The organism is Bradyrhizobium sp. HKCCYLS3077, from assembly GCF_051167555.1.
Lineage (GTDB): Bacteria > Pseudomonadota > Alphaproteobacteria > Rhizobiales > Xanthobacteraceae > Bradyrhizobium.
In genome coordinates, this window is record NZ_JBNPTH010000001.1 from 625,238 (window position 1) to 851,268 (window position 226,031).

The 226,031-nt window shown below is 66.4% G+C and carries 199 protein-coding genes, 1 tRNA gene and 2 riboswitches (1 of these 202 cut by a window edge); of the genes, 111 read left to right on the plus strand and 89 right to left on the minus strand.

What is annotated here, in order from left to right:
* On the minus strand, positions 1 to 787 hold the 5' portion of the coding sequence (locus ACQR0Z_RS02705) for an AMP-binding protein (protein ID WP_434917614.1). It extends 764 nt beyond the left edge of the window; 787 of the gene's 1,551 nt are visible here — the first part of the coding sequence; the start codon lies at positions 785 to 787; its stop codon lies off the left edge, out of view.
* Positions 788 to 1,092: 305 nt separating this feature from the next.
* Here ACQR0Z_RS02705 and ACQR0Z_RS02710 point away from each other — a divergent pair, with 305 nt between their 5' ends.
* Entirely contained in the window at positions 1,093 to 2,280 is a 1,188-nt protein-coding gene (locus ACQR0Z_RS02710; RefSeq protein ID WP_434917615.1) for an ABC transporter substrate-binding protein, read from the plus strand.
* Positions 2,281 to 2,340: 60 nt separating this feature from the next.
* Here ACQR0Z_RS02710 and ACQR0Z_RS02715 read toward each other — a convergent pair whose 3' ends face one another.
* Genes ACQR0Z_RS02715 through ACQR0Z_RS02730 form a run of 4 tightly spaced genes read right to left on the minus strand, consistent with a single transcriptional unit; the run spans position 2,341 to position 6,945 of the window.
* Positions 2,341 to 2,733: an MAPEG family protein gene (locus ACQR0Z_RS02715; protein WP_434917616.1), complete on the minus strand. Its 393-nt coding sequence runs from the start codon at positions 2,731 to 2,733 to the stop codon at positions 2,341 to 2,343.
* Positions 2,734 to 2,760: 27 nt separating this feature from the next.
* Positions 2,761 to 3,843 (minus strand): lipocalin-like domain-containing protein, encoded by a 1,083-nt coding sequence (locus ACQR0Z_RS02720; protein WP_434917617.1) that lies wholly within the window; start codon positions 3,841 to 3,843, stop codon positions 2,761 to 2,763.
* A complete protein-coding gene (locus tag ACQR0Z_RS02725) occupies positions 3,833 to 6,295 on the minus strand; it encodes an FtsX-like permease family protein (protein ID WP_434917618.1) in 2,463 nt (820 codons plus the stop codon). The genes ACQR0Z_RS02720 and ACQR0Z_RS02725 overlap by 11 nt, the downstream gene beginning before the upstream one ends.
* Entirely contained in the window at positions 6,292 to 6,945 is a 654-nt protein-coding gene (locus ACQR0Z_RS02730) for an ABC transporter ATP-binding protein (protein ID WP_434876063.1), read from the minus strand. Before ACQR0Z_RS02730 ends, ACQR0Z_RS02725 begins: the two co-directional genes overlap by 4 nt.
* A 196-nt stretch (positions 6,946 to 7,141) precedes the next feature.
* Here ACQR0Z_RS02730 and ACQR0Z_RS02735 point away from each other — a divergent pair, with 196 nt between their 5' ends.
* Entirely contained in the window at positions 7,142 to 8,440 is a 1,299-nt protein-coding gene (locus tag ACQR0Z_RS02735) for an MFS transporter (protein ID WP_434876062.1), read from the plus strand.
* A gap of 74 nt (positions 8,441 to 8,514) precedes the next feature.
* On the opposite strand, the gene ACQR0Z_RS02740 is transcribed toward ACQR0Z_RS02735, so the two are convergent.
* From ACQR0Z_RS02740 to soxX, 9 genes are all read right to left on the minus strand, one after another.
* Positions 8,515 to 10,233: an N-acyl-D-amino-acid deacylase family protein gene (locus tag ACQR0Z_RS02740; protein ID WP_434917619.1), complete on the minus strand. Its 1,719-nt coding sequence runs from the start codon at positions 10,231 to 10,233 to the stop codon at positions 8,515 to 8,517.
* 417 nt (positions 10,234 to 10,650) lie between these two features.
* Complete coding sequence (locus tag ACQR0Z_RS02745) at positions 10,651 to 11,874, minus strand: MFS transporter (RefSeq protein ID WP_434917620.1); 1,224 nt, start codon at positions 11,872 to 11,874, stop codon at positions 10,651 to 10,653.
* Positions 11,875 to 12,074: 200 nt separating this feature from the next.
* Positions 12,075 to 13,112 carry an MBL fold metallo-hydrolase gene (locus ACQR0Z_RS02750; RefSeq protein ID WP_434876059.1) on the minus strand — a complete coding sequence of 346 codons (1,038 nt, stop codon included), beginning with the start codon at positions 13,110 to 13,112 and terminating at the stop codon, positions 12,075 to 12,077.
* A gap of 100 nt (positions 13,113 to 13,212) precedes the next feature.
* On the minus strand, positions 13,213 to 14,961 hold the full coding sequence (gene soxB, locus ACQR0Z_RS02755; protein WP_434917621.1) for a thiosulfohydrolase SoxB: 1,749 nt from the start codon (positions 14,959 to 14,961) through the stop codon (positions 13,213 to 13,215).
* A gap of 111 nt (positions 14,962 to 15,072) precedes the next feature.
* On the minus strand, positions 15,073 to 15,402 hold the full coding sequence (locus ACQR0Z_RS02760) for a hypothetical protein (RefSeq protein ID WP_434856507.1): 330 nt from the start codon (positions 15,400 to 15,402) through the stop codon (positions 15,073 to 15,075).
* Positions 15,399 to 16,244: a sulfur oxidation c-type cytochrome SoxA gene (gene soxA / locus ACQR0Z_RS02765; protein ID WP_434856506.1), complete on the minus strand. Its 846-nt coding sequence runs from the start codon at positions 16,242 to 16,244 to the stop codon at positions 15,399 to 15,401. The genes ACQR0Z_RS02760 and soxA overlap by 4 nt, the downstream gene beginning before the upstream one ends.
* Positions 16,241 to 16,552 (minus strand): thiosulfate oxidation carrier complex protein SoxZ, encoded by a 312-nt coding sequence (soxZ, locus tag ACQR0Z_RS02770; protein ID WP_434856505.1) that lies wholly within the window; start codon positions 16,550 to 16,552, stop codon positions 16,241 to 16,243. The genes soxA and soxZ overlap by 4 nt, the downstream gene beginning before the upstream one ends.
* Positions 16,553 to 16,566: 14 nt before the next feature.
* Positions 16,567 to 17,061 (minus strand): thiosulfate oxidation carrier protein SoxY, encoded by a 495-nt coding sequence (gene soxY / locus ACQR0Z_RS02775; RefSeq protein WP_434856504.1) that lies wholly within the window; start codon positions 17,059 to 17,061, stop codon positions 16,567 to 16,569.
* Positions 17,062 to 17,081: 20 nt separating this feature from the next.
* The gene (gene soxX, locus ACQR0Z_RS02780; protein WP_434856581.1) at positions 17,082 to 17,420 is read right to left on the minus strand and encodes a sulfur oxidation c-type cytochrome SoxX; all 339 of its coding nucleotides are present in this window, start codon (positions 17,418 to 17,420) and stop codon (positions 17,082 to 17,084) included.
* A 154-nt stretch (positions 17,421 to 17,574) separates the two neighbouring features.
* Here soxX and ACQR0Z_RS02785 point away from each other — a divergent pair, with 154 nt between their 5' ends.
* Positions 17,575 to 18,252 (plus strand): DUF938 domain-containing protein, encoded by a 678-nt coding sequence (locus tag ACQR0Z_RS02785; RefSeq protein ID WP_434917622.1) that lies wholly within the window; start codon positions 17,575 to 17,577, stop codon positions 18,250 to 18,252.
* Positions 18,253 to 18,447: 195 nt separating this feature from the next.
* Here ACQR0Z_RS02785 and ACQR0Z_RS02790 read toward each other — a convergent pair whose 3' ends face one another.
* Positions 18,448 to 20,526: a prolyl oligopeptidase family serine peptidase gene (locus ACQR0Z_RS02790; protein ID WP_434917623.1), complete on the minus strand. Its 2,079-nt coding sequence runs from the start codon at positions 20,524 to 20,526 to the stop codon at positions 18,448 to 18,450.
* Between the two features lie 189 nt (positions 20,527 to 20,715).
* Here ACQR0Z_RS02790 and ACQR0Z_RS02795 point away from each other — a divergent pair, with 189 nt between their 5' ends.
* Positions 20,716 to 21,945: an MFS transporter gene (locus ACQR0Z_RS02795; protein ID WP_434876053.1), complete on the plus strand. Its 1,230-nt coding sequence runs from the start codon at positions 20,716 to 20,718 to the stop codon at positions 21,943 to 21,945.
* 264 nt (positions 21,946 to 22,209) lie between these two features.
* Here ACQR0Z_RS02795 and ACQR0Z_RS02800 read toward each other — a convergent pair whose 3' ends face one another.
* The gene (locus tag ACQR0Z_RS02800; protein WP_434876052.1) at positions 22,210 to 22,755 is read right to left on the minus strand and encodes a carboxymuconolactone decarboxylase family protein; all 546 of its coding nucleotides are present in this window, start codon (positions 22,753 to 22,755) and stop codon (positions 22,210 to 22,212) included.
* Positions 22,756 to 22,909: 154 nt separating this feature from the next.
* On the opposite strand from ACQR0Z_RS02800, the gene ACQR0Z_RS02805 reads away from it, so the two are divergent.
* Together ACQR0Z_RS02805 and ACQR0Z_RS02810 are read left to right on the plus strand one after the other, a co-directional pair.
* On the plus strand, positions 22,910 to 24,094 hold the full coding sequence (locus ACQR0Z_RS02805) for an acyl-CoA dehydrogenase family protein (RefSeq protein WP_434876051.1): 1,185 nt from the start codon (positions 22,910 to 22,912) through the stop codon (positions 24,092 to 24,094).
* A 149-nt stretch (positions 24,095 to 24,243) separates the two neighbouring features.
* Positions 24,244 to 25,383 (plus strand): acyl-CoA dehydrogenase family protein, encoded by a 1,140-nt coding sequence (locus ACQR0Z_RS02810; RefSeq protein ID WP_434917624.1) that lies wholly within the window; start codon positions 24,244 to 24,246, stop codon positions 25,381 to 25,383.
* Positions 25,384 to 25,829: 446 nt separating this feature from the next.
* On the opposite strand, the gene ACQR0Z_RS02815 is transcribed toward ACQR0Z_RS02810, so the two are convergent.
* The 10 genes from ACQR0Z_RS02815 to ACQR0Z_RS02860 all read right to left on the minus strand — a co-directional run bounded on the left by ACQR0Z_RS02815 (position 25,830) and on the right by ACQR0Z_RS02860 (position 37,333).
* Positions 25,830 to 26,342 carry a fasciclin domain-containing protein gene (locus tag ACQR0Z_RS02815; RefSeq protein WP_434876049.1) on the minus strand — a complete coding sequence of 171 codons (513 nt, stop codon included), beginning with the start codon at positions 26,340 to 26,342 and terminating at the stop codon, positions 25,830 to 25,832.
* A 999-nt stretch (positions 26,343 to 27,341) separates the two neighbouring features.
* Positions 27,342 to 28,379, minus strand: coding sequence for an amino acid ABC transporter substrate-binding protein (locus ACQR0Z_RS02820; protein WP_434917625.1), 1,038 nt, complete (start codon positions 28,377 to 28,379; stop codon positions 27,342 to 27,344).
* Between the two features lie 66 nt (positions 28,380 to 28,445).
* Complete coding sequence (locus tag ACQR0Z_RS02825; RefSeq protein WP_434856496.1) at positions 28,446 to 29,039, minus strand: L,D-transpeptidase; 594 nt, start codon at positions 29,037 to 29,039, stop codon at positions 28,446 to 28,448.
* Positions 29,040 to 29,148: 109 nt separating this feature from the next.
* Complete coding sequence (locus ACQR0Z_RS02830) at positions 29,149 to 29,277, minus strand: DUF2474 family protein (protein WP_434917626.1); 129 nt, start codon at positions 29,275 to 29,277, stop codon at positions 29,149 to 29,151.
* A complete protein-coding gene (cydB, locus tag ACQR0Z_RS02835; protein WP_434856494.1) occupies positions 29,277 to 30,287 on the minus strand; it encodes a cytochrome d ubiquinol oxidase subunit II in 1,011 nt (336 codons plus the stop codon). Before cydB ends, ACQR0Z_RS02830 begins: the two co-directional genes overlap by 1 nt.
* On the minus strand, positions 30,284 to 31,687 hold the full coding sequence (locus ACQR0Z_RS02840) for a cytochrome ubiquinol oxidase subunit I (RefSeq protein WP_434856493.1): 1,404 nt from the start codon (positions 31,685 to 31,687) through the stop codon (positions 30,284 to 30,286). The genes cydB and ACQR0Z_RS02840 overlap by 4 nt, the downstream gene beginning before the upstream one ends.
* 347 nt (positions 31,688 to 32,034) lie before the next feature.
* Positions 32,035 to 32,646 carry a sigma-70 family RNA polymerase sigma factor gene (locus tag ACQR0Z_RS02845; protein ID WP_434856492.1) on the minus strand — a complete coding sequence of 204 codons (612 nt, stop codon included), beginning with the start codon at positions 32,644 to 32,646 and terminating at the stop codon, positions 32,035 to 32,037.
* A 240-nt stretch (positions 32,647 to 32,886) separates the two neighbouring features.
* Complete coding sequence (locus tag ACQR0Z_RS02850) at positions 32,887 to 33,636, minus strand: response regulator (RefSeq protein WP_434856491.1); 750 nt, start codon at positions 33,634 to 33,636, stop codon at positions 32,887 to 32,889.
* Complete coding sequence (locus ACQR0Z_RS02855; RefSeq protein WP_434856490.1) at positions 33,633 to 35,378, minus strand: ATP-binding response regulator; 1,746 nt, start codon at positions 35,376 to 35,378, stop codon at positions 33,633 to 33,635. Before ACQR0Z_RS02855 ends, ACQR0Z_RS02850 begins: the two co-directional genes overlap by 4 nt.
* Entirely contained in the window at positions 35,348 to 37,333 is a 1,986-nt protein-coding gene (locus tag ACQR0Z_RS02860) for an ATP-binding protein (protein WP_434856580.1), read from the minus strand. The genes ACQR0Z_RS02855 and ACQR0Z_RS02860 overlap by 31 nt, the downstream gene beginning before the upstream one ends.
* Positions 37,334 to 37,839: 506 nt before the next feature.
* Here ACQR0Z_RS02860 and ugpB point away from each other — a divergent pair.
* From ugpB to ACQR0Z_RS02910, 10 genes are all read left to right on the plus strand, one after another.
* A complete protein-coding gene (gene ugpB, locus ACQR0Z_RS02865) occupies positions 37,840 to 39,156 on the plus strand; it encodes a sn-glycerol-3-phosphate ABC transporter substrate-binding protein UgpB (RefSeq protein ID WP_434918006.1) in 1,317 nt (438 codons plus the stop codon).
* Positions 39,153 to 40,115 carry a phosphotransferase family protein gene (locus ACQR0Z_RS02870; protein WP_434917627.1) on the plus strand — a complete coding sequence of 321 codons (963 nt, stop codon included), beginning with the start codon at positions 39,153 to 39,155 and terminating at the stop codon, positions 40,113 to 40,115. The genes ugpB and ACQR0Z_RS02870 overlap by 4 nt, the downstream gene beginning before the upstream one ends.
* A gap of 203 nt (positions 40,116 to 40,318) precedes the next feature.
* A complete protein-coding gene (locus tag ACQR0Z_RS02875; RefSeq protein WP_434856488.1) occupies positions 40,319 to 41,941 on the plus strand; it encodes an ABC transporter substrate-binding protein in 1,623 nt (540 codons plus the stop codon).
* Positions 41,942 to 42,122: 181 nt separating this feature from the next.
* Positions 42,123 to 43,136, plus strand: a complete 1,014-nt coding sequence (locus ACQR0Z_RS02880; RefSeq protein ID WP_315722552.1) for an ABC transporter permease — start codon at positions 42,123 to 42,125, stop codon at positions 43,134 to 43,136.
* Entirely contained in the window at positions 43,133 to 44,032 is a 900-nt protein-coding gene (locus tag ACQR0Z_RS02885) for an ABC transporter permease (RefSeq protein ID WP_434917628.1), read from the plus strand. Before ACQR0Z_RS02880 ends, ACQR0Z_RS02885 begins: the two co-directional genes overlap by 4 nt.
* A 138-nt stretch (positions 44,033 to 44,170) precedes the next feature.
* Positions 44,171 to 45,985: a dipeptide ABC transporter ATP-binding protein gene (locus ACQR0Z_RS02890; RefSeq protein WP_434917629.1), complete on the plus strand. Its 1,815-nt coding sequence runs from the start codon at positions 44,171 to 44,173 to the stop codon at positions 45,983 to 45,985.
* Positions 45,986 to 45,998: 13 nt separating this feature from the next.
* Positions 45,999 to 46,190 (plus strand): DUF4089 domain-containing protein, encoded by a 192-nt coding sequence (locus ACQR0Z_RS02895; RefSeq protein ID WP_434856485.1) that lies wholly within the window; start codon positions 45,999 to 46,001, stop codon positions 46,188 to 46,190.
* A gap of 10 nt (positions 46,191 to 46,200) precedes the next feature.
* Entirely contained in the window at positions 46,201 to 47,601 is a 1,401-nt protein-coding gene (locus tag ACQR0Z_RS02900; protein ID WP_434918007.1) for an AtzE family amidohydrolase, read from the plus strand.
* Positions 47,582 to 47,974, plus strand: coding sequence for an oxalurate catabolism protein HpxZ (gene hpxZ, locus ACQR0Z_RS02905; protein WP_434917630.1), 393 nt, complete (start codon positions 47,582 to 47,584; stop codon positions 47,972 to 47,974). The genes ACQR0Z_RS02900 and hpxZ overlap by 20 nt, the downstream gene beginning before the upstream one ends.
* A 3-nt stretch (positions 47,975 to 47,977) precedes the next feature.
* Positions 47,978 to 48,709 (plus strand): GntR family transcriptional regulator, encoded by a 732-nt coding sequence (locus ACQR0Z_RS02910; RefSeq protein WP_434917631.1) that lies wholly within the window; start codon positions 47,978 to 47,980, stop codon positions 48,707 to 48,709.
* Between the two features lie 395 nt (positions 48,710 to 49,104).
* Here the strand turns inward: ACQR0Z_RS02910 and atzF are convergent, their stop codons facing one another.
* From atzF to ACQR0Z_RS02925, 3 genes are all read right to left on the minus strand, one after another.
* Positions 49,105 to 50,895, minus strand: coding sequence for an allophanate hydrolase (atzF, locus tag ACQR0Z_RS02915; RefSeq protein WP_434917632.1), 1,791 nt, complete (start codon positions 50,893 to 50,895; stop codon positions 49,105 to 49,107).
* 244 nt (positions 50,896 to 51,139) lie between these two features.
* On the minus strand, positions 51,140 to 51,685 hold the full coding sequence (locus tag ACQR0Z_RS02920) for a DUF805 domain-containing protein (protein WP_434917633.1): 546 nt from the start codon (positions 51,683 to 51,685) through the stop codon (positions 51,140 to 51,142).
* 339 nt (positions 51,686 to 52,024) lie between these two features.
* Positions 52,025 to 52,543 carry a MarR family winged helix-turn-helix transcriptional regulator gene (locus ACQR0Z_RS02925; protein ID WP_434856480.1) on the minus strand — a complete coding sequence of 173 codons (519 nt, stop codon included), beginning with the start codon at positions 52,541 to 52,543 and terminating at the stop codon, positions 52,025 to 52,027.
* A gap of 77 nt (positions 52,544 to 52,620) precedes the next feature.
* Between ACQR0Z_RS02925 and ACQR0Z_RS02930 the strand changes: the two genes are divergently transcribed.
* The 9 genes from ACQR0Z_RS02930 (at position 52,621) to ACQR0Z_RS02970 (ending at position 61,030) form a co-directional block, all read left to right on the plus strand.
* Positions 52,621 to 53,844 carry a cytochrome P450 gene (locus ACQR0Z_RS02930; protein ID WP_434917634.1) on the plus strand — a complete coding sequence of 408 codons (1,224 nt, stop codon included), beginning with the start codon at positions 52,621 to 52,623 and terminating at the stop codon, positions 53,842 to 53,844.
* Positions 53,845 to 53,853: 9 nt separating this feature from the next.
* Positions 53,854 to 54,177, plus strand: coding sequence for a 2Fe-2S iron-sulfur cluster-binding protein (locus tag ACQR0Z_RS02935; protein ID WP_434856478.1), 324 nt, complete (start codon positions 53,854 to 53,856; stop codon positions 54,175 to 54,177).
* A gap of 46 nt (positions 54,178 to 54,223) precedes the next feature.
* On the plus strand, positions 54,224 to 55,444 hold the full coding sequence (locus tag ACQR0Z_RS02940; RefSeq protein WP_434876036.1) for an ABC transporter substrate-binding protein: 1,221 nt from the start codon (positions 54,224 to 54,226) through the stop codon (positions 55,442 to 55,444).
* A 260-nt stretch (positions 55,445 to 55,704) separates the two neighbouring features.
* Complete coding sequence (locus ACQR0Z_RS02945) at positions 55,705 to 56,877, plus strand: ABC transporter substrate-binding protein (RefSeq protein ID WP_434856476.1); 1,173 nt, start codon at positions 55,705 to 55,707, stop codon at positions 56,875 to 56,877.
* A gap of 143 nt (positions 56,878 to 57,020) precedes the next feature.
* On the plus strand, positions 57,021 to 57,938 hold the full coding sequence (locus tag ACQR0Z_RS02950) for a branched-chain amino acid ABC transporter permease (RefSeq protein ID WP_172110320.1): 918 nt from the start codon (positions 57,021 to 57,023) through the stop codon (positions 57,936 to 57,938).
* Positions 57,935 to 58,882 carry a branched-chain amino acid ABC transporter permease gene (locus ACQR0Z_RS02955; RefSeq protein WP_434876035.1) on the plus strand — a complete coding sequence of 316 codons (948 nt, stop codon included), beginning with the start codon at positions 57,935 to 57,937 and terminating at the stop codon, positions 58,880 to 58,882. Before ACQR0Z_RS02950 ends, ACQR0Z_RS02955 begins: the two co-directional genes overlap by 4 nt.
* The gene (locus ACQR0Z_RS02960) at positions 58,875 to 59,645 is read left to right on the plus strand and encodes an ABC transporter ATP-binding protein (protein WP_434917635.1); all 771 of its coding nucleotides are present in this window, start codon (positions 58,875 to 58,877) and stop codon (positions 59,643 to 59,645) included. Before ACQR0Z_RS02955 ends, ACQR0Z_RS02960 begins: the two co-directional genes overlap by 8 nt.
* A gap of 16 nt (positions 59,646 to 59,661) precedes the next feature.
* On the plus strand, positions 59,662 to 60,366 hold the full coding sequence (locus ACQR0Z_RS02965; protein WP_434918008.1) for an ABC transporter ATP-binding protein: 705 nt from the start codon (positions 59,662 to 59,664) through the stop codon (positions 60,364 to 60,366).
* Between the two features lie 511 nt (positions 60,367 to 60,877).
* The gene (locus ACQR0Z_RS02970; protein WP_434856472.1) at positions 60,878 to 61,030 is read left to right on the plus strand and encodes a transporter; all 153 of its coding nucleotides are present in this window, start codon (positions 60,878 to 60,880) and stop codon (positions 61,028 to 61,030) included.
* Between the two features lie 25 nt (positions 61,031 to 61,055).
* Here the strand turns inward: ACQR0Z_RS02970 and ACQR0Z_RS02975 are convergent, their stop codons facing one another.
* Entirely contained in the window at positions 61,056 to 61,415 is a 360-nt protein-coding gene (locus ACQR0Z_RS02975) for a hypothetical protein (protein WP_434880036.1), read from the minus strand.
* 219 nt (positions 61,416 to 61,634) lie between these two features.
* A riboswitch (guanidine-I (ykkC/yxkD leader) is annotated at positions 61,635 to 61,737 on the plus strand.
* A 75-nt stretch (positions 61,738 to 61,812) separates the two neighbouring features.
* Between ACQR0Z_RS02975 and ACQR0Z_RS02980 the strand changes: the two genes are divergently transcribed.
* The 5 genes from ACQR0Z_RS02980 to ACQR0Z_RS03000 all read left to right on the plus strand — a co-directional run bounded on the left by ACQR0Z_RS02980 (position 61,813) and on the right by ACQR0Z_RS03000 (position 66,665).
* Complete coding sequence (locus ACQR0Z_RS02980) at positions 61,813 to 62,883, plus strand: putative urea ABC transporter substrate-binding protein (RefSeq protein WP_434917636.1); 1,071 nt, start codon at positions 61,813 to 61,815, stop codon at positions 62,881 to 62,883.
* Positions 62,884 to 63,319: 436 nt separating this feature from the next.
* Entirely contained in the window at positions 63,320 to 64,141 is an 822-nt protein-coding gene (locus tag ACQR0Z_RS02985; protein ID WP_434856469.1) for an ABC transporter permease, read from the plus strand.
* Entirely contained in the window at positions 64,141 to 64,914 is a 774-nt protein-coding gene (locus tag ACQR0Z_RS02990) for an ABC transporter ATP-binding protein (protein WP_434917637.1), read from the plus strand. Before ACQR0Z_RS02985 ends, ACQR0Z_RS02990 begins: the two co-directional genes overlap by 1 nt.
* 27 nt (positions 64,915 to 64,941) lie before the next feature.
* The gene (locus ACQR0Z_RS02995) at positions 64,942 to 66,147 is read left to right on the plus strand and encodes an agmatinase family protein (RefSeq protein WP_434880040.1); all 1,206 of its coding nucleotides are present in this window, start codon (positions 64,942 to 64,944) and stop codon (positions 66,145 to 66,147) included.
* A gap of 143 nt (positions 66,148 to 66,290) precedes the next feature.
* On the plus strand, positions 66,291 to 66,665 hold the full coding sequence (locus tag ACQR0Z_RS03000; RefSeq protein WP_434856576.1) for a hypothetical protein: 375 nt from the start codon (positions 66,291 to 66,293) through the stop codon (positions 66,663 to 66,665).
* Positions 66,666 to 66,716: 51 nt separating this feature from the next.
* Here the strand turns inward: ACQR0Z_RS03000 and ACQR0Z_RS03005 are convergent, their stop codons facing one another.
* Positions 66,717 to 67,637: a helix-turn-helix transcriptional regulator gene (locus tag ACQR0Z_RS03005; RefSeq protein ID WP_434880041.1), complete on the minus strand. Its 921-nt coding sequence runs from the start codon at positions 67,635 to 67,637 to the stop codon at positions 66,717 to 66,719.
* Between the two features lie 128 nt (positions 67,638 to 67,765).
* On the opposite strand from ACQR0Z_RS03005, the gene ACQR0Z_RS03010 reads away from it, so the two are divergent.
* From ACQR0Z_RS03010 to boxB, 4 genes are all read left to right on the plus strand, one after another.
* A complete protein-coding gene (locus tag ACQR0Z_RS03010) occupies positions 67,766 to 69,286 on the plus strand; it encodes a benzoate-CoA ligase family protein (RefSeq protein WP_434918009.1) in 1,521 nt (506 codons plus the stop codon).
* Positions 69,287 to 69,763: 477 nt separating this feature from the next.
* Positions 69,764 to 70,567, plus strand: coding sequence for an alpha/beta fold hydrolase (locus ACQR0Z_RS03015; protein ID WP_434917638.1), 804 nt, complete (start codon positions 69,764 to 69,766; stop codon positions 70,565 to 70,567).
* A gap of 95 nt (positions 70,568 to 70,662) precedes the next feature.
* Entirely contained in the window at positions 70,663 to 72,351 is a 1,689-nt protein-coding gene (boxC, locus tag ACQR0Z_RS03020; RefSeq protein ID WP_434917639.1) for a 2,3-epoxybenzoyl-CoA dihydrolase, read from the plus strand.
* 76 nt (positions 72,352 to 72,427) lie between these two features.
* Positions 72,428 to 73,879 carry a benzoyl-CoA 2,3-epoxidase subunit BoxB gene (gene boxB / locus ACQR0Z_RS03025; protein ID WP_434917640.1) on the plus strand — a complete coding sequence of 484 codons (1,452 nt, stop codon included), beginning with the start codon at positions 72,428 to 72,430 and terminating at the stop codon, positions 73,877 to 73,879.
* Positions 73,880 to 74,137: 258 nt separating this feature from the next.
* On the opposite strand, the gene ACQR0Z_RS03030 is transcribed toward boxB, so the two are convergent.
* Complete coding sequence (locus ACQR0Z_RS03030) at positions 74,138 to 74,947, minus strand: SDR family oxidoreductase (protein WP_434917641.1); 810 nt, start codon at positions 74,945 to 74,947, stop codon at positions 74,138 to 74,140.
* A 170-nt stretch (positions 74,948 to 75,117) separates the two neighbouring features.
* On the opposite strand from ACQR0Z_RS03030, the gene ACQR0Z_RS03035 reads away from it, so the two are divergent.
* Entirely contained in the window at positions 75,118 to 76,398 is a 1,281-nt protein-coding gene (locus ACQR0Z_RS03035; protein WP_434917642.1) for a hypothetical protein, read from the plus strand.
* Between the two features lie 8 nt (positions 76,399 to 76,406).
* On the opposite strand, the gene ACQR0Z_RS03040 is transcribed toward ACQR0Z_RS03035, so the two are convergent.
* On the minus strand, positions 76,407 to 77,465 hold the full coding sequence (locus ACQR0Z_RS03040; protein ID WP_434917643.1) for a polysaccharide deacetylase family protein: 1,059 nt from the start codon (positions 77,463 to 77,465) through the stop codon (positions 76,407 to 76,409).
* A 165-nt stretch (positions 77,466 to 77,630) separates the two neighbouring features.
* Between ACQR0Z_RS03040 and ACQR0Z_RS03045 the strand changes: the two genes are divergently transcribed.
* The 4 genes from ACQR0Z_RS03045 to ACQR0Z_RS03060 all read left to right on the plus strand — a co-directional run bounded on the left by ACQR0Z_RS03045 (position 77,631) and on the right by ACQR0Z_RS03060 (position 82,150).
* A complete protein-coding gene (locus ACQR0Z_RS03045) occupies positions 77,631 to 79,025 on the plus strand; it encodes an OmpA family protein (RefSeq protein ID WP_434880047.1) in 1,395 nt (464 codons plus the stop codon).
* Positions 79,026 to 79,027: 2 nt separating this feature from the next.
* Positions 79,028 to 79,333: a hypothetical protein gene (locus ACQR0Z_RS03050; RefSeq protein ID WP_434917644.1), complete on the plus strand. Its 306-nt coding sequence runs from the start codon at positions 79,028 to 79,030 to the stop codon at positions 79,331 to 79,333.
* Positions 79,334 to 79,755: 422 nt separating this feature from the next.
* On the plus strand, positions 79,756 to 80,811 hold the full coding sequence (locus ACQR0Z_RS03055) for a lysylphosphatidylglycerol synthase domain-containing protein (protein ID WP_434880049.1): 1,056 nt from the start codon (positions 79,756 to 79,758) through the stop codon (positions 80,809 to 80,811).
* 28 nt (positions 80,812 to 80,839) lie between these two features.
* Positions 80,840 to 82,150, plus strand: coding sequence for an ATP-binding protein (locus tag ACQR0Z_RS03060; RefSeq protein WP_434917645.1), 1,311 nt, complete (start codon positions 80,840 to 80,842; stop codon positions 82,148 to 82,150).
* Between the two features lie 63 nt (positions 82,151 to 82,213).
* On the opposite strand, the gene ACQR0Z_RS03065 is transcribed toward ACQR0Z_RS03060, so the two are convergent.
* Positions 82,214 to 82,729 (minus strand): GcrA family cell cycle regulator, encoded by a 516-nt coding sequence (locus ACQR0Z_RS03065; protein ID WP_257167179.1) that lies wholly within the window; start codon positions 82,727 to 82,729, stop codon positions 82,214 to 82,216.
* A gap of 473 nt (positions 82,730 to 83,202) precedes the next feature.
* On the opposite strand from ACQR0Z_RS03065, the gene ACQR0Z_RS03070 reads away from it, so the two are divergent.
* Both ACQR0Z_RS03070 and argF read left to right on the plus strand, forming a co-directional pair.
* On the plus strand, positions 83,203 to 84,414 hold the full coding sequence (locus tag ACQR0Z_RS03070) for an aspartate aminotransferase family protein (RefSeq protein WP_434856454.1): 1,212 nt from the start codon (positions 83,203 to 83,205) through the stop codon (positions 84,412 to 84,414).
* Between the two features lie 8 nt (positions 84,415 to 84,422).
* On the plus strand, positions 84,423 to 85,349 hold the full coding sequence (argF, locus tag ACQR0Z_RS03075) for an ornithine carbamoyltransferase (RefSeq protein WP_434856574.1): 927 nt from the start codon (positions 84,423 to 84,425) through the stop codon (positions 85,347 to 85,349).
* Between the two features lie 901 nt (positions 85,350 to 86,250).
* Here the strand turns inward: argF and ACQR0Z_RS03080 are convergent.
* Complete coding sequence (locus ACQR0Z_RS03080; protein ID WP_434917646.1) at positions 86,251 to 86,646, minus strand: endonuclease domain-containing protein; 396 nt, start codon at positions 86,644 to 86,646, stop codon at positions 86,251 to 86,253.
* A gap of 114 nt (positions 86,647 to 86,760) precedes the next feature.
* Between ACQR0Z_RS03080 and ACQR0Z_RS03085 the strand changes: the two genes are divergently transcribed.
* From ACQR0Z_RS03085 to ACQR0Z_RS03095, 3 genes are all read left to right on the plus strand, one after another.
* Positions 86,761 to 87,768 (plus strand): Hsp33 family molecular chaperone, encoded by a 1,008-nt coding sequence (locus ACQR0Z_RS03085; protein WP_434917647.1) that lies wholly within the window; start codon positions 86,761 to 86,763, stop codon positions 87,766 to 87,768.
* Between the two features lie 297 nt (positions 87,769 to 88,065).
* Positions 88,066 to 88,443 (plus strand): hypothetical protein, encoded by a 378-nt coding sequence (locus ACQR0Z_RS03090; RefSeq protein WP_434917648.1) that lies wholly within the window; start codon positions 88,066 to 88,068, stop codon positions 88,441 to 88,443.
* Between the two features lie 139 nt (positions 88,444 to 88,582).
* Positions 88,583 to 88,963 carry a hypothetical protein gene (locus ACQR0Z_RS03095; RefSeq protein WP_434917649.1) on the plus strand — a complete coding sequence of 127 codons (381 nt, stop codon included), beginning with the start codon at positions 88,583 to 88,585 and terminating at the stop codon, positions 88,961 to 88,963.
* A gap of 775 nt (positions 88,964 to 89,738) precedes the next feature.
* Here ACQR0Z_RS03095 and apaG read toward each other — a convergent pair.
* A complete protein-coding gene (gene apaG / locus ACQR0Z_RS03100; RefSeq protein WP_434856451.1) occupies positions 89,739 to 90,134 on the minus strand; it encodes a Co2+/Mg2+ efflux protein ApaG in 396 nt (131 codons plus the stop codon).
* A gap of 314 nt (positions 90,135 to 90,448) precedes the next feature.
* Between apaG and ACQR0Z_RS03105 the strand changes: the two genes are divergently transcribed.
* From ACQR0Z_RS03105 to ACQR0Z_RS03115, 3 genes are read left to right on the plus strand one after another with little or no spacing between them, the layout of a single operon-like run.
* Entirely contained in the window at positions 90,449 to 91,765 is a 1,317-nt protein-coding gene (locus ACQR0Z_RS03105; protein WP_434856450.1) for an OpgC domain-containing protein, read from the plus strand.
* Positions 91,765 to 92,523: an SGNH/GDSL hydrolase family protein gene (locus ACQR0Z_RS03110; RefSeq protein ID WP_434917650.1), complete on the plus strand. Its 759-nt coding sequence runs from the start codon at positions 91,765 to 91,767 to the stop codon at positions 92,521 to 92,523. The genes ACQR0Z_RS03105 and ACQR0Z_RS03110 overlap by 1 nt, the downstream gene beginning before the upstream one ends.
* Positions 92,524 to 92,536: 13 nt before the next feature.
* Positions 92,537 to 93,649, plus strand: coding sequence for a GDSL-type esterase/lipase family protein (locus ACQR0Z_RS03115; RefSeq protein ID WP_434917651.1), 1,113 nt, complete (start codon positions 92,537 to 92,539; stop codon positions 93,647 to 93,649).
* Between the two features lie 75 nt (positions 93,650 to 93,724).
* Here ACQR0Z_RS03115 and ACQR0Z_RS03120 read toward each other — a convergent pair whose 3' ends face one another.
* On the minus strand, positions 93,725 to 94,933 hold the full coding sequence (locus ACQR0Z_RS03120; RefSeq protein WP_434917652.1) for an O-succinylhomoserine sulfhydrylase: 1,209 nt from the start codon (positions 94,931 to 94,933) through the stop codon (positions 93,725 to 93,727).
* A gap of 76 nt (positions 94,934 to 95,009) precedes the next feature.
* Positions 95,010 to 95,089, minus strand: a riboswitch (SAM riboswitch).
* Positions 95,090 to 95,195: 106 nt separating this feature from the next.
* Between ACQR0Z_RS03120 and ACQR0Z_RS03125 the strand changes: the two genes are divergently transcribed.
* Together ACQR0Z_RS03125 and ACQR0Z_RS03130 are read left to right on the plus strand one after the other, a co-directional pair.
* On the plus strand, positions 95,196 to 96,302 hold the full coding sequence (locus ACQR0Z_RS03125) for a 2'-deoxycytidine 5'-triphosphate deaminase (RefSeq protein ID WP_006615150.1): 1,107 nt from the start codon (positions 95,196 to 95,198) through the stop codon (positions 96,300 to 96,302).
* A 111-nt stretch (positions 96,303 to 96,413) separates the two neighbouring features.
* A complete protein-coding gene (locus ACQR0Z_RS03130; protein ID WP_434917653.1) occupies positions 96,414 to 97,886 on the plus strand; it encodes an MATE family efflux transporter in 1,473 nt (490 codons plus the stop codon).
* Here ACQR0Z_RS03130 and ACQR0Z_RS03135 read toward each other — a convergent pair.
* The 5 genes from ACQR0Z_RS03135 to ACQR0Z_RS03155 form a co-directional block, all read right to left on the minus strand.
* Positions 97,883 to 98,284, minus strand: coding sequence for an SRPBCC family protein (locus ACQR0Z_RS03135; RefSeq protein WP_434917654.1), 402 nt, complete (start codon positions 98,282 to 98,284; stop codon positions 97,883 to 97,885). The two genes, ACQR0Z_RS03130 and ACQR0Z_RS03135, sit on opposite strands and share 4 nt — an antisense overlap.
* Before the next feature lie 10 nt (positions 98,285 to 98,294).
* Positions 98,295 to 98,654, minus strand: coding sequence for a VOC family protein (locus ACQR0Z_RS03140; RefSeq protein WP_434917655.1), 360 nt, complete (start codon positions 98,652 to 98,654; stop codon positions 98,295 to 98,297).
* Between the two features lie 52 nt (positions 98,655 to 98,706).
* A complete protein-coding gene (locus ACQR0Z_RS03145; protein WP_434917656.1) occupies positions 98,707 to 99,546 on the minus strand; it encodes a helix-turn-helix transcriptional regulator in 840 nt (279 codons plus the stop codon).
* Positions 99,547 to 99,627: 81 nt separating this feature from the next.
* Entirely contained in the window at positions 99,628 to 100,212 is a 585-nt protein-coding gene (locus ACQR0Z_RS03150) for a methylated-DNA--[protein]-cysteine S-methyltransferase (RefSeq protein WP_434856573.1), read from the minus strand.
* Between the two features lie 228 nt (positions 100,213 to 100,440).
* The gene (locus ACQR0Z_RS03155) at positions 100,441 to 100,839 is read right to left on the minus strand and encodes an SPW repeat protein (RefSeq protein ID WP_434856441.1); all 399 of its coding nucleotides are present in this window, start codon (positions 100,837 to 100,839) and stop codon (positions 100,441 to 100,443) included.
* Positions 100,840 to 101,055: 216 nt separating this feature from the next.
* On the opposite strand from ACQR0Z_RS03155, the gene ACQR0Z_RS03160 reads away from it, so the two are divergent.
* Positions 101,056 to 101,129 (plus strand) — tRNA-Gly (locus ACQR0Z_RS03160).
* Positions 101,130 to 101,161: 32 nt separating this feature from the next.
* On the opposite strand, the gene ACQR0Z_RS03165 is transcribed toward ACQR0Z_RS03160, so the two are convergent.
* Complete coding sequence (locus ACQR0Z_RS03165) at positions 101,162 to 103,006, minus strand: AMP-dependent synthetase/ligase (RefSeq protein WP_434917657.1); 1,845 nt, start codon at positions 103,004 to 103,006, stop codon at positions 101,162 to 101,164.
* A 149-nt stretch (positions 103,007 to 103,155) separates the two neighbouring features.
* The gene (locus ACQR0Z_RS03170; protein ID WP_434856439.1) at positions 103,156 to 103,521 is read right to left on the minus strand and encodes a nuclear transport factor 2 family protein; all 366 of its coding nucleotides are present in this window, start codon (positions 103,519 to 103,521) and stop codon (positions 103,156 to 103,158) included.
* A 28-nt stretch (positions 103,522 to 103,549) separates the two neighbouring features.
* Here ACQR0Z_RS03170 and ACQR0Z_RS03175 point away from each other — a divergent pair, with 28 nt between their 5' ends.
* The 6 genes from ACQR0Z_RS03175 (at position 103,550) to ACQR0Z_RS03200 (ending at position 109,073) form a co-directional block, all read left to right on the plus strand.
* Complete coding sequence (locus ACQR0Z_RS03175) at positions 103,550 to 104,047, plus strand: hypothetical protein (RefSeq protein WP_434856438.1); 498 nt, start codon at positions 103,550 to 103,552, stop codon at positions 104,045 to 104,047.
* A gap of 712 nt (positions 104,048 to 104,759) precedes the next feature.
* Positions 104,760 to 105,284, plus strand: coding sequence for a hypothetical protein (locus tag ACQR0Z_RS03180; protein WP_434856437.1), 525 nt, complete (start codon positions 104,760 to 104,762; stop codon positions 105,282 to 105,284).
* Between the two features lie 158 nt (positions 105,285 to 105,442).
* A complete protein-coding gene (locus ACQR0Z_RS03185) occupies positions 105,443 to 105,625 on the plus strand; it encodes a hypothetical protein (protein WP_434917658.1) in 183 nt (60 codons plus the stop codon).
* 16 nt (positions 105,626 to 105,641) lie between these two features.
* Positions 105,642 to 106,235, plus strand: a complete 594-nt coding sequence (locus ACQR0Z_RS03190) for an SCO family protein (protein WP_434856435.1) — start codon at positions 105,642 to 105,644, stop codon at positions 106,233 to 106,235.
* A gap of 101 nt (positions 106,236 to 106,336) precedes the next feature.
* A complete protein-coding gene (locus ACQR0Z_RS03195; RefSeq protein ID WP_434880065.1) occupies positions 106,337 to 107,245 on the plus strand; it encodes a transporter substrate-binding domain-containing protein in 909 nt (302 codons plus the stop codon).
* A gap of 181 nt (positions 107,246 to 107,426) precedes the next feature.
* A complete protein-coding gene (locus ACQR0Z_RS03200) occupies positions 107,427 to 109,073 on the plus strand; it encodes a lysine--tRNA ligase (RefSeq protein WP_434917659.1) in 1,647 nt (548 codons plus the stop codon).
* A 193-nt stretch (positions 109,074 to 109,266) separates the two neighbouring features.
* Here the strand turns inward: ACQR0Z_RS03200 and ACQR0Z_RS03205 are convergent, their stop codons facing one another.
* Entirely contained in the window at positions 109,267 to 110,028 is a 762-nt protein-coding gene (locus tag ACQR0Z_RS03205; protein WP_434917660.1) for a carbonic anhydrase, read from the minus strand.
* 283 nt (positions 110,029 to 110,311) lie between these two features.
* On the opposite strand from ACQR0Z_RS03205, the gene ACQR0Z_RS03210 reads away from it, so the two are divergent.
* Together ACQR0Z_RS03210 and ACQR0Z_RS03215 are read left to right on the plus strand one after the other, a co-directional pair.
* Entirely contained in the window at positions 110,312 to 110,656 is a 345-nt protein-coding gene (locus tag ACQR0Z_RS03210) for a DUF952 domain-containing protein (protein ID WP_434856431.1), read from the plus strand.
* Entirely contained in the window at positions 110,653 to 111,747 is a 1,095-nt protein-coding gene (locus ACQR0Z_RS03215; RefSeq protein ID WP_434917661.1) for a quinone-dependent dihydroorotate dehydrogenase, read from the plus strand. Before ACQR0Z_RS03210 ends, ACQR0Z_RS03215 begins: the two co-directional genes overlap by 4 nt.
* Before the next feature lie 150 nt (positions 111,748 to 111,897).
* On the opposite strand, the gene ACQR0Z_RS03220 is transcribed toward ACQR0Z_RS03215, so the two are convergent.
* From ACQR0Z_RS03220 to ACQR0Z_RS03240, 5 genes are all read right to left on the minus strand, one after another.
* Positions 111,898 to 113,202: an MATE family efflux transporter gene (locus ACQR0Z_RS03220; protein ID WP_434918010.1), complete on the minus strand. Its 1,305-nt coding sequence runs from the start codon at positions 113,200 to 113,202 to the stop codon at positions 111,898 to 111,900.
* Between the two features lie 143 nt (positions 113,203 to 113,345).
* Positions 113,346 to 114,080: an MBL fold metallo-hydrolase gene (locus ACQR0Z_RS03225; RefSeq protein WP_434917662.1), complete on the minus strand. Its 735-nt coding sequence runs from the start codon at positions 114,078 to 114,080 to the stop codon at positions 113,346 to 113,348.
* Positions 114,081 to 114,093: 13 nt separating this feature from the next.
* Positions 114,094 to 114,402: a DUF6460 domain-containing protein gene (locus ACQR0Z_RS03230; protein WP_434877819.1), complete on the minus strand. Its 309-nt coding sequence runs from the start codon at positions 114,400 to 114,402 to the stop codon at positions 114,094 to 114,096.
* A gap of 291 nt (positions 114,403 to 114,693) precedes the next feature.
* Entirely contained in the window at positions 114,694 to 116,502 is a 1,809-nt protein-coding gene (locus ACQR0Z_RS03235; protein ID WP_434917663.1) for an ATP-dependent DNA ligase, read from the minus strand.
* Positions 116,499 to 117,545: a ligase-associated DNA damage response exonuclease gene (locus ACQR0Z_RS03240; RefSeq protein WP_434917664.1), complete on the minus strand. Its 1,047-nt coding sequence runs from the start codon at positions 117,543 to 117,545 to the stop codon at positions 116,499 to 116,501. The genes ACQR0Z_RS03235 and ACQR0Z_RS03240 overlap by 4 nt, the downstream gene beginning before the upstream one ends.
* A gap of 145 nt (positions 117,546 to 117,690) precedes the next feature.
* On the opposite strand from ACQR0Z_RS03240, the gene ACQR0Z_RS03245 reads away from it, so the two are divergent.
* The 4 genes from ACQR0Z_RS03245 to pdeM all read left to right on the plus strand — a co-directional run bounded on the left by ACQR0Z_RS03245 (position 117,691) and on the right by pdeM (position 124,366).
* Positions 117,691 to 118,617 (plus strand): methyltransferase domain-containing protein, encoded by a 927-nt coding sequence (locus ACQR0Z_RS03245; RefSeq protein ID WP_434918011.1) that lies wholly within the window; start codon positions 117,691 to 117,693, stop codon positions 118,615 to 118,617.
* A gap of 108 nt (positions 118,618 to 118,725) precedes the next feature.
* The gene (locus ACQR0Z_RS03250; protein ID WP_434917665.1) at positions 118,726 to 119,955 is read left to right on the plus strand and encodes an ABC transporter substrate-binding protein; all 1,230 of its coding nucleotides are present in this window, start codon (positions 118,726 to 118,728) and stop codon (positions 119,953 to 119,955) included.
* An 870-nt stretch (positions 119,956 to 120,825) separates the two neighbouring features.
* Positions 120,826 to 123,549, plus strand: coding sequence for a ligase-associated DNA damage response DEXH box helicase (locus ACQR0Z_RS03255; RefSeq protein WP_434917666.1), 2,724 nt, complete (start codon positions 120,826 to 120,828; stop codon positions 123,547 to 123,549).
* A 139-nt stretch (positions 123,550 to 123,688) separates the two neighbouring features.
* Positions 123,689 to 124,366 (plus strand): ligase-associated DNA damage response endonuclease PdeM, encoded by a 678-nt coding sequence (gene pdeM / locus ACQR0Z_RS03260; RefSeq protein ID WP_434918012.1) that lies wholly within the window; start codon positions 123,689 to 123,691, stop codon positions 124,364 to 124,366.
* A 214-nt stretch (positions 124,367 to 124,580) separates the two neighbouring features.
* On the opposite strand, the gene ACQR0Z_RS03265 is transcribed toward pdeM, so the two are convergent.
* Entirely contained in the window at positions 124,581 to 125,447 is an 867-nt protein-coding gene (locus ACQR0Z_RS03265; RefSeq protein WP_434917667.1) for a LysR family transcriptional regulator, read from the minus strand.
* Between the two features lie 97 nt (positions 125,448 to 125,544).
* Here ACQR0Z_RS03265 and ACQR0Z_RS03270 point away from each other — a divergent pair, with 97 nt between their 5' ends.
* Positions 125,545 to 126,462: a DMT family transporter gene (locus tag ACQR0Z_RS03270; protein ID WP_434917668.1), complete on the plus strand. Its 918-nt coding sequence runs from the start codon at positions 125,545 to 125,547 to the stop codon at positions 126,460 to 126,462.
* Here ACQR0Z_RS03270 and ACQR0Z_RS03275 read toward each other — a convergent pair.
* The 5 genes from ACQR0Z_RS03275 to ACQR0Z_RS03295 all read right to left on the minus strand — a co-directional run bounded on the left by ACQR0Z_RS03275 (position 126,459) and on the right by ACQR0Z_RS03295 (position 133,603).
* Positions 126,459 to 127,238: a TIGR02186 family protein gene (locus ACQR0Z_RS03275; protein WP_434917669.1), complete on the minus strand. Its 780-nt coding sequence runs from the start codon at positions 127,236 to 127,238 to the stop codon at positions 126,459 to 126,461. The genes ACQR0Z_RS03270 and ACQR0Z_RS03275 overlap by 4 nt on opposite strands.
* Entirely contained in the window at positions 127,235 to 128,161 is a 927-nt protein-coding gene (locus tag ACQR0Z_RS03280; protein ID WP_434917670.1) for a sulfite exporter TauE/SafE family protein, read from the minus strand. Before ACQR0Z_RS03280 ends, ACQR0Z_RS03275 begins: the two co-directional genes overlap by 4 nt.
* 141 nt (positions 128,162 to 128,302) lie before the next feature.
* On the minus strand, positions 128,303 to 129,121 hold the full coding sequence (locus ACQR0Z_RS03285) for a hypothetical protein (protein ID WP_434917671.1): 819 nt from the start codon (positions 129,119 to 129,121) through the stop codon (positions 128,303 to 128,305).
* Between the two features lie 174 nt (positions 129,122 to 129,295).
* Positions 129,296 to 132,826 carry a hypothetical protein gene (locus tag ACQR0Z_RS03290; protein WP_434917672.1) on the minus strand — a complete coding sequence of 1,177 codons (3,531 nt, stop codon included), beginning with the start codon at positions 132,824 to 132,826 and terminating at the stop codon, positions 129,296 to 129,298.
* A gap of 192 nt (positions 132,827 to 133,018) precedes the next feature.
* Positions 133,019 to 133,603: a PadR family transcriptional regulator gene (locus tag ACQR0Z_RS03295; RefSeq protein ID WP_434917673.1), complete on the minus strand. Its 585-nt coding sequence runs from the start codon at positions 133,601 to 133,603 to the stop codon at positions 133,019 to 133,021.
* Positions 133,604 to 133,740: 137 nt separating this feature from the next.
* On the opposite strand from ACQR0Z_RS03295, the gene ACQR0Z_RS03300 reads away from it, so the two are divergent.
* The 4 genes from ACQR0Z_RS03300 to ACQR0Z_RS03315 all read left to right on the plus strand — a co-directional run bounded on the left by ACQR0Z_RS03300 (position 133,741) and on the right by ACQR0Z_RS03315 (position 139,746).
* The gene (locus ACQR0Z_RS03300; RefSeq protein ID WP_434856415.1) at positions 133,741 to 134,139 is read left to right on the plus strand and encodes a nuclear transport factor 2 family protein; all 399 of its coding nucleotides are present in this window, start codon (positions 133,741 to 133,743) and stop codon (positions 134,137 to 134,139) included.
* A gap of 139 nt (positions 134,140 to 134,278) precedes the next feature.
* Entirely contained in the window at positions 134,279 to 136,069 is a 1,791-nt protein-coding gene (locus ACQR0Z_RS03305; RefSeq protein ID WP_434917674.1) for an acyl-CoA dehydrogenase C-terminal domain-containing protein, read from the plus strand.
* 83 nt (positions 136,070 to 136,152) lie between these two features.
* The gene (locus ACQR0Z_RS03310) at positions 136,153 to 137,361 is read left to right on the plus strand and encodes an acetyl-CoA C-acetyltransferase (protein ID WP_434917675.1); all 1,209 of its coding nucleotides are present in this window, start codon (positions 136,153 to 136,155) and stop codon (positions 137,359 to 137,361) included.
* Positions 137,362 to 137,532: 171 nt separating this feature from the next.
* Entirely contained in the window at positions 137,533 to 139,746 is a 2,214-nt protein-coding gene (locus ACQR0Z_RS03315; protein WP_434917676.1) for a 3-hydroxyacyl-CoA dehydrogenase NAD-binding domain-containing protein, read from the plus strand.
* 324 nt (positions 139,747 to 140,070) lie between these two features.
* Here ACQR0Z_RS03315 and gstA read toward each other — a convergent pair whose 3' ends face one another.
* Complete coding sequence (gene gstA, locus ACQR0Z_RS03320) at positions 140,071 to 140,685, minus strand: glutathione transferase GstA (protein ID WP_434917677.1); 615 nt, start codon at positions 140,683 to 140,685, stop codon at positions 140,071 to 140,073.
* 141 nt (positions 140,686 to 140,826) lie between these two features.
* Here gstA and ACQR0Z_RS03325 point away from each other — a divergent pair, with 141 nt between their 5' ends.
* The 5 genes from ACQR0Z_RS03325 (at position 140,827) to ACQR0Z_RS03345 (ending at position 144,957) form a co-directional block, all read left to right on the plus strand.
* On the plus strand, positions 140,827 to 141,315 hold the full coding sequence (locus ACQR0Z_RS03325) for a MarR family winged helix-turn-helix transcriptional regulator (protein WP_434877838.1): 489 nt from the start codon (positions 140,827 to 140,829) through the stop codon (positions 141,313 to 141,315).
* A gap of 96 nt (positions 141,316 to 141,411) precedes the next feature.
* Positions 141,412 to 142,782: a glutamate--cysteine ligase gene (locus ACQR0Z_RS03330; RefSeq protein ID WP_434856409.1), complete on the plus strand. Its 1,371-nt coding sequence runs from the start codon at positions 141,412 to 141,414 to the stop codon at positions 142,780 to 142,782.
* Positions 142,783 to 143,047: 265 nt separating this feature from the next.
* The gene (locus ACQR0Z_RS03335) at positions 143,048 to 143,698 is read left to right on the plus strand and encodes a PAN domain-containing protein (protein WP_434917678.1); all 651 of its coding nucleotides are present in this window, start codon (positions 143,048 to 143,050) and stop codon (positions 143,696 to 143,698) included.
* Between the two features lie 134 nt (positions 143,699 to 143,832).
* Positions 143,833 to 144,234 (plus strand): thioredoxin family protein, encoded by a 402-nt coding sequence (locus ACQR0Z_RS03340; protein ID WP_434917679.1) that lies wholly within the window; start codon positions 143,833 to 143,835, stop codon positions 144,232 to 144,234.
* A 6-nt stretch (positions 144,235 to 144,240) separates the two neighbouring features.
* Positions 144,241 to 144,957, plus strand: coding sequence for a cytochrome c biogenesis CcdA family protein (locus tag ACQR0Z_RS03345; protein ID WP_434917680.1), 717 nt, complete (start codon positions 144,241 to 144,243; stop codon positions 144,955 to 144,957).
* A gap of 174 nt (positions 144,958 to 145,131) precedes the next feature.
* On the opposite strand, the gene ACQR0Z_RS03350 is transcribed toward ACQR0Z_RS03345, so the two are convergent.
* The 4 genes from ACQR0Z_RS03350 to tldD all read right to left on the minus strand — a co-directional run bounded on the left by ACQR0Z_RS03350 (position 145,132) and on the right by tldD (position 148,351).
* Complete coding sequence (locus ACQR0Z_RS03350; RefSeq protein WP_434917681.1) at positions 145,132 to 145,701, minus strand: nucleotidyltransferase family protein; 570 nt, start codon at positions 145,699 to 145,701, stop codon at positions 145,132 to 145,134.
* Between the two features lie 82 nt (positions 145,702 to 145,783).
* Complete coding sequence (locus ACQR0Z_RS03355; protein WP_434917682.1) at positions 145,784 to 146,122, minus strand: MmcQ/YjbR family DNA-binding protein; 339 nt, start codon at positions 146,120 to 146,122, stop codon at positions 145,784 to 145,786.
* 13 nt (positions 146,123 to 146,135) lie between these two features.
* Entirely contained in the window at positions 146,136 to 146,930 is a 795-nt protein-coding gene (gene lepB, locus ACQR0Z_RS03360; protein WP_434856403.1) for a signal peptidase I, read from the minus strand.
* A complete protein-coding gene (gene tldD, locus ACQR0Z_RS03365) occupies positions 146,927 to 148,351 on the minus strand; it encodes a metalloprotease TldD (protein WP_434917683.1) in 1,425 nt (474 codons plus the stop codon). Before tldD ends, lepB begins: the two co-directional genes overlap by 4 nt.
* An 84-nt stretch (positions 148,352 to 148,435) precedes the next feature.
* Here tldD and ACQR0Z_RS03370 point away from each other — a divergent pair, with 84 nt between their 5' ends.
* Positions 148,436 to 148,936 carry a GNAT family N-acetyltransferase gene (locus tag ACQR0Z_RS03370; protein ID WP_434917684.1) on the plus strand — a complete coding sequence of 167 codons (501 nt, stop codon included), beginning with the start codon at positions 148,436 to 148,438 and terminating at the stop codon, positions 148,934 to 148,936.
* A 60-nt stretch (positions 148,937 to 148,996) separates the two neighbouring features.
* Here the strand turns inward: ACQR0Z_RS03370 and ACQR0Z_RS03375 are convergent, their stop codons facing one another.
* The gene (locus ACQR0Z_RS03375) at positions 148,997 to 149,605 is read right to left on the minus strand and encodes an invasion associated locus B family protein (protein WP_434917685.1); all 609 of its coding nucleotides are present in this window, start codon (positions 149,603 to 149,605) and stop codon (positions 148,997 to 148,999) included.
* Between the two features lie 474 nt (positions 149,606 to 150,079).
* Here ACQR0Z_RS03375 and coxB point away from each other — a divergent pair, with 474 nt between their 5' ends.
* The 10 genes from coxB to ACQR0Z_RS03425 all read left to right on the plus strand — a co-directional run bounded on the left by coxB (position 150,080) and on the right by ACQR0Z_RS03425 (position 158,220).
* Entirely contained in the window at positions 150,080 to 150,916 is an 837-nt protein-coding gene (gene coxB, locus ACQR0Z_RS03380) for a cytochrome c oxidase subunit II (protein WP_434856400.1), read from the plus strand.
* Positions 150,917 to 150,985: 69 nt separating this feature from the next.
* Positions 150,986 to 152,599: a cytochrome c oxidase subunit I gene (gene ctaD / locus ACQR0Z_RS03385; RefSeq protein ID WP_434856399.1), complete on the plus strand. Its 1,614-nt coding sequence runs from the start codon at positions 150,986 to 150,988 to the stop codon at positions 152,597 to 152,599.
* 140 nt (positions 152,600 to 152,739) lie between these two features.
* Positions 152,740 to 153,678: a heme o synthase gene (locus tag ACQR0Z_RS03390; protein WP_434917686.1), complete on the plus strand. Its 939-nt coding sequence runs from the start codon at positions 152,740 to 152,742 to the stop codon at positions 153,676 to 153,678.
* Positions 153,679 to 153,699: 21 nt separating this feature from the next.
* Entirely contained in the window at positions 153,700 to 153,876 is a 177-nt protein-coding gene (locus tag ACQR0Z_RS03395) for a CoxF protein (protein WP_434917687.1), read from the plus strand.
* A gap of 9 nt (positions 153,877 to 153,885) precedes the next feature.
* On the plus strand, positions 153,886 to 154,530 hold the full coding sequence (locus ACQR0Z_RS03400) for a cytochrome c oxidase assembly protein (protein WP_434877845.1): 645 nt from the start codon (positions 153,886 to 153,888) through the stop codon (positions 154,528 to 154,530).
* Between the two features lie 84 nt (positions 154,531 to 154,614).
* Positions 154,615 to 155,472: a cytochrome c oxidase subunit 3 gene (locus tag ACQR0Z_RS03405; RefSeq protein ID WP_434856395.1), complete on the plus strand. Its 858-nt coding sequence runs from the start codon at positions 154,615 to 154,617 to the stop codon at positions 155,470 to 155,472.
* 168 nt (positions 155,473 to 155,640) lie between these two features.
* Positions 155,641 to 156,030 (plus strand): DUF983 domain-containing protein, encoded by a 390-nt coding sequence (locus tag ACQR0Z_RS03410; RefSeq protein ID WP_434856394.1) that lies wholly within the window; start codon positions 155,641 to 155,643, stop codon positions 156,028 to 156,030.
* Between the two features lie 424 nt (positions 156,031 to 156,454).
* The gene (locus tag ACQR0Z_RS03415) at positions 156,455 to 157,225 is read left to right on the plus strand and encodes an SURF1 family protein (protein WP_434917688.1); all 771 of its coding nucleotides are present in this window, start codon (positions 156,455 to 156,457) and stop codon (positions 157,223 to 157,225) included.
* Positions 157,226 to 157,394: 169 nt separating this feature from the next.
* Positions 157,395 to 157,862 carry a MerR family transcriptional regulator gene (locus tag ACQR0Z_RS03420; RefSeq protein WP_434917689.1) on the plus strand — a complete coding sequence of 156 codons (468 nt, stop codon included), beginning with the start codon at positions 157,395 to 157,397 and terminating at the stop codon, positions 157,860 to 157,862.
* Entirely contained in the window at positions 157,759 to 158,220 is a 462-nt protein-coding gene (locus tag ACQR0Z_RS03425; RefSeq protein ID WP_434918013.1) for a carboxymuconolactone decarboxylase family protein, read from the plus strand. Before ACQR0Z_RS03420 ends, ACQR0Z_RS03425 begins: the two co-directional genes overlap by 104 nt.
* 90 nt (positions 158,221 to 158,310) lie before the next feature.
* Here ACQR0Z_RS03425 and ACQR0Z_RS03430 read toward each other — a convergent pair whose 3' ends face one another.
* Complete coding sequence (locus tag ACQR0Z_RS03430) at positions 158,311 to 159,144, minus strand: PhzF family phenazine biosynthesis protein (protein ID WP_434917690.1); 834 nt, start codon at positions 159,142 to 159,144, stop codon at positions 158,311 to 158,313.
* A gap of 1,337 nt (positions 159,145 to 160,481) precedes the next feature.
* Between ACQR0Z_RS03430 and thrC the strand changes: the two genes are divergently transcribed.
* From thrC to ACQR0Z_RS03450, 4 genes are all read left to right on the plus strand, one after another.
* Positions 160,482 to 161,897 carry a threonine synthase gene (gene thrC, locus ACQR0Z_RS03435; RefSeq protein ID WP_434877850.1) on the plus strand — a complete coding sequence of 472 codons (1,416 nt, stop codon included), beginning with the start codon at positions 160,482 to 160,484 and terminating at the stop codon, positions 161,895 to 161,897.
* Positions 161,897 to 163,186, plus strand: coding sequence for a M16 family metallopeptidase (locus tag ACQR0Z_RS03440; RefSeq protein ID WP_434856569.1), 1,290 nt, complete (start codon positions 161,897 to 161,899; stop codon positions 163,184 to 163,186). The genes thrC and ACQR0Z_RS03440 overlap by 1 nt, the downstream gene beginning before the upstream one ends.
* Positions 163,187 to 163,281: 95 nt before the next feature.
* Positions 163,282 to 163,869, plus strand: coding sequence for a GNAT family N-acetyltransferase (locus tag ACQR0Z_RS03445; protein WP_434917691.1), 588 nt, complete (start codon positions 163,282 to 163,284; stop codon positions 163,867 to 163,869).
* A 186-nt stretch (positions 163,870 to 164,055) separates the two neighbouring features.
* On the plus strand, positions 164,056 to 164,667 hold the full coding sequence (locus ACQR0Z_RS03450) for a hypothetical protein (protein ID WP_434856568.1): 612 nt from the start codon (positions 164,056 to 164,058) through the stop codon (positions 164,665 to 164,667).
* A gap of 104 nt (positions 164,668 to 164,771) precedes the next feature.
* Here ACQR0Z_RS03450 and ACQR0Z_RS03455 read toward each other — a convergent pair whose 3' ends face one another.
* From ACQR0Z_RS03455 to ACQR0Z_RS03475, 5 genes are all read right to left on the minus strand, one after another.
* On the minus strand, positions 164,772 to 165,263 hold the full coding sequence (locus ACQR0Z_RS03455; protein WP_434917692.1) for a F0F1 ATP synthase subunit B family protein: 492 nt from the start codon (positions 165,261 to 165,263) through the stop codon (positions 164,772 to 164,774).
* On the minus strand, positions 165,263 to 165,838 hold the full coding sequence (locus ACQR0Z_RS03460) for a F0F1 ATP synthase subunit B family protein (RefSeq protein WP_434917693.1): 576 nt from the start codon (positions 165,836 to 165,838) through the stop codon (positions 165,263 to 165,265). The genes ACQR0Z_RS03455 and ACQR0Z_RS03460 overlap by 1 nt, the downstream gene beginning before the upstream one ends.
* Before the next feature lie 28 nt (positions 165,839 to 165,866).
* Positions 165,867 to 166,094, minus strand: coding sequence for a F0F1 ATP synthase subunit C (locus ACQR0Z_RS03465; RefSeq protein WP_006615622.1), 228 nt, complete (start codon positions 166,092 to 166,094; stop codon positions 165,867 to 165,869).
* 38 nt (positions 166,095 to 166,132) lie between these two features.
* The gene (locus tag ACQR0Z_RS03470; RefSeq protein ID WP_434877853.1) at positions 166,133 to 166,876 is read right to left on the minus strand and encodes a F0F1 ATP synthase subunit A; all 744 of its coding nucleotides are present in this window, start codon (positions 166,874 to 166,876) and stop codon (positions 166,133 to 166,135) included.
* Between the two features lie 88 nt (positions 166,877 to 166,964).
* Positions 166,965 to 167,342 (minus strand): AtpZ/AtpI family protein, encoded by a 378-nt coding sequence (locus ACQR0Z_RS03475; protein WP_434877961.1) that lies wholly within the window; start codon positions 167,340 to 167,342, stop codon positions 166,965 to 166,967.
* A 476-nt stretch (positions 167,343 to 167,818) separates the two neighbouring features.
* Between ACQR0Z_RS03475 and ACQR0Z_RS03480 the strand changes: the two genes are divergently transcribed.
* On the plus strand, positions 167,819 to 168,403 hold the full coding sequence (locus ACQR0Z_RS03480; protein WP_434917694.1) for a hypothetical protein: 585 nt from the start codon (positions 167,819 to 167,821) through the stop codon (positions 168,401 to 168,403).
* Between the two features lie 24 nt (positions 168,404 to 168,427).
* A complete protein-coding gene (locus ACQR0Z_RS03485; protein ID WP_434917695.1) occupies positions 168,428 to 168,895 on the plus strand; it encodes a secondary thiamine-phosphate synthase enzyme YjbQ in 468 nt (155 codons plus the stop codon).
* A 110-nt stretch (positions 168,896 to 169,005) separates the two neighbouring features.
* On the opposite strand, the gene ACQR0Z_RS03490 is transcribed toward ACQR0Z_RS03485, so the two are convergent.
* The gene (locus ACQR0Z_RS03490) at positions 169,006 to 170,676 is read right to left on the minus strand and encodes an MFS transporter (RefSeq protein WP_434856382.1); all 1,671 of its coding nucleotides are present in this window, start codon (positions 170,674 to 170,676) and stop codon (positions 169,006 to 169,008) included.
* Positions 170,677 to 171,061: 385 nt separating this feature from the next.
* Between ACQR0Z_RS03490 and ACQR0Z_RS03495 the strand changes: the two genes are divergently transcribed.
* From ACQR0Z_RS03495 to ACQR0Z_RS03525, 7 genes are all read left to right on the plus strand, one after another.
* Entirely contained in the window at positions 171,062 to 171,736 is a 675-nt protein-coding gene (locus ACQR0Z_RS03495) for a response regulator (RefSeq protein ID WP_434877856.1), read from the plus strand.
* A 913-nt stretch (positions 171,737 to 172,649) separates the two neighbouring features.
* On the plus strand, positions 172,650 to 173,036 hold the full coding sequence (locus ACQR0Z_RS03500) for a GntR family transcriptional regulator (protein WP_434918014.1): 387 nt from the start codon (positions 172,650 to 172,652) through the stop codon (positions 173,034 to 173,036).
* A gap of 166 nt (positions 173,037 to 173,202) precedes the next feature.
* Positions 173,203 to 173,910 (plus strand): slipin family protein, encoded by a 708-nt coding sequence (locus tag ACQR0Z_RS03505; RefSeq protein WP_434917696.1) that lies wholly within the window; start codon positions 173,203 to 173,205, stop codon positions 173,908 to 173,910.
* A 77-nt stretch (positions 173,911 to 173,987) separates the two neighbouring features.
* Positions 173,988 to 174,548, plus strand: coding sequence for an Imm21 family immunity protein (locus ACQR0Z_RS03510; protein WP_434917697.1), 561 nt, complete (start codon positions 173,988 to 173,990; stop codon positions 174,546 to 174,548).
* A gap of 270 nt (positions 174,549 to 174,818) precedes the next feature.
* A complete protein-coding gene (locus tag ACQR0Z_RS03515) occupies positions 174,819 to 175,142 on the plus strand; it encodes a PadR family transcriptional regulator (protein WP_434917698.1) in 324 nt (107 codons plus the stop codon).
* A complete protein-coding gene (locus ACQR0Z_RS03520; protein WP_434917699.1) occupies positions 175,142 to 175,714 on the plus strand; it encodes a DUF1700 domain-containing protein in 573 nt (190 codons plus the stop codon). The genes ACQR0Z_RS03515 and ACQR0Z_RS03520 overlap by 1 nt, the downstream gene beginning before the upstream one ends.
* Before the next feature lie 13 nt (positions 175,715 to 175,727).
* Complete coding sequence (locus tag ACQR0Z_RS03525) at positions 175,728 to 176,681, plus strand: GIN domain-containing protein (RefSeq protein WP_434917700.1); 954 nt, start codon at positions 175,728 to 175,730, stop codon at positions 176,679 to 176,681.
* Positions 176,682 to 176,746: 65 nt separating this feature from the next.
* Here the strand turns inward: ACQR0Z_RS03525 and ACQR0Z_RS03530 are convergent, their stop codons facing one another.
* A complete protein-coding gene (locus ACQR0Z_RS03530; protein WP_434917701.1) occupies positions 176,747 to 177,559 on the minus strand; it encodes an alpha/beta hydrolase in 813 nt (270 codons plus the stop codon).
* 42 nt (positions 177,560 to 177,601) lie between these two features.
* Entirely contained in the window at positions 177,602 to 178,558 is a 957-nt protein-coding gene (locus ACQR0Z_RS03535) for an alpha/beta fold hydrolase (RefSeq protein ID WP_434917702.1), read from the minus strand.
* Positions 178,559 to 178,658: 100 nt separating this feature from the next.
* Between ACQR0Z_RS03535 and ACQR0Z_RS03540 the strand changes: the two genes are divergently transcribed.
* Entirely contained in the window at positions 178,659 to 179,570 is a 912-nt protein-coding gene (locus ACQR0Z_RS03540) for a LysR family transcriptional regulator (RefSeq protein ID WP_434917703.1), read from the plus strand.
* Between the two features lie 207 nt (positions 179,571 to 179,777).
* A complete protein-coding gene (locus tag ACQR0Z_RS03545; protein WP_434917704.1) occupies positions 179,778 to 181,829 on the plus strand; it encodes a DUF3857 domain-containing transglutaminase family protein in 2,052 nt (683 codons plus the stop codon).
* 39 nt (positions 181,830 to 181,868) lie between these two features.
* Here ACQR0Z_RS03545 and ACQR0Z_RS03550 read toward each other — a convergent pair whose 3' ends face one another.
* The 6 genes from ACQR0Z_RS03550 to ACQR0Z_RS03575 form a co-directional block, all read right to left on the minus strand.
* A complete protein-coding gene (locus tag ACQR0Z_RS03550) occupies positions 181,869 to 185,378 on the minus strand; it encodes a PAS domain-containing hybrid sensor histidine kinase/response regulator (protein ID WP_434917705.1) in 3,510 nt (1,169 codons plus the stop codon).
* 418 nt (positions 185,379 to 185,796) lie between these two features.
* Positions 185,797 to 187,026 (minus strand): 5-aminolevulinate synthase, encoded by a 1,230-nt coding sequence (hemA, locus tag ACQR0Z_RS03555; RefSeq protein ID WP_434917706.1) that lies wholly within the window; start codon positions 187,024 to 187,026, stop codon positions 185,797 to 185,799.
* Between the two features lie 206 nt (positions 187,027 to 187,232).
* The gene (locus ACQR0Z_RS03560) at positions 187,233 to 188,291 is read right to left on the minus strand and encodes an MBL fold metallo-hydrolase (protein ID WP_434917707.1); all 1,059 of its coding nucleotides are present in this window, start codon (positions 188,289 to 188,291) and stop codon (positions 187,233 to 187,235) included.
* A gap of 325 nt (positions 188,292 to 188,616) precedes the next feature.
* On the minus strand, positions 188,617 to 190,755 hold the full coding sequence (locus ACQR0Z_RS03565) for a methyl-accepting chemotaxis protein (RefSeq protein WP_434877866.1): 2,139 nt from the start codon (positions 190,753 to 190,755) through the stop codon (positions 188,617 to 188,619).
* A 254-nt stretch (positions 190,756 to 191,009) separates the two neighbouring features.
* Positions 191,010 to 191,744 carry an outer membrane protein gene (locus tag ACQR0Z_RS03570; protein WP_434917708.1) on the minus strand — a complete coding sequence of 245 codons (735 nt, stop codon included), beginning with the start codon at positions 191,742 to 191,744 and terminating at the stop codon, positions 191,010 to 191,012.
* Positions 191,745 to 191,965: 221 nt separating this feature from the next.
* Positions 191,966 to 192,277: a hypothetical protein gene (locus ACQR0Z_RS03575; RefSeq protein ID WP_434856365.1), complete on the minus strand. Its 312-nt coding sequence runs from the start codon at positions 192,275 to 192,277 to the stop codon at positions 191,966 to 191,968.
* Between the two features lie 486 nt (positions 192,278 to 192,763).
* On the opposite strand from ACQR0Z_RS03575, the gene ACQR0Z_RS03580 reads away from it, so the two are divergent.
* Both ACQR0Z_RS03580 and ACQR0Z_RS03585 read left to right on the plus strand, forming a co-directional pair.
* The gene (locus ACQR0Z_RS03580; protein WP_434917709.1) at positions 192,764 to 194,479 is read left to right on the plus strand and encodes a methyl-accepting chemotaxis protein; all 1,716 of its coding nucleotides are present in this window, start codon (positions 192,764 to 192,766) and stop codon (positions 194,477 to 194,479) included.
* A 186-nt stretch (positions 194,480 to 194,665) separates the two neighbouring features.
* A complete protein-coding gene (locus tag ACQR0Z_RS03585; protein ID WP_434917710.1) occupies positions 194,666 to 196,654 on the plus strand; it encodes a methyl-accepting chemotaxis protein in 1,989 nt (662 codons plus the stop codon).
* A 70-nt stretch (positions 196,655 to 196,724) separates the two neighbouring features.
* Here ACQR0Z_RS03585 and ACQR0Z_RS03590 read toward each other — a convergent pair whose 3' ends face one another.
* Genes ACQR0Z_RS03590 through ACQR0Z_RS03600 form a run of 3 tightly spaced genes read right to left on the minus strand, consistent with a single transcriptional unit; the run spans position 196,725 to position 200,528 of the window.
* On the minus strand, positions 196,725 to 198,989 hold the full coding sequence (locus ACQR0Z_RS03590) for a xanthine dehydrogenase family protein molybdopterin-binding subunit (RefSeq protein WP_434917711.1): 2,265 nt from the start codon (positions 198,987 to 198,989) through the stop codon (positions 196,725 to 196,727).
* Positions 198,979 to 200,037 (minus strand): FAD binding domain-containing protein, encoded by a 1,059-nt coding sequence (locus ACQR0Z_RS03595; protein ID WP_434856361.1) that lies wholly within the window; start codon positions 200,035 to 200,037, stop codon positions 198,979 to 198,981. The genes ACQR0Z_RS03590 and ACQR0Z_RS03595 overlap by 11 nt, the downstream gene beginning before the upstream one ends.
* On the minus strand, positions 200,034 to 200,528 hold the full coding sequence (locus ACQR0Z_RS03600) for a (2Fe-2S)-binding protein (protein ID WP_434856360.1): 495 nt from the start codon (positions 200,526 to 200,528) through the stop codon (positions 200,034 to 200,036). Before ACQR0Z_RS03600 ends, ACQR0Z_RS03595 begins: the two co-directional genes overlap by 4 nt.
* Before the next feature lie 198 nt (positions 200,529 to 200,726).
* Between ACQR0Z_RS03600 and ACQR0Z_RS03605 the strand changes: the two genes are divergently transcribed.
* The gene (locus ACQR0Z_RS03605; protein WP_434877871.1) at positions 200,727 to 201,332 is read left to right on the plus strand and encodes a TetR/AcrR family transcriptional regulator; all 606 of its coding nucleotides are present in this window, start codon (positions 200,727 to 200,729) and stop codon (positions 201,330 to 201,332) included.
* A 34-nt stretch (positions 201,333 to 201,366) separates the two neighbouring features.
* Positions 201,367 to 201,837: an Imm26 family immunity protein gene (locus ACQR0Z_RS03610; protein ID WP_434877872.1), complete on the plus strand. Its 471-nt coding sequence runs from the start codon at positions 201,367 to 201,369 to the stop codon at positions 201,835 to 201,837.
* A 205-nt stretch (positions 201,838 to 202,042) separates the two neighbouring features.
* Here the strand turns inward: ACQR0Z_RS03610 and ACQR0Z_RS03615 are convergent, their stop codons facing one another.
* The 3 genes from ACQR0Z_RS03615 to ACQR0Z_RS03625 all read right to left on the minus strand — a co-directional run bounded on the left by ACQR0Z_RS03615 (position 202,043) and on the right by ACQR0Z_RS03625 (position 204,767).
* Positions 202,043 to 202,339 (minus strand): hypothetical protein, encoded by a 297-nt coding sequence (locus ACQR0Z_RS03615; RefSeq protein WP_434917712.1) that lies wholly within the window; start codon positions 202,337 to 202,339, stop codon positions 202,043 to 202,045.
* Between the two features lie 45 nt (positions 202,340 to 202,384).
* The gene (locus ACQR0Z_RS03620) at positions 202,385 to 203,086 is read right to left on the minus strand and encodes an alpha/beta fold hydrolase (protein WP_434917713.1); all 702 of its coding nucleotides are present in this window, start codon (positions 203,084 to 203,086) and stop codon (positions 202,385 to 202,387) included.
* A gap of 880 nt (positions 203,087 to 203,966) precedes the next feature.
* Positions 203,967 to 204,767 (minus strand): IclR family transcriptional regulator domain-containing protein, encoded by an 801-nt coding sequence (locus ACQR0Z_RS03625; protein ID WP_434877875.1) that lies wholly within the window; start codon positions 204,765 to 204,767, stop codon positions 203,967 to 203,969.
* Positions 204,768 to 204,980: 213 nt separating this feature from the next.
* On the opposite strand from ACQR0Z_RS03625, the gene ACQR0Z_RS03630 reads away from it, so the two are divergent.
* Together ACQR0Z_RS03630 and ACQR0Z_RS03635 are read left to right on the plus strand one after the other, a co-directional pair.
* Positions 204,981 to 206,339, plus strand: a complete 1,359-nt coding sequence (locus tag ACQR0Z_RS03630; protein WP_434917714.1) for a Rieske 2Fe-2S domain-containing protein — start codon at positions 204,981 to 204,983, stop codon at positions 206,337 to 206,339.
* A gap of 287 nt (positions 206,340 to 206,626) precedes the next feature.
* Positions 206,627 to 208,066, plus strand: a complete 1,440-nt coding sequence (locus ACQR0Z_RS03635; RefSeq protein WP_434917715.1) for a glutamine synthetase family protein — start codon at positions 206,627 to 206,629, stop codon at positions 208,064 to 208,066.
* Positions 208,067 to 208,276: 210 nt separating this feature from the next.
* On the opposite strand, the gene ACQR0Z_RS03640 is transcribed toward ACQR0Z_RS03635, so the two are convergent.
* A complete protein-coding gene (locus ACQR0Z_RS03640; protein WP_434917716.1) occupies positions 208,277 to 208,981 on the minus strand; it encodes an SDR family oxidoreductase in 705 nt (234 codons plus the stop codon).
* A 280-nt stretch (positions 208,982 to 209,261) separates the two neighbouring features.
* Here ACQR0Z_RS03640 and ACQR0Z_RS03645 point away from each other — a divergent pair, with 280 nt between their 5' ends.
* The 5 genes from ACQR0Z_RS03645 (at position 209,262) to ACQR0Z_RS03665 (ending at position 214,860) form a co-directional block, all read left to right on the plus strand.
* On the plus strand, positions 209,262 to 210,866 hold the full coding sequence (locus ACQR0Z_RS03645; RefSeq protein WP_434856351.1) for a hybrid sensor histidine kinase/response regulator: 1,605 nt from the start codon (positions 209,262 to 209,264) through the stop codon (positions 210,864 to 210,866).
* A gap of 62 nt (positions 210,867 to 210,928) precedes the next feature.
* Positions 210,929 to 211,942: a magnesium and cobalt transport protein CorA gene (locus ACQR0Z_RS03650; protein WP_434877879.1), complete on the plus strand. Its 1,014-nt coding sequence runs from the start codon at positions 210,929 to 210,931 to the stop codon at positions 211,940 to 211,942.
* 124 nt (positions 211,943 to 212,066) lie between these two features.
* On the plus strand, positions 212,067 to 213,569 hold the full coding sequence (gene glpK / locus ACQR0Z_RS03655) for a glycerol kinase GlpK (protein WP_434917717.1): 1,503 nt from the start codon (positions 212,067 to 212,069) through the stop codon (positions 213,567 to 213,569).
* Between the two features lie 4 nt (positions 213,570 to 213,573).
* Positions 213,574 to 214,167: a GNAT family N-acetyltransferase gene (locus tag ACQR0Z_RS03660; protein ID WP_434917718.1), complete on the plus strand. Its 594-nt coding sequence runs from the start codon at positions 213,574 to 213,576 to the stop codon at positions 214,165 to 214,167.
* A 60-nt stretch (positions 214,168 to 214,227) separates the two neighbouring features.
* On the plus strand, positions 214,228 to 214,860 hold the full coding sequence (locus tag ACQR0Z_RS03665; protein WP_434917719.1) for a glutathione S-transferase family protein: 633 nt from the start codon (positions 214,228 to 214,230) through the stop codon (positions 214,858 to 214,860).
* A gap of 314 nt (positions 214,861 to 215,174) precedes the next feature.
* Here the strand turns inward: ACQR0Z_RS03665 and ACQR0Z_RS03670 are convergent, their stop codons facing one another.
* From ACQR0Z_RS03670 to ACQR0Z_RS03680, 3 genes are read right to left on the minus strand one after another with little or no spacing between them, the layout of a single operon-like run.
* The gene (locus ACQR0Z_RS03670; protein WP_434917720.1) at positions 215,175 to 216,194 is read right to left on the minus strand and encodes an HlyD family secretion protein; all 1,020 of its coding nucleotides are present in this window, start codon (positions 216,192 to 216,194) and stop codon (positions 215,175 to 215,177) included.
* The gene (locus tag ACQR0Z_RS03675; protein ID WP_434917721.1) at positions 216,191 to 216,910 is read right to left on the minus strand and encodes an ABC transporter ATP-binding protein; all 720 of its coding nucleotides are present in this window, start codon (positions 216,908 to 216,910) and stop codon (positions 216,191 to 216,193) included. The genes ACQR0Z_RS03670 and ACQR0Z_RS03675 overlap by 4 nt, the downstream gene beginning before the upstream one ends.
* Positions 216,907 to 218,040: an ABC transporter permease gene (locus ACQR0Z_RS03680; protein WP_434877885.1), complete on the minus strand. Its 1,134-nt coding sequence runs from the start codon at positions 218,038 to 218,040 to the stop codon at positions 216,907 to 216,909. The genes ACQR0Z_RS03675 and ACQR0Z_RS03680 overlap by 4 nt, the downstream gene beginning before the upstream one ends.
* 508 nt (positions 218,041 to 218,548) lie before the next feature.
* On the opposite strand from ACQR0Z_RS03680, the gene ACQR0Z_RS03685 reads away from it, so the two are divergent.
* Both ACQR0Z_RS03685 and ACQR0Z_RS03690 read left to right on the plus strand, forming a co-directional pair.
* Positions 218,549 to 219,199: a LemA family protein gene (locus ACQR0Z_RS03685; protein WP_434917722.1), complete on the plus strand. Its 651-nt coding sequence runs from the start codon at positions 218,549 to 218,551 to the stop codon at positions 219,197 to 219,199.
* Between the two features lie 20 nt (positions 219,200 to 219,219).
* On the plus strand, positions 219,220 to 220,953 hold the full coding sequence (locus ACQR0Z_RS03690) for a M48 family metalloprotease (protein WP_434917723.1): 1,734 nt from the start codon (positions 219,220 to 219,222) through the stop codon (positions 220,951 to 220,953).
* A 139-nt stretch (positions 220,954 to 221,092) separates the two neighbouring features.
* Here the strand turns inward: ACQR0Z_RS03690 and metH are convergent, their stop codons facing one another.
* Both metH and metF read right to left on the minus strand, forming a co-directional pair.
* Positions 221,093 to 224,956 (minus strand): methionine synthase, encoded by a 3,864-nt coding sequence (metH, locus tag ACQR0Z_RS03695; protein ID WP_434917724.1) that lies wholly within the window; start codon positions 224,954 to 224,956, stop codon positions 221,093 to 221,095.
* Positions 224,956 to 225,873 carry a methylenetetrahydrofolate reductase [NAD(P)H] gene (gene metF, locus ACQR0Z_RS03700; RefSeq protein WP_172133741.1) on the minus strand — a complete coding sequence of 306 codons (918 nt, stop codon included), beginning with the start codon at positions 225,871 to 225,873 and terminating at the stop codon, positions 224,956 to 224,958. Before metF ends, metH begins: the two co-directional genes overlap by 1 nt.
* Positions 225,874 to 226,031 lie beyond the last annotated feature (158 nt).

Genomic DNA, 226,031 nt, shown 5'->3' on the forward strand with positions numbered 1-226,031 from the left:
TCAGCATGCGCGAGAACATCGTCGGCACCAGCTGCGTATGGGTGATGCCCCATTGCTGGACGAGCTGGAGATAGCGTTCGGGATCGAAATTCTCCATGATGATGGCGGTGCCGCCTGAGCGGATGGTGAGATTGACGGCGGCCTGCGGCGCGGAATGATAGAGCGGCGCAGGGGAGAGGTAGATCATGCCCTCGCGATAGCGCCACAGCTTCTCCAGGAAGTCGAAGATCGGGAGCTGCTGCACCGGCGGCTGCTCCGGCAGCGGCCGCAGGATGCCCTTCGGCCGGCCCGTCGTACCGGACGAGTACAGCATCGCGGTGCCGACGCTCTCGTCGGCAATCGGCGTCGACGGCAGGCCGGATGTCGCCTCCGCCAGGCCGACGATGCGGTCGCTTTCACCTGGGCCATCGGCGACGATGCACAGCTCGATGCCTGGCGCTTCCTTCAGCGCCTCCCGCGCGACGTCGAGCTTGGCGACCGAGGTGATCAGCAGGCGCGACTGGCTGTTGTTGAGGATGTAGGCGAGCTCGCCAGGCGTCAGGTAGGAATTCACGCAGGTGAAGTACAGGCCGGAGCGCTCGCCGGCGCCGCACGCCTCGAGATAGCGATTGTTGTTCTCCATGAAGATCGAATAATGATCCAGCCGCTTCAGGCCATGACGGCGGAACAGATGCGCAAGGCGATTGCTGCGCGCCTCCAGCTCGCGATAGGTCACGGCTTCGCCGGTGGAGGCCATGATGAAGGCGGGCTGCAAGGGGCGCAGCTTCGCGTGCTTGCCGGTGTACATGTCTGCTCCTCCCATGACCGTCCGGCGGAGGCTTCGGGTGCACGCGGCGTAAGGCAGGGCGGAGCGATGCGGACGACGTCCGCATCACGCGCTGGGCTGTTTCCATCCGGGCACACCATCCTCACGGGGGCGGCAGCTTGTTGATTGCCGGCCAGTCTAGCGGACGGGTTCCATGCGGATCAACCGCCGTCTCAGCCCTTTGGCTGAGGCGGGAAGGGATGGGCGCGGCCGGGGTTCTGGCCTAACGTGAGGGCGCATTCCGAACGAATGACTTCTCAGAAGCAAGAAACTCCGGGAGAGACGATATGAATTCGCGTTGGTTGGCCTTTGCGGCCATCGGTGCGCTGCTGATCGCGGCGCCAGCCTCGGCCCAGGTCAAGATCGGCATCCTCAACGACCAGTCCGGCGTCTATGCCGATTACGGCGGCAAATATTCCGTCGAGGCCGCCAGGATGGCGATCGAGGATTTCGGCGGCGAAGTGCTCGGGCAGAAGGTCGAGATGGCGACGGCCGACCACCAGAACAAACCTGATCTCGCCTCGTCCATCGCCCGGCGCTGGTACGACACCGAAGGTGTCGACATGATCACCGAGCTGACGACCTCCTCGGTCGCGCTGGCGATCCAGGATCTGTCGAAGGAGAAGAAGAAGATCGACATCGTCGTCGGCGCCGCGACCTCGCGCATCACTGGCGATGCCTGCACGCCCTACGGCTTCCACTGGGCCTATGACACCCGCGCGCTCGCTGTCGGCACCGGCGGCGCGCTGGTCGAATCCGGCGGCGACACCTGGTTCTTCATGACCGCCGACTACGCCTTCGGCTATGCGCTGGAGAAGGACACCAGCGACATCGTGACGTCCAAGGGCGGCAAGGTGCTGGGCTCGGTGCGCATCCCGCTGAACTCCTCGGACTTCTCGTCCTTCCTGCTGCAGGCGCAGAGCTCGAAGGCCAAGATCATCGGGCTCGCCAATGCCGGCCTCGACACCACCAACTCGATCAAGCAGGCGGCCGAGTTCGGCATCGTCAAGGCGGGCCAGAAGCTCGCCGGCCTGCTGATGACCTTGTCCGAGGTGCACGGCCTCGGGCTCGAGGCGGCGCAGGGGCTGGTGCTCACCGAGGGCTTCTACTGGGATCATGACGACAAGGCCCGCGCGTTCAGCGAACGCTTCATGAAGCGGACGGGGCGCATGCCGAGCATGATCCACGCCGGCACCTATTCGGCGACGCTGTCCTATCTGAAGGCGGTGAAGGCCGCGGGCACCAAGGATTCCGACGCCGTCGCGGCGAAGCTCAAGGAACTGCCGGTCGACGATGCCTTCGCGCAGGGCAAGGTGCTCGCCAACGGCCGCATGGTCCACGACATGTATCTGTTCGAGGTCAAGAAGCCGTCGGAATCGAAGAAGCCCTGGGACTACTACAAGCTGCTCGCCACGGTGCCCGGCGACAAGGCGTTCTTCACGCCCAAGGAGAGCGGCTGCCCGCTGACGAAGTAAGCGCGACACCATGGCTGTCGTCCCGGGTCAAGGCCGGGACGACAGCGGAGGGGTTGGCGGTCAGCCGTGCAGCATCCGCCACAGGATGGCGACGAGCGCGCCGACGAGCAGGGTGGAGGCTGCCAGCGCCTGGATGCCGAAGCCGGGGCCGCGCTTCTCGGCGGCCTTGGCGTAGGACACCATGTACATCGCGCGGCCGGCGATCCAGACGATGCCGATCAACGCCGCAATCGCATCGCTGACATAGATTGCGAACAGCCACAGCGCCGGCAGGAAGATCGGCAGCCATTCCAGCGTATTGACCTGCACCCGATAGGTGCGCTCGAAATCGAGATTTCCCGTCACCGCCGGCGCCTTCACACCGAAGCGGGCCCGCGCCTGCGCGACGCGGACCGCCATGTAGAAGTACAGCATGAGCGCGAGCACGGTGACGATTGCGGTGAAGTGATACATGCGTGGTCCCCCCTCTTGTAAGCGCCTTTAATATCCGGTCAGCTCGAGATAGCCCACCCCGCTATGGCTGCCCTTGAAGCTGATCGGCCCCTCCCAATACGGCACGCGCGTGCCCATCCAGGCATTCGGATTGAGCGGCGTGCTGTCGATGGCGATGCCGAGCGCTGATATCTCGACGCGCCAGCCGACCGGGAGCTTGCGTTCGCCGATGCCGACGATGGTCGTGGCTCGCATCGCGATGTCGCCAGGGCCGAGCGGTCGCGACGCGCCGTCGGCCGTGATCCAGGTGCCGGACGTGTAGTCGCCGTTGCCCTGTCGCATCCGGTACAGCATCAGCTTCTCGCCGCCGAAAAAATGCAGCGCGAACCAGTCCCAGCCGCTCTGGTCGGAGGCCAGCGGTTGGCTGCTCCATTCGCGGTCGAGCCAGGCCATCCCCGTCACATCGACCGCCTTGTCGTCGAACGTGATGCGGCCGCGCGCGCGATAGAACGGCTGGCTGTAGTAGTAGGAGGCCTGGCCGCGCTCCGACTTGCGGCTGTAGCCACCGATGCCCTGCAGCACCACGGGACGGTCCGCCTCCAGGTGCAGCGCGTAGGAGAAATCGGCCGCGCTCGCGCTCATGTCGAGCGGCGCCAGCGACGGGTCGTCGGTCGCCGCCGTGCCGCGCAACTGCCAGTCGTCGATCCAAGCCTGGAACGGCTTGGCGTCAACGCCGGCCTGCCCGACGCCGCCGCGCGCAAACTTCTCAGTCGAGCGATGGCTGTCGGCGCGCGTCACCGCGGCGTGCGCCATCCAGAGCTGCTGGTTGTCGAATCCTTGCGCTTGCGGTCCGGGCCGCGATGCCGAGCGGAACAGCGTCCATTGCAGGCCATAGGCCTTGCCGTTGGCGTCGCTGAGATTGGCCGTGATGTACCACCACTCGATGCGGAAATCGTCGTGCGGCCCGTGGTCGGCCGGGAAGCTGAATGTCTTGCCCGGCGTCACCGGCGCAAAGCCCTCGGCGCTGTCGGCGAGGCCGGCAAAGCCCTGCGCGCGGGCGAGGCGCGGCAGCGCCAGCAGGCCGAGCCCGCCGATCAGGCCGCGCCGCGTGATCATGGCTCTAGCGCTCAATGGTGAAGGTCCTCACGAGATGGGCCGGCTGCATCCGCGCCAGCCGCAGCACCGGCAGCAGCGAGGCGATCAGGGCCGCGACGAGGGTGACGATCAGCAACCGCACCAGCTGCAGCGGAAACACGTCGAACGGCAGCCGCCAGCCGAAGGCTTTGACGTTGACGATCGCGATCAGGCACCACGCCACCACCAGCCCAAGCGGCAGCGCCAGCAGCGCGGTGAGGCCGGCGAGCGACAATGTCTTCAGCAACTCGACCTCGGCGAGCCGGCGCCGCGTCAGCCCGATCGCCCAGAGCGGCGCGAGCTGCGGCAGCCGCGAATTCGCGAGCGTCAGCAGGCTCGTCAGCAGCGCGATCGCGGCGACGCCGAGCGTGAAGGTGTTGAGCGCGCCGGTCACCGCAAAGGTGCGGTTGAAGATCTGCTTGGACTCCTGCTTCACCGTGGCCTGGTCGACGACGTTGCGGCCGTCGAGGCCGAACTTGTCCGTCAGCGCGCTGATCAATCCGGGCACGTCGGCGGGCGCCGCGCGCACGGCCATGCGCGTGATCGGCGTCGCCGGAAAGCGCCGCGTCAGCGCAGCGACGTTGACGGTGACCTGGCCCTTCGGATTGCCGTAGTCGGCATAGATGCCGGCCACGCTGATACGCCAGTCGCCGGTCGGTGCGGCAATGTCGATGCTGTCGCCGAGCGAGAGATTGAGTCGCCGCGACAGCTGCTCGCTGATGAAACCGGCGTCGCCGCGCACCAGCTGCTTCCAGGCCTCGGGGCCCGCCTGCAGCAGCGGCCAGTGCTCGCGATAGGTGTCGTGATCGGGCAGGCCGAGCACATCGATCGGCGCGCCTGCGAGCTGCGTCTCGGCGCGGCCGCCCGGCAGCACCGCCCGCACCTCGGGCCGCGTGCGCAGCCAGCCTTGAATCTCGCGCGCCTGCGCTTCGTCGGTCGCGCTGATGTAGATATCGGCGGCAAGCCGTCCGTCGAGCCAGACCAGGAAGGTGCGGCTGAACGTTTCGACCATCGTCGCCACGCCGACGTTGACGGCGAGCGCCATCAGCAGCGCCATCAGTGCCAGCGACAGCCCTGAGATCTGCTGCCGGCTGTCGGCCCAGAACCATTGAGCGAGCGCTGCGCGCGCGCCGCGCTCGCCGAGCCGCAGCACCAGCTCCAGGATCGCCGGCAGCAGCAGCGCGGCGCCGAGCATCATTGCGGCGAGCACGCCGAAGCCGGCGAGCAGCGATTGTCCGAGCCACAGCAGCAGGCCGGCCGTGACGAAGAAGGCGAGCGCGACGGCGCTCTGCAAGCGCAGCCAGCGCCGCTGCGCTTCCTGCCACGCGTAAGGCTGCGCCGCCGACAGGATCGGCAGCCGCATCGACTTGATCAGGCTCGTGGTCGCCGCCGCCAGCGCGCCGGCGACGCTGATGACGAGGCCGGCGAGCCACCATGCCGGCTGCAGGCTCAGCTCGCCCGGCACCTGCGCGCCATAGAGCCCGCGCAGCGACGCCGCCACGTTCGGCAACAGCGATGCTGCGATGATGTAGCCGCAGACGAGTCCGGCGAGACCTGCAACGAGCGCGAAGGCGATGAGCTCGCCGATCAGCACCGCGTTGAGCTGGCGAGCGGACACGCCGCAGGCGCGCAACGTGCGCAATACCGGCAATCGTTGCTCGAAGGCAAGGCCGATCGCGGAGTTGACGATGAACAGCCCGACGACGAAGGACAGCAGGCCGAAGGCGGTGAGATTGAGATGGAAGCTGTCGGTCAGTCGCTCGAGGTCGGTCTCGGCCTCGGGCTGGACCAGTTGCAGCCGGCCGCCGGCAAAGCTCTGCAACGGCGCGCGTTGGCCTATCGTCTTGCCGACCAGTAGCCGCGAGATCTGGCCGGGCTTGTCGAGCAGCCGCTGCGCGTCGCTGATGTCGACAACGAGCACGCCGGGTGCGAGCTGCTGTTGCGCCATCAGCGGCGGCATCACGGCGTCATTGCTTAGCCGCGGCGCCGCGCCGTCCTTCAGTCCGAGTTCGGCCAGCGTTTCCGGCGAGATCAGCGTGCGGTGCGGCGGCGTCAGGAACGCCTCGAGCTCGCTGCGCCCGACCATCGGCGCATCGCCGACCTCGCGGGGAATGCTGAACGGCTCGATGCCGAGCAGCCGGATCGAACGGCCGTCGATCTGCACCCGGCCCTCGACCACCGGCGACACCGCCCAGCCGGCGCGGCGCAGCTCGGCGAATACGCTTTGCGGCAGCATCTTGCCGTCGGTCGCGACCAGCATCGGCGTGCGTGCGCCGCCGAAGATCGCGGCCGCGCGGTCATAGGAGTTGCGCGCCTGCTGGTTCAGCGCCTGCACGCCGCTCCACAGCGCGGTGGCCGAGATCAGCCCGATCAGCAGGGTGGCGAGCTGCATCGGATGCCGGCGCCAATGGCTGAGCAGCACCGCGAGAATCCACAGCGCGCGCCTCATGCGACGCGGCCTGCATGCAGATGAACGTGGCGGTCGAGCATCGCGGCGAGGCGGGCGCTGTGAGTCACCATCAGGAAGCCGCAGCCGGTGCGCGCGACGAGATCGCGCGTCAGCGCCATCACCTCGTCGGCGGTGTCCTCGTCGAGATTGCCGGTGGGCTCGTCCGCCAGCAGCAGCGCCGGCTTGATCGCCAGCGCGCGGCCGATCGCGACGCGCTGCTGTTGTCCGCCGGACAATTGTTCGGGATAGCGCTTCAGCAGCGGCTTCAATCCGAGCCGCTCCACGAGTTCGGTGTGCCACGCCGCATCGTGCCGCCCCGCGAGCCGTGCCTGAAAGGCGAGATTGTCGGCCACCGAGAGGCTCGGCACCAGGTTGAACTGCTGGAACACAAGCCCCAGCCGCTCGCGCCTCAGCGCAGCGCGGCCGGCATCGTCGAGCGCGCTGACCGGCGTGTTCTCCAGCAGGATGTCGCCGCGATCGGCGGCATCGAGGCCCGCGATCAGGTGCAGCAATGTGCTCTTGCCGGAGCCGGATTCACCGGTCAGCGCGACACGCTCGCCGCTGAAGACGTCGAGATCGACGCCGCGGAGAACGTTCACGGTCTCGCCGGCGGAGGGATAGGTCTTGAACAGGTTTCTGACGCTCAACACGGGATCAACTGCCTTGCTGCACGACGGCATATAGCAAGGCCGCAGCGCGATATCACGGGTGTCTTGGTCGTGCCGCGTCCTTCGCCGGTATTGCTGTCATGCAGCCGCAGACGTCGGTTGCGTACGATGCGCGGGCGTGGCTAGCATGAGGAAAACCCGCATTGACGGGGATCAAGAGAAACGACGGGGAACGACCATGGCCGCGCCAGCGACGACTGCGTCGACATCGATCAAAACGCCGAAGGGCGCCTGGAGGATCACGCTTCTCCTGTTTCTCTTCATGCTCGTGAACTTCGCCGACAAGATCGTGGTCGGGCTCGCGGGCGTCCCGATCATGACCGATCTCAAGCTCTCGCCGGAACAATTCGGCCTGCTCGGCTCCTCCTTCTTCTTCCTGTTCTCGATCTCGGCCATCGCCGTGGGCTTCGTGGTCAACCGCATCGAGACGCGTTGGGTCCTGCTCGCGCTGGCCGTGATCTGGTCGATTGCCCAGTTTCCGATGGTCGGCGACGTCGGCTTCACGACGCTTCTGATCTGCCGCGTCATTCTCGGCGCCGGCGAGGGCCCGGCCGCGTCGGTGGCCCTTCACGCGATGTACAAATGGTTCCCCGACGAAAGGCGCGGCCTGCCGACCGCGCTGCTGTCGCAGGGCGCGGCCTTCGGCGTCATCGTGGCGGTGCCGGCGCTGAACGCCATCATCGTCAGCTTCGGCTGGCACTATGCCTTCGGCGCCCTCGGCCTGGTCGGATTGCTGTGGGGCGCCGCCTGGATCGCGCTCGGCCGCGAGGGGCCCCTGGCCGATACCGACACGACGGCGACCAAGGAGACGCCGGTGCCCTATACGCAGCTGTTGCTGTCGCGCACCTTCATCGGCTGCGTCGCCGCCAGCTTCAGCGCCTATTGGGCGCTGTCGCTCGGCCTCACCTGGTTCACGCCGTTTCTGATCAAGGGGCTCGGCCTCAGTCAGCAGCAGGCCGGCCTCGTCTCGGTGCTGCCCTGGATCTTCGGCGCGGTGGTGGTGCTGGCGACCGGGCTGCTGTCACAGGTGCTGATGGCGCGCGGACTCTCGACTCGTCTTGCCCGCGGCGTGCTCGGCTCGGTGCCGCTGGTGGCCGGAGGTCTCGTCATGGCCATGCTGCCGTATGGCGGCAGTCCCGCGATGCAGATCGCGTTGATCGTGATCGGCTCGGGCTTGTCCGGTGCGATCTACGTCGTCTGCCCGCTGATGATCGGCGAGTTCACGCCCGTCCGCCAGCGCGGCGCTGTCATGGCGATCTATGGCGCCGGCTACACGCTCGCCGGCATCGTCGCGCCGATCGTCATGGGCAAGGTGGTGCAGAACGCCGCAACGGCGCTCGACGGCTATGTGCAGGGCTTCGTCATCAACGCTGTGGTGCTGGTGGTCTCAGGCCTGGTCGGCCTGGCGCTGCTGTGGCCGGAGAGCGAACGCGCGCGCCTGGCGGCGTACCGGGCGGCGATGCCCAAGTTTGCTTGAGCATGTAGGCCCCCGCAGACTGCGCCACGCCGCGTGTCGTCCCTGAGAGGCGCGCGGCACGCGCGCGCGACGGCTCACTGCAAGCCGGCACGCGCCCCCCTGACCAGCCGCCCTGGCCGCGCGCCGGTGGCCTGGCCCTGGCGGCGTGTCACCACGCCTGAGACGATCGTCGCGTCGTAGCCGTCCACGTCCTGCATCAGCCGGCGGCCGCCGACCGGCAGGTCGTAGTGCACCTTGGGCGGATGCAGATGCAGCCGGTCGTAGTCGATGACGTTGACGTCGGCCTTGTAGCCCGGTGCGATCAGGCCGCGGTCCTCGAGGCCGACCGACAACGCGGTCTTGCGCGCCTGCGCGGCGACCACGAACGGGATCGACAGCTTTTCGCCACGCTTGCGGTCGCGCGTCCAGTGCGTCAGCAGGTAGGTCGGAAAATTGGCGTCGCAGATAATGCCGCAATGCGCTCCGCCGTCGCTCAAGCCTGGCACGCTTCTGGGATCGCGCAGCATCTCGTAGGTGGCGTCGAGATTGCCGTCGGAATAGTTGAGGAACGGCACGTAGAGCATGCCGCGTCCGCCATCCGTCAGCATCGCGTCGTAGGCCAGTTCCTCCGGCCGGCAGCCCTTCGCGCGCGCTTGCGAACCGAGCGACCGCTCCGGCGGCTGTTCGTAGTCCGGCGGATCGCCGAGCAGGTACATCTTGTCGTAGTTGGGCTTGAAGAACAGCGGATCGTCGGTGGCGGTGGCCTGCTCGCTCAGGATTGCCGCGCGGAGCTGCGGATCGCGCATCCGCGCGACGCGCTCGTCGAGCGGCAGGTGCGCGATCGCCTGGTAGCTCGGATGCGTCTGCAGCGGGTTGCGCGACAGTTCGAGCCCGAGCAGCAGTCCCACGGGGCGCGCCGCGATCTGCGCCGTCACCGACAGGCCGCGCGCGGCGGCGGCATTGATTTCGGCCAGGGTCTGCCGCCAGCGCTGCGGCGCGCGGTCGTTCTGGGTGACCGAGAACGAGATCGGACACTTCGTGGCGTCGGCGATGCGCAGCATCATCGGCAGGTCTTCGTGGATGGTCGAGATGTCCAGCACGAATTGCAGCACGCTGCGGCCGGCGCCGTGCATGGCCTGCGCGATCGTGGTCAGCTCGTCCTCGCCGGCCTTGAGCGTCGGCGTGTAGTCGCCGGTCGACGTCCGATGGTTGAGCGTGCGCGAAGTCGAGAAGCCGAGCGCGCCGGCCTTCACCGCGTCGCGCGCCAGCGCGGCCATGGCGCGGTTGTCATCAGCCGTGGCGGGATCACGCCGCGCGCCGCGCTCGCCCATCACATAGACGCGCAGCGCCGCATGCGGCAGCTGCGCGCCGATGTCGAGGTCGAATGAGCGCCTGGACAACCATTCCATGTAGTCCGGAAAACTTTCCCACTCCCAGGGAATGCCGGCCTCGAGCACCGGCTCGGGAATGTCCTCGACGCCCTCCATCAACTGGATCAGGCGCTGATGATCGGCCGGCCGGCACGGCGCGAAACCGACGCCGCAATTGCCCATGATCGCGGTCGTGACGCCGTTCTGCGAGGACGGCGAGATGTCGTGGCTCCAGGTGACCTGGCCGTCGTAGTGGGTGTGGACGTCGACAAAGCCGGGCGTGACCAGCTTGCCGCGCGCATCGATCTCCTCGCGGCCCGACGTGGCGACCTTGCCGACCGCCGCGATGTGGCCATCCGCGATCGCGACATCGGCTTCGTACAGGTCGCCGCCCGAGCCATCGGCAATGGTTCCGCCGCGGATCACGAGATCTGGCTGCGTCATGGCGTGTCTTCCCCGGATGTTTGTTGTTGTGGTCATCATCGGCGGACGAGGGATGATGTCAACCTGCGAGGAAGCGGGTGTGTCTCGATGCCTATGCGCTGCGGATATGAGTCAGTGGCTCAGCACGAGCCGTCGCTTCAGGACTTCTGAGTGGAAGTCGAGCTGCCTCCACGACGGAGGTAAGCCCCCCTCCCCCTTGCGGGGAGGGGTCGGGGGTGGGGGCCTCCGGGCGCAGCTCGAAGTGATGAGAAGCGGGAAAAGACTTAGAACCAATCGGCTTGCAGCGATTAGGTGCGCATCACGGACTTCAGCGCTCGTGGACCCCCACCCCCGACCCCTCCCCGCAAGGGGGAGGGGAGTGGACTGTGCGCGGGGTGAGAGCTTCGTGCATCGCGAAGATGCGCGACATCAGCAGCGTCACGCCGCCTTCTTCTTCGGCTCGGTGAAGAACGCCAGCACGATGGTCAGCAGCATGAAGACGACTGACGTGCCGAACACCCAGCGCGGGGCGTTCATGTCCATGATCCAGCCGAACAGCAGCGGGCTGACGACGCCGGCGAAGTTGAAGCCGGTGGAGACGATGCCGAAGGCGCGGCCGGCGGCGCCGGGAGGCGCGGCGTTGCGCACCATCATGTCCCGCGACGGCGCGATCACGCCCGCCATAAAGCCCGCGACCAGCATGATCGCGACCAGCAGCACGGCAGGCAGGCTGACGAAGGTGATGATCAGCACCAGCACCGCATTGATCGCATAGGCGACCGCCGCGACCAGGTTGTGGTGGCGAATGCGGTCGGCGAGCTGGCCGCCGGCGAGCACGCCCACGGCGCTGGCGCCGAGGAACGCGGTCAGCGCGATGTTGGCGGTCGAAAACGAGATGCCATAGCCGTTCATGAAGGCGACCACGCCGAAGCTGGAGATGCCGGCGTTGGACAGGCTGAGCAGCATGAAGAACACGGTGAGCAGCATCAGCATCGGCGTCAGCAAATTCGGCTGCTTGGCCTTGGTCCCGTCGGCCTTGAGGGCATGCGGATGCGGCGGCACCTCCGGGACATTGCCGACGAGCAGCAGCAGCGCGGCGAGCGGGCCGACGAGGCCAGCCGCGATCAGGGCGCCGGAGCCGCCGACGGTGGTGACCAATGCTGCCATGACGGCGGGCGCAACTGCGCCGCCGAGATAGCCGGCAAAGGTATGCACGCCGAAGGCGCGACCCATCCGGCTCTCTTCCATGTGGGCCGAGAGCAGCGCGTAGTCGGAGGGATGGTAGACCGCGTTGGCGAGGCCGAGCAGCACGGCCGCGACAACGAGGCTGGTATAGGTCAGGTAGACGCCGAGCATCGCCAGTGACAGGCCGCCGAGCGTGAGGCCCAGCAGCAGGATGCGGCGGGCGCCGGCGCGGTCGACGAGATAGCCGACGGGAGCCTGGGTGAGCGCCGACACCACCGCGAACACCGTGAGCGGAAAGCCGAGTTCGACATAGCCGACGCCGAGCTTCTCCTTGAGGTACGGGAACAGCATCGGCAGCACCAGCATGTGCAAATGGCTGACCCAATGCGCCAGCGAGATCAGCGCCAGCGTGCGCAGCGAGGAGGCGGCGCGGATCGGAGCAGAGGTATGTTGCGATGCGGCGAGAACGTCAGCCATGGCGGATCCGTGCGACTCCGGGCGAAAACGATGGGCTGGAGGGGCGCGTTGCCGGTCAAAGCCATGGGCTCCCGCGGAGGGCGCGCGACACAACGCCACACTATCGGATTGCGGTTCATTGTCCATGAACGGCCGCGCATGGCACCTGCGCGCGCCGGCGGCGCCGCGTTGGCCCACGGAGGCCGGCCGGAGTACGCCTGCTACGGGACCACCGGCCCGCCGGCCTTCTTCCACGCATCCAGCCCGCCCTCGATATGCGCGGAATTGGCCAGCCCCGCCGCTTGCGCCGTCTGCACCGCCATCGCCGAGCGTTCGCCATAGGCGCAGAAGAACACGATGCGGCGGCCGGTGGCGGCGGCGACCTCGCGCAGCATGCCGCCCGGCTTGAGGTTGTCGGCGATCCCGGGATAGGGCGCGTGCAGCGCGCCGGACAGCGTGCCGTGCTTGGCGCGCTCCGAGGCCTCGCGCAGGTCGACCAGCAGCACGTCCGGCCGTCCCAGGCATTCGATCGCCTCGCGCGCCGACAGCGACAATCCCTGTCTGGCGAGTTCCTCCTGGTGCAGGCCGACGCGCATGTTGGCGGGGACCGCGACGTCCATCATCTTCGGATTCGGCAGCTTCAGATTGGCCATCAGCGTCACGTAGTCGTCGATCGACGTCACCTGCAGGCGCGGATTGTAGCGGCGCTCCTCGCCGATGGTGGAGACGGTGTCGCCTTTGTAGTCGTGGGCGGGATAGACCAGCGTGTCGTCGGGCAGCCGCAGCAGCTTGTTGAAGATCGAGTCGTATTGCTGGCGCGCGTCGCCGTTCTGGAAGTCGGTGCGGCCGGTGCCGCGGATCAAGAGCGTGTCGCCGGTGAAGACGCGGTCGCCCATCAGGAAGCTGTAGGAATCGTCGGTGTGCCCCGGCGTGTACATCACGTCGAGGCTGATGCCTTCGATGGCGATCCGGTCGCCCTCGCTGACGCGCATCGCCACCACGTCGGCCTTGGTCTGCTCGCCCATGATCGTGACGCAATGGGTGCGGTCGCGCAGCGCACCGAGCCCGGTGACGTGATCGGCATGCAGATGGGTGTCGACGGCCTTGACGAGGCGCAGGTCCAGCTCGCGCAGCAACTGGCAATAGCGGTCGACCTTCTCGATCACGGGATCGATGATGACAGCCTCGCCGCCGCTGCGGCTGGCGAGAATGTAGCTGTAGGTGCCGGAGACGCTGTCGAACAATTGGCGGAAGATCATCGGCGTGTCCTCCCGATTCGGATCGCCGCCGGTTTAGACCACGATGGGCTCGCGGTCATCCATGCGCCGCAGAACGCCGCGCTGCATCGCGCCATGCCGTTCAGGATTGCGATGCGTATCCGGGATTGCCGTCGACGCCTGACAGCGTGACCTTGTTGGTTCCCACCAGCACCAGCTGGCCGTCGCGCAGATGGTTGGCGACGAGATCCCACACCGGCTTGCCGTCCTGCGCGTTCATCGAGGCCCAGCCGGCGACCTTGTAGCTCTTGTGCGCCTCCAGGCGGTGGCCATTGGCGAGCGTGAGATCCGAGATGCGGCGGCCGATCGCCTCCGACGGCGAGCAGCGGTACGACAGGCCCCCGACGCGCACCATGTCGCCGCCCTGCTGCAGATAGGGATCGGCGTTGAAGAGATTGTCGCAGACGTCCTCGAGCACGTCCTTGATCTGCGCACCCGTCATCCGCTGCACATAGGTCTCGGGATAGGTGATCGCGGTCTGCGCCAGCACGTCCTCCATCATGACGGATTGGCCGGCCAGCACCGTCGGCCCCCACCGGAACCCCGGCGACAGCGCGATCTCGGCATCGAGGCCGCGCCGCAGCGCCGCGCAGATCAGGTCGTCGGTCGGGCCTTCGAAATTGCCGCGGCGGTACAAGAGCCGGTCCGACGTCGCGAGCTTTTCGCTCCAGGCGGCGACCTGCGGCTGCTGCATCTGATCGATCAGCGCCTGCATCGCCGGGTCGGGCTTCAGCAGTTCCGAATATACCGGCAGCAGCCGATAGCGGGCATCGGCGACGTGTCCCTTGCCGATGTCGAGATCCAGCACGGCGAGGAATTTGCCGTTGGACCCGGCATTGGTGACGAGCGTCGCGCCCTTGGCGTTGCGGACCGCGACCGGCTGCGGAATCGCATCGTGGGTATGGCCGCCCAGGATGACGTCGATGCCGGTGACGCGGCTCGCGAGCTTGAGATCGACATCCATGCCGTTGTGCGACAGCAGGATCACGGCGTCGACCTTGTCGGCGCCGCGCAGGGCATCGACCAGCTTCTGCAGCTCCTCCTCGCGGATGCCGAAGGTCCAGTCCGCTGTGAAGCGGCGCGGATGCGCGATCGGCACATAGGGAAAGGCCTGGCCGATGATGGCGACGCGCGCGCCGCCGATCTCCTTGATCGTGGCCGGCTTGAACACGCGACCGGAGCCCGGATCGAACGCCTTGGCGTCGTTGAACGCGGCCTCCTCGGTGAGGAACACGTTCTGCGCCAGGAACTCACCCTTGAAGCGGGCGAGGTTGGCGCGCAGCGCCTGCTCGCCATAGGTGAATTCCCAATGTCCGGTCATCGCATCGATGCCGAGCAGGTTGGCCGCGCTGACCATGTCGGCGCCGCGCATCGCATGGGCGAGCCCGCTGCCCTGCCAGAGATCGCCGCCGTCGAGCAGCAGCGAGCGATGATCGCCGGCGTCACCGCGCAGCTTGTCGATCAGCGTCTTCAGATGCGCGAAGCCGCCCATCTTGCCGAACCGGCCGGCATATTTCTCGAACTCGAACGAGGTGAAGGCGTAGGATTCGGCGCTGTCGGGACGGATGCCGTAGCGATCGAGAAAGGCGCGCTCGACCAGATGCGGCGGCTTTCCCCACATCTCGCCGATGCCGAGATTGACGCTCGGCTCGCGGAAGAACACCGGCCGCAGCTGCGCATGCGTGTCCGTGATGTGCAGGATGCGCGCGTTGCCGAACTTCTCGATGTCGTAGAGACTGACGGTCTCGGCAGCGCGGGCGTTGCGCAGCAGCGCTGGCGCGGCGAGCGCAGCGGCACCTGACCATCTCAGAAAATCCCGGCGCCGAATCATGGCTCGCGTCCTAGCTCATGATGCGATTCCACGGAATCGCGTCATGATCCATCCTTTTTGTTCGAGCGTGAGGCTTCGGAAAACCGCTGGCCCAATTTTCCGGATCATGCTCTAGCGGATCTCCAAGTCTCTCCAGCGCTGCTTCTCGCTGGTGGCCTGGACGATCGAGGCCTTGGCGAGCGCCTCGGCCTCCTGCGCGGATTTCAGCGCCTGGTCGAAATTGCCGGACTCCGCCGCCTTCTTTGCAGCATTCAGTGCGGCCTGGGTCACGGTCCATTGGTTGCGCAGACGTCCGGCTTCCTTGTTGGCGCTCTCGGCCGCCGCGAATGCCGTGAGGTAATCGGCTTCCGACGCGGCCCGCGCGGAGCCGGCGCAGACCGCGGACACCATCATGGCGAACACGATCTTTTTCATGACGTTTGCCGCCGAGATATTTCTCATGGCCGCGCTCCCGGACCTGAAACCGGCAGGCCGTTCGATACGTAAGACAGATAGTATTCGAGGTTGCGGTACTCGTCCGACTGCGGCTCCAGCGGCACGGCGCGGGTCTGGCTGTTGCACGTCACGATGCGGCGGCTGATCGTGCCCATGCCGCTCCATTCGGAGCGGTAGATCGGCATCGCGTTGAGGATGCCGAGCGCCGGCGCCAGGATCTCGGCGCGGATGCGCTCGCCGGGGCTCTGCACATGGCAGCTCGCGCAGGAGAAGTTCAGCTGGCCGCGGCGGGTGTAGAAATACTCCTTGCCCTTCTCGAAAGCCTCCAGCGCGCGGGGATCGTCGGGAATCCTGATGTCGAAGCGCTTGCCGCGCGAGGTGTAGGCCATGTAGGCGGTGAGCGAAGCCATCTCGTCCTTGACGTAGGAATAGGGCGGTTCGCCATTGGCCTCGCGGCAGCGGTTCAGCGCCAGCTCGAGCGTGACGACCTTGCCTTCCTTGTCGTCGAAATACGGGTAGGTCTGGCGGATGCCGATGCCGCCGTTCGGGAAGCAGTCGGCGTAGGTCTTGCCGTTCTTGAACGGCTTGGCGAACATCTCCTTGCCGGCCTCGAGCGCGAACTCGTAAGGAGGAAACTGCTCCTTCTCCTCCCACTGCTTCCGCATGTCCTCGTTCATCGAATACGGCCCGTTGACGAAATCGTCGAACGCCACCTTCGGGAACTTCTTGATGAAGAACTGCTGGAACGCCTTGGCGTCGGCCGCCGGGTCGGGCTTGTCGGCGGCAACGGCCGGTGCGCCGAGGCCGATCAGCGCGGCGAGGGCGAGAAGCGGGCGCAGGCGCATCATTGGATCGTCGCTGACAGGCTGTCGGTCGCGCCCTTGTTGTCGACCCAGCTCACCTTGAGCTCGTCACCCTTGGCCGCGCCCTTGAAGGCGAACTTGACGTAAGGATCCTTGGAGACCGCGGTGCCCCAGTCGGCCAGGAACACGGTCTTGTCCTTGTGCGTGAAGGTGAGCTGCTGGATGTAGTGCGCCGGAATGACCTCGCCCTTGGAATCCTTCACCAGGCCCGTATCCATCGGGTGCTGGATCAGGGTCTGAACCTCGGTGATCTCACCATTCAGGATCGCGCGGACGCGAATGCTCGCTGCCATGATCGTTCTCCCCCTTAGCCGCCGCAGCCGCCGACGGTGACCTTCACTTCCTTGGTGGCGCTGTAGAGCTTGCCGCCTGATTCGACGAGCGCGATGACGCTGGAGGTCTTGGCCATCTTCAGCCGGTTCGCCACCGCCGGCACGGTGCCTTCGGGGATCTTGTAGGTCGCGGCCAGCGCGTTCGGGTTCTCGGCGACGATGAACGCGATCGAGGTGACGTTCGGCAATGTTGTCGACACCGCGATCGGCACCACGCCGCCGTTCTCGGCAATCTCCGGCGCATCCAGCTTGATCTTGTCGGAGGCCTCGTGATCCCGGCCGTACAGCGCCTTGATCGCGTCGCCCGCGTTCTTCTGCTTGAAGGCGTCCTCCGGATATTTGTTGTCGTTGGTGGCGGCGAAAGCCGGCGTCGCGTGCAGCACGGCGTTGCCGAGGCCGATCAGCGCGACGAGGCCGGCGCCCTTCAGGAACAGGCGGCGATGGGCCAGCGGGCCGGACGAGGCGGACATGTGTATCTCCAGGCGGAAAGTCAGAGGGTCTGCAGGAAATCGACGATGGCGCTGATTTCCTGCTCGGTCAGGATGCGGTTGCGGCCGAACGGCGGCATCACGGTCAGCGGATTGCGAACGGTCTCGTCGTTGAGGATCGCGATCAGCTCGGTACGGTCGTACTTCGCTTTGAGGTTCTCGAGCTTCGGCCCAATCGAGCCCGGCAGGTCGCCGCCCTTGATCTCATGGCAGGTCAGGCAGTTGCCCTTGCTGCGGTCGAAGGCCAGCTTCTGGCCCTCGGTGGCGCCGGACTGGGCGTAGGCGGCCGCGGCAAACGAAGACATGGCGAGCGAAAGCCCCAGCGCCAGGGCGGTACGCATGACGGATGTGATCAAGATGGAGTTCCGACGGCTCGGTGATGTCAGCAATATAGCGGCTGCAAAGCATAAAGACCATCGGCTGACAATGCGGGTATGCTGGCCGCCGCAACGCGGTTAACGAGAGCCGTTCATCTGGACGGCCGGGGAGTTCGGAATGGCGGAGTATGTCGTGGAGTTCGGCCGGGACGGCCGGCGGGTGGAACCGGATGGACGGCTGGATGCAGCCGCGTTTCACCGCAACCACCAGCCGATCTGGGCCGTGCTGGCACGGCTGCTCGACGGCCGCTCCGGCGACGTGCTGGAGGCCGGCAGCGGCACCGGCCAGCATGTCGTGCATTTTGCCTCAGAGCGGCCGGACCTGACATGGTGGCCGAGCGACCTCAACGACAATCATCTCGCGAGCATCGCGGCGTGGCGCAGGCACGCGGGGCTGTCCAACATCCGCGACGCGCAGCGCATCGATTTGTCCGATACCGGCTGGGTCGGCGCATTCCGCGCCGCCGGCGGCCCTGCGCAACTGACCGCGATGTTCTGCGCCAACGTCATCCATATCGCCCCGTGGCCGGTGGCGGAGGGCCTGTTCGCGGGCGCGGGGCAGGTGTTGTCGCCGAACGGACTGCTGGTGCTCTACGGCCCGTTCAAGCGCGACGGCAAGCACACCGCGGTCAGCAACGCCGTGTTCGATACGTCGTTGCGCGAGGGCAATCCGGACTGGGGCGTCCGCGACATCACCGATCTCGAAGCGCTCGCCGCGCGCAACGGCTTGGTCTTGCGCGAGACGGTCGAGATGCCGGCCAACAACATGATTCTGGTGTTCGGGCGGGCTGCGTGAGTTGTCGACGGTGTTTCACCAACGTCGTCCCGGCGAACGCCGGGACCCATAACCACAGGGTCCAGTTGTGACGCGAGATCGGCGTGACATCTGTCCTCGCAACAAACTCCTGCTGCGGAGTATGGATCCCGGCGTTCGCCGGGACGACAGCGGTGGGTGGAGCCGGCAGCGCGCTCTGCAACGACGCGTCGCCGCTCACTCCATCTCCAGCCCCACATGCCGCGCCAGGAAACGCGTGCCCAGCGTGATGAAGCTGGCGCGTTCGCGGTTGTCGGTGCCGTAGCCATGGCCGCCTGCGGCGGGCTCGTAGAACCAGGTGTCGTAGCCCATGGCCTGCAGCTTGGCGGTCATCTTGCGCGCGTGGCCCGGATGGACGCGGTCGTCGCGGCGCGTGGTGGCGATCAGGATCGGCGGATAAGGCTGGCCGGGCGTCGCGGTGTGATAGGCCGAGTAGGTCTGCAGCCAGCCCCACTCCTGGTCCTTGTCCGGATCGCCATATTCGGCGATCCAGCTCGCGCCGGCGAGCAGCTTGGTGTAGCGGCGCATGTCGATCAGCGGGATGGTGCAGAACAGCGCGCCGAAGCGCTCGGGGTAGCGCACCAGCATGTTGGTGATCAGGATGCCGCCATTCGAACCGCCTTGCGCGGCGATGCGCTTCGGCACGGTGACGCCGCGGCGGACGAGGTCGGCGGCGACGGCCGCGAAATCATCATGCGCGAGCCGCTTGCCGGCATAGCGGCCGGCATCGTGCCAGGCGGTGCCGAACTCGCCGCCGCCGCGGATGTTGGCCTCGACGAGCGTCCCGCCGCGCTCCAGCCACAGCTTGCCAAGCGCGGCATTATAGGCGGGCAGCAGCGTATGGCCGAAGCCGCCATAGGCATTCATATGCACCGGCGCATCGCCGGTCGGCTCGGCGGGGCCGGTCTGCGTGTAGGGAATCTTCACGCCGTCCACCGAGACCGCCTCGTGCCGCGTGACGACGTGTCCGTCGGCGGTGAACGTCCGTGGCGCCTGCTTCAGGACCACCGGCGCGCCGAGGTTTTCGATCAGTTGCAGCGACGGGGGAGTCAGCGGATCCTGGATGCTGGCCAACAGATCGCCATTTCCGGTCAATTCGTCGGAATCGAGCGGCCAGACGTTGACGGTGGCGAGCGTGGGCAGTCCCGGCAGCGGTTGAGAACTCCAGCCCTCCGCCGACGGCGTCCACACCTCGAATTGCGGCCGCAGTTCGTCCAGGATCGATAGCACCAGGCGGCCGCCGGCCCAGGACAGGCCCTGCAGCGCGCGCCGCGCGCTGGGCTCGAACAGGCGGATGAATTCGCGCGAGCCGGCGAGAAACGCCGACAGCCTGATGCCCAGCACGACGTCGGCCAGATGCGTGACCGCATCGATGGTCCAGGGCTGGCGCAGCTTGATTGCGATCCAGTCGCCATCCGGTGTGACCCAGCTGTCGCTCGGCACGTCCAGCCGCGTGACCGCGCCGCTGGCATCGCCGAGCCAGAGCTGATGGTTGAAGAAATCGAGCCCTTCCGAAAACCACACCCGCGCCGGCGTCACGCTGCGGTCGACACCGGCGCGGACCCAGACCGACTGGCCGTTCTCGGCCGCGAAGATCTGCTTCGCCGCGGCGACGGGCTCCCCGCGCCGCCACAATCGCACCGTGCGCGCATAGCCGGACGGCGTCGCCATGCCCTCGCCGAACGCGCTCGACAGCAGCAGCGTATCCCGGTCGAGCCAGTCGACGCTGCCCTTGGCCTCGGCCAAGGCGAAGCCGCCGTCGACGAAGCGTTTGGCCGCCAGGTCGAACTCGCGCAGCACCACGGCATCGCTGCCGCCGCGTGACAGCGACAGCATCGCGCGCTCATGTGCGGGCGGCAGGCTGGAGACCCAGTTGAGCGCCCAATCCTCGCCCTCATCAGTCGCGAGGCGGTCGATGTCGAGCAGCACCTCCCATCGCGGTTGCGCTGTCCGGAACTCGTCCAAGGTCGTGCGCCGCCACAGGCCGCGCGGATGCGCCGCGTCCTTCCATTGATTGTACAACAGCCCGCCGCGCCTGGAGACGAACGGGATGTTGTCGGGCCGGTCGAAGATCGCGGCCAGCGCGTCGCGGTCGTGTTCGAAACCGGTATCGCCGAACGCGGCCAGTGTGCGCTGGTTTTGCGCCGCGACGAAGGCCAGCGCGCGGTCGCCCTCGATGTCCTCGAGCCACAGATACGGATCGTCATCGGGGGCCGCGAGCGTCGGACGATCGTCGATTGAATCATCGATTGACATGGCTCAAGCTCCGCATCCGCCGTGACCCGATAATACCGTCGGCCTGATTAGCCGCCGCGGCCGCCGCTGTCGACTCACGCATCGGGCTGCATGGCTTGTCCCCGCTGCGGCCGGTTGCCTCCTGCGCGGGCTTCCCGCAATAGTGCGGCCAGCAGAGCAGGCGCGCCGCCGCGCAGCCGGACATTCGAGATGATCGACCTCACCGTGACCGAAGACACTTCCGATGATGCGCGCGCGCGCCGCAACGTCACCCGCCTCGCCGCCGCCCAGGCACTGACCGGCGCCAACTCGGCCGTGATCTTCGCCACCGGCGCGATCGTCGGCGTGACCATCGCACCGGACATCGGGCTCGCGACGGTGCCGATCTCGATGTACGTGGTCGGGCTTGCCGCCGGCACCTTGCCGACCGGCGCGATCTCGCGCCGCTACGGCCGCCGTGTCGCGTTCCTGATCGGCACCGGCTGTGGCGCGGTGACCGGCGTGCTCGGCTGCCTTGCCATTCTCCGCGGTTCGTTCGCGTTGTTCTGCCTCGCGACCTTCCTGGGCGGTCTCTACGGCGCCGTCGCACAATCCTATCGCTTCGCCGCCGCGGATGGCGCCAGCGCCGCGTTCAGGCCCAAGGCGGTGTCGTGGGTGATGGCGGGCGGCATCTTCGCCGGCCTGCTCGGTCCGCAACTCGTGCAATGGACGATGGACGTCTGGCAGCCTTATCTGTTCGCCTTCAGCTACCTGATCCAGGCGGCGGTGGCGCTGATCGCGATGGGCATCGTCTTTGGCGTCGATCTGCCGAAGCCGCAAGCCGCCGATCTGCACGGTGGCCGGCCGCTGTTGGAGATTGTGCGCCAGCCGCGCTTCATCGCCGCCGCGCTCTGCGGCACCATCGCCTATCCCGTGATGAACCTGGTGATGACCTCGGCGCCGCTGGCGATGCAGATGTGCGGTCTCACCGTGTCGGATTCCAATTTCGGCCTGCAATGGCACATCGTGGCGATGTACGGCCCGAGCTTCTTCACGGGCTCGCTGATCGCCCGCTTCGGCGCGCCGGTCATCGTCGCGCTCGGGCTGGCGCTGGAAGCGGTCGCCGCGATCATCGGGCTGTCCGGCCTGACCGCGATGCACTTCTGGGCCACGCTGGTGGCGCTCGGCGTGGGCTGGAATTTCGGCTTCGTCGGCGCCTCCGCGCTGGTGCTGGAGACGCATACGTCCGCCGAACGCAACAAGGTGCAGGCGTTCAACGATTTCCTGATCTTCGGCCTGATGGCGCTGGGCTCGTTCTCATCGGGGCAATTGCTGGCGCATTTCGGCTGGTCGGCGGTGAACCTGGTGGTCTTCCCGCCGGTGCTGCTGGGCCTGTGCGTGCTGGCGCTGGTTTGGTCGTCGAAGCGGCGGGTGGCTGCGAATGTGGTCGAGCGGAGCTAGAAGCCGCGCGCTCGGTGCGCCCCCCTCCCCCTTGCGGGGAGGGGTCGGGGGTGGGGGTCCACGAACCGTGCTCTCTCGATAGACAAAGAGTGAAATCTGCCGATCGGTGGCGGTGTCTCCAGACCGAACACACGTCTGTATCGTTGCGGGGCGCGCCTCACTGAGTTCAGCGCCCGGAGACCCCCACCCCCGACCCCTCCCCGCAAGGGGGAGGGGATTGCACCGTCTTCGCGGTGACAGCGACGGATCGCAGCTCACAGCTGATCACTTCAACTCCGACACCTCGCCGTCCGGCAGATCGAACTCGAACGCGTTCAGCGTCATCGACACCATCGTGTAGTAGCCGCACAGGCCGATGATTTCGACCAGGCCGCGTTCGCCGAGCGTGGCGATCGCCTCCGCATACAGCGCGTCCGTCAGCCCGTGCCCCTCATGCAGCGACTTGGCGACGTCGTAGATCATCTGCGCCTTGGCATCGGAAAAGTCCGGCGTGCGGCGGTCGCGAATGTCCTCGATGATCTTGATGTCCAATCCGCCCGCCAGCGCCAGGCGCTTATGCGCGTACCATTCGTAATGCGCAGTCCAGTGCCGGGCCGTGACGAGGATCGCGATCTCCGACAGTGCGGCGGGAAACACCGTGTCGTAGCGCAGGAAGGCGCCGAGCCGGGTCGCGTGCCGCGCCATCTCCGGGCTGTTCAGCCAGGCCATCATCGGCGGCGGCGGCGAGCCGCGCTTGCTGGCGATCGACTCGTCATAGGTCTGGCGCTGGTCAGCGCTCATTTCGCCAGGCGAAAGAAGTTTCAGGCGCATGGTCGTTTCCTCGTATTTTCACGCGGCGGCATCATGACCATAGATCGCCGGACAAGGCGAGGGCGCCCGCGGCGACATCGATGTTGAATTCCCTGACGCGCTGAGGTTAGGTCGTTCCAACGACAGCAAACATGGAAACGCGCGAGGATCAGATATGGCCGATCTCGACACATTCCGCCGCGAAACGCGCGCCTGGCTCGAGGCCAATTGCCCGCCGGAAATGCGCCGGCCGATGACGTCCGACGAGGACACGTTCTGGGGCGGCCGCAACGCGAAATTCTCCTCCGAGCCGCAGCGCATCTGGTTCGAGCGCATGCGCGACAAGGGCTGGACGGTCCCGCATTGGCCGAAGGAATATGGCGGCGGCGGCCTCGACGGCGAGGAGGCGAAGATCGTGCGCCAGGAGATGGCGGCGATCGGGGCGCGCGCGCCGATCACCTCGTTCGGCATCTCGATGCTCGGACCGGCGCTGCTGAAATACGGCACCGAGGCGCAGAAGCGCGAGCACCTGCCGAAGATCACCGCCGGCCTCATTCGCTGGTGCCAGGGCTATTCCGAGCCGAATGCCGGCTCCGATCTCGCCTCGCTGCAGACGCGAGCCGAGAGCGACGGCGACGACTACATCATCAACGGCCAGAAGATCTGGACCTCCTACGCCAACTACGCCGACTGGATCTTCTGCCTGGTGCGCACCGATCCCACGGCGAAGAAGCATGACGGCATCAGCTTCATCCTGTTCGACATGACCTCGAAGGGCGTGTCGACGAAGCCGATCCTCTTGATTTCCGGCCGCTCGCCGTTCTGCGAGACCTTCTTCGACAATGTCCGCGTGCCCAAGGCCAATGTGCTCGGCACCGTCAATCGCGGCTGGGACGTCGCAAAATATCTGTTGCAGCACGAGCGCGCGATGATCTCCGGCATGGGCGAGCGCGGCGGCAGCCGGCCGCTGGGTCAGGTCGCGGCCGACTCGGTCGGCAGCGATGCGCAAGGCAGGCTCGACGATGCGCTGCTGCGCGCTGACATCGCCACCTTCGATGTCGACGAGGCCGCGCTTGCGGCCGCCGCCGAGCGCATGGTCGATCTCGCCAAGGCGGGGCAGGGCCATCCGGCATTCTCGTCGGCGATGAAGTATTACGGCACCGAGCTCAACAAGCGCCGCCACGAGATCCTGATGTCATCAGGCGGCATCGATGCGCTGGAATGGGAGAGCGAGCGCTCGCACGAAGGCGCCCGTCCGCGCGCCTGGCTGCGCACCAAGGCCAACTCCATCGAAGGCGGCACCTCCGAGGTCATGCTCGGCATTGTCGCCAAGCGCATCCTCGATCTGCCGGGGGCGTAGTTCGCCCCCACACTCCGTCATGCCCGGGCTTGACCCGGGCATCCACGTCCATCCGTGCATAAGGACGACGTGGATGGCCGGGACAAGCCCGGCCATGACGAGCTGAAAGAGCTTCGCTTCCAAACGAACACCGACACTGGACAGCCGCCATGCCCCTCCTCCTCACCGAAGAACAATCCATGCTGCGCGACAGCGCGCGCGGCCTGATCTCCGATCACGCGCCGGTCGCTCACTTGCGCAAGCTGCGCGACACGCGCGACGAGACCGGCTTCTCGCGCGAGCTCTGGGCGACGTTCGCCGAGATGGGTTTCGCAGGCCTCCTGGTTCCCGAGGAGCATGGCGGCTCCGGACTCGGTGCGGTCGAGGCCGGCGTTGTCATGGAGGAGATCGGACGCACCTTGATGCCCTCGCCGTTCCTGGCGACGTCGGTGCTGTCGGCATCGGCGCTGACCCGCGCCGGCTCGGCCGCTCAGAAATCCGAGTATTTGCCGAAGATCGCTGGCGGCAAGCTGCTTGCGTCGCTCGCGCTCGACGAAGGCGCCAAGCATCGGCCGCTGCACACGGTGCTGCAAGCCGTGCGCTCGGGCAACGGCTTCAGGCTCAATGGCGCCAAGGCCATGGTGGTCGACGGCCATGTCGCTGATCTCCTGCTCGTCGTGGCGCGCAGCGCCGGCGCGCCGGGCGAGCGCGACGGCCTGACGCTGTTCCTGGTCGACCCCAAGGCGAAGGGCGTCGCGATCGAGCGCACCATCATGGTGGATGCGCACAATGCCGCGCGCGTCACTTTCGACAATGTCGAGGTCAACGCGGATCACGTGCTGGGCGAGGTCGACGGCGGCGCCGCCGTGCTCGGCGGCGTGCTCGATCTCGGCCGTGGCGCGGTCGCCTCCGAGATGGTGGGCCTGAGCGAGGAGGTGTTCGGCCGCACCGTCGCCTATCTCAAGGAGCGCAAGCAGTTCGGCAAGGCGATCGGCGAATTCCAGGCGCTGCAGCACCGTGCCGCGCAGCTCTACATCGAGATCGAGATCACCCGCGCCGCAGTGCTGAAGGCGCTGCAGGCGCTCGAGGCGGATACCAGTGCTGCAACGGCCGCCGTCGCCGTGGCCAAGGCCCGCGCCGGCGCCACCGCGACGCGCGCGGTGCAGGAGGGCGTGCAGATGCATGGCGGCATGGGCATGACCGACCAGTTCGACATCGGCCTCTTCATGAAGCGAGCGCGCGTGTGCGAGGAGCTGCTGGGGGATGCGAATTACCACGCGGCGCAGCTGGCGGAGCTGAGGGGGTACTAAGCCAATCCCGTTGTTGGCCTCGCTTTGGCTCCGCTCTCCACTGTCATCGTCCGCGAAGGCGGACGATCCAGTACGCCGAGGCAGCTATGATTTGTCGAGGCGCCGCGGCGTACTGGGTACCCCGCCTGCGCGGGGTACGACAGTCTCTGTGTGTCAGCCGAGGTGGCGCCACATCCACCGCCCGTCATCCCGGCGAACGCCGGGATCCATAACCACAGGGCGATGTGGCGACGCGCGCTGGTAGCTCCAGCGGTCGCCAAATTCCAGGCGGTGGTTATGGGTCCCGGCTCAAAGGCCGGGACGACACCGTTGTTGTTGAGACCGTATCGGCCCTCATAGGTCAGTTGCGTCCCCGCTATCTTGAACGTCGCGACGTCGGAGCTCACGAACAAAGAGCGCGACGTCATCGACGGCGCGCTCTCGTTTCAATCAATGTTCTCGCCGGATCAGTGATGCATCGCGGTCTTGGCCGGCGGCAGCAGCACCTTGTCGATGACATGGATGACGCCGTTCGAGGCGACGATATCGGCCTGGACGACATGGGCGTCGTTGACCTGCACGCCGAAGAAGGTGCCGTCGACGGCCACCGGCTGGCCCTGCGCGGTCTTGACGCTGAGCTTCTTGCCGGCGACGTCGCCCGCCTTCACCGCACCCGGAATGACGTGATACTTGAGGATCGCGGCGAGCTTGCCCTTGTTCTTCGGCTTCAGCAGGTCCTCGACGGTGCCCGGCGGAAGCGCTGCGAACGCCGCATCGGTCGGCGCGAACACGGTGAACGGGCCCTTGCTCTTCAGCACCGGCACGACGCCCGCGGCCTTGGCGGCGGCGACCAGCGTCTTGAACTGGCCTGCGCCGACGGCGGTGTCGACGATGTCAGCAGCGCGAGCAGCCGTGGCGGAGATGGAGAGCGCGCCGACCATCAACGCGCCGGCCACGAACGAACGGAATCCCAGCGTCATTCGAGTGTTTCCCTGTCAACTGAACTGATGAGTTGGCTGATGCGCAAAAGGGATTTGCAGCCCCTGTTCGCCCTGTCCTCCAGGTCGCACCAGCCTGACCGGATTGGTCGAGTTCGTTACGACCGATGCGATCGGATGGATTTGAGAGCGCGTTCACGAACTCGTGAGCGCGTTGCGGAGCCTCGGTAGCGGAGTGCGCGAGAGGCATGATTCTGCGGGACGAGTTACGCCATATCAGCAGGAGCTTTGCCCGTCGTGCCAATTTGTCGCAATCCGACGGGCGTTGTGTCGTCGGGCAAATCAGCTGCACAGTCTGCCGGTCTTGGCCCACAAGAGGGACGCTTCGCGATCGTCACGAGTGTCGGGCTGATGATGCGATGGCCGCATCGGATCGCAGCGCGTGTGAGCGTGCCGACGAACGATTCCGATGCGGACGTGAAAGTGCGTGGTCCTGGCGCCCCGAGGCTGGCGTCAAGCTCGCGACGATGCTGGCGCATCGCGCGGGCGACGGTGGCTAACAAGCCGGACACCGGGGAGAGCGCGCCATAAGCGTTAACACCATCGCGCAGGGAAGGCCGGGTTGTCCCGGCTGAGCCTGTGGTTCCTGCCGCCTGCAATTTTTTTCGCAGGCGGGCCGCAGGTGCCAGTCGGCACCTGGCCTTCCCTGCGCCCTCGATTTGGAAGAGGGCGGAGAAATGAGCAAAGCTCGGACGCGGAGAAGCGTCGCGAGGATGAGTTTGCTTATGCGATGTCGTTTGTCGGATTTAGCTCTCGTTGCGCGGGCGGTACGCTCCCTCTCCCCGTTCTTACGGGGAGAGGGTTGGGGTGAGGGGCAGACGCACGGGTGGTGTGAGCGGAGAGACCTGTACCCCCTCACCCGGATGTCATCTTGCGATGCCATCCGACCTCTCCCCGCAAGCGGGGCGAGGTACACCGAGCGAGCCGCTCATGATGTGGACTCACGTCCGCGACTTCGGCAAATGCCGGCGTCCGTCGGCCCTACCTGATCGGCGGCGCGTATTGCACGCCGCCCGCGTTCCACAGCTGGTTCATGCCGCGCGGGATCTTCAGCTTCGACTCGCTGCCGACGTTCCGCTCATAGACCTCGCCGTAATTGCCGACATGGCGGATGATGCGGGCGGCCCAGTCCTTGGTGAGGCCGAGGTCCTGGCCGTAGGTGCCCTCATTGCCGACCAGCCGCATCACGTCCGGCTTCTTCGACTTCAGCGCCTCGTCGATGTTCTTGGAGGTGACGCCGAGTTCCTCGGCGTTGATCATGGCGTACAGCGTCCACTTCACGATCATCATCCAGTCGTCGTCGCGCTGGCGGACCACCGGCGCGAGCGGCTCCTTGGAGATGACGTCGGGCAGGATGTCATGATCGTTCGGCTTCGACAGCGTCAGCCGCAGCGCATAGAGCTGCGAGACGTCGGCGGTGAAGGTGTCGCACTTGCCGTTGTCATAGGCCTTGAGGACGTCCTCGAGCTTGGGCAGCTTGACCTCCTCGTACTTCATGTTGTTGGCGCGGAAGTAGTCGGAGACATTGAGCGCGTTCGTCGTCGAGTCCTGCACGCAGACCTTGCTGCCGCTCAGGTCCAGCGCGGTCTCGAGCTTGCGCGAGCGCGGCACCATGAAGCCCTGGCCGTCGTAATAGGCGACCGCTGGGAAATACAGGTCGAAATTCTGCTCGCGCGCCATCGACCAGGTGGTGTTGCGCGAGAGGATGTCGACCTTGCGGCTCTGCAGCTCCTTGAAGCGCTCATTGGCGTCGAGCGGCACGAACTTCGCCTTCTTCGGATCGTCAAAGATCGCCGCCGCGACCGCGCGGCAGAAATCGACGTCGAACCCGGTCCAGTTGCCCTTGTCGTCGGGGATCGAGAAGCCGGGCAGGCCGGCATTGACTCCGCACAGCACCTCGCCGCGGCGGATCGTCCGCTTCAGGGTGCGGGTGTCGTACATTTCGTAGGTGACGGCGAAGGCCGCGACGAGGACAGCGACGGCGAGCCCGATCAGCAGGCCGCCTCGGAAAGTGCGCATGATGAATCTCTTTCGGAAAATGTCAGGACAAAGCGATGGCTGAATGTCCGGCGGCAGGCGCCGCCGTCACAGTTCCGGCTTCTGCCGCACCACGACCTTGGTGCCGACGGGCACGCGGTCGTAGAGATCGGCGACATCGGCATTCACCAGGCGGAAGCAGCCGGAGGAAATCTTGCTGCCGATGGTCCAGGGCTGGTTGGTGCCGTGGATGCGATACACGGTGGTGCCCAGATACATCGCGCGGGCGCCCAGCGGATTGCCGGGACCGCCGGCCATGAAGCGCGGCAGATAGGGCTGGCGCTGGATCATTTCCGGCGGCGGCGTCCAGTCCGGCCACTCGGCCTTCTTGGTGATGCTGAGCAGGCCCTGCCACTGGAAGCCGTCACGGCCGACCCCGATGCCGTAGCGGATGGCGCGGCCGCCCGGCTGCACCAGATAGAGGTGACGCTCGGCGGTGGAGACGATGATCGTGCCCGGCGGCTCGTTGGTGCGGAAGTAGACGACCTGCTTGCGCCACTCGGGATCGAGCTCGTAGCCGTCATCGGCGACCAGGCCGGGCTGATCCCCGGGATCGTCGGACTGGGCAAAGCTGTGCGATGTGGAAAGCGCCAGCGCGATGATGGCGCTGGTGGCACACAGCAGGCGACGGAAACTCGGCATTCAAAGCTCTCCTCAACGGACCCCTGCGAAGCTTGCCCGATCAAATCCACCCGCCAAATTTCAGGGGCAAATTCGCAGCAAAGTCAAGGTGAGCGAGCGTGGCCGACCGTCATCCAAGCTTCATCCAGAGTCGCAGCAGGGTGGCCACCGCGCCGACGGTGGCCACGCCGGCGAGCCACAGCGCGACGAACCAGGCGAGGCGCTTGGCGAGCGGGGCGGGAGGTGGTGACGGCGGCATCAATGATAGCCGGCGTCGTGGCCGACCTTGCCGCGAAACACCCAATAGGCCCATCCGGTATAGCCGAGGATCAGCGGCACCAGCACCAGCACGCCGGGCAGCATCATCAACTGGCTGCGCTCGGGCGCCGCCGCCTGCCAGATCGTGACGCTCTGCGGCACGATGTAGGGATACATGCTGATGCCGAGGCCGGCATAGGACAGGAAGAACAAAGCGAGAGCCAGAAAGAACGGCCAGCCGTCGTGCTTCTGGGCGAGATTCTTCATCAGCAGCACGGTGACGCCAATGACGGCGAGCGGCACCGGCGCGGTCAACACGATCGCGGGCCAGCTGAACCAGCGCTGGGCATATTGGATGGTCAGCAGCGGCGTCGCCAGGCTCACGGCGGCGATGGCGAGCAGCATCATGAACAGGAGCACCCAGCTGATGCGGTAGGCCTTGTCGCGCAGGTCGCCCTCGGTTTTCAGGATCAGCCAGGTGGCGCCGAGCAGCGCGTAGCCTGCGACCAGCGACACGCCGGTGAGGATGGAAAACGGCGTCAGCCAGTCCCACCAGCCGCCGGCATAGTGCCGGCCGTCGACATGCACGCCCTGCAGGATCGCGCCGAGCGCGATGCCCTGCGCCAGCGCCGCGACCCAGGAGCCGCCGGCGAAGGCGATGTCCCAGAGATTGCGTGTGCTGCGCGTGCGCCAGCGGAATTCGAAGGCGACGCCGCGGAAGATCAGCCCGACCAGCATCGCGATCAGCGGCGCATAGAGCGCCGGCAGCAGGATGGAGTAGGCGAGTGGAAACGCCGCCATCAGCCCGCCGCCGCCGAGCACCAGCCAGGTCTCGTTGCCGTCCCATACCGGCGCGACGGTGTTGGTGATGATGTCGCGGTCGTGCTTGCCCGGAAACAGCGGGAAGAGGATGCCGAGGCCGAGGTCGAAGCCGTCCATCACGACATAGATGAAGACCGCGAGCGCGATGATGAAGGCCCAGAGCGTGGCGAGATCGACGGCGACGCTCATGATCCCGCTCCCTGCACGACGCCGGCGGCCGGTGTGATGCCGGCTGATCGCACCGGCTCCGTGCCGCTCGGGCCGGGCTCGCCGGGATGCGGCGGGTCAGCCATCAGGCGCAGGATGTACGCAACGCCAGCGGCGAAGATGATGAAATACACGACGATGAAGGCGATGAGCGAGGCGCCCACGGCCGGTGCGGCCAGAGGCGAAACGGAGTCCGCCGTGCGCAGCAGCCCGTACACGGTGAACGGCTGGCGGCCGGTCTCGGTGGTGACCCAGCCGGCGATCACGGCGATGAAGCCGGCGGGACCCATCGCAATCGCGAAGCGATGCAGGCCGCGATTGATGTACAGCCGGCCGCGCCAGCGCTCCCACAGGCTGAATAGGCCGAGCGCCAGCATCAGCATCCCCAGCCCGACCATGATGCGGAACGACCAGAAGGTGATCGGCACCGGCGGCCAGTCCTTGCGGGGCACGGTGTCGAGCCCGGCCATCGGCGCGTCGATCTGGTGCTTGAGGATCAGCGAGCCGAATTTGGGAATGCCGAGCGCATATTTCAGCTCGCCCTTTTCCTGGTCGGGCCAGCCGAACAGATACAGCGGCGCGCCGTCCTTGTGGCTCTCGAAATGGCCCTCCATGGCCATGATCTTCACCGGCTGGTGCTCGAGCGTGTTCAGGCCATGCTGATCACCGACGAAGATCTGCAGCGGCGCCACCAGCGCCGCCATCCACATCGCCATCGAGAACATCACGCGCGGGCCCGGCAGATGCGGATTGCGCAGCAGATGCCAGGCGCCGACCGCGCCGACCACCAGCGAGGTCGTGAGATAGGCCGCCAGCACCATGTGGACGAGCCGATACGGGAAGGACGGATTGAAGATCACCTTGAGCCAGTCGACCGAGACGAACTGGCCCTCGGCGTTCACGGCGTAGCCGGCCGGCGTCTGCATCCAGGAATTGGCCGAGAGGATCCAGAACGCCGAGATCAACGTGCCCACGGCGACCATCAGGGTGGCGAGGAAATGCAGCTTCGGCCCGACGCGCTTGAGCCCGAACAGCATGACGCCGAGGAACCCGGCCTCGAGGAAGAACGCGGTCAGCACCTCATAGGCCATCAGCGGGCCGATCACCGGTCCGACCTTGTCGGAATAGACCGACCAGTTGGTGCCGAACTGGTAGGACATCACGATGCCGGAGACAACGCCCATCGCGAACGCGATGGCGAAGATCTTGAGCCAGTAGTTGAAGACGTTGAGGAAGACGTCCCGCCCCGTCCACAGCCACAGCGCTTCCAGCACCGCAAGGTAGGAGGCGAGCCCGATCGAGAAGGCAGGGAAGATGATGTGGAAGGTGACCGTGAAGGCGAACTGCGCGCGCGCGAGCTCCACCGCATCCAAACCGAACATCCGCGACCGTCCGTCATTGCAGGGCGCGCCCGGCCCTTCTCGCGCGGACCATTGCACCGGGACAAGGCGATATCAAATGGTCAAATCGCCCTATACCGACCCCACAAAAGACGAAGACCCGGCGGGGGCATCCGCCGGGTCTTCGGAGCAACCTTGGAGGTGGAATTTGCTCGCTCAAAACCGGGATCAGCTGGGGGACTGACGTCCGGTTGATGGGTCACGTTCTAGCGGTCGAACTTTTCCGAGTGATTGCGCCGAATGTTTCAATTGTTTCGTTCGGCGATTTTCTTGGTGTCGTCGTCACGGGAACCCGCCGGGACACCGGTCCCGACGAGAAGGAAGCGATATCAGGCCGCCAGGCTATGAACGCCGGCGCCGCGCAGGAGTTCCGCGAGGTGCTTGCGGGCGTAGAACATGCGGGTTTTCACCGTCGACTGCGGGATGCCGATGATCTGGCCGACCTCTTCCACGGACTTCTCATGGTAGTAGATCAGGGTGATGATCTCGCGATGCGCCGGCGACAGCTTGGCGACGCAGGCGCGCAGGATGGCGCTGGTGGTGGAGCGCTCGAGCGAGGTCTCCGGCGTGTCGCTGTCGTCGGCGATCTCGCGCACCTCGTCCTGGTCGATGTCCTCGAAGCGGCGCTGGCGCAGCGCGGTCAGCGCCTTGAAGCGGGCGATCGAGAGCAGCCAGGTCGAGACCTGCGAGCGGCCTTCGAACTGCTTGGCGGTGCGCCAGACGTCCAGGAACACCTGGCTGACGAGGTCCTCGGCAATCGTGGTGTCGCGGACGATGCGCAGGATGAAACGATAGACCCGCACATTGTGGCGCGCATAAAGCGTGTGCATCGCGGTGCGGTCACCATCGGCAATGCTCTCCAGGAGCATGTCGTCCGTGGTCGCCTGGGCCGCGATGATGCCCCGGCTGGCGGCGGAATTGATGGCAACGACGTTCTGCATGTCACTCTCCCGTTCCGCCGCCCCCTTGCGGCGTTTCGACGGGTGGGATTGTTACGGGGGCCCCGTTTCGGGACGTCTGCACCAAAGCAGGAAAATGGTTTCGTCGACCGGCAGAAATGTTTCGTCGCGCCGCACATCGCGAAACAGTCGTGGCGGAATTGTGCCTTATTCCAAAATGCGGAACGGAATCAGCGCCCAAGCCGGCTGCTGATGTCGCGCAAGCCCCCGCGCAGGGCCGATTCAGGCCTTATCGCCGGCCGGAGAAAACAGATAGCCGCCGCCACGGATGGTGCGGATCACCGCCGGCTTCGCGGGATCCGGCTCGATCTTGCGGCGAATCCGCATGATGCGCAGGTCCACGGCACGGTCGAATGCCTCGGCGTCGCGGGCATTGGCGAGCTCCAGCAGCCGTTCGCGGGACAGTACCCGCTTCGGATTGGCCGCGAATACCTTGAGCAGGCCGAATTCAGAGGCGGTCAGCGGATGCTCGTTGCCCTCGTCGTCGCGCAACGCCTGGGCATCGAGATCGAGCCATTTGGTCCCGAACCGCACCAGCTGCGGGTCCGGGGCCTTGGCCGGGGCGGGCTCCGCGACAGCCGCCACGGCGGCGGCTTTGGCCGGGACACTGCGACGCAACACGGAGCGGATGCGGGCCATCAATTCGCGCAGCTCGCAGGGCTTGGCGACATAATCATCGGCGCCGAGTTCGAGCCCGACCACCCGGTCGATCGGACTGGCCGTGGCCGTCAGCATGATCACCGGGATGTTGGTGCGGCCCTTGAGATCGCGGATGATGGAGAGGCCATCCTCCTCGGGCATGTTGAGGTCGAGCACGACGAGATCGGCGGGCCCGGTCTCGATGGCGCTGCGCAAGCTTTTGCCACCGTCGCACAAGGTCACGGTGAAACCGTGCATCTTGAGGTAATCACCCACCATCTCGCGGGCGGGCGCCTCGTCGTCGACGATGATGATGTGCTGGCTCTGACTCATGACAACTCGGCCGCCGGCAGTGTGATGGTGAAGGTTGACCCCGCTCCCGGCCCATCGCTCTTGGCCGTCACCTCGCCACCATGCATGTCGACGATGCGTTTGACAATCGACAGGCCGAGCCCGGTCGAGCTCTCGCCCGCGGTCGGCTTGGCCGACAGTCGCTGGAATCGCCCGAACAGCCGTCCGAGGTCCTCCGGCGACAGGCCGGCGCCCTGGTCGGTGATGCCGATGCTCGTGTTGTCCCCGTCGCCGCTGACGTCGACGCTGATCCGGCCGCCGATCGGGCTGTATTTGATGGCATTGCTAAGCAGATTGTCGATTGCCTCGCGAACGCGGTCGATGTCGCACATCGTCGACAGCTGCGGCGGCGCGGACACGGCGATGACCTGCTGCTTGTTCAGCGCCAGGGGCTGGTTGGCCTCGACCACCTCATGGACCAGCGCGGCGATATCGACCGGCTCGCGGCGGATGGTGATGTCGAACGCATCGGCCATCGCGTCCGAGATCAGATGGTCGACCATCGAGGTGAGCCGCTTGGCCGCGTCCCGGATGTGGCCGATCTGGCTGGTGATGCCCTCGGCCGAGGCGCCGGTCGCGATCAGCTCGGTCAGCATCTCGGTGCGGCCGAGGATCACGCCGAGCGGATTCTTCAGATCGTGCGCGACTGTGCCCAGGATCTCGTTCTTGAAGCCATTCGCACGCTGCAGCCGCAGCCATTGCGCCGACAGCCGCCGGTTGGCCTGCATCAGCGCGCGGGTGCGCTGGGCGACGCGGTCCTCGAGCTGGGTGTTGGCCTCATGCAGCTGCTGATAGAGGATCACGTTGTCGAAGGCGATCGACAGGCGGCTGGAGAAGATCTCCACCAGCGAGCGATCCGTCTCGGACAGCGGCCGCTCCGCCTGCAGCAGCACCACCACCTCGCGCCCCGAGCCGGTGCGGACATAGAGCACGGTGCGGTGATCGGCGAACTCGTTGCTGCGCTGCCGGAACGCGGCCTCGACCATGTCGCGAAGATCGGGGTCGAGCGAGCGCGAGGTGACGGCGCCGGAGAAGCGGCTGTAGCAGCCGGAGCCGGCCAGCACCGAGAAATCCTCGGTCTGGCTGCCGTCGTCGCGCAGTACGAGGATTCCGGCGCAGTCGACGTTGAGCAGGGAGGCGATCTGCGTGAGCACGCCCTCGGCCAGCCGCTGCATCGACTTGAAGTCGTAGAGTGTCGAGGCGGCGTCGATGATGATCTCGAGGCCGCGCCTTGTCTGCACCATGCGCTCGAGCTGCTGGTAGCTGCGCAGCGCCGCGGTCAGCGAGGTGAACAGCTTGTCGGCCGTCAGCTCGGTCTTGGCCTTGTAGTCGTTGATGTCGTATTGGACGATGACGCGCCGCTCCGGCGCTTGGCCGGGCTGTCCCGTGCGCAGGATGATGCGGACGGTCTCGTTCTTGATTTCGTTGCGGATGTATTCGACGAGCTCGAGGCCTGCGACGTCGGTCTCCATGATGACGTCGAGCAGCACCGCGGCGATGTCGCTGTGCTCCCGCATCAGGGCGCGCCCCTCGGCGGCCGAATAGGCGGAGAGGATCTCGAGGCCCTGGCCGTTCAGGCTGTAGTCCGACAGCGCAAACCGCGTGCCCTCGTGCACGGCATGGTCGTCGTCGATGACGGCAATTTTCCACTTCCGGGCCGAACGGTCGTCCTCGTCGAAACCGGCATCCTCGATCAGCTGGAGGACATCGTCCTGTTCGGCCATTGCGTCGTTCCGTCACCCATTGCCGTCTCGGCGCCGCCCTTGGCGACCCGCGGCATGATAATCCGAAAGGTGGTGCCTTGTCCCTCGCGGGATTCCAGCATCATGCGGCCGCCGAGCTGCTGCGTCACGAGGTTGTAGACGATATGCAGCCCGAGGCCGGTGCCCCCTTCGTTGCGGCGGGTCGTGAAGAACGGGTCGAACGCCTGCCGCTGCACGTCGGGGGTCATGCCGGCGCCGTTATCGGCGAAAATGATCTCGATGTCATCCGTCCCGCGCGGCCGCGCCGTGATCGAGATCGTTCCTGAGCGGCCGTCGGCGAAGGCATGGTTGACGGCATTGAGGAAGAGGTTGGTCAGGATCTGGCCATAGAAGCCGGGATAGCCGTCGATGAAGAGGCCCTCGGGGACATCGACCTCGAGCGTGATCGGGGCGCGCTTGAGCACCGGCTTGAGGCTGGTGATGATCTGATCGGTGGCCTCGCCGAGCAGGAACGTCCGCCGCTCCGCATGGGAACGGTCGACCGCGACCTGCTTGAACGACTGGATCAGTTCGCCGGCGCGCTGCAGATTGGCGACCAGTTGCACCGAAGCGTCGCGCGAGGAGCGCACGAATTCCTCCAGTTGCGACCGGCGCAGGCCGCCTTCCGGCGAGCGCAGCGCCGCCTCGAACATCTCGACCCGGCGCGCGAAGCTCGAGGCCACGGTGAGGCTGATGCCGATCGGATTGTTGACCTCATGGGCCACGCCCGCGACGAGGCCGCCGAGCGCGGCGAGCCGTTCGGCATCGATCAGATTCCGCTGCGCGGCATTGAGCTCGAGCAGGGCGCTTTCGGCCTTCTCCTTGGCGGTGCGCAACTCGTCCTCGGTCTTGCGCTTGGCGATCGCGTTCTCGCGGAAGGTTTCCACCGCGCGGGCCATCGCGCCGACCTCGTCGCGCGCTTCGGTGCCCTGGACCTTGCGGTCGTAATCGCCGAGCATGATCGCGCGCATCGAAGCCATGATCTGCTGCAGCGGCAGGCGGATCGACAGGGCGATCAGCACGCCCGCGGACAGGATGATGCCGAGGAAGATCACCGCGATCGACAGCACGCGGCGCGAGATGTCCTTCAGCGTCTTGTCGAAGGTCGCCTGCGCCTTCTGCTCGTGCTGGCGCATCTTCACCGAGAGGTCATCGATCGCGCCGATGGTCTCGGCCTGGCTCGCATCGATGGTGTTGCGCAGGAGCTCGGTGCGGTTCGTCAGTTGGTCGGTGAGCTTGGAAAAGCCGGCGCGCAACGCCGCGGTCCGAGCCGACAGCCGCTGCAGCGCGAGCCGCTGCAGATCGTTGTCGGCCAGGCTGGACATCACCGGAATGGTCTTCTCGATGGTTTCCGTGTTGCGGCGGGCATCGTCGGCGGAGGCGGGCGCGAGCGACAGATAATAGGAGTTTGCGGCCACCAGCATGGCCGTGAAGGCCTCGCGAGACTTGCCGAGCGACGGCCAGATCTCGGCGTCGCGATGGCCGGTCGCGCCCTCGATCACCGAATAGAGCCCGGCAATGTCGCGGGCGGGGCCGAGCACTTCCTCCTCATAGGTCTTGGAGATCGTCGCCTGCAGTGCGCGCAGTTCGCCGAAGCCATCGAGAAAGCGCACCGTGACCCGCTCCAACTCCTCCACCGAGCCCGACAGCATCGGATCGGTCGAGGCGCGCGTGGTGAGCGTGCCGAGCACGGCCTCGCGCAGCAGCAGGATCTCGGCAAACAGCTCCGGGCTCGGCTGATTGATGTAGCGGTGGATCAGGTTCTGCAGCCGGCTGGTTTCGCTTTCCAGCAGAGCCAGCACCTTGTCGGATTCGCGGACCTGGCGGACATCGTCCCAGGCGGTGCCCAGCACTGTGGCACCGTTCCAGATCAGCGCCGCCAGCACGATCACGACCGCCGAGTTGAGGGCGGCGATCGACAGGATACGCCAGCGGATCGGAACGGCCCGCAGCACGCGAACGATCCGCGCCCGGCCCAGCACCGCCAGGCTCAACGGCCGCTTGACGGATCCCGGTTGCTCGGACCGCGCCACGATCGCTACCTCAGGCCGCGCGAGCGGAACCCGGCCGCACGCCAGCTTCCGCGCGTCGACCGGCTCGAATGCTGCGCCGCAGCCAATTGCGGCGACGGGCGGCGGCGCGCGCCTGCCAAAGGCCGCGCGAACACCGGCGCGGCGTCCACTCTCGAGATCGACGAAAGACGGGCGCAGTACACAGGCAACACTTTCCCCTTGATGATGAGGTCGGCCTGGAAACGAAAAGGTTCAACGGGGGTCCCGAGCAGGTGCTATAAGGCCATTCTGACGCCAAAGCGATACCCGTTCAATGGGTTACTCAAAAGTTGTTGCAGCCAAGGGTTGTTGGTTGGCCATATTGGTTCCGATTGCGATTTCAGTCACGCGCGCATTCATCAAACGAGTTGGAGATCAATCCGGTGAGGTTTCTGTCCCGTTGTCTTTCGATCGGATTGCTTCTCTGCGCCGTCGGCTCTGCCGCCGAGGTTCACGCCGCGACCGAGATTGCGTGGTGGCATGCGATGTCGGGCGAGCTCGGCAGGCAGGTCGACCGGCTGGCCGCCGAGTTCAACGCGTCGCAGGCCGACTATCGCATCGTGCCGACCTACAAGGGGAGCTACACCGAAACCGTCACGGCCGCGATCTTCGCGTTTCGCTCGCGCAGCCAGCCGGCGATCGTGCAGGTCAATGAGATCGCGACCGCGACGATGACCGCGGCCAAGGGCGCGATCTATCCCGTGTACGAGTTGATGCGCGACGAGCAGGAGGGCTTTTCGCCGGCCGCCTATCTGCCTGCCGTCGCCGGCTATTATGCCGATGCCGACGGCAACATGCTGTCATTTCCGTTCAACGCGTCGACGCCGATCCTGTACTACAACAAGGACCAGTTTCGCGCCGCCGGGCTCGATCCGTCTGCGCCTCCGAAGACATGGCCGGAGCTCGGCCAGGCGGCCAAGCGGCTGCGCGACCATGGCATGGCCTGCGGCTTCACGACCTCCTGGCCGTCCTGGATCAACATCGAGAACTTTTCCGCCTTCCACAACCTGCCGGTCGCCAGCCGCGCCAACGGCTTCGGCGGACTGGATGCCGTGCTGAGCTTCAACAATCCGCAGGTTGCGCGGCACGTCGGCCAACTGGCGGAATGGCAGAAGAGCAAGGTCTTCGACTACGGAGGCCGCGGGCAGGCGGCAGAGCCGCGCTTCCAGAAGGGCGAGTGCGGCATCTTCATCGGCTCGTCGGCGACGCGCGCCGACATCAAGGCGAATTCGAAATTCGAGGTCGGCTATGGCATGCTGCCGTATTGGCCCGAGATTGCCGGGGCGCCGCAGAACTCGATCATCGGCGGCGCGACGCTGTGGGTGCTGCGCGACCGTCCCAGGGCCGAATACAAGGGTGTCGCCAAGTTCTTTGCCTATCTGTCGCGGCCGGACATCCAGGCGGCCTGGCACCAGAACACCGGCTATCTGCCGATCACCCGGGCCGCCTTCGATCTCACCCGTGCGCAAGGGTTCTACGACCGCAATCCGGGTGCGGCGATCTCGATCGAGCAGGTGACGCTGCATCCGCCGACGGAGAATTCGCGCGGCTTGCGGCTCGGCTCCTTCGTGCTGATCCGCGATGCGATCGAGGACGAAATGGAGCAGGCGTTCAGCGGCCGCAAGCCGGCGCAGGCGGCGCTGGATTCCGCCGTCGAGCGCGGCAACAAGCTGCTGCGCCAGTTCGAGCGTGCGAGCCCGGACCGTTGAGGCCGACGCTGCCGCCGGTTGCGGATAGCGCCGAGCTCCGGCGGCTGCGGGCCGACACAGCGCGCTGGCTGCCTGTGGCGCGCGACATCGTCCGCGGCCATGGCCATGGCGAAACGCCGCTGGCGCCCCTCGCGGCGGGTACCAATCTGGTCGCAGCGATTGGCGACGGTGCGATCCTGAAGATCTTCCCCGCCATCCTGCATGGACAGTTTCTGTCGGAGCAGGCCACGCTGCGTCTGCTCGGCGGGCGCGTCGGGGCCGTCGACACGCCGGAGCTCCAGCACGCGGGCGAGCGTGACGGCTGGTCCTACCTGATCATGACACGGCTCCACGGCATCCCCGCCGCGCAGGTGTGGCCGCAACTGCCGGAAGACGGCAAGCAGCATCTGCTGCGGCAGCTCGGCCGGTTGATCGCCGCCATGCACCGCGTCCCGCCCGGCGATCTGCTCGCGCTCGAGCCGCGCTGGCCGGATTTCCTGCATGCGCAAATTGCCGGATGCCATGCGCGTCATACGCGGCTCGGCTTGCCCGAGCGGCTTCTTGCCGAACTCGACGATCTCCTGCGCGACGTGGCGGCATGGCTTCGCACTGATACGCCGCCGGTCATTCTCACCGGCGAATACATTCCGGAGAACTTCCTCGTCGCGCGCGATGGCGATGGCTGGCGCGTCAGCGGCCTGTTCGACTTCGGCGACGTCATGACCGGTCCCGGGGAGTACGATCTGCTCGGGCCCAGCGCGTTCATGGCTGCGGGTCATGCGGGCCGCGTGCGGGCGCTGTTCGAGGGCTATGGTCTCGCGCCGTCCGCGATTGACTCGCGGCTCAAGCGACGGCTGCTCGTGCTCATGATGCTGCACCGGGCCAGCGATCCCGTTCGGCACATCGCCATTCCGGATTGGCCTGCCAAGGTCAGCAGCTTCGATCAGCTACAGGCGTTGATCTGGCCGGACGGATCCTGAGGGGAGCGCTGCGTAAATCGGTCGCATGCCGGTTGCGTAGGCTACAATTTGTGCACTTTCGTCCTTCTGTATGCAATGAGGTTCTGCCCAAGCTGCCGTTCATGTGCTCGCCTGTAGCGAATTCAACGGCTTAGCTGCTTCTTGGGCTTGGCACGAAGCTTGCGATCAATGTTCCCGCCGGTCGTTGTTCTCGGGAGCATTTGATGAAGCGTCGTGATTTTCTGAAATCCGTGTCCGGTCTGGCCGCAGGTGCCGCGCTGCCGATGGCGCCGGCGGTGATCTCCTCCGCCAGGGCCGATGCGCGGTCCGAGACGCTGCTCATCGTGTCCGAGGGCGGCCCCAACAATCTCGACATCCACGGCGTCGGCACCAACGTGCCGGGCTACGAAGTTTCGTGGAATTGCTACGACCGCCTCATCAGCCACGAGATGAAGAGCGGCCCGGGCGGCGTGCCCTATTACGACCGCGACAAGTTCAAGCCCGAGCTCGCCGAGGACATGACCATCGGTGACATGTCCGCCACCTTCAAGCTGCGCAAGAACGCGAAATTTCACGACGGGACCCCGGTCACGGCCAAGGACGTGAAATGGTCGCTCGACCGTGCCGTCAGCGTCGGCGGCTTCCCGACCTTCCAGATGAGCGCGGGCTCGCTGACCAAGCCTGAGCAGTTCGTCATCGTCGACGACCATACCGTGCGCGTCGACTTCCTGAAGAAGGACCGGCTGACGATCCCCGATCTCGCGGTCATCGTGCCCTGCGTGGTCAATTCCGAGCTGGTGAAGAAGAACGCCACGGAAAAGGACCCGTGGGGTCTCGAATACACCAAGCAGCAGACCGCGGGCTCCGGCGCCTACAAGGTGACGAAGTGGACCGCCGGCACCGAAGTCATCATGGAGCGCAACGACGACTGGGTGTGTGGCCCGCTGCCCAAGATCAAGCGCGTGATCTGGCGGATGGTGCCGCAGGCCGGTAACCGCCGGGCGCTGCTCGAGCGTGGCGACGCTGACATTTCCTACGAGCTGCCGTTCAAGGACTTCCAGGAGATGAAGACGAACGGCAAGCTCAGCGTCGTGTCGCTGCCGTTCTCCAACGGCATCCAGTATATCGGTATGAACGTCACCAAGCCGCCGTTCGACAATCCGAAGGTGCGGCAGGCGATGGCCTATGCCATGCCTTACCAGAAGATCATGGACGCGGTGCTGTTCGGCCTCGCCAATCCGATGTTCGGTGCGCCGGCCGACAAGGCGACCGATGTCGCCTGGCCGCAGCCGACCAAGTACTTCACCGACATGGACAAGGCGAAGGCCCTGCTGGCGGAAGCCGGTTATCCCAATGGCTTCGAGACCACGATCTCGTTCGACCTCAACTTCGCGCAAGTGAACGAGCCCTTGTGCGTGCTGGTGCAGGAGAGCCTCGCCCAGCTCGGCATCAAGACCACGATCAACAAGGTGCCCGGCGCAAACTGGCGCACCGAGCTGAACAAGAAGGAAATGCCGCTCTACACCAACGTGTTCTCAGGCTGGCTCGATTATCCCGAGTATTTCTTCTACTGGTGCTATCACGGCAACAATTCCGTGTTCAACACGATGAGCTACAAGTCGCCGGTGATGGACAAGTTCATCGACGGCGCCCGCGACGCCGCCGCGATCGGCGACAAGGCCAAGTACGACGCCGATGTGAAGGGCTTCGTGGATCTCGCCTTCGCCGAGGTCCCGCGCATCCCGCTGTACCAGCCATTCGTCAACGTCGCGATGCAGAAGAACATCTCCGGCTATCAGTACTGGTTCCACCGCCGCCTCGACTATCGCGCGCTGGTGAAAGGATGAGCGTCGTGATCAGGGCAAGTGAGGTGAGCCGCGCTCTTTCCCTCCCTCCCCCCTTGTGGGGGAGGGGCGGGGAGGGGGGTAGCCACAGCCACCGCCGTTGCGGGTTACTCTCCCACAAGGGGGGAGGGAGCGCACCGGGCCGTGCTGCCAAATCCTGCCTCGTTCCGGCGAGGCAGTGCCCATGCTGAGCCTGATCGCCAAGCGCCTTGCCTTCGCTATCCCCTCGCTGATCGGCGTGGTGATCGTCACCTTCCTGCTCACCCGCGCGCTGCCGGGCGATCCCGCCGCCTACTTCGCCGGCCCCGCCGCGACCAAGGAAGCGGTCGAGCAGATCCGCAAGAAGCTCGGCTTCGACAAGCCGCTGGTCGAGCAGTTCTTCCGTTACACCGTCGATCTCGCCCATGGCGATCTCGGCAGCTCGCTGACGACGGGCCAGCCGGTCGCCACCGAGATCCGTAATCGCCTGCCGGCCTCGGCGGAGCTGACGCTGCTCGGTCTGCTGGTATCGGTCGCGATCGCGCTGCCGCTCGGCGTGCTCGCCGCGACGCGGCCGGGATCGTGGATCGATCACACCTGCCGCGTCGTCACCACGGCCGGCGTGTCGCTGCCGGTGTTCTTCACCGGCCTCGTGCTGGTCTACGTGTTCTATTTCCGGCTCGGCTGGTCGCCGGCGCCGCTCGGCCGGCTCGACGTGTTCTACAGCGCGCCGAACAATGTGACCGGCTTCTATCTGATCGACACGCTGATCGCCCGCGACGGCGAGGCGTTCCGTTCGGCCTTGAGCCAGCTGATCCTGCCCGCCGCGACGCTCGCGATCTTTTCGCTGGCGCCGATCGCGCGCATGACGCGCGCCTCGATGCTGGCGATCCTGTCGTCGGAGTTCGTGCGCACCGCGCGCGCCTCGGGCCTGTCGCCCTCGACGGTCACCGTCACCTATGCGTTCCGCAACGCCATGCTGCCGGTCATCACCACGCTGTCGATGGTGTTCTCGTTCCTGCTCGGCGCCAACGTGCTGGTCGAGAAGGTGTTCGCCTGGCCGGGCATCGGCTCCTACGCGGTCGAGGCGCTGATCGCCTCCGACTTCGCGCCGGTGCAGGGCTTCGTGCTGACGATGGCGGTCATGTACGTGATCCTCAACCTCGTCATCGACATTCTCTATGGCGTCATCGATCCCCGTGTGAGGCTGGAAGGATGAGCACTGTCGCGCCGACCCTCGATCCTGCCGCCGCCAACAGCACGTCCGGCCTCATGGCCCTGATCGGGCATGCGCGCTATGTGCTCGCCGAGAACAAGGTGACGGGCTTTGCCTTCGGGCTGCTGGTCATCATCCTGTTCGCGGCGATCTTCGGGCCGTGGATCGTGCCGTATGATCCGCTCGCCAGCGACACCGCGTCCGCGCTGAAGCCGCCGTCGGCGGCGCATTGGTTCGGCACCGATCAGCTCGGCCGCGACATCTTCAGCCGCGTCGTGGTCGCGACCCGGCTCGATACGTTCATCGCGGTCGCTTCCGTCGCGCTGGTGTTCTTCATGGGCGGCCTCGCCGGCGTCGCCGCCGGCTTCTTCGGCGGCTGGACCGACCGCATCGTCGGCCGCATCGCCGATACCATCATGGCGTTCCCGCTGTTCGTGCTGGCCATGGGCATCGTCGCAGCGCTCGGCAACACCGTGCAGAACATCATCATCGCCACCGCGATCGTGAACTTCCCGCTCTATGCCCGCGTCGCGCGCGCGGAAGCCAATGTCCGCCGCAACGCCGGCTTCGTGCAGGCCGCGCGCCTCTCGGGCAACAGCGAGCTGCGCATCCTGCTCGGCCACATCCTGCCCAACATCATGCCGATCATGATCGTGCAGATGTCGCTGACCATGGGCTACGCCATCCTCAACGCCGCCGGCCTGTCCTTCATCGGCCTCGGCGTCCGGCCGCCGACGGCGGAGTGGGGGATCATGGTCGCCGAGGGCGCGTCCTTCATGGTCTCGGGCGAATGGTGGATCGCGCTGTTCCCCGGCCTCGCGCTGATGATCGCCGTGTTCTGCTTCAACCTGCTCGGCGACGGCCTGCGCGACATCGTCGATCCCCAGCGCAGGACGTGAGGCGATGGGCGCGCCACACCAAAACTCCGTCATTGCCGGGCTTGACCCGGCAATCCATCAACTGACCACGAATTTGTTGGCTTGGATGGATGCGCGGATCAAGTCCGCGCATGACGGTCTGAGAGTCTGGAGAGCAACATGACCGCCCAGCCGCTGCTCGACGTTCGCGATCTCACGGTCGAATTCTCCACCCGTCGCGGCATCGTCAAGGCGGTGCAGCATGTCGACATCTCCGTCGCCAAGGGCGAGACCTTGGCGATCGTCGGCGAGTCCGGCTCCGGCAAGTCCGTGACCTCCTATGCCGTCATGCGCATCCTCGACCGCGCCGGCCGCATCGCCGAGGGTTCGGTGATGTTCTCCGGCGTCGACGTCAAGGCGGCCGCCGAGACCGAGATGCGCGACCTGCGCGGACGCGAGATCTCGATGATCTTCCAGAACCCGCGCGCGGCGCTCAACCCGATCCGTAAAGTGGGCCAGCAGATCGAGGACGTGCTGAAGCAGCACGCCCAGGCCGCGGCCAGCGACCGCGCCGAGAAGGCGATCGCCGCACTCGAGCAGGTCAAGATCGCCCGCCCGCGCGAGCGCTACCACGCCTATCCGTTCGAACTGTCCGGCGGCATGTGCCAGCGCGTCGTCATCGCGCTGGCGCTGGCGTGCAATCCGCAGCTCCTGATCGCCGACGAGCCGACCACGGGCCTCGACGTCACCACGCAGAAGGCGGTGATGGACCTCGTCGTCGAGCTGACCAAGAGCCGCGGCATGTCGACGATCCTGATCACGCATGATCTCGGTCTCGCCGCGGCCTATTGCGACCGCGTCGTCGTGATGGAGAAGGGCCGCGTGGTCGAGACCGCCAAGGCCGCCGACATCTTCGCCAATCCGCAGCATCCCTACACCCGCAAGCTGATGCGCGCGACACCGCGGCTCGGGGTGTCCTTGCGCGATCTCCTTCCGGAGGAGGAGGCGTCGGCCGCGCCGCACACACCCTCCGTCATGGCCGGGCTTGACCCGGCCATCCATCCTTCTGCGCAAGAGTCGCGCAAGACGATGGACCCCCGGGTCAAGCCCGGGGGTGACGAGCGGAGCAGGGAAGGTGAGCAGGGCACGGGTAGCAGCAAGCCGCTCCTCCTGGTCGACAAGCTGGTCAAAGAATATCCCCGCCAGGGCGCGTCCGCGACGTTATCGAAACTGTTCGGCCGCAAGCCGGCCATCGAGCCCGAGGTCTTCCGCGCGGTCGACGGCATCAGCTTCACCGTCGGGCACGGCGAGAGCGTCGGCCTGGTCGGCGAGTCCGGCTGCGGCAAGTCGACGACGTCGATGATGGTGATGCGTCTGCTCGACCAAACCTCGGGCCGCATCAGCTTCGACGGCGAGGAGATCGGCAACATCCTGCCGCAGGCGTTCGCGCGGCTGCCGCAGCGCAGCCGCATCCAGATGGTGTTCCAGGATCCGACCGACAGCCTCAATCCGCGCTTCACCGCGGCGCGCGCTATTGCCGATCCGATTTTGCAGCTCGGCGACATCAAGGGGCGCAACGCGCTGCGTGCGCGGTGCGAGGAGCTCGCGACCATGGTCGGCCTGCCGCTGAACCTGCTCGACCGCTTTCCGCACCAATTGTCGGGCGGCCAGAAGGCCCGCGTCGGCATCGCGCGTGCCATCGCACTGCACCCGAAGCTCGTCATCCTCGATGAGCCGACGGCGGCGCTCGACGTCTCCGTGCAGGCCGTCGTGCTCAATCTGCTGCAGGATCTCAAGCAGAAGCTGGGCATGAGCTATCTGTTCGTCTCGCATGATTTGAACGTGGTGCGGCTGTTGTGCGATCGTGTGATCGTGATGCGGTCGGGGCGAATCGTCGAGGAAGGCACGTCCGAACGTGTGCTAGGTGATCCGCAGGATGCCTATACGCGCGAATTGCTGACCGCGATTCCGCATCCGCCGTTGCCGGCGCATTGAGGGGGAGAGCTGCATGGCCGAGCCATCGGATCGGGACTGGGATGACTACATCGACGCCGTCGGGCGCGCGCTCGGCCTGCCGATCGAGGATGCCTGGCGCCCGGCCATCCGCGCCAATCTCGCGGTCTCGCTGAAGATGGCCAAGCTGGTCGACGAATTCTCCCTCACTGACGAAGCCGAGCCCGCCAGTGTCTTCACCGCTTGATTCCGCCGACATGACCGCGGGCGCCATCGCCGCTGCGGTCGCCACACGCAAGCTCACCGCCGTCGAGGCCACCGACGCCGCCTTGGCGCGGATCGCCGCGCGCGACGGCGTGCTCAATTCCTTCACCGACGTGACCGCCGAGCGGGCGCGTGCGAAGGCGCGCGCGGTCGATGCCGACATCGCCGCGGGCAAGTCCGTCGGTCCGCTCGCCGGCGTGCCGTTCGCGGTGAAGAATCTGTTCGACGTCGCGGGCCTGCCGACGCGGGCCGGCTCCAAGATCAATCGCAGCCGCGTTCCCGCAGCGCGCGACGCGACGCTGATCGCGCGCATGGAGGCCGCCGGCGCCGTGCTGGTCGGCGCGCTCAACATGGGCGAATACGCCTACGACTTCACCGGCGAGAATGTGCACGACGGTCCGTCGCGCAATCCGCATGATCCCTCGCGGATGAGCGGCGGCTCGTCGGGCGGTTCGGGCAGCGCCGTCGGCGGCGGCCTGGTGCCGATCGCGCTCGGCTCCGACACCAACGGCTCGATCCGCGTGCCCTCGTCGTTTTGCGGCATCTTCGGCCTGAAGCCGACCTATGGCCGGCTGTCGCGTGCGCGCTCGTTCCCGTTCGTGATGAGCCTCGATCATCTCGGCCCGTTCGCGCGCTCGGTCGAGGATCTCGCGCTTGCCTATGACGTGATGCAGGGGCCTGACGCCGAGGATGCGGCATGTACCACGCGCGCGCCGGAGCCCGTCTCAGCTCTGCTTGCGCACGGGCTCGATGGTCTGCGCATCGCGCTCGCGGGCGGTCACTTCCAGAAGAACCTGTTTCCCGAAGCCGCCGAGGCTGTCAGTCGCGTCGCCGCCGCACTGAAAGTAACCCAGGTTATCGATGTGCCCGAAGCCGCGCGCGCGCGCGCCGCGGCCTATGTCATCAGCACGACCGAAGGCGCCTCGCTGCATCTCGACCGCCTGCGTAAGCAGCCGCAGGATTTCGATCCGGCGGTGCGCGATCGCCTGATTGCGGGCGCGATGATTCCGGCGCCGATGGTCGACCGCGCGCAGAAATTCCGCCGCTGGTATCGCGCCAAGGTGCTGGAGCTGTTCAAGTCGGTCGACGTGCTGATCGCGCCGGCGACGCCGTGCATTGCGCCGAAGCTCGGGCAGGCGACCTTCGTGCTGGATGGCGTGGAGCTGCCCGTGCGCGCCAATATCGGCATCCACACCCAGCCGATCTCGTTCATCGGACTTCCCGTCGTCGCCATTCCCATTCCGCTGGCGCCGATGCCCATCGGCGTGCAGATCATCGCCGCCCCCTGGTGCGAGCATGTCGCATTGCGTGTGGCCCACGCCTTGCAACAGCTGGGCGTCGCCGCTGCGCCGGCCCCGAGAGGAGTTCTGGAGAATGGAAGTCGATCTGCCTGATGTCGTTGCGGAGGTCACCGCGCAGTTCCAGCGTTACGAACAGGCGCTGGTCAGCAACGACGTTGCCGTGCTCGACGAGCTGTTCAAGAACGACACCCGCACCTTGCGCTATGGCATCGGCGAGAACCTCTACGGCTATGGCGAGATCGCGGCCTTTCGCTCCGCACGCTCGCCGGCCGGGCTGATGCGGCGGACGGCGCGCACCGTCATCACTACCTATGGCCGCGACACCGCGGTCGCCTCGACGCTGTTCTATCGCGACACGGTGCCTGGCAAGGTCGGGCGCCAGATGCAGACCTGGATCCGGTTTCCCGAGGGCTGGAGAATCGTGGCCGCCCATGTCAGCATCATCGACGAAGCAAAAGGCGCCTGAGGCATGAGCCTGGACGATCTTCCGCCGCGGACGCGTGCGCGGGTCATCCGTGAAGCCGACGTGCAGCGCAGCGAGCGGGCGCCGCCGGCGGTCGCGAAGATCACGCGCGCCGAGGAGCTGCGTCTGCAACTCGCCGACGACATCGTGCGCGGCATGCTGGCGCCGGGCGCGCCGCTCGACGAGACCGAGATCGCCAAGCGTTTCAACGTCTCGCGCACGCCGGTGCGCGAGGCGCTGCGCCAGCTGGCGGCGTCCGGCCTGATCGAGGCGCGCGCGCATCGCGGCGCCGTCGTGGCGCGCCCGTCGGTCGACCGTCTCACCGGCATGTTCGAGGCGATGGCCGAGCTGGAAGCCATGTGTGCAGGCCTCGCCGCGCAGCGCATGACCCCGGTCGAGCGGCAGCGGCTGGAAGCGATCCACGAGGAGCTGCGCAATCTCAGCCACGCCGGCAATCCCGAGCGCTTCCACGAGGTCAATGAGCGCTTCCACAACGCGATATATGCCGGCGCGCACAACGCTTACATCGCCGAGATCACGCTGGCGACGCGCGTGCGCGTACAGCCGTTCCGCCGCGCCCAATTCCGCAATCTCGGCCGTCTCGCCAAGTCGCATGCCGAGCACGACCGCGTCGTCGTCGCCATCCTGCGCGGCGACAAGGCCGGTGCGTCAAGCGCGATGAAGGCCCATATCGAGCTGGTGCGCGGCGAGTACGAGATCTACGCGGTGTCGGTGTAGGCCGCCGATCGTCTTCGCTAGGAACCGCGGAGAGTAGGACTCCTGGACAAGCAGGATGCTCTCCCCCCGGCGGTGGTGCGCCCCCCTCTCCCGCGTGCGGGGGAGGGATGGGGTGGGGGCGCCACAGCAGCAGTCTTTCCGGAGCGGCCCCCACCCGCATCGCATCTGACGATGCGCTGCGACCTCCCCCGCACGCGGGGGAGGCACCGATCGAGCTTGCCGCGCGCGTAGGACTTTTGGACGAGCAGGATGCTCTCACCCCGGCGGCAATGTGCCCCTCTCGCGTGCGAGAGGGCGCATTCATGAACAGCGCGCTGATCTTCCGGCGATCGAATGTGGCGATGATGAGTCGATTGGCTGTTACGGTCGCACTGTGCTCGTCATGATGGACGTCCTCAATCCTTCTGCGCCATGTAGGCGCGCCAGCCGCCGAATTCCGAGATGTCGCGCGCGCCGTCCAGCGCAACCGGCTCGACGAGGAAGCCCTTGGCGGTGCGGCCGTCCTGCAGCCGGATCGTGCCGATCGACAGCGGCGGCGGAATGAGGTTGATGAACTTTCCGAAGCTTGCGGCCGACAGCGCCCAGAGCTCGACCGCCATCGCGGCGCCTTTGCCCTTGTCGATGCGCAGCATGCCGGGCTTGGGCGGCGTGGTCGACAGCGCATAGAGCTTGTAGTCCGGCGCGGTCGCCGTCGCTTCCAGCAGCCGACCTCCCAGACCTGTCAGTTCGTGATTGAGCGTCATTCCGGAGAGATGCGCGCCGACCACGACGATCGCGATCTCGTCGCCATGCAGCGACGGTGACGGTGGGGCCAGCGGCGGCTGCGGCACGGCCTTGGCGCCGACCGGCAGCGCCGTGTCGGCATGAAACGCGCGGCCCAGGCTCGCCAGCGCCGCATCGTGCCCGGCGGGTGCGAGCAGCGTGACGCCGAATGGAATCCCGTCGCCGCGCATCGCGGCCGGCACGGCGAGGCCGCAGAGATCGAGCAAATTGACGAAATTGGTGTAGGTGCCGAGACGGCTGTTGAGCAGAATCGGATCGGCGAGGACCTCCGCTGTCGTGTAGGCGGTGGGCGCCGTCGGCAGCACCATCGCATCGATCGCGCCGAAGGTGCGCTCGGCGACCTTGCGCAGCGCCTGCAGGCGATACAGCGCCGCAAACGTGTCGGCCGCGCTGCCGCGCGCGCCGCCGATGGTGATCTCGCGCGTCACGGGATGGATGGCGTCGGGATCGGAGGCGAGCAGGTCACGGATCACGAGATAGCGCTCGGCCACCCACGGGCCTTCATAGAGCAGCCGCGCCGTCTCGTAGAACGGCTCAAGGTCGAACTCGACGAGTTCGGCGCCGAGCTTGACGAAGCGCGCGACGGCCGCGCCATAGGCCGCTTCCGCGGCCTTGTCGCCGAAGAAGATCAGTTGTCCGGGGCGGGGAATGCCGAGCTTCACGCCTTGCGGAAACGCAGTCACGGCCGCGAGCGGCCGGTCGCGCGAGAACGGATCGAGTGGATCCGGCGCCGCCATCACGGACAATGCCGCCGCGGCATCGTCGACGGTGAGCGAGAACACCGAGATGCAGTCGAGCGTCCGGCACGCCGGCACGAGGCCCGCCGTCGAGATCATGCCGAGGCTCGGCTTCAGCCCGACGATGTTGTTGAGCATGGCCGGCACGCGGCCCGAGCCTGCGGTATCCGTTCCGAGCGACAGTGGCACGAGACCCGCTGACACCGCGACCGCCGAGCCGGAGCTCGAACCGCCCGGCACGAGGTCACCGTGAACTGGATTCTTCGGGATGCCGTAGGGCGAGCGCACGCCGACGAGGCCGGTGGCGAACTGGTCGAGATTGGTCTTGCCGATGATGATCGCGCCGGCGGCGCGCAGCCGCGCGACCGCGGTCGAATCCCGCGCAGGCGTATAGGCGAAGGCCGGGCAGGCGGCCGTTGTCGGCAATCCCGCGACGTCGATGTTGTCCTTCACCGCAACCGGCACGCCATACAGCGGCAGCGCCGCAGGGTCCTTCCCCGAAAGCGCCCCGGCTTCGGCGAGCGCATCCGCCTCGTCGCGCAGGCTGATGAAAATGGCGGGGTCGTTGTGCGCGCGGATCCGCTCGAACGTCCGGGCGACCGTCTGCTGCGGCGTCGTCAGGCCGGCGCGATGCGCGGCCACGATCTCGGCGACGGTCTCGGTCACGCGGCGCTCCGGATCTGTCCGGAATCTGATGTCTGGGTTGCCATTTGCTTGCGCTCCGCTTCGCCGATGCTGCTGCTGATGTAGCAAGCCACATGCCATTGTGTACATGGCCGGGGATGCGGCGTTGGAAGCGAAAAATATTGTAATTCAGAGGGTTGGTGTGACGGCTCCGGTCGCCATTGGGCCGGTCGAGCGGCGATCCCCTCGCATTTTGCTCAGAAAATGAGCAATGTGGTTGGCCGCCCTAGTAGCTGCGCCGGCCGGTGTCGCCGCCGGTGATGCGTGCGAGCCGGGCATCCGTGGCCGAACCGGAGCTGCGGGCGCTTCGGAACGTCGCCGGCGGCGCGGTGCTCACGGACCTGCCGCCGGAAGACGATGCATCGTCGGCGCCGCTCGGGAAGAACAGCAGCGCGGCGCTGAGGCCGAGATTGACCAGGCTGCCGACCCACGTCCCATGCTGGGCGGACGTCGCGGCATATTCAGGAAACCGGCCGGCGATGACGTAGTCCAGCGCCATGACGGCGATCCAGGCCGGGATCACGCACACCGGGTCCCAGCCGATGTCGCGGAAGCGCATCGACTGCAGCATGGCGTTCGCGATCAGGAACAGGCCGATCCAGACTATGAGAGGTCCGGTCAGCGCGAGACCCGCCTTTTGCGAGGTCACTGCCGCGAGACCCATGGCGAGAACGATGCCGAGGACGATGAAAGCGACCACGAGCGCGAGCGAGGCCAGGAAGTACTGCAGCCGCCCGAGGCGCATATTGAATCCGAAGATGAATCCCAGCATCCGTCTCTCCCGCAGGCTGCGCCGCGACTGCGGGTTCGCCGATACAATCTGGATAGCAGGGCGAAATTGCCGTGCCGCTGCATGGATCATTAAAATTGTAAGCATCGGGACCCGCGCCGCCCGCGCCGGGCGAGGAGCAAATTTATCGTTGCCAAAGCAACTAATCCGTGGAACGATTGTGCTCGTAGATTGAGTGAGGCGCAGCGCAAAGCCGCGCCGCCAACGAGGGATGGAAACGCCATGCGCAGCCTGCTCGCAGCAGGCGCGGCCGCTTGCGCGCGCGCGAATGGACGGTCTGGGCAGGGCGCTCAGGCCTGGAGCGATCGATCTCGGCCGGGGTCAGCTCGCGCCGGTAACGGCGTCGAGATTGTCGTGGATGCGGCGGAGCAGGGCGATCAACGTTTCCTGCTCGCTCTCGTCGAGGCATGCCAGCAGCCGACGCTCGCGCTCCAGTGCGGCGATGATGACCTTGTCGTGCGTGGCGCGGCCCTTGGCCGTCAGCGAGATCGAGTGGCTGCGGCCGTCCTGCGGATCATCGCGGATCGCGATCAGGCCGCGGCCCTTCATCAGCGCCAGGGTGCGGCTGACCGGGCCCTTGTCGAAGCCGATGACACTGCAGATGCGCGAGGCCGGAATTCCCGGCTCGATCGCCAGCAGCGACATGATCCGCCATTCCGTGACGTTGACGCCGAAATTGCGCTGGTAGAACGCGGTCGCACTGTTCGACAGCTTGTTGGCGATGAAGGTGATGAAGGCCGGCACATAGCGGTCGAGATCGAGCGTGAGGCCGTGGGTCCGATCTTGACCCTCAGTCTCGCGTGGCGGCGCTTCGGGCGGCTTTCTCTGTTTCCCGCTCATGATCTCCAGCGTCCATGCATTCCCACTCATAGGGATACGAAAAGCCGCATGACAAGGCCAAACTTCGGGAGAGCAGCATGAACCCAACAGGTCTTTCCTCGGACGCCGGTGTAGCGCCTGATATCCCGCATCTTGCGATCGATCCGTTCTCCTACGGCTTCTTCGACGATCCCTATCCCGCGCATGAGGAGATGCGCGAGGCCGGTCCCGTCGTCTATCTCGATCAGTGGAACGTCTACGGCGTCGCCCGCTATGCCGAAGTCTACGCGGTGTTCAACGATCCGCAGACCTTCTGTTCCAGCCGCGGCGTGGGATTGAGCGATTTCGCCAAGGAGAAGCCGTGGCGGCCGCCCAGCCTGATCCTGGAGGCCGATCCGCCGGCGCATGCGCGGACGCGCGCGGTGCTGAGCAAGGTGCTGTCGCCTTCGGTGATGAAGCGGCTGCGCGACGGCTTCCTGGCCGCGGCCGAGGCCAAGGTCGACGAACTCCTGGCGCGCGGCACGTTCGATGCGATCTCCGATCTCGCCGAAGCCTATCCGCTCTCGGTGTTCCCCGACGCACTTGGTCTGAAGGCCGAAGGCCGCGACCATCTCATCCCCTATGCGAGCCTGGTGTTCAACGCGTTCGGTCCGCCGAACGAATTGCGCCAGCAGGCGATCGAGCGCTCGGCGCCGCATCAGGCCTATGTCACCGAGCAATGCCAGCGCGACAATCTCGCGCCCGGCGGCTTCGGCGCCTGCATTCATGCCTTCAGCGACAGCGGCGAGATCACGCCGGCCGAGGCGCCCTTGCTGGTGCGCTCGCTGCTGTCGGCCGGGCTCGACACCACCGTCTATGGCATCGGCGCGGCGGTGTCCTGCCTGGCGCGCTTTCCGGATCAGTTTGCACGGCTGCGCGCCGATCCGTCGCTGGCGCGCAACGCGTTCGAGGAGGCGGTGCGGTTCGAGAGCCCGGTGCAGACCTTCTTCCGCACCACGACGCGTGATGTCGAGCTCGGCGGCGTCGTCATTCCCGAAGGCGAGAAGGTGCTGATGTTCTTGGGCGCAGCCAATCGCGATCCCCGCCGCTGGGAGCACCCGGATGCCTACGACATCACGCGAAAGGTCTCCGGTCATGTCGGCTTTGGCTCGGGCATCCACATGTGCGTCGGCCAGCTCGTCGCGAGGCTCGAAGGCGAGGCGGTGCTGACCGCGCTCGCGCGCAAGGTCGGCAGCATCGCCATGAGCGGCGAGCCGAAGCGCCGCTACAACAACACGCTCCGCGGGCTGGAGAGCCTGCCGGTCACCTTCACTCCAGCCTGAGCGACGTCAATGACCACCATCACCTTTATCCATCCCGACAACCGCAGCCAGACCGTGGACGCCGCGGATGGCGACAGCTTGATGCTCGCCGCACTCACCCATGGCGTGGACGGCATCACCGCCGAATGCGGCGGCAACGCCGTCTGCGCCACCTGCCATGTCTATGTCGACGACGCCTGGACAGCGAAGCTCGATCCCGTCTCCGACGACGAGGACGCCCTGCTCGACGGCACCGCCGCCGAGCGGCTGCCGAACAGCCGGCTGTCGTGCCAGATCAAGGTGCAGCCGGCGCTCGCGGGCCTCGTGGTGCGCATTCCGGACCGGCAGAGCTGACGGTTTCGACAACAATCAAAACAAGCAATCCAAGGGGAGGACCACCATGAAGCAACTCAGGACCTGCGCGCTGGCGCTGGCGGCGTCGTTCGGCGTCTCGGCCACGGCAACCGCGGGCGAGATCTCCGACAATGTCGTGCGCGTCGGCGTGCTCAACGACATCTCCGGCATCTTCCAGGACACCAACGGCATGGGCTCGGTCGAGGCCGCACGCATGGCGGCGGAGGATTTCAACGGTGGCGGCAAAGGCATCAAGGTCGAGATCGTCTATGCCGACCACCAGAACAAGGCCGATGTCGGCTCGGCGATCGCGCGCAAATGGCTCGATGTCGACAAGGTCGATGCCATCGTCGACGTGCCCAACTCCGCCGTCGGCCTCACCATCAACGAGCTCTTGCGCAACAGCCGCATGACGTTCCTGGCCTCGTCGACGGCGAGCTCCGATCTCACCGGCAAGGCCTGCTCGCCGAACACCATTCAATGGGTCAACGACGCCTGGGCGACCGGCAACACCACGGCGGCCGCGATGATGGGCCGCGGCGGCAAGGACTGGTACTTCATCACGGTCAACTACGCGCTGGGACAGGGCATCGAGGCAGAGGCCACCAATTACATTGAAAAGAACGGCGGCAAGGTGCTCGGCTCGGCCAAGCATCCGCTCGGCACGACCGACTTCGCCTCCTTCCTGCTGCAGGCGCAGGGCTCGAAAGCCAAGGTGATCGGGCTCGCCAATGCCGGCGGCGACACCATCAACGCCGTCAAGCAGGCCGCGGAGTTCGGCATCCAGCAGGGCGGCCAGTCGCTAGTCGCGTTCCTGCTGTTCATCAACGACATCCACGGCATGGGCCTGAAGGCCGCGCAGGGCCTGCAGCTGCTCGAAGCCTTCTATTGGGACATGGACGACGACACCCGCGCCTTCGCCAAGCGCTTCGCGGCGCGCCCGGGCATGAACGGCAAGATGCCGAGCGGCAACCAGGCCGGCGTCTATGCCTCGACGCTCGCTTATCTCAACGCGGTCGCAGCGACCGCCAGCGACGACGCCAAGGATGTCGTGCCGCAGATGAAGACGGTGAAGGGCAAGGACAAATTGTTCGGCGATGTCACCATCCGCGCCGACGGCCGCGTGGTGCATCCGATGTATCTGTTCGAGGTGAAGAAGCCCGAGGAGTCGAAGTACCCCTACGACTACTATCGCCTGGTCTCCACGATCCCGGCCGAGCAGGCGTTTCGCCCGCTGGCCGAGGGTGGTTGCGCCCTGATGAAGTGACGCTCGTTGCGAGTGACACGAGGAGAACCGCAGCGGGCCGTGTCACATTGACCGGCCCGTTTCTGCTGTGCTGCAGTATCCTTAACAGGCACTATAGTTCTTGCCTTTGCCCGTTTGCGGGAATTATGGTGCATGGACCGACGGTGCGCAGAATAAAATCCGCGCGGCGGCCTGCTGCGGCGAAACGCCGCCACTCGCCGTGCTGCTGCGTGCCGGTGAAACAACGATAAGAACTGACCGTGATCAGGGGAGGGACGACCATGAAGACGAGCTTCTGGCTGGCTGGCGCGGCGGCGCTGCTGTTTTCGAGCACGGCCTTTGCCGGCGACACCATCAAGATCGGCTTCGTCTCGACGTTCAGCGGCCCCACCGCCGTGATCGGCAACGACATGCGCAACTCGTTCGAGCTGGCGCTCGACCATCTCGGCCGCAAGATGGACGGCAAGCCGGTCGAGGTGATCTACGAGGACGACCAGCAGAAGCCGGATGTCGGCAAGCAGAAGACCGAGAAGCTGGTGCAGTCCGACAAGGTCGACTTCATCGTCGGCTACATCTGGTCGAACGTGCTCCTGGCCTCGCTCAAGACCGCTGTGGATTCCCAGACCTTCCTGATATCAGCCAATGCCGGCCCGTCGCAGCTCGCCGGCGAATTGTGCTCGCCCTACGTGTTCTCGACCTCCTGGCAGAACGATCAGACGCCCGCCGCGATGGGCCTCTACATGAACCAGAAGGGCGTGAAGTCGGTGTTCCTGATCGGACCGAATTATGCTGCTGGCAAGGACATGCTCGCGGGCGTGAAGAGCACCTTCAAGGGCCAGGTGGTCGGTGAGGAATATACGGTGTGGCCGAGCCAGCTCGACTTCTCCGCCGAGCTCTCCAAGGCGCGCGCCTCGGGCGCCGAGTCGATCTTCGTGTTCTATCCCGGAGCTGCCGGCGTGCAGTTCCTCAATCAATACGCGCAGGCCGGCCTCAAGGAGAAGATGCCGCTCTACACGGCCTTCACCGTGGACGAATTGTCGCTGCCGCTGCAGAAGGACAACGCGATCGGCGTACCCGGCGCCCAGGAGTGGGTCAACGACCTGCCGAACGAGCAGAACAAGAAATTCGTCGAGGATTACCGCAAGAAGTACACCGGTCTGCGCCCGACCTATTACGGCGCCCAGGCCTATGACGCCGCGCAGCTGATCAACAGCGCTGTCGTCGCGGTCAAGGGCGACACCTCCAAGAAGGCCGAGATGAAGGCCGAGATGGAGAAGGCCAACTTCAAGTCGCTGCGCGGCAACTTCAAGTTCGGCAAAAACCATATTCCCATCCAGAACTTCTACCTGCAGGACGTGGTCAAGGACGCCGACGGCCAGCTCTCCCTGAAGACTGTGGCGACCATCGTCGAGAACGACCAGGACCGCTTCCACGAGAAGTGCCCGATGAAATGAGCCAAAAGAAATTCGGGCCGGGGTCGAGACCGGCCTGGAATTTGCTTGAAGCTTAAAACATCTCCGGCCTAAGATCGGGACGGACATGGCGGCAGCGCCTGCAATGGTTCTGCCGCCGTCTTTTTGAGCGTGAAGTGAGGGGCATGCTTCTCGTCGTCGAACAATTCCTGAACGGGCTGCAGTTCGGACTGCTGCTCTTCCTGCTGGCTGCCGGCCTGACGCTGGTGTTCGGCATCATGGACCTCGTCAATCTCGCGCACGGGTCGCTGTACATGATGGGCGCCTATTTCGCGGCGACCTTCGTGGCCTGGACCGGCAGCTTCGTGCTCGGCGGCGTCATGGCGCTCGGTGCCACGCTTCTGCTCGGCATCGTGCTCGAATTCACGGCACTGCGCCATCTCTATGGGCGCGACCATCTCGACCACGTGCTCGCGACCTTTGGCCTGATCCTGTTCTTCAACGAGGCGGTCCGGCTGATCTGGGGCCCCGCCGGTCTGGCGCTGCCGCTGCCGTCCTGGCTCGCCTTTCCGGTCACGATCCTGCCCGGGATCCAATATCCGGCCTATCGCCTCGCCATCATCGTCGTGGCGCTGCTGGTGGCGCTGCTGCTCTATCTCGGCGTGATGCGCACGCGAATCGGCATGCTGATCCGCGCCGGCGCCTCCAACCGCGAGATGATCGGCGCGCTCGGCATCAACATCAAGCTGCTCTACACGCTGGTGTTCGGCCTTGGTGCTGCGCTCGCCGGCCTCGCCGGCCTGATGCAGGCGCCGATCCTCACGGTGCAGATCGGCATGGGCGAGAACATCCTCATCCTCGCCTTCGTCGTGATCGTGATCGGCGGCATCGGCTCGATCCGCGGCGCGTTCATCGCCGCCATCATGATCGGCCTGATCGACACGATGGGCCGCGCCTTCCTGCCCAATCTGTTGCGCCAGGTCTTGAACTCGGCCTCGGCGTCCACCGCGGCGCCCGCGCTGTCCTCGATGCTGATCTATCTCCTGATGGCGATCGTGCTGGTGGCGCGGCCTGAAGGTCTGTTTCCGGCCAACCGCAGATGACATCCAAGCTCAACGTCTCGACAATCGTGGCCGCGCTCGTCGTGGCCGGCCTCGTGCTGCTGCCGGTGTATTCGAACCTGACCGGCAACATCTTCATCCTCACGCTGTTCACCCGCATCGTGATCCTCGCGCTTGCGGCCGTCAGCCTGAACCTGCTGATGGGCTATGGCGGCATGATGAGTTTTGGCCATGCCGCCTATCTCGGCATCGGCGGCTATGCGGTCGGCATCCTGGCGCAGGAGGGCATCGGCTCCGGCTGGGCGCAGTTTGCCGTGGCGATCGCGGTGTCCGCGCTCTACGCGCTGGTCATCGGCGCGCTCTCCTTACGCACCCGCGGCGTCTACTTCATCATGATCACGCTCGCCTTCGCGCAGATGGCCTATTACGTCGCCTCGGGCCTCGCGCGCTACGGCGGCGATGACGGCCTCACCGTCTACAAGCGCAGCGATTTCGGCGGCCTGATCAATCTCGGCAACCGCGTCCAGTTCTACTACCTGTGCCTGGCCTGCCTGCTCGCCGTCGTCGTGCTGGTCTGGCGCATCGTCAATTCGCGCTTCGGCCTGGTGCTGCAGGGACTGCGCTCCAACGAACAGCGCATGCAGGCGATCGGCTTCCCGTCCAAGCGCTACAAGCTCGCCTGCTTCGTCATCGCCGGCATGCTGTGCGGGCTGTCGGGCGCGCTGCTCGCCAACAACACCGATTTCGTCAGCCCGGCCGTGATGTATTGGACCCGCTCTGGCGATCTGATGGTGATGGTGATCCTCGGCGGCATGGGTACCTTGATGGGGCCGGTCGTCGGCTCCGTGGTGTTCCTGGTGCTGGAGGAGGTGCTGTCGCAGCTCACCGAATATTGGGCGCTGATCATGGGGCCGCTGCTGCTCCTGATCGTGCTGTTCGGCCGCGGCGGCATCATGGGCATGCTCGGGAGGTTGAACCGTGGCTGAACCGCTGCTCCGCGTCGACAATCTGGTGCGCCGCTTCGGCGGCATCATCGCCACCGATCACGTCTGTCTCGACGTGTCCAAGGGCGAGATCCACGCCATCATCGGCCCGAACGGCGCCGGCAAGACCACCTTGATCAGCCAGCTTACCGGCCACCTTGCGCCGCATGGCGGGCGCATCTTTCTCGGCGGCCGCGACATTTCCTCCTTCCCTGCCTACAAGCGCAGTGCCCTCGGCCTCGCACGCTCGTTCCAGATCACCTCGCTGCTGACCGATTTCACCGCGGCCGACAATGTCGCGCTGGCCGCGCAGGCTCATGACGGCAGGCACTCGTTCCGCTTCTTCGCCAATGTGCGCAAGGACAAGCCGCTGCGCGAGACCGCGCGCGCTGCGCTGGAGCGCGTCGGCCTCGGCCATCGCGCCGACGTGCTGGTGTCGAAGCTCAGCCATGGTGAGCAACGCGAGCTGGAGCTCGCGGTCGCGCTCGCGACCAAGCCGCAGCTGCTGCTGCTCGACGAGCCGATGGCGGGCCTCGGCGTGACCGAGTCCCAGCGCATGGTGAAGCTGCTCGCCGAGCTGCGCAAGGAGGTCTCGATCGTCCTGGTCGAACACGACATGGAGGCGGTGTTCGCGCTCGCCGACCGCATCTCGGTGCTGGTCTATGGCCGCATCATCGCCTCCGGCAAGCCCGACGAGATCCGGCAGAACGACGAGGTCAAGCGCGCCTATCTCGGCGATCAGCACGTGGTGGTCGGCCATGGTTGACCGGAAGGACAACGGCATGCTGCTCGACGTCGACGGCATCGAGACCTGCTACGGCCTGAGCCAGGTCCTGTTCGGACTATCATTGGCAATCCGTCCCGGCGAGATGGTCTCGCTGATGGGCCGCAACGGCATGGGCAAGACCACGACGATCCGCTCGATCATGGGCCTGACCCAGGCGCGCGCGGGCACCATCCGCTTCAGCGGACAGGAAACGCGCAAGTTGCCGTCCTACCGGATCGCGCAGCTCGGCATCGGCCTTGTGCCGGAGGGCCGGCAGATCTTTCCGAACCTCACCGTCACCGAGAATCTCGTGGCGGCCTCGACCAACCGGCTCGGTGCCGCCGATCCGTGGACGCTCGACAAGATCCACGCGCTGTTTCCGCGGCTCGCCGAGCGCGGCGGCAACATGGGCAATCAGCTCTCGGGCGGCGAGCAGCAGATGCTGGCGATCGGCCGCGCGCTGATGACCAATCCCAAGCTGCTCATCCTCGACGAGGCGACCGAAGGCCTCGCGCCGTTGATCCGCGAGGAGATCTGGAACTGCTTGTCGCTGCTCAAATCGCGCGGGCAGTCGATCCTGGTGATCGACAAGAACGTCGAGCACCTCACCCGCATCTGCGACCGCCACTACATCATCGAGCGCGGCCGCACGGTGTGGAGCGGAACGTCGGAGCAGCTGATGGCGGAGCCGGAGCTGCAGCACCGTTATCTCGGTATTTGATTAGTCTCACTCTCGCGGCAAGCTCGGTCTGTGCCTCCCCCGCGTGCGGGGGAGGTCGTAGCGCATCGCCAGATGCGCTGCGGGTGGGGGCTGCTCCGGAACGACTGCCGCCGTGGCGCCCCCACCCCAGCCCTCCCCCGCAAGCGGGAGAGGGGGCGCGCTGCCGCCGGGGTGAGAGCATCCTGCTCGTCTAAGAGTTCTGCTCTCCCAGCAAGCTCGGTCAGCGCCTCCCCCGCGTGCGGGGGAGGTCGTAGCGCATCGCCAGATGCGCTGCGGGTGGGGGCCGCTCCGGAACGACTGCCGCCGTGGCGCCCCCACCCCAGCCCTCCCCCGCAAGCGGGAGAGGGGGCGCGCCGTCGCCGGGGTGAGGTGGTCGGCCAACGAACTGGCCTTGGTCGTCGTATCAGTCAGTCCTGCTGACGTGAGCCGAATTTCCGCATTGAGGGGCGGCGTGGAGAGGACTATTCTTTCAAGTGGTAGTTTGTCTTGCCTTTTATCGAAGGTTGAGCAAATGCGTACGCCCCACCGAAAAGTCCAAGCAACGCAAAAAGCAGCATCGGCACTGCGCGGCTTCTGGTCCGATCATTCCGATCTCGAGACGGCGCTGTGTCTCGCGTTCATGCTGATCGTCGGCGTCATCGTGAAGCTGACGCCGCCGGCCTAGGTGCCGTCGATCACCGCACCCGCGCTCAGCGTTCGAACGGGATGTACTTCTGGTATTCCTTGGGCACCCGGCTGCGGTAGCGCGACGGCACCGTGCCGCTGCGCAAGGAGTCTTCGACTTCCTGCCGGGTGGTCTTGGTCCGCTTTTTCTTTTTCGGAGCGTCGGCGGCGGCGGCGGGCTTCGTTTCACCCGGCTTCGTCTCGGCAGGCTTGGTCTCAGCCGGCTTGTCGCTCGCGGGTGCCGCTGCAGCAGGCGACGGATTCGGGGTGGGGGAGGGAGTTGCGGCTGGCGCGTCCGCGGCGGGCGCACTTTGCGCGATGGCCGTTCCGGACATCAGACCCGCAGCCAGCAGGCCTGCCACTGCGATCCCGGATAATCTGATCATGACAACGAGACTCCCAACCACGGCACCGGATGTGCCGACTTGATGAGGTCGTTCGCGCGCGATGACCGGTTCATGCCGCGGGTGCATGGCCATCGTCGCCAACGATCCTCACCGCCCAAGATGAATTCGTGATGCCGTCTTTTTGAGCACATGCTGCGGTCCGTTCCGTTGAATCGCAAGCATTTTCCTCTGGCATGCGGCTTGCTGATCTCATTGCCCAGAGTTGGCAGCTAGGGTTCCGGTTCTCCACGCGAGAACGCTGGTCCGAGAGCAGCCGCCAGGGGAGAGCCCTGGTGCACGGCGGGATAAAAACCCGGGAGACCTCAGTGGCCGCGCTTGGCAGGCTCGAGGTTGTGTTTGCCAGTCCGCAGGTCAAAAAACCGATGAGGGACTGGATATGTTCAACGCGCGAAAACTGTTTGTTGCACTGCTCGCGGCATCGACGCTGGCGACCGCATCGCTGTCGCCCGCTTACGCCGAGAAGAAGAAGGAATTCAACATCGCCTGGACGATCTATGTCGGCTGGATGCCGTGGCCCTATGCGGCGGAGTCCGGGATCGTCAAGAAATGGGCCGACAAATACGGCATCTCGATCAAGGTCACCCAGATCAACGATTACGTCGAGTCGATCAACCAGTACACGGCCGGCAAGTTCGACGGCGTGACCGTCACCAACATGGATGCGTTGACGATCCCGGCCGCCGGCGGCGTCGACACCTCTGCCATCATCATGGGCGACTACTCCAACGGCAATGACGGTGTCGTCCTGAAAAAGGGCAAGACGCTCGCCGACATCAAGGGCCAGAAGGTCAATCTCGTCGAGCTCTCGGTGTCGCATTATCTGCTGGCGCGCGGGCTGGAGACCGTGAAGCTCTCGGAAAAGAACATCAAGACGGTCAATACGTCGGATGCCGACATCGTCGCCGCCGCGAAGTCGCCGGATACGACCGCGGTCGTCACCTGGAATCCGCAACTGCTCGAAGTGAAGGCCGAGCCGGGCGCGACCTTGGTGTTCGACTCCAGCAAGATCCCCGGCGAGATCGAGGATCTCCTCGTCGTGAACACGCAGACGCTGAAGGACAATCCGGAGCTCGGCAAGGCGCTGACGGGCATCTGGTACGAGACCATCGCGCTGATGAAGGACCAGAGTGAGAAGGGCAGGGCCGCACGTGAGGCGATGGCAAAGCTCTCGGGCACCGATCTCGCGGGCTTCGAGACCCAGCTCAAGACCACGTTCATGTACTACGAGCCGAAGGACGCGCTCGCCTTCATGACCGGGCCGGAGTTGCCGAAGATCATGGACCACGTCCGCACCTTCTGCTTCGACCACAATCTGCTCGGCGAGAACGTCAAGTCGAAGGACGCGGTCGGCATCTCGACGCCGGCGAGGGCGCTCGGCTCCACGACCAACGTGAAGCTGCGTTTCGACCCGACCTACATGAAGATGGCGGCCGACGGGAAGCTCTGATCATCTTTCGTCGGCCCACCAGCCTCTCCCCTCACCCTGAGGAGCCCGCTTTAGGCGGGCGTCTCGAAGGGCGAGGCCCGTTCCGTGGCCTCATGGTTTCGAGACGGCGCTGGCGCGCCTCCTCACCATGAGGAGGTGCACCTGAGATCGGTGCTGCAAGTTGATCGTGGCCAGAGTGCTGATGGAGAGAGACGAATATCGGCGCGGCGCTGTCGGTGCGCTCCCTCTCCCCGTCCTTCACGGGGAGAGGGTTGGGGTGAGGGGCAGCCACGCGCACCGGCCGTGCGGAGAGCCCCCCTCACCCGGATTGCATCTCGCGATGCAATCCAGCCTCTCCCCGCACGCGGGGAGAGGCTGGCAGCCCGCTTCGGGCTCGACTGTACGGACAATTGACCACGAACAGCGCGCTCGTGGAGAGGATTGAGGGAGCTTGGCGATGCCGCGTGCCATGAACGTCGTTCCGAACCGCGGCAGCCGGCTGCTGCTGGCGTTGCTGCCGTTCCTGCTGATCGCGCTGATCTATGTGATCGGCTCGGCGCAGCGGCGCGCCGACAATCCAGACGACAAGCTGCTGCCGCCGGTGTCGGAAATGGTCGCGACCTCGAAGCGGCTCGCGACCGAGCCGGACCGGCGCTCCGGCGACTACGTGCTGTGGGCGGATACGGCGGCAAGCCTGCAGCGCCTCGCGCTCGGGCTCGGCATCTCGGCCGCCATCGGTCTCACGCTCGGCCTCGCCATCGGCCTGCTCCCCATCGCGGGCGCCGGCTTCGGCACCCTCGTCGCTGTGCTGTCGATGATCCCGCCGATGGCGGTGCTGCCGGTGCTGTTCATCGTGTTCGGCCTCGGCGAGCTCTCCAAGGTGGTGCTGATCATCATTGGCGTCACGCCGACCCTGGTCCGCGATCTCTCGCTGGAAGTGCAGAACATGCCGCGCGAGCAGCTGATCAAGGCGCAGACGTTGGGTGCCTCGACTTGGCAGGTCGCGATCCGCGTGGTGCTGCCGCAGATCATGCCGCGGCTGATCCAGGGTCTCAGGCTGATGATCGGCCCGGCCTTCCTGTTCCTGATCTCGGCGGAAGCCATCGCCTCCGACGTCGGCCTCGGCTATCGCATCTTCCTGGTGCGGCGTTACCTGTCTATGGACGTGATCCTGCCCTACGTCGTCTGGATCACGCTGCTTGCCTACGTGTTCGACTACGCCCTGGTGTGGTTCGGCCGACGCGCCTTTCCCTGGGCCTATGCGCAAGGGAGCCGCTGATGAGCACGCTGTCCTTCCGCAACGTCTGGGTGGAGTACGGCAACCAGGTCGTGCTCGAGCGCATCAATCTCGAGATCGCCTCCGGCACCTTCCTCTCGATCGTTGGTCCCTCCGGCGCCGGCAAGAGCACGTTCCTGCGTCTCATCCTCGGCCAGGAGAAACCGAGCCAGGGCGCGGTGCTGCTCGACGGCCAGCCATTTCCGGCCGAGCCCGGCCCGGACCGCGGCATCGTGTTCCAGCGCTACTCCGTGTTTCCGCATCTCACCGTGCTCGGCAACGTGCTGCTCGGTTATGAGCTCGCGGCGAGCCCGTTCACGGCGCGGCTGTTCGGCTCGGCACGCAAGGAGGCGGTGGAGAAGAGCCGCGCGCTGATCGAGGCGGTCGGCCTCGGACCTCACGCCGACAAATATCCGAGCGCGCTGTCCGGCGGCATGCAGCAGCGGCTCGCGATCGCGCAGGCGCTCGCCAAGCAGCCACGCGTGCTGCTGCTCGACGAGCCCTTTGGCGCGCTCGATCCCGGCACCCGCGCGCAGATGCATGCGCTGATCAAGCCGCTGTGGCGCGAGCACAACATGACCATCGTGATGGTCACCCACGACATCAAGGAGGCGTTCGGCCTCGCGACGCGGCTGATCGCGCTCGACCGCCCGCGCAAGGATCCGCAGGCGCCCGAACGCTTCGGCGCGCGCATCACCTACGACCTCGATCTCACCCGCGACAGCGCGGTGCCCGTGCTCGGCTTCATCCGCGCCAGCGTTCAGGCGGCGCAATAACACCCAGAAGAAACGAAGGAGAATTCCATGTCATTCCCTGCCATGCGGCGCACCCGCCGTGCCGGCCTGCAGCCACAGCGCCAGGGCCTGCGCCGTCACCATCCGGACTTCGACAAGATGGCCACGCAGGGCTGGCAGGCGCTGGAGGCCGAGGGCAAGCTGCCGACGAACGGCTGGCGCAAGGAGCGGCAATGGGCGCTCGACATGGGCCTGCCCGGCGCCGACACGCTGACCGACCGCGACATCCCGACCTTCGCGCGCGGCGAGCTGCCGCATTTCGCCGGGATCAACACCTTCATGAAGGCGCCCTATGTCGAGAACGTCCGCGACGTCGGCAAGTACGACGCCGCCGTGATCGGCATCCCGTTCGACTCCGGCACCACCTATCGCCCCGGCACGCGCTTTGGGCCGCAGGGCATCCGCCGCATCTCCGCGCTCTACACGCCCTACAATTACGAGCTCGGCGTCGACCTGCGCGAGCAGATGACGTTGTGCGATGCCGGCGACGTCTTCACGATCCCTGCGAACCTGGAAAAGAGCTTCGACCAGATCAGCCGCGGCGTCGCGCATGTGGCCTCGTCCGGCGCGCTGCCGATCATGCTCGGCGGCGACCATTCGATCGGCTTCCCCTGCGTGCGCGGCATCGCGCAGTGCACGGACAAGAAGATCGGCATCATCCATTTCGACCGCCACATCGACATCCAGGAGAAGGATCTCGACGAGCGCATGCACACCACGCCCTGGTACTGGGCGACCAACCTGCCGAACGTCTCGCCGACCAATCTGGTGCAACTCGGCATCGGCGGCTGGCAGGTGCCGCGCGAGGGCGTCGAGGTCGCGCGCAAGCGCAACACCAACGTGCTGACCATCGCCGACATCGAGAAGATCGGCCTGGAGAAGACCGCCGAGATCGCGCTGGAGCTGGCCTGGAAGGATGCCGACGCCGTCTACATCTCGTTCGACGTCGACTCCATCGATTGCGGCTTCGTGCCCGGCACCGGCTGGCCGGAGCCCGGCGGCTTCCTGCCGCGCGAGGCGCTGAAGCTGCTCGGCCTCGTCGCTGCCGAGGGCCTGTGCGGGCTCGAAGTCGTGGAGGTCTCGCCGCCTTACGACACCTCGGACATCACAGCACTGATCGGCGTCCGCGTCGTCGTCGAGGCGCTCGGCTCGATGGTCGCCCATGGCAAGCTCGGCAGCCACAAGCATATCATCAACAAGCCGGTCAGCTATTGAGGCTCGCGATGCGCCATCATCACCACCATCACGGCCATCATCATCACGACCATGGTCATTCGCACGACCATGATCATCACCATGATCACGACCATCCGCCGCATGGCCCCGGCCACAATCATCCGCATGGCGGGCGCTCGCCGGTGCAATGGCAGACGCCGCATCAGCCCGAGGGCGCCAAGCCCGCGCCCGTGGTCGAGCCGGATCTCGACAAGGTCGAGGCCGCCTTCGTCGACGGCTTCATCGCCGCCCCCGATCCGACCAGCTTCCTGCGGCTGGCGCGCGTGCCGTTCGAGATCCTGCGTGATGGCGAGAGCCTGAAGCTCTTGCGCGTCGAGATCGACGCGCTGACTGACGTCGGCAGCCTGACACCGCATCTCGGCGGCAGCAGCTTCCGGTACGATCCGCTGCCGTCGAACTTCATCTCCCGCCGCCGCCGCCTGCGCTTCATCTATTTCGATGGCGCTGGCCTGACGCCGCTGACCTACGCGGAGCTGCGGGAGATCGAAACGCGGTAGTCTCGGCCGGACTCGTCCGCGCGTCTGCCCGTCCAACCGGGCAGGCGCGCCTCACCCCCGCGCGAACATCCGCGCCTCGTTGGCGATGACCGGCTTCACAGCCTCGCCGAGCCGTGCGGCGGCCGCGTCGACCGTCAGCCCTGCCGTATCCACCACCGCATTGGCCCGCGCATACAGCGGCTCGCGGCTGGCGAGGATGTTGCGCAGCTCGGCCATCGCCGAGCGGTCGTCGGCCATCGGCCGCAAATCGCCCTGCTTGCGCACGCGGGCCATGTGCTCCTCCGGCTCGGCCTTGAGCCAGATCGTGTAGAACGACGTCAGGATCAGGTCGAACGTGACGGGCTCGGAGACGATGCCGCCGCCGGTTGCCAGCACCATCGGCTCCTTGCGGGCCAGCAGTTGGACCAGCGCCGTCTGCTCCATGCGGCGAAAACCTTCCTGGCCGTAGAGCGCGATGATCTCGGCAGCCGACAGGCCGTTCTGCCGCTCGATTTCCTTGTTGAGCTCGACAAAACTCCAGCCGATCCGCTCCGCCAGCATCCGCCCGAGCGTCGACTTGCCCGCGCCGCGCAGGCCAATGAGCGCAATGCCGGAGAACGTCCGCCGCAGCGGCGCCGAGGCGCCGCCGGCGAGCAGCTCCTTGACCTGCGCGATCTGGCTCGGGCTCGCCTTCTTCAGGAGATCGCGGATGACCGGCCAGTCGGGCGAGGGCTCGCCGCCGGGAATGATGTCGTCGAGCGGCGCGTTGATGGCGTTGGCGATGCGGCGCAGCAGTACGATCGAGACGTTGCCTTTGCCGCTTTCGAGCTGGGCGATGTAGCGCTCGGAAATGCCGGACACCTCGGCCAGCACCTTGCGCGACATGCCGGCGACGCCGCGCATCCGCCGCACCCGCTGGCCCAGCTGGTCGAGGAAGTCGGTCTCGGCCGCGGACTGGCCGTCGTCGCGCGGGGCGTCGCTGTGTGACGTCATATCCCTAAGGTACTCTTGTGATCAGGAAACATAGTGCCGGGGAGGATTGACAGCAAGCGATGTTGGTGGCCTTCTATGAATTATAATTCAAAAATCGGGGGAGGAACGCCGTGAAGTCGTACAATGCGGTGTCGTGGCTGCTTGACCGCAATGTCGAGGCCGGCCGCGGCGACAAGCTCGCCTACACCGACACGGTCTCCGAGCTGACCTATCGCGGCCTGCAACAGCAGACCTGCCGCGTCGCCAACCTGCTGCGCCGCCTCGGCGTCCGCCGCGAGGAGCGCGTGGCGATGATCATGCTCGACACGGTCGATTTTCCCGCGGTGTTCCTGGGCAGCATGCGCGCCGGCATCGTCCCGGTGCCGCTCAACACGCTGCTGACCTCGGAGCAATACGCCTATGTGCTGGCGGACTGCCGCGCCCGCGTGCTGTTCGTCTCGGAGGCGCTGTATCCGGTCGTGAAGGACATCGTCGGGCGCATGCCGGACCTCAACTGCGTGGTCGTCTCCGGCAGCAACGCGTTCGGCCACAAGCTGCTGTCCGAAGAACTCGCGCGCGAGAGCGATCAGTTCGACACCGTCGCCACCCATGAGGATGAGCCGGCGTTCTGGCTGTATTCCTCCGGCTCGACCGGCATGCCCAAGGGCGTCCGCCATCTCCACGGCAATCTCGCCGCGACCGCCGAGACCTACGCCAAGCAGGTGCTCGGCATCCGCGAGAGCGACGTCTGCCTCTCCGCGGCAAAGCTGTTCTTCGCCTATGGCCTCGGCAACGCGCTGACCTTTCCTTTGTCGGTCGGCGCCACCACGATCCTGAATTCCGAGCGTCCGACGCCGGGTTTGATGTTCAAGCTGATGAACCGCTACAACCCGACCATCTTCTACGGCGTGCCGACCTTGTTCGCGGCGATGCTGCATGACGAGTCGTTGCGTCACGAGAAGGCGGGCAGCGCCTTGCGCATCTGCACCTCGGCCGGCGAAGCGTTGCCGGAATCCGTCGGCAATGCGTGGCGCGCGCGCTTCGGCGTCGACATTCTCGACGGTGTCGGCTCGACCGAGCTGTTGCACATCTTTCTGTCGAATGCGCCCGGCGACATCAAATACGGCTCCTCCGGCCGCCCGGTGCCGGGCTATCAGGTCCGCCTCGTCAACGAGGCGGGACAAGACGTCCCCGACGGCGAGGTCGGCGAAATGCTGGTGCATGCGCCCTCGGCCGGCGAGGGCTATTGGAATCAGCGCCACAAGACGCGCTCGACCTTCGAGGGCTATTGGACGCGCACCGGCGACAAATATGTCCGCGACGCCGACGGCCGCTACACCTTCTGCGGCCGCTCCGACGACATGTTCAAGGTCTCCGGCATCTGGGTGTCGCCGTTCGAGGTCGAGAGCGCGCTGATCACGCATCCCTCCGTGCTGGAGGCGGCCGTCGTGCCGGAGGCCGATCCGGAAGGCCTGTTGAAGCCGAAGGCCTATGTCGTGCTGCGCCCGAGCGTCGACCGCGAGACGCTGCATGAGGCATTGAAAGAGCACGTCAAGCAGAAGATCGGCCCGTGGAAGTATCCACGCTGGATCGAGGTAGTGGACGCGCTGCCAAAGACCGCCACCGGCAAGATCCAGCGCTTCAAGCTGCGCGAGGGGGCGAGTCAGTAGTTGGTCTTCCTGCCCGTGAGTTGGCCCTGCTGTTAGTTGTCGTCATGGCTGGGCTTGACCCGGCCATCCATCTCTCTGCGAGAAGGAAAGACGTGGATGCCCGGGCCTTCGCCGCGCCGAAGCGGCTTCGGCCGCGCAGGCGGGTCAAGCCCGGGCATGACGAAGGAGAGAATAGCGCATGACGCTCGAAGCTGACGGCTTCCTCGCCATCAACGCTACCCCAACAGCGCTAGATCGGCCCCGCTTCGCTGCGCCCTCCGGTATGATGAAACAAGACACGCACATGATGAAGCAACTCATCGCCGCAAACTCCGCTCGGCTCTCTCCCCCCTTGTGGGGGAGAGGTGGAGAGGGGGGTATCACGAGCGCCGGTGCTTGTGGCTCACCCCCCTCCCTAGCCCTCCCCCACAAGGGGGGAGGGAACGACGGAGCTCGCCGCGCGAGCATTTTTGGCCAGTGGTATGAGTGGAGATCGCGATGACCTTGGCTGCATCCGGCTTCCTCACCATCGATTCCGTGCAACTCGAATATCGCCTGATCGGCCCGCAGCCCTCCGCTGCGCCATGCATCGTGCTGCTGCATGAAGGCCTCGGCTCGGTCGGCCTGTGGGGCGATTTTCCCGACAGACTGCAGGCCGCCACCGGCACCTCCGTGTTCGCCTATTCCCGTGCCGGCTACGGCGCCTCGAGTCCGGTGATCCTGCCGCGCCCGCTCGACTACATGCAGCGCGAGGCGCGGGAGGTGCTGCCGAAGCTGCTCGACCTCATTGGCTTCCGGCGCGGTCTGCTCGTCGGTCATTCCGACGGCGCTTCGATCGCGGCGATTTATGCCGGCAGTCACGCCGACCGCCGCCTCGACGGCGTCGTGCTGATCGCGCCGCATGTCATCGTCGAGGACGTCTCGGTCGCCTCCATCGCCGCGATCAAGACCGCCTATGAGACCACCGAGCTGCGGGCCAAGCTCGCCCGCTGGCACAAGGACGTCGACAATGCCTTCCATGGCTGGAACGGCGCCTGGCTCGATCCGGCCTTCCGTGCCTGGGACATCACCGCGGACCTAGCCTACATCCGCGTCCCCGTGGCCGTGATCCAGGGCGCCGACGACCAGTACGGCACGGTCCGGCAGGTCGAGATCATCCAGGAGGAGTGTTACTGCCCGGTCGAGGTGACCATGCTGCCCCAGACCGGCCATTCCCCGCACCGCGAGTCGTCCCAGGCGACCCTGCGGGTCATTGCCGAGTTCGCCGCGGCCACCCTGCCGCTCGCCCAATCACAAACATGAAATAAAATGCATGTTTCGGCATTTCCTCGTAGACGGCAGCCGGAACATGCATTATTTTACATCTCAACGATAAGCACTCCAACGAAGGGTGACTCATGGCCGGGGAAGACCGCGTACTCGCGGGAGGCAAGACGTTCATCGATTTTCAGACCGATCCCTCCCGCTACAAGCATTGGAAGCTCTCGATCGACGGCGAGGTGGCGACGCTCGCCATGGACGTCGACGAGAATGGCGGCCTGTTCGAGGGCTACCAGCTCAAGCTCAATTCCTATGACCTCGGCGTCGACATCGAGCTCGCCGATGCCGTGCAGCGGCTGCGCTTCGAGCACCCGCAAGTGAAGGTCGTGGTGCTGCGCTCGGCCAAGCCGCGCGTATTCTGCGCCGGCGCCAACATCCGCATGCTCGCCGGCGCCACCCATGCCCACAAGGTGAACTTCTGCAAGTTCACCAACGAGACCCGCAACGGCTTCGAGGATTCATCCGAGAATTCCGGCCAGCGCTTCATCACCGTCGTGAACGGCACGGCGGCCGGCGGCGGCTATGAACTCGCGCTCGCCACCGACCACATCATCCTCGCCGATGACGGCTCGTCCTCGGTGTCGCTGCCGGAGGTGCCGCTGCTCGCGGTGCTGCCGGGCACCGGCGGCCTCACCCGCGTCGTCGACAAGCGCAAGGTGCGCCGCGACCGCGCGGACGCATTCTGCACCACGGAGGAGGGCGTCAAGGGCAAGCGCGCCGTGCAATGGCGGCTGGTCGACGAGATCGCGCCGAACTCCAAGGTCGATGCCAAGGTCGCCGAGCGCGCCAAGGAGTTCGCCGCCGCGTCGAAGCGCAACGGCAGCGGCAAGGGTGTCGAGTTGACGCCGTTGAAGCGGGTCATCGACGCATCGAGCGTGCGCTACGGCTTCGTCAATGTCGACATCGACCGCACGGCTCGCATCGCCACGATCACCATCTCGGCGCCGGAAGCGGCGCCGCCGGCCGATATCGACGGCATGATCGGGCAGGGCGCGTCCTTCTGGCCGCTGCAGGTCGCGCGCGAGCTCGATGACGCCATCCTGCATCTGCGCATCAACGAACTCGGCATCGCGATGCTGGTGTTCAAGTCGCATGGCGACCGCGCCCATGTCCTGGCCCATGACGCGTTCCTCGAAGCCAACAAGGCGCATTGGCTGGTCAACGAAATCAGGCACTATTGGAAGCGCGTGCTGAAGCGCATCGACGTCACGTCGCGCACGCTGGTCACGCTGGTCGAGCCCGGCTCCTGCTTCGCCGGCACCCTGGCCGAGCTCGTGTTCGCCTCCGACCGCTCCTACATGCTGATCGGCACCATCCAGGGCGACAACCGCCCGGCGCCGGCGATCGAATTGTCGGCGATGAATTTCGGCCCCTATCCGATGAGCCACGGCCTGACCCGGCTGCAGTCGCGCTTCCTCGACGATCCCAACGGGCTCGAGCGCGTGCACGAGCACGTCGGCAAGCCGCTGGAGGCCGATGACGCCGAGGAGCTCGGCCTCGTCACCTTCGCGCTCGATGACATCGACTGGGAAGACGAGATCCGCGTCTTTCTCGAGGAGCGCGCCAGCTTCTCGCCCGACAGTCTCACCGGTCTCGAAGCCAATCTGCGCTTCGCCGGCCCCGAGACGATGGAATCGAAGATCTTCGCCCGCCTCACCGCCTGGCAGAACTGGATCTTCCAGCGCCCCAACGCGGTCGGCGAGGACGGCGCACTCCGGCGCTACGGCACCGGCGAGCGGCCGCAATACGACATGACGCGCGTATAGTTCTCATCCGTCATGGCCGGGCTTGACCCGGCCATCCACGAGCCAAGCAGCTCGAACGAATTCAGGGAGGCACGCCATGAACATGAACATCATGAACGTCGACTACTCGACCAAGATTCCGAACAACGTGAATCTCGCCGAGGACCGCCAGGTCCTGAAGGCGCTGGAAGGCTGGCATCCCGGCTACGTCGACTGGTGGAACGACATGGGCCCGGAGGGCTTCCAGCAGTCGCTGGTCTACCTGCGCACGGCCTATTCGGTCGACCCGCGTGGCTGGGCCAAGTTCGACTACGTCAAGATGCCCGACTATCGCTGGGGCATCCTGCTGGCTCCGCAGGAAGAGAACCGCAAGATCCCGTTCGGCGAGCATTATGGCGAGCCGGCGTGGCAGGAGGTCCCCGGCGAATACCGCGCGCTGATGCGCCGCCTGATCGTGATCCAGGGCGACACCGAGCCGGCCTCGGTCGAGCAGCAGCGGCATCTCGGCAAGACCGCGCCCTCGCTCTACGACATGCGCAACCTGTTCCAGGTCAATGTCGAGGAGGGCCGTCACCTCTGGGCGATGGTCTACCTGCTGCAGAAATACTTTGGCCGTGACGGCCGCGAGGAGGCCGACGATCTCTTGCGCCGCCGCTCGGGCGATGCGGACTCGCCGCGCATGCTCGGCGCCTTCAACGAGAAGACGCCGGACTGGCTGTCCTTCTTCATGTTCACCTATTTCACCGACCGCGACGGCAAGATGCAGCTGCACTCGCTCGCGCAGTCCGGCTTCGATCCGCTGTCGCGCACCTGCCGCTTCATGCTGACCGAAGAGGCGCACCACATGTTCGTCGGCGAGACCGGCGTCGGCCGCGTCATCCAGCGCACCGTCGATGCGATGCGCGCCGCCGGCATCGATGATCCCACCGACATCGCCAAGGTGCGCGCGCTCGGCGTCATCGATCTGCCGACGATCCAGAAGAAGCTGAACCTGCACTACACGCTGTCGCTCGACCTGTTCGGCTCGGAGGTCTCGACCAACGCGGCGAACGCCTTCAATGCCGGCATCAAGGGCCGCTACCACGAGACCCAGATCCAGGACGATCACCAGCTCAAGAACTCGACCTATCCGGTGCTGAAGCTGGTCGACGGCGAGATCAGGCGGGTCGACGAGCCGGCGCTCACCGCGCTCAACATGCGCCTGCGCGACGACTACTCGCAGGATTGCATCAAGGGCCTGCTGCGCTGGAACAAGATCATCACCACGGCCGGCTACGACTTCGAGCTCAAGCTGCCGCACACCGCCTTCCACCGCGCCATCGGCGAGTTCAAGGACGTCCATGCGACACCTGACGGCATCCTGATCGACGAGGGCACCTGGCAGAAGCGCAAGGGCGACTGGCTGCCGTCGTCCGACGACGGCGCCTACATCTCCTCGCTGATGAAGCCGGTCACCGAGATCGGCGAATACGCCTCCTGGATCGCCCCGCCGAAGGTCGGCATCGACAACAAGCCGGGCGACTTCGAGTACGTGAAGATCGAGACCTGATGAGAGGCGAATAGGGAGTTGCGAGTAGCGAATAGGAAGCTGCCCGCCATCCCACCTCGCGAAGCCACTGTCAGCGCCTGATCTCGAACCGCTGAAGTCGAGATCGATGACCGGAACTCGCTCTATTCCCTCCCCCCTTGTGGGGGAGGGCTAGGGAGGGGGGTAGCCACGGAGACGGTCGTTCGTGGCTACCCCCCTCTCCACCTCTCCCCCACAAGGGGGGAGAGAGCCGACCTCCCGCGGAGTGAGAGCGTTGCCTCAGCTATCCCAGCCCGCGCCCGGAATGCCGGGGTTGGCGTACACGATCCCGCCATCCACCGCGATCGTATTCCCCACCACATAGTCGCCCGCGCGTGACGCCAGGAAGATCGCGGTGCCTGCCATGTCCTCGTCGGTGCCGATGCGCCCCGCGGGCACGCGGGTGGCGACCTCGTCGGCATGGTCGCGGGCGGCCTTGTTCATGTCGGACTTGAACGGACCCGGCGCGATCGCGGTGACCACGATATGGTCCTTGATCAGCTTCGCCGCCATGCGCCGCGTCAGGTGGATCAGGCCGGACTTGCTCGCCGCATAGGAATACGTCTCCAGCGGGTTGACGAAGATGCCGTCGATCGAGGCGATGTTGATCACCTTGGCCGGCCGCTCGGCGCTCGCAGCCGTGCGCAAGGGCGCGGCCAGCGCTTTTGTCAGGAAGAACGGCGTCTTGACGTTGAGGTTCATCACCTTGTCCCAGCCGCTCTCCGGGAATTCGTCGAAGTCGGCGCCCCAGGCCGCGCCGGCATTGTTGACGAGGATGTCGAGCCTGGGCTCGCGTGTCTTGATCTCGCCGGCGAGCATGTCGATCCCTGCCATGGTCGAGATGTCGATCGGCAGCGCGATGCATTCACCGCCATACTCGGCCGACAGCTGCTTCGCCGTCTCCTCGCACGGGCCGGCCTTGCGGGCCGTGATGTAGACCCGCGCCGCGCCCTGCGCGAGCAGGCCGGCCGCGATCATCTTACCGATGCCGCGCGAGCCGCCGGTGACCAGCGCGATGCGGCCGTCGAGCGAGAACAGATTTTTCAGCATGTGGTTTCCTCCTGTCGTTGTTACCCGTTCTGGGTGGCCCGATCGTTCGAGTCAAGCGATGGAACGAAGCCGCGGGCGGCATATGAAGCGTGAGCTTGCGCGACCCGCTTTGTCACCACAACCGCCGCCGTGATATCGTCGGTGCCGTTGCGTGATGAGTCGGTGACTTGATGTTCGAGTGGATCAAGAAGCGTTTTGTTCGGGAGCAGGCGGAAGATCTCACGACCGAGTTCGTGCGGACGTTGATTGCAGAGTGCCGTCGGCAAGGTCTCGTTGTGCAAAGCTTCGATCCGTCCGCCCGCAGCTTCGTCGCCGCTCTGCAGGATGGCTCGCAGGTCACCGCCTTCATCGACAACACCTTCACCGAATGGCAGGCGCGGCTGCCATCCCGCCGGGAGGAATTGGTCGCCCGTTTCGTGCGCTCGCTGGTCGAAGCGCGCAGTCACGGCACGCTCTCGCCGGAGAGTCTTGCGGATGAGCTGATGCCGGGAATTCGCTCCCGCGTGCTGGTCAGCGAGCTGATGCTCCGCGATTGGATCGGCGGCGGTCCGGCCGATGACAGCCGTGTGACGGCGTCACTGCCATTCGCAGCGGACCTTGTCGTCTGTGCCATTCGTGATCGGCCCGACAGCATGTCGCTCCTGAAGGTGGATGAGCTTGCGGCGGCCGAAATGCCGCTGGACCGTGCGCTTCGCCAGGCCATGGTGAACTTTCGCGCAAGAATGCCGCAGCCGGTGTTCGAGCCGCTGGGGCAGGGGCTGTTCGGCTGTGCCAACCTCGGGGACTATCAATCGTCACTGCTGCTGCTGGCGCCGGGCGAGGACTATGCGCTGCCGCCGCTCGACGGTGCGCCGGTGGCCGCCGTTCCCGGGCGCAACGTCTTCTACGTCGCCGGATCCAACGACCCCGCGGGGCTGGTGCGGCTGCTCGAGATTTCCGCCGGCGCCGCTGAGACGCCGCATTTCTGCACGGCGTCGCTGCTGCAGTGGAACGGAGAGCGGTGGGGCGGGGCCACGCTGGCCAATGCCGCGCTCGAGGCCCGTCACCGCGACATCCGCCAGCAGCGGCTTGTGGCCGACTATGACCGGCAGAAGCAGCTGCTCGATCACTACCACCAGCTCCATGGACAGGACGTGTTCGTGGCCAGCCTGCAGCTGTATCGTGCCAAGGACGAGCCGGTGTCGTTCAGCGTGACCACGCTGGCCTCCGGGACTCATGGAACGTTGTTGCCGCGGGCCGATCGGCTGGCCCTCGTCTGGCAGGTGATCGATCCCGGCACCGGACTGGCGGCGTCGAAGCCCGGCGATGTGCTGCACGTGACCTGGCCGGATGCGATGACCATTGTCGGCGGTTTGTTCGCGCCCGTGCCGCATCTGTACCCGCCGCGGTTTCGCGCTCTCGGTTTCCCCGATCGCGAAGCCTGGGCCCGGCTGGAAGCGATGGCGCGCTGATCAGTTGCTCACGCCGCGTCGATGCGGCGGAAACCGTTCCACATCGCGGTGGCCGCGCCGGAGGTCAGCACCGGCAGCACGCGCGCCTCCTGATAGTGGCCGTTCAGCGAGACGCGCGACAGCGCGGTGAGATGGTCGGCGCTCTCGGCGAAGATCATGCCGGGCCGAGTGGTCACGGCGGTCTTGTATCCGCTCGCGGCCGCCAGAACGAACTCCCGCTGCGCGGCGGCGGCGCGGTCGCCATAAGGGTAGGCCATGTGCAGGACCTCCCGCTGCAACTCGGCCTCGATCCGGGCCCGGCTTTCGGTGATCTCGATCCGCGCCGTGTCCTCGGTCTGCTTGGCGAGATTGCAATGGCTGATCGAATGCGCGCCGATCGAGATCAGCGGCTCGGCCGCGAGCGCGCGGAGCTCGTCCCAGGACATGCAGAGCTCGCGGCTGATGACGGTCTCATCGATGCCGTGGCGCGCGCACAGCGCGCTGATCTCGCGCCGGACGTCGTGGTCGCCGGGCAGGGCGCGCAGCCAGTCGTGCAGGCGCTGGAAGGTCACGCATTTGGCCGACGGCGTCGATGCATCGAGCCGCACGGGCAGGCCGCCGATCTCGACCTCGATCGCCTGCGCCTTTGCGACCAGCCGTTCCAGCGCGACCCACCACAGCCGGCCCTGCCCCGAGGCGAAGTCGCTGGTGACGTAGATCGTGAACGGCGCGTCGAACTCGCGCATCACAGGCAGCGCGAAGTCGCGGTTGTCGCGGTAGCCGTCGTCGAAGGTGAAGCAGGCGAAGCGGCGGCTGAAATTCCGTGCCACCAGCCGCTGATGCATGTCGTCGAGGGTGATGATGTCGATGTCATGCGCGCGCAGGTGCGACAACATTTCGCGCAGGAAATCCGGCGTGACTTCGAGATGACAATTGGGCTGAAAAGCGGCGTCGCGCGCCGGCCGGACGTGGTGCAGCGTATAGATCGCGCCGACGCCGGAGAAGATCGGGCGCAGCCAGACATGCGCGCCGCTCAGATACAGCGCTTCCAGGCCGGCGCGGATAAAGGTTTTGCGAAATCGCCTCATCTGAAATAAGCGGCCCGGTGAGTGTCGGGACGAGATTACCGACAAACCGCTGAAGAAAACCTTAGTCCTGACGTTGCAAGATACCGGAAAGCTCGCCTCATTTCCGGTTTGACAGGCATGCAAGGGTTTGTTTTCTCTCTGCTTCCTCGATGCGACGGATGACGAATGCGCGGACTTTTCAGGTGGAGCGGCAAATGGTGGCCCGGCGTCATCCCGCTGATCGTGCTCTGGGGCTTTGCGGCCTGGACCAGCACCGTTCCCCTGGAAAATGACCTTGCCAGCCGCAGTTCGGCCGCACTTCGTGGCGCCGTGCTCGACCGTACCAGCATCACCGTCGACGGCCGCGACGTCGAGCTGCGCGCCAACGCGTTTTCGGAGGCGGGACGCCGCGACGCCGTTGCCGCCGTCGACAATGTCGCCGGCGTGCGGCTGGTCAACGACGAGACGCGGCTGGTCCCCGAGGCCAAGCCGTTCGTGTGGTCGGCCGAGCGCGACGTCGTTCGCGTGACGCTCGGCGGCAGCGCGCCGCTGCCGGCCTTGAAGGGCAAGCTCGTGGAAGCGACACGGGCGGCGCTGCCCGGCGTCGAGGTCGCGGACCAGATGGGCCTGGCGCGCGGCGCGCCGGCGCGGTTCGAGGACGCGGCGCTGCTTCTGATCGGCCAGATCGGCAAGCTCAAGGACGGCAAGTTCACGATCTCCGACGGCGACGTCACGCTGACCGGCATGGCCCGCGAGCTCGGTGGTCGCGAAGCGATCGCAACTGCGCTCGGCAAGCTGCCGGACGGCTTCAAGGTCGCCAGCAACGAGGTCAAGGCGCCGCCCTATATCTTCCAGGCCTACAAGGATCCGGTCGCCGTCACCGTGACGCTCGCGGGCAACGTGCCCGATGAGAACATTCATGCCGTGGTCGTCGGCTCGTCGTCGCGCAAATTCTTCAGCGAGAAGGTCGTCGACAATCTCAAGAACAGCGTCGGCGCGCCCGCCAATTTCGTCAATGCGGTGGTGCCGGCCCTGGGCGCGCTGTCGCGGCTGTCGACGGGGACGCTGGTTGTCTCCGACCGCGACATCAAGATCTCCGGTGACGCGCTCTATGACGCCGCGGCGGCCCAGATCCGCACCGGGCTCGCCAAGGAGGTGCCGCAGGGCTGGCAGGTGAAGGCCGAGATCACCGTCAAGCCGCCCGCCGCCCCGGTCGATCCGACGGTCTGCCAGCAGCTGTTCTCGGACGTGCTGGGCAAGGCGAAGATCCGCTTCGAGACCGGCCGCAGCGACCTCGATCGCGACTCCACCGGGCTGCTCGACCGCCTCGTCGAGATCGCGTTCCGCTGCCCCGCGGCCAATGTCGAGATCATCGGCCACACCGATGCCGACGGCGACTCCGCAGCCAACCAGGTGCTGTCGCAAAAGCGCGCCCAGGCGGTGGCCGACTATCTGGTCAAGGCCGGACTGCCGGCCGACCGCTTCAGCCCGATCGGCTATGGCAGCACCCAGCCGGTCGCCGCCAACGACACCGCCGACGGCCGCGCGCAGAACCGGCGCATCGAATTCGTGGTGAGGTGAGCATGGCCTATCTCGTTGCCTTTCACTGGGGGTGGCTGGCCGGCGCGTTCGCGATCGGGCTGGCGATGGGCTGGGTCGCGGTGGTGCATCGCGCCCCGCGCGTCTCGGGCTGGCTGACCTGGCTGCTGGCGGCGCTGGCCATAGGCCTGGTCGCGGCCGCCGTGACCAGCCTCGTCCCGGGCCGGGCCGGCTATTGGCTCGAACTGCTGCTGGTGATGTTCGTGCCCTATCTGGCCGGCTGTGCGATCGGCACCTGGCTGCGGGCCCTGGTGGTCACCCGCAGCATGCGGCAGCGCTCGGTGGCCTGAGGCCCTGCGGCCGCGTTCGATGGCCGGGGCCCGGGTGCAGATGCGAGACACGAAGGTTTGAGGCCCCCGGCGCCTTTCAACCGCGCATCCGGTGCTTATCGTCATGGGCGGTGATCGACCGCCATCGAGGACCCCCTGGAAAGCCCGGGGGCGGGTGTCCCTCACCGAAGTTTAACCCGGAAATCGCAGGCTGAACGGCGGCGAGGCAGTTGCCTGCTCGTCTTGCCTCAAGTGCGGCAAAACGGTGCATCGCATTTCCGTAAAGCCTGCTAAGTATATCCATGTGTACGCTTTTGTTCGCACGCTCCGTGTTCCCCAATGCGCCGAAACGCGCTACCACGGCGTTGTATGCGCACATGACGAGGCGCCTTCAGGACGCCCCGTCGACGGCCGTCGTGATGGGATCGCGGTGAGAGGTGTCGATGCTTGAAGCCATACGCAGAGCGGCCGCGTTCCTGCGCGAGAAGCAAGTCCTGCACAAGCTCGGCGTGCTGATCAGCATCGCGGTCATCGCGGTCGCCTGCTACGTCCTCTACCACATGCTGCGCGGTATCGACACCTACGAGGTGCTGGAAGCGATCAAGAGTACCGAGCCGCACCAGATCGCGCTCGCCGCTCTGTTCGTCGCCGCCGGCTATTTCACGCTGACCTTCTACGATCTGTTCGCGGTGCGCGCGATCGGCCACGACCATGTGCCGTACCGCATCAATGCGCTGGCCGCCTTCACCAGCTATTCGATCGGCCACAATGTCGGCGCCAGCGTCTTCACCGGCGGCGCGGTGCGCTACCGCGTCTATTCCGCCTATGGGCTGAACGCGATCGACGTCGCCAAGATCTGCTTTCTCGCCGGCCTGACCTTCTGGCTCGGCAACGCCGCCGTGCTCGGGATGGGCATCTGCTATCATCCGGAAGCCGCGGCCTCGATCGACCAGCTGCCGCCCTGGGTCAACCGCCTGGCCGCGATCGCCATCCTGGCCGGCCTCACGGGCTATGTCGCCTGGGTCTGGACCAAGCCGCGCGTGGTCGGCCGCGGGCCGTGGAGCGTGACGCTGCCGGGCGGGCCGCTGACCCTGCTTCAGATCGCGATCGGCATCATCGACCTCGGTTTCTGCGCGCTGGCGATGTACGTGCTGGTGCCGGACGAGCCCAACCTCGGCTTCGTCGTCGTCGCCGTCATCTTCGTCTCGGCCACCTTGCTCGGCTTCGCCAGCCACTCCCCCGGCGGGCTCGGCGTGTTCGATGCCGCCATGCTGGTCGGCCTCTGGCAGATGGACCGCGAGGAGCTGCTGGCGGGAATGCTGCTGTTCCGGATGCTGTATTATTTGGCGCCGTTCCTCATTTCTGTAATCTTGCTGACGTTTCGCGAGGTCATTATCAGCGCGAGGTCGAAACGGCTGCGCCAGGCCGCGCTCAGCCTCGACCCCACCCCTCCGCCTGAGGCCGCCTTTGCAAGGAAGCGCAGCGATTCCGGTGCCTGACGCGACCTCCAGGGAACAGTAGGACGCAATGGCCCTCGACGCTCCCTCCGATCCGGTGCTCTCGATCTTCTCCCCCTGGCCTGACCGGCTGCGCCATTCCGCGATCATCCTGCTGGCCGCCGCGATCGCGCTGACCGGTCTGGTGCTGCTCGACGAATTGCTGCCGCTGCGGGCGCTGGCGGTATTCCTGTGCATCTCGGCCGCCGCCCTGGTGCCCTGGCGGCTGCACAGCGCGGTGGCCAAGCGCGAGGAGGAGCAGCGCCACGCCAACCCGGTCGAGGCGCCCGCCGTCAGTGCCCTGGTGGACGGCATTCCCGATCCGGCCGTGCTGCTCGACCGCGCCGGCCGCGTCATCCACCTCAATGCCGCCGCCGCCCAGCTCGCGCCCGCTCTGCGCAAGGGCGAGCTCGCGCAATTTGCGCTGCGCACGCCGGAGATCATCACCGCGTTGCGCGAGGCCATCGCCACCACCGAGATCCGCCGCGCCACCTATCACGACCACGTGCCCGTGGATCGCTGGATGGAGCTGATCATCACGCCGGTGCCGGTGCCGACCGCGTTCGGCGGCACCGACAAATGCATGCTGATGACCTTCCACGATTTGACGCCGCTGCGCCGGGTCGAGGAGATGCGCGCCGATTTCGTCGCCAATGCCAGCCACGAGCTGCGCACGCCGCTCGCCGCGCTCTCCGGCTTCATCGACACGCTGCAGGGCCCTGCCAAGGACGATCCGAAGGCGCGCGAGCGCTTCCTCGGCATCATGCACACCCAGGCCACGCGCATGGCGCGGCTGATCGACGACCTCTTGTCGCTGTCGCGCGTGGAGCTGTCGGCGCATGTCCGCCCGGACACGCTGGTCGATGTCGTTCCGATCATTCGCCAGGTCACCGACGGGCTCGAGCCGCTGGCCAGGGAGCGTCAGGTGGTGATCGAGACCACGGTGCCGGAGACGCCGGTGACCGTCGCCGGCGACCGCGAGGAGCTGCTGCGCGTGTTCGAAAACCTGATCGAGAACGCGCTCAAATACGGCGCCTCCGGCGGCCGCGTGATCGTATCGCTGGAGCAGGCGGTGTCTGCCGAGAATGCCCCGGAGATCCGCGTCAAGGTGCGCGATTTCGGCCCCGGCATCGCGCCGGAGCATCTGCCGCGGCTCACCGAGCGGTTCTATCGCGTCGATGTCGGCGACAGCCGCGCGCAGGGCGGCACCGGCCTCGGCCTGTCATTGGTGAAGCACATCCTCAATCGCCATCGCGGCCGGCTGCTGATCGAAAGCGTGCCGCGCAACGGCGCCGCGTTCACCGCGTGCTTCCCGCAATCCCGCTCCGCGCGCGCATCCTGATCTGCCAGAAAGCAAAAGGCCCGGCGCAGGCCGGGCCATCATCCTCGTGATGAGTTGGGCCGCTCAGCGCGACGTCGACTTCGCCGGCTGGCGGCGCCGGTCGGCCGCGGGCTGATAGGCGACGCGCGAATGCTGCGCGCAATAGGGCAGGCCGGCGAGCGCCTTGCCGCCGCAGAAAAAGAAGTCCGGGCTCGAGGGATCGCCGACCGGCCAGTGGCAGGTCGCTTCATTGAGCTCCAGCAGCGACAGCCGCTGGTTCATCGGCACGACGTTGTCGAATGCAACTGGATCGGGCTCCGCCTCGACCTCGAAAACCTGTGCGAGCGCGGTGTTGCCGCGCGCCACCGGGCGCGCCACCCGCATCATCGGTTGAGCAGGACGGGCCGCCTTGCGCTGGCGTGGCGCCGCGGTGGCCGGGCTCTTGGCGCGGCCGGACAAGCCCAGCCGGTGCACCTTGCCGATCACGGCGTTGCGCGTCACGTTTCCGAGTTCCGCGGCGATCTGGCTGGCCGACAGTCCGGCCTCCCAGAGCTTTTTCAACTGCTCGACGCGATCGTCGGACCAGGTCAATACCGTCATCGAACCTTTCCCTTCGCGTTGCGCCGGCCAATTCTGGGACGGCGCTGCGATATCTGTCTCAAAAACCCCTGCCGGCAGAATCCCTTATCCCTCGCCGGGAGCGCGTGAAGCACCCGGACGTTACGCGAACTCAAGAACTCCTAGAGGGATCGGTTACTGCCGCACGAGATGTCGTACTCGACGCTGAAAACGCTACAATATGGCGTGACTCTCGCGCAAGAGTCGGTGGTCACCGTCCACACATTCCGCGGTTCCGTGTTGCATGTTTTGAGCTATGTCATGCGCCCGCAATGTCACGGGCCTGCGCCCATCGATCAGACGACGCGTAGTTGACTCCCACCGCCGCGCGCATACAATAGGTGCACGTGCCGCCTTGAAAAGGCGGCACATTTTGTTTTCCAGGGTGGGGTCCCTGATGCGCGATGGCATCGCATGGCGCGTGTCTCGGCCACCCGTCAGCTCATGTGATCGCCATGACAAGTGTTGCTGCTACGCATCTGCTCCCCGTATTCGCCCGGGTCGATCTGTCGTTCGAGCGCGGCGAAGGCGCGTGGCTGATCGCGACCAATGGTGATCGCTATCTCGACTTCACCTCCGGCGTCGCCGTCAATTCGCTCGGCCATGCGCATCCGCATCTGGTGAAGGCGCTGCAGGAGCAGGCGACGAAACTCTGGCACATGTCGAACCTGTTCAAGAGCCCGGACGGCGAACGTCTCGCCGCACGGCTGTGCGAGCAGAGCTTTGCCGACTACGTGTTCTTCGCCAATTCCGGCGCCGAGGCGATGGAAGGCGCGATCAAGATCACGCGCAAATATCACGCGGCGAAAGGCCATCCTGAACGTTACCGTATCATTACGTTCGAAGGCGCGTTCCACGGCCGCACCTTGGCGACGCTCGCGGCCACCGGTTCCGCGAAATATCTCGACGGCTTCGGCCCGCCGATGGATGGCTTCGACCAGGTTCCATTCGGCGACATCGAGGCGGTGAAGAAGGCGATCGGCCCGCACACGGCCGGCATCCTGGTCGAGCCGGTGCAGGGCGAAGGCGGCGTGCGCACCGCGCCGCTGTCGTTCTACAAGGCGCTGCGCCAGCTTTGCGACGACAACGGCCTGCTGCTCGTCATCGACGAGGTGCAAACCGGCATGGGCCGGACCGGCGACCTGTTTGCGCATCGCTGGCTCGGCGTCACGCCGGACGTCATGTCGCTCGCCAAGGCGCTGGGTGGTGGCTTCCCGATTGGCGCGGTGCTCGCGACCGCCGAGGCGGCTTCGGGCATGACGCCGGGCTCGCACGGCTCGACCTTCGGCGGCAATCCGCTGGCGGTGTCGGCGGCCAATGCGGTGCTCGACGTGATGCTCGCGCCCGGCTTCTTCGATCACGTCCGCAAGATGTCGCTGCTGTTGAAGCAGAAGCTCGCGGCGGTGAAAGACCGTCATCCCGACATCATCGCCGAAATCCGCGGCGAGGGTCTTTTGATCGGCGTCAAGGCGGTGGTGCCGTCGGGTGATCTTGTTGCCGCGTTGCGCGATCAGAAGCTCTTGACGGTCGGCGCCGGCGACAACGTCGTGCGCTTCCTGCCGCCGCTGATCGTCAATGAATCCGAAATCGAACAATCGGTCGACATGCTCGATCGCGCCTGCACGGCGCTGTCGGGCGGTCCTGCCAGGCAGGCGGCCGCATCATGAGCAAGGCCATGGGCAACACGCCGCGTCACTTCCTCGATCTCACCGAGATGCCGGTCGAGGAGCTGCGCAACATGCTGGCGCTGTCCAGCCGGATGAAGCAGACGCTGAAGTCCAACGAGCCGGCGAAGAAGCCGCTCGAGGGCAAGGTGCTGGCGATGATCTTCGACAAGCCGTCGACCCGCACCCGCGTGTCGTTCGACGTCGGCATGCGCCAGCTCGGCGGCGAGGCGATCATGCTGACCGGCGCCGAGATGCAGCTCGGCCGCGGCGAGACCATCGCCGACACCGCGCGCGTGCTGTCGCGCTATGTCGACGCGATCATGATCCGCATCCTCAGCCACGAGGCGCTGCTCGAACTCGCGGCGCATGCCACCGTGCCGGTCATCAACGGCCTGACGCGGCGCTCGCATCCCTGCCAGGTGATGGCCGACGTCATGACCTTCGAGGAGCATCGCGGTTCGATCGAGGGCCGCACCGTGGCCTGGACCGGCGACGACAACAACGTGCTGGCCTCCTGGGCGCATGCCGCCGAGCGCTTCAAGTTCCGCCTCAACGTGGCGACGCCGCCGCAGCTGTCGCCCGGCAAGCCGATGAAGGATTTCATCCGCGCCACCAAGGCCGACATCCATCTCGGGCATGATCCGGATGTCGCGGTGAAGAACGCCGATTGCGTCATCACCGACACCTGGGTGTCGATGGGCGACAAGGACGGCGAGCACCGCCACAATTTGCTCAAGCCGTATCAGGTCAACTCCAAGCTGATGTCCTTGGCCAAGCCCGAGGCCCTGTTCATGCACTGCCTGCCCGCCCACCGCGGCGAGGAGGTCACCGACGAGGTCATCGACGGCCCGCAGTCGGTGGTCTTCGACGAAGCCGAAAACCGCCTGCATGCGCAAAAGGGCATTCTGGCCTGGTGTTTCGGCGAGCGGGCGTAGGGTCCGATAGCAGCTCTCGTAGTGGGATCGAGCTTCGAGACAAGCATTCGGTGCACCCTCTCCCCCAAGGCGAAGCAAAGCTTCGCCAGGGTGGGAGAGGGTGGTTTCCATACGCAGCATGGAAACCGGGTGAGGGGTTGCCCCGAACTCCGGCCTTAATCTGCGGCACGAACCCCTCACCCGACCGAGTTGGCCAAACCGTCCTACATGCCCTCTCCCACAAGGGGGAGAGGGCGCAGTCATGGGCACTGGCGGGGCTTGTTCGTTGATCGTCTTGGTCCGATCTCATTAGTCGTGAAGGGCGCGAGATGGCGCGGCGCGCTCGGCATACCCTCTCCCCTTGTGGGAGAGGGTGGTTTCCATGCGGAGCATGGAAACCGGGTGAGGGGTTGCCCTGAACTCAGGCCTGAGTTTGCGGCACGAACCCCTCACCCAACCGAGTTGGCCGAACCGTCCTACATGCCCTCTCCCACAGGGGGAGAGGGCGCAGTCATGGGCACTGGCGGGGCTTGTTCGTTGATCGTCTTGGTCCGATCTCATTAGTCGTGAAGGGCGCGAGATGGCGCGGCGCGCTCGGCATACCCTCTCCCCTTGTGGGAGAGGGTGGTTTCCATGCGGAGCATGGAAGCCGGGTGAGGGGTTGCCCCGAACTCCGGCCTCAGTTTGTGGCACGAACCCCTCACCCAACCGAGCCTGCCGAACCGTCATACATGCCCTCTCCCACAAGGGGAGAGGGCGCAGTCATTGGCACTGGCGGGGCTTCTTCGTCGATCTTCTTGATCCGATCCAATTAGTCGTGAAGGGCCGGGATGGCACGGCGCGCTCGGTATACCCTCTCCCCTTGTGGGAGAGGGTGGTTTCCATGCAGAGCATGGAAACCGGGTGAGGGGTCGCCCCGGGCTCAGGCCTCAGTTTGTGGCACGAACCCCTCTCGCCCCTCGCTCAGCTTTGCGAGAATATCCTCTAGCACGGCGGTTCGTTGCTGAAGCACATCGTTGTTCCAATACCGCGCAACTCTGAAGCCTTCGCTGGCCAGCATGGCGTCTCTCGTCAGATCACCTTTCGCATCCGCATGCTGGCTTCCATCGATCTCGATGACCAGCCGATGTTCAAAGCAGACGAAGTCGAGGATGTAGTTCCGAAACGGCACCTGCCGCCGAAACTTGAACTCCGAAAGCCGGCGGTCGCGCAGCAGCCGCCACATCGCGGCCTCGGCATCCGTCGGCGTCTGGCGCATCGCCTTGGCAAAGTTGCGGATGCGCGTGCCGGTCGGTCGATGGTTCGGTGTCGACGGCATGAACCCCCCCTTCCATGCGGGTAAATCCTGCAAGCGAAGGTATACGGACCCCGCCATACGCGCTAGTTCCACAAACCCCTTCACTTTCGACCGCTTCACCCCCAAATACGCCCCATGACAGCCAATCCCCCCGACACCAACATCAACCTCGACACCAGCCGCGCCCCGTCGGCCGTGCCGGTCGATGACGCCGTGCTGCCGTTCGAGGTCGCCGCGCTCGATCTGCGCGGGCGGCTGACCCGGATGGGGCCGGCGCTCGACGACATTCTCACCAAGCACGCTTATCCTGCGCCGGTCGGCAAGCTGCTCGGCGAGGCCATCGTGCTGACGACCCTGCTCGGCTCCGCGCTGAAGTTCGACGGCCGCTTCATCCTGCAGACCCAGACCGACGGCCCGGTGTCGTTCCTGGTGGTCGACTTCCAGGCCCCCGATCGTCTCCGCGCCTATGCGCGCTATGACGAGGCGCGGCTGCAGGAGCTGAAGGAGCAGGCCAAGGACTCCGGCACTCTGCTCGGCAAGGGCCATCTGGCGATGACCATCGACCAGGGTCCCGACATGAGCCGCTACCAGGGCCTCGTCGCGCTCACCGGCGGCAGCCTCGAGGAGGCCGCCCACGAATACTTCCTGCGCTCCGAGCAGATCCCGACGCGCGTGCGCCTCGCCGTCGGCGAGGAGTGGAGCGGCGGCAAGCACCGCTGGCGCGCCGGCGGCCTGCTGACTCAATTCCTGCCGCAAGCGCCCGAGCGCCTGCGCCAAGCCGACCTGCCTCCCGGCGACGCGCCCGAGGGCACCGAGCTGCACGCGGTCGAAGAGGACGAGGCCTGGGTCGAGGGCCAGTCGCTGGTTGCCACCGTCGAGGACGTCGAGCTGATCGATCCCGCACTGTCCGGCGAGCGGCTGCTGTACCGTCTCTTCCACGAGCGCGGCGTCCGCGTGTTCGACCTCGTGCCGCTGCAGGCGCGCTGCTCCTGCTCGCGCGACGCGGTCGCCAACATGCTGAAGAGCTTCTCCCCCGAGGACCGCGCCGACATGGTCAAGGACGACAAGGTCGTCGTCACCTGCGAGTTCTGCTCCTCGGTCTATCAGTTCACGCCGCACGAAGCGGGCGTGACGCAGAACTGAGAGCGCAAGCCTGGCTCTGCAAGTCAGGGCGAAGTGGCGGAGCGAGCTATCTCCCCACGTCATCGCGAGCGCAGCGAAGCGATCCAGAGTGGTTTCCGCAGCTCTGGATCGCGTCGTCGCTTCGCTCCTCGCGATGACAGCAGTGTGAAACTCCTGCGTGGGCGCGCGCATGAATTCTGGCGGAGGAGCCGGACATCGCAAGCCTGCAACACGCCTGATCGTTCTCCCTTGCGCATCTCGACGTCTGCAATTCGCGCAGCTAAGGTTCCGGCGGGTTCAGGTGCTGGGGGCACTCGCATGCGTGCGCTGTTTGTTGTCGTCTCGCTTCTTCTGTCCGTCGTGGCGGCGCGCGCCGAGCGGGTGATCCCGTCCGGCAAGCCGCTGATCCTGTTCAACGCGACATCGGTCAATCCCGATTGCACCGCGCTCGGCAATGTCGAGGTGCGGGTCGTGCAAGGCCCGGAGCACGGCAGGGTCTCGGTCAGCAGGACGCGCGTGTTTCCGAACTATGCGGCGGGCAATCTGCGCAGCACTTGCAACGCGCGCCGCGTGCCCGGCGTGCTGGTGACCTATGTCTCGCAGCGCGGCTATGTCGGCGACGATCTCGTCGTCATCGAGGTGTTCTTCCCGAACGGCCGCGCCCAGCGTGCCACCGTTGCCATCCGCGTGGTCTGATCGATCGGCTGCTCCGCGAAGGCGCGACATCGCGCGGATCGTTCGTCTGTCGAACTCGATGTTTGGGCATCCCAACGCTCTCGACGTTTGCAACCTCCGCGGCTAAGTTCCACTCGAAAGGCGTTGCCGGGGGCGTTGCATGCGTGTGCTGTTGGTCGTGATCGGTCTGCTCGTGTCGATGGGGGCGGCGCAGGCCGCCACGAAATTCGTCCTGTCGGGCAGGCCGGTGATCCTCTATCAGGCCGGTGCCACCAATCCGGATTGCACCGCCGCCGGCGAGGTCGTGCTGCGGATCGTCCAGGAGCCCGAGCATGGCAAGGTCACCATCCGCCATGCCGGATTCTATCCGACGTTCCCCGAGGGCAATGTGCGCAGCGCCTGCAATCGCCGTCGCGTGCCGGGCGTTCAGGCCGTGTACGTCTCACAGCGTGGCTACACCGGGATGGACATGGTGGTGATCGAAGCGTTCTGGCCGGCCGGCCGCGCCGTCCGCTTCACCGCGCCCATCCGGGTCATGTGAAGCGCCGCGTCGCGGCGAGCGGACCTTGTTAGTTCGGCTCTCCGGGAGCTTCCGTGACGGTTCGCCGTCCATTTGCCCGTCGCGCTACTCTGTCGCAGCAACAAACAACTTGTGTCGTCGGGCAAATCAGGCGCACATTTCCGCGCGTCCCTGCTGCCGCATGAGGGGCGTGTCGCGACCGTCACGAGACGTTGGCAGTGGGATGCGATGGGCGTGTGTCGGCGCAGCGTGGCTTGGTTCGCGCGGACGAACGGCGGTGCACGCACGGTCAAGTCGCGCGGTCCTGATATCCCGATGCTGATATCAACTCGCGTTGGAGCGCTGCTTCACGTGGGGATGGTGGCCAACAAGCCCGGCGCACCAGGGAGAACGCGAAGCAGCCGTTAAAACCGATCGCGCAGGGAGGGTCGGGTCGTTCCGGCTGAACCTGTGGTACCTGCCGCCTGCATTTTTTCTCGCAGGCGGGCCGCAGGCCTCAGCCGAGGCCTGGCTCTCCCTGCGCCCTCTGTTGGAAGAGGGCGGACGAAGAGGACAAAGCTCGGGCGCGGATGCGTGGCGAGGGCGTTGAGGCGTGTCGATCTGGCGAATGACTGCAACGTGGGTTCTGGCGGTCTTGCTCCGCTGTCATGCCCCGCGAAGGCGGGGCATCCATTACGCCGAGCCCTCTCGTTTGATCACTGCGGTCCCGGAATACTGGATCGCCCGGTCAAGCCGGGCGATGACCGTGAGGGATCCGGCGTACACACCTACTCACCGCGAGACGTCAGCGCCCCCGCTAATTCAGCACCCGCTTGCCGCCGTCAGGTCCGTCCAGCGAGAACGCCGGCACCGCGATATCGAACTGCTCGCCGCTCTCGCTCTCCATCTGATAGGAGCCCGACATGAAGCCGGAGGCGGTCGTCAGCGGCACGCCGGAGGTGTATTCGAACCGCTCGCCCGGCGCGAGCACCGGCTGCTCGCCAACCACGCCCTCGCCGCGGACCTCCTGCTGCCGGCCGACGCCGTCGGTGATGATCCAGTGACGGCTGCGCAGCCGCACCGTCTCCTCACCGGTATTGGTGATGACGACTGTATAGGACCAGAACCAGCGGCCATCCGTGACCGAGGATTTCTCGGGCAGGAAGTTGGGCTCGACGGTCACTTCGATGTGGCGAGTCACGGCGCGATACATGACGGCATTGTAGCGGAAACCGATGTCGGAACCAATCGTAACGCCATCGTGCTTTCAACACAGTTCCGCCTTATGGCACCAGAATCGCGGACTCTGCCGCCGGGTATCCTCCGATCCGTCAGTCGGGATCGGAGCCCCGGCGGAGCCGGCCGTCGTCGCCCCTGTGATGCGTTGCGATCGCTGCCGTTGGTCCGCGCGGCCGAAAAACTGGGCACGGCCCAGCCGACAAGTCCTTCATCGCTTGCGCAAAAATTGCGCAGCCCTACATTCGCCCTGCCGGGCCTTCCAGGCTGGCAGCCTTGACGTGGTGCCTGATGACGTCGATTGCCGATCGCCTTTCCGGACCATCCGCGCCCGCCGCTGCCGCGCCGACGTCGCTCGCGGAAACGGCTGCGGCTGCGAGCGTGGCCGCGCCCGCCATCACGGCTGCCCCGGCAGCGGCGCCGCCGGCGAAGGCTGCTTCACCCGCAATCACATTCCCGGCAGTCGGTGAGCGCGAGCTGCGGCTCGATCTGTTCCGCGGGCTGGCACTGTGGCTGATCTTCATCGATCATTTGCCGCCGAATCTGCTGACCTGGTTCACGATCCGCAACTACGGCTTCTCCGACGCCACCGAGATCTTCATCTTCATCTCCGGCTACACCGCCGCGTTCGTCTACGGCCGCGCGATGCAGGACGCTGGCTTCATCGTCGCCACCGCGCGCATCCTGCGCCGGGTCTGGCAGATCTACGTCGCCCACGTCTTCCTGTTCACGATCTTCCTCGCCGAAATCTCCTACGTCGCAACCAGCTTCGAGAACCCGCTCTACACCGAAGAGATGGGGATCATGGACTTCCTGAAGCAGCCGGACGTGACGATCGTGCAGGCGCTGATCCTGCGCTTCCGGCCTGTCAACATGGACGTGCTGCCGCTCTACATCGTGCTGATGCTGTTCCTGCCGCTGATCCTGTGGCTGATGCGCTGGCGTCCCGATGTCACCCTCGGTCTGTCGGTCGTTCTCTACGCGGTCACCTGGGAGCTCGATCTCTATCTCACCGCCTATCCGAACGGCTTCTGGGCCTTCAATCCGTTCGCCTGGCAATTGCTGTTCGTGTTCGGCGCGTGGTGCGCGCTCGGCGGCGCACAGCGCATGTCACGCATCATCAATTCCCCGATCACGCTCGGGCTCTGCGTCGCCTATCTGGTCGCGGCCTTCTGCGTCACCCTGACCTGGTACATCCCGCAGCTCGGTCATCTGATGCCGCGCCGAATCGAGCAATGGATGTATCCGATCGACAAGACCGATCTTGACGTGTTGCGTTTCGCGCATTTCCTCGCACTCGCAGCACTCACCGTGCACTATCTGCGCAAGGACTGGCCGCTGCTGAAGTCACGCTGGCTGCGGCCGCTGATTGTTTGCGGGCAACACTCGCTGGAGATCTTCTGCCTCGGCGTGTTTCTGGCGTTCGCGGGTCATTTCGTGCTTGCCGAAGTGTCGGGCGGCGCCATGATGCATGCGGTGATCAGCCTGTGCGGCATCCTCATCATGTGGGGGGTGGCGTCGCTGATTTCGTGGTACAAGCGTGAGGCCGATAAGGGCGCGGCGCGAAAAGGTGCGCGCAGCAACGCCGATCTGGCGGGAGGGGGCTGATGAAGTCCGTCTCGTGGTTAAGGTTTGGTATCGCAGCGCTGGCGGTGACGCTGGCAGCGTCTGCGCGCGCGGAAGACGCGCCGCAGAATTGCGAGGTGCCGGCCTACCTGCTGACGACCGAGAGCCCGCTCCCGAAAGTTGCAGACGCCGTCAAGACCGCCCGCACGCTGGATATTCTGGTCGTCGGAAGCCGCTCATCCTCCATTGTCAGCACGGCGGATGCCGCCGCGTATCCTTACCGGCTGCAGGCGGCCCTGAAGGACAAGCTTCCGGCCGTCACCATCAACCTGACCGTCGAGCTGCAGCCGAAAAAGACGGCGGAGGAAATCGCCGGAAATCTTGTTAAACTGGTGGAAGGAAAAAGGCCTAATTTGGTCATCTGGCAGACCGGAACGGTCGACGCCATGCGGTCGATCGATCCTGATGAGTTCCGGCAGGCGGTCGACGACGGTGTGGCGACGCTGCAGAAAGCGGGAGCTGATGTCGTCTTGATGAACCTGCAATACAGCCCGCGGACGGAAACGCTGATTTCCGTGCCGCCCTATGTCGACAACATGCGGGTGGTGGCGCAGCAGCGCGACATCCCGCTGTTCGATCGCTTCGCGATCATGCGGCAATGGAACGAGCAGGGCGATTTCGACCTGTTCAATCCGACGCACGGGGTCGAGCTGGCCAAGCAGGTTCATGATTGCCTCGGACGGGCGCTGTCGAAGTTCATCATCGACGCGGCGCATGTCGGTCCGGCGCAGCAGAACTAGGGTCATGTTGTCTATGTGTTCGAATAAATTGTGCCGCGTATCTGGGACATGGGAGACGCTTTCGGCTGCCGTGGTCCTGGTGACGGCTCTCTCGATCAGCCCGCAGCTCGCACGCGCGCAGGGCGCCGAGGTGGCTGCCGAGTTTGCGGTCAGCGAATTGCGTCCGACCATCGGCCACGTCGTGGTGGCTCAGGCCGGCAATCCGGCGCCCGGTCCGATCGCCGCCGTCAATCCTGCGGCCAAGACGTCGCCGCCGGCAAATGCGCCAGCCATGACGGACGCGCAGTCGCCCGCGAGTGCGGCGGTCATGGCCGCCACCCCGCCGCAGTCGCGCAGCATCACCGAGCGCGCGATCGACAAGGTCAAGCAGGTCGCGAAGTCCGCGAGCGACATCTTCAACCGCGTGCCCTGCCTGCCGCCGAAGGGCGTGGCGAAGAAGAATTTCATCTCCCTGCCGCATGTCGCGAACAAATTGGCCTCCGGCCTGCCGGTCGTCATCGTCGCCTTCGGCTCGTCATCGACGCAGGGCTATGGCGCGAGCACGCCCGACTACAACTATCCGAACCGGCTCGCAGCGCAGCTGCGCCGGCAATATCCGATGGCCGACATCACCGTGATCAATGCCGGCGTCGGCGGCGAGGATGCGCCGGAGATGATGAAGCGGCTGGAGACGTCGGTGATCGACCGCCATCCGGATCTCGTGATCTGGCAGGTCGGCACCAATGCGGTGCTGCGCGACCTCGATCCGACCGAGACCGCCAAGCTGGTCGAGGACGGCGTCGCCAAGATCCAGGCGGCGGCATCCGACGTCGTGCTGGTCGATCTGCAATATTCGCCGAGGGTCAACGAGCGTTCGGAGAACGCCAGCCGCATGAACAAGCTGCTCGGCCGCATCGCCGAGCTGCATCACGCCGGCATCTTCCCGCGCTTCGAGGTGATGCGCGACTGGCATGAGCGCCAGGCGATCCCGATGAATGAGTTCGTGATCTCGGACGGCCTGCACATGAGCGACTGGGGCTACGCCTGCTTCGCCCAGCTGCTCGGCGACGACATCATCCGCTCGGTCGGCCAGGTGAAGCTCGGCATCAACGCGCCGTCCGAGGTGTTGACCTATCGGCCGATGTGACGAGCGCGAGCAGGGAATAGCGCGTAGCGAATAGGGGACGGGACCATCTATTCGCTACTGCCAATTCGCCATTGGCTAAGCGGCCTTCAGGGCCGCGTCGAGATCCTCGATCAGATCTTCGGCATGCTCGAGGCCGGCGGAGAAGCGGATGAAGCCCTCGCTGATCCCAAGCTCGGCGCGCGCCTCCGGCGTCAGCCGCTGATGCGTGGTCGTTGCGGGATGCGTGACCAGCGTCTTGGAGTCGCCGAGATTGTTGGAGATGCGCGCGAGCTTGAGCCCGTTGAGCGTGCGGAACGCCGTGGGCTTGCCGCCCTTGACCTCGAAGCCGACCAAGGTCGAGCCGGCGCGCATCTGCTTCCTGACCGTCGCCGCCTGCGGATGGTCCTCGCGGCCCGGATAGATCAGCCGCGAGATCTTCGGATGCGCGGCGAGGAAGTCGGCCACCTTACCCGCCGTGTCGGTCTGCGCGCGCACGCGCACCGCCAGGGTCTCCAGGCCCTTCAGCAGCACCCAGGCATTGAACGGCGAGATCGACGGGCCGGTCTGGCGCATGAAATTGTGGATGTGCTCGGCGATGAACGCCTCCGACGACAGGATCACGCCGCCGAGGCAGCGGCCCTGGCCGTCGATATGCTTGGTCGCGGAGTACACGACGACATCGGCGCCCAGCGCCAGCGGGCTCTGCCAGATCGGCGTGGCGAAGACGTTGTCGACGATCAGCCGCGCACCATGGGCATGCGCGATCTCGGCAATCGCCGGGATGTCCATCACATCGAGTGTCGGATTGGTCGGGCTCTCCAGGAAGAACGATTTGGTGTTCGGCCTGACGGCCTTCTGCCACTGGTCGAGGTCAAGCCCGTCGACCAGGGTCGACTCGATGCCGTAGCGCGGCAGCAGGTCCTCGACGACGTAGCGGCAGGAGCCGAACAGCGCCTTGGCCGCGACGACATGGTCGCCGGCGCGCAGGGGCGCCAGGATCGCGGTGGTGACGGCGGCCATGCCGGTGGCGGCCGAGCGGCAGGCCTCGGCGCCTTCGAGCTCGATCATGCGGCGCTCGAACATCGCCGTGGTCGGGTTGGAGAAGCGCGAATAGATGAAGCCGGGATCCTCGCCCTTGAAGCGCGCCTCGCACTCCTCGGCGGTGGCGTAGACGAAACCCTGCGTGAGATAGAGCGCCTCGGCGGTCTCGCCGAATTCGGAGCGCAGGCCGCCGGAATGCACCAGCCGGGTTTCGGGACGGTAGTGGGCGAACGACGCCGGCGCCTTCGCGGGGGACTTCGACATGTGACCTCCATCGTGACCACCGCGCCTGGCGATGGGCACAAAAAAACCGGCCTGGGAAAACTCCTCACGGCCGGGATCACAATCGTCCCCGGCCTGTTTAGCGACTTATTTAACGTGGCTGCAAGCCGGCCGGCTCAAATCACCACGGGATAAGTCGTGCTCATAGTCCCACCTGGCCTTTCCGTCAAGCCAGCCATCGGATAACCGGTCAAAAGACCCTATATAGGCTCGCATAGCCGCCATTCCGGCAAAGGATCAGGTCTTGCCGTTTTCGCTTCCCGCCGACGCCCATGGCATCCTGCCCGACCGCATGATCGTGGCGATGGCCGAGGCTGGCCTGATCATCCCGGAATACGATTTCGTCGAGAGCCAGATCCAGCCGGCGAGCCTCGACCTGCGGCTGGGCGACGTGGCGTATCGGGTGCGGGCGAGCTTCCTGCCGGGGCCGGGCTCCACGGTGGCCGAGCGCATCGACGAGCTGAAGCTGCACGAGATCGCGCTCGCCGATGGCGCGGTGCTGGAGACCAACTGCGTCTACATCGTGCCGCTGCTGGAGAGCCTGGCGCTGCCGAAGGACATCGTCGCCGCCGCCAATCCTAAGAGCTCGACCGGGCGGCTCGACGTGTTCACCCGCGTGATCGCCGACGGTACGAGGCGCTTCGACATGATCGGCGCCGGCTATCACGGTCCGCTCTATGCCGAGATCAGCCCGAAGACGTTTCCCGTCTTGTTGCGCGAGGGCTCGCGCCTCTCCCAGGTCCGCTTCCGCTACCGCGACGCGGTCTTGTCCGAGGATGAGCTGATCGCGCTGCACGAGGCCGAGCGGCTGGTCGATCGCGACGATGCGGATCTCGCCGGTGGTGTCGCGCTGTCCGTCGACCTGTCCGGCAGCAATGCCAACGGCTATGTCGGCTACCGCGCCAAGCGCCATACGGGGGTCGTCGATGTCGACCGCCGCGGCGGCTATCCGGTGGAGGAATTCTGGGAGCCGATCAAGGCGCGGCCCGACGGCAGCCTGATCCTCGATCCCGGCGAGTTCTACATCCTCGCCTCGAAGGAAGCGGTACAAGTGCCGCCGGACTACGCGGCAGAGATGGTGCCTTTCGATCCCCTGGTCGGCGAATTCCGTGTGCACTATGCCGGCTTCTTCGATCCCGGCTTCGGCTATGCCGGCGCCGGCGGGCAGGGCTCGCGGGCGGTACTTGAAGTGCGCTCGCGCGAGGTGCCGTTCATCCTCGAGCACGGCCAGATCGTTGGCCGGCTCGTCTACGAGAAGATGCTGGCGCGGCCGAACGCGATGTATGGCAGCCGGATCGGCTCCAACTACCAGGCGCAGGGCTTGAAGCTCTCCAAGCACTTCCGCCTGTAGCGCGCTGCGCGCCGCGCGCGCACCCCCAATGCATCCGGCGCACGCCGCGATGTGCTAGAGACGACCGATAATTGCGCTGCGACACCAACCGCAGCCACGCGGGGAGCGAACATGTCCGAGATCGGCCTGGCCGACACTCCGGTCGGCGAGGGGCGGCCCGTGCCGCCCGTCAAGCCGTCGCGGAACGCGGTGGCCGACGGGCCGATCCTCAAGACGCTGCTGTCGCTGGCCTGGCCCAACATCATCGCGAACACAGCCGGCACCTGCGTCGTCATTGCCGAGACCTCCTATATCGGCCGGCTCGGCATCGAGGCGCTGGCCGCGATGGCCCTGGTGTTCCCCCTGGTGATCCTCACCATGACGATGTCCGGCGGTGCGATGGGCGGCGGCGTCGCCTCGGCGATTGCGCGTGCGCTCGGTGCCGGCGACACCGACCGCGCCTCGACGCTCGCCTCGCATGCGCTGCTGATCGCGCTGACGTTCGGCGCGACCTTCATGGTCGGCATGCTCGTGTTCGGCCCCGGCCTGCTGGAGACGCTCGGCGGCCGCGGCACGGTGTTGAGCCACGCCGTGGCCTATCTGCAGATCTTCTTCGGCGGCGCCATGTTGCCCTGGCTGATGAACTCGATGGCCGGCATTCTGCGCGGCACGGGCAACATGAAGCTGCCGTCGTTCATGATCCTGAGCTCCGCGCTGCTGCAGATCGTGCTCGGGGGAACGCTGAGTCTGGGCCTCGGGTTGGGCATGCGCGGCGTCGCCGCCGGCGCGCTGCTCGCCTTCAGCGTCAGCATCTCGGTCATGGGCTGGTACCTGTTCTCCGGCCGCGCGCGCGTCAGGCCGAAGCTGCGGGGCCTCAAGATCAGCGGCGCGATGTTCGCCGATATCCTGAAAGTCGGCGCCGTCGCCTGCTTCTCCCCGCTGCAATCGGTGCTGTCGATCGCGATTTTCACGCACATGCTGGCCGGCTTCGGCACCGCCGTGCTCGCCGGCTACGGCATCGGTGCCCGGCTGGAGTTCATGATGACCACCGTGGCGTTCTCGGTCGGCATGGCGTCGGTGCCGATGGTCGGCATGGCGATCGGCGCCGAGCGTGTCGCGCGTGCTCGTCGCATCGCCTGGACGGCCGGCTTCGTCTCGTTCACGTCAGTCGGCGCGCTCGCCACCTTGATTGCGTTCGTCCCGCAAGTGTGGGTCGATATCTTCACGCAGGATCCGAGCGCGCGCGCCGCCGGCGCGCATTATCTGCGCATCGCCGCGCCGATGTATGCGTTCATCGGTCTTGCGATCTCGATGTATTTCTCATCGCAGGGCGCGGCCAAGGTGCTCGGCCCCGTGCTGGCGCAGACGGTCCGGCTCATCTTCATCGCCGTCGGCGGCAGCTATCTGCTGCAGCATGCGGCGACTGAAGGCGAGTTCTTCATGCTGGCGGCGACGTCGATGGTGCTGCTCGGCGTGCTCACGCTCGCCAGTGTGATGCTGACCCGTTGGGGACCGAAGCCGGCCACGGTCGAGTTCAGCCCGGCCGTGGTCACGGCCGAGCTTGCTTCCGTCGCGGAGGCTCCGCCGGTGCGGCGCGCGGGCTAGGCGGCGAGCCTCCCCAGCGTGTCCTGCATCGTGCGCGCGCCGATCTCCATCTGCTGCGCGATGTAAGGCCCGATGGCGTGCGGCAGCACGTCGGTAATCCAGATCATTCGGCAGCGAGTTTCGCCGTCCGGGATGATCTGCATCGAGGCGCTGTGCCGGGTCATGCGTGGATCGTCGATCGCATAGACGATGCGCCGCCGCGCATCGTCGCAATCGATGAGTTGCTCGCGCATGACGTTGCCGTTGGCGAAGCTGACGATGCGGACATCGTCCTCGAGCCTGGTATCGACCACGAAGCCGGGCGCCAGCCTGGTATGGACCGCGCCGAAATCGCGCACCACGGCCCACACCGCGTCTGCAGGCAGTGCAATGGAAACATCCTTGTAGATCGATGCCATGACGTTGCTCTCACGGACACACGGCTTCGATGTTGTTGCCGTCGGGATCGATCAGGAACGCCGCGTAGTAGGTCGGGCTGTAGTCCGTGCGCGGCCCGGCGCCGCCATTGTCGCTGCCGCCGGCCTTGAGACCTTCGCTGTGAAATCTGGCGACGGCCGCGTGGTCCTTGGCGCGGAACGCGACATGCGCCGCGCCGCTACGTCCGGTCCTGTCGAGATAGAGCCACAGCGCCGGCTCGCCCTTCGGGCCGATGCCGGCGGAAGTCTCGTCCTTCGAGCAGAGAATGTGGCCGAGCGGCGCGAGCGCAGACGTGTAGAACCGCACGCTCGCGTCGAGATCGCTGACCTTCAGGCCGATATGATCGTACATCGATGATCTCCCAAGTGCCGCACGCGGGGCCGCGTGCATTGGGATCATCCAATCAGTGCCGGCTTATCCGTTCTTGGAAAATCTTGCGCTCGCCGCGCGAAGCCTTGCGGAACTTGGCGGGCGAGATGCCGGCGGCGCGCGTGAAGGTGCGGGTGAAGTTGGAGAGATCGGCGAAGCCCGTGTCGTAGGCGATGGCGGTGACCGGGGTGTCCTCCTCGCTCAGACGCCGCGCCGCACGCCGCAGTCGCGCCCGGATCAGATATTGATGCGGCGTGACGCCGAGCGTCGCCGCGAACAGCCGCAGGAAATGAAACGGACTGACGCCGGCTTCGCGTGCGGCGCCGGCAAGATCGATGGTTTCATGCGCATTGTCGTCGAGCCATAGCGCAGTCTCGACCGCGCGCCGGCGATCGCGCAAGCTCGGCTTGATCGAACGCTTCTGACGGCCGGTGACCGCCGCAACGAAGCGGCCGACAAGGAGATGTCCGATCTCGTCGAGGCCCAGCGTCTGCTCGCGCGTCGCGACAGCCTGTGCGAGTTCGCCGAGCACCATGAGCTCCGGCAGCGGCGGCATCGCGCCCGTCTGCCACGCCTGTCTGTTGCCGCCGATCTCGTCGACGAGCTCGTCAGCAAAAAAGAACGACAGGCACTCGTCGCCGCAGACGTGGTCGTGCGTGCACATGAACTCGTCGCCGGGGTGGCCCACCAGCAGAGCGCCGGTGACGAGTTCGTGGAAGCGGCCGCGGTGATGGCAGCCGAAGCTGCCCTTGCGCACATAGGACAGCGAGTAGCCGCCGAATTGCTCGACATAGGGACGCTCGCCCGGGACCGCTGCGCAGCGGAACTCGGACACGGTGACGTCTCGGCTTTCGAACAGGATCGTCGCGGTCATTCCGCAAATCTAATTCATGGTCCGCAAAAGGCGAGTGGCTTGCTGCAACGCCCGCGCGCGCGAGCGTTGCGCGCCCCGATCTCAGCGTGCGCGCGACGCAGTGCGCGGCCGTTCCGCGGCCAGCAAGGCGTCGAACAGCGTGAAGCCCGCAGGCGTCTTGGCGCCTTCGAGCGCCAGCAACCGCCGTTTGGAGATGAGGCCGCTGTTGGGCGACGGCTTGTCCAGGCCATTGCCGATTTCTCGTACGCGATGACAGGGAACGATCAGCACGAACGCATTTTTCGACAGCGCCTGCACGATCGAATGCAGCGCGCCGGGAACGTGCAACTCATTCGCGAGCTCTTCGGCGCTACGCGTCTCTCCACGCGGAATCGCGCGAATGGCGTCATAGACGCGCTGATTGAACGGCGTCACGCCGCCGAGGTCGAGGACGACGTCGGAGAAGTCGACATCCTGCCCGCGCAGCATGGCGCTGATGGTCTTGATCGCAAGTTCAGTATTTGAACACGGGCGCTCCTCCCGTGCTTCGGGAAACTGCCGGAACATGCGCCGGCGCGTCTCGATTTCGCGTGCTTCCGGCAGTTGCACGCCGGTGATTCCCGCATCGCTCCACGCAATGCCGCAACGGCCGAGGGCCGTATCAAAGATCGTATACCCACGCCCCATGACGCCACCCCAACCCCACACCACAAGCATAACATCGTCGCGGTCGCCCGCATCAATTTTGTTAACAGCGTGTTAGCAGCGCGGCGCGACCGGGGCGGGGTTTGCCCTGATTTGGGTCATGCTTGTCAAGCGCCGCGTCGTGACGGCCGCAACGGTATCGCGATGGCGGGATGCAACGCAGCGGACCGGCCCTCGAGGTGGAGACGCCATGTCGTTAGATGCGCTCCGTCACCGTGATCGGTCGCCTGCAAAATCAGGATCATGCGCGAGCCACAGTTCGAGCAGGCTCAGGAACGTGACGGCGACGCCGATGATGATGCTGACATGCATCGCCGAGGTGTGCGCAAAGCCGAGCATCCAAGGCGCCGCAATCAGCCAAACGCCCAATGCGACTTTGAGCCACTCCTCCCAATCCGCAAATGCCAGCAGACCGCCGACCGACAGCGCGACGACCGCCGTGCCGACCACTGCGGCATCGATCCGGCCAGCGGCGCGAGCAAAGCCGAACAGCCAGGGCGCGACCGTGAGGAACAGGCCGCATGCGAGTGTGTAGATATCGAGCGCCGAGGGACGCGAGAGAATCGCGAGCGCTGCCGAAGCCGAGGAGGCGCGGTGATGGCTGTTCATGTGGTCAGCTTCCATGGGCCTGACGGCGAGGCGAGGAGGTGCCGCCTGATCAGCACAAGCACCGGCTTTTCGGCCCGTTCCCAGGCCGGCGGTCTCGGGCCGATCACGATTGGGCGAGCCCGCTGGCGCCGCGGCGCCCGCGGATCGCCTCGGTGTCCGGCTCGCGGCAACAAGCCGCTTGGCGAAACGCCTCCTCTCGGCTAAGCATGGGCGAGCGCGGGCGTAGTTCAATGGTAGAACGGCAGCTTCCCAAGCTGCATACGAGGGTTCGATTCCCTTCGCCCGCTCCAATCTCGCCCCGGCCTTTTTCAGCGTCAACGGCTCATTGCGCTGCCGCCGGCCGCTTCGCGTAGATGGCGTCGATCTCCTTCGCAAACGCTCGCTCGATCGCCGGACGCTTGTTCTTCAACGTCGGTGTGATCAGGCCCTGCTGCACCGTCCACGGCTCCAAGGTCCAGTGCACCGCCTTTGGCGTCGCGTAGGACGGATAGGCCTTTACGGTGCGAGCGATGTGGCGCAGCAGCGAAGCGGCTTCAGCCTCGGGGCCGCGCTGCCCGTGCGCGGCTAATCTGGCCTGCTGCTCGGCCCAGCCCTTGGCGTTGAGCACGACGATCGCCGTCAGGAACGGCCGGTTCTCGCCGATCACGATGGCCTGCTCAAACAACGTGTCGGTCAGGATCGCGGTTTCGAGATCGGCCGGTGCGATCTTCTCCCCGGTCGAGGTCACCAGGATGTCCTTGATCCGCCCGGTGATGGTGATGCGGCCGTCGTCGATGCGGGCCTGGTCGCCGGTGTGCAGCCAGCCGTCGGCCTCCTTGACGCGCGCGGTCTCTTCCGGTTTGTGCCAATAGCCGAGCATGACGCTCGGTCCGCGCACCATCAGTTCGTCATTGGCGCCGATGCGGACCTCGACGCCGGGCAGGGCACGGCCGACCGTGCGCGGGTCATTGTCATCAGGCGTGTTGACGCTGACGACCGGCGAGGTCTCGGTCATGCCGTAGCCCTGCAGCACCTCGAGCCCGAGTGACAGGAACAGACGGACCACCGGCTCGGCGATCGGCGCGCCGCCGCTGACCGCGACCTTCAGCCGCCCGCCGAACCGCGCCAGCACCTTTTGCGCGACGAGGCGCTGCAGCAGCGGCCAGGTGGGGCGGTCGAACGTGGAGAGAGGCGTGCCGCGCCCGTGCTGCGCATCGAAGCGGCGGCCGCCGATCGCGATCGTCAGGTCGACCAGCGCGCGTTCGAGCGGATTGGCCATGGCGCGGTGATGCATCACCAGCGAATAGATCCGCTCATAGATGCGGGGAACGGAGACCAGGATCGTCGGGCGCACCTGGACGAGATCGTCCGACAGCTGCTTCACCGAGCGCGCATAGGCGACGCAGGCGCCGATCGCGATCGGGTAGTAATAGCCGGCTGTCCGTTCGAACGTATGCGACAGCGGCAGGAATGACAGGAACAAATCGTCGATGCCGGCCGTGAGCCGCTGGTGGATGGCCTTCACGTTGGCGACGACGTTGCCGTGCGACAGCATCACGCCTTTCGGCCGGCCGGTGGTGCCGGACGTGTAGACGATGGCGGCGAGGTCGTGCGGCGCGACCGTGACCGGGGCCTCGGGTGGTGCCGCGTCGGCTGCGCCCAGCCACGCCTCCAGCGACACGAGGCGATCGTCGGCGGAGCGGGCGGGACCATGGTTCGGTCCGGCGGAGATGATGCGCTTGAGCTCGGGGAGCGCCTGGCCGACCGCGGCAATCTCATCCCAGCGCTCGTCCGAATCGACCAGCAGCAGCCGTGCGCCGGAGTCCGCGAGGATGTAGGCGATGCTGTCGGCATTGTCGACGGCGTGCATCGGCACCGGCACCAGCCCCCGCGCAAGCGTTGCCTGATCCATCGCGAGATGCGCGAGGCCGTTCGGCATCAGGATCGCGATGCGTTCGCCCGGGGCCAGGTCTTCCGCCGCGAGGGCGCGTCGCCAGCGCGCAACGACGGCATCGATCTCGCGCCAGGAGAAGCGCGTCCATCGGCCGGTATCCGGGTCGCAGTGACGATAGGCGTCGTGGTCGGGACTCTGCGCGACGCGCCAGCGCCACAACTCGGGCAAGGTCGCAATGGCAGCCAGCGGGCCGGCCGCCATTGCGGGATCATCGATGGGACTTGATTGCTGCACGCCTGTCTCCGGCGATCCTGAATGCGTCGCGCCGGCAGCGTCTTGCCGTCACGGTTCAGGGTCGACGTTGACGTAGCGCAATCACACGGCGCCTGCTCTGCCACGGCGACATGGGAGCCCCGGTGCAGGCGGCTGGCTGCGTGGAGGCGTCAGGCGGCTGGCGGCACCTTGTCGAGAAATCCGGTCACGCGCCGGATGCGGCCGCCGGCCAGTTCGACGTAATCGGTCCCTTCGATCGGAGCTTCGGCATCGTCGGGGCCGAGCGACCAGGAGAAGCGGACGTGGTCGCCGTGGCCATCGGGGGTGCCGCGCAGGCGAAAGCGAAAGTCGGGAAAGCGCTGCTGGACGCCGGTCACGAGGGCGTCGATTCCGTCATGGCCGTCACCGCGCATGAGCGGGTCGGCATAGCTGGCCTCGGTGCTCCAGTGCCGAGCGAGCAGGGCTTGGCGTTGCGCGGCATCGCGCGCGTTCCACAGTGCAATGTAACCGTCGGCGACGATCTGAGTGTCGGTCATCGGTGCTCTCCATGTTGTGAACGATGGCATGCCGATGATCGCGCCGTTCGCGCGACGAATCGATTACGTCCAACGTCAACTCAACCCTCATGACCAAACTGTAAGTTGCCGCCCGTCGGCGCGAGACCTAGGTCTTTGCGCGGAGGCGGTGCGGGGAATGCGTCTCATGTTGTCCGACACTTGGAAGCTGATTGCCGTTGCGATCTGCCTGGTGCTGTTCACGGCGGATACCGTGCTCAAGCCGCAGGACAAGCCCAATCGCATGGTGTTCTTCGAGCTGCATCGGGGCGAAAGCCCGTCGATGATCGGCATGATGCGCGACGATCTGCTCAAGCTGCCCGGCCGCGGCGCCAGTCGCATCCGCAACGCGCTCGCGCGCGGCGAGACGTTAACGGTCTGGCAATATGAATTAAGAAAAACTGAAGACGGCCGCTATCAGGAAGTGCCGTCGCGCCAGATCGAGCTCGGCGCGGCCGATGCGCCGCTCGTCACGTTCGGTGCAAGCGTTCGCCTGCCCGACGGTTAGTTCGACCCCACGCTCCGACGAGAGCCGCCTACGCCGACGTCCTTCGTTTGAACGCGCGATCCGAGCAGGACGGTCGGCTCCGGCGGCCGATCCGCGTGCGCGCGGCCTGCGGTGGTCCGTGGCGCGAATGTGGCGAAATCGTCATAAAACCTCTGATTGCATCAGCGCAGTGCAAACCTGACCCGAGGCTGTCGCGCGCCGCAGATCATCTGCAAGCATCGTCCGTCATCCATGTGCAACGCCGCGTGCGCAAGGTGACCAAACACCGCCGCCTTGCGTGTCGTCGTGCCGTGCTTGCGCGGCTTCCGCGCGGCCCGTGATTCTGCGGGGATTTTGCGCCGCCGTGGCGCGAATGCCGTCGTGCCCGGCGAATCACGCCGAGCCTTCGCCAAGCTCGTGGCGCGGCTGCCATGTCCGGAACCAGGGTTGGACCGGTTTCGCGTGATCGCGACTCATTGGTGCAGCGGGCCTGCAACACTCGCGCTGAATTTGGCGTCGGTCGCTGCGCTCTCCTGGACAAAAACACGATCTCGAAACACGCTGCATTTGCGATTTGGATTTGGCCTTCGCGTTCCGGTTCTGCGGATGGGCTCGTGATTGCAAAGGTCCGCCGCAGTCCAAGTATCGCAAGGCGTGCATCACAAGACGTGCATCACACGAAGTGTACCAAAGTCGGTCAGATCGGTTTCGCCGGGTTGAACTGGGGCTCGACATGAAATTCTGGACGGGGTTGCTCGCGGTCGTTCTCTTGCTGTCGGGGGTCAGTGCGAGCCAGGCCGTGGTCCGCATTGCCGATGACCGCGGCGGTCGGATCGGGACCTATGTCGACAAATACCAGGGCCTGCGGTCGTCCGGTGAGTATGTGATCATCGACGGGCTGTGCGCGTCCGCCTGCACGATCGTTCTCGGCGCCATTCCCCACGACAAGATCTGCGTCACCTCGCACGCCAATCTCGGCTTCCATGCCGCCTGGGATTTCGGCACCAACGGCCGGGCCGTCACCAATCCGGAGGCGACCCAGATGCTGTACTCGATGTACCCGTCGCAGATCCGCCGCTGGATCACCCAGCGCGGCGGCCTGACCCCCCGGATGATCTTCCTGAAGGGCAAGGAGCTGCAGGCGATGTACAAGCCCTGCTACATGGACGCCCAGGCCGCTTCACCGCCCAATCCTCAGGTCGCGCCCAACGCCCCGGCGATGTCGCCGGGAGCCGCCAAGGCGTCTGCTTCGCATTAAGACGTCTGCTTCGCATTGACGTGTACCGCGCTCCGCCCGGAGCGCATGATCCGCGGTCGGGCAAGCCGCGCTTGCCTCAGCCGTCCGCGGGGCTTATCTCAGGCGTTACGGGGTGGGATGGGCCGTTCGGCCGGCGCCCGCCGGGTGAGTACGCCATCATGCAGCCTCTTTCCGCGCCGCAAGAGATACCGGCCGCAACGGTCGCCCGCCATCCTGGCGCGGCCATCACGGCTATCGTCGCGGCACTGGGGCTCGCTGCCGCCGCGGCGATACTCTGGCTGCAGTACGGGACCGCGGTCTTCTTCGACATGATCGCGGCCGGCTGGCAGGCCTGCTTCTGAGAGAAGGAACCTTGGCATGAAGTCCAATGTCACCCGTCCGCTGGTGATCATCGGCGCCTTCGCCGCCAGCCTGGTGGTCGGGCTGTCGCTGATGTTCCTGCTCATGGGCGGCGGCCGCAACATCGCAGCCCCTGCCGCGATCGGCGGACCGTTCCAACTGACCGACCAGAGCGGGGCCACGGTCACCGAGAAGAGCCTGCAAGGCCGGCCGACGCTGATCTTCTTCGGCTTTACCCATTGCCCGGACGTCTGTCCGACGTCGCTGTTCGAGATCTCCGAGGTGCTGCGCGCGATGGGCAAGGATGCCGATGCCGTGAACGCCTACTTCATCTCCGTCGATCCGGAGCGCGACAACCCGGCGACGATGAAGGAATACCTCTCGAGCTTCGACCCCCACCTCAAGGGATTGACCGGCGATCCCGAGGTTCTGGCCAAGGTGCTGACCGAGTACCGCGTCTATGCCAAGAAGGTCCCGCTGAAGGATGGCGACTACACGATGGACCATACCGCGCTGGTCTATCTGATGGACCGCAACGGCCGGTTCGTTGCGCCGTTCAACCTGAAACGGACCCCCGAGGAAGCGGCGGCGGATCTGAAGAAATACCTCTGAGCGGCGTTAACGCTCCGGCCGGGCGGCCGCGCCTGACCGGAATCCAGCCTCGAATTCGCGCCTGGATGGTCTATAAGGCGCGTTGACCCTCGGGACCGCTGATGCCGACCGTCTTGTCACGACCCTCGAACTCCGTTTCTCGCACCGGCGCCGTCGTCGCCGCGGCGTTGTTCTGCCTTGGCCTGGGCGCCGCCGGCTCGGACGCCCATGCGCAGGCGCCGGTCCGGCCCGCCGTCGAAGCGGCGCCGCAGGCCGTGCCGGGATTCTGGGATCCTCGCCGCCGGCCGGAGCGGCCGGAGCTGTCGCGCCTCACCGTGATCCGCTTCCTCACCGAGACCGACTATCCGCCGTTCAACTTCACCGGCCCGGACGGCAACCCAGCCGGCTTCAACGTCGATCTCGCTCGCGCGATCTGCGACGAGATCAAGGTCACCTGCACCATCCAGATGCGCCGCTTCGAGACCCTGCTCGACGCGCTGTCCTCCAATCGCGGCGATGCGATCATCGCCTCGATTGCGGTGACGCCGCAGATGCGGGCGCGGGCCGATTTCTCCGATCCGTATTACCGGGCGCCGGCGCGCTTCGTGTCCCGTCGCGACGCCGTGATGACCGAGATCCGCCCCGAGTTCCTTGAGGGCAAGAAGATCGGGGCCGTCGCCGGCACCGCGCATGAGGCCTACCTCAAGGCGATGTTCACCGACGCCGAGATCAAGACCTATCCGAACGACGAGGCGCTGCGGCAGGCGCTGCGCCGCTCGGAGGTCGACCTGATCTTCGGCGACGGCATCTCGCTGGCGTTCTGGGTCAACGGCACCGATTCCGGCGATTGCTGCGCCTTTTCCGGTGGACCTTTCGTCGAAAGCCGCTATTTCGGCGAGGGCGTCGGCATCGCCGTGCGCAAGGGCAACGACCTCCTGCGCCAGGCCTTGAACTGGGCGCTGTTCCGGGTCTGGGAAAAAGGCCGCTACACCGACCTGTGGCTGCGCTATTTCTCGATCAGCCCGTTCTAGAGTTAAACCTGCCGGTGGATACGGCGCATCGCGCCGAACCCACCATCGCTGCGCATCCACCGTCATTGCGAGGAGCGGAGCGACGAAGCAATCCAGAGCCGCGTGTGAGACTCTGGATCGCTTCGCTTCGCTCGCGATGACGCCTAGTGTTAATTCTGCTGCTTTGAACCGGTACTGTCAGATGTCCACGATCGATCTCGCCCTTCCCAGCCCGAGCGACCTGCGCGCGCTCGCCGAGAACTCCAACGCCTGGCCGTTCGAGCAGGCGAAGGCGATCGTCAACCGGCTGAAGAAGACTCCGAAGGACGAGGTGCTGTTCGAGACCGGCTATGGCCCCTCCGGCCTGCCGCATATCGGCACGTTCGGCGAGGTCGCGCGCACCACGATGGTGCGCCACGCCTTCCGCGTGCTCACCGAGGACAAGATCAAGACCCGGCTCATCGCGTTCTCCGACGACATGGACGGCCTGCGCAAGGTGCCGGACAACGTGCCGAACAAGGAGATGCTTGCCTCGCATCTCGGTAAGCCGCTGTCGCGCATCCCGGATCCGTTCTCGAACGAATATCCGTCGTTTGCCGCGCACAACAACGCCCGGCTCCGCGCCTTCCTCGACAAGTTCGGCTTCGAATACGAGTTCGCCTCCTCGACCGACTACTACACCTCGGGCAAGTTCGATGCGGCGCTGCTGCGCATGCTGGAGCGGCTGGAGAAGGTGATGGCGATCATGCTGCCGTCGTTGCGCGAGGAGCGCGCGGCGAGCTATTCGCCGTTCCTGCCCATCTGCCCGCGCACCGGCCTCGTGCTGTACGTGCCGATCGTCGAGCACGACGCCAAGGCCGGAACGATCTCCTATGACGATCCGGAGACCAAGGAGCGCATGACCGTTCCGGTCACCGGCGGCCATTGCAAGCTGCAATGGAAGCCGGACTGGGCGATGCGCTGGCACGCGCTCGGCGTCGACTATGAAATGGCCGGCAAGGACCTGATCGATTCGGTGAAGCTGTCGGGCAAGATCTGCGCGGCGCTCGGCGGCACGCCGCCGGAGGGCTTCAACTACGAGCTGTTCCTCGACGAGAAGGGCCAGAAGATCTCGAAGTCGAAGGGCAACGGCCTGACCATCGACGAGTGGCTGCGCTACGCCTCGCCGGAATCGCTGTCGCTGTTCATGTACCGCGAGCCCAAGGCGGCGAAGCGGCTGTATTTCGACGTCATCCCGCGCAATGTCGACGACTACCAGCAGTTCCTCGAGGGCTTCCCGAAGCAGGACGCCAAGCAGCAGCTCGGCAATCCGGTCTGGCACATCCATTCCGGGCGGCCGCCGAAGGCCGACATGCCGGTGACGTTCCAGCTGCTGCTGACCTTGGTGTCGTCGTCGAACGCCGAGAATGCCGAGACGTTGTGGGGCTTCATCGGCCGCTACCGGCCGGGTGTGACGCCGCAGACGCATCCCAAGCTCGACGCGATGGTGGGCTATGCCATCAACTACTATCGCGACTTCGTGGCGCCGACCAAGACGTTCCGCGAGCCGACCGAGGGCGAGCGCGTGGCGCTGCAGGATTTGCGCGACGCGTTGTCGAACCTGCCCGCTGAGGCGACGGCGGAGGAGATCCAGAACGTGGTCTACGAAATCGGCCGCCGCGAGCCGTTCCTCGATCACGCCAAGAAGGGCAAGGACGGCCGGCCGGGCGTGTCGCTGGACTGGTTCAACATGCTCTACCAGGTGCTGCTCGGCCAGGAGAAGGGCCCGCGCTTCGGCTCCTTCGTCGCGGTCTACGGCATCAACAACGCGGTGGCGATGATCGACGGCGCGCTGGCGCGCTCGGCGTGAGAGCCACGCTGCTCGCCACACAAGCGGTGTCGTCCCGACCTTGAGCCGGGACCCATAACCACCGGCAGCGATGAGGCGGAAGGTCTCCGCCACCTTCCAAACCAATCAGCATCCCGCGGTATGGGTCCCGGCTCGGAGGCCGGGACGACAGCGGAATGCTGAGTGGGCAGTTGAGGTCCAAAAGACAGGCGACCTACACCCCCTGCAGCACGAAGCGGCGGTCGAGCTTCTGCACCGGGCGGGCGTTCATCGGATACAGCTTCGCGAACTTCGTCACATCGGCTTCGGCGACCTGGATCGGTTCGGCCAGCAGCAGCCATTCGACGACCTCCGAGCAGGGCGGCGTCGTCAGCGAGCCGGCGTAGCGATAGTGGATGCGGCGGTTGGGCAGCATCATGTTGGGGTTGATGCGCGGATCGGCCTTGACCGCGGGGCCTTCCTTCTCCGGCATCGTCGCCACGATGTGAGAGAATGCAGGATTCGGGCGGCCGGTGGTCATCAGCACGCCGAGTACGGCGAGCCCGCCGGAGGCGGCGCGGTGCACGAAATGTGCCTCCATCGGAAAATTCTTGCCGCCGATATGATGCTCGCTCGGCCGGTGGAAGTGCACCTGCAGGAGCTTGTAGGTGGTGCCGCCGAGCTTCAGCGTGCCGCTGCCGTCGGCGAAGTTGAGCTGGATGGTGTGGCCGTTGTTGACGATGGTGTCGGCGGTGTTGGCCCAGGACAGCTTGAAGTCCGGCAGCCGCGCCCTGGTCGGGTTCTCGATGTCGATCGGCGATTGCTGCGTGCCGACGCTGCAGACCTTGTTGGCGGCGTCGAGATCGCCCCATTTGGCGGGGCCGGTCGCGCCCTCATAGCTCCAATGCGGCGCGCCTTCGGCGGCGAAGCCAGGCTGGGCGCAGACCGGACAGAGGGCGAGCCCGGCGAGAGCCTTCAAAGCGTTGCGGCGGTTCATGGAAATCTCCAAAGCTAAGCTGTGATGCAGGCAATCGGCGCGGCCCGTCAGCGCCTCGGCGCGACGGCGAATCGCGCGGGCTGAAGAGAGCCGAATCGGGTTAATCCTTACTGAGGAACCGTCCTACATCCAGGCTTATCCGTGTTGCCACGGGGACAACTTATGCGGGCCGTGGCCGGCGACGGCGGGACAATCGATGCTTGAGTTCGAAGGTGCCTGCCGATACGGTCGGCCGCATCCCGAAAACCGCAGCAAACTCAAGATCAAGCCAGGACGCGTCAACGTGCCCAAAATCTACAAAATCTGCTCAGCTTCGGCCTGGCGCGAGGCAGAGCGGCAGGGTGTCTATCGCGGCAGTGCCGACGATCTGCGCGACGGTTTCATCCATTTTTCGACCGCGTCGCAGGTCCCGGAGACCGCCCGCAAGCACTTTTTCGGGCAGAGCGCGCTGTTCCTGGTCGAGGTCGAGGCGGATGTGCTCGGCCCCGGCTTGCGCTGGGAGCGCTCGCGCAATGACGAATTGTTCCCGCATCTCTATGGCGAGCTCGACGTCGGCGCCGTAACCGCCGTCCACCAGATGCACAGCCGTGCCGACGGCGGCCACGACATCCCGGAACTTCAGCCGTGATCCGCGCCTTCGACCAGCTCTCGCTGCCGCTGCTCCGCTGGCTCGATGCCGAGGATGCGCACCGGCTCGCCATCCAGGGCCTGAAGCTGCTGCCGGCGATCAAGCCGCGGCCGGATGATGCCAAGCTGGCGGTGCGCGCCTTCGGGCTCAACTTCGCGAATCCGGTCGGCATGGCCGCGGGCTTCGACAAGAATGCCGAGGTGCCCGACGCGCTGCTGCGGCTCGGCTTCGGCTTCGTCGAGATCGGCTCGGTCACCCCCCGGCCGCAAAGCGGCAATCCGCGGCCGCGGCTGTTCCGGCTGGAGCGCGACGAGGCGGTGATCAACCGCATGGGCTTCAACAATGACGGTGCCGAAGCCGTGCTGCGCCGGCTGGCCGGCCGCGCCAACCAGGGCGGCATCGTCGGCGTCAATGTCGGGGCCAACAAGGATTCCACCGACCGCGTCGCCGACTATGTCCGGCTGATCGAGACCTTCGCGCCGGTCGCGAGCTATTTCACCGTCAACATCTCCTCGCCGAACACGCCGGGCCTGCGCAACCTGCAGCAGGCCTCGCAGCTCGACGAGCTGCTGTCCAAGGTGCTGGAGGCCCGCGACCGCGTCCGCCGCAAGGCCGGCGACACCCCGGTGCTGCTCAAGATCGCACCCGATCTCAGCCTCGCCGAGCTCGACGACGTCGTCCACGTCGCGCGCTCGCGCGGCGTCGACGGCATGATCGTGTCGAACACCACGCTCGCCCGTCCCAACTCCTTGCGTGAGCAGCTGCGCGCCAAGGAGCAGGGCGGTCTCTCGGGCCGGCCGCTGTTCCGGCTGTCGACCCGCATGGTCGCGGAAACCTTCGTCCGCGTCGAGGGCGCGTTCCCGCTGATAGGCGTCGGCGGCATCGACACCGGCGGCGCCGCGCTGACCAAGATCCGCGCCGGCGCCAGCCTGATCCAGCTCTACTCCTCGCTGGTCTACAAGGGTCTCGGCCTGGTCGAGAGCATCAAGGCGGATTTGACATCGACGTTGCTGCGGACGGGGCGAGATTCACTGTCGGAGATCGTCGGCGCCGATGCCGCGACGATCACGGCGGAGGACTGGCCGGTTTAGGTGGTGCTCCGCCGTTGAGTTGAGCCGAGCCGGCGCGTCATTCTCCGCTGTCATCCCCGCGCAGGCGGGGATCCAGTACGCCGCGGCGGCTGTCGTTGAATCGAGACGGCACGGCGTACTGGATCATCCGCCTCCGCGGATGATGACAGCTTACGGTGTGGATCCGGCCGGGCTCTTCCCAAACGACACCCTCAACAGCGCCGGATAGCGTGCCGCCTGGAAGCCGCCGCGCGCCGCGTAGAAGCTCAGCATCGCGATCCACAATCCCGTGTTGCCGAAGCCGCGCAGCGCGAGCCAGGTGCCGAAAAACACGATCAGCGCCGCGATCATGAGGTTGCGCATGTCGCGTGCCCAGGTCGCGCCGATGTAGACGCCGTCGAACGCGAAGGCGAATACCGACAGCAGCGGCGACGCCACGACATAGGGCAGATAGTCGCGCGCGGCGCTGCGCACGGCGTCGCTCGACGTCATCACGTCGATCAGCACGGGTCCGAACAGCACGAAGATGACGGCCACCGCGAGCGCGAAGCCGAAGCCCCAGGCCAGCACCAGCCGCGTGGCGCCGGCGAATGCGTCGCGGTTGCGCGCGCCATAGGCGTGGCCGCAAAGCTGCTCGGCGGCGTTGGCGAGCCCGTCGAGGAAGAACGCCGCCACCAGCAGAAAATTGTTCAGCACTGCGTTGGCGGCGAGCGTGGTGTCGCCGGCGCGCGCGCCCTGCGAGGTGAAGAACAGGAAGGCTACGATCATCGCCGCGGTGCGGATCATGATGTCGCGATTGACCGCCATCATGTGCATCAGCTTGGCGCGGTCGAGCAGCGACGGCAGCGACAGTCCGCTCGCCGTCGAAGCCAATTGCCGCGCCAGCACGAGGCCGATCACGACGCCGACGGCCTCGGCGATGACGGCTGCGATCGCGGCGCCGGCGATGCCGGCCTCCCACACCTGCACCAGCAGGATGGTCGCGGCCATGTTGATCAGGTTGATCGCGACCTGGACACCGAGCGCCAGACGCGCGCGCGCCAGTCCGACCAGCCAGCCGAGCAGCACGTAGTTGGCGAGCGCGAGCGGCGCCGACCAGATCCGGACCACGAAATAGATTCTGGCGGCGCCGAGAACGGCGTCGCTACCGCCCATGATGTCGAAGATGATTGCGGCGAGCGGCACCTGCAGCACGATCAGTCCGAGGCCAATCACCGCGGCCAGGGCCAGGCCGCGAATCAGCACCATCAGGATCTCGTCCCGTTCGCCGGCGCCGAGCGACTGCGCGGTGAAGGCCAGCGTGCTGGCGCGCAGAAAGGCGAACAGCCAGAACAGGCAATCGAAGATCACCGAGGCCATCGCGACGCCGCCGAGCATCGCGGCCTCGCCGAGCCGGCCGATCGCCGTGGTCGAGACGATGCCGATCAGCGGCGTCGTCAAATTGGCGATCATCGCGGGACCTGCGATGTCGAACACCTGCGCGCTGGTGACGGTCGATCGGTGGGGCGCGGGAGATTGCAACGGAATGCTCGCTCGCCATGCCGGCCCATCCGCCGCGCTGCTGCGGCGGATTTCAGCCCTGGCCTGTGCTGAGCATAGTCGCTGCGCCCGGTATGAAGCTATAGATCAATCGTCATACCGTCATGCGCCGCTGTGTGAGTGAGGCCCGCCACCCGCCGCAGCATGTCGTCGCTCATATGGGTGAGCACCAGCCGTTTCGGCCTGATCTCCGTGAGATGCGCCTCCAGTGCCGCGAGGCTGAGATGGTTCTTCACGGGTTTGTCGAACGTATAGGCCTCGGCGATGAGCAGGTCGGCATCGCGGCCGAGCGGGACCAGGCTGTCCGTCCATTCGGTGTCGGCCGTGTAGGCGACGATCCGGCCTTCCGCCTCGACGCGGTAGCCGAGAAACGGACCGCCGGAGTTGCCGTGCACGACCGCGAACGGCGTCACGCCGACCTCGCCGAACCGCACGGGCTGCCCGGGCGCCAGCTCGATCACCGACAGCTCGAACTTGCGCGGCGTGCGCGACGAATGCTCGAACATCGTTTCCATCGCCTGCGTCAGCCGTGTCGCGATGCCGGCAGGGCCTGCGATCACCAGCGGCTGCATCCGCCGCGAGAACTGCGCGTCGAGCAGCAGGAAGGGCAGACCGGCGAAATGATCGCCGTGGAAATGCGTGATCAGGATCAGCCCGACATTGTTGCAGGCGATGCCGAGCCGCTTCAGTGCCGGCAGCGCCGAGGCACCGCAATCGATCAGCAGGTCGGTCGCCGCGCCCGTCAGATGGAAGCAGGTGTTGGACCTGCCGCCCGAGCCGAACGCGTCCCCGCAGCCGACGAAGCGAAGTTGCATCGGCTGCGTCCGCTCACCGTCCGCGCGGCGCGAAAATGCGCGACAGGAACCAGACCGGGATCACGATCACGGCGCCGAGCAGGAAGTAGCGCCACAGCCAGTTGAAGGCGTCGAAGCCGAGCTCGTAGAGCCGGATGAACAGCAACTGGATGCTATGCAGAATGTTGAGCGGATCGAAGCCGATCGCCGACAGCACCACGCCGACCAGGATCGACAGCAGCACCAGCCGGAACGCCACCCCCACGGGAGAGCCGCCGAGAAACCGATACAGGCCATCCGAGCTGCGGGCGCGGCCGGGATAATCCCTGATGTCGTTCGACATGTCATCGTCTCCAAGCCAGTGCGAAGGCCGGGTCACCGGCGGATTCGTGCCCGATTATAAAGCACGGCAGGGCAGGTGGGGAACTGGTCTCAGCGGCGCAAGCCGGTTACGGGCATTTAATGTTCAGCGCTATGATCTTCGCCACGATGGTCGTGGTTTAAAAGATCGTCATGGCCGGGCTTGACCCGGCCATCCATCTTCCTTCGATAAGAGGATGGATGCCCGGGTCAAGCCCGGGCATGACGAGTCTCAGATTCGTCAAGCACCTGGGGTCGAACAAGCGAGCGCTCGTCACCCCGCCGCCTCGCTCTTCAACATCCGCTCCAGCGTCTCCAGCCGGTCGGCGTCGCGGGGCGGCTTGTCCCAGCGCAGGCGGTTGATGCGGGGGAAGCGCATCGCGACGCCGGATTTGTGCCGCGGCGATTTCTGCAGGCCCTCGAACGCGACCTCCAGCACCAGGCCCTGCTCGGGCTCGTGCACGACGTGGCGCACGGGGCCGAACTTCTCGGTCGTGTTGCGGCGGACGAAGCGGTCGATCTGCAGCAGCTCCTCGTCGGTGAAGCCGAAATAGGCCTTGCCGACCGGCACCAGCTGATCGCCTGCGTCGCCCGACGTCCACACACCGAACGTGTAGTCGGAGTAATAGGACGAGCGCTTGCCGTGGCCGCGCTGCGCATACATCAGCACGGCGTCGATGATGTGCGGATCGCGCTTCCACTTCCACCACTGCCCCTTTGGCCGCCCCGGCAGATACGGCGCGTCGCGCCGTTTCAGCATCACGCCCTCGACCGCCTCGGCATCGTCGCCGGCGCCGGCTGACGCCGGATCGGCGCGCGCAGCCGTCAGCTCGTCCCAGGTGGAGAACGCGACGGTCGGTGACAGATCGACGCGTGGATCGTCGAGGCGCTTGATGAAGGCTTCGAGCTTCGCGCGCCGCGCTTCGAACGGCAGCTCGCGCAGATCATTGTCCTCGTCGCCGAGCAAATCGTAGGCGCGCAGGTGGATCGGATATTCCTTCATCAGCTTCGGCGACACGGTCTTGCGGTTCAGCCGCTGCTGCAGCACGTTGAAGCTCTGCACGCGCTTGTCTCGCACCACGAGCAACTCGCCGTCGATCGCGCCCGGGAGGTGCAGCGACGGCAGCAGATCCGGGAAGCTCGCGGTGATGTCCTCGCCGCTGCGCGAATAAAGCCGCGTCACCATCCGGCCATCGCTCTCGCGGCCGCTCACGGCCTGCACGCGGATGCCGTCCCATTTCCATTCCGCGATGTAGTCGCTCGCAGTCATGCTGGCGAAGTCGCCGTCCTCGACAGCATGGGCCAGCATCACCGGCCGGAACGGCGCGGGATCACGATTGACCGGCTTGTCGCCGCGGCCTTCGAGCCAGGCGAACAGATCGAGATAAGGCGGCGCGAGACCGGGCCAGACCAGCTCGACGTCATGCGGGTCCTTGTCACCAAGGGCTGCCGCGGCCGTCTTGGCCAGTCGCGCAGAGATGCCGATGCGAAGTGCGCCGGTGACCAGCTTCAGCAACGCCCAGCGCCCGGTCTCGTCGAGCTCGTCCAGCCACTGCGCGAGCTGCTTCGGCATCTCGGTTTTCCCGAGCGTGCGCAGCGTGGTGACGACCTCCGTGAGCGTCGGCGGCGGCGGGTTGTTGTGCCCGGCTGCATGCGGCTCAACACCTCCCCCGCTTGCGGGGGAGGTCGGATCGCCGGGCGCGCCTGGCGATCCGGGTGGGGGCATGTCCACGGAAGGTCCGTCCCCGGAGCGCCCCCACCCCGGCCCTCCCCCGCAAGCGGGGGAGGGGGAAGACCGAGCTTGCGGAGGGCGCTTCGGCCACATCAGCGCGACCGTCTCCGACAGATCCCCCACATAGTCATACGACAGCGCGAACAGCACCGGATCGGTGCGCGCCGCGATGAGGTCGCGGATCAGCGCCGGCTTGGCGTGCTTGAACGACAGCGCGCCGGTCAGCGCGGCCAAGGCATAGCCGCGGTCGGGGTCCTCGACCTCGCGGAAATACGATGTCAGCAGCCGCAGCTTGTTGTTGCGGCCGGGTTCATAGGCGAGGCGGTCGAGCAGCTCGGCGAAGCGGTTCATGCCTCGGCCTCCTCCGCAGCCACCACCTCGCTCTCCTCCTCGTCGCCATAGCCGACGAGGTCGAGCGGCCGCGCCGCGAGCCCCTTGCTCCGGCACCAATGCACCAGCGCGTCCTCCTGGCCATGCGTGACCCAGACTTCGCCGGCGCCGGTCGCCGCGATCGTCGCGGTCAACCCGTCCCAGTCGGCATGGTCGGAGATCACCAGCGGCAGCTCGACGCCGCGCTGCCGCGCGCGGGCGCGCACCCGCATCCAGCCCGAGGCGAACGCGGTGACGGGATCCGGAAAGCGCCGCGTCCACAGATCGGACGTCGCGCTCGGCGGCGCGAGCGTGATGGTGCCCGCGAGCTCCGCCTTCTTGACGCCCTTCACCGGCCGGAGTTCGCCGAGCGGGATGCCCTTGTCCTGATAGTAGCGCGTGATCTTCTCCATCGCGCCATGCAAATAGATCGGTGCGTCGTAGCCGGCCTCGCGGATCAGTGCGATCACACGCTGCGCCTTGCCGAGGGAATACGCCCCGACCAGATGCGCGCGCTCCGGAAACAGCGCCACCGAGGCCAGCAGCTTGTTCACCTCCAGCGCCGTATCGCCATGCCGGAACACGGGAAGACCGAACGTCGCCTCGGTGATGAAGACGTCGCATTGCACCAGCTCGAACGGCGCGCAGGTCGGATCGCGCGCATCCTTGTAGTCGCCGGACGCCACGATGCAGGTGCCGCCGGCGGACACCTTGATCTGCGCCGAGCCGAGCACGTGGCCCGCCGGGTGGAAGCTGACGGTGACGTCGCCGAGCTTCATCTCCTCGCCATAGCGGATCGCCTGCGTCGAGCCCGCAAAATTCTCGCCATAGCGCAGCCGCATGATATCGAGCGTTTCCTGCGTCGCCAGCACCGCGCCGTGGCCGGCCCGGGCGTGATCGGAGTGGCCATGCGTGATCAGCGCCCGCTCGACCGGGCGCACGGGATCGATGTGGAAGCCGCCGGCCTTGCAGCACAGGCCGGAGGGAACGGGCAGCAGGATGTCTTGCGGACGCATGGTGCTCATATAGGTCGCGTGTGAGGAATTTCAGCTTGTTGCATCATTCTCCGCTCGTCATGCGCGGGCTTGACCCGCGCATCCATCTCCTGAATGAAGTTCCTCGATGGATGGCCGGGTCAAGCCCGGCCATGACGATCCCAACGGTTCCCCGATGCCCCACCGCCTGTTCCTCTCCTCCGGCGACCTGATCGCCGACCGCCGCTACGAATTCGCCCGCGACCTGCAGATCAAGGGCGATCTCGCCGCCGCCGCCGAGGTGATGGAGCAGGCCATCGAGGTCGCGCCGAACTTCGCCTCGGCCTGGTTCGAGCTCGGCAAGATCCGACTCGACCTCGGCGAAACCGACAAGGCGATATCAGCCTTCCAGAACGCCGTCGCGGCCGATCCGGATGACCGCCACGGCGCCGCCGTGCGGCTGATGCAACTCGGCGCCGCGCCGCTGGCGGACATGCCCAAGGCCTATGTGCAGTCGCTGTTCGACCAGTACGCGCCGCGCTTCGAGAGCGAGCTGATCGAGCGGCTGCACTATCGCGCACCCGCGATACTGTTCAAGGCGGTGCTCGCGGTGCGCGCCGCGGAGAAGAAGCCGGCCTACTTCAAGCGCGCCATCGATCTCGGCTGCGGCACCGGCCTCGGCGCTGCCGCCTTCGCCAGCAACGTCGACAGCTTCATCGGCATCGATCTCTCGGCCGGCATGATCGCGCAGGCGCGCGACACCGGGCTCTATGCCGCGCTCGAGGTCGACGACATGACGGCCGGCCTCGCGCGGCAGCCGGATGCATCGGCCGATCTCGTGCTCGCAGCGGACGCGATGGTCTATGTCGGCGATCTCGGTCCCGTGCTGCGCGAAGCCAAGCGCGTGCTGATGCCTGGCGGCCTTGTGGCCTTCACCGTCGAGACTCATGACGGCGACGGCGTGATCATGGGCAAGGGACTGCGCTATGCCCATGGTGCGGAATATATCCGTGGCATCATCACGAACGTCGGATTGAAGCTCGCGCATCTCGAACCGGCGTCGCCGCGGACCGAAGATCAGGCGCCGGTGCGCGGGCTTTCGGTGGTCGCGATGAGGACTTGAGTCTACACGCTACTGAATGCGCTGCACGCAGTGCGCGATGCGGCAACTTCGCTCTTGCCGCGGCTCTCCCGATGCCAAAAAATGCCGGCAGTCTAGGGAGAGACAACAATGAAAAAACATCTGACCCGGCGCGATTTCTGCGCCACCGCGCTCGCGACCGTGGGCGCCTCGACCATCGCCTCGCCTTACGTCTGGGCTGCCGAAAAGAAATACGACGCCGGCGCCAGCGACACCGAGATCAAGATCGGCCAGACCATCCCGCATTCCGGCCCCGGCTCGCTCTATGGCGTGCTCGGCCGCATCGGCGAGGCCTATTTCCAGATGCTCAACGAGCAGGGCGGCATCAACGGCCGCAAGGTCAAGTTCCTCACCATGGACGACGCCTACAGCGCGCCGAAATGCGTCGAGGCCACGCGGCGCCTCGTCGAGCAGGAGGAGGTGCTGGCGCTGTACGGCTCGCTCGGCACCGCGCCGCAGACCGCCGTTCACAAATACCTCAACTCCAAGGGCGTGCCGCAGCTGCTGCTCAACACCGGCGCCTCCAAATGGAACGATCCGAAGAACTTCAAATGGACCATGGCCGGCCTGCCGCTGTATCCGACCGAGGCACGCATCCTCGCCAAGCACGTGCTGAGCGTGAAGCCCGAGGCCAAGATCGGCATCCTCTACCAGAACGACGATTTCGGCCGCGACTTCCTGGGGCCGTTCAAGAAGGTGCTGGCGGATGCCGGCGGCAAGGCCCAGGTGATCATGGAGCAGACCTATGATCTCACCGAGCCGACGGTCGACTCGCAGCTGATCAATCTGTCGAAGTCGGGCGCCGACGTGTTCTACAACATCTCCACCGGCAAGGCGACGTCGCAGTCGATCCGCAAAGTTGCCGAGCTCGGCTGGAAGCCGCTGCAGCTGTTGTCGGCGGGCTCGACCGGCCGCTCGATCCTCTCGGCCGCGGGGCTGGAGAACGCCAAGGACATCGTTGCTATCCGCTACTCCAAGGATGCCGGCGTGCCGCAATGGAAGGACGATCCTTACGTCAAGGCGTTCGAGGCGCTGCGCGCGAAATATGTGCCGAACATCGACCCGGACAACAGCATCGCCTATGCCGGCTATGGCCAGGCTGCGTCGATGGCCGAGATCCTGCGCCGCTGCGGCGACACCCTGACCCGCGAGAACGTGCTGAAGCAGGCCACCACGCTTGCCGGCTTCCACTCGCCCTACTTCCTCGACGGCGTCAACTACGCCTACACGCCCGACGACTACACGCCGATGAAGACGCTCTACATCTCGATCTTCGACAGCAAGGACTGGAACATCTCCGAGAAGCCGATGACGGAGTAGGCGACGCGGCTCGCGCTTCATCGTGAGCCGTCATCGCGAGCGCAGCGACGCGATCCAGAGTCCCTCCACAGACGCAGTCTGGATTGCTTCGTCGCTGCGCTCCTCGCAATGACGATGTGGCACGGTCATCGCCTCACGCTCGGTGTCATTCCGGGGCGGGCCGCGCAGCGGCACGAGCCCGGAATCCATACTCCCGTCGGTGGTTATGGATTCCGGGCTCGCCCTGCGGGCGCCCCGGAATGACGCGTGGAGAGATGGGCGCGGTTGTCATCCTGCTGAAGTCTGCGCCGCCGGCATTCCGATTGAATTACAAAAAAAATAATTCGGTTGCGCTTTTACAGAAATCATGATCATATCCCGCCATCCCGTCCCAAGCCGAGGGGCGTAGCGCGCGATCGTCACGACACGCGGGGCGGGGAGCGGTGGCCGCTGCGATGCTGCAGCGTGAGCGACAGCTTGCGCGGACGAACGGCGTTCGGCGGACGTGAAGTCGTGTGGTCCTGGCCTCCCGGTGCCGAGGTCAAGTGGATGCCGGCGCGGAAGCGCTGCTGACATGACGGGGTCAATCAGCCGGTCCCCGAGGAGAGCACGAAGTAAGCGTGAAAACCACCGCGCAGGGAAGGCCGGGCGTTCTCCGGCTGCACCTGTGGTACCTGCCGCCTGCATTCTTTTCAGCAGGCGGGCCGCAGGCGTCAGCCGACGCCTGGCCTTCCCTGCGCCCTCTGCAATCAAGAGGGACAGCTCATCATCAATCTCGGGCGCCATTCGCCGCGAGGATGCATCCGCATGTCCCGGCTGTTCCATGGAGTGAGTGCGGTGCGAACCTCGGATGGTTGCCGCGCTGCGGACCCGACCCTCGACGAAGCCCGCATGACTGCCTACCTTCTCCCGGTGCCGCCTCGCGTCTCACCAGCCCCCCAAGACGACAGCGCCGCGCTGCCTGACCATTTCCTGAAATGGTTCGCGGCGCGCGGCTGGTCGCCCCGCGCGCACCAGCTGGCGTTGCTGGACAAAGCCCGCGCGCAGCGTTCGGCGCTTCTGATCGCCCCAACTGGGGCCGGCAAGACCCTCGCGGGGTTCCTCCCGACCCTGGTCGAGCTCGGCTCCGCTGCAAGGACAAACACCCGAGCCGCTCTCGCCAAGCATTCCGCGCTCTCCACTCCCTCCCCCCTTGTGGGGGAGGGGCGGGGAGGGGGGCCTCCGGCGGCGGTGCCGATAGCGGGCCCCTCGTCGCAACCTCCCGCGCTGGCGGAGGGCTCCACCATCGTCACCACGACCGGCCGCAATCCGCCGCGCCGCGCCGGCCTGCACACGCTCTACATCTCTCCCCTCAAAGCCCTCGCCGTGGACATCGCCCGCAATCTCGAATCGCCGATCTCCGAGATGGGGCTGCCGATCAAGGTCGAGACCCGCACCGGAGACACGCCGGCATCGCGCAAGCAGCGCCAGCGCCGCTATCCGCCGGACATCCTGCTGACGACGCCGGAGCAGCTCGCGCTGCTGCTGTCCTCCGACGACGCGCCGTTCCTGTTCTCCTCGCTGAAGCGCGTCGTGCTCGACGAGCTGCATGCGCTGGTCACCTCTAAGCGCGGCGATCTCCTGTCGCTCGGGCTGGCGCGGCTGTGGCGGCTCGCGCCCGAGATGCGCATGATCGGGCTGTCGGCCACGGTGGCCGAGCCCGATCAGCTCGCGCGCTTCCTGGTCCCGCAGCCAATCGGTGCCGAGGCGGCCGCGGATGTCGTCGTCGCCGGCGGCGCCGCGCAGCCGGTCGTCGAGATGCTCGACACGCGCGAACGCCTGCCCTGGGCCGGCCACACCGCGCGTCACGCGATGGCCGAGATGTATGAGCTGATCAAGGCCAACAAGACAACGCTCGTCTTCGTCAACACCCGCAGCCAAGCCGAGATGCTGTTCCAGGAGTTCTGGCGCATCAACGACGACAATCTCGCCATCGCGCTTCACCATGGTTCGCTCGACGTCGCCCAGCGCCGCAAGGTCGAGGACGCGATGGCCGCTGGAAAACTGCGCGGCGTGGTTTGCACCTCCTCGCTCGATCTCGGCGTAGACTGGGGTGACGTCGATCTCGTTATCAATGTCGGCGCGCCCAAGGGCTGCTCGCGGCTGATGCAGCGCATCGGCCGCGCCAATCACCGGCTCGACGAGGCCTCGCGCGCGGTGCTGGTGCCGGCCAATCGCTTCGAGGTGCTGGAATGCTCGGTCGCGATCGATGCCGTCGCCGACAATGCGCAGGACACACCGCCCTTGCGCACCGGCGCGCTGGATGTGCTGGCGCAGCACGTGCTCGGCTGCGCCTGCGGCGAGCCGTTCGCGAGCGACGAGCTCTATGCTGAAGTGATCGCGGCTGCGCCCTATGCGATGCTGTCACGCGCCGACTTCGACGATGTCGTCGATTTCGTCGCGTCCGGCGGCTACGCGCTGAAGACCTATGAGCGCTTCGCGCGCATCAAGCAGGATACGAAAGGGCGCTGGCGTGTCGCCAATCCGAAGGTGCGGCAGAGCTATCGGCTGAATGTCGGCACCATCGTAGAGGAGGCGATGCTCAAGGTGCGGCTGGTGCGCTCGCGCGCCGGGGCCAAGGGGGGCACCACAGGCGCGATCGCGCGCGGCGGCCGGCTGCTCGGCGAGATCGAGGAGTATTTCATCGAGGGCCTGACGCCGGGCGACACCTTCGTGTTCGGCGGCGAGATCGTGCGCTACGAGACGCTCGCCGAAGACCAGGTCTACGTCTCTCGCGCGAACGATGCCGACCCGAAGGTGCCGTCCTACATGGGCGGCAAGTTTCCGCTCTCGACCTATCTGGCCGAGCGCGTGCGCGGCCTGCTCGATGATCGCCGGGCCTGGATGCAGCTCCCGGAGCAGGTGCGCGACTGGCTTTCGTTGCAGAAGGACGTGTCGCGCATCCCGGCGCGGCGCGAGTTGCTGATCGAGACATTCCCGCGTTCCAGCAAGAACTACCTCGTCTGCTATCCGTTCGAAGGCCGGCTCGCGCACCAGACGCTCGGCATGTTGCTGACGCGGCGGCTGGAGCGCGCGCGCGCCCGGCCGCTCGGCTTCGTCGCCAACGAATATGCGCTGGCGGTGTGGGGGCTCGGCGACATGTCGCTGATGGTAGCCCAAGGCCGGCTCGATCTCGCGGCGCTGTTCGATCCGGACATGCTGGGCGATGATCTCGAAGCATGGCTCGATGAATCAGCGCTGATGAAGCGCACCTTCCGCTCATGTGCCATCATCTCCGGCCTGATCGCGCGGCGCTCGACGACGGAAGAAAAGACGCGCCGCCAGGTGCTGTTCTCGACCGATCTCGTCTACGACGTGCTGCGCCGCCATCAGCCCGATCACATGCTGTTGCGCGCCGCGCGCGCCGATGCCGCCACCGGCCTGCTCGATCTCCGCCGCCTCGGTGATATGCTGACCCGAATCGAGGGCCGAATCACCCATCGTCCGCTCGATCGCGTCTCGCCGCTGGCGGTGCCGGTGATGCTGGAAATCGGCCGCGAATCCGTCTATGGCGAGGCCGCCGACGAGCTCCTGGCCGAAGCCGCCGAGGAACTCGTCAAGGAGGCGATGGGGTAGGTATCAGTCTGGGGCACGCAATGCGCCGCGCGGAAGGTCTGCTCCCTCCCCCCTTGTGGGGGAGGGCCGGGGAGGGGGGTAGCTCCGGGGAACGGCGCTCGTGAGTCGCTCGGTCGGCATCTCTTCATCTCATCATCACATCGAGCCGTCTCGATGTGCGACGCTCGAGCTGGCCGGTGTCTCGCTTCGTGTCGATCTCTCCGGCGCACTCGTCTGGGACGAGCAGCGCCTGCTCGTCGTCTCCGACCTGCACCTCGAAAAGGGCTCGAGCTACGCGTCGCGCGGAACCCTGCTGCCGCCGTTCGACACGGTGGCCACCTTGCGCCGGCTCGAAGCTGTCATCGCGCACTACGATCCGCGCACGGTGATCGCGCTCGGCGACAGCTTTCATGACCGCGACGCGCATACGCGCCTGACCGGCGACGACCGCGCCTGCATCGCAAACCTTCAAGTCGGCCGCGACTGGATCTGGATCACCGGCAATCACGATCCCGCGCCGCATGGCATCGGCGGCGAGGTCGCCGACGCGATCAAGATCAGCGCCGTCACCTTCCGCCACGAGCCGACCGGCGCGCACGGCGAGATCGCCGGCCATCTGCATCCGAAGGCGCGCGTCGCGACTCGGGCGCGCACCCTGGAGCGCCGCTGCTTCGTGTCCGACGGCGCCCGCGCCGTGATGCCGGCGTTCGGCGCCTATGCGGGGGGCTTGAGCGTGCGCGATGCGGCGTTCGCCAAGCTGTTTCCGAAGCGCGCCTTCATCGCGCATGTGCTGGGTGATACGAGGCTGCACAGCATCGCTGCGGCGAGGTGTTATTAGTTGGACTAATGGCGTTATGAGTGAGGTGGAATGGTCACTTTCGATCATTCAAGCTTCGAAGCGATGAGGCCCGCCGCGCACTCCGCTGCGCCCTCTCCCCCGCTTGCGGGGGAGAGTTGGAGAGGGGGCGCCACGCGCACCGCCGCCGGAGTGGCCCCCTCCCTAGCCCTCCCCCGCAAGCGGGAGAGGGAACACACTGCCCGCGTGGCGATAGCTACGCCGCCTTGGCCTGCACCTTCTCGCAGAACTCCGCAAGCCGGTCAGCGAGCCGCAACGTCGCCGGACTTGCGTTCGGCGACGCCAGCAGCGCGACCTCGGTGCGGTCGATCGGCGCAAAACCTTCCCGCGCCGTCAGCACGCGATGCTCGGCCTGAACCGACATCTCGGAGAGGATGCTCAGCCCCAGGCCCGCGGCGACGGCGGCCTGGATCGCGGCGAGGCTCGATGACGTGTAGGCCATGTGCCAGGCGAGCCCCCGGCTCTCCAGCGCGTGGATCGCGCGGGTCCGGTAGATGCAGCCGAGCGGGAAGCCGATCAGCGGCACCGAGCGGGCATCGAGGTTGACCGGATGGCTCCTGCTGCTCACCCAATAGACCTGCTCGGGCCACGCCGCGACCGCCGCACGGGTATCGTCGACGCCCCGCTTCAACAGCGCAAGGTCGAGATCGCCGCGCTCGATGTCGCGCTTGAGGTTGAGGCTCTGATCGGCGCGGACATCGAGCCTGAGATCAGGGTGGGCACGGGAGAACGAAGCGAGCAGTTTGGCCAGCCGGTAGGCGGCGAAATCCTCGGGGATGCCGAGTTTCACCGCGCCGTCAGGGCCGGGACGCGCGACGACGTCGCGGGCCTCCTCGGCCAAAGCAAGCAGGCGGCGGGCGTAGGACAGCAGCCGCTCGCCGGCCTCGGTCGGCGTCACCTCGCGGCCGTCGCGGTTGAGCAGGGTCTGGCCGAGATCCTCCTCCAGCCGCCGGATCTGCTGGCTGACGGTCGATTGCGTGCGGTGGACGCGTTCGCCGGCCCGGGTGAAGCCGCCGGCCTCGACCACCGAGACGAAGCTGCGCAACAGCTCCAGATCGAGCATCGGGAACCTCCATTCGAAATTCCACTGAGTTTCAGTCTATCATTTAATTTCCAAATGCGGAAGAACGGCCCTACACCGACGGCAAAGGAGCCCGCCGATGTCGTCCGTATCCTCTCCGGCTGCCGTGACCCCGATGAAGTCGAACCTGCTGCCGCTCGAGATCGGCCTGTTCTGCCTGCTGTGGAGCTTCGCCTTCGTCGCCGGCAAGATCGGCGTCACCTATTGCCCGCCGCTGCTGCTGCTCGCCGCGCGGTTTTCGCTGGCGGGTGTGATGATCCTGGCGGTCTCGCTCATCCGCGGCGAGCTGCGCATGGGCTGGCGCGATGCGGCGGTGTTCGCGGTCCTCGGCATCGCCAACAACGCGCTCTATCTCGGTCTCGGCTACATGGGCCTCCAGACAGTGTCGGCCGGCCTCGGCGGGCTGATCGTCTCGGCCAATCCGGTGTTCACCGCTGTGTTCGCCGCACTGCTGCTCGGCGAGCCGCTGACCCTGCGCAAGATCGCCGGGCTGGCGCTCGGCACGCTGGGTGTTGCGATGATCGTCTGGCACCGCATGTCGGTCGGCACCGATCATCTCGAGGGCATCCTCTACACACTGGCCGCCCTGGCCTCGATCGTCACCGGCACCATCCTGTTCAAGCAGCTCGCCCCGAAGGGCAGCCTGTGGGTCGGCAACGGCATTCAGAATCTCTCGGCTGGACTCGTGCTCTGGCCGGTCGCGCTCGGCATCTCCAGCGTTCACGACGTCACGCCGAATGCGCAGCTGCTCGGCGCCTTCGCCTTCCTCGTGCTCGGCGGCTCGATCCTCGCCTATGTGCTGTGGTTCCACCTGCTGAAGGTGTGCGGCGCGACGGCGGCCAGCGCCTACCACTTCGTGATGCCGCCGCTGGCGATGATCTTCGCCTTCCTGGTGCTGGGCGAGCACGTCGCGCTGCAGGACCTGCTCGGCGTCGTTCCCGTGGCGATCGGCATCTATCTGGTCACGCGCTCACCGGTGCGCGCCGCCGCGGCCTAATCCCGCCGGAACACGATCGACGCCATCCATCCGGTCATCAGCGCCATTGCCGTCGTGACGAGGCCGTAGGCAAAACCGTTCTGGCGCGCGGAGCTGGCGACGAACTGTTCGAAGCCGACCTTGACGATCTCGAACGCGGTTTCCGTCTTGGTGATCATCGCGCCCTGCGCCAGCAGCTTGATCTCGACCTCATAGGTGCCGATCGGAACGGCGGCGGGCAGCGAGATGCCGGTGCGGAACAGGGTCGGCGTCAGGAACGTCACCGCGGAGGTGTCCTCGCGATACAGCCCATGCTGCGACTGCAGCCGCACGAAGGCGCTGCGGAACACGTCGTTCGGCACGACGTCGGCGTAATCGGGCCCGACACGCTGGGTCAGCAGCACGTTGTTGAGGCCGAGTTGCTGGCGCCGCTGCACTTCCGCCGCGGCCATCGCATCGAATGGCCGGTTGGCGAACAGGGCGAGATAGCCGGGGACCTTCAGGAATTGCCGCGAATCGGTGTTGATCCAGATGCCGAATTTGCGCTCCTTGCGCCGGGTCACCATGTCGGCCCGCGGCCCGCGCACGGTGACCACGAGATCGTAAGCCGTTCGATCCGGCGGTGTCTGCGCGTCCCTCTCGACCGAGCCGAACAGCACCAGCTCCTCGCCGGCATAGTTCGGCGTCACCGTGACGCGGTGGTTGGAGACCGAGACGATCAGCCGCTCGGCGTGACCCGATGCCGCGCTCGCAAGCAGGATCGTCAGTGCAAGCCCGGCGCGGCGGAGCTGCGTCATGAGCCGCCTCCGGTCTCGCGGATCGTGAACAGGTCCTCGGGCCGGATCACGAGCTCGATCGCGAAGCGGATGCCGACGGCCAGGATCAACAAGCCCAGCAGAAGCCGCAACTGCTCGCCGCGGATCATCTGCCCGGCGCGGGCGCCGAACTGCGCGCCGGTGACCCCGCCGATCATCAGGATCAGCGCCAGCACGGCATCGACCAGATGATTGCTCATCGCATGCAGCATGGTCGCAATCATCATGGTGGCCAAGGTCAGCACCATCGAGGTGCCGATGACAGTGGAGGTCGGCACGCGCAGCAGGTAGATGAGAAGAGGCACCAGGATGAAGCCGCCGCCGATCCCCATCACGGCGCCGAGGAAGCCGATGATGAGGCCGATGCCGATCACCGGAATGACGGAAACATAGATCTTGGAGCGCTTGAAGCGCATCTTCAGCGGCAGGCCGTGGATCCAGACATGGCTGCCCGGACGGCGCACCGTCGGCATTCCGCCCTGCCGCGCCCGCATCATCGCGCGCAGTCCTTCCCAGAACATCATGCCGCCGACGGTCGTCAGCAGCGCGACATAGGACAGGGCGATCATCAGATCGAGCTGGCCGAGCGCGCGCAGCAGCGTGAACGTGGACACCCCGAGCGCCGTGCCGAGCGCGCCGCCGATCATCAGCACCGCAGCCAGCGACGGATCGATCGCGCGCCTGCGCCAATAGGACAGCGCCCCGGAGAAGGACGAGGCGGCGATATGGCTGGAGACCGAGGCCACCGCCACGGCCGGGGTGATGCCGACGAAGATCAACAGCGGCGTCATCAAGAAGCCGCCGCCGATGCCGAACATGCCGGAGACGAAGCCGACGGCCGCGCCCATCGCCAGCAGCAGGAAGATGTTGACCGGGATGTCGGCGATGGGAAGGTAGATCTGCATCCGCGCAGTCCTGCGAGCGTTCGACCGGAGCATCCCGCGCGTGCGAAGCAGGTGCCGTGGTCTTGCATAGCCGAAAAAGCCGCTGAAGGGATCAGGCATTGCCGCGCAAAGTCGGGGGACCCGGAGCCCGAACGATCGGCCCTAAAGCGCCTTGATCGGCGTCGTGACCAGCTTCATGGCCTCGGCCTCGTTGGGCTCAAGCCACCGGATGTCGCGGGTCTGCGACATCGCCTCGATGACCTGCGGCGAGATGCCCATCCGCGTGACATAGCCGAGGATCGCCCCGGTGACCCGCTGGGTGTCGGCGACCGCATCGTCGCCGCGGGCCGCCGAGGTAAACCGGTGCACGCCGAGCGCCGAGCCGTCGAGGCCATATCGCGTCTGGCCGCCGGCGAAGGTGAAGACGCAGGCGCTCGCGCAGGAGGCGGGGCGGATGCGGCCGCTCTTGTCGACGGCGCCCACCGCGGTCGACAGGCCGCGCGCGCGAATGATCTCGCCCATCAGCACGCCCTGGTCGAGATTGCCCCCGGGCGAGGACAACAGCACGACATCGCCGGGCTTCAGATGAGCCTCGTCGAGGCGCTCGCGCAGCCAGATCGCCGCCGCTGGCCCGATTTCGCCGCGGACCGCGAGGACGGCATGGTCGCCGTTGATCGCGGTGTTGGCAACCAGCGCCGAGGAGAGGCTCGAGGAGACGTATTGATCCTTCCAGAACGACCAGGCGTCGGGACGCGACATGTCGCGATAGGCGCGAATGCCGGCGCTCAGCAGGATCGCCACGATGAAGATTGCCGATGCGAGGCGGCGCCACGGGAACCTCGGCGGAGAGCCATCGGTCACATGCGCTTGCCGCGGCGGTTGAACGGCGGGACGATCCGGCCGGGGGCGCGGAGCCACGCGCGGGCCGGTCGGAGAGTGCCGGAAGGCATTGTGGTTCGGCTGGCCGTCGTCGGTTGTCACGTCACTCCACTCCCACCTCAGCGCGGGCCGCTGCGCCTCGTGCCTGACCTACACCGTGGCGCGGCGCGAGACTATGGCCGGCGAAGGGTCGCCGTAAGGGTGGCGTGCGGCGGGGGGAGAGCAACCTTTGCGGCCCGCCGGCCCGGGAGTCGACGAGGCGTGAGGTCTCGCGGATCAACGCGCTGGAGTGGCGGCGGCGCGCTTCGCGAGTGCGGCCTTGGCCGCGGCAGCCTTGGCGATCGCCTGGTTGCCGTCCCAGCCGCCGGCCGGCGCCGGAACGTTGACCGCGTCGTCCGGCTGCGGCTCGACCGTGAAGGTCTGGATCGCCAGCTTGGCTGCGGCGAGCGACTGCGCATCCAGCCGCTTGGCGACGTCGTCGCGCTTGCGGCCGGCGTCGGCGTCGCCCTGCGAGGCCGCGAGGCTGAACCATTTGTAGGACTCGGCGAGGTTCTGCTCGACGCCGATGCCGCGCGCATAGAGGATGCCGAGGTTGAACTGGCTGTCGGCGACGCCGCGCTCGGCGGCCTTGCGGAACCAGAGCGAGGCGCTCTTGTAGTTGGCGCCCCTGCCGCCGCCGTCGGCGTCGAGCACCGCCAGATTGTGCATCGCCTTGGCGTTGCCGCGCTCGGCGGCCACGACGTAGTAGCGGCGCGCGATGTCCGGGTCCTTCTTCACACCGAGGCCCTTCTCGTAGAAGGTGCCGAGGCGGAACACGGCTGGAATGAGTCCGGCCTGCGCGGCGCGGTCATACCATTTCGCGGCCTCCTCGTAGTTCGCACCGACGCCCTTGCCCTCGGCGAAGCGGACGCCGACCTCGTAGGCCGCCGTCGGATCGCCCTTGAGGGCTGCGCCGCGCAGCGCGAGGCCGCCGATGGCATCGGGCAGCTTCTCGGATGCCGGCACCTGCACCAGGCCGAGCTTCTGGCCGTTGGCTGCGGTCGGAACCGTGCCGGTGATGTCGGACGTTGCAGCAGCCGGAACGGTCGCCGGCTTCTCGATGTCCTGGGGGATCGCGAGCATCGCGATCGTCTCCGCCTCGCTCGGCATCGCCCGGTTATAGGACTGGCGATCGATCGGCGTCGGAGAGGTCAGCGACGGCCCATTCTGGTCGGGCGTCGTCGGACGCGGCGACAGGCTCGGCGAGGCCGATGGCATCTGCGCGCGCGGCGCCTCGCCCTGGGTCTCCATCGGGGAGACGGGCGGCGGCGTGCTGCCGCTGTCGAGCAGCGACATCGCGAATTTGAAGGTGCCGAGCACGATCACGACCACGCTGGCGCCGACCAGCAGGGAGCGGATCTTCGAGCCGATCGTCGAGACCTCCTCGTCGCCTTCGGCCGTGAGTGCGACCGTTGGCTTCTCCTTGGTCTTCTCCTTGACCTTGGCCTTGGCCGGTTCCTTGACGACCTCTTTCGGCGGCTCCTTGGCCTTTTCCTTTTCCTTCGGCTTGTCCTTTTTCGCCTTCTTGGCGTCGACCGGCTGCGCGGCAGCCGCCGCCTGGGCAGCGCGGCGCGCGGCGGCGATGAAGCTCGACGTCGAGACGGGTTCGCGCTTGCCGGCCGGCAACTCGCTCAGCGCATCTTCGGACGCGGCGATGCGTTCAGCGGGCGAGGCGGTCCGGCCGGGCGGGCGCGTGCCCGGCTCGAGTGGGTGATCCGGCGGCAACTCGGGAATGATCGCGGCAGGGCGGGCCGCCGCCTGAGCGGCCTGCGCGGCATGCGGTTCGAGGATGTCGGCGATCGCCTTGGGCGGGATCGGCGGCGGCATCGGAGCCGGCGATGGTGCCGCTGCCGCATGGAAGTCGCGCGGCGCAGCCGCGTAGGTCTGCTGGCCCTGCGCCGCGTTGACGATGTGAGCGGCGGGCTGGGCGGCTGCCGGATTCGGCAGCTCCGGCCGGTAGGCCGGTTCGGGCTTGGGCGGCTCGGCGAAGACCTGCGGCGCGGGCGCCCGTGGCGCGGGCATCTGCGGCTCGATCGCGGGGACCAGCGGCGGGGCGGGCGGGATCGCGGTCGTGCGCACGTTGCGAAGATCGCCTTCGATCATCGCGAGGCGGTCGACGACATGGCCGAGCGTGTTGTGAACGGCTTCCAGCGAGTCCTGTGTGTTGCGATCGGTCTCGGTCTGGCTGAAGCGGATATCCGACAGCTCGCGCTTGACCATGTCGATCAGGCCGCCGTCCTGCGACGACTCGCGCTGGGAGCGGCTTTCGGCCAGGGCCGCGAAGGTCGCCTGCTGGCGTTCGAGATAGCGCAGGATGTCCTGCAGCCCGTCCTCGACGCGGGACATGTTGCCGCCGCGCGGGTCGTTGGCGGCCTCGAGGCGCTCCAGCAGGTAGCTGATGCGCTGTTCGAGATGCGCGATCGCCGACGAGCCGTCATTGCCGACCTGCAGGCGGTCGATGCGGTCGGACAGGCCGCGCAGCGCATCCTCGATCTGGGCGCTGTGATCGGGCGCCGCGGCCGGCGGCTCGCGATTTTCAAGAGTCGAGGTCAGCGCCGCGATGCGCTGTTCGAGCGCGGCAAACGAATTCTGGAACGAGTCCTGGTTGTCGCGTGCCTGGGTGACCTGATCGACCTTCGACGACAATTGGCGCAGATCGTCGGACAGCCGCTCCAGCGCATCGTTCGAGGCGACATTGGCGACGATCGCGCGCAGCGCGGCGATGGCGCTTTCGAGCTGCTGTACCGTGCCGGGGTCGTCATTGCTGCGCAGGATCAGGTCGAGCTTGGCGCCGAGATTGCGGATCGCCTCGTCATAGACGGCGAGCTGCTCGGCGGGCTTGAGCGAGCCGACGACCTCGCGGATGTCGGTCAGCGCGCGTTCGATGCCGGCCAGTGCCTGGCCGTCGACGCCGCTCTGGCGGTTCTCATCGATGCGACGCGACAGCGAACGGATCTCGTTCTCGATCGACTCGATCGCACGCCGCGGCATCGCCTCGGTGATGGCGAGACGGATCTCGGAGAGCTCGGTTCGGAAGCCGGCGATCGACTGCTCGATCCCATCCTCGGGACGATGCAGCGCCTCGATCTGGCTCGTGATCTTCAGCAGATGCCGTTCGAGCAGGGAAAAGTCGCTGCTGGGCGCGGTGCTGGCCGACGCGGCTTGCGGCGCGCTGGCCGGCGTCATCAAGGGGGCGGAGGCCGGTGCCATCGCGGGCGCCGTGGGCGGCGCCTGATGCGGCGGCAGCGGGCGCGCATTGTCGAGTTCGCTCTGGCGGGCGCTGATCTCGGCCACGGCCACATCGAACGAACCGGCACTCAGCGGTTGTGCGGGACGATAAAGCTGTGCCGCGGCGCGCTCGACGCCATCGGGCCCGCGAAAGCGGTCCTCGGTGTGGGCTGCGCGCAGCGGCGTCGAGATTTGCGACAAGCGTGCGTCGAGCCGGGAGATGGCGTCATTGAGCTGGCGCGCCACGCCCTGTTCGTCACGCGGTGCGTCCTTGCGAGGGCCTGGACGCGACATCTGCTCGATCTGGCGGGCGATCGAATCCAGCCGCTGATGAATGTCGGCAACCTCACGGGCGTCGCGGCTGACCGGCGCCGCGCTGCGCGGTGCGTGGCTGCCGCGGAAATCCGGCGGAGCAGAAGCGCCGAGCGTGGAGTTGATCCAGTCGGCCAGCGTCATGCCGGCGCGTTGCGCCGCGGCCTCGGCCCTCTCGCGGACGGACGGGTCGATGCCTTCATTACTCCACGGTACGCGCGAATTCATGTCTCGTCCGGTTCCGCTTCCAGCGCTCCACCCAGCGCCTCCAGCCTCCCCACGCGTCCCGGACGTGAACATGAACGGGTCCGCGCAGATCGTCTGCTTCAGGTCCCGACTTTTGACTTTTACGGTAAATAACGAGTTAAGTTTACCGCGGGCGCGGTCAGAACTTTTGCGACGGCGCTCGCAAGACGCGGATTATCCGGCGCTTTCACGGGAGGAGTCGAGCGGCCGCACGCCGCCGGTGGTGGAGAGAGCCGACAGCGCGGTGATCGCTTCCTCGCACCATTCCGCCACCATGCGCTCGTGGCGCAGGCCGAGCCGCAAGTTGAGCAGCTTGCCCATGTCGCCCGGCGCGACACTGCCGTCCGCATAGTGCTTCTTGAGAATGCGATCATAGCGCTCGGCGCGGTCGCGGTGATGCTCGAGCCGTGCCATCAGGTCGGCCCGGATTGGTGCAATGTCGGCGGCTCCCAGCGCGTAGAGCCGGACGAGCAGATCGTCCTTGGTCGAAGCCGGCGTGCTTGGCCGTGCCGCCCAGGCGCGGAACGCCGCGCGGCCCTCGGGCGTGAGAGTATAGACCAGCTTGTTCGGCTTGCCCGTCTGCACCACCTCGCGGCCCTGGATGTAGCCGCGGTCGCGCAGCCGGGAGAGCTCCCGGTAGATCTGCTGATGGTCCGTCTTCCAGAAAAAGCCGATCGAGGAATCGAACGTCTTGGCGAGCTCGTAGCCCGTCATCGGATGTTCAGTGAGGCAGGCAAGGATGGCGTCGCCGAGGGCCATGGCCGGAAACTGCTCCCGTTTTTCTGATCGTTGTCCGCCCCGTTCCACGCTTGACATTATGCACATCGGCGCATATGCGTCAATGTGCATATGGGGTGGTTGTGGTGCTGGCCTGTTCCGCCCCGAGGAGACGCCCAATGACAAAGACCGGCCTCGACGGATGGTACGGCTATATGAGGTCTCACGATCTCGGTGCGTTGCGGGAGCTGCTGCATCCGGACGCCGTGTTCGAAAGTCCCGTCGTGCACACGCCGCAGCGCGGCCGCGACATCACGTTCAAATATCTCGCAAGTGCTGAGAAAGTGTTGGGTGGTCCCGGATTCAAGTATGTCGGGGAGTGGCGTAACGCCACGGGCGCCGTGCTCGAATTCGAGAACGAGATCGAAGGCATCAAGCTCAACGGCGTCGATATCATCACCTTCGACGAGGCCGGCCTGATTACTCACTTCAAGGTGATGGTGCGCCCGCTCAAGGCGATCAATTTGCTGCACCGCCTCATGGGTGAGCAATTGGCGGCGATGACCAAACCCTCCTGACACACACTCGCGACGCGACCGACAGCCGCAAATCAACGGCTGCCGCAAGTCCCTCGAAATCGCTACAGTCCGCGGCCTGCATTATCCGCCGCGTCCGCAAACTCAGTCTGAAACTTCAGCCTTCCTGCCGGAGACGCCGATGCCGATCTACAAAGCCCCCGTGGAAGATGTGACCTTCCTGCTCAACGACGTGTTCCAGATCGATCGCTACGACAATCTGCCGGGCTTCTCCGATGCCTCGGCCGATGTCCGCGAGGCGATCCTCGGCGAGGCCGCCAAACTCGCAGAGGAAGTGCTGCACCCGCTGAATCGCACAGGCGACCTCGAAGGCTGCAAGCGGCATGACGACGGCAGCGTCACCACGCCGAAGGGCTTCAAGGACGCCTACAAGCAGATCAAGGACGGCGGCTGGCTCGGCCTGTCGGCGCCGACGGAATATGGCGGGCAGGGCCTGCCGGTGACGCTGAGCCAGACCGTCAACGAATTCCAGTGCTCCGCCAACATGGCGTTCTCGATGTATGGCGGCCTCACCATGGGCGCCACCGCTGCGCTGATCGTGCATGGCAGCGAGGAGCAGAAGAAGACCTACGTGCCGAAGATGATCGCCGGCGAATGGACCGGCACCATGAACCTGACCGAGCCGCATTGTGGCACCGATCTCGGCCTGCTGCGCACCAAGGCGGTGCGCCAGGACGACGGCAGCTTCAAGATCTCCGGCACCAAGATCTTCATCTCCGCCGGCGAGCACGATCTCGCTGACAACATCATCCATCTCGTGCTCGCCCGCATCGAGGGCGCGCCGGCCGGCATCAAGGGCGTGTCGCTGTTCGTCGTGCCGAAGTTCCTGGTCAATCCGGACGGAACGGTTGGCGCCCGCAACGGCGTGATGTGCGGCTCGATCGAGCACAAGATGGGCATCCACGGCAACTCGACTTGTGTGATGAACTACGACAACGCCACGGGATGGCTGATCGGCGAAGAGAACAAGGGCATGCAGGGCATGTTCGTGATGATGAACGAGGCCCGGCTCGGCGTCGCCGTTCAGGGTCTCGCGCAGTCCGAGGTCGCCTATCAGAACGCGGTCGCCTATGCGCGCGAGCGCATCCAGGGCCGCTCGCTGACGGGCCCGAAGGCGCCGGACAAGGCCGCCGATCCGATCATCGTGCATCCGGACGTGCGCCGCACCTTGCTGTCGATCCGCGCCTTCAATGAGGCCGCGCGCGCGATGGTGGTGTGGACCTCGCTGAAGAGCGACGTCGCGCATCGCTCGCAGGATCCGAAGGACCGCCAAGCGGCCGATGATCATATGGGCCTGATGACCCCTGTCATGAAGGGCTACATGACCGACATGGGCTTCGCCAACGCCGTCCAGGCGCAGCAGATGTATGGCGGCCATGGCTACATCGCCGAGTGGGGCATGGAGCAGTTCGTGCGCGATGCGCGTATTGCGATGATCTATGAGGGCGCCAACGGCATCCAGGCGCTGGACCTCGTCGGCCGCAAGCTGCCGCGCGACGGCGGCCGCGCGGTCATGGCGTTCTTCGGTGAGGTCGGCTCGTTTGCCAAGGAGCACGGCGGCAACGACGCGATGAAGCCGTTCATCACCCCGCTGTCGATGGCGCTCGGCCATCTGCAGCAGGCCACGACCTGGCTGATGCAGAACGCCATGACCAAGCCGGACAATGCCGGTGCGGCGGCGACCGACTACATGCATCTCTTCGCGCTGGTCACCTTCGGCTACATGTGGGCGAAGATGGCCAAGGTGGCACAGGACAAGATCGCCGCCGGCGACAGCTCGACCTATCTCACCACCAAGCTGGTGACGGGCCGCTTCTTCATGGAGCGCGTGCTGCCCGAGACGGCGGCGCATCTCGCCCGCCTGCAGGCCGGCTGCGCGACCGTGATGGAATTGCCGGCGGAAGCCTTCTGATTTCGGAGAAGGCCGGTGCGCGGTGCGTGCCGGCCTTCGCCTTATGCTGACAACGACAAACTGGACCAGATGAGGAGGGCGTGATGCCTGAGGCCTTTATCTACGACCACGTGCGTACTCCCCGCGGCCGCGGCAAGTCCGACGGCGCCCTGCATGAGGTGACCGCGCTCGCGCTCGCCACCGTGCCGCTGAAGGCGCTCAAGGACCGCAACAACATTCCCGAGGACGCCGTGGATGACGTCGTGCTCGGCGTGGTCGATCCCGTCGGCGAGGCCGGCTCGGACATCGCGCGCTTCGCCGCGCTGAACGCCGGCCTCGGCGAGGCCGTGCCGGGCGTGCAGATCAGCCGCTTCTGCGCCTCCGGCCTCGACGCCGTGAACTTCGCCGCCGCTCAGATCATGAGCGGCCAGCATGAGCTCGTCATCGGCGGTGGCGCGGAATCGATGAGCCGCGTCGGCATCGGCGCCTCCGGCGGCGCCTGGCCGATGGACCCCTCGATGGCGGTGCCGTCCTACTTCATGCCGCAGGGCATCTCGGCCGATTTGATCGCGACCAAATACGGATTCTCGCGCGACGACGTCGATGCCTATGCGGTTCAGAGCCAGCAGCGCGCGGCCAAGTCCTGGGAAGAGGGGCGCTTCAGCAAGTCGGTCGTGCCGGTCAAGGACATCAACGGCCTGACCATCCTCGCCAAGGACGAGCACATGCGTCCCTCGACAACGATGCAGTCGCTGGCGCAGCTGCAGCCGTCGTTCGCGGCGATGGCGCAGATGGGCGGCTTCGATGCGGTCGCGGTGCAGTCGCATCCGGAGATCGAGCGCGTCAACTACGTGCATCACGCCGGCAATTCCTCGGGGATCGTTGACGGCGCCGGCGCGGTGCTGCTCGGCAGCAAGGAGGCCGGCGAGAAGTACGGCATGAAGCCGCGCGCGAAGATCCGCGCCTTCGCCAATATCGGCTCGGAGCCGGCGATGATGCTGACCGGTCCGGTCGACGTGACCGAGAAGCTGTTCGCGCGTTCGGGCATGACAAAGTCCGACATCGACCTGTTCGAGCTCAACGAGGCGTTCGCATCCGTCGTGCTGCGCTACATGCAGGCGTTCGAGATCGACAAGGACAAGATCAACGTCAATGGCGGCGCCATCGCGCTCGGCCATCCGCTCGGCGCCACCGGCGCGATGATCCTGGGCACCGTGCTCGACGAACTCGAGCGCACCGGCAAGGCCACTGCGCTGGTCACGCTGTGCATCGGCGGCGGCATGGGCACCGCGACCATCATCGAGCGGGTGTGACGGTGGGCTCCCTCCCCCCTTGCGGGGGAGGGTCGGGGAGGGGGGTGCCACGCGCTCCAGTCCCCGTGAGGACCCCCACCCCCAACCCCTCCCCGCAAGGGGGAGGGGGGCAGAAATCCCCCCGGGGCTGATGCTGGATCAGCACGCCCCCTTCGTATCTGGGAGCACCACATGGCCTTCAAGAACTTCAAACTCGAAACCGATGCCGACGGCATTGCGCTGATCACCTGGGACATTCCGGGCCGTTCGATGAACGTGCTCGACGAGACCTCGGCGATCGAGCTCGAGACGCTCGTTAAGGACACCACCGCTGACGCTGCGATCAAGGGTGTCGTCATTACTTCGGCCAAGGAAGCGTTCTGCGCCGGCGCCGATCTGTCGATGCTCGAGGGCATGAACCGCACCTATCTCGAGGTGCTGAAGAGCAAGGGCGAGGAAGCCGCCAACCAGATGCTGTTCGACAACAGCCGGCGCTTCTCGCAGATCTACCGGGCGATGGAAACCTCCGGCAAGCCGTGGGTCGCCGCGATCAACGGTCTCGCGCTCGGCGGCGGCTTCGAGCTGACGCTCGCCTGCCACCACCGCGTCGCGGCCGAGAACCCGAAGACCCGCCTCGGCCTGCCCGAGATCAAGGTCGGCCTGTTCCCCGGCGCCGGCGGCACCCAGCGCGTGCCGCGCATCGTGCAGCCGCAGGACGCGATGAACCTGTTGTTGAAGGGCGAGGCGCTGACGCTCGACAAGGCCAAGGCGCTGAAGCTGGTCGACGCGATCGTGCCGGCGGCGGATCTCATCAAGGCCGCCAAGGACTGGATCAAGGGCGGCGGCAAGGCTGTCGCGCCGTGGGACGAGAAGGGCTTCAAGCTGCCCGGCGGCCCGGTGTTCTCCAAGAACGGCATGATGATGTTCCCGGCGGGCAACGCCATCTACCGCCGCGAGACCTACGACAACTATCCGGCCGCGCGCGCCATCATGAGCTGCGTGTATGAGGGCCTGCAGCTGCCGATCGACGCCGCGCTGCGCGTCGAGTCGCGCTATTTCAGCTACATCCTGCGCTCGAAGGAAGCGGCGGCGATGATCCGCAGCCTGTTCCTGTCGATGCAGGAGTTGAACAAGGGCGCGCGCCGTCCGGCCGATGTGCCGGCGACCAAGATCAAGAAGATCGCCGTGATCGGCGCCGGCTTCATGGGCGCGAGCGTGGGCTACGTCTCCGCGCGTGGCGGCCTTGAGGTCGTGCTGATCGACCGCGACCAGGAGAGCGCCGACAAGGGCCGCGCGCACGCGCAGAGCGTGATCGACGGCCTCGTCAAGAAGGGCCGCGCCAAGCCCGGCGAGGCCGAGGCGATCATGGGCCGCATCACCGCGACCGCCGACTATGCCGCGTTGAAGGATTGCGACCTCGTCATCGAGGCCGTGTTCGAGGACCGCAAGGTCAAGGCCGAGACCTACGCCAAGGCGCAACAGCATCTGAAGGACGGCGCGATCTTCGCGTCGAACACCTCGACCCTGCCGATCACCTCGCTGGCCGAGGAGTTCAAGGACCAGGGCCGCTTCATCGGCATCCACTTCTTCTCGCCGGTCGAGAAGATGATGCTGGTCGAGATCATCATGGGCAAAAATACCGGCGACGTCGCGCTGGCGACCGCGCTCGACTACGTCCGCACCATCGGCAAGACCCCGATCGTGGTCAACGATTCCCGCGGCTTCTTCGCCAATCGCTGCGTGATGCGCTACATCGCCGAGGGCAACGAGATGTTCCTCGAAGGCGTGCCGCCCGCGATGATCGAGAACGCCGCCAAGATGGCCGGCATGCCGGTCGGTCCGCTGTCGTTGTCCGACGAGGTCGCGCTCGACCTCGGCCTCAAGATCATGAAGGCGACCGAGCACGATCTCGGCGCCAACGCAATCAACCAGGACCACAAGAAGCTGATGGTCGAGCTGGTTGAGAAGCAGGGCCGCTTCGGCCGCAAGAACGGCAAGGGCTTTTACGACTATCCCGAGAAGGGCAAGGGTCAGAAGAGCCTGTGGCCGGATCTGGCGAAGCTGCAGCCCAAGCATCTCGATCCGGATACGCTCGATGTCGAGGAGCTGAAGCAACGTTTCCTGGTGGTGCAGGCGGTGGAAGCCGCGCGCACGGTCGAGGACCACGTCATCACCGACGTGCGCGAGGCCGACGTCGGCTCCATCCTCGGCTTCGGCTTCGCCCCGTTCACCGGCGGCACGCTGTCCTACATCGACTTCATGGGGACGAAAAAGTTCGTCGAGCTGTGCCACAAATACACGGCGAAATACGGCTCCCGCTTCGCCCCGCCGAAGCTGCTGGAGGACATGGCCGCCAAGAACGAAACCTTCTACGGCCGGTTCCCGCCGAAGAAGGCCGCGGCTTAACAGTCGCTCGTACGCTGCTCCTGAGGAAACTCGGATGGCGCAGCGCCCGCGGTGAACTCCCCTCCCCCTTGCGGGGAGGGGTCGGGGGTGGGGGTCTCAGGAAAAGGTCTCATTCGTGAAGACCTCTCCTATCTTCGCTCTCAGCACGAACAGAGCTTGCTACAATCGCGTGCTTATCCCCAAGGGGCTCTCAAGCTAGCGATCACTGGAAGGGGAAATCAGTCAGAGTCCCCGTGTGGACCCCCACCCCCAACCCCTCCCCGCAAGGGGGAGGGGAGCTCACCGGCTTTGGAGCGGCACCGTCGTTTCCTCAAAGGCGATCGCTCACCCCGCCTTCATCAACCCTTCCTTCGTCAGCGCCTCCTGCACCTTCGGCCGGGCCGCGACGCGGTTCTTGTAGGCCACCAGGCTCGGCATGCCCGACAGATCGAACTTCATCCGGTCCGCCCAGGTCAGGATCGTGAATAGGTAGCCATCGGCGACCGTGAACTGGCTGCCCATCAGGTACTCGCGGCCGGCGAGCTGGCCGTCGAGGTACTTGAACTTGCCCATCACCCGGTCCCTGAAGAACGCCTTGGCGTCGTCGGCGAGCACCGGGGAGAACATTGGTCCGAAATTCTTGTGCAGCTCGGAGGTGATGAAGTTCAGCCACTCCAGCAGCTTGTACCGCTCGCCGCTGTCGCGCGCCGGTGCCAGGCCCTTGTCCGTGGCCTGGTCGGCGATCATTTGCACGATCACCGGTCCCTCGGTGACGACATCGCCGCTCGGCAGACCCACGGCGGGCACCTGGCCCTTCGGATTGATCTTGAGATAATCGTCGCCATTTTCCAGGGTCTTGGCGCGCAAATCGACCTTGACCAGATCATAGGGGAGGCCGGCTTCGAGCAGGGCGATGTGGGGCGAGAGCGAGCAGGCGCCGGGTGAATAATAAAGTTTCATCCTGTATTCCTCCTTGAGATCGTTCTTGATGGAACCGACGGGCAGTGATCGGCCCTTAAATGCATTTGCATCCAATCGTCAAGATTGATGCAGCTGCATCAAATGCGCTAGAACGGCGGTCGAGAGGATACGAGCCGGCCCATGAAACGCAAACCATCGACCGAGGCGACCGCCGCCTGGATCCGCCTGATGCGGGTGCAGAGCCGGGTGCTCGACTGCGTCGAACAGGAGCTGAAGAAGGCGGGTTTCCCGCCGCTTGCCTGGTATGATGCGCTTCTGGAGCTGTCGCGGTCTCCGTCCGGCGAGCTGCGTCCGGTCGAGCTCGAGCGGCAGATGCTGATCCCGCAATATTCCACTTCTCGCCTGATCGACCGGCTGGTCGACGAAGGTCTGGTTGTCAGGCGCGAATGCAAGATGGACAAGCGCGGCCAATTCGTGGAGATCACCGAGGCCGGCCGCGAGCTGCAGAAGCGGATGTGGTCGGCCTATTCGGCCGCGATCGAGAAGCACGTCGGCTCCAAGCTGTCGGATGCCGACGCCGCCAAGCTGTGCACCTTGCTCGACCGGCTCGGCTGTTCCTGCGGTCAGGCCGCGCAACTCTCTGCCGCAGAAGGCGCGTCGCCCCGATGAGCCATCCGATGCCATCCACATCCGCGGTCCCCTCGGGGCCGCGGCCGTTCCTGTCACCCCGCGCGATCCTCGACGCGCGCTTCCACCGAGACTCCCATGGCGCGTGACCAGATCGATATGACCCCGCTGCAGTCGCGCGACGAACTCGTGGCGTGGCTGGAGGCGGGGGTGAAACCGCCGTCCGCCTTCCGCATCGGAACCGAGCACGAGAAGACGCCGTTCACGCTGGAGGGGCATCGCCCCGTGCCTTACGAGGGCGCGCGCGGCATCGGCGCGCTGCTCGAAGGCATGAAGCTCCTGCTCGGCTGGGAGCCGATCATGGAGCGCGGCAACATCATCGGGCTCTACGACGTCACCGGCGGCGGCGCGATTTCGCTGGAGCCGGGCGGCCAGTTCGAACTGTCAGGCGCGCCGGTCGAGACCGTGCACCAGACCCAGAGCGAGCTGATGGCGCATCTGGCGCAGGTGCGCGAGATCGCGACCCCGCTCGGCATCGGCTTCCTCGGCCTCGGCATGACGCCGTCCTGGTCGCGTGACGAAATCCCGGTGATGCCGAAAGGCCGCTACAAGATCATGCGCGGCTACATGCCGAAGGTCGGCAGCTACGGCCTCGACATGATGTTCCGCACCTGCACGGTGCAGACCAATCTCGACTTCTCCTCCGAAGCCGACATGATCAAGAAGCTGCGCGTGTCGGTGGCGCTGCAACCGATCGCGACCGCGCTGTTCGCCAATTCGCCGTTTACCGAAGGCAAGCCGAACGGCTTCCTGTCATTCCGCTCCGAGATCTGGCGTGACACCGACAATCAGCGTTCGGGCATGATTCCCTGGGCGTTCGAGGACGGCATGGGCTTCGAGCGCTGGGTCGACTACGCGCTCGACGTGCCCATGTATTTCGTCAAGCGCGAGGAAGACTATATCGACGTCTCCGGCACCTCGTTCCGCGATTTCTTCGAGGGCAAGAACCCGGCGATGCCGGGCGAGCGCCCGACCTTGTCGGACTGGGCCAATCATCTCTCCACGGCGTTTCCCGAAGTGCGGCTGAAGCGCTATCTGGAGATGCGCGGCGCCGACGGCGTGCCGTGGGGCCGTCTGCCAGCGCTGCCGGCGTTCTGGGTCGGCCTGCTCTACGACGATGAGAGCCTCGATGCGGCCTGGGAGCTGGTCAAGAACTGGACCGCCTTCGAGCGGCAAAATCTCCGCGACGACGTTCCTCGGCTCGGCTTCAAGGCGCGCATCCGCAACCGCTACGTGTTCGAGGTCGCCAAGGAGTGCCTGACCCTGGCGCATCTGGGCCTGCGCCGGCGCAACCGCGTCGATCATCTCGGCCGCGACGAAAGCCGCTACCTCGAGCCGCTCGACCAGATCATCGATTGCGGCCGCTCGCCCGCCGAGGAGATGCTGGAGAAGTTCAACGGTCCCTGGCACGGTTCGGTCGAGCCGGCCTATGACGAATATGCGTTCTGACCGGATGCGGTTGCGCTGAGCATCTTGGCGCACGCGGCCTCAGCGGCTGCGTGCGTCACGCCGGTTCCGCCACGCGAAGAACGTGGCATCTGCATTGTTTTTTGTTTCGTTGTGTATCGTGAAGGCCGTCAGGCCGCTCTTTGCCTCTGCTTTGCCTCCGGCTGTTCTGACCCGTCGCTCCCGTTCATCGGCCATACAGGTTCGTGGCCATCAAATGACGGTCCAAGAATACGTCAGAAAAACTCGAACGTTAACAATGGGTCCAATGGTTCAGCGGTGGCGCGCGGGGCGCCTGATCGGGGCATGGAGGCGGGCATTCGTTTGCCTGCTTGCCGTCGCTTGCCTGACGTCCGCCGAAGCCCAGACCTATTCCGACCGCCCCGGTGGCGACTACATGAGCGCGCCGATCGCCTCGGGCGATCCGGCCGATTGCGCGCTGCTGTGCGAGCACGACCGGCGTTGCCGCGCCTGGAGCTTCAACTATCCGACCGTGATGGAAGCGGGCGCGGTGTGCTGGCTGAAGAACAGCGTCCCGGCCCGGGTGCCTGATAATTGCTGCGTCTCCGGTGTGCGCGGCGCCGGCGTCGTCGAGGTCCGCAACGATGCGGTGGAAACCTCGATCGATCGGCCCGGCGGCGACTATCGCAGCTTCGACATCAAGACCACCGATCTGAAGGGCGGCGACAAGGCCGAGAAGGCCGCCGACAAGGGTGGGGAGAAGGCGGCCGACAAGAAGGATGAAAAGGCCGCCGACGCCGAGGAGATCTGCAAGGCGGCCTGCACCGGCGACAACAAATGCCGCGCCTGGACCTTCGCCCGCCCCGGCTATGCCGGCAAGGAAGCGCACTGCTTCCTGAAGAAGGAGATCAAGCCGCCGCGGCGGCGGGCCGGGTTTACCTCCGGCGTGGTGCGCTGACGCATCGCCCCCTTAGCCGCCGAAAATTCTTCCATCGAGGCGTAACGTCGCATCGGTCCCGTCCGTAGTGAATGGCGGCGCCGGAGTTCTCTTGCTGCCGGCTGCCTGTCGCAACGCTGGGATCGGGATGAGCCATGATGTTTTCGCGCAGAATCTTCGCCACCGCAGCGGTCGCTGCCATCGTTGCCGCTGTAGGCATGGGGGCGGCCTTCGCAGTCGACACCACCCCCTATTCTGACGCGGCGTTCAAGGCGGCGCAGACCGCCGGCCAGCCGATCCTGATCGAGATCCATGCCGGCTGGTGTCCGACCTGCAAGGCGCAGAAGCCGATCATCGACAGGCTGGCGGCCGAGCCGAAGTTCAAGGATCTGAAGATCTTCCGCGTCGATTTCGACGACCAGAAGCCGGTCGTGAAAGGCTTTGGCGCTCAGATGCAGTCGACCTTGATCGTCTTCAAGGGCGCGAGCGAGACCGGCCGCTCCGTCGGCGACACCAAGGAAGCCTCGATCGCGGCGCTGCTCGACAAGAGCCTGTAACGCGCCATGATCGCGCTGGCGCTGGCCTTCGTGGCGGGCCTGCTCTCGATCCTGTCGCCCTGCGTGCTGCCGCTGGTGCCGATCGTTCTCGGCGCCGCGGCATCAGTGCATCCGCGCGGCGCGCTGGCGCTCGCGGGCGGACTGGCGCTGTCGTTCACGGGTATCGGCCTGTTCATTGCGCTCGCCGGTAGCAGTCTTGGCCTCGATGCCGGCGTGTTCCGCGTCGTCGCGGCGGTCCTCATGCTTGCGATCGGCATTGTCCTGCTGGTGCCGTCCTGGCAGGCGCAACTCGCGGTCGCCGGCGGACCGGTGCAGCGCTGGGCCGACCAGCATTCCCAAGGCTTCGCGGCGTCGGGCGCAAGCGGCCAGTTCGTGATCGGGCTGCTGCTGGGTGCGGTCTGGTCGCCCTGCGTCGGGCCGACGCTAGGGGCCGCTTCGCTGCTGGCGTCGCAAGGACAGGATCTCGTCCGCGTGACGTTGACGATGCTGGCGTTCGGGCTCGGTGCCGGCCTGCCGCTGGTCGTGCTCGGACTGGTGTCGCGCACCACTATGATACGCCTGCGGGCGCGGCTGCTGTCGGCAGGCCAACTCGGCAAGATGCTGATGGGTGCGGCGTTCGTCGTCGTGGCAGTTGCGATCCTCAGCGGCGCCGACAAGCAACTCGAGACCTGGCTGGTCGAGAACTCGCCGGCGTGGCTGACGGCGCTGACGACGTCGATCTAGTGAATGGGGATGCGCTGGCCGCGCAACAAATTCGGTGTCATTCCGGGGCGGGCCGCGCAGCGGCACGAGCCCGGAATCCATCTGGCCGCGAGCCCTGACGAGAAATGGATTCCGGGCTCGCGCTGCGCGCGCCCCGGAATGACGCGTGGATAGAGCTGTTGCGATCCCGCCGGATCATTCCTCCGGGGCGATGACCGTGATCTCCGGCCACAGCGCCTTCCAACGTGCCGTCTTCGCTGCGTAGTTCGCCGCCGTAAAATTGGCCGTGTAGTTCGGCCGCACGATCATCGCCTCGATATCGTCCAGGCCCTTGGGCGCATAGAGCTGGTATCCATCCGCTGTTGGCCGGAGGCCGACCTGCGTGTTGACGGTGAGAAAGCGGTCGATGCCGTCGGTCGAGCGCGCCAAGGCGGGGTAGGGGCGGCCGTGCTTGGTGGGGTACCACAAATGCACACGCGCCTGGTTGCGCACCTCGACCTTGGCATCGAGGTGTTGAAGAAGCGATGCGACGCGTTGGATGACGGCGTCCTCGGCATCCCATGACGTGTCGGGATCGAAGTAGAAGATATCGTAGTCGTTGATGCCATGAAAGATCGGACGTCCGCTCCGCGCGTTCCACACTGTCTGGATCAGGCAGCCGGCAACGATCCACGCGTCGGGCAAAGCCGTCGCACGCAGCAGATCCATCAGCGCGGCGTTGACGGGATTGCGGAGCGCTGCCGTGACGAAGTCATCCTCGGTCATGCCGCTTGATAGCACGCAAATACCGTCCGCTCACGCGGACATCACCATACGCCTCGCAATGGATGTCGGAAAATGGCAGCGCTCAGCCGCCATCGAACCCTGCAAGCGCCTTCTTCGACGCCAGCGCACGCCACTGCCGCCGCAGCAGCGGCTCCACATCGGCGCGCCGCGCCTTGGACAGCCGCAGCAGCACGATCGGATAGTCGCGATAGTGATCGGTGAAATAGAACAGTCTTGGCCGGCTCTCGACCAGCGTCGCGCGCTCGTCGGAGGGCACGCCGGGGAGGACGAGGCTGTCGCCATCCTCCTTCAGCCGCGCCAGCAGCTTCTTGCGCACCTTCAGCGCCGGCGTTCCGTAGGACGTGCCGTCCTCGACCTCCGGCCATGCCAGCGCGAGCGCCCTGACATCGTCGAAGGTCACGAGCGCCGTCCGCTCAGCGAACGGCGGTGAAGAAGCGATCGAGACGGAAGCCCGACAGCCAGGCCCAGACCGGCTGGTTCTTGAAGCCGAGGTCCCAGGAGCCGACCACCGCGTCCGCCCGGCCGACCAGATTGTCGATCGGCAATAGGCCGACCCCGCCGTCGCGCAGCGACACGCGGCTATCGGCGGAGTTGTCTCTGTTGTCGCCGAGCACGAACAGCTTGCCCGGCGGCACGGTCACCTCCGGCGTGTTGTCGAGCCGGCCGTTGTCACGCATCTTGAAGATCAAATGCGACACGCCGTTCGGCAGCGTCTCGACGTAGCGATAGGCCGGCTCGTTGCGGCCGCTGTCGTCCTCGGCATCGCCGATGCCGTCCGGCTTGAGCGCCGCGGCCTCGCCGTTGATGTAGAGCTGGCCCTGGCGCATCTGGATGCGGTCGCCGGGCAGGCCGACGACGCGCTTCACCCAGGCCTGCGAGTTGTCGCCCGGCCAGCGGAACACGACGACATCGCCGCGCTTCGGCGTTTCGCCGAACAGCCGTCCGGTCTCCGGCAGGGTGATCTGCATCGGCAGCGACGAGGTGCCGTAGCCGTAGGGAAACTTCGACGCCAGCAGGGCATCGCCGATCAGGAGTGTCGGCTCCATCGAGCCCGACGGCACGTAGAACGGCTCGGCGATCGCGCCCTTGGCGACGAACACGATCATGACGACGGCGGCGAGCTGCGCGATCTGTCCGCCCCAGGTCGTCGTATCCTTGCGCGGCGCCTTGGTGGCGGTCTTGCCCGTGGACATCTTGTCGAGGCTCATCGTCCGGTGCCTCCGACCGTGATGCGATCCATGCGCAAGGTCGGCTGGCCGACGCCGACCGGCACGCCCTGGCCCTGTTTGCCGCAGGTGCCGATGCCGGTGTCGAGCGCGAGGTCGTTGCCGATCATGCTGATGCGGTTGAGGTCGGTCGGGCCGTTGCCGATCAGCATCGCGCCCTTGACCGGCGCACCGACCTTGCCGTTCTCGATCTTGTAGGCCTCGGTGCACTGGAAGACGTATTTGCCCGAAGTGATGTCGACCTGGCCGCCGCCAAAGTTGACGGCATAGATGCCGTTCTTGACGGAGGCGATGATCTCGGCCGGATCGCGCTCGCCGGCCAGCATATAGGTGTTGGTCATGCGCGGCATCGGCACATGCGCATAGCCCTGGCGGCGGCCGTTGCCGGTCGGCGCCATGTTCATCAGCCGCGCGTTCTGGCGGTCCTGCATGTAGCCGACCAGGATGCCGTCCTCGATCAGCACGGTGCGGCTGGTCGGCGTGCCCTCGTCGTCGATCGACAGCGAGCCGCGGCGCGAGGCCATGGTGCCGTCGTCGACCACCGTGACGCCCTTGGCGGCGACCGGCTTGCCCAGCAGCCCCGCGAAGGCCGAGGTCTTCTTGCGGTTGAAGTCGCCCTCGAGGCCGTGGCCGACGGCTTCATGCAGCATCACGCCGGGCCAGCCGGCGCCAAGCACGACGTCCATCTCGCCGGCGGGGGCGGGGACGGATTCGAGGTTGACCAGCGCCTCGCGCAGCGCGCCGTCGGCCGCCTCGCGCCACGCCTTGGTCTCGATGAAGCGCGCGTAAGGCTCGCGGCCGCCATAGCCCTTGCTGCCGCTCTCCTGGCGGTCGCCCTGGCCGGCGACGACGGAGACGTTGACGCGCACCAGCGGGCGGATGTCGCGATAGCTCTCGCCGTCGGGTCGCAGGATCTCGACCACCTGCCAAGTCGCGCCCAGGCTGACCGTCACCTGGCGCACGCGCGGATCCTTGTCGCGCAGATAAGCGTCGATTTCGCCGAGCAGCTTGACCTTGCTTTCGAACCCGGGGGCGTCGAGCGGATTGTCATCGGCATAGAGCCGAACATTGGTGTGCGGCGGCGCGCTCGCGAAGGTGCCGGAATAGCCGCCGCGCACGGCGCTGACGGCATCGGCCGCGCGCATCAGCGCCGGCAGCGACACGTCGGAGGAATGGGCATAGCCGACCGCATCGTCCTTGACCGCGCGCAGGCCGAACCCCTGGCTGGTGTCATAGGTCGCCTGCTTGAGCCGGCCATTGTCGAACATCAGCGCCTCGGTCTGGCTGTATTCGAAGAACAATTCGCCGTCATCGGCGCCGGAAAGGCCGCGCGCGATCTCGTTCCGGACCGCATCACGATCCAGATTGGCGCGCTCGAGCAGGGAGGTGGTAGGAGCTGTCATGGGTCAATCCGTTGTCGGAGCGTTCATTCCAAGATAGTTGTTTTGACGTCGGGGCGCGAGGGGCTGGATGATTACCGAACTGACATGGTTGAGATCGTTCCCATCACTGCCACCCATATCGAGAGCTTCCATCGCACGCTCGATTTCGTCGCGCGCGAGCGGCGCTATCTGTCGTTCGTGCAGGCGCCGCCGCTGGAGTCCACGCGCGCCTTCATTCTGAACAACATTCACGATGGATACCCGCAATTCGTCGCGCTCTCGGCCGGCGAGGTCGTCGGCTGGTGCGATGTGACGCCCAAATCGGGGCCAATCGATGCCCGGGTCGGGGTGCTCGGCATGGGCCTATTGCCGCAGTTCCGGCATCATGGCTTGGGGCGGCGGCTGATGGCGGCCACGCTGGAGGCCGCGCGGGCGGCGGGCTTCTCGCGCGTCGAGCTCACGGTTTACCGCAGCAACACCAATGCCATCCGGCTGTACCAGAAGGCCGGCTTCCTGCTGAAGGCGGTGCAGCCGCGCGAGGCCGGCGACGACGGCTTCGACAAGACGCTGCTGGTGATGGCCCTGGCGCTGGACACCACGGGGTGAGGCGCGCGATCACGTTCGTGATCACGTCAATGTGTCAAAGCGGGCGGACGTGCCGCCCCGTCACGGCAGCTTGTCGAAGCCGTCGGCGAGGCCGTTCAGGCTCAGCGGGAAGCCGATGCCTTCCTCCGGCGTCTCGAAGATGATGAAGGTCGCGGTCTTCGCGGTCTTGAGCTGGCCGAGCAGCTTGTCCTCGAGCACCACCTCGGCGACACAGCCGTTCGGCAGGCAGCGCACGAAGCCGGCGCGGCCGACATCCTGGTTGTCGAGCTTCAGGCCGAGGCCGGACGGCAGCAGCACGCCGAGCGGCGCGACGACGCGCATCAGCCGGCTTTTCTGATCCGCCGTCTTCAGCATGATCACGGTGAGGCCGGCATTGGAGCGGTCCTCGGCGACGACGCTCTGAATCAGCGCGCACTGCTCGTTCTGCGCGCCCGGCGGCGTATCGCAGCGGATCTGCCAGTCGCCATGCACCGAGCGCACGGCGCCCTGCGCGTGTGCGGACTGAGGCACGCCGATTGCAGTCGCAGCGAGCATGGCGATTACTGAGGTTATTGCCGCAAGGCGCGCGCGCGTGGAGCTGAATCGGCACGAACGGCGCGAGTCATTCGCAGCTGGGATCGGCATGTCAGCTGTCCTGTCCGTTGAAACCCTGATCCGGGTCGGTGCCATGACAATTTCCTGTGGGTGGTCTGCGCATCCGACGCCATGATACGGCAATGATGGCGTCATGAGGACAGTGTCGTCAGCCTACGGCGCGAAACGATACGAAATATGGCCGCACCCGGGACACTGCCGCTGCGCCTCGCCGAATCAGCCTCGCAAACGGCCTTTGTTCCGTTGCCTACATCGCGCTGCACGGCTGTCAAGCGCCCGTTGTCCGGGAAACCACGGCGTGCGGCAATTTCTCGGAAAAACTGACCTATGTCGATGTCGCGCGTCGCACGCGATATCCGGCTTAAGACTGCATTGCGATAGGTCAAGAATTATGGTTTGAGAAGAAAGATTTCGTCATTCCAGTGAACTGGCCGAGGTGCTTTTCTCAAGCATCCGCCCGAAGGCCAATCGTCAGGAGAGCGGATCGACGGCGCGCTGCGTAAAACCGCGGTGCACCGAGGGGGAAAGTTCTGAAGGGAGCGCGACGACATGAAGATGTCGAAAGGCCAATTGAGCGCCTTGCTGGGGTTGGCCGTAGCGGGCATGACGCTCGTGTCGGGTGGGCAGGCGTTTGCCGAGACGGGGCAGCCGGCCCCGTGGGAATACAAGCTGCAGGAAGCGGCCACGCCGGTGATGGAGAACATCACTTGGTTTCACGGGCTGCTGCTGACGATCATCACCATCATCACGCTGTTCGTGCTGGCGCTGCTGGTTGCGGTCGTCGTGAAGTTCAATGCGCGCGCCAATCCGGTGCCGTCGCGCACCACGCACAACACGCTGCTCGAAGTGGCGTGGACGCTGATCCCGGTGCTGATCCTCGTCACCATCGCGGTGCCGTCGTTCCGCCTGCTCTTCCTCGAGCTCGACGTGCCGAAGGCCGACCTGACCATCAAGGCGACCGGCAAGCAGTGGTACTGGAGCTACGCCTATCCCGACAACGGCAAGTTCGAGTTCGACTCGCTGATGGCGCAGGACAAGAAGCCGCGTCTGCTGGCGGTCGACAATGAGATGGTCGTGCCGGTCAACAAGGTGATTCGCGTCCAGACCACCGGCGCCGACGTCATCCACTCCTTCGCGGTGCCATCCTTCGGCATCAAGATCGACGCCATTCCCGGCCGCCTCAACGAGACCTGGTTCAAGGCGACCAAGGTCGGCATGTATTACGGCCAGTGCTCCGAGCTCTGCGGCAAGGATCACGCCTTCATGCCGATCGCCGTGCGCGTCGTGAGCGACCAGGAGTTCGCGGCCTGGATCGAGGACGCCAAGAAGAAGTACGCCAGCGCGCCGGCCGCGACCTACGCGTCCGCCGCGGGCGTGTCGCAGTAAGTCGCGGGGACGAACGCAAGACATTGAGGGCCGCCGCGCGCGGCCCACGGGGACACTGAGGATTGGACAATGGCGACGAACGTAGCGACGCACACCGGCCATGACGATCACGCGCACGACCATCCGACCGGATGGCGGCGCTGGCTGTATTCGACCAACCACAAAGACATCGGCACGATGTACCTGATCTTCGCCGTGTTCGCCGGCCTGATCGGCGGCGCGATGTCGGTCGCGATCCGCATCGAGCTGATGTATCCGGGCGTGCAGCTCTTCCACGAGAGCCACACCTACAACGTGTTCGTGACCTCGCACGGCCTGATCATGATCTTCTTCATGGTCATGCCCGCGATGATCGGCGGCTTCGGCAACTGGATGGTGCCGCTGATGATCGGTGCGCCGGACATGGCGTTCCCGCGCATGAACAACATCTCGTTCTGGCTGCTGCCGGCCTCGTTCGCGCTGCTCTTGATGTCGACCTTCGTCGAGGGCGAGCCTGGCGCCAACGGCGTCGGTGCGGGCTGGACGATGTATGTGCCGTTGTCGACGTCGGGCCATCCCGGTCCCGCGGTCGACTTCGCGATCCTGTCGCTGCATCTTGCCGGCGCGTCGTCGATCCTGGGCTCGATCAACTTCATCACCACCATCTTCAACATGCGCGCGCCGGGCATGACCCTGCACAAGATGCCGCTGTTCGTCTGGTCGGTGCTGGTGACGGTGTTCCTACTGTTGCTGTCGCTGCCGGTGCTCGCCGGCGCCATCACGATGATGCTGACCGACCGCAATTTCGGCACCACCTTCTTCGCTCCCGATGGCGGCGGTGACCCGCTGCTGTTCCAGCATCTGTTCTGGTTCTTCGGTCACCCCGAAGTGTACATCCTGATCCTGCCCGGCTTCGGCATGATCAGCCAGATCGTCTCGACCTTCTCGCGCAAGCCCGTGTTCGGCTATCTCGGCATGGCCTACGCCATGGTCGCGATCGGCGGCATCGGCTTCGTGGTCTGGGCGCACCACATGTACACGGTCGGCATGTCCTCGGCGACGCAGGCTTATTTCGTCGCCGCCACCATGGTGATCGCGGTGCCGACCGGCGTGAAGATCTTCTCCTGGATCGCCACGATGTGGGGCGGCTCGATCGAGTTCCGCGCGCCGATGCTGTGGGCCGTGGGCTTCATCTTCCTGTTCACGGTCGGCGGCGTCACCGGCGTCGTGCTGGCGAATGCCGGCGTCGACCGCGTGCTGCAGGACACCTACTACGTCGTCGCGCACTTCCACTACGTGCTGTCGCTCGGCGCCGTGTTCGCCATCTTCGCCGGCTGGTACTACTGGTTCCCGAAGATGTTCGGCTACATGTACAATGAGGGCATCGCGAAGGCGCACTTCTGGGTCACCTTCGTCGGCGTGAACCTGGTGTTCTTCCCGCAGCACTTCCTCGGCCTGTCGGGCATGCCGCGCCGCTACGTCGACTATCCCGATGCCTATGCCGGCTGGAACCTGGTGTCGTCGATCGGCTCCTACATCTCGGCCTTCGGCGTCCTGATCTTCATCTACGGCGTGGTCGAAGCCTTCATGCGCAAGCAGCAGGCGGCGGCCAATCCGTGGGGACCGGGCGCGACCACCCTGGAATGGACCCTGTCGTCGCCGCCGCCGTTCCACCAGTTCGAGGTCCTGCCGAAGGTGCAGTGATCCCCGTTCTCCGACGCGGCGCCCTCCGGCGCCGCGTCGATCTCTCCGGCCGCTGCGCCGTTGCTGGCCTCGACCGGATCTCTGAAGCGACGTGCTGAAGCCTCTCGTTCAGCGCCTTTGAATTGAAGTCTGGATTCATCGTGTCGGTCATCGATCAGAACGCCATCGCCGTCGGCCCGCGGATTTCCGAGGCCGATGTCGGCGACTATCTCGCGCTCCTCAAGCCGCGGGTGATGTCGCTCGTGATCTTCACGGCGCTGATCGGCCTCCTGATCGCTCCCGGCCATTTCCATCCCGTGCTTGCGATCACCTCGCTGCTGTGCATCGCCGTCGGCGCGGGCGCCTCCGGCGCGTTGAACATGGCGCTGGAAGGCGACATCGACTCGCTTATGTCGCGCACCGCCAACCGCCCGATCCCGCGCGGGCGCGTCACCCGCCAGGAGGCGCTGGCCTTCGGCATTACGCTGTCGTTCTTCTCGGTGCTGACGCTCGGTATCCTCGTCAACTGGTTCGCCGGCGCGCTGCTCGCCTTCACGATCTTCTTCTACGTCGTGATCTACACGCTGTGGCTGAAGCGCTGGACCGCGCAGAACATCGTCATCGGCGGCGCCGCCGGCGCGCTGCCGCCGGTCGTGGCCTGGGCTGCGGCCACCGGCGGAATCGCGCCGGAGCCGCTCTGGCTGTTCCTGATCATCTTCTTCTGGACCCCGCCGCATTTCTGGGCCCTGGCGCTGTTCCGCAGCGACGATTATGCCCGCGCCGGCGTGCCGATGCTCCCGGTGGTCGCAGGTCCCGACGCCACCCGGCTGCAGATCCTGCTCTACACCATCGTGCTGGTGGCGGTCGCCGCCGCGCCCTGGCCGCTCGGCTATTTCGATGCCGTCTACGGCGTCGTGTCGCTGGCGCTCGGCGCCGGCATGCTGTGGCTCGCCATCGAGGTGTTCCGCAAGCGTGAGCGCCTCACCTCGCTGCGCGCCAACCGCAAGCTGTTCGCCTTCTCGATCCTGTATCTGTTCGCGCTGTTCGCGACGCTCGGCCTCGAGGCGATCGCGCGCATGATCGCACCGCTGATCTGGTGAGGGAGCGCGGGGCAGGAAAGCATGGCGACCGCGATGGCAGATCCGAATGAGTCCGAGGGCATCGTCCTCACCGAGGCGCAGCTGCGCAGCCGCCGCCGCCGCTCGATCGCCATTGCGCTCGCGCTCGGCGTGCTCGTGGTGCTGTTCTTCGCCGTCACCATGGTGAAGGGCCCGATCGTGCTGAAACGGCCGATGTAGAGGTTCGCGATGGACACGACCGACCAGGGCCAATCGACCAACGCGCCGGCCGCACCGGCATCGGCGCCGCGCGGCATCGGCCGCGACGCGCTGGTCGGCGGCATCTGCGGCGCGGTCGTGGTGCTGATGGTCGGCGCCTCCTATGCGGCCGTGCCGTTCTACAACTGGTTCTGCCGCGCCACCGGCTTCAACGGCACCACCCAGGTCGCGACCTCGGCGCCATCTTCCGCGCCGCTGGCGCGCCGCATCAGCGTGCGCTTCGACGCCAATGTCGCCGGCGGGCTGCCCTGGAAATTTGAGCCGGAGAAGACCGAGATCGAGGTCGCGATCGGCGAGGTGGTGACGGTGTACTACACCGTCACCAACCAGGCGGCGCGCACCACCATGGCGCAGGCCGCCTACAACGTGACGCCGCTGACCTCGGGCGCCTATTTCCAGAAGATCAACTGCTTCTGCTTCACCGAGCAGACCATGGCGCCGGGCGAGACCCGCGAGATGCCGGTCGTGTTCTACGTCGATCCGGCGATCACGGCCGACCACGAGAACGATTCGCTGAAGACGATCACGCTGTCCTACACCTTCTATCCCGTCCGCGATGCCGCGCCGAAGCCGGTCGCCGCGGGCGAGCCGGACAAGCCGCGGGGCAACCTATGACCACGCGGCTGTCCGATATCCGGGGACCAATTTTGAACGACTGCGTGCCGGGGCGACCGGCATCGATCTGGGGAGAGACTTGCCATGGCTGAGGCGCACGCCAAGCATCACGACTACCATCTGGTTGATCCGAGCCCGTGGCCGTTCGTCGGCTCGGTGTCGGCCTTCATCATGGCGTTCGGCGCGATCGCCTGGATGCACAAGATGTTCGGCGCCGCGCCGATCGTGTTCGGTATCGGCACCATCGGCGTGCTCTACACCATGGCGAGCTGGTGGGGCGACGTCATCAAGGAAGCCCAGTACAAGGGCGACCACACCCGCGTCGTGCAGCTGCATCACCGCTACGGCATGATCCTGTTCATCGCCTCCGAGGTGATGTTCTTCGTCGCCTGGTTCTGGGCCTATTTCAACGTTGCGCTGTTCCCGAATTTCGAGGTGCAGGCCACCCGCGACGCGCTGATCGGCGGCGTCTGGCCGCCCAAGGGCATCGAGACCTTCGATCCCTGGCACCTGCCGCTGCTCAACACGCTGATCCTGCTGACTTCGGGCACCACCGTGACCTGGGCGCATCACGCGCTGCTCGAGGGCGACCGCAAGGGCCTGAAATACGGCCTGATCCTCACCGTGCTGCTGGGCGCGACCTTCACCTGCGTGCAGGCCTATGAGTACAGCCACGCGACGTTCTCGTTCGCCGGCCACATCTACGGCGCCACCTTCTTCATGGCGACCGGCTTCCACGGCTTCCACGTGCTGGTCGGCACGGTGTTCCTGATCGTGTGCCTGATCCGCGCCTATGCCGGTCACTTCACGCCCAAGCAGCATCTCGGCTTCGAGTTCGCCGCCTGGTATTGGCACTTCGTCGACGTGGTGTGGCTGTTCCTGTTCCTCTGCATCTACGTCTGGGGCCACGGCGCCGAGTCGATGGCGCACGGCGCGCACTGACGCGAACGGCGCATCGGTTACGCCGAACGTGATATGGAAGGGCGGCCGTCGGGCCGCCCTTTTCGTTGGGCGGCTCCCGCCGCTTGATCCAAAAGTGATCCGCGTTCGCGGCCGCCGGCTGTATCACCGAAAGGCGCGCCGCGTCCGCCACCCCTGGGGCAAGACACCATGACCGCTCATCCTCCCGTCACCTTGGCCCAGACCATCCTGCGCGGCCTCGCCTGCCGCTGCCCGCGCTGCGGCCAGGGCAAGCTGTTCGACGGCTTCCTCAACCTGCGCAAGCGTTGCGAGGTCTGCGACCTCGACAACGCCTTCATCGACACCGGCGACGGTCCGGCGATCTTCATCATGATGCTGGCCGGCGCCATCGTGGTCGGTGCCGCCCTGATCGTCGAGGTGAAGTACCAGCCGCCGTTCTGGGTGCATGCCGCGCTGTGGGGCCCGCTGATCCTGGTGACGACCCTGCTGCCGCTGCGCGCAATGAAATCGCTGCTGATCGCCCTGCAATTCCACCACAAGGCCGCCCCCGGCCGCCTGGTCGACAAGACCCCGCAATGAGGCAGCACTTGCGCGTTCGAGCCGACCATCCGCGCCGCGCCGACGGTGCACCCCCCTCCCCCTTGCGTGGAGGGGTCGGGGGTGGGGGGCGCTCAGCAAAGACTCCCGCTGGGGTCACCCCCCTCCCCAGCCCTCCCCCACAAGGGGGGAGGGAGCGCACTGTCTCCCGGGTGAGAGCAGACTGCTTTCTCACGCGCCTGAGCGTCTTCCTGTTTGACTCGTTCGCCCCCAGTGAATGGGACTGCGGCCGTCGCCGCGGGCCCGCTCCGCTCCCTCCCCCCTTGTGGGGGAGGGCTGGGGAGGTGGGTAACCCCGACGGCAGTCGTTGCTGGGCCACCCCCACCCCCAACCCCTCCCCGCAAGGGGGAGGGGAGCGCACCGTCCGTGCCGGGAGAGCCTCGACAAACTCGCGGACGGCTCCGCAATGACGAGTGCGACGAGCCGCAAGACCTCCTCCCGCGCCTTCGCCGCGTTCACCGTCGTGATGGTCGCGCTGTTCATTGGCCTCGGCGTCTGGCAGCTTCAGCGCCGTGCCGCCAAGCACGCGCTGATTGCGGCCCTCACCGAACGCGTCGTCGCCTCGCCCGCACTGCTGCCGCCGACAAGCGAGTGGCCCACACTGACGCCCGGGCGCGACGAATTCCGCCGCGTAAGCTTCACCGCGGCTTACGCCAAGCTCCCCGACGCCATGGTCTACAGCGCCGGCTCGGCCGTGCGCGAGGACGTCTCCGGCCCCGGCACCTGGGCCTTCCTGCCGGCCCGCCTCGCGTCCGGCGAAACCATCGTGATCGACGCCGGCTTCGTCGCCAACACCATGCAGGAGCGCAGCATCCAGGACCGCCAGGTCGGCAAGCTCGTCACCGGCGCGCCGGTGACGCTGACCGGCTATCTGCGCTTCCCCGAAGCCGCCGGCCTGCTGACCGCCGCCGAGAATCGCGACAAGCGCCTGTGGTTCACCCGCGACCACCTCGCCATGGCCCGCGCGCTCGGCTGGGGCGAGGTCGCGCCGTTCTACATCGATCTTGAATCGCCCGTGCCCGACAACGGCATTCCCAAGCCCGGCCCGCTGTCGCCGCACCTGCGCGACGAGCACATGCAATATGCCATCACCTGGTTCTCGCTCGCCGCCGCGCTGATCGCGGCCTTCGCGATCTGGGCCAGGGGACGGCGCAGGGCCGATCGATCAACCCCGTAGCCCGCATGAGCGAAGCGACATGCGGGATCACCTCGACCGCCTTGCTGGTCCCCGCATGTCGCTACGCTCATGCGGGCCAGGCTACGATCGCGTCGGCAAAACGCCGCTTGACTTAGAGTGCGCTCGAACCCGTAGCCTGTCGGGCGTCGTGAATGGAGATCGAGCGCGCATGAAGATCGGCGAACTGGCCAGGCAGTCGGGGCTGACCGCCCACACGATCCGCTACTACGAGCGCATCGGACTGCTGCCCAGGGCCGATCGCGATCATGCCCGCCAGCGGGACTACGACGCATCGATCCTGACCTGGATCGAATTCCTCGGCCGTCTCAAGGCCACGGGAATGCCGATCCGGGACATGCTCCGTTATGCGGAGTTGCGCGCGGGCGGCGCCGCCACCGAGCCGGAGCGACGCCGGTTGCTGGAGCGGCATCGCGAGGCGGTTCGGGCGCAGGTCGCCACGTTGCAGGATTGCCTTCTCGTTCTCGACGGCAAGATCGCCGGCTATGTCGGCAGCAGCGAGAGGACTGATGAGCATGACGCAATCCATCCCGAACCGATCCGCAACCGCGAGCACGACGTCCTCCGGCGCCGACACCGATCAGGACCGGCTGGCGCGCGGCCGGCGCGCGCTCGATAGGATCGACGGCGAGGCCGGGCACAACGTGATCGCCGCGCTCGCCGACATCGCGCCTGACTTCGCCACCTACGTGATCGAGTTTCCGTTCGGCGACATCTATTCGCGCCCCGGTATCGATCTGCGCAGCCGCGAGATCGCGACCATCGCGGCCCTGACCGCGCTCGGCAATGCCAGCCCGCAATTGAAGGTGCATATTCACGCTGGCCTCAATGTTGGCCTCAGCCGCGCCGAGATCACCGAGGTGATCATGCAGATGGCGGTCTATGCCGGCTTTCCCGCCGCGCTCAACGGGCTGTTCGCGGCCAAGGCGGTGTTCGCGGAGGCCGATGCGAAGGCGAGTGAGGCCGCATCGGTCTGAGCGACGACCGCCGAGCTCGTCGCCCGCATGAGCGAAGCAAGATGCGGGACCAATGCCGCCCCGCATCGCTGCAGCCCAAGCGGGCGACCGCTATGTCTCGATCGCCCGCACGCTGCCGGCCACCTTCACCGGCGCACCTGCCGCTCCGTCCAGGTCGACCTGCAGCCCGCACGGCACGCCCATGTCCTCGCCCTGGCGGATCATGATCGGCCCTTGCGCCGGCCAGGCCAGCTCACGCAGATAGCCGGCGAGTGCCGCGGCGGCAGCACCCGTCGCGGGATCCTCATAGACGCCGCCGAACGGGAACGGATTGCGGGCGTGGATGAGCTGCGGCGTCTCGACATGGATGAGGGCAAAGGTGCAGAAGCGCTCGCGTTGCGCCAGCGCCTGGCCCCGGCTGAAATCATAACTCATCGCAGCGAGGCGGCCGCGCTGGCGCAGCGCGATCACCGGGTGATCCATGCCGGCGTGAGCCAGGACCGGCGGAATCCGCGGATCGAGATCGTCATGCGTCAGGCCGAACAGCGCCAGGATCTCCTCGACCGCCAGCGCGGAGAGCGCGCGCGTGCGCGTCGGCGGCGAGCTGAACGCCGCGCTCCATTCCGTTGCCGAATGCACGCCTTCAACGGTGATCTCGGCATGGTTGAGCCGCAACGCAAACCGGCCGGAGCCCTGCTGCCTGGCCAGCGCCGCGCCCAGCGCAATCGTCGCATGCCCGCAGAAATCCACCTCGGCCTCGGGTGCGAAATAGTGCACCCGCCATGCATCTCCGTCCGGCGCCGCGAACGCCGTCTCGGAATAGCCGATCTCCGCCGCCATCGCCTGCATCACGGCAGCTTCGGGCAAGGAGTCGCCGATGACGACACCGGCCGGATTGCCGCCGCGTGAGCCGTCGGTGAAGGCTGCGATACGCTGGATGATCATGACGGGACTCGCGCTCGATCGTTGTCTCGGAATCCTAGGCGGCCGGAGCCCGCAAGTGAAGAGGGGCCGAAGGACCGGTCGCCGCGCGGCTCCGCTTCACCTCGTCGAAAACGCGTGCTCCCATCACAGCGTGACTTCACCGTGCGGATGGTGGTTATGGACGACACCGAAAGCCGGCAGACTGGGCCGGCCCACAAAGCGTGCCGGCCTGATCTCGTCGGACCTGAGTCGCCCGACGGGCAGTCAGGACCGCCGCCGACGGTCACACGAACTGATAAGTTCGGCTGCGCGTGAAATCCGTTTTTCTCAGCGAATCCAGAGCGGTCAACGTATTCAGCCCGGCTCGCTCGAGAATTTCACTTTCATATTTTCCGAAATCATGATTGTATCCCTGCATCCCGCCTCAAAGCGAGGGGCGTACGCGTCGTCACGGACGTGAGGTGGGATGCGATGGACGGGCGGGCAGCAACTGACGAGTGCGGCCTGAACGGACGGCGAAGTCGCGTGGTCCTGACACCCCGACGCTGGTGTCCTGCGGGAGCGCTCAGGCGCTGTCGCTCACGGTGGCCAGAAAGCCCGGTGCACCGAGGAGAGCGCGTATAAGACGTAACCCATCGCGCAGGGAAGGCCGGGTCGCTCTGGCTGAACCTGTGGTTCCTGCCCCGTGCATTCTTGTTCGCACGGGGGCCGCGGGTGCCAGCCGGCATCCGGTCTTCCCTGCGCCCTCTGCTTCATGGAGGGAGGAGTTTCCGCACAGCTCGGGCGCAATCGCGTTGCGAGACCGCAGCCACACGCTCGGTCGTCATTCCGGGGCGGGCCGCGCAGCGGCACGAGCCCGGAATCCATACTCCCGGTCGTGGTTATGGATTCCGGGCTCGCGCTTCGCGCGCCCCGGAATGACGAAGGGGAGAGATCGTGACGATGTCCTATCATTCGCTTGTTCGTTCGAAGTGCCCGGCTTGACGCCACCGGCACCCTCGTCATCCCGCGCGCTGGCGGTGATCCTGTCCCCGCGGCGGCGCGGTCGATCATCGGCGGCGCGGCCCAATGGGTCGCCCGGTCAAGCAGGGCGATGACAGCGGTGGGGAGGCGAGATCGGGCATCGAAGTGCATGACGGGAGGGCAGGGGCGGAGGACGGTCGCCTGACGTTGTCCCACCCAAGCCATGCGCCCCGTAACCCCGCCGTAACCCGCCGTCGTGACCATTCCCGGCCCAACAACCGGTTTCGCAGCCTCCCCAAAACCATTATGGTGCCGGACCATGTTGCCGCCAGGCGGTTCCGATATCGAGTTCAATCAACAGGTTATGGCCTGGTGACACAGGTCAGGAGAGCGGTTTGACGCGCTATGTTTCGACCCGCGGGGAGGCCCCCGCGCTCACCTTCTGCGATGTGATGCTGACCGGGCTCGCCCGCGACGGCGGCCTGTACGTGCCCGAGACCTGGCCGCAGCTGTCGGCGGAGACCATCGCGGGATTCTTCGGCCGGCCCTATTGGGAGGTCGCGGTCGAGGTCATCAAGCCGTTCGTCGCCGGCGAGATCTCCGATGCCGAGCTCGGCCGCATGGCCAACGAAGCCTACGCCACGTTCCGCCATCCTGCGGTGGTGCCGCTCGACCAGATCGCCCCGCACCAGTTCGTGCTCGAGCTGTTCCACGGCCCGACCCTGGCGTTCAAGGACGTCGCGATGCAGCTGATCTCGCGGCTGATGGACCACGTGCTGGCCAAGCGCGGCGAGCGCACCACGATCGTGGTCGCGACCTCCGGCGACACCGGCGGCGCCGCGGTCGAGGCCTTCGCCGGCCGCGACAATGCCGATCTGATCGTGCTGTTCCCGAACGGCCGCATCTCCGAGGTGCAGCGCCGCATGATGACGACGTCAGGCGCGTCGAACGTGCATGCGCTGGCGATCGAAGGCCATTTCGACGACTGCCAGGCGATCGTGAAGGGCCTGTTCAACAATCACGGCTTCCGCGACTCGGTTTCGCTGTCCGGCGTCAACTCGATCAACTGGGCCCGTGTCGTCGCCCAGGTCGTCTATTACTTCACGTCAGCGGTCGCCGTCGGCGCGCCGCATCGCGCCGTCGACTTCACCGTGCCCACCGGCAATTTCGGCGACATCTTCGCTGGCTACGTCGCCAAGCGCATGGGGCTGCCGGTGCGCACGCTTCGCGTGGCCACCAACGTCAACGATATCCTCGCCCGCACGCTGGCCACCGGGATCTATGAGGTGCGCGAGGTGCATGAGACGACCACGCCGTCGATGGACATCCAGGTGTCGTCGAACTTCGAGCGGCTGTTGTTCGAGGCCGGCGGCCGCGACGCCGGCACCGTGCGGCGGCTGATGGAGGGTCTGAAGCAGTCCGGCCGCTTCGTTCTTCCCGATGCGATGCTGGCGGCGATCCGCGCCGATTTCGATGCCGGTCGTGCCGACGAGACCGAGACGGCGGCGGCGATTCGCGCTGCCTTCCGCGAGGCCGGCGATCTCGTCGATCCGCACACCGCGGTCGCGCTCGCCGTGGCCGATCGCGACGGCACGGATCTGTCCGTGCCGAACATCGTTCTCGCGACAGCGCATCCCGCCAAATTCCCCGACGCGGTGGAGGCCGCCTGCGGACAGCGTCCGCATCTGCCGGTCTGGCTGGAAGGGCTGATGAGCAAGCGCGAGGATTCAAGGATCATGCGGAACGATCAGGCCGAGGTGGAGAAATTCATCCGCTCGGTCAGCCGGGCCGCCAAGCAGGGAATCGCATGATGGGCGTGGAAGTCACCAAGCTGCCGACGGGGCTGACGGTCGTCACCGACACGATGCCGCATCTGGAGACGGCGGCGCTCGGCGTCTGGGCCGGGGTCGGCGGCCGCGACGAGAAGCCGGATGAGCACGGCATCTCGCATCTCCTCGAACACATGGCGTTCAAGGGCACCACGACCCGCAGCGCGCGCGAGATCGTCGAGGCGATCGAGGCGGTCGGTGGCGACTTGAATGCCGGCACCTCGACCGAGACTACCGCCTATTACGCGCGCGTGCTCAAGGCCGACGTTCCGCTGGCCCTTGACGTGCTGTCCGACATCCTCGCCAATCCGTCCTTCGTGCCCGAGGAGCTGGAGCGCGAGAAGAACGTCATCGTGCAGGAGATCGGCGCGGCGCAGGACACGCCCGACGACGTCGTGTTCGAGCATCTCAACGAGCTCTGCTTCCCCGACCAGCCGATGGGCCGCTCGCTGCTCGGCACCGCCAAGACGCTCGAGGCGTTCGACCGCGACAAGCTGCATGGCTATCTGTCGACGCATTATCGCGGGCCCGACATGGTGGTCGCCGCGGCTGGCGCCGTCGATCATCAGCGCGTGGTCGAGGACGTGACCAAGCGATTCGCCAGCTTCAATGGCGGTCCCGCGCCGAAGCCGCAGCCGGCTGCGTTCGGCAAGGGCGGCTCGCGCGTCGTGCATCGCGACCTCGAGCAGGCGCATCTGACGCTCGCGCTGGAGGGCGTGCCGCAGGCCGATCCGTCGCTGTTCTCGCTGCAGGTCTTCACCAACATCCTCGGCGGCGGCATGTCGTCCCGGCTGTTCCAGGAGGTGCGCGAGAACCGGGGCCTCTGCTACTCCGTCTACACGTTCCACGCGCCCTACAGCGACACCGGCTTCTTCGGCCTCTACACCGGCACCGATCCGGCCGACGCGCCGGAAATGATGGAGGTCGTGGTCGACATCATCGGCAATGCGGTGGAGACGCTGAGCGAGGCCGAGGTCGCCCGCGCCAAGGCGCAGATGAAGGCCGGGCTTCTGATGGCGCTGGAAAGCTGCAGCGCCCGCGCCGAACAGCTCGCGCGTCACATCCTCGCCTATGGCCGGCCGCAGACCCTGCAGGAGATGGTCGCCAAGATTGAGGCCGTGAGCGTTGAAAGCACCCGCGATGCCGCGCGTGCGCTCCTCGCACGCAGCAAGCCGGCCGTGGTTGCGCTCGGGACCGGCAGGGGTCTGGACACGGCGGTGAGTTTCGCCGAAGGTCTGACCGGGCCGAAGTCGAAGGCCCAACTGCATTGAGCATGGGTCCTCACACGCAAGGCATCGGGCGGGTCGTCCCCGCCGGGCGCTGCGACCGTGGATTCGGGAGCTGAAACGCAGGGGGAGCATCACCGATGGCCCTGTTCCGTCTACCGTCCAGTGGACCGGCTGCGCTCGCTCCGCGCGGCAACGGCCTGCTGCTGCGTTCGCCGCAGATGGCCGATTGCGCGCAATGGGCGCGGCTGCGCGAGATCAGCCGCGAATATCTGACGCCGTGGGAGCCGATCTGGCCGTCCGACGACCTGACGCGCTCCGGCTTCCGCCGCCGGCTTCGCCGTTATGCCGAGGACATCTCGGCCGACCGCTCCTATCCGTTCATCGTCTTCCGCGAGCAGGATGGCGCCATGCTGGGCGGCATCACGCTGGCCAATGTCCGCCGCGGCATCGTCCAGGCCGGCACCATCGGCTATTGGATGGGGCAGCCGCATGCCCATCGCGGCTACATGACCACGGCACTCAAGCTGCTGCTGCCGACCTTGTTCGGCGAGCTCAATCTGCACCGGGTCGAGGCCGCCTGCATTCCGACCAATACGCCCTCCATCCGTGTGCTCGAGAAGTGCGGTTTCACCCGGGAAGGGCTGGCGCGGCGCTATCTCTGCATCAACGGGGTCTGGCAGGACCACTACCTCTATGGCCTGCTGCAGGAGGATTTCAGGGGGTGAATTGTGATCGGGCGGGCGTCGGGAGGTCGCGGATCGGGGCTGGTCCGGCGCTCTGAAATGGGTATAGACGGCCAGTGCGGCTGCCCCATGTTCCGCCAGGATCGCGCCAGTGCGCGTGGGGGCCGGACGACCGAGATGCCGGGGATTTCGAGAATGCGACAGACATGTGTGATTCGGGTTGGGACACTGGCCGCCCTGCTGCTGGCCCTGGGCGCGACGGGCGCCGCGCCGCCGGCCGCGGCGCAATCGCTGACCGACCGGTTCAAGAGCCTGTTCGGCGGCGGTTCGGATGACAAGGGCCAGTCCAATCTGCCGGCCAGCGGCGGGCCGCCGGACGATCCCACGGATGGGCTGACCTGCCCTCCTGTGAACATCCGCGCGGGAGCTTCGACCTACTCGGTGGCCGCGCCCGGCAAGCAGGCGGTCGGCAATGACGTCAGATTTCAGGCGTCGATCACCAAGACCGCGCGCGAGTGCAACCTCAACGGCGCCGAGATCATCGGCAAGATCGGCATCCAGGGGCGGGTCGTAGCCGGCCCGGCCGGCGCGCCCGCGACGGTCGATATCCCCATGCGCATCGCGGTGGTGCAGGGCGGCATCGGCGAGAAGGTGATCGCCACCAAGGCCTACCGGACCACGGTGCAGATGACCGCCGACGGCAGCGTGCCGTTCACGATCGTGGCCGAGGACATGGTCTACCCGGTGCCGCCGCCCGGCTCCAACGCCGACAATTACGTCTTCTACATCGGCTTCGATCCGCAGGCGCTGGCGCCGGAGCGCGGCAAGAAGCGGAAGTGACGACCTCCGCGGGTGCGGGGGCGACGGCGGAGAGAGGCTTGGAAAGCAAAAGGCCGGTGCGGGGCACCGGCCTTTTGGAAGATGTTGGATGTTCGGGTCGCCGCTCAGTTCAGCTTGCGGCTGACTTCGGCGATGCCCTTGGCGACGAGGTCTTCGCCGAGAGCGCCCTTGACCGATTGCGACAGCACGGTCGCGGCGGCCTGGACGGCGGCGTCGGCCGCGGCGGCCCGGACATCGGCAAGCGCCTGGGCTTCGGCGAGGGCGATCTTGCTCTCGGCGGCCTTGGTGCGACGGGCGACGAAGTCTTCCATCTTGGCCTTGGCCTCCGCCGCGATGCGCTCGGCTTCCGCCTTGGCGCTCGTGACGATCTCCTCGGCCTCGCGCTCGGCGCTGGCGCGGCGGGTCTTGTAGTCGGCGAGCACCTTGGCCGCCTCGTCCTTGAGCCGCTTGGCCTCGTCCAGCTCGTTCTTGATGCGCTCGGCACGGTGGTCGAGCGCCTTCAGGACCATGCGGTGGACGCCGAGATAGGCGAACAGGCCCATCAGGATCACGAAAGCGATCGCAACCCAGGTTTCCGGATCAGCGAGCAAATGCATCAGGCTGTTCCCTTCAACGATGCATCGACCGCAGCTTCCACCGTCTTGGCCGCAGGGGCCTTGCCGGTGAGCTGCAGCACGATCGCGCTGGCGGCATCCGAGGCGATACCACGGACATTGCTCATTGCGGTCGCACGGGTCGTGGCGATGGACGTCTCGGCCGCCGCGAGCTTGGCCGCGAGGCTGTCTTCCAGCGCCTTGCGTTCGGCATCCGAGGAGGCCGCGAGCTTGTCGCGGGTCTCGGCACCGATCGCCTGGGCGCGGGCACGAGCCGTCGCCAGCTCGGTCTCATACGCCTTCATCGCGGCTTCGGATTCATCCTTCAGCCGCTGCGCTTCGGCCAGGTCGCCGTCGATCGCCTTCTGGCGGGCGTCGATGACAGCCCCAACCTTCGGAAGCGCCACACGCGAGACGATCACGTACAGCGCCACGAAGGCGATCACCAGAGAGACGATCTGGGAGGGAAAGGTTTCCTTCGAGAACGGAGGAAACCCATGTCCGCCATCGGCCTCGGTATGGGCGCTTGCGCCGCCCTTGGCCGCGCCGCCCTTGGCCTCACCATGACTTTCAGCCACGGGCTTCTCCTGTCCGGCTCAGGCCGTCTTAGACGGCGTACAGCAGGAGCAGGGCGATCAGCAGCGAGAAGATGCCGAGCGCTTCGGTCACCGCGAAGCCGAAAATCAGGTTGCCGAACTGGCCCTGGGCGGCCGACGGGTTGCGCAGAGCAGCCGACAGGTAGTTGCCGAAGATGATGCCGATGCCGGCACCCGCGCCACCCATGCCGATGCAGGCAATGCCCGCGCCAATGTACTTCGCTGCGACCGGATCCATGACGAACTCCTTTGAGAGGTTAGGTAGAGAGGGCCGGATCAGTGGCCCGGATGGATAGCATCGTTGAGATAGATGCAGGTGAGGATCGTGAAGACGTAGGCCTGGAGGAACGCGACCATCAGCTCGAGGCCGGTCAGGGCGACCGTGAGACCGAGCGGCAGCAGCGCGCCGACCTTGCCGACGAAGCCGAGCGCGCCGAGCATGGTCACGAAGCTCGCGAACACCTTCAAGGTGACGTGGCCGGCCAGCATGTTGGCGAACAGACGGACGCTGTGCGAGATCGGGCGGGAGAAGAAGGAGATGATTTCGATCACGACCACCAGCGGCAGGATCACCGCGGGGATGCCGGAGGGCACGAACAGCTTAAAGAACTTCAGGCCGTTCTTGTAGAAGCCGTAGATGATGACCGTCAGGAACACCAGGAGCGCCAGCGAGAAGGTAACGATGATGTGGCTGGCGACGGTGAAGGTGTAGGGGATGATGCCGACGATGTTCGAGACGAAGATGAACATGAACAGCGAGAACACCAGCGGGAAGAACGTCATGCCGTGCGAGCCGGCGCTGGTTCTGATGGTGTTGGCCACGAACTCGTAGGACAGCTCGACCATCGACTGGAACCGGCCCGGGACGAGCGCGCGTCCGGCGGCCATCATCATGACGGCGATGAGCACGACCGCGAGCAGCATGTACGCGGACGAATTGGTGAAGGCGATCTCCTGATTGCCGATATGGCCGATCGTGAAGATCTTGTTGAGCTGGAATTGATGGATCGGATCGATCATCCGCGTGGCGTCTCAGTTGTTCACCGGCCACGCCGGCGCTTTGCAATTCACTCGTTGGTCTTCCGCCCTGAGGTCTTCCGCACGGATCTCATTGGCGGGGCCTGTCGGGGGCGACGCCTGCAGATCTGACCACGTTCAACACGCCGGCGGCGAAGCCGAGCAGGAAAAACACGATAAATCCGAAGGGCGATGTCGACAGCAAGCGGTCGAAGCCCCAGCCAAGCACCGCGCCGACGAGGACACCGGCGATCAACTCGGAGGACAGTCGCAGGCCACGCGCCATGGCCGAAGCCCGGGCTGCAGTGTCACCGCCGCTGTTTCCAGGTTGATCAGCCCCTACCTTTCGGCCGTCGCGAAATTCGGACAACCGTTGGTCGAGACTTCCGAGCCTTGCGGAAAGCGCAACCTCATCGGGCGACTTGTCGCGATCTCCGTGTCCGCTGCGCTCGCTCGTGCCATCCGCCATGTGCTTGTCCGCCATGTGTGGAGACCCGAGCCGTTGCTGCGAGTTTCAGGAAATAGCGCCCCATCGCCCTTTAAAGCCGCGCGGACCATACTGACCGCATCCCCCCAAGTCAAGATTGCGTGTTGAACTGTTAGATGCCTGAATTTGCTCGTTTTCTCGGCTTTTTCGTCAGATCGGGCCGACGTGTCACCGCGCCGCATCAACAGTGTTCTGTGCAGTTGCAATGCTGCTCCGATCGGCGCGGTCACCACCGCGCCGGCGCGACGCGCGCGCTTGACGTTGGTTCCGGGCCTGCGCCGCCTGCACCACCCGCCGCCGCGTTGAAATCCGCATGCGTCACGCCTACGTCGGGAACGGCGGTTCGGCCTGTGGCAGCTCATCGCACGGAGCGGAATGTCATGGCGTCGACACAATGCAGGCGTGCATGGCCGCCGTCCTGAATCGCGCGTCGTGGCGCCTTGGAGGCTCGGCCAGTCATGAATCTCATGCAACCCTATCGGCAGCCTCTCCTGGTTCCCTTGGTCCTCTTCTTGGTCCTTTTGGCGTTCGGTGGCCTGGGCGGGCCCGCATCGGCCGATGACGCCGCGCCAGACGGCGACAAGGGCCGCTACACGATGTCGACGACGCCCGATGGCGTGGTCCGGCTCGACACCCGGACCGGCGCGGTCTCGACCTGCAACAACAATTCCGGCTCCGGCTGGGCTTGCTACGCCGTCCCCGACGAACGCGCGGCGCTGGATGCCGAGATCGGTCGGCTGCAGGCGGAGAATGAGAAGCTGAAGGCTCAACTCGCGTCGCGCGACCAGAGCATCTCCGGCAAGATCGACGAGCCGCTGCCGAAGGACCAGGCGCTGCCCAAGTCCGATCAGTTGAAGAAGGCCGAGCCCAAAGCGTCGGATTCCAAATCGGATTCCAAGTCTGCCGATGGAACGCGCAAGCTCGAGATCCCGTTGCCGAGCGACCAGGACATGGACCGCATGATGGGTTTCCTGGAGCAGGCCTGGCGCCGGCTGCTCGACATGGCCAACCGGGTGCAGAAGGACGTCTCGGGCAGGATCTGACCTTGGACAGGTGAGGCGAAACGTATGGCTGCAGGATCGATCACGCGGGCGACGCCGTCGCGCGTCGCCATCAACAGCGTCGTGACATCGAGCTTGATAGTGCAGACCGCCGGCCGCAGCTTCACCGACCTCACCCGCGACGTCCAGGCCTTCCTGCGCGAGATCGTTGCGGCCGAAGGCGCGGTCACGGTCTTCATCCGCCACACGTCGGCGTCGCTGACAATCCAGGAGAACGCCGATCCGACCGTGCTGCGCGATCTCACCACCGCGCTGTCGCGGCTCGCGCCGGAGGACGCCGGCTGGGTGCATGACACCGAAGGCCCGGACGACATGCCGGCCCATATCAAGACGCTGCTGAGTTCGGTGTCGCTGCAGGTGCCGGTGCGGGACGGCCGGATGCTGCTCGGCACCTGGCAGGCGATCTATCTGATCGAGCATCGCGCGCGGCCGCACGCCCGCGAGGTGGTGCTGCAGTTCATCGGCGCGGTCTGACCTCAAAGAGAAAACCCCTCGGCTGAAATGCGGAACGGCCGCGGAGCGATCCGCGGCCGTTCGTTCGACTGAGAAAGCGAGGCGAGCGGGGATGCCGCTCGCCTGACTGATTACTTCGCCTGGATGTCGACGTCCTTGGTCTCCGGCAGGAACAGGAAGCCGACCACCGCCGTGATCACCGCGAACGTGATCGGGTACCACAGGCCGGCATAGATATCGCCGGTCGAGGCCACGATCGCGAAGGCGGTGGCCGGCAGCAGGCCGCCGAACCAGCCGTTGCCGATGTGATAGGGCAGCGACATCGAGGTGTAGCGGATCTTGGTCGGGAACAGTTCGACCAGCATCGCCGCGATCGGGCCGTAGACCATGGTGACGAAGATCACCAGGATCAGCAGCAGGCCGATGATCGCTGCGACCTGCGGACGGAAGATGTCGAACGGATGCGCCATCTTCACGATCGCCGGGTTGCCCGCCTTCGGATAGCCAGCCTCGCCGATCGCCGCGGTGAGCGCCGGGTTACCCGTCTTGGCGTCGGTGTAGGGCACTTCCTTGCCGTTGAAGGTGACCTTCACGCCGGAGCCGGCCGGGCCAGGAACGGTCGAGTACTTGACCGAGGACTGGGCGAGGAAGGCGCGGGCGGTGTCGCAAGGCGCGGTGAAGACGCGGGTGCCGACCGGGTTGAACAGGTCGCCGCAACCAGCGGGATCGGCCACCACTTCCACCTTCGTCGCCTCGATCGCCTTCTCCAGCGCCGGGTTGGCGTTGGTGGTGATCATCTTGAAGATCGGGAAGAAGGTGAGCGCCGCGATCAGGCAGCCGCCCATGATGATCGGCTTGCGGCCGATCTTGTCCGACAGCACGCCGAAGAAGACGAAGAAGCCGGTGCCGAGCAGCAGCGACCAGGCGATCAGCAGGTTGGCGGTGTAGCCGTCGACCTTCAGGATCGATTGCAGGAAGAACAGCGCGTAGAACTGCCCGGTGTACCAGACCACGCCCTGGCCCATGGTGCCGCCGATCAGGGCCAGCAGCACGATCTTGGCGTTGCTCCAGTTGGCGAAGGACTCCGTCAGCGGCGCCTTCGAGCTCTTGCCCTCTTCCTTCATCTTCTGGAACACCGGCGACTCGTTCAAGCGCAGACGGATCCAGACGGAGATGCCGAGCAGCAGCACGGACACCAGGAACGGCACGCGCCAGCCCCATTTGGCGAAGTCCGCCTCGCCGATGATTGTGCGGGTGGCCAGGATGACCAGCAGCGACAGGAACAGGCCCATCGTCGCGGTGGTCTGAATGAACGATGTGTAGTAGCCGCGCTTGCCCATCGGAGCGTGCTCGGCGACGTAGGTCGCGGCGCCGCCATATTCACCGCCGAGCGCGAGGCCCTGCAGCAGGCGCAGACCGATCAGGATCACCGGCGCCGCGAAGCCGATGGTCTCGGCGTTCGGCAGGATGCCGACGACGAAGGTCGACAAGCCCATGATCAGGATGGTGACGAGGAAGGTGTATTTGCGGCCGACGATGTCGCCGATGCGGCCGAACACGATGGCGCCGAACGGGCGGACCAGGAAGCCGGCGGCGAAGGCCAGCAGGGCGAAGATGTCGCGGGTGGCCGGCGGATAGGCGGAGAAGAACTGCGCGCCGATGATCGAGGCCAGGGACCCGTACAGGTAGAAGTCGTACCACTCGAAGACAGTACCGAGCGAGGAAGCCAGAATGACGAAGCGTTCGTCCTTCGTCATGCCTCCCGTTCTCGCTGGTGTGGCGACCATTGTTGACATTGGCATTCGCTCCCCAAGATCGTTGTGATGATGGCTTCGTCTCCGCATGCCGGACTTGGACGGCTGACGTCGCGGAGGCCTTACGCCTTCAGTAACATTGCAGTGAAACCCGCCCCAATACGACTTTCGGCCCTGCCTGCGGCGCGCGATCGGAAAGATGGGGACATTGCGGCGGATCAAGTTCGTTGTGCGGTCGCCATGCTAGTGATGTTGCGTTGCACAAGGCGTGGATTAACTGCCTTCTCCGCAAGTGGAATTGCATGCTTGCATGCAACCGGTGGCCGGGCGAGTATTTCCGCAAGAGGTCGGCGAGCGTGCAGATGCAGCATGGCGTCGCCAGCGAGAAATCAGGTCAGGATTGTTCAAGTCAGGATTGGTTAAGTCAGGATTCATGGCGGCTGCCACCACCCATCTCGTCATTGCCGATGATCATCCGCTGTTCCGCAACGCGCTGCGGCAAGCCGTCGCGAGCGTGCTCAGCGAGGCCGTGATCGACGAGGCCGGCTCGTTCGAGGACCTGACCGCGCTGCTGGAGAAGGATTCCGAGGTCGACCTCGTCCTGCTCGACCTGACGATGCCCGGCATCTCCGGCTTTTCCGGCCTGATCTACCTGCGCGCGCAATATCCGGCGATTCCGGTGGTGATCGTGTCGGCCAGCGACGACGGCGCGACGATCCGGCGCTCGCTCGATTTCGGCGCCTCCGGCTTCATTCCGAAGCGCTTCGGCGTCGACGTCCTGCGCGACGCCATCATGAAGGTGATGGACGGCGACGTCTGGCTGCCGCCGGACACCGACCTCGCGGCCGGCGCCGATCCGGAGATGACGAAGCTGCGCGACCGTCTGGTCACCCTGACGCCGCAGCAGGTGCGCGTACTGATGATGCTGTCGCAGGGGCTGCTCAACAAGCAGATCGCCTATGAGCTCGGCGTCTCCGAGGCGACCATCAAGGCGCATGTCTCGGCCATCCTGCAGAAGCTCGGCGTCGAGAGCCGCACGCAGGCGGTGATTGCGGCCGCGAAGATCGCGGGAAGTGCCTGGCGGCAGGACGTGCCGACGGGGAAGTGAAGGACTGATCGCCTCAATAAGCACGCTGGGCATGACCATCTGCAGCGCCGCACTTCGCGCTAAATCCTCATGGTGAGGAGCGCCGCGCCGCACGCATCTTGACGTATGACGACACTGTCTCTGGCGCGGCGCGTCTCGAACCATGAGGCCCGACCGAGGCCTCGCCCTTCGAGACGCGCGCCTCGGGCGCGCTCCTCAGGGTGAGGAGCGGCATTTTCGGCGCGGGAGCCAAGGATCGAGTTGAGCAGGAAGCCAGGGTCTTTGTTAGATCCATCGCGACACACCTCCTCAGTCTCGCGGCGCCATCAGCGTCCGAGCTTTGAGCTTTACTCGCCCTCCTCAAGATAGAGGGCGCAGGGAAGGCCGAGCGCTGGCCGCGCCCGTGGCCCGCCTGCAACAAAAGAAGCAGGCGGCAGTCACCACAGGTCTGGCCTGATACACCCGGCCCTCCCTGCGCGATGGTTTTGACGGCTGCTCCGAGCTCTCCCCGGGGACCGGCGTTCTTGCCCCCGTCATCCGCAACATCGTCGTCACGGACTTGGCATCAGCACCGGGATGCCAGGACCACACGGCTTGACCGTGCGCGCCGGATCGTTCGTCCACGAGCATAAGCCCGCTGCGACCCGATGCGCCCACCGCATCCCGCACCCCACGTTCGTGACGATCGCGAAGCGCCCCTCATGACGGCACGGGACGACTCAATAAGTAGCATGAGTTCGGGGAAAAAGAAATCGGGAAGATGCTGGATTTTCGAATTTTGATGCCGGCCCCTGAACGCGCTCGTCATGACGGCAGGCGCTCCCACAGTCCGGCTTAGCGGATGGCACGCACACACGGAGGGGGCTGAGCCTCGAAACGGCGATTGACGCGGTGTATGTAAAGTATATTGTACTAGATAATGCATACAGGCTTGATGAAGTCGCTCCGGCTCGAGAGCTCCGGGATTCCGATCTACGTCCAGATTCGCGACCAGATTCTGCGAAGCTTGGGCGCGGGCGTCTTGCGCCCGGGTGACCGGATGCCGACCATGCGCGAGATGGCGGTTGCCTTGAAGGTCGATCTCAACACGGTTCGACACGCGTATGACGAGCTTGAGCGGATCGGTGCGATCACGCTCGTCCGCGGACGAGGAAGCTTCGTGGCTCAGCCGCCGCGGCCGCCGTCGGCGCGTGCGCTGGCTCAGCAGGTCGACAGCCTTGCCAAGCAGATGCTCGCGACGGCGGCCGCCGCCGGTGTCGATCCCATCGCGTTGGCGGAACGAATGATTGCGCTCGTCAAGCAGGAGACGTCGAATGACTAGATATCTCTCAACGAAAGGCACGAACCAACCCGCGATCGTGCTCGCCGTTCTTACGCTGGCGCTTGCGGGGGCGATCGCCGTGTTCGGGCGCGACTCCGGCTCGTCCGTCGCATATGCGGCCGCTGGGTCCCTCCTCGTCGTCGCATTTCTCATCCCGCAGGCCGTCATGATCGCCGACCAGTGGGAGCGAGCCGTCGTGCTCCGGCTTGGGCGCCTTGTGGGCGTTCGCGGTCCCGGCCTGTTTGTTATCGTGCCTTTCGTCGATCAGGTCGCTGTGTGGCTCGACCAGCGGATCCAAACCACCGAGATCAATGCCGAGCAGGCCTTGAGCAAGGACACCGTGCCGGTGAACATCGACGCCGTGGTGTTCTGGCAGATCCATGATCCCGAGCGCGTCGCCTTGGAGATCATCGACTACCGTCAGGCGATCACGCGCGTCGCGCAGACCTCGCTGCGCGAGATGGTTGGATCGTCACTGCTCTCGACCCTGCTGTCCGAGCGCAAGCAAGGCGACCAGCTGCTGCGCGAGGAGATCGGCCGCAAGACGGCGGATTGGGGCGTGGCGGTTCTGTCGGTTGAAATTCGCGACATCGGCGTGCCGCCGGCGCTGCAGGACGCGATGAGCCGCCAGGCGCAGGCCGAGCGCGAGCGGCTGGCGCGCGTCCTGTTAGGCCAGGCGGAGCAGGAGGTCGCGCAAAAGTTCGTCGAGGCCGCTGAGACCTACGCCCGCAGCCCGGCGGCGCTGCAGCTGCGCGCGATGAACATCATCTATGAGACCACCAAGGAGCGGGGAGCCACTATTCTGATCCCCACGGCCATGGTGGACGCCATGAATCCAGCTACGGTGTTGGGGATCGTCGCCGCGGCGAGCTAGACGAATATGTGTTGGAGAGTGCAAGCGATGAGCGGCCGCGCTGTCGACACAGGCGACGATCTGCTAGTTTCCGCGTCATGACGCGAACCAGTACCTGGGTCGAAACGACCGGCGGTCCCCATCTGCTGATCCCTGCCGAGTGCGTGTCAGATTGGCGCGGCATCGAGGGATGGAGCGATCACGACGACCCGGCCGATCAGAGCGATTATGCGCGCGCCTGCCGGGTGACGAATTGGCTTGGGGCGATCAACTGCGGGCAGGGTGTCGCCGTCGTGTTGTCCGGTGATGCCGGCGATGTGGCCTGGTACGCCGAGGACCGGGACGACGGGGGTTTCCTGGTGCAATGGATCGGCGTCAACGACGAGGGATTGATCGGTCCTGCTCTGCAGACGTCGCAACTGCGCGCTGATCTCGACGGCCCCGAAGCGGAGCGGCTCGAATTCGAGACCGGTGTGTCGGGTGTGATGTGGTTGATCGATGCGGCTGACTCAGGTGAGGATCGGCGCAGCAACCATCTGACGTTAGCGTTGCGGCGAGGGCGATATTGCGCGCGGGCAGCGTACCACCGCTCTGCTGGTCTGCAGATTGTCGTCCGCGAGCTTCGTTGGAGCGGCCCATTGTCCCCTGGTCGCGGGTGAATCCAGTGGGCGGCTTGCGAGTTTGTTAATCTGGCCTGGGCTCGACTCGTTGCGAGCGGGGGATCTTTGCGGTCGAGATCCCGAATTCAGCAAGCTCTTGGGCGAGGTGAACGGACGATCTCGACATTGACCGGAGCTGGTGTGGCTCAAGGATGCTAAGCCAAGCCCGGCCAACCTGCCCGCCTCCCCGAATGTCCTGCCAGCGCCCGATTGCATATTCCGGCCGATGACTATCTTTCATGAACGGGTACCTTGTAACACCTTCTCTCCATGACGGACCAGATGCAGGTGCAGCTCAAGAAGGGAGCACTCGAATTGTGCGTGCTGGCGCTGCTCGCGCGCGGTGAGAGCTATGCCTATGAGATTGCCAGCGCGCTTTCGAGCGGGGTGGGCATGGGCGAGGGCACGATCTATCCGCTGATGCGGCGAATGCAGGACGACCGGCTGGTCGAGACGCGGCTTGCCGAATCGAACAGCGGGCCGCCCCGCAAATATTATCGGCTGACGGCGGCCGGCCGCTCCGCCTTTGCCGCGCAGAAGCGCGAGTGGCGGGCGTTCACGAATGCCGTCGAGAACTTGCTGGGAGAGCGTTGATGAACCGCATCGACTTCCTGGGCCAGCTCAAGGACGGTCTCGCCGGGCAGCCCGCTGATGACGTCGACGAGATCATTGCGGACTACATGTCCTATTTCGACGAGGCCGCGGCGTCCGGGCGCGACGAGGCGGAGGTGGCTGCCGCCCTGGGCGATCCGCGGCGATTGGCGCGCGAGCTGCGCGCCGAGACCGGGCTGCGTCATTGGGAGGAGCACCGCAGCTTCGGCAACTCCGCCGCGGTGCTTCTGGCGCTCGGCGGGCTAGCCACGGTCGACATCCTGCTGTTGTTGCCTCTGCTGGTGGCGGTCATCGTGGTGACGCTCGCAGTCGGCCTTCTGGTCTTCGTGCTCGGCGTCGTCGGGATCGGCCTATTGCTCAGCCTTCTGAAGGTCGGTCACTTCGCCTCGATCGCCGCGATGGGGTTGCGGGCGGTCGCCGGCATTGGCCTGATCGCCGGCAGCATCGGCTGCGGCGCACTGCTGCTGCTGGCGCTCCATTCCGCGGTGAGGATGCTCGGCAACTACGCAAGGCTGCACTACCGGCTCCTCAAGCTGGAACACGAACCTGTGTGAGTGGAGATGTGCCATGAACGGACGACTCGGACGTATCGCTGCGGTGTCATTCAGCGTGGCCGCAACTTGCGCCATCATCACAGTCCTCGCCTCGGCGGGGGACTGGATCGACGGCGATGAGCTGCCCTGGGCAGGGAAGCCTTGGGTCGGCAGAACCTGGGCAGCAGCTTCACGCAGCTGCGGGGGGCCAAGGTCGAGCAGGAGTGACGCGCGCGAGCGCCGCACGGCCGATCTCGCCTGGTCCGGCGGCGACGCGATCAAGATCAGGATTCCGGCGCAGGTGCACTATCAGCCCGGCCCATCGCCGCGGGCCAGCGTGACCGGTGACGCCGATCTGGTCGGCCATGTCCGCCTGCGCGACGGGAGCCTGGAGTGGGAGACGCCGGAATGGGGCAGGCAGGTCGACTGCCTCCAGGTGGATGATCTCGTCGTGCAACTGTCCGGGCCGGCGGTCACGGCCTGGACCGTTCAAGGGTCGGCCAGTCTCGAGCTCTCCGATCTCCACCAGGATGCGCTGCGGATTACGGCGCAGGGCAGCGGTGCGGTCACCGCGAGCGGCGAGGTCCGCGACACGACTGTCGAGGCGGCCGGCTCCGGCGGTGTCGATCTCGGCCGTCTTGCAGCCCGGACCACGATGGCGAACGTCCACGGCAGTGGCAATCTGAAGCTCCCCGAGAGCAGCCAGGACTCGCTGCGGATCACGCTGCGCGGCAGCGGAGGCGTGAGTGCCGGCGGCACGGCGCAGCAGGTGTCGCTGGACGCGTCCGGGTCCGGCCGCGCCGATCTCGGCCGTCTGGTCACGGAACGCGCGAACGCGACGATCCGTGGCAGCGGCGACGTCGACCTCGCGCCGCGACAGGACGCCGACATTTCCGTGTCGGGGAGTGGAGTCGTGCGATTGCACGGCGCCGTGGCGCGGCTCAGCTCGTATGTCTCGGGATCAGGCCGGGTGAAACAGGTGCCGTAGACGCCGATCTTCTTCGTGCGCTTCCGTCTCAGGCCGCCATCGGCATCGCGCTGAACGCGCCGCCGCTACGTAAACCGCCCGACGAACCTCAACGCCGTCTCCGCCACCTCGCGCCAGCCGCTGTCGATGGTGAGCGAGTGGCCGCGTTGTGGAAGCTGGGCGAATTCGGTGACGGCGTGCGGGTTGCGTTTCTGCACCTCGTAAGCCGCGCGGGCGACGGAGGGCGGCACGGTGTGGTCGTGCTCGCTGGAGATGATCAGCAGCGGGCCGCGGTTCGCGGCTTCGCTGTTGACGCGGGCCTGGGTCCAGGGATTGAGGTTGGCGCTCGCGGCCTGGAAGATCGGGCGGCCGGGGGCCGGCGCCTGATAGGCGTCGTACAGGTCGTCGCTCTCGGTCTCGGGCACCGCGTTGGCGAAGGCGTAGCGGAATTCGTCGAGCGTGAGGCTGACGTTGCGGCTGGCGTTGGCCGGGTTGTGCAGGACCGGCCAGGCGGAGCGGAGCGCGGAGACGGGCAGCGGCAGCACGCCCCGGAACGGCGCCGGATCGATCGCCACCGTTGCGGCAGACAGCCCGCGGCCGGCGAGGATCTGCGCGATCAAGCCGCCGAAGGAATGGCCGATCAGGGCCGGCCGGCGGTCGAGTCTGCACGCGATCGTGACGAAATGCGCGGCCACTTCGCCAATGGTCTCGGGGGCGGCGGCGCCGCCCATCTCCGCGGGCCAGCCGGGCGCCAGCGCGGCATAGCCTGCCGCGTCGAACAGCTCGGCCCAGCGGTCCCACGAACTGGGCTTCAGCCACAGGCCATGAATGAAGATGACCGTGGGCCGTTGCGAGGCGTTGGCCTCTCCAACCGCCTCATCGAGGGACTGCGTCGCCATGACCGGCGTCCTCTTGATTGGGATTGGAGAGGTGCTGTGAGATCAGCGCGACGACGGCGCGTTGAGGAAGGCGTCGATCGCAGCGACCGTCGCTGCCGGCTGTTCTTCCATCAGCCAGTGGCCGGAGCCGTCGATGACCTTCTCCTGCACATTGTCGGCGCCGGCGCGTGCTACCACGGCCATGGTCGGGCCGAAGGACGCGCCGCCGCCGATCGCCAGCACCGGCATCGTCAGCTTGCCATGCGCGGCGAGCCAGGCGCGGTTGTCGATCGTGTCCTGATCGAAGGCGGCGAACTGGCTGAAGCCGGCATGCATCCGGCCCGGGCCGGCATAGAGCTGCGCGTAGTGGACGCGCGCGGCCTCAGGGAAATTCGCGGGCTTGGCCGAGAACTCGTTCCAGAAGCGGTCGAGATAGATGCGCTCGCGGCCCTCGACCAGGCGCTCCATGTCCGGGCCGCCGAAGCGGAAGTGCCACAGCAGCGGGTTCTTCAGGATCTCCTCCCACGGACCGATGCCCGGCACCGGCGCATCCATCAGCACCAGTTTCGTCACCCGGTCGGAGTGCCGCGCGGAGAGCGCGTAGGCGACCATGTTGCCGATGTCGTGCGCAACGACCTCGGCGGTGCGGGCGCCCAGCGCGTCCATCACGCCGGCGATGTCCTCGGCCTGGTTGGCCTTCTCAAACCCCTTGTCGGCGCGGGCGGACAGGCCGAGCCCGCGCAAATCGGGCACGATCACGGTGTGGTTGGCGGAGAGCTTTGCGGCGAGCGGCACCCACATGTCGCCGGTGTCGCCATAGCCGTGCAGCAGCACCACGGCCGGCCCGGTGCCGCCGACGCGGACGTGGATCGTGGTGCCGTTGGTCGGGATCTCCTGGGTGTGGAAGCTCGCCGGGAATTGGCCGGGCGCCTCAGTGGCGTCGGCAAGGGCGGCGCTGGCCAGCGCGGTGAGGGCGGTGGCGGCGAGGGCGGTTCGTTGCAGCAGGCGGGGCAGGGTCATGGCGGTCTCCTTGGGTCTGTCGATGCACGCAAAGCTAGACGAGGGAGGATCGCGGTATTAGAGGGTAGTGACGCCAAGGATTTTTGATCTGGACGCAAAGATGATGCTGGCCAGCGCCGATCGTGCCCGCGATATCGAGGTGTTCTGCGCCGTCGCCGACAGCGGCAGCTTCTCGGCTGCGGGGCGTGCCCTCAGCCTGACGCCATCGGCGGTCAGCCGCACGCTCGACCGCATCGAGATCAGGCTCGGCGCGCGGCTGCTGTTGCGGTCGACGCGCGCGCTGACGCTGACGGCCGAGGGGCAGGCCTATCTCGCCGCCGCGCGACGCATCCTGGCCGACCTCGACGAGGCCGAGCAGGCGATCGCCGACCAGGGCGCGCCGCGCGGGCGCATCCGGGTCAGCGCGGCGATCTCGCACGGCCGCCTCTGCATCGTGCCGCTGCTCGGCGAGTTCGTGCGGCGCTATCCGAACATCCTGGTCGACATCCATCTCGGCGACGGCCTCGTCGACATCGCGGCGGGACAGGCGGATGTGGCGATCCGCGGCGGCCCGCTGGCCGACAGCGCGCTCACGGCGCGCCGGCTCAGCGACAACGGCCGCAGCATCGTGGCTTCGCCTGACTATCTCGCGCGCTGGGGCGTGCCGCAGACGCCCGAGGATCTGCACAACCACAACTGCCTGAATTTCAGCTTCCGCCGCGCCGAGCCGGTGTGGCCGTTCCGCCGTGACGGCGTCGACTACGCGCTGAAGCTGCGCGGCGCCATCGAAGCCAATAGCGGCGATACGCTGACCGAGCTCGCGTGCGACGGCGTCGGCATCGCCCGCGTCGGCGATTTCAGCCTGGGCAACGCGATCGCGGAGGGGCTGCTGGTGCGGCTGCTCGAGGCATACAATCCCGGCGACCGGGAGGTCTTCCATGCCGTGTTCGTCGGCGGGTCCAACACGCCGGCGCGGGTGCGCGTGTTCGTCGACTATCTGGTGGAGCGGATGAGCGCGCGGCGAGATGCGTAGCGCCCGCCGCATGGCGCCAGGCCGGCCGATCCGCGCCGCATTCTCGCGCCGGCTCAGCTAAGGATGGGACGTCCACCGCGCGCGCTTCTCGGCAGGGCGGACGGTGGCGGCTGAACCGACCTCGCATCCTCGGGACCTTCGTGCCTTCGCTTGAACGCTTTTGCGAACGACGGTAACCCAGACTGGGGTTGCGTGGGGCGTGTCATCGTGAATGAGACTGAGGAGAAGGCGCTCGCTGGGGGAGCGGCGGGCAAGGCCGACGAGGTGCGCCACACGCCGGTCCCGGACTGGGTCGATCTCGCGGCTTACGCGACGGAGCCGTCGCCCGAGCAGGAGGCCTGCATCGCGAACGGCGTCTGCCGGCTGCTGACCGATGTTCAGGTCAATCTCACCGGGTCGGAGCCGTGCTGGACGTTCCGGTCGGCGCAGCGGATCCTCACCAAAGAGGGCGCCGAATGGGCCTCTCACATCGTCATCGAGTTCGACCCTGGCTATCAGACGCTCGAGGCTCATTACGTCCGCATCCTGCGCGGCGATCAGATCATCGAGCACATGCGTGCGGGGGCGTTTCAGTTGTTTCGGCGCGAGCGGGACATCGAGCGGCTGATGCTGAACGGACGGCTCACGGCGTCCCTGCTGGTCCCCGACGTGCGCGCCAACGACATCCTGGAGTTCTGCTGCTCGCTCCATGGCGACAAGCCGATCTTCAGTGGCAAGTACCAGACCTGGGTGGCGCTCGACGCCTTCAATCCGACCTTCGATCATCGTCACCGGCTGCTGAAGCCGCGCGATCGCAACATCGCGAGCCGGGATTTCAACGACCCGCCGCGTCCCGAGACCCGCGCGCATGGCGATTTCGAGGACATCCGCCGGCGTCTCGTCGGGCAGAAGAGGAAGAGCCCGAGTGCGCCGTCGACGCCGCCCTGGGCCTTCGAGGTGCCTGCCTTTCAGCTCAGCGAGTTCGATAGCTGGGGTGACGTCGCGGGTCTGATGGCGAGCGCCTATGACCCCGGCGAGATTCCGTCCGGGCTCGCCTTCGAGATCGATCGGATCAGCCAAGCCTTTGCTGATCCGGCGCAGCGGGCGGTGGAATGGCTCCGCTTCGTGCAGGGCGAATTGCGCTACTTCTTCCTGTCGCTGGGGGAGGGCGGCCTGACGCCACGTGACTTGGAGGCGATCTGGAGCGGCCGCTTCGGCGACTGCAAGGACAAGGCACGGCTTTACGTCGCCGGCGCCCGTCGCCTCGGCCTCGATGCCTGCGCCGCGCTGGTCTCCACGACGCACGGCGTCGTGCTGGACCAGGTGTTGCCGAGCCCGGCCGTGTTCGATCATTGCATCGTCCGCGTCCGCATCGCGGGCCGCAGCTACTGGCTGGATCCCACGCTGTCGCGGCAGGGTGGCAGTCTCGATCACATCGAGCTGCCGCACCTCGGATGGGCCCTGCCGCTGGCGGCCGATGACGCCCGTCTCGAGAAGCTGCCCGAACACGCCGTTCAGCACGTCATTCATTGCCATGACGACTGGCGCATCGGTCCCACACGCCGGTCTCCGGCCACGCTGCATCGGAGTCTCGAATTCTCCGCCCGCGGCGCCGACCAGGTTAGAAACCTGGTTGAGAATGAGGGGGAGGCCGGCCTCGCACGCAGCCTGCTCAGCCAATTGCAGGCCAATTGGCCGACGGCCACCGAAGCGCTGCCGATCGAGATCCATGATGATCGAGTTGAGAACAGGATCGTGCTGGATGCACGATATGAGATCAGCGATTGTTGGCGCGTGTCGGACAAGCCGGACCAGATTCATCTGCAGTTCGTCGAGAACTATATCAGCACGGACCTGTCAGGCGCCGGACGCGCCGCGCGCGAACACGACATCTATCTTGGCCGCCCCAGGCGCCTCTCGTCGCTGCTTCAGGTCGAAATGCCCCGCCACTGGCCCGACGCCAGGTCGGCGGAGACGCATGATCTGCCCGGCCTCAGGCTCGCGAGCCGTTACAACATCGAAGGCCGCCACGTCGAAAGCTTCACGGAATTGACCGTCGAGTCCTGGACGCTGCCGGGGTCCAAGGTCGACGACTACGACCTGCTCGTCAGGTGCGCGCAGCAGAACATCCTCTTCATTCAGGCATCGGCCAAGCACGACAAGATCCGTCCGCCCGGTTTTCAATCGGGCTTGAACCTGAAGTTCTCGGCCCCATTCTTCTTTGTGGTCCTGTGGCTCGTCGTCGCCGTCATCCGGGCACTGCTGACGTCGGGCCACTGAACCGGCGAGGCCAGACATCATGCATCCAAATGGTGGCCGCTACTCCGCCGCCACCATCTGCTGGATGCGCCACTGCCCGAGCAGCGCGCGCAACGACGCCGGCTTCAGCGGCTTGTTGAGCACGGCGATGTTCTCGTCGCGGGCGGCGGCGCGGACGTGGGGGCTGCGGTCGGCGGTGATCAGGATCGCGGGCAGCGCCTCGTTGAAGCGGCGGCGGATGTCGCGGATCGCGGCGATGCCGTTGCCGCGGTCGAGGTGGTAGTCGACCAAGAGGCCGGTGACGGCGCCGTTGCGGGCGGCGATGGCCTCCTCGGCGGATTCCGGATCGGATACGGCGATGACCTCGGCGTCCCACGCCGTGAGCAGAGTGCGCATGCCGTCGAGGATCGCCGGGTCGTTCTCGATGCACACGATCAGCGCGCCCGCGATCGGCGTCTTGGCGAGCGGCGTGGCACTGGTGACGGCGGCGGTGTGGTTGATGGCTTTTGCGATCGGCACGGTGACGGAGAACACCGAGCCGCGGCCGGGCCGCGAGTCCAGCGCGATGCCGTGATTGAGCACGCGGGCGATGCGCTCGACGATGGAAAGGCCGAGGCCGAGGCCGCGGGCGATGCGCGCACCCTGTTCGAGGCGGTGGAATTCCTTGAAGATCTCGCCGCGCTTCACCGGCGGAATGCCGACGCCGGTGTCGTAGACGCCGATCTGCAGCGAGGTGCCGTGGCGGCGGCAGCCGACCAGCACGCGGCCATTGGGGGTGTATTTGATGGCGTTGGAGATGAAGTTCTGCAGCAGACGGCGCAGCAGCAGGCGGTCGGATTCGACCGGGAGTGAGCACGGCACGAAGATCAGAGCGAGGCCCTTGGCGCGCGCGGCCGGCGCGAACTCGATCTCCAGCGAGCGCATCAGATCGGCCATCTTGAAGCTCGACACCGACGGGGTCATCGCGCCGGCATCGAGCCGGGAGATGTCGAGCAGCGCGCCGAGAATCTCCTCGATGGCTTCGAGCGAGTCGTCGATGTTCTCGACCAGGCGCGAATCCTCGCCCGCGGTCTGCCGCTCGACGAGGCTCGTGACGTAAAGTCGCGCCGCGTTCAGCGGCTGCAGGATGTCGTGGCTGGCGGCGGCGAGGAAGCGGGTCTTGGAAATGTTGGCATCTTCCGCAGCGCTCTTGGCGACCGCGAGCTCGGAGTTCAGCCTCGTCAGCTCCTCGGTGCGGTCGCGTACGCGCTTTTCGAGCGTCGCGTTGGCGCGCTCCAGCGCCTCGGCCGCCTCGAACGATGGCGTGACGTCGGTGAAGGTGATGACGAGGCCGCCGTCCGGCATTTTGTTGGTGCGGACCTCGATCACCATATGGCGGTCGGCGAGGCGTTCGAGATAGGGCTCGCCCTCGGTGGTGTAGGCGGCGAGCCGCCGCGCCAAGAGCGCCTCGCTGTCCTCATAGGTCGGCGCGCCGATCGTGCCCATGAATTCGAGAATTTCGCGCAAGGGACTGCCGATCTGCACCAGATGCGGCGGCAGGCCGAGCAGATCGACGAACTGGCCGTTGGAGCAGATCAGCTGCAGGTCGGCGTCGAACACTGCGATGCCCTGGCGGACGTGGTTGAGCGCGGTCTGCAGGATCTCGCGGTTGAAATGCAGCGCGGCGTGGGAATCGTCGAGCAGTTTCAGCGCGGCCTTGGCGGAGACGGTGCGCTTGCGCAGCAGCAGCGACATCACCAGGCGCGATGACGCCGCGCCGATCGAGGAGGCGATCAAATGCTCGGCGTGGCGCAGCAGCTCGAAGTCGGCGGGCGCGGCGGGATCCAGCGACATGTTGCGCTGGAGGGCGAAGGCCTCGAACGAGGCACGGGCGCGGTCGGGGCCGAGATACTGGCCGACCGTGCTCTGGATGTCCTGCACGGTGACGGTGGAGCGCCAGCGCCGGAAGCTCGGCGCGCTCGGCGTCAGCTCGGCCGGCACGAACAGATCGGCCTGCAGCAGCTCGATCGACGACGGCTGCCGCGCCAGCGACAGCACGATGTAGGTGAGCAGGTTGAGCGACAGGCTCCACAGCACGCCATGCAGCAGCGGCGGCAAATCGGTGCCGAGCAGCGCCTGCGGCCTGAGCGCTTCCAGGCCGAACGGGCCGTGCTGCAGGAACAGGATGCCCGCGGTCGAGGTGTCGAGGAAGCTCGGGATGAACAGCGTGTAGAGCCAGACCGCGAAGCCGACCAGCATGCCGCCCATCGCGCCGCGCGCGGTGGCGCGCCGCCACAGCAGGCCGCCGAAGAAGCTCGGCGCGAGCTGCGCGATCGCGGCGAACGACAAGAGGCCGATCGCGGCGAGCTGCGCGGTGCCGAGCGCGCGGTAGTAGAAATAGGCCATCACCATGATGGCGAAGATCGCGATGCGGCGGGTGCCGAGCAGGAACCCGGCGAAGTCGCGGCCGATCTCGCGCTGCGCCTGCTGGCGCTGCAGCACCAGCGGCACGACGATGTCGTTGCAGACCATGATCGACAGCGCGACGCATTCGACGATCACCATCGCGGTCGCCGCCGACAGGCCGCCGACGAACACCAGGATCGACAGCCATTGCGAGCCCGCCTCGATCGGCAGCGCCAGCACATACATGTCGCTGTCGACGGCGCCGAACGGGAAGGTGACGAGGCCGGCGAGCGCGATCGGGATGACGAACAGATTGATCGCGACGAGATAGAGCGGGAACAGCCAGCGCGCGCGCGAGACTTCGGCATCGCTGGCGTTCTCGACCACGCTGACATGGAATTGGCGCGGCAGCAGCATCGCGGCGCAGAACGACAGCAGCGTCATGGTGAGGAAATTGCCGATGCCCGGCACATATTCGAGCGCGCGCTCGGCCTCCGGCGATTTCATCGCGCGCTCGATCAGCTCGACCGGCGAGAACATCCAGAAGGTGACGAAGGCCCCCGCAGCGATGAAGGCGACGAGCTTGATGATCGACTCGGTCGCGACCGCCAGCATCAGGCCGTGCTGGTGCTCGGTGGCGTCGGTCTGGCGGGTGCCGAACAGCACCGCGAACATCGCCATCGCGAGCGTCACCATCAGCGCCATGTCGCCGACGATCGGGATATGGGCGAAGGCGCGGTCGTCGATCAGGATGGTCTGCAGCGAGGAGGCGACGGCCTTGAGCTGCAGGGCGATGTAGGGGACGGAGCCGATGATCGCGATCAGCGCCACGGTCGCCGCCACCGCCTGGCTCTTGCCGTAGCGCGCGCCGACGAGGTCGGCGACCGAGGTGATGTTCTGGGTCTTGGCGAGATGGATCACGCGGCGGAGCAGCGGCGTGCAGGCGCCGACCATCAGGATCGGGCCGAGATAGATCGCGAGGAAATCGACGCTGGTGCGTGAGGCGAAGCCGACCGAGCCGAAGAACGTCCAGGAGGTGCAGTAGATGGCGAGCGACAGCGGGTAGATCAGCCCGGCCAGCCGCGACGGCCGCCGCCCCCCGGCCCGGTTGCCGCGGCTCGCGACCAGGAACAGGAACCCGATATAGCCGAACGCGGCCAGGATCACGCCCCAGTCGTGCAGCATGTCTCGCGCGAACTCCTCGGTCGCTCCGCCCTAGGGATTGAGGCGTGAGCTTAGCGCGTTGGGGGAAGTGGGGCGATAGCGATGTGGACGGGGCGCAGGGAATGAAGCGGCGTCGTTAAGGGCGGACGGCGCATTCGCTCTTGCAGCGCGCCCTGCCCATGAGAGCCGACTTCGTCGCAACAGGGTCGGTCCGCCCCCCTCCCCCTTGCGGGGAGGGGTCGGGGGTGGGGGTCTCCGGGCGCTGAATTCAGTGGGGCGCGCGTCGTCCCATTTGAAGTTTACTTCGATAGTTGTGCGATTGTGAGCCGGGCCCTCACGAGCAGCGGGACTCGTGGACCCCCACCCCCGACCCCTCCCCGCAAGGGGGAGGGGAGCGCACCGCGGTTGGGGCGGCTAGCTTCGCACGACGCTTGCAGGTTTACTCCGCCGCCAGCGGCTTCTTGTGTAGCGACAATCCCAGCCGTTCCCACACCTGCAGCAGGGCCTCCGCGAGGCGGTCGATCAGGCCGTCGTCGTGATAGGGCGAGGGCGTGATGCGCAGGCGTTCGGTGCCCTTGGCGACCGTCGGATAGTTGATCGGCTGGATGTAGATGCCGTGCTCCTCGAGCAGCAGGTCGGAGGCCTGCTTGCACTTCTCGGGATCGCCGACGAACAGCGGCACGATGTGGGTGTCGTTGTCCATGACCGGCAGGCCGGCGGCGTTGAGGATCGCCTTGACGCGCGCGGCCCGGTCCTGGTGGCGCTCGCGCTCCCAGCTCGACGACTTCAGATGCTTGATCGCGGCCGTCGCGGCCGAGCAGATCGGCGGCGGCAGCGCGGTCGTGAAGATGAAGCCCGGCGCATAGGAGCGCACCGCGTCGATGATCTCGCCCTTGGCGGCGATGTAGCCGCCGAGGCAGCCGAACGCTTTCGCCAAGGTGCCTTCGAGAATGTCGATGCGGTGCATGACGCCGTCGCGCTCGGCGATGCCGCCGCCGCGCGGCCCGTACATGCCGACCGCATGCACCTCGTCGACATAGGTCATCGCATTGTAGCGCTCGGCGAGATCGCAGATCGCGGCCAGCGGCGCGACGTCGCCGTCCATCGAATACAGGCTCTCGCAGGCGATCAGCTTCGGCCGGTTCGGGCCGGCGGCGATCAGCAGCTGTTCGAGATGGGCGAGGTCGTTGTGGCGCCAGATCTGGCGCTCGCAGCCGGACTGGCGCACGCCCTCGATCATCGAATTGTGATTCAGCGCGTCCGACAGGATCAGGCAGTCCGGGATCAGCTTGGCGAGCGTGGCGATTCCGGTCTGGTTGGAGACGTAGCCGGAGGTGAACAGCAGCGCCGCTTCCTTGCCGTGGAGGTCGGCGAGCTCGGCTTCCAGTTGCACCAGCGGATGATGCGTGCCGGCGATGTTGCGGGTGCCGCCGGCGCCGGTGCCGACGCGGGTGGCGGTCTCGACCATCGCGCCAACCACCTTCGGGTGCTGGCCCATGCCGAGATAATCGTTGGAGCACCAGATCACGACATTGCGCGGACCGCTCGGCGAGTGCCAGGTCGCATGCGGGAACCGGCCGGCGATGCGTTCGAGATCGGCGAAGACCCGGTAGCGGCGCTCATCATGCAGACGACCGAGGGCGGCACTGAAGTACTGGCTGTAGTCCATCGCGAGACCTGACGTGCTGCGCTGCAGCGCAGCGCCTGGAACGGACCCTCTAAGCAGCGGGGGCTTAAGGCCTTCTTAGAGCTTTTCCAGAGCGGCTGTCGAGCCGGAATCCCACGGCAGGAATTGGGCGTTTTGTCCAAGGTTCACACGGGGATCGCCCGATCTGGACAGCACCACGCTCGCATTGCGGCGAGCGCGCGGCAGCCTCAGGTGGTGCGATAGTGCAGCACGCCGTCGACCTCGCGGGCGGTCAGGCGGCCTTCGACCAGCATGTAGTTGACGTGCGCGATCAGCTCGCCGGCGGCAAAGCCCATCTGGTGCGGGTCGAGCACGTGCTTGTGGAACACGACCGGCACCAGCTGCGCGGAGGTCTTGGTCTCGTCGCGGCAGGCGTCCGCGATCATCCGGCAGCGCTCCTCGTGATGGTCGGCGAGCTGCTTGATGCGGGTCTTGAGTCCGTAGAACGGCACGCCATGGCCGGGCAGCACCAGGAGATCATAGGGCAGGGTGGTGGTCAGGCTCGCCAGCGACGCCAGATATTCGCCGAGCGAGTTCTGGTCCGGCTCGACCGCCCAGACGCTGACATTCGGCGAGATCTTGCTCAGCACCTGGTCGGCGGACAGGAACAGCTTGTCGGCGGCGCAATACAGCATCACCTGGTCGAGCGCGTGGCCGCCGCCGGTGATCACCTTGAAGCGGCGGCTGCCGATCTGGATCTCGTCGCCATGCGAGATGCGCTTGTAGGAGGCCGGCAGCACCGAGACACGCTTGAGATAATCCTGGCCGCGGCCGAGCAGCTTGTCGGTCAGGGTCTCGTCCATGCCGTGGCGGCGGAAAAAGAGATGCTGCGCGGTGCGCCGCTCCTCGGCGTGGCGGCTCTGATGATAGACCGATTGCAGGTATTCGACCTGCGACATCAGCAGCGGGCAGTTGAAGCGCTCGACGATCCAGCCGGCGAGACCGACATGGTCGGGATGCGAATGGGTGACGATCAGCCGGCTGATCTTCACATGCTTGAGAGGGCCGTCGAGCAGTTGCGTCCAGGCGGCGATCGACTCCTCATTGCCGAAGCCGGAATCCACCGCGACCCAGCCATCGCCGTCGGCGAGCAGATAGATGTTCACATGGTTGAGCCGGAACGGCAGCTTCAGCCGCAGCCACAGCACGCCGGGCGCGACCTCGACGACCTGGTCCTCACCGGGATGCTGCTCCCAGGGGTAGCGCAGGGCTTCGGCGGAGGAAGTGGCGGTGTCGGTCTTGGTCATGTCTCATCGATTAACGGCCGCCGCGGGCGAGCGCCAGCCGAAAAACATACCGGAGACACATGGCTGGGCGGCATTCCGGGGCGCGGCAGGCGGGGGCCTCATGGTTCGAGACGCGCCGCGAGCGACTTTCCCGCCTCATGCTGGCACGATCGGCGCGGCGCTCCTCACCATGAGGCTCTGGCACCGAAGCGGGTCGTGCACACCGACCATGAAGAGCGAGGTTTCGTTTCGATCTTTTCTCCGGTTTCCCTGTGCCGACTTCAAACCCTCACCCTGAGGGCCCGCCGGAAGGCGGGCGTCTCGAAGGGCGAGGCCCGGGCTGCAACTACGCCGCCCTGATGTTGGTCAGGAACGCATCGACCTCGGCGCGCAAGGTCTCCGCCTCGCGGCGCAGCGCGTCGGAGGCGCTGAGCACCTCGTTCGCTGACGTGCCGGCCTGCGCCGAGGCGCTGGAGACGCCGGTGATGTTGTGAGACACCTCGCTGGTGCCCGAGGCCGCCTGCTGGATGTTGCGGGCGATCTCATGCGTGGCGGTGCCCTGCTGCTCCACGGCGGCGGCGATCGCGGTGGTGACGTTGTCGATCTCCGCGATGGTGCCGCCGATGTTGCGGATCGCGGCCACGGCCGACGTGGCCACCTGCTGCATCCCCGCGATCTGGGTGCGGATCTCGTCGGTGGCCTTGGCGGTCTGGCTGGCCAGGCTCTTGACCTCCTGGGCGACGACCGCGAAGCCGCGCCCCGCTTCGCCGGCGCGCGCGGCCTCGATGGTGGCGTTCAACGCCAGCAGATTGGTCTGCGAGGCGATCGCCTGGATGAGATCAACGACGACGCTCACGCGGCTCGCATTCTCCGCGAGACCCTGCATCGTCGAGTCGGTGGCGCCGGCTTCCTCGACCGCCTTCTTGGCAATCTGCGCCGAGGTCACGACCTGGCGGCCGATCTCGGCGATCGAGGACGACAATTGCTCGGTGCCGGCCGACACGGTCTGCACATTGACCGAGGTCTCCTCTGCGGCGGCAGCGACCGCGCTGACCAGCGAGTTGGACTGATCCGCGGTCTGCGACATGCTCTGCGCGGTGCTCTGCATCGCGGTCGCGGAATTCTGCAGATTGCCAAGCGCGCTGCGCACGGTGGCCTCGAACTCGGCGATCCGCGCTTCCATGCGCGTGGCGCGTTCGGCCTTCGCGGCACTCTCGCGCTCCTGAGCAGCAGCCAGCGTGCGGGCCTGGATCATGTTGTCACGGAACACCTGCAAGGTGTCGACCATGGCGCCGATTTCGTCGCGCTGCTTGGACGCGGCAATCTCGCTGTCGAGGTCGCCGCTCGACAAGGTCTGCATCGCCTGCTGCAGCCGCTTGATGCGGCGCAGGATGTTGCCGCCGACATAGAGCCAGACGAACAGCACCGAGCCGAGCAGGGTGGCCGCGCCCGCGCCGATCATGCCGAGCGTCGCGAGCTCGATCTTCTGGCCGGCCGCGCTGGTCGATCCTTCCGTGGACTTGCGGACGCCTTCGACGAGCTGCTGCACGCTGATGTCGAGGCCGACATTGAGCTTCCGCGTCTCCTCCAGCACCGTCTGGCCGTAGTCGTTGGCGTCGAGCTCCTTCTCGCGGGTCTTGAACACGCGCTCCTTGCCTTCGCCGAGCGCGGCGAGCTTCATCGCAGCGTCGTGGATCGCCTTGGTGCTGCGGCCGCTCGGCAGCAGCTCGAGGTTGGATTTCAATTGCGCCAGCGAGTCCTTGAACTGCCGCTCGACGGTGTCCAGCGTGTCGCTGTCATTGGCGGACAACGCGGCCGCCATCTGCGCCACGATCAGGTTGCCGGATGCGATGACGTTGCCGAGCTGCTCGACGAAGCGCGCCGCCGCGGTGGCGTCGTCGGCGGAGACCTCGGCGGCGCCGAGCACGGCGTTGAGCTGGGTCTGCGCATCCAGCATCGGCTCGTTGGCCGCCTTGGTGAACTCGTCCTGCGCCTTGCGCAGCGAATCGTACTGCTTGTTGTGCGTGGCCGCGACGGCCAGCCGTTCGCGGGCCGCCGACACCAGGCTCTGATTGGCTTCGTTGATGTTCTTGATGGTCTCCGCGAGCGGGGCGATCACGCTCTTCTCGGCGCCAAGCGCGCTGATCTCGCCGAGGCGCTGCTGGGCGGCCTTCTGGATCTCCTGCATCTTCTTCAGGCGATCGTTGAGTGCGTCCTCGCTCTGCGATCCCAGCAGGGCCGGACCGAGGCTTGCGAGGCTCGCGCTCTGCGCCAGCAGTTGCAGGCTGGAGGTGAGGCGCGGAATGTCGCGGCCGGACAGCTCGACCATGGTGCCGCCGATCTGGCGCAGCATCAGTCCCGCCGCGACGCTGATCGCGATCGCCATGCCGGCGATCACCGCAAAGGCCGCGAACAGACTGCCGCGGACGCCCCATCTGGGCCGCAGGAATCCGAACACCCTGCCTACGCTGAACCGAATCGCCATCTTTGTTCCCCCGAACGCACGCTACTTAGAGCTGAAGCTTGCGAGGAGTATCGCCGTCGGCGGTTAACAAATCCGAGGAATTAGCTCGTCGATGCTGATTTTTTGCGCAGAACCACTTTTCACGGCGCGGGATTTAAGGGTTTGGCCATGTTTATGAGTTCCGCGCGGTGAACTGTTCGAACACAACGGGCAAACAAAAAGGCCGGCATCGCTGCCGGCCTTCCCGTCGTTTGTTGTCGTTGACGCCTTGCAGATCAGTAGCGGGCCGCCACCGGCATGCCCCAGTTGAAGCGGTAGTTCACACCGGCCTTGAAGGTGTGGTCGTCGGTGGTGAAGCTGCCGGTCGGAACCAGCGCGGCGGGCGCCGCGAAGGTGGCGCTGCCGAAATTGTAATACTGATACTCGGCCTTGGCCGACCAGTTCGGCGCGAACATGTATTCGAGGCCGCCGCCGACGGTCCAGCCGTTGCGATGATCGCCCGAGGTGGCGAAGCCGATCGGATTGCCGGCCAGCGTCACCTTCTCGTTGTTGTCGGAATAGGCGTAGCCGCCCTTCACATAGACCAGGCCGGGACCCCAGGTGTAGCCGAAGCGGCCGGTGATCGAACCGAGACCGCGCTGGCTGTTGGTGTAGGTGTAGCCGCCGGGGAACGCCGCGCCGACGCTGCCGCTCAGCCAGCTGTACTGGCCTTCGGCGCCGATCACCCAGGTCGACGCGAACTGCCAGTCGGCACCGACTTGCAAGCCGCCCAGGAAGCGGCCGTTCGAATTGTTGCCGGTGGCAAGGCCGGAATAGTTGTTGTCGCTGGAGAACGCGCCGCCGAGATGGGCGCCGAGATAGAAGCCGGTCCAGTTGTAGATCGGCGCGGCATAGGCCGGGGCCTTGGTCGCATACGGATAGTTGCGGGCGCCGAGATCGGCGGCGAGGGCGGAGGTGGCCGAAGCGGCGAGCGCGGCGAGGGCTGCGGTTGCGAACAGGATCTTCTTCATGGCGGGTCTCCAACACCTGACTAACAAGGCTCGCGCAATGGCGCGCCGTCGATGGATCGGAGATAGATCGCTTTCGAGTCAAATGCTGTCACTCGCGCAGCACAGTGCTTTCGAACCCAGCCTGTGAGCGGGCAAAGGTCTCGACGTAGTTAGCAAAGTGATAACGAAGCGTGAATGTCGGATAAACCGGGGCGATCGCTGTGTCGCCTTGGCACAACTGGTTAACGCGCGTTGAGAGCTGCATGGAGCGTGGCAACGGAGTCGCGCAACTGGTCGCGATGCAGGAGGTCGTCCGTCGGCAGCGAATCGATATTCGCCGCGATGTCGCCGAGCACCGCGGCAAGCAGCCCCCAGTTCAAATGGATGTGGATCGACTTGCGGACGTCCTCCGGGCCGGGCCGCTCCAGGGTCAACGCCAGGCCACTTGGTTCGAGGCGGGCCTCGAAGCGGGAGGAATGCTCGAACGTGCCGACGTAGAACTTGTCGGGATATTCGAGCGCGACTTCGGCCTTGTCCGGAACGGGTTTCGACATGGGCTCCTCGGGGATCAGACGATTCCGCCCATTCTTGCCGGCTCGTCGCGCGGCGCCTTGCGCCAGGTCAGAGACGGCGCGGCAGATCGGCAAGAGTTAGGAATCCCGTGCTCCACCCGCACCGTCGTCCCGGACAAGCCAGGACGCGCGTCAGCATGGCGCCGATCCGGGGTCCATCCGCCGCAAGTGTCGCGAGGCGCGATAAAGCCAATGACCAGCCTGCTCCAAACCGCTCCCTGGGGGCAGGGGTCCCGGCTTTCGCCGGGACGACAGCGGGAGTTGTGGTTCAAGACGAGCTCGGCCCGAAGCTGTGGGTCCCGTAGTATTTCGAGTTCGTATGGAACCGAAAATTTACCATAAATTATCGTGCTTTAATTAACCATGCGTCCGCTCGGCGTGACGTTCGCGCGGGTGGGCCGGCGCGCGTCGTGGCTCGGGCCGGCCTCGTAGCGGCGATGACCGCATTGCTGAAAAAGGATGCTTTGCATGAAGATGCGGCTGTCGATCTCCGCCCTGATCCTGGCCTTTGGCCTGGTCGTCATCGTGGGGCTCGGCGCGGTGGTCGCGACCGCCATCTATGCCGTGCGCGAGCTCAAGGTCGGAGGGCCGATCTATCACAGCATCAAACTCGGCAATGATCTCATCGCCGACATCCTGCCGCCGCCCGAATACATCATCGAATCCTATCTGGAAGCGACGCTGGCGGTGCTCGATCCCGCCAGCCTGGAGGCCCGTGTCACGCGACTGGCCAGGCTCAAGAAGGACTATGATGACCGGCGGACGTTCTGGGTCGGCTCGGCGCTGCAGCCGCAGTTGAAGGCGGAACTGGTCGAGCGATCCGATGCCGAGGTGCGACGGTTCTGGCAGGCGCTCGATGGTGATCTGGTGCCGGCGCTGCGCGGCGGCGACGCGGCCAAGGCGAAGCTCGCCTATCAGCGGCTGACCGACGCCTATGCCGGCCATCGCGCCGTGGTCGACGGCATCGTCGAGCATGCCAACAAGATGATCGGTGACATGGAGGCCGTTGCTGCGCGCAGTGACAGCTCGATCACCTGGTTCGGCGCGGCGCTGACCGCACTGGTGTTCGCGGTCGTCGTCGCCGGCCTGTATGGTCTCGTTCATGGCGTCGTCCGGCCGCTGGCGCGCATGACACGGCTGATGCGGCAACTGTCCGGCGGCGAGCTGGCGGTGGACATCCCGTTCGCCGAACGCGGCGATGAGATCGGCGCCATGGCCCGGGCGCTGACCGTGTTCAAGACCAACGCCGTGGAGAAGGATCGGCTGCAGCAGCAGGACATCGATCGTGGCGCCGCCGATCAGGAGAAGCAGCGCGCGGTGCTGGCCATGGCCGAGGTGATCGAGCGCGAGACCACCAGTTCGGTGGGTGCCGCAGCCGGGGCGTCGCGGGACGTCGAGGCGGCGGCGGGCGGGCTGGCCAGCCTGGCTCACGACCTCTCTGCCGATGCGCGGGCGGTGGCGTCCGCGTCGGAGCTGTCGCTGTCGAGCGCGCATGTCGTGACCTCTGCGGCCGACCAGCTCAGCGCGGCGATCACCGGCATTGCCGGCCAGGTGGCGCGCGCGACCGCCATCACCAAGACCGCGGTGACAGGGCGCGAAAGGGCCACCAGCACCATCCACTCGCTCTCGGAAGCGGTCGGCAAGATCGCCGAGGTGTCGAACCTGATCCGCGGCATTGCGCAGCAGACCAACCTGCTGGCCCTCAATGCCACGATCGAGGCGGCACGCGCCGGCGAGGCCGGACGCGGGTTCGCGGTCGTTGCCGCCGAGGTCAAGTCGCTGTCGGATCAGACCGCCAAGTCGACGGAGGAAATCTCGCGCCTGATCTCGGAGGTGCAGAGCGCGACCAACGCGACCGTCGAAGCGGTCGAGGGCATCGGCGGGCAGATTTCCGAGATCGACACGGTGGCCGCCTCGGTGGCAGCCGCCATGGAGCAGCAGCGGGCCGCCACCGGCGAGATCAGCCGATCCGTCGCCGCGTCCGCCGCGGCCGCCAAGGATGTCTCGGCCAAGATCGCGAACGTGGGACGCGGCGCCGAGGCGGTGAATGACCGTGCGGCCCAAGTCCGCACCGCGATCGCGCAGGTCGGGTCCACGATGGCGTCGCTGCAATCCGTGCTGACCAATACGGTCCGGAACACCACCTCTGGTGGGGCCGCCCCGCGGTCGGCCGGCGCACGCTGACGCCGATCGAGTCAGTAATCCTACGGAGGACGAAATTTACATTCCTTGAAGAATGGTTGTCGAACCTCTCGGCATTTGAATTCAGTGCCGGTGTTCGGCCGAATGGCGATCTCGTCAATGACGACGAGGTGAGGCTGCCCAGCCTTGCCGCGATCGCTAATCTCTCATCAGGAATGTGCGTCCGACATGAAGATGCGTCTGTCCATCGCCGCGGTGATTGCCGCGTTCGGTCTCGTGCTCGCTTTGGGTTTTGGGGCCGTGGTGCTCACCAGCGCCTATGCGCTGCGCGAGCTGAAGGTCGGCGGGCCGCTCTACAGCAAGATCAAGCTTGGCAATGATCTGGTCGCGGACATCCTGCCGCCGCCGGAATACGTCATCGAGGCCTATCTCGAAGCGACGTTGGCTTTGCGTGAGCCCAAGAATCTGGATGCCCATGTGGGCAAGCTGGCGCAGCTTAAAAAGGACTATGAGGACCGCAAGGCGTTCTGGACCACCTCCCCGCTCGAGTCTGAACTGAAGTCGCTGCTGGTCGAACGGTCCGATGCCGAGGTGGGCAAGTTCTGGCGGGCTGCCGAAGGCGAGCTGATCCCAGCGCTTCGCACCGGCGACACGGCGAAAGCCGACGCCGCCTACGCCCGGCTCAGTGCCGCCTATGCCGCCCACCGCGCTGTCATCGATGCGCTGGTGGAGAAGGCGAACAAGCTGAACTCGGACATGGAGGGCACGGCAGCCGATCAGGACAGCCGCATCTCCATCGTGGTCTGGACCGTCGCCGGCATCGTGCTGGCGCTGGTCGTCGCGGGCATGTCGGGTCTCGTCATCGGCGTGGTGCGGCCGCTGTCGCGCATGACCGGCTTGATGCGGCGGATTGCCGAGGGCGAGCTGGCGACGGAGATTCCTTATGCCGGTCGCGGCGACGAGATCGGCGCGATGGCGCGCGCGCTCGACGTGTTTAAGACCAACGCGCTCGAGAACAATGAACTACGCGACAAGCAGGATCGCGACCGGACCGAGGCCGAGCAGACCAAGAAGCGGGCCATGCTGAACATGGCCGATGTCATCGAGCGCGAGACCGGCACTTCGGTCGACGCTGCGGCCAGCGCTTCGCGCCAGGTCGAGGCGGTCGCAAGCGGTCTGTCCGACCTCGCGCACGAACTCTCCGCCGATGCCCAGTCCGTCGCGGCCGCCTCGGAGCAGTCGCTCGCGAACGCCCAGACCGTCTCGTCGGCGGCCGAGCAGTTGAGCTCGGCGATCCGCGAGATCTCGAGCCAGGTTGCTCGCGCCAGCACCCTGACCCGGTCTGCCGTGGGCGGGCGCGAGAAGGCGAAGACGACGATGATGTCGCTGACCCAGGCGGTCGACAAGATCGCCGAGGTGTCGAACCTGATCGGCGGCATCGCCGGCCAGACCAATCTGCTGGCGCTCAACGCCACCATCGAGGCGGCGCGCGCGGGCGACGCCGGCCGCGGCTTCGCCGTGGTGGCCTCGGAGGTCAAGTCGCTGTCGGATCAGACCGCCAAGTCCACGGAGGAGATCTCGCGTCTGATCGGCGAGGTCCAGGCCACGACGCGGGCGACCATCGACGTCGTCGAAGGCATCGGCAGCCAGATTTCCGAGATCGACGAGGTGGCGGCCTCGATCGCCGCCGCGATGGAGGAGCAGCACGCCGCGACGCAGGAGATCAGCCGTTCGGTTCACTCCTCGGCGAGCGCCGCGCGCGACGTGTCGTCCAAGATCGGCAATGTCGGCAAGGACGCAGGCATGGTGAACGACCGCGCCGCGGAGGTGAGGGGCGCGATCGGCGAGGTCGCCTCCAGCCTGACCTCGCTGCGCGAGACCCTGGTGAAGGTGGTCAGGACGACGACCGCCGAGGCGGACCGCCGGCACGCCCCGCGATTCAGGTCGAGCCTGCCGATCAAGGTGATCGACAACACCAAGGGGCCGGTGAACGCCGAACTGGTGGACATCTCCGAGGGCGGCGCCTGGTTCCGCTTCGAGCCGGAGCCGGGCATCGGCGACCGCGGGGTTCTGCAGTTCTCAGGCTTCGGCCACGATGTGCCCTATCTGGTTCGCGCCCGCGACCGCGACGCGTTGCGGGTCGAGTTCGATCTTGGCGCTGGGCGGGAGGCCTTCGCGACCTGGTTCAGGTCGTCCTTCATGCGCGAGGCGGCCTGAGCCGCTGCTCAACGAAAAAGCCTCCGCCTGACCAGGCGGAGGCTTTTCTTTTTGTCGGGCGTGTTGTCGCTTAATCCCGTCGCACGAGGTCGCTGATCCGCACCGGAAAGCGCCGGACACGAATGCCGGTGGCGTGTGCCACGGCGTTGGCGACCGCGCCGGCGGAGCCGGTGATGCCGATCTCGCCGACGCCCTTGATGCCGAGCGGGTTCACGAACGGATCGTGCTCCTCGACCGTGAACGCCTCGATCGCCGGCACGTCGGCATTCACCGGCACATGATACTCGCCGAGGTTGGCGTTCATGATGCGCCCACTGCGGCGATCGGTGACGGCCTCCTCATGCAGCGCCAGCGAGATGCCCCAGATCATGCCGCCGGCGAGCTGGCTCTTCACCAGCTTCGGATTGATGATCCGCCCGGCCGCGAAGGCGCCGACCATGCGGGTCACGCGGACCTGGCCGAGATCCGGATCGACCTTCACCTCGGCGAACACGGCGCCATGCGAATGCATCGCGTACTGCTCGTTGGCGGCCGGATCCGGCAGGCCTGAGCCTGCGCCGTCGACCTCGTCGAGGCCGGCGCGGGCGAGGATGTCGGCATAGCTCTCGCCGCGGCCCTCGTCGTCGCGCCGGATGAGTCGGCCGTTGCGGGCGATGACGCCGGCATTGCCGGCTCCGAACAGCGGTGAGCGCTGGTCGGAGGTGGCGAGCTCGGCGAGCCTGGCGATGACGGCGGCGCCCGCATTGTGGATCGCGGTGCCGACGGTCGCCGTATGCGCCGAGCCGCCGGCGATGCCGGCATCCGGCAGGTCGGAGGTGCCGGCCTTGAACGTCACCCGGTCGAGCTCGAGCGCCAGCGAATCCGCTGCGATCTGTGCGAACGCGGTCCACGCGCCCTGGCCCATGTCGTGGGCGCCGCTCTCCACCACGCCGGAGCCGTCGCGCCGGATCACGGCACGCGCCTGGCCCGCGAACATCAGCGCATGGAAGGTCGCGGTGCCCATGCCCCAGCCGACCAGGAAGCCGTCCTTGTCGCGCATCATGCGCGGCTTCAGCGGCCGCTCCCACCAGCCGAAGCGTTCGGCACCCTGCGTGTAGCATTCCCGCAGCGCCTTCGACGAGAACCGCTTGCCGGTCGAGGGCTCGACCTCGGCGTAGTTCTTGACGCGGAAGGCGAGCGGATCGAGGCCGCAGGCCTCCGCCATCTCGTCGACCGCGCTCTCCAGCGCGATCGAGCCCGGCGCGATGCCGGGGGCGCGCACGAACAGCGGCGTGCCGGTGTCCATGCGCACGGCGTCATAGGTGGTCGCGATCGCCGGGGCGGCGTAGAGCGTGTGCGTCACGTGGGCCGCCGATTCGTAGAAGTCCTCGAAACTCGAGGTCGCGATCCGGGCGTGGTGATGGATGCCGGCGAGCTGCCCTGCCGCGCTGGCGCCGAGGCGCAAGGTCTGCTTCGTCGGCGAACGGTGGCCGAACGGACCGTAGAGCTGCTCGCGCCGCGCCACGAGCTTCACTGGCCGGCCGACCAGCTTGGCGGCGAGAATGCCGAGCACCTGCGGCCCCGCCATCAGGCCCTTGCCGCCGAAGCCGCCGCCGAGAAACGGGCTGCGGATCAGGATGTTCTCCGGCGCGATCCCGAACAATTCGGCGAGGCGCGCGCGCATCAGCACGAGGCCCTGCGTCGGCGTGTCGAGGACAAGACGGTCGCCCTGCCACTCCGCGACAACAGCATGCGGCTCCATCGCGTTGTGATAATGCGGCGGGGTCTCGTAGATCGCGGTGATCTGCTTGTCGCTCCCAGCCAGCGCGGACTCGACATCGCCGTGGCGCTCTTCAGCGGGGAAGCCCATGCCGACGACCGGCGGCACATAGGCCGCTTCAGCATCGAGGCCGATACGCGCCGGCTCCGCCTCGTAGCGCGGCGCGAGCAGGGCGGCGCCTTCGGTCGCAGCCTCCAGCGACTCGGCAATGACGACCGCGATCGGCTGGTTGGCATAGCGCACGTTATCGTTCTGCAGCGCCTCGAAGCGGAACGAGAACGGATTGGGCTTGCCGTCGGGGTCGGAATACAGCGGCGGCCGGTTGGCGGAGGTCATCACCTCCACCACGCCGGGATGCGCCTTGGCGGCGTCGACGTCGAGTGACGCAACGCGGCCGCGCGCGATGCTGCTGACAGCCAACACCGCATAGAGCAGGCCGGGCGGGTTGTTGTCGGCCGCGTAGGTCGCGCGGCCCGTGACCTTGGCGAGGCCATCGACGCGCGACAGCGGCTGGCCGACATTGGAGCCGTGGCGGAGATGGGCGGGATCGCGGGAGAGATTGAGCTCAGGCGTCATGAAGCGCTCCTGGAACGGCGGAGAAGGGAGAGGCCGGCAGCGCCGGCATGCGCGACGGCGTGCCGGCGGCTGCGGCCTGCAGGGCGCGCACGATCAACTGTCGTGCGAGCGGGATCTTGTAGGCGTTGTCGCCGGATGGCTTGGCCTCGCGCAGCGCCGCATCGGCGGCGCGTTCGAACGAGCCGTGCTCGGCCGGCTGGCCGGCGAGCAGCGCCTCGGCGTCGTGCGCGCGCCATGGCTTGGCGGCGACGCCGCCGAGCGCGAGACGCGCCTGCTTGATGCGGCCGTTCTCGATGACGAGGCCGGCCGCAGCCGAGACGACGGCGAAGGCGTAGGAGTTACGCTCGCGCACTTTCAGATAGCGCGCGTGGCTGGCGAAGCCGCGCGCGGCAGCGGGTAGCCGCACCGCGACGATCATCTCGCCGGGAGCGAGCACGGTCTCACGGTCCGGCGTGGTGCCGGGCAACAGATGCAATGCCTCCAGCGCGACCTCGCGACGGCCAGCTGCGCCTTCGATCTCGACGATCGCATCGAACGCCGCGAGCGGCACGCAGAAGTCCGACGGGTTGGTGGCGATGCAGGCATCGCTCCAGCCGAGCACGGCGTGCTGGCTGTTCTCGCCGTCACGGGCATCGCAGCCCGATCCCGGCGTGCGCTTGTTGCAGGCCGAGGCGGTGTCGTAGAAATACGCGCAGCGCGTCCGCTGCAGCAAATTGCCGCCGACGGTCGCAGCGTTGCGCAGCTGCGCCGACGCGCCTGAGAGCAGCGCTTCCGCCACGGCGGGGAAATCGCGCGCGAAGGATGCGTCGTAGGCGAGGTCGGCGTTGCGCACGAGCGCGCCGATCCTGACGTCGCCATTGGCAAGCCGCTCGATCCGCGTGAGCTCCTTGATCTGGGTGATGTCCACCAGCCGCGCCGGCCGGACGACATTGCCCTTCATCAGGTCGAGCAGATTGGTGCCCGAAGCGAGATACGCCGCGCCGGGCGCGCCGGCCGCCGCGATCGCCTCGGCGACCGTCGCCGGCTTCACATAGTCGAACCGGTTCATGCCACGCGCTCCTTCGTGTTCGTGAGCGTCGCCTGGGCGTCGAGCACCGCCTCGACGATCCCGACATATGCACCGCAGCGGCAGAGATTGCCGCTCATGCCCTCGCGCACGCGCTCGGGATCATCGCCGGCATGGCCTTCATGGATGAGGCCGACCGCGCTCATGATCTGGCCCGGCGTGCAAAAGCCGCATTGCAGCGCGTCGTGAGCAATGAAGGCCTCCTGCACGGGATGCAGCTGGTCGCCCGTGGCGAGCCCTTCGATGGTGGTGATGGCGGCGCCGTCGAGGCTGAGCGCAAGCGTCAGGCAGGAATTGATGCGGCGCCCGTCGACGAGGACGGTGCAGGCGCCGCATTGGCCGCGGTCGCAGCCCTTCTTCGTGCCGGTGAGGTGGAGGCGCTCGCGCAGGAGGTCGAGCAGGGTGATGCGGGGATCGTCGAGCGCAAGGGTGCGCGGCTCACCGTTGACGGTGAGTCTGACAGTCATATTCATGCGTTGTTCCGATCGAAGCGATGGCCTAATCGGATCGCAGCGGGCACCGCCTTACGGGCGTATGTCCGTCCAGATCCAGCGACCGCGGGACGACGAGCTGAGGAAAAGTTGGCTGTCCCGGGTGGCAGGTCTAGTTATACGGAGGACTCCTCCGTTTAGCAAGGGCACATGAACGGTCCGTCATCAAGAGCTGGTGAGATGGAGACGAAACCACAAGAGCGCCACCGCAAGCCGCGCGCGGATGCGCAGCGTAATCGGGAGCGCGTGCTGGAGGCCGCCAAGGCGGTGTTCAGCGTCGGCGGCGCCGAGGCGAGCCTCGAAGCGGTGGCGCGCCAGGCCGGCGTCGGCATCGGCACGCTGTATCGTCATTTCCCCACCCGCGAGGATCTGTTCGAGGCGGTGTATCGCCGCGAGGTCGAGCAGCTTGCGGAACTGGCCGAGGAGCTGAAGAGCGAGCCGTCGCCGGTCGAGGCGCTCCGCCGCTGGCTGCGCTCGACGGTGCAGTTCGTCGCCACCAAGAAGGGCATGATGGCCGCGCTCGCGATCGTCATGACCGCGAACTCCGAGCTGGCCGCCTTCTCGCACGCCCATCTCACCCGCTCGATCGGCGCGCTGCTCACCCGCGCCGTCGATGCCGGCGAGATCCGCGCCGACATCACCGCCGACGACGTCCTCCGCGCGCTGATCGGCATGTGCTACATGCACGACCAGACCGGCTGGCAGCAGAGCGTCCTGCGGCTGCTGGATGTATTCGTGGATGGGTTGCGGGTGGGGAGACCCACCGCAGCTCCATCAATTGAGTGACGTAGGGTGATCTCTTTGTAGAGTAAGGGCAAGGATGAAGCAGGCTTACAGTGAAGGCACTGTGTTCTTGGTCCCTCTCAGAGACGGTGGATTCGCACGCGGCATCGTTGCTCGTACGCCGCTGCGGGCTCGAAAAATTCTGCTTGGCTACTTCTTTGGGCCGTGGCTGGGTTCGACCAACGATGCATCCTTCAGGGATCTCCATCCCGGGCATGCCGTCTTATGCGGGCGCTTCGGAGATCTCGGTCTGCACGACGGCTCTTGGCCGGTTCTGGGCGCCCACCCCCAATGGCAGCGTTCGATTTGGCCATTCCCTGATTTCGTTCGGCAGGAACCATTGACCTCGCGCGCTTATCTCGTGCGCTATTCGGATACGGATCCAAGGAAGAGAGAGTTCGAACGGCCGATCGATCCTGACTGCGCCTTGCCCTCTGACGGCCTCTGGGGGGCCGGAGCCGTGGAACTGATATTGACTAGGCTGTTGGGCGGTCATCCGTCTCGATGAGCGCAGCTCGCCGTGTTTTCTCTCTCCATCGTCATTCCGGGGCGCGCGAAGCGCGAGCCCGGAATCCATAACCACGACCGTCCGTGAGATGGGCGGTGCCTCCACACGCCGTTCTCGCTCCATAACGATCGCCTGTGAGTATGGATTCCGGGCTCATTCGCGTGCCGCGAATGCCCCGGAATGACGAAGGTGGCAATCGACGGTGCTACCAAACGGGCGTCCCGCAGGCGGCGCAGAATTTTGCGCGCGGGGTTCGCAGCGGCTTGCCACACGATTTGCATGGCGGGCCGAAATCGCTTCGGCGATGGTGCCAGATCGCAAGGGCGTTCGTTTCCCCAAAGCCGGTCAATTCGCGGTAGCGCTGCAGCGCGCCCGCTTTGCTGTCGACCGCAGCTGCGGCTTGCCCGAGCGTACATTCATTTGATCGACGATAGTCTTTGATGTCGTCGATCCGTTTTCGCAGCAGAGGCTCGATTTCGGCCCATTCCTCTTCGTCCAGCATGGGCACTTCGATCGCACAACGCCGGCATAGGCTGTGATCGCCATCTCACCCCCTCAGCCACTCCATCAACGCCTGCGCCGTCTCCTCCGGCTGCTCGGGCTGTGGCAGGTGGCCGCAATTCTCCAGCACGACCAGCCAGCTGCCGTCGATGCCGTCGGCCATCTCCTTCGACAGGCTGTTCGGAATGGTGTTGTCGGTGTCGCCGGTCAGCACCAGGGTCGGGCAGCGGATCGCAGTCAGCGTCGGCCGCGAATCCGGGCGGGCCATGATCGCAGTGAGCTGCCGGACGAAGCCCTCGATGCCGACCTCGTCGGCCATGTCGTGGACCATCTGGCGCAGCCGCGGATCGTCCTGGCGCGACGGATGCACGAAGCCCGCGAACAGCTCGTCGACGACAACGTGATACTCGCCCTCTTTTGCGCGCGTGATCATGGTGCGGCGGCGGGCGCTGGCCTCGGGCGTATCGGGCCGGGCCTGGGTGTTGATCAATGCCAGCCGGCCAACGCGCTCCGGCGCCTGGCGCATGATCTCGAAGGCGATATAGCCCCCCATCGAATGGCCCGCGAGCGCGAAGCGCGGCGGCGCCTCGGCGAGGATGCGGCGCGCGATCGCGGCCATGCTGTCATCGCGGATGTGGTTGGCAACCATGACCGGCCCGGCGCGCCACAGCGCCGGGATGATCGGCGCGTAGATCCTGGGCGACGAGATCAGCCCCGGCACCAGCACGAGCGGCAGCGTTTCAGCCATGGCTTTTCCCCCTGGAGCGGCATTCATCGTCCTGCTCGGGTGTCATTCGCCCGATGTGCCATCTTTGCGCGACACGCCGCCGATGTCCAACGAAGTCCTCCGCTTCGAGCGGCGTCGCCGGAGCGACGATCTCGGCGAGGTCGGCCGAACGATCGTATCGGCTGCAAGCGCGCCGCTTGGGATCATTGGATCTGCCGGAAGCCCGAGTGGGGCCGGGGGCTGAGCGTAACCCTCGCAGTCCCGCGCGGCCGGCGGCGGAACGTGGTGCCGGAGAACCGTGCGCGGCGCCGTCGGAGGAGGGGTGAGCCAGTCGCAAATGCACGAGCTCCTGCGTCCATGCCCTCGTCCCTCTCGCCCACTGACCGCGCGCCGGCGGCGGAGCGACAAGCCCTTGCGGGACCGTTCGCGGCAAATGGATGGCCTTGGCCAAGGTGCGCCTTTTTGTGCCCGATCTAATTACTTCCGTTCCGCACCGGATCACCGCTGTCAGTAGCGTGATGATACCTGGAGGCATTGGCAATCATGGCAGGCGCGCCGATGGCCACGATAATATCACGTAATTGGCAGCAGACGCTCGAACATGCAGGGCTGCGACTACAACGATTAGTTCGAAAGCCGCGTAACCTCACGTCGCCGCGCCAGCGACTGCAATCGGCGCGCCAAGCCGGTTCTCGCTGCGATGACGCAAGCGACGATGCCGCGGAGGATTGGTTGTCTGACGGCGCGGGAGCGCATGCGCGAGCGTCTCGAATCAGGCGCAGGCCGCACGCGAGCCCGCGTGCGAAGTCAGGAAACGCCGGTCGCGCGCACGGCGCCGGGGCGCCGCTTACGCAGACGGCGCCCTGATCTTGCTGGCGGCTTGAGGACGATGGACGAAGGATCAGACCAGCAATGGCTGGACCGTCGCGGCCAGCTGCTTCAGCAGCGGCAGAAAGCGTTCTTTCATCTCGTCGACCGTGATCCGGTCGACGTGTCCGCCGATATTCGCCGCGGCGACGATGGCGCCGTCGTAGCGGCGGATCGGGACGGAGATCGAGCGGAAGCCGTGCTCGGCTTCGCCGTCGACCAGCGAATAGCCGTCGCTGCGGACGGCGACGATCGATTCGATCAGCGCCTCCTGGTCGGTGATGGTCTGCGGCGTCATCGGCGCGAGCGTCATCCGCTCGATGGCCTGCCGCAACTGGTCGTCCTGCATCCGGCTGAGCAGCGCGCGTCCGACCGAGGTGCAATAGGCAGGTAGCCGATGGCCGATTTCGATTCCGGCGGAGAACATCCGTGTCGGCGTCGCGCGAGCGATGAACACCACCTGCTCGCCATCGAGGACCGCCAGAGAGCAGACCTCATGCGCCGCCGTGGCCGCGACATCCATCGATGGCTGTACCACGGTGTTGATCTGGTTCGACGCGAGGTAGCTGGATGCTAACAGCAGCACCCGCGGCGTCAGCGAGAACAGCCGGTCGTCACCATGGACGAAACCGGAGGCCTTGAGCGTGAGCAGGATGCGCCGCACCGTCGCTCTCGCGAGCCCCGTCAGTTCGGCGGCCTTGCTCAATGTCATCGGCCGGCCCTCGCGACTGAAGGCTTGGATCACCCGCAGTCCCCGATCGAGCGCTTCGACGAACTCAGGCCCGTCTCCACGCGCCTGTTTCTTCTCCTCATCAGTCCGCTTCAGTTTAGGCATCGGCCTGACACGATCCGCTGTTGTTGTTGTTTTGGCACGCGGTGAAGCTGCTGCCCGTTTGCCTCTCGGCTTCGGTTGTAGCTTTTTCACTTGCGCTTCTCCCCACTTAAAGCGAATCTAATCTTGGCGAACATGTGTTCGTCTAGCGAACATTATTGGATGATCGCGTGACGTCAACGCCCGACTTGAGACGCAACAGGAGGAACGGCCATCATGATGAGCCAGGAGCAGAACGACCTCATCACGCGCATCGGACCGGGCAGGCCTGCCGGTAAACTGATGAGGATGTACTGGCAGCCGGCGGCGCTGGTGGACGAGCTCGCGGGCGAGCGGCCGGTGCGCGCGGTGAAGCTGCTCGGGCAGGACTTCGTGCTCTTCAAGGATGAGCAAGGCCGCTACGGACTCCTTGACCGCGATTGCCCGCACCGCGGCGCCGATCTCGCCTTCGGCCGGCGCGAGAATGGCGGCCTGCGCTGCGCCTTCCATGGCTGGCTGTTCGATGTCGAGGGCAACTGCCTGGAGACCCCGGCCGAGCCGGCCGGCTCGCCGCTGTGCAAGAACGTCAAGCAGCGTTCTTATCCCGTCGTCGAGAAGGGCGGCATCCTCTGGGCCTGGCTCGGGGAGGGCGAGGCGCCGGCGTTTCCGGATCTCGACTGTTTCACCGCGCCGGATACTTACACGTTCGCCTTCAAGGGCCTGATCGAGTGCAACTGGCTGCAGGCGCTGGAGGTCGGCATCGATCCCGCGCACGCCTCGTTCCTGCACCGTTTCTTCGAGGACGAGGACACCTCGACCGCCTATGGCAAGCAGTTCCGCGGCGCTTCCGCCGACAGCGAACTGCCGATGACCAAGGTGCTGCGCGAATATGACCGCCCGATCATCAATGTCGAGCGCACCGAATATGGCCTGCGCATCATCGCGCTGCGCGAGATCGACGCCGAGCGCACCCACGTCCGTGTCACCAACCAGTTGTTCCCGCATGCCTTCGTGATTCCGATGAGCACGGAGATGACGATCACGCAGTGGCACGTGCCGGTCGATGACGAGACCTGCTACTGGTACGCGATCTTCACCAGCTATGGCGCGCCGGTCGACAAGGCCAAGATGCGGGCGCAACGCCTCGAGCTTTATGAATTGCCGGACTATCGCTCGCGCAAGAACAAGAGCAACGATTACGGCTTCGATCCGCGGGAGCAGGCGACCGAGACCTACACCGGCATGGGCAACGACATCAACGTGCACGACCAATGGGCGGTGGAGTCGATGGGCCGCATCCAGGACCGCACCCGCGAGCATCTGGGACAATCGGACAAGGCGATCATCCAGTATCGCCGGCTGCTGCGCGAGCAGATCGAAGCGGCCGCCAGCGGCGAGAAGCCGATGCTGTTTCTCGACGCGGCCGAGGCGCGCAGCGTACAGGGGCCGGCGACGATGGACGGCATCGGCCCGACCCGCGGCTGGGAAACCTACTGGATGGAAGTCGACGTCCGCCGCCGCCGCAACGCCCCCTGGGCCGCGCCAGTGCCGGCGGATATCATCCGCCTCGCCCCGCATCTGAGTGCTGCTGAGTAACCAGCGCGGTCGTGACATCATTTTCGTTGATGTGCCCGTGCTCTCGCCCCGCAAGTGGTGCGCTCCCTCTCCCCGTTCTTCACGGGGAGCGGGTTGGGGTGAGGGGCAGCCACACCCACCGACCGTGCGAAGAGCCCCCTCACCCGGATTGCATCTAACGATGCAATCCGACCTCTCAGCGCGAGCGAAGCTCGTCGCGACCCAGCAAGCGGGGAGAGGTAAGGACAGGGCCCGCTTGCGGGCAGGAATTTGATCATGCAAGTTGCCACTCCACTCAGGAGCCATCGTTGAGTTTCGTCGCCAAGCATCAGTTGTGGACCGTCGAGCAGGCCGAGGCCGCAACGCGCATGCGCCGGATCGCCGAGGAGCAGGGGCTCACCACGATCCGTCTCTCCTTTCCCGACCAGCACGGCATCCTCCGCGGCAAGACGCTGACCGTCGATGCCGCGCTGTCCTCGCTCGAGTCCGGCTGCGCGATCACCACGACTCTGCTCGCCAAGGATACCTCGCATCGCACAGTGTTTCCGGTGTTCACCGCCGGCGGCGGCTTCGGCATGACGGAGATGCAGGGCGGCAGCGATGCGCTGATGGTCGCCGATCCCACCACGTTTCGCGTGCTGCCCTGGGCGCCGGGCACCGGCTGGGTGCTGTGCGACCTGTATTTCGCCAATGGCACGCCGGTGCCGTTCGCGACGCGCAACCTGCTGCGCTCCGCGCTGGCGGCGCTCGATGCGCGCGGGCTTCAGTTCAAGGCCGGCCTCGAGGTCGAGTGCCACATCTTCAAGGTCGAGGACCCGCGTCTCGCGCCCGGAGATGCCGGCTCGCCCGGACAGCCCGGCGTGCCGCCGTCGGTCAGCCTGCTGACGCAGGGCTACCAGTATCTCACCGAGCAGCGCTTCGATCAGATGGAGCCGGCGCTCGAGATCATCAGGGCCAATCTCACCGCGCTCGGCCTGCCCTTGCGCTCGATCGAGCTGGAGTATGGCCCAAGCCAGTGCGAGTTCGTGCTGCAGCCCGGCATCGGTCTCGAACCTGCCGACACCATGGTGCTGTTCCGCAGCGCCGTGAAGCAGATCGCGCAGCGCCATGGCTATCACGCCACCTTCATGTGTCGGCCGCGCATTCCCAACGTGATGTCGTCGGGCTGGCATCTGCACCAGTCGCTGGTGGCGCGCGACGGCGGCAACGCGTTCATGACGGAGGAGCCCGAGGGGCTATCCGCCCTCGGCCGGCACTACATGGCCGGCCTGCTCGCGCATGCGCGCGCAGCCGCCGTGTTCTCGACGCCCACGATCAACGGCTACCGGCGCTACCGGTCCTATTCGCTGGCGCCGGACCGCGCCATCTGGGGCCGCGACAATCGCGGCGTCATGATCCGCGTGCTCGGCGGCGCCGATGATCCCGCCACGCGGTTGGAGAACCGTATCGGCGAGCCCGCCGCCAATCCCTATCTCTACATGGCCTCGCAGATCACAGCCGGCCTCGACGGCGTCGACCGCAAGCTCGATCCCGGCCCGTCGGCCGACGTGCCCTACGAGACCAAGGCGAGCCTGCTGCCGAAATCGCTGCGCGAGGCCGTCGACGCGCTGAAGGACGACGCATTCTTTCGCAACGTCTTCGGCGCCACCTTCATCGACTACTACACCTTCATCAAGAACGCGGAGATCGAGCGCTTCAACGCCGAAGTGTCCGACTGGGAGCAGCGCGAATATTTCGAGATGTTCTGACGGTTGAGCCGCAGCGCCATGGGCGCGGGAGATCAAATCTCCGGTCTCTCCGCCGTCATGGCCGGGCTTGTCCCGGCCATCCACGTCGTTCGGCATATGCCGATAAACGTGGATGGCCGGGACAAGCCCGGGCATGACGGAGTAACTCATTGTCGATCTGATTGTGGCAGGGGCTGCTTCTGCAGATTTGCCTCTGCGTGCTTGGCTGTGTCACACGCTCCGCGTCAATCCGCCGTCGACCCGGATGTTCTGTCCCGTGATGTAGGCCGCGCCCTCTGAGGCCAGGAAGGCGATGGTCGCGGCGATCTCTTCGGACTTGCCGTAGCGGCCCATCGGCACGGTCTTGCGGCGCTCTTCCGTGGCCGGCAGGCTGTCGATCCAGCCGGGCAGGACGTTGTTCATTCTGACGTTGTCGGCCGCATAGCTGTCGGTGAAGATCTTGGTGAACGCGGCGAGGCCGGCGCGAAACACCGCCGAGGTCGGAAACATCGCCGAGGGCTCGAACGTCCAGGCGGTCGAGATGTTGATGATCGCACCATTCTTCTGCGCCTGCATGATCGGCGTGACGAAGCGCGCGGGGCGGATGACGTTGAGCAGGTAGGTATCCATCCCCGTGTGCCACTGCTCGTCGGTCAGCTCCAGGATCGGCGCGCGCGGGCCGTGGCCGGCGCTGTTGACGAGCACGTCGATGCGGCCCCATCGGTTCATCGCGCCATCCACGAGGCGCTTGAGATCGTCGTTGGACTTGTTGGAGCCGGTGATGCCGAGGCCGCCGAGTTCAGCGGCAAGCGCCTCGCCCTTGCCCGAGGACGACAGGATCGCAATGTGAAAGCCGTCGGCGGCAAGACGGCGCGCGGCCGCTGCGCCCATGCCGCTGCCGCCCGCCGTCACGAGCGCCACCTTGTGTTCTGCCATGCGCGTTTCTCCTGCCCATCTCCGATGATCGGAGCGGTGATGTAGCGCGCGGGAGCGGAACCGTCGAGCGCATCGCGAGCCAACGCGAACGGTGCTCCAAGGCGCCCCTAAATGGTTCCCGCGGCGGGTTGTCGCTTTCGCGTGAGCGCCCCATCGCCGGACTCAGCATAGGCAAGTGAAGCGGGAACCCGTTCCCACTCAGCGGCATATCAAGGGTGCATCGCGGCCGCCTGTGCGTCGTCGGGCGCAGAGACACAAGGCAGTCGGAGCTGGGAAGACAATGTCAGAAGAGAAGCCGCAGCGCGTCCGCGCGGTCGTCGACAGCGGCGACGCATCCGATCTGTCGTCGGAGCGCCACGACATCTTCTTCGCGGCCGTGGAAACGACGCGGATGCCGATGATCGTCACCGATCCGCGCCAGCCCGACAATCCGATCCTGTTCGCCAACCGCGCCTTCCTGGAGATGACGGGTTACGAGTCCGGCGAGATCGTCGGCACCAATTGCCGCTTCCTGCAGGGGCCGGATACCGACCAGGAAACGATCGCCGCGATCCGCAGCGCGATCGCGGCCCGCCGCGACATCGCGGTCGAGATTCTCAACTATCGCAAGAACGGCGCGGCGTTCTGGAACGCGCTGTTCATCAGCCCGGTCTACAACCGCGACGGCGAGCTGGTGTATTTCTTCGGCTCGCAACTCGACGTCTCGCGCCGGCGCGATGCCGAGAGCGCGCTGGTGCAGTCGCAGAAGATGGAGGCGATCGGCCAGCTCACCGGCGGCATCGCGCACGACTTCAACAACATCCTGCAGGTCATCATCGGCTACACCGAGACCCTGCAGGGCGCGGTCGGCGAACTCGGTCCGCGGCATCGCCGCGCGGTCGAGAACATCCGCACCGCCGCCAATCGCGCCGCGACCCTGACGCAGCAGCTGTTGTCGTTCGCGCGCAAGCAGCGGCTCGACAGCCGGCCGATCAACCTCAACAACATGATCGAGAGCCTGGTGCAGATGGCGCGGCATACGCTCGGCGAGAGCGTGCGCATCGTCGTCAAGGCGCAGCCGGGCCTGTGGAACAGCCGCATCGACCAGACCCAGGCCGAGGTCGCGCTGCTCAACCTGTTCGTCAACGCGCGCGATGCGATGCCCGATGGCGGCACGCTGACGATCCGCACCGAGAACAAGGAGATTTCGGAAGAAGATGTCGTGCAGTTCGGCGTGCCCAAGGGCGGCCGCTACGTCGCGCTGAAAGTGTCCGACGACGGCGTCGGCATTCCGCCGCACATCCTCGCCCGCGTCGCCGAGCCGTTCTTCACAACCAAGGAGGAGGGCAAGGGCACGGGGCTCGGCCTTGCCATGGTCTATGGCTTCACCCGGCAGTCCGGCGGCAGCACCTATATCTACAGCGAGGTCGGCTATGGCACGACGGTGCAGCTCTTGTTTCCGGCGACCGAGCAGGAGATCGCCGCGCCCTCGATCCGTCCGCAGATGGCGATGGACCGCACCGGCAGCGAGCGCATCCTGATCGTCGAGGATCGCGCCGACGTGGCCGAGCTGGCGCGCTCGATCCTGGAGGATTTCGGCTATCGCACCGAGCTCGCCGCCAATGCGCAAGCCGCGCTGGAGCTGTTGGATTCGGAGGTCCGCTTCGACCTGCTGTTCACCGACCTCGTGATGCCCGGCGGCATGAACGGCACGGTGCTGGCGCGCGAGGCGCGAAAGCGGCAGCCGAAGCTGAAGGTGTTGCTCACGACCGGCTATTCCGACGCCGCGGTGGAGAGAGCCGACGCCAATATCGGCGAGTTCGAGATCATCAACAAGCCGTATCGCCGCACCGACCTCGTCCGCCGCGTCAGGCAGTTGCTCGACGGCCCGACCGGCGTCACCTGATGCGCCGCTTGACCCAGCGAGTCCTCGCGTCGAAAGTAGGTCTCGAGAGCGGAGAACCGGGGATGCGCCACGTCGCGATTCAGCCATCGGGCCAAGGGCCGCGCGAGCCCGGCGTGGTCGCGGCCGGCGTCTATGCCGATGGCCGCCGCGTCGCCGACATCCCGATCGAGGATGCCGGCGCCTGGAGCAGGCGGCCGGGCCATGTGGTGTGGATCGGGCTGCACGAGCCGGACGCTGCGCTGCTGCAGCGGGTGGCCGATCAGTTCGGGCTGCATGAGCTCGCGATCGAGGATGCCTCGAAGGCGCACCAGCAGCCGAAGGTCGAGCGCTATGGCGACGCGCTGTTCATCGTCGCCCGCACCGCGCAACTCGTGAAGGATCACATCGTCTTCGGCGAGACCCACATCTTCGTCGGCCCCGGCTTCGTCGTCTCGGTGCGCCACGGCGCCTCGACCTCCTATGGCGCGGTGCGCGAGCGCTGCGAGAGCTGTCCCGGATCTCTCGCCAAGGGCGAGGACTACATCCTCTATGCGATCCTTGATTTCATCGTCGACAACTACCGCCCGGTGACCGAGAGCATCATGGCCGAGGTCGAGACGCTGGAGGAGGTCGTGCTGCAGCGGCCGCTGGCGCGCCACGAGGTCGACCGGCTGTATCGGCTCAGGCGCGACCTGCTGCGGCTGCGCCGCGCCGTGGGTCCCGTGGTCGACGTCTGCAAGCGGCTGGAGCATGTCGACAATGTCGCCATCGACGCCGAGATGGCGCCGCTGTTCCGCGACGTGCTCGACCACGCCAAGCGCGCCGAGGAGGACGCGGATTCGCTGCGCGAGATCCTCGCCTTCGTGTTCGAGGCGAGCATGATGGCCGGCCAGGCGCAGCAGACCGACATCGCCCGCCGGCTCGCGGCCTGGGCCGCAATCCTCGCGGTGCCCACGGCGGTCGCCGGCATCTACGGCATGAATTTCGAGCACATGCCCGAGCTGAAATGGCAATACGGCTATTACGCCGTGCTCGGCTTCATCGCGGTGGTCTGCAGCGTGCTGTATTGGCAATTCCGCAGGCGGGGCTGGCTGTAGCGGTTGCCGGTCGCGTTGCGGCGTCATTCCGGTGAGAAGCGCAGTGGCTGCACCTTGACCTCGCGCGCCTGATCCGCTTGCTTGTCCGCCCAATTCGCAACCATCCTGCCGGGAAGAAACACCCATGTCCTTCGTGCTGGCCATCGATCAGGGCACCACGTCCTCGCGCGCGATCGTCTTCCGCTCTGACATTTCCATCGCCGCCGTGGCGCAGCAGGAGTTTCCGCAGCATTTCCCGGCCTCCGGCTGGGTCGAGCACGAGCCGGAGGACATCTGGACCTCGACCGTGATGACCTGCCGCGACGCGCTGGAGAAGGCGGGCCTGGGGCCCGCGGACATCGCCGCGATCGGCATCACCAACCAGCGCGAGACCACCGTGGTGTGGGACCGCGCCACCGGCCAGGCGGTGCACCGCGCCATCGTCTGGCAGGACCGCCGCACCGCCGACATCTGCGCGCGGCTCAAGGCAGAAGGCCATGAGCCCGACGTCAGCGCGAAAACGGGCCTGATCATCGATCCCTATTTCTCCGGCACCAAGGTGGCCTGGATCCTCGATCACGTGCCGGGCGCGCGCGAGCGCGCCGAGCGCGGTGAGCTCCTGTTCGGCACCGTCGACTGCTACCTGCTGTGGCGCCTCACCGGCGGCCGGGTGCATGCAACCGATGCCACCAATGCCTCGCGCACACTGCTGTTCAACATCCACACCGGGCAGTGGGACGAGACGCTGCTGAAGCTCTTGCGCGTGCCGCGCTCGATGCTGCCCGAGGTGAAGGATTCCTCCGCCGATTTCGGCACCACCACGCCGGACCTGTTCGGCGGCCCGATCAAGGTGGCCGGCATCGCCGGCGACCAGCAGGCCGCGACCATCGGCCAGGCCTGCTTCACACCGGGCATGATGAAGTCGACCTACGGCACCGGCTGCTTCGCGCTGCTCAACACCGGCGCGACGCCGGTGAAGTCGAACAACAAGCTGCTGACGACGATCGCCTATCAGCTCAACGGCGTCAGGACCTACGCGCTCGAAGGCTCGATATTCGTCGCCGGCTCCGCGGTGCAATGGCTCCGTGACGGTCTCGGGATCATCAAGCACGCCGCCGAGACCGGCCCGCTCGCCGACAAGTCGGACTCGATGCAGTCGGTCTATCTCGTTCCGGCTTTCGTCGGCCTGGGCGCTCCCTATTGGAATCCGCGCGTCCGCGGCGCGCTGTTCGGCCTCACCCGCAACACCGGTCCGGCCGAGCTCGCGCATGCGACCCTGGAAAGCGTCTGCTACCAGACCTACGATCTCTGGGCGGCGATGCGCGCCGACTGGCCGGATGCGTCGGCAGCGACGATCGTGCTGCGTGTCGACGGTGGCATGACCGCCTCGGACTGGACCATGCAGCGGCTCGCGGACCTGCTGGATGCGCCGGTCGATCGCCCGATGATCCAGGAGACCACCGCTCTTGGTGCCGCCTATCTCGCAGGTCTGAACGCCGGCGTTTATCCGGAGCCGGAAAAGTTCGCCGACAATTGGCGGCTGGAGCACCGCTTCAGGCCGGCGATGAGCGCAGCCACGCGGCAGCGCAAGCTTGCCGGCTGGGCGCGCGCGGTGAAGGGCGTGCTGGCGAGTGACGAAGGCGAGTAGGGCGGTGTCCGTTCCCGAAGGCTATCTCGACGTCCCGCCCGGCAAGATCGCCGCGGTGGTGACCTCACTTGAAATGCTCGCCGCGCCGGTGATCCCGCCCGACCCGGTCGGCGCCTGGAGGATCCGACGCGTCGCGCAGCCGGATCTCGCTTGGTATCGTGACCTCTACGCGCGCGTCGGCTGGGACTGGCTGTGGTCGCAGCGCACGCGGATGAGCGATGCGGAGCTCGCCGCGACCATTCGCGCGCCGGGCGTCGAGATCTATACGCTCGCGCATGACGGCGGCGACGAAGGCCTGCTGGAGCTCGACTTCCGCAAGACCAACGAATGCGAGCTGGCGCTGTTCGGCGTCACATCGAAGCTGATCGGCACCGGCGCCGGACGGCTGCTGATGAATCATGCGTTGCGCCGCGCCTGGGCGCAGCCGCTCACGCGGCTCTGGGTTCACACCTGCAGCTTCGATCACCCGCGCGCGCTGACCTTCTATCAGCGCGCCGGCTTCCGGCCCTATCGCCGCCAGATCGAGATCGCACCGGATCCCCGCCTCGACGGCACGCTGCCGCGGGAAGTCGCAGGCCATGTGCCGCTGCTGGGCTGAAGTTGGCAGCTGACAATCGGGCCGAATGACGCTTCAATACCGGGAGCAGGAGGATGCCGCATGTTCCTGATCGGCCAATACGACTCGCCCTTCGTCCGGCGCACGGCCATTGCGCTGAGGCTCTACGACATACCCTTCGAGCACAAGCCGTGGTCGACCTTCGGCGACGCCGACAAGATCGCGCCGTATAATCCGCTGCTGCGCGTCCCGGTGCTGGTGCTCGACAATGGCGAGGCGCTGATCGATTCCGCGGCGATCCTCGATCATCTCGACGAGACCGTCGGCCCCAAGCGCGCCATGCTGGCGCCGAGCGGTGCCTTGCGCCGCCAGCAGCTGCACACCATCGCGCTCGCCACCGGGCTCGCCGACGAGGCCGTCAGCCTGATCTACGAGCGCGTGCTGCGCAAGGATCGGCTCGCGCTGTGGGTGGAGCGTTGCGAAACGCAGATCGCCGGCGTGCTGGCGATGCTGGAGGCGGAGCGCGCCGATGGTACGACGGACTACTGGTATGGCGAGGGTATCGGCCACGCCGACATCGCCGTCGCCTGCGCGCTACGCTTCACCTCGGAGGCGCATCCGCATCTGTTCGACGCAAAGCGTTATCCGGTGTTGGCGGCCCACGCCGCGAGATGCGAGGCCCTCCCTCCGTTCCAGGAGATCGTCCAGCCGCTCGCGCCGCCGAGCGGGGATTAGTTCAACCGATTCTGTCGCCGCCACGGCGGCGGTGCGCTCCCTCTCCCCGTCCTTCACGGGGAGAGGGTCGGGGTGAGGGGCCACACGGGAGGTGTTAGAAGGGGCACACGCGCCGGGCGTGTTCGTGGATGGACCTGTACCCCCTCACCCGGATTGCATCTTTCGATGCAATCCGACCTCTCCCCGCCCTAGCGAAGCTTCGCTTCGCCCTGGCGGGGCGAGGTGGAGCGCGCCAGCGGCGGCAGATGGGCTCAATTTAACCGGTCGCAGCACGATGCGCGTGAAGTGCGTCGGTCGTGGAAGGACACCAGCCCTCACGGCTTGAAATACACATCCACCTTCATCCCCACCGCGAACGGCCCCGGCTCGGCCAAGTCCACCAGCACCTCGACCACATCGACATCCGTCATGTTGCGCTGGCTGAGCGCGGCGGCGCGGCTGCTCTCGACCAGCGGCGCGACCGCTGCGACCTTGCCGGCGACGTCGCGGCCGCGGAACGCGTCGGAGCGGACCACGGCCTGCTGGCCCGGCTTGATCTTGTCGAGATCGCGCTGGTCGAGCTCGGCGCGCACCCGCAGCGACGACATGTCGCCGAGCAGCACCAGCGGCGGTGTCGATTGCGGCGAGGCAATCTCGCCGGCGCGCGCGTTGACCTGCAGCACGGTGCCGTCGAGCGGTGCGCGGAGGGTGAGCTTCTCCAAGCCGGCGCGCGCCGCCTGCAGCTCGCTGCGCGCGACGTTGAGCTGGCCCTCGGCGCTGACCGGCAGCGGCGCGTCGGCCGTGACCTTGCGCAGGTCATCGGTCTGCTGATCCAGCTTGGCCTGAGCAGTCGTCACTTGCGTGCGCGCTGCATCGACGTCGCTGTCCGCGCCGCGGCCTGCGCGTCGCTCGGCCACGGCCTTGTCGAGCGCAATGCGCGCGTCGAACACAGCCGCCTGCGCATCCGCGACGCCATCCTCGGCGCGTCGCCGAGGCCCTGCGCCCGACGGCGTGGATTCCTTGTTGCGGACGCGCTTGCGCATCGCGGCCTGCGCCTCGGCGCTGGCGAGCTGCGCGCGCGCCTCGGCGTCGGTGAGTCGCACCAATGCCTGGCCGGCGAACACGGCGTCGCCGGGCTTCACCAGCACCTCCTGGATCGCGCCGACCACGGGCGCGCCGAGCTTGATCAGGCCGGAGGCCGGCTCGACGCGGCCGGGCGCGACCGCGAGCCAGCGCTCCTCCTGGGCGTTCGCGGCGCGCGCCTCCAGGATGATCCCGCGCGGCGCGACCGCGAGCGCGGTGGACGCCGCCAGCAGCAGCGCGATAGCCTGGTGGGTTCGGCCGGGCTTGTTCATGCGTTCGAGACCTTCTTCATCGAGTCTGCCACGGCCTCCTCGTTGATGATGCGGCCATCCTCGATATGAATCACGCGGCTGGCGAACGGGAGAATGCGCGGATCGTGTGTCACCACCAGCACGGCGCGCGACGGATCCTTGGCGATGTCGGCGAGCAGCGTCATGATCGCCTGGCCATTGGTTGTGTCGAGCGCGCCGGTGGGCTCGTCCGCGAGGATCACCTGCGTCTTGCCGACGATGGCGCGGGCGATCGCGACGCGCTGCTGCTCGCCGCCCGAGAGCTCGCGCGGCAGCGATTTGCGCTTGTGGCCGAGGCCGACGGTGGCCAGCACCTCGCGCGACGCCAGTTTGGCCGCCCGCGCGCGCTCACCACGCACGTCCAGCGCGAGCCGAACGTTGTCCTCGGCGTTCAGCGTCGGAAACAGGTGATAGGACTGGAAGATGAAGCCGATGCGCTCGCGCCGGAGTTTTGCCAGCGCCTCCGCGTCCAGTCCGGCGACGGCCTGGCCGCCGACATGCACCGTGCCGGCGTCCGGCGTCATCAGGCAGCCCAGGATCGACAGCAGCGTGGTCTTGCCGCTGCCGGAGGGCCCCATCAGCAGCACCAGTTCGCCGCCCTTCAACGCCAGGCTCACGCCCTTCAGCGCCTGCACCCGGCCGGCGCCCTGGCCGAGGTGATGGACGAGATCGGTCGCCGCGAGCACGACGTCGGTCATCGCGAGAACACCATGGCCGGATCGATGCGCATCACCTTGACGATGGCAGCGACCGCCGAGCCCACGCACATCGTGACCGTGAGCAGGAACAGCGCCACGGTCAGCATCGGCGTCATGATCACGGGCAGGGCTGATTCCGCGGTCGCGGCCGCGACGATCTTGCCGATGCCGGCCGCGCCAGCAAAGCCGACGATGGCGCTGAGCAGCGCCTGCCAGATGATGACCGTGTAGATGTAGCGGCTGGACGAGCCGATCGCCCGCAGCGTGGCAAATTCGTTGATGTGGTCCTTGGTGCTCGAATAGAGCGTCTGCGCCACGATGACCGTGCCGACGATGACCCCGAGCAGTGCGCCGGCGAACAGTGCCGCGCCCGCGCCGGTGCCGAACAGCCAGAACGAACGGCTGCGGTTGCGAAACTCGGCCGCGGTCAGCACCTCGACATTGCCGAGACTGTCGCGCAGCGCCTGCTGGGTCTTCCAGAGATCGGCATCGGGCGCCAGCCGCACCAGCAGATAGGACGCCTTGCTCGGCGTCGTCCCCGTGTAGCTGCGCGCGCGCTCGACATCGGTGAACACGTAAGGCGTGGTCGTGAACGAGCGGATGCCCTTGCTCACCGCCATCACCTGCACCTTGCGGTCGCGCAGCTCGGCAGTCTGCTCCACGCCGGAGATGCCGAGCCGCTCGAAATAGGTCTGGTCGACCGCGACCGCGCCGGGCACCGAGAGGTCGTCGAGCCGGCCCTCGACCACATTCCACGGATGCAGGCCGAGCCCGCGCAGCTCCGAGCCGACCACGAAGACCGGCGTCGTGGTGCCCTGCGGCAGCCGCCATTGCGCATAGCCGATGACCAGCGGCGTCGCCTCGGCGACGCCCGGAACCGCCAGCGCCCGGAACCGCTGCCGCTCGTCGAGCAGCGAGGGATCCTCGAAGCATTTGGTGCCGACCGGCATGATCCACAGCTGCGCCGGCGAATGGTCGATCATGGTCGTCACCATGCGGCGGAAGCCGACATAGAGGCCCATCTGCACGGTCACCAGCACGATCGAGAAGATGATGCCGATGACGGTCGCGACGAAGCGCAGCCTGTCATGGAACAGGTTTCGCGACGCAAGCCTGAACTGCAACGACATGAACCAAAACCACCCGGCGCCCCCCGGCATTTCAGCCGGTTACGGGTGCGATGTCCACGCCGGATCGGGGGCGATCAGCTGTGGCGCTTTGTCATTCGGGGCAGCCGTGGCGCGGGGGACACGGGATTAGGGCAGCGCTCAGGCCCGCGGGTAAGCCGACCAGGATGCGTCAAAACCAATGTCGCCCCGGCCTTGAGCCGGGACCCATAATGACAGCCAGCAGTGATGCGCTCGATCTCAGCCACCGTGTGCCACAGATGCATCATGCGTGATGGGTCCCGGCGCCGCGTGCGCAATTGCGCACGAGGGCAGGACGACGGTCTTGGGTGGGTGAGGCCGCGCCAACTCTTCGCGCCGAGGGCGGTCTTGCCGTCAGGCGAGATGCCTGGCCCTGGGTACAATCTGAAACAGGACACGAATCTCATTACAACTTGAGCGATCCGCGGTGCAAAGTCTTAGAGGGGACGGATGTAAAGCTTGCCGAAAAATCGCGTCTCGGGGGTCTTTCATGTCTTCCTTTTCAGTCGAAAACTTTCTCCAGGCCATGGATTTCTCCGGGCGCGTGACCCGCGCCGCCAACGTCGCGCTGGACTATTGGTGGGCCTGGCTGCTCGCTGGCGCGGTGCTCTGGCTGTTGCTCAAGATCCGCGCGCAGCACGCGCTGCTGGGCCAGCTTGACGAGCGGGCGGATGCGGCGTTCGGCGACGTCGACGCGCTCCTGATCGAGCGGCACGCGCTGATCGGCAAGCTCGTCGAGGTGGTCCGCGCCTTCGCGACCAAGGAGCACGACGTGATCCGCGACGTGCTGGAGGCCCGCGTCGATGCGTTGGAGGCGCTCACCGGCGGCGGCGGATCGGTGATCCAGGCCGACACGCAGATCGCCAATGTCCTGCAGAACCTGTTCTCGGTCAGCGAAACCTATCCGGCGCTGGCCAGCGCCGCGCATTACAGCACGCTGCGCAGCGATCTGATCCGGATCGAGGAGCGCATCACGGCGGCGCGGAAATTCTACAATCTGGCGGTGGAGGAGCTGAACTCGGTCCGCCGCGCCTTCCCCAGCAACGTCATCGCCTGGTTGTGCGGGAGCGCCGCGCGCGAGAAGTTCACGCTTGGCGAGCGCCGCTCCGAATTCGCAGGTCCGGTCAAGATCAGCCTGTGATCACCTGAGGAGCGGGCGCCATGGTCGTCCACGGCTACGTCACGCACGCCGCCTACAACCGGCGCTGCACGGCCCTGCTGATGCTGGCCTATGTCGTGTCGTTCGAGGTGATCGGCACCTTCGCGCTGACGATCTATCTGCTCGTCGCCGACCATGAGCACACCATCCTGTCCAACCCGGCCGGCTATGCCGTCCGCTACGCACTGCCGATCGCGCTCGCCACTGGCCTGATGTTCTGGTGGATGTATCGCGGCCATGCGAAGGCCGTGATGGAGACGCTCGGCGTGCGGCTGGTCTCGCGCCAGGAGGAACCGCGCTTCGTCGCCATTGCCGAGGAGCAGTGCACCGCGCTCGGAGTCCGCCTGCCGCGCTTCGGCGTCATCGAGGCGAGCGAGCCCAACGCCGTCACCGTGGGCGAGGGGCCGAAGGCCGGCCTGATCGCGGTGACGCGCGGCCTACTCGATCAGCTCGACGACGACGAACTGGCGGCGGTGCTCGCGCATGAGGCGTCGCATATCCGCCATGGCGACACCAGGCTGCTCGCCGCGAATCACGCGTTGATGCGGACCGCTGTCATCCTGCAGATGAACAATCCGCTGCGGTTCGAGCACTGGCGCCAGATCCTGGTAGCCGTGCTGGTGCCGCCGATGCTGCCGCTGTTGCTCGCCAGCAGCATCGCGACCGTGACCTCGCTGCGGCTCGCGCGCGCCGCGCGGCGCAGCCTGAAGCTCGGGCGTGACCATATCGCCGATGGCGAGGCGATCAGGGTCACGCATTTTCCCGAAGCGCTGCTCAGCGCCATCCGCAAGATCGGCGGCCGCGGCATGTTCCACGGCAGCGCGCGGGTCGAGGGCCTCCTGTTCGACGGACCTGCGGATCACGCCGGCGGCAGCCATCCCAGCATCGCCGAGCGGCTTGACGCTATCGCCGCGCTCGGCCGCGAGCTGATGAGTCCGGCACGGCGGCGGCGCGACAGCCGTGTGCCGTCGGCGCCGCGCTTCGGACGCCGTCCACGCTCGGCCCTGTCGCTCTATCCGCTCGACGCTTCGGGCCGGCCGTTGGAGAAGCCGGCGCAGCCCGAGACCAACCTCCTGATGCTGTATCTGTTCGACCGCGAGACGTTTCGCGCCTGGCACAATGCCTCGATCGCCTGGGAGGAGCGGAAGCTCGACGAGCGCCGCAACGTCATCGGCGTGGCGCCCCTGGTCTTCGTCATGCTCGTCATCGGCAGTTTCGGCGCGGTCTATTCCTATTGGCCGAAGGACGGCAACCTCTCCACGCTGGTCAATCTGTACAGTCCGGCCAGCCTGGTCGAGATGGCCCGCATCACGCAGTCCGGTCCGTTCTGCATCGGCTCGTCCTATCCCGACGGAAAATGCCCGGCCAGGACCGCCCCGGCGGTTCCGTCCGAAGCGAGCCAGCCGGCGAGCCGCGGCGGCAACTTGTCCGGTACGTTCGGTGCTCCCCGGACAGCCGGTGCATCCGATCAGCCGTCTGCGGCAGTCGAGAGCCGCAAGTCGAACTCGACGCCGCTTTGGGCATGGCTGTTCGTCCTTGTCGCCATCTGCGTGACGAATCCCGGTCTCATCCCGCGCATCATCGCCCAGCTGGCCGCCCATGCCCGGCTGATCTCGCGCTTCATCGCGGCCTCCTCGGCGAAGGCCGAGCGCTTCGAAGGCACTGACCCGGCGAGCGTGGCGTGGCCACAGCACGATGCTCCCACGTCCAGGACGTTCGGACGACGCAAGATCTGACGTGCGCCAGGGCGGGGATCCATAACCCCAGGAAGAAGCTGTCGCGCGCCGTATCGACCACCGCAGACGACGGGTAGATCACGCGGTATGGGTCCCCGCGTTCGCGGGGACGACAGGTGTTGTATCGAGACAGCGCAGGCTACTTTGCGCCAACCGCCTTCTTGCGCCAGGCCAGATGAACCGCGCAGGTGCAGCCCACGGGGTGGCTGGCCAGCTCGGCAGGGGCCGCGTCGTTGGCGGGGGCGGGCGAGGCGACCGGGCGGGGCGTCTCGGTCGGCTGTCCGCCGCGCGCTGGGATGTAGTTCAGGATCGGCGCCAGCCAGCGCTCGACCTCGGCCACCGTCATGCCCTTGCGTGCGGCGTAGTCCTCGACCTGGTCGCGCTCGATCTTGCCGACGCCGAAATAGAAGCTCTCCGGCGAGGCGAAATAGAGGCCCGAGACCGACGAGCCCGGCCACATCGCAAAACTCTCGGTGAGCCGCACGCCGGCGTTCTTTTCCGCATCGAGCAGCTCGAACAAGGTCGCCTTCTCGGTATGGTCCGGCTGCGCCGGATAGCCGGGGGCAGGGCGGATGCCCTCATACTTCTCCAGGATCAAATCGTCGGCGGAGAGCGTCTCGTCCGGGGCGTAGGCCCAGAACTCGCGGCGCACCCGGGCGTGCAGGCGCTCGGCGAAGGCCTCGGCGAGGCGGTCGGCCAGCGCCTTGACCAGGATCGAGGAGTAGTCGTCATTGGCGTTCTTGAAGCGGTCGGCGACCGCGTCCTCGCCGAGCCCCGTCGTGACGACGAAGCCGCCGACATAGTCCGGCACGCCGGAGCCGGCAGGGGCGACGAAGTCGGACAGCGCGGTGTTGAAGCGGCCCTCGCGCTTCTCGAGCTGCTGGCGCAGCGTGTGCAATGTTGCGATCGTCTGGGTGCGGCTGTCATCGGCATACAGCACGATGTCGTCGCCTTCAGCGTTGGCCGGCCAGAAGCCGATCGCGGCGCGCGCGGTGAACCACTTCTCGTCGACGATCTGCTTCAGCATCTTCTGCGCGTCGTCGTACAGCGCCCGCGCGGCCTCGCCGACCTTGGCATCGTCGAGGATGGCCGGGAAGCGGCCGGCCAGCTCCCAGGTCTGGAAGAACGGCGTCCAGTCGATATAGGGCACGAGCTCGGCGAGGTCGTAGTCCACAAAAGTCTTGGTGCCGAGGAAGGTCGGCTTCACCGGCCTGGCGCTGGCGAAATCGATCTTCGGCGCATTGGCCCGGGCGTCCTTGAGCGACAGCCGCTTCTTGTCGGCCTGGCCGCGCAGATGCGCGGCCGCGATCTTCTGATACTCGGTGCGGATCTCGGCCGCATAGGCGTCCTTGCGCTCCGCCGACAGCAGCGAGGAGGCCACGCCGACGGCGCGGCTGGCGTCGTTGACATGCACCACCGGCCCGCTTTGGTAGTTCGGGTCGATCTTCACGGCGGTGTGGACGCGGCTGGTGGTCGCGCCGCCGATCAGCAGCGGCACGTTCAGTCCCTGGCGCTCCATCTCGGAGGCGAGATACGCCATCTCGTCGAGCGAGGGCGTGATCAGGCCGGAGAGGCCGATGATGTCGGCATTCTCGGCCTTGGCGGTGTCGATGATCTTGGCCGCTGGCACCATGACGCCGAGGTCGATGACCTCGAAATTGTTGCACTGGAGCACGATGCCGACGATGTTTTTGCCGATGTCGTGGACGTCGCCCTTGACGGTGGCGAGCACGATCTTGCCGGCATTGGAGCGTTCGTTGGCGCGGCCCTTGTTGGCGGCCTTCTCGGCCTCCATGAACGGCATCAGATAGGCGACCGCCTGCTTCATCACGCGCGCCGACTTCACGACCTGCGGCAGGAACATCTTGCCGTCGCCGAAGAGATCGCCGACCACGTTCATGCCGGCCATCAGCGGGCCTTCGATGACGTCGAGCGGCCGCGTCGAGGCGGCGCGCGCCTCCTCGGTGTCGACGTCGATGAACTCGGTGATGCCGTGCACCAGCGCGTGAGAGAGGCGCTTGTCGACCGGCCATTCGCGCCAGGCGAGATCGGCCTCCTTGGTCTGCTTGCCTTGGCCGCGGAATTTCTCGGCCAGCGCCAGCAGCCGCTCGGACGCGCCGGGATCGCGATTGAGGACGACGTCCTCGCAGACCTGGCGGAGTTCGGGATCGATGTCGTCATAGACGATCATCTGACCGGCATTGACGATGCCCATGTCCATGCCCGCCTTGATGGCGTGATACAGGAACACCGAGTGCATCGCCTCGCGCACCGGCTCATTGCCGCGGAACGAGAACGACAGATTGGAGACGCCGCCGGAAATGTGCGCATGCGGCAGGTTCTGCCGGATCCAGCGCGTCGCCTCGATGAAGTCGACGCCGTAGTTGTTGTGCTCCTCGAGACCGGTGGCGATCGCAAAGATGTTCGGATCGAAGATGATGTCTTCGGGCGGGAAGCCGACCGTCTCGACCAGGATCTTGTAGGCGCGGGCGCAGATCTCGGTCTTGCGCTGATAGGTGTCGGCCTGGCCCGTTTCGTCGAACGCCATGACGACGACGGCCGCGCCATGGCGGCGCGCGATCTTCGCCTCGTGGATGAACTTCTCCTCGCCTTCCTTCAGCGAGATCGAGTTCACCACCGGCTTGCCCTGCACGCATTTCAGGCCGGCCTCGATGACGTGGAATTTCGAGGAGTCGACCATGACAGGGACGCGGGCGATATCAGGCTCGGCGGCGACGAGGTTGAGGAAGGTCCGCATCGCGGCTTCGGAGTCGAGCAGGCCCTCGTCCATGTTGACGTCGATGACCTGGGCGCCGTTCTCGACCTGGTCGCGCGCGACCTGCAGCGCGGCGGTGTAGTCGCCGGCGGTGATCAGCTTGCGGAATTTGGCCGAGCCGGTGACGTTGGTGCGCTCGCCGACATTGACGAACGGAATCGCGGGCGTCAGCTCGAACGGCTCCAGCCCCGACAGCCGCAGCCGCGGCGCGATGTCAGGGACGACGCGCGGCTTGTGCGGGGCGACAGCGGCGGCGATCGCCGCGATATGGTCCGGCGTGGTGCCGCAGCAGCCGCCGACGATGTTGACGAGGCCGGACGCAGCGAACTCGCCGATCAGCCGCGCCATATAGGCCGGCGTCTCGTCGTACTGGCCGAACTCGTTGGGCAGGCCGGCATTGGGGTAGGCGCAGACCAAGGTATCCGCGACGCGGCCGATATCGGCGACATGGGCGCGCAGGTCCTCGGCGCCGAGCGCGCAGTTGAAGCCGATGGTCAGCGGCTTGGCGTGACGCACCGAATTCCAGAACGCCTCCGGCATCTGGCCCGAGAGCAGGCGGCCGGACTTGTCGGTGATGGTGCCGGAGATCATCACGGGCACGTCGATGCCGCGCTCCTCGCACAGCTCCGCGATCGCATACAGCGCCGCCTTGGCGTTGAGCGTGTCGAAGATGGTCTCGACCAGCAGGATGTCGGCGCCGCCGTCCAGCAGCCCGCGCGCCTGCTCGCCATAGGCGATGCGCAAATCGTCGAAGGTGACGGCGCGATAGCCGGGGTTGGAGACGTCGGGCGAGATCGAGGCGGTGCGGTTGGTCGGGCCCATCGCGCCGGCGACGAAGCGCGGCTTGCCGTCCTCGGCCGCAACACGCGTGGCCGCATTGCGCGCCAGGCGCGCGCCTTCACGGTTGAGCTCGTAGATGATGTCGGAGAGATCGTAATCGGCCTGCGCGATCGACGTCGCCGAGAAGGTGTTGGTGGCGACGATGTCGGCGCCGGCGCGCAGATACTGCGCGTGGATGTCCTCGATCGCGTCGGGCTGGGTCAGGATCAGCAGGTCGTTGTTGCCGCGGAGGTCGCGATGAAAATCCTTGAAGCGAGGCCCGCGGAACGCGGCCTCGTCGAACTGCAGCGCCTGGATCATCGTGCCCATGGCGCCGTCGAGGATCAGGATGCGCTGGCGCGCGGCGGCGAGGAAGGCGGTACGCGCATTGGAAACAGGAGGGGACATCAGGCGGCGACCTTGTTGACGGACTTCGGCCGGATGCCAAGCAGATGGCTGATCGCGAACACGAGGTCGGCGCGGTTCATGGTGTAGAAATGGAAGGTGTCGACGCCATGCTTGGCGAGCTTGTGCACCTGGCCGGCGGCGACGGTCGCCGCAATCAGCTTGCGGGTCTCGGGATCATCGTCGAGACCCTCGAACTTCTCGGCCAGCCACTCCGGCACGCTGGTGCCGTTGCGGGTCACGAAGCCGCGCGCCTGCTTGAAATTGTGCATCGGCATGATGCCGGGCACGATCGGAATGTCGATGCCGCGGGCGCGGACGCGGTCGAGGTAGCGGAAGTAGACGTCGTTGTCGAAGAACACCTGGGTGATCGCGCGGGTCGCGCCGGCATCGACCTTCGCTTTCAGCATATCGATGTCGGCGTCGAAGTCGCGGCTCTCCGGATGCTTCTCGGGATAGGCCGAGACCGAAACCTCGATGTCCGGGTGGCGCTTCTTGATGCCGGCGACCAGATCGGGCGAGCTCTGATAACCCTCGGCATGGGCCTGGTAGGGCGTGCCGATGCCGCCGGGCGGATCGCCGCGCAAGGCGACGATGTGGCGGACGCCGACCTCGTGATAGCGGTCGACGACCTCATCGATCTCCCCGCGGGAGGCGCCGACGCAGGTGAGATGCGCCGCCGGCAGCAGCGCGGTCTCCTTGAGGAGGCGTGCGATGGTGGCGTGGGTGCGCTCGCGGGTCGAGCCGCCGGCGCCATAGGTCACCGAGACGAAGCTCGGCTCCAGCGGAGCCAGGCGCTCGATCGAGGTCCACAGCGTCCGGTCCATCTCCTCGGTCTTCGGCGGGAAGAACTCGAACGAGATCTTGGGCCTGATGATCGCGGAATGTCCGTCAGTGATGGCGGTGGCGAGGTCGGTCATGGCGGCGCAGGTTCCCGATGGCGCGTAAATTTCAACTTGAGAGCGGATCGCCCGCTGGATGAGCCAAGATAAGGGAAGTGAGTCGCAAGCGACAGCCCACCAGAAATGGGATTTAGCCCACAATCATTCAATTGTTGCTCAATTCTCTGGAGTTAATG

Excerpts from the sequence above, each read along its gene's own strand:
- ACQR0Z_RS03630 (WP_434917714.1), top strand. The coding sequence starts at position 204,981 with ATGATGAGCCAGGAGCAGAACGACCTCATCACGCGCATCGGACCGGGC.
- ACQR0Z_RS02950 (WP_172110320.1), top strand. The coding sequence starts at position 57,021 with ATGCTTCTCGTCGTCGAACAATTCCTGAACGGGCTGCAGTTCGGACTG.
- boxB (WP_434917640.1), top strand. The coding sequence starts at position 72,428 with ATGAACATGAACATCATGAACGTCGACTACTCGACCAAGATTCCGAAC.
- ACQR0Z_RS03495 (WP_434877856.1), top strand. The coding sequence starts at position 171,062 with ATGGCGGCTGCCACCACCCATCTCGTCATTGCCGATGATCATCCGCTG.
- ACQR0Z_RS02820 (WP_434917625.1), bottom strand. The coding sequence starts at position 28,379 with ATGCGCACTTTCCGAGGCGGCCTGCTGATCGGGCTCGCCGTCGCTGTC.
- ACQR0Z_RS02920 (WP_434917633.1), bottom strand. The coding sequence starts at position 51,685 with ATGCTGGGATTCATCTTCGGATTCAATATGCGCCTCGGGCGGCTGCAG.
- soxY (WP_434856504.1), bottom strand. The coding sequence starts at position 17,061 with ATGTCCGCCTCGTCCGGCCCGCTGGCCCATCGCCGCCTGTTCCTGAAG.
- ACQR0Z_RS02880 (WP_315722552.1), top strand. The coding sequence starts at position 42,123 with ATGCTGAGCCTGATCGCCAAGCGCCTTGCCTTCGCTATCCCCTCGCTG.
- ACQR0Z_RS02735 (WP_434876062.1), top strand. The coding sequence starts at position 7,142 with ATGGCCGCGCCAGCGACGACTGCGTCGACATCGATCAAAACGCCGAAG.
- ACQR0Z_RS03590 (WP_434917711.1), bottom strand. The coding sequence starts at position 198,989 with ATGACGCCTGAGCTCAATCTCTCCCGCGATCCCGCCCATCTCCGCCAC.
- ACQR0Z_RS03225 (WP_434917662.1), bottom strand. The coding sequence starts at position 114,080 with ATGCAACTTCGCTTCGTCGGCTGCGGGGACGCGTTCGGCTCGGGCGGC.
- soxB (WP_434917621.1), bottom strand. The coding sequence starts at position 14,961 with ATGATTCGGCGCCGGGATTTTCTGAGATGGTCAGGTGCCGCTGCGCTC.
- ACQR0Z_RS03280 (WP_434917670.1), bottom strand. The coding sequence starts at position 128,161 with ATGCAGATCTACCTTCCCATCGCCGACATCCCGGTCAACATCTTCCTG.
- ACQR0Z_RS02995 (WP_434880040.1), top strand. The coding sequence starts at position 64,942 with ATGTCATTCCCTGCCATGCGGCGCACCCGCCGTGCCGGCCTGCAGCCA.
- ACQR0Z_RS03640 (WP_434917716.1), bottom strand. The coding sequence starts at position 208,981 with ATGGCAGAACACAAGGTGGCGCTCGTGACGGCGGGCGGCAGCGGCATG.
- ACQR0Z_RS03475 (WP_434877961.1), bottom strand. The coding sequence starts at position 167,342 with ATGGCGGATGGCACGAGCGAGCGCAGCGGACACGGAGATCGCGACAAG.
- ACQR0Z_RS03570 (WP_434917708.1), bottom strand. The coding sequence starts at position 191,744 with ATGAAGAAGATCCTGTTCGCAACCGCAGCCCTCGCCGCGCTCGCCGCT.
- ACQR0Z_RS02965 (WP_434918008.1), top strand. The coding sequence starts at position 59,662 with ATGCTGCTCGACGTCGACGGCATCGAGACCTGCTACGGCCTGAGCCAG.
- ACQR0Z_RS03140 (WP_434917655.1), bottom strand. The coding sequence starts at position 98,654 with ATGTACGATCATATCGGCCTGAAGGTCAGCGATCTCGACGCGAGCGTG.
- soxX (WP_434856581.1), bottom strand. The coding sequence starts at position 17,420 with ATGCGTACCGCCCTGGCGCTGGGGCTTTCGCTCGCCATGTCTTCGTTT.
- ACQR0Z_RS03275 (WP_434917669.1), bottom strand. The coding sequence starts at position 127,238 with ATGACGCAGCTCCGCCGCGCCGGGCTTGCACTGACGATCCTGCTTGCG.
- ACQR0Z_RS03680 (WP_434877885.1), bottom strand. The coding sequence starts at position 218,040 with ATGTCGTTGCAGTTCAGGCTTGCGTCGCGAAACCTGTTCCATGACAGG.
- ACQR0Z_RS03505 (WP_434917696.1), top strand. The coding sequence starts at position 173,203 with ATGATCGCCGACCAGTGGGAGCGAGCCGTCGTGCTCCGGCTTGGGCGC.
- ACQR0Z_RS03565 (WP_434877866.1), bottom strand. The coding sequence starts at position 190,755 with ATGGCGATTCGGTTCAGCGTAGGCAGGGTGTTCGGATTCCTGCGGCCC.
- ACQR0Z_RS03480 (WP_434917694.1), top strand. The coding sequence starts at position 167,819 with ATGAATCTCATGCAACCCTATCGGCAGCCTCTCCTGGTTCCCTTGGTC.
- ACQR0Z_RS02785 (WP_434917622.1), top strand. The coding sequence starts at position 17,575 with ATGGCGGAGTATGTCGTGGAGTTCGGCCGGGACGGCCGGCGGGTGGAA.
- ACQR0Z_RS02985 (WP_434856469.1), top strand. The coding sequence starts at position 63,320 with ATGCCGCGTGCCATGAACGTCGTTCCGAACCGCGGCAGCCGGCTGCTG.
- ACQR0Z_RS02975 (WP_434880036.1), bottom strand. The coding sequence starts at position 61,415 with ATGATCAGATTATCCGGGATCGCAGTGGCAGGCCTGCTGGCTGCGGGT.
- ACQR0Z_RS03145 (WP_434917656.1), bottom strand. The coding sequence starts at position 99,546 with ATGACCGCGACGATCCTGTTCGAAAGCCGAGACGTCACCGTGTCCGAG.
- ACQR0Z_RS03615 (WP_434917712.1), bottom strand. The coding sequence starts at position 202,339 with ATGCTGGACGAAGAGGAATGGGCCGAAATCGAGCCTCTGCTGCGAAAA.
- ACQR0Z_RS03420 (WP_434917689.1), top strand. The coding sequence starts at position 157,395 with ATGAAGATCGGCGAACTGGCCAGGCAGTCGGGGCTGACCGCCCACACG.
- ACQR0Z_RS02895 (WP_434856485.1), top strand. The coding sequence starts at position 45,999 with ATGGCCGAGCCATCGGATCGGGACTGGGATGACTACATCGACGCCGTC.
- ACQR0Z_RS03595 (WP_434856361.1), bottom strand. The coding sequence starts at position 200,037 with ATGAACCGGTTCGACTATGTGAAGCCGGCGACGGTCGCCGAGGCGATC.
- ACQR0Z_RS03305 (WP_434917674.1), top strand. The coding sequence starts at position 134,279 with ATGCCGATCTACAAAGCCCCCGTGGAAGATGTGACCTTCCTGCTCAAC.
- ACQR0Z_RS02760 (WP_434856507.1), bottom strand. The coding sequence starts at position 15,402 with ATGAGAAATATCTCGGCGGCAAACGTCATGAAAAAGATCGTGTTCGCC.
- hpxZ (WP_434917630.1), top strand. The coding sequence starts at position 47,582 with ATGGAAGTCGATCTGCCTGATGTCGTTGCGGAGGTCACCGCGCAGTTC.
- ACQR0Z_RS02710 (WP_434917615.1), top strand. The coding sequence starts at position 1,093 with ATGAATTCGCGTTGGTTGGCCTTTGCGGCCATCGGTGCGCTGCTGATC.
- ACQR0Z_RS03440 (WP_434856569.1), top strand. The coding sequence starts at position 161,897 with ATGGGCGTGGAAGTCACCAAGCTGCCGACGGGGCTGACGGTCGTCACC.
- ACQR0Z_RS03055 (WP_434880049.1), top strand. The coding sequence starts at position 79,756 with ATGCTTGAAGCCATACGCAGAGCGGCCGCGTTCCTGCGCGAGAAGCAA.
- ACQR0Z_RS03395 (WP_434917687.1), top strand. The coding sequence starts at position 153,700 with ATGGCGACCGCGATGGCAGATCCGAATGAGTCCGAGGGCATCGTCCTC.
- ACQR0Z_RS03110 (WP_434917650.1), top strand. The coding sequence starts at position 91,765 with ATGAAGTCCGTCTCGTGGTTAAGGTTTGGTATCGCAGCGCTGGCGGTG.
- ACQR0Z_RS02885 (WP_434917628.1), top strand. The coding sequence starts at position 43,133 with ATGAGCACTGTCGCGCCGACCCTCGATCCTGCCGCCGCCAACAGCACG.
- ACQR0Z_RS03180 (WP_434856437.1), top strand. The coding sequence starts at position 104,760 with ATGAAATTCTGGACGGGGTTGCTCGCGGTCGTTCTCTTGCTGTCGGGG.
- ACQR0Z_RS02750 (WP_434876059.1), bottom strand. The coding sequence starts at position 13,112 with ATGATCTTCCGCCAATTGTTCGACAGCGTCTCCGGCACCTACAGCTAC.
- apaG (WP_434856451.1), bottom strand. The coding sequence starts at position 90,134 with ATGTATCGCGCCGTGACTCGCCACATCGAAGTGACCGTCGAGCCCAAC.
- ACQR0Z_RS02845 (WP_434856492.1), bottom strand. The coding sequence starts at position 32,646 with ATGCAGAACGTCGTTGCCATCAATTCCGCCGCCAGCCGGGGCATCATC.
- ACQR0Z_RS03300 (WP_434856415.1), top strand. The coding sequence starts at position 133,741 with ATGACAAAGACCGGCCTCGACGGATGGTACGGCTATATGAGGTCTCAC.
- ACQR0Z_RS03410 (WP_434856394.1), top strand. The coding sequence starts at position 155,641 with ATGACCGCTCATCCTCCCGTCACCTTGGCCCAGACCATCCTGCGCGGC.
- ACQR0Z_RS03070 (WP_434856454.1), top strand. The coding sequence starts at position 83,203 with ATGACAAGTGTTGCTGCTACGCATCTGCTCCCCGTATTCGCCCGGGTC.
- ACQR0Z_RS03540 (WP_434917703.1), top strand. The coding sequence starts at position 178,659 with ATGATGCTGGCCAGCGCCGATCGTGCCCGCGATATCGAGGTGTTCTGC.
- ACQR0Z_RS02840 (WP_434856493.1), bottom strand. The coding sequence starts at position 31,687 with ATGTTCGGTTTGGATGCGGTGGAGCTCGCGCGCGCGCAGTTCGCCTTC.
- ACQR0Z_RS03610 (WP_434877872.1), top strand. The coding sequence starts at position 201,367 with ATGAAGCAGGCTTACAGTGAAGGCACTGTGTTCTTGGTCCCTCTCAGA.
- ACQR0Z_RS02855 (WP_434856490.1), bottom strand. The coding sequence starts at position 35,378 with ATGGCCGAACAGGACGATGTCCTCCAGCTGATCGAGGATGCCGGTTTC.
- ACQR0Z_RS03560 (WP_434917707.1), bottom strand. The coding sequence starts at position 188,291 with ATGACCAAGACCGACACCGCCACTTCCTCCGCCGAAGCCCTGCGCTAC.
- ACQR0Z_RS02795 (WP_434876053.1), top strand. The coding sequence starts at position 20,716 with ATGATCGACCTCACCGTGACCGAAGACACTTCCGATGATGCGCGCGCG.
- ACQR0Z_RS03665 (WP_434917719.1), top strand. The coding sequence starts at position 214,228 with ATGTTCCTGATCGGCCAATACGACTCGCCCTTCGTCCGGCGCACGGCC.
- ACQR0Z_RS03095 (WP_434917649.1), top strand. The coding sequence starts at position 88,583 with ATGCGTGTGCTGTTGGTCGTGATCGGTCTGCTCGTGTCGATGGGGGCG.
- ACQR0Z_RS03170 (WP_434856439.1), bottom strand. The coding sequence starts at position 103,521 with ATGACCGACACTCAGATCGTCGCCGACGGTTACATTGCACTGTGGAAC.
- ACQR0Z_RS03455 (WP_434917692.1), bottom strand. The coding sequence starts at position 165,263 with ATGCATTTGCTCGCTGATCCGGAAACCTGGGTTGCGATCGCTTTCGTG.
- ACQR0Z_RS03035 (WP_434917642.1), top strand. The coding sequence starts at position 75,118 with ATGTTCGAGTGGATCAAGAAGCGTTTTGTTCGGGAGCAGGCGGAAGAT.
- ACQR0Z_RS02990 (WP_434917637.1), top strand. The coding sequence starts at position 64,141 with ATGAGCACGCTGTCCTTCCGCAACGTCTGGGTGGAGTACGGCAACCAG.
- metH (WP_434917724.1), bottom strand. The coding sequence starts at position 224,956 with ATGTCCCCTCCTGTTTCCAATGCGCGTACCGCCTTCCTCGCCGCCGCG.
- ACQR0Z_RS03230 (WP_434877819.1), bottom strand. The coding sequence starts at position 114,402 with ATGTCGAACGACATCAGGGATTATCCCGGCCGCGCCCGCAGCTCGGAT.
- ACQR0Z_RS03580 (WP_434917709.1), top strand. The coding sequence starts at position 192,764 with ATGAAGATGCGGCTGTCGATCTCCGCCCTGATCCTGGCCTTTGGCCTG.
- ACQR0Z_RS03485 (WP_434917695.1), top strand. The coding sequence starts at position 168,428 with ATGGCTGCAGGATCGATCACGCGGGCGACGCCGTCGCGCGTCGCCATC.
- ACQR0Z_RS03135 (WP_434917654.1), bottom strand. The coding sequence starts at position 98,284 with ATGGCATCGATCTACAAGGATGTTTCCATTGCACTGCCTGCAGACGCG.
- ACQR0Z_RS03340 (WP_434917679.1), top strand. The coding sequence starts at position 143,833 with ATGATGTTTTCGCGCAGAATCTTCGCCACCGCAGCGGTCGCTGCCATC.
- ACQR0Z_RS03550 (WP_434917705.1), bottom strand. The coding sequence starts at position 185,378 with ATGCTGCACGACTGGGGCGTGATCCTGGCCGCGTTCGGCTATATCGGG.
- ACQR0Z_RS03265 (WP_434917667.1), bottom strand. The coding sequence starts at position 125,447 with ATGCTCGATCTGGAGCTGTTGCGCAGCTTCGTCTCGGTGGTCGAGGCC.
- cydB (WP_434856494.1), bottom strand. The coding sequence starts at position 30,287 with ATGAGCGTCGCCGTCGATCTCGCCACGCTCTGGGCCTTCATCATCGCG.
- ACQR0Z_RS03675 (WP_434917721.1), bottom strand. The coding sequence starts at position 216,910 with ATGACCGACGTCGTGCTCGCGGCGACCGATCTCGTCCATCACCTCGGC.
- ACQR0Z_RS03400 (WP_434877845.1), top strand. The coding sequence starts at position 153,886 with ATGGACACGACCGACCAGGGCCAATCGACCAACGCGCCGGCCGCACCG.
- ACQR0Z_RS03690 (WP_434917723.1), top strand. The coding sequence starts at position 219,220 with ATGGTCGTCCACGGCTACGTCACGCACGCCGCCTACAACCGGCGCTGC.
- glpK (WP_434917717.1), top strand. The coding sequence starts at position 212,067 with ATGTCCTTCGTGCTGGCCATCGATCAGGGCACCACGTCCTCGCGCGCG.
- metF (WP_172133741.1), bottom strand. The coding sequence starts at position 225,873 with ATGACCGACCTCGCCACCGCCATCACTGACGGACATTCCGCGATCATC.
- ACQR0Z_RS03500 (WP_434918014.1), top strand. The coding sequence starts at position 172,650 with ATGAAGTCGCTCCGGCTCGAGAGCTCCGGGATTCCGATCTACGTCCAG.
- ACQR0Z_RS02850 (WP_434856491.1), bottom strand. The coding sequence starts at position 33,636 with ATGAGTCAGAGCCAGCACATCATCATCGTCGACGACGAGGCGCCCGCC.
- ACQR0Z_RS03005 (WP_434880041.1), bottom strand. The coding sequence starts at position 67,637 with ATGACGTCACACAGCGACGCCCCGCGCGACGACGGCCAGTCCGCGGCC.
- ACQR0Z_RS03185 (WP_434917658.1), top strand. The coding sequence starts at position 105,443 with ATGCAGCCTCTTTCCGCGCCGCAAGAGATACCGGCCGCAACGGTCGCC.
- ACQR0Z_RS03085 (WP_434917647.1), top strand. The coding sequence starts at position 86,761 with ATGACAGCCAATCCCCCCGACACCAACATCAACCTCGACACCAGCCGC.
- ACQR0Z_RS03325 (WP_434877838.1), top strand. The coding sequence starts at position 140,827 with ATGAAACGCAAACCATCGACCGAGGCGACCGCCGCCTGGATCCGCCTG.
- ACQR0Z_RS03605 (WP_434877871.1), top strand. The coding sequence starts at position 200,727 with ATGGAGACGAAACCACAAGAGCGCCACCGCAAGCCGCGCGCGGATGCG.
- ACQR0Z_RS03130 (WP_434917653.1), top strand. The coding sequence starts at position 96,414 with ATGTCCGAGATCGGCCTGGCCGACACTCCGGTCGGCGAGGGGCGGCCC.
- ACQR0Z_RS02825 (WP_434856496.1), bottom strand. The coding sequence starts at position 29,039 with ATGCCGAGTTTCCGTCGCCTGCTGTGTGCCACCAGCGCCATCATCGCG.
- tldD (WP_434917683.1), bottom strand. The coding sequence starts at position 148,351 with ATGACAGCTCCTACCACCTCCCTGCTCGAGCGCGCCAATCTGGATCGT.
- ACQR0Z_RS02740 (WP_434917619.1), bottom strand. The coding sequence starts at position 10,233 with ATGACGCAGCCAGATCTCGTGATCCGCGGCGGAACCATTGCCGATGGC.
- ACQR0Z_RS03175 (WP_434856438.1), top strand. The coding sequence starts at position 103,550 with ATGCCGATGATCGCGCCGTTCGCGCGACGAATCGATTACGTCCAACGT.
- ACQR0Z_RS03520 (WP_434917699.1), top strand. The coding sequence starts at position 175,142 with ATGAACCGCATCGACTTCCTGGGCCAGCTCAAGGACGGTCTCGCCGGG.
- ACQR0Z_RS03525 (WP_434917700.1), top strand. The coding sequence starts at position 175,728 with ATGAACGGACGACTCGGACGTATCGCTGCGGTGTCATTCAGCGTGGCC.
- ACQR0Z_RS02935 (WP_434856478.1), top strand. The coding sequence starts at position 53,854 with ATGACCACCATCACCTTTATCCATCCCGACAACCGCAGCCAGACCGTG.
- soxZ (WP_434856505.1), bottom strand. The coding sequence starts at position 16,552 with ATGGCAGCGAGCATTCGCGTCCGCGCGATCCTGAATGGTGAGATCACC.
- ACQR0Z_RS03620 (WP_434917713.1), bottom strand. The coding sequence starts at position 203,086 with ATGGCTGAAACGCTGCCGCTCGTGCTGGTGCCGGGGCTGATCTCGTCG.
- ctaD (WP_434856399.1), top strand. The coding sequence starts at position 150,986 with ATGGCGACGAACGTAGCGACGCACACCGGCCATGACGATCACGCGCAC.
- ACQR0Z_RS03350 (WP_434917681.1), bottom strand. The coding sequence starts at position 145,701 with ATGACCGAGGATGACTTCGTCACGGCAGCGCTCCGCAATCCCGTCAAC.
- ACQR0Z_RS03345 (WP_434917680.1), top strand. The coding sequence starts at position 144,241 with ATGATCGCGCTGGCGCTGGCCTTCGTGGCGGGCCTGCTCTCGATCCTG.
- ACQR0Z_RS03535 (WP_434917702.1), bottom strand. The coding sequence starts at position 178,558 with ATGACCCTGCCCCGCCTGCTGCAACGAACCGCCCTCGCCGCCACCGCC.
- ACQR0Z_RS03190 (WP_434856435.1), top strand. The coding sequence starts at position 105,642 with ATGAAGTCCAATGTCACCCGTCCGCTGGTGATCATCGGCGCCTTCGCC.
- ACQR0Z_RS03045 (WP_434880047.1), top strand. The coding sequence starts at position 77,631 with ATGCGCGGACTTTTCAGGTGGAGCGGCAAATGGTGGCCCGGCGTCATC.
- ACQR0Z_RS03090 (WP_434917648.1), top strand. The coding sequence starts at position 88,066 with ATGCGTGCGCTGTTTGTTGTCGTCTCGCTTCTTCTGTCCGTCGTGGCG.
- ACQR0Z_RS03080 (WP_434917646.1), bottom strand. The coding sequence starts at position 86,646 with ATGCCGTCGACACCGAACCATCGACCGACCGGCACGCGCATCCGCAAC.
- ACQR0Z_RS03105 (WP_434856450.1), top strand. The coding sequence starts at position 90,449 with ATGACGTCGATTGCCGATCGCCTTTCCGGACCATCCGCGCCCGCCGCT.
- ACQR0Z_RS02790 (WP_434917623.1), bottom strand. The coding sequence starts at position 20,526 with ATGTCAATCGATGATTCAATCGACGATCGTCCGACGCTCGCGGCCCCC.
- ACQR0Z_RS03415 (WP_434917688.1), top strand. The coding sequence starts at position 156,455 with ATGACGAGTGCGACGAGCCGCAAGACCTCCTCCCGCGCCTTCGCCGCG.
- ACQR0Z_RS03155 (WP_434856441.1), bottom strand. The coding sequence starts at position 100,839 with ATGAACAGCCATCACCGCGCCTCCTCGGCTTCGGCAGCGCTCGCGATT.
- argF (WP_434856574.1), top strand. The coding sequence starts at position 84,423 with ATGGGCAACACGCCGCGTCACTTCCTCGATCTCACCGAGATGCCGGTC.
- ACQR0Z_RS03040 (WP_434917643.1), bottom strand. The coding sequence starts at position 77,465 with ATGAGGCGATTTCGCAAAACCTTTATCCGCGCCGGCCTGGAAGCGCTG.
- ACQR0Z_RS03235 (WP_434917663.1), bottom strand. The coding sequence starts at position 116,502 with ATGAACCGCTTCGCCGAGCTGCTCGACCGCCTCGCCTATGAACCCGGC.
- ACQR0Z_RS03625 (WP_434877875.1), bottom strand. The coding sequence starts at position 204,767 with ATGCCTAAACTGAAGCGGACTGATGAGGAGAAGAAACAGGCGCGTGGA.
- ACQR0Z_RS03050 (WP_434917644.1), top strand. The coding sequence starts at position 79,028 with ATGGCCTATCTCGTTGCCTTTCACTGGGGGTGGCTGGCCGGCGCGTTC.
- ACQR0Z_RS03600 (WP_434856360.1), bottom strand. The coding sequence starts at position 200,528 with ATGAATATGACTGTCAGACTCACCGTCAACGGTGAGCCGCGCACCCTT.
- ACQR0Z_RS02830 (WP_434917626.1), bottom strand. The coding sequence starts at position 29,277 with ATGCCGCCGTCACCACCTCCCGCCCCGCTCGCCAAGCGCCTCGCCTGG.
- ACQR0Z_RS03465 (WP_006615622.1), bottom strand. The coding sequence starts at position 166,094 with ATGGATCCGGTCGCAGCGAAGTACATTGGCGCGGGCATTGCCTGCATC.
- ACQR0Z_RS03060 (WP_434917645.1), top strand. The coding sequence starts at position 80,840 with ATGGCCCTCGACGCTCCCTCCGATCCGGTGCTCTCGATCTTCTCCCCC.
- ACQR0Z_RS02810 (WP_434917624.1), top strand. The coding sequence starts at position 24,244 with ATGCCCCTCCTCCTCACCGAAGAACAATCCATGCTGCGCGACAGCGCG.
- boxC (WP_434917639.1), top strand. The coding sequence starts at position 70,663 with ATGGCCGGGGAAGACCGCGTACTCGCGGGAGGCAAGACGTTCATCGAT.
- ACQR0Z_RS03200 (WP_434917659.1), top strand. The coding sequence starts at position 107,427 with ATGTCCACGATCGATCTCGCCCTTCCCAGCCCGAGCGACCTGCGCGCG.
- ACQR0Z_RS03670 (WP_434917720.1), bottom strand. The coding sequence starts at position 216,194 with ATGAACAAGCCCGGCCGAACCCACCAGGCTATCGCGCTGCTGCTGGCG.
- ACQR0Z_RS03515 (WP_434917698.1), top strand. The coding sequence starts at position 174,819 with ATGACGGACCAGATGCAGGTGCAGCTCAAGAAGGGAGCACTCGAATTG.
- ACQR0Z_RS03115 (WP_434917651.1), top strand. The coding sequence starts at position 92,537 with ATGTGTTCGAATAAATTGTGCCGCGTATCTGGGACATGGGAGACGCTT.
- ACQR0Z_RS03405 (WP_434856395.1), top strand. The coding sequence starts at position 154,615 with ATGGCTGAGGCGCACGCCAAGCATCACGACTACCATCTGGTTGATCCG.
- ACQR0Z_RS02875 (WP_434856488.1), top strand. The coding sequence starts at position 40,319 with ATGAAGCGTCGTGATTTTCTGAAATCCGTGTCCGGTCTGGCCGCAGGT.
- ACQR0Z_RS03370 (WP_434917684.1), top strand. The coding sequence starts at position 148,436 with ATGGTTGAGATCGTTCCCATCACTGCCACCCATATCGAGAGCTTCCAT.
- ACQR0Z_RS03645 (WP_434856351.1), top strand. The coding sequence starts at position 209,262 with ATGTCAGAAGAGAAGCCGCAGCGCGTCCGCGCGGTCGTCGACAGCGGC.
- ACQR0Z_RS03430 (WP_434917690.1), bottom strand. The coding sequence starts at position 159,144 with ATGATCATCCAGCGTATCGCAGCCTTCACCGACGGCTCACGCGGCGGC.
- ACQR0Z_RS03205 (WP_434917660.1), bottom strand. The coding sequence starts at position 110,028 with ATGAACCGCCGCAACGCTTTGAAGGCTCTCGCCGGGCTCGCCCTCTGT.
- ACQR0Z_RS03510 (WP_434917697.1), top strand. The coding sequence starts at position 173,988 with ATGACGCGAACCAGTACCTGGGTCGAAACGACCGGCGGTCCCCATCTG.
- ACQR0Z_RS03330 (WP_434856409.1), top strand. The coding sequence starts at position 141,412 with ATGGCGCGTGACCAGATCGATATGACCCCGCTGCAGTCGCGCGACGAA.
- ACQR0Z_RS03240 (WP_434917664.1), bottom strand. The coding sequence starts at position 117,545 with ATGAGCACCATGCGTCCGCAAGACATCCTGCTGCCCGTTCCCTCCGGC.
- ACQR0Z_RS03250 (WP_434917665.1), top strand. The coding sequence starts at position 118,726 with ATGAAAAAACATCTGACCCGGCGCGATTTCTGCGCCACCGCGCTCGCG.
- lepB (WP_434856403.1), bottom strand. The coding sequence starts at position 146,930 with ATGAGCCTCGACAAGATGTCCACGGGCAAGACCGCCACCAAGGCGCCG.
- hemA (WP_434917706.1), bottom strand. The coding sequence starts at position 187,026 with ATGGACTACAGCCAGTACTTCAGTGCCGCCCTCGGTCGTCTGCATGAT.
- ACQR0Z_RS02815 (WP_434876049.1), bottom strand. The coding sequence starts at position 26,342 with ATGACGCTGGGATTCCGTTCGTTCGTGGCCGGCGCGTTGATGGTCGGC.
- ACQR0Z_RS03120 (WP_434917652.1), bottom strand. The coding sequence starts at position 94,933 with ATGTCGAAGTCCCCCGCGAAGGCGCCGGCGTCGTTCGCCCACTACCGT.
- ACQR0Z_RS03295 (WP_434917673.1), bottom strand. The coding sequence starts at position 133,603 with ATGGCCCTCGGCGACGCCATCCTTGCCTGCCTCACTGAACATCCGATG.
- ACQR0Z_RS03470 (WP_434877853.1), bottom strand. The coding sequence starts at position 166,876 with ATGATCGATCCGATCCATCAATTCCAGCTCAACAAGATCTTCACGATC.
- ACQR0Z_RS02940 (WP_434876036.1), top strand. The coding sequence starts at position 54,224 with ATGAAGCAACTCAGGACCTGCGCGCTGGCGCTGGCGGCGTCGTTCGGC.
- ACQR0Z_RS02970 (WP_434856472.1), top strand. The coding sequence starts at position 60,878 with ATGCGTACGCCCCACCGAAAAGTCCAAGCAACGCAAAAAGCAGCATCG.
- ACQR0Z_RS02800 (WP_434876052.1), bottom strand. The coding sequence starts at position 22,755 with ATGCGCCTGAAACTTCTTTCGCCTGGCGAAATGAGCGCTGACCAGCGC.
- ACQR0Z_RS02900 (WP_434918007.1), top strand. The coding sequence starts at position 46,201 with ATGACCGCGGGCGCCATCGCCGCTGCGGTCGCCACACGCAAGCTCACC.
- ACQR0Z_RS02890 (WP_434917629.1), top strand. The coding sequence starts at position 44,171 with ATGACCGCCCAGCCGCTGCTCGACGTTCGCGATCTCACGGTCGAATTC.
- ACQR0Z_RS03065 (WP_257167179.1), bottom strand. The coding sequence starts at position 82,729 with ATGACGGTATTGACCTGGTCCGACGATCGCGTCGAGCAGTTGAAAAAG.
- ACQR0Z_RS03585 (WP_434917710.1), top strand. The coding sequence starts at position 194,666 with ATGAAGATGCGTCTGTCCATCGCCGCGGTGATTGCCGCGTTCGGTCTC.
- ACQR0Z_RS02805 (WP_434876051.1), top strand. The coding sequence starts at position 22,910 with ATGGCCGATCTCGACACATTCCGCCGCGAAACGCGCGCCTGGCTCGAG.
- gstA (WP_434917677.1), bottom strand. The coding sequence starts at position 140,685 with ATGAAACTTTATTATTCACCCGGCGCCTGCTCGCTCTCGCCCCACATC.
- ACQR0Z_RS02980 (WP_434917636.1), top strand. The coding sequence starts at position 61,813 with ATGTTCAACGCGCGAAAACTGTTTGTTGCACTGCTCGCGGCATCGACG.
- ACQR0Z_RS03315 (WP_434917676.1), top strand. The coding sequence starts at position 137,533 with ATGGCCTTCAAGAACTTCAAACTCGAAACCGATGCCGACGGCATTGCG.
- ACQR0Z_RS03650 (WP_434877879.1), top strand. The coding sequence starts at position 210,929 with ATGCGCCACGTCGCGATTCAGCCATCGGGCCAAGGGCCGCGCGAGCCC.
- ACQR0Z_RS03685 (WP_434917722.1), top strand. The coding sequence starts at position 218,549 with ATGTCTTCCTTTTCAGTCGAAAACTTTCTCCAGGCCATGGATTTCTCC.
- ACQR0Z_RS02745 (WP_434917620.1), bottom strand. The coding sequence starts at position 11,874 with ATGGCTGACGTTCTCGCCGCATCGCAACATACCTCTGCTCCGATCCGC.
- ACQR0Z_RS02910 (WP_434917631.1), top strand. The coding sequence starts at position 47,978 with ATGAGCCTGGACGATCTTCCGCCGCGGACGCGTGCGCGGGTCATCCGT.
- ACQR0Z_RS02925 (WP_434856480.1), bottom strand. The coding sequence starts at position 52,543 with ATGAGCGGGAAACAGAGAAAGCCGCCCGAAGCGCCGCCACGCGAGACT.
- ACQR0Z_RS03270 (WP_434917668.1), top strand. The coding sequence starts at position 125,545 with ATGTCGTCCGTATCCTCTCCGGCTGCCGTGACCCCGATGAAGTCGAAC.
- ACQR0Z_RS03015 (WP_434917638.1), top strand. The coding sequence starts at position 69,764 with ATGACCTTGGCTGCATCCGGCTTCCTCACCATCGATTCCGTGCAACTC.
- ACQR0Z_RS03030 (WP_434917641.1), bottom strand. The coding sequence starts at position 74,947 with ATGCTGAAAAATCTGTTCTCGCTCGACGGCCGCATCGCGCTGGTCACC.
- ACQR0Z_RS02725 (WP_434917618.1), bottom strand. The coding sequence starts at position 6,295 with ATGAGGCGCGCGCTGTGGATTCTCGCGGTGCTGCTCAGCCATTGGCGC.
- ACQR0Z_RS03425 (WP_434918013.1), top strand. The coding sequence starts at position 157,759 with ATGACGCAATCCATCCCGAACCGATCCGCAACCGCGAGCACGACGTCC.
- ACQR0Z_RS03310 (WP_434917675.1), top strand. The coding sequence starts at position 136,153 with ATGCCTGAGGCCTTTATCTACGACCACGTGCGTACTCCCCGCGGCCGC.
- ACQR0Z_RS02955 (WP_434876035.1), top strand. The coding sequence starts at position 57,935 with ATGACATCCAAGCTCAACGTCTCGACAATCGTGGCCGCGCTCGTCGTG.
- ACQR0Z_RS03575 (WP_434856365.1), bottom strand. The coding sequence starts at position 192,277 with ATGTCGAAACCCGTTCCGGACAAGGCCGAAGTCGCGCTCGAATATCCC.
- ACQR0Z_RS02945 (WP_434856476.1), top strand. The coding sequence starts at position 55,705 with ATGAAGACGAGCTTCTGGCTGGCTGGCGCGGCGGCGCTGCTGTTTTCG.
- ACQR0Z_RS03290 (WP_434917672.1), bottom strand. The coding sequence starts at position 132,826 with ATGAATTCGCGCGTACCGTGGAGTAATGAAGGCATCGACCCGTCCGTC.
- ACQR0Z_RS03195 (WP_434880065.1), top strand. The coding sequence starts at position 106,337 with ATGCCGACCGTCTTGTCACGACCCTCGAACTCCGTTTCTCGCACCGGC.
- ACQR0Z_RS02715 (WP_434917616.1), bottom strand. The coding sequence starts at position 2,733 with ATGTATCACTTCACCGCAATCGTCACCGTGCTCGCGCTCATGCTGTAC.
- ACQR0Z_RS03490 (WP_434856382.1), bottom strand. The coding sequence starts at position 170,676 with ATGCCAATGTCAACAATGGTCGCCACACCAGCGAGAACGGGAGGCATG.
- ACQR0Z_RS03255 (WP_434917666.1), top strand. The coding sequence starts at position 120,826 with ATGACTGCCTACCTTCTCCCGGTGCCGCCTCGCGTCTCACCAGCCCCC.
- coxB (WP_434856400.1), top strand. The coding sequence starts at position 150,080 with ATGAAGATGTCGAAAGGCCAATTGAGCGCCTTGCTGGGGTTGGCCGTA.
- ACQR0Z_RS03375 (WP_434917685.1), bottom strand. The coding sequence starts at position 149,605 with ATGGCACCGACCCGGATCAGGGTTTCAACGGACAGGACAGCTGACATG.
- ACQR0Z_RS03445 (WP_434917691.1), top strand. The coding sequence starts at position 163,282 with ATGGCCCTGTTCCGTCTACCGTCCAGTGGACCGGCTGCGCTCGCTCCG.
- ACQR0Z_RS03335 (WP_434917678.1), top strand. The coding sequence starts at position 143,048 with ATGGTTCAGCGGTGGCGCGCGGGGCGCCTGATCGGGGCATGGAGGCGG.
- ACQR0Z_RS03530 (WP_434917701.1), bottom strand. The coding sequence starts at position 177,559 with ATGGCGACGCAGTCCCTCGATGAGGCGGTTGGAGAGGCCAACGCCTCG.
- ACQR0Z_RS02930 (WP_434917634.1), top strand. The coding sequence starts at position 52,621 with ATGAACCCAACAGGTCTTTCCTCGGACGCCGGTGTAGCGCCTGATATC.
- ACQR0Z_RS03245 (WP_434918011.1), top strand. The coding sequence starts at position 117,691 with ATGCCCCACCGCCTGTTCCTCTCCTCCGGCGACCTGATCGCCGACCGC.
- soxA (WP_434856506.1), bottom strand. The coding sequence starts at position 16,244 with ATGATGCGCCTGCGCCCGCTTCTCGCCCTCGCCGCGCTGATCGGCCTC.
- ACQR0Z_RS03150 (WP_434856573.1), bottom strand. The coding sequence starts at position 100,212 with ATGGGGCGTGGGTATACGATCTTTGATACGGCCCTCGGCCGTTGCGGC.